The sequence below is a fragment of the Isoptericola halotolerans genome, from assembly GCF_013149785.1.
Taxonomy (GTDB): Bacteria; Actinomycetota; Actinomycetes; order Actinomycetales; family Cellulomonadaceae; genus Isoptericola; species Isoptericola halotolerans.
Genome location: NZ_JABEZU010000002.1, coordinates 57,672 through 282,149 on the forward strand (window position 1 = coordinate 57,672; position 224,478 = coordinate 282,149).

Genomic DNA, 224,478 nt, shown 5'->3' on the forward strand with positions numbered 1-224,478 from the left:
GCGACGGTCTTGAGCAGCTCGTCCAGGCGATCCTCGAAGCGGAGGGATTCACTTGCCGCAAATCCGCAATCGGCGCCGACCGAGGCATCGACATCATCGCGGGCCGCGGGGTGCTGGGGATGGAATCACCCAAGATCGTGGTCCAGGTGAAGTCGGGCGGCCAGGTGTCCGACAACGTCGTGCGGGATCTGAGCGGCGTGGTGCACGAACAGGATGCCGATCATGGCCTCCTCGTTGCCTGGGGCGGGCTGACCAAACCTGCGCGTGACTCCGTCTACAAGCAGCAGTTCAGGATCCGAGCCTGGACGGCAGATGAGATCGTCGACGCCGCCATGCGTGTGTACGACCGCCTCCCGGACGACGTTCAATCGCGCCTGCCGCTTCAGCGTGTCTGGATGCTCGTCGAGTAGAAACCGAGATGGGCTGGCCGCGCCCGCGGTCCTGTCGACACGTGATCAAGCTAGGTCGGATCCGATCCGTCGGGCGCTGAGAACGTGATGTCGCCGAGACGGAGGAGTCCGATGACCGGCACCTGCGCGCCTAGCCGCGCCCCAAGGCCAGAGACCGCTTCTCGCAGGTACGGAAAGACCGCCATGACTCCGATCTTGGACAGGAACTCGGGGACGACGTTGTCGGCGAGCTCCACCGTCTCGGGGGTCTCAAAGATCCCTCCGATGTCAGCGAAGTAGTCGACATTGGGTGCATGGAACCGCAGCGCGAACCGTGCTTCCAGGTGCTTGCCGTCGTACCTGGTTTGCGCCTGGAGTTCCTGCTCGGCGTCGTCCATCGTCTCGATCTGGTTCTGGACTCTCTTGGCCGAGAGCGCGTAGGTGACGATCTGGGTCAGGTCGGCTAGCTCGAGCAGTTCCCGGACATCCTCGATCCGCCGCAGGGCCGAGTCGGCCTCTGCCCGGGTACTCACGCGGCCCTCCCGTAGTGCTTGCGGAGCGCCCGGTACTCGACGTCGATCGGGACGGTGCCGGACGGGGCCGACTCCGAGATCCTTGAGTTCATTGGGACGTTGAATCGTGCCGTTGCCCCAGCCGTGCGCCACGCGTCCAGCGGATCCACTGCCTGCTCCGCCGGGAGGACCTCGTGGCGGACGTGAGCACCCACGGCAAGTGCGTACCGGCGGATGGTCGACAGCTTGGGGTCGGTGTCGTGGTGCTCAAACTTTGCGATCGTGGGTTGCTTCACGCCAAGGATCTCCGCGAGCTCTCGCTGGGTGAGGCCACATGCCTTGCGAGCCTGGATCAGCTCGTAGAGCATCTCCTCGTCAGACTCGACTTGGGCGGCGGCGCGAGCGGCCAGCACCTCGAACTCGTGCGACGTTGCAGGAGAGTAAGGGGGTGTGCTCATAGACCGCAGGCTATCAGGATCCGGCGCAGTCATGGCAACCGGGGGTATGCCCCCACCGGTCCTTCACCCCGTCGACGAAACGCCTACCCGCCTCATCCATCTCGGCGTTCTGCAGATGCTCGATCTCGTCGGCATCGTTGCTCGAGGTGTCCTTCGCGTGGAACCGAAGACCAACCAGGTCCGGGGCGTTGCCAGGTTCGGCATGGTAGAGGCGGAACTCGCCACGCTTGCCCCGTTTCCACTTGATCTCCCACAGGTCCGGGTTCCGTCGGACCGGCTCAAGCACATCTCCGTTGTCCAGTCCGAGCCGAAGCTTGCCAGCGGCGGCGCGCCGGACCTGCCCGAGGATCTCACCGTGTAGCGCTGCCCGGTCGATCATCGAGCCTTTGGTCTGTGACACGGCCTGCTCGATCTCCACACGGACCGACCGCGCCCGGCGACCGTCTACGAAGAAATGGAAGGCGCGTGGCGGGTCGCATGGACGGGTGCAGAGGGAATCTGCGGCGGTTCGACGGTCACGTTCCTTGCTCACGCGGGCGAACGTACCTGACCGCACTGACACGAAGGGTCACACTCGAGTCGCCGCGACCGCGGCGTGGATCATGGCGCCGATCTCGGTGATGACCTTGTCGGCGCGGTCGTTGCCCGGGCGTCGAGTGACGCCGACATGTGTGGCTGTCGAGCGGCCGCGATCCATTGCACGTTCCGCAGGGTGGTGGTGTCAGGGCCGGTCCAGATTTCGCACTCCCAGCCGCATGAGCGACACACGCCCCGTGTCCAGGCGAGCGAGGTCTCGACCTCATCCTTCGCAAGCATGGTCTTGGGCTTTACGTCGACCACGCGAACGGTGCCGTCGCGATGCGGGCTGACAAAGTCGGGGATCCGGTTGCGTACGCGGTCCCCGTCGTGTCCTCGCAGCCGCATTGGTTGGGCGGCGATGCGCGCGACGGACGGGTCGAAGTCGGCGAGCCAGAGCCAGGAGAGTTCGAGCAGGCTCTCGTAGACCACGTGTCGGCTCATCGTCGACGACCAGAAGTAGCCCGAGTAGTTCCGTCGTCCGACATAGACCGGGAAGTGGCGCACGGGGCTGCCCTCGACGAGCTGGCGCGCGTCGACCTTCGAGATGTCTGCGGTGACGTCGTCGCCGGGGCCGGTCACGTAGGTGACCTGGACCTCGCCCGTTGCGACCGGCATGTCCGAATCGTAGGGCTACGACACGTTAATGGAAAATTCGCCACGGCCACGACACCGTGATGGAAAACTCGCCACGTTAGGTGGAAACCTACAGCCCGTTCGCTCACGGCGAACACCGCCCCTCAGCAGGCGGAATAGTCGTCGCGCCGTGGAGGTTGAGTGAAGCAGACTCAACTTTGGCGCCGCGCGTTGGACACCGGCCGCGCCGAGTCTTAAGTTGAGTGCAGACGACTCAATCCCCGTCACGAAGGAGCACCACCATGGCTCGTGCAGTCGGCATCGACCTCGGAACCACCAACTCGGTGGTCGCCGTCCTGGAGGGCGGCGAGCCCACCGTCATCGCGAACGCCGAGGGTGCCCGCACCACCCCGTCCGTCGTCGCGTTCTCCAAGAACGGCGAGGTCCTCGTCGGTGAGGTCGCCAAGCGGCAGGCCGTCACCAACGTCGACCGCACCATCGCGTCGGTCAAGCGCCACATGGGCACCGACTGGTCGCAGGAGATCGACGACAAGAAGTACTCCGCGCAGGAGATCAGCGCGCGCGTCCTGGGCAAGCTGAAGCGCGACGCCGAGGAGTACCTGGGCGAGGCCGTCACCGACGCCGTCATCACCGTCCCGGCGTACTTCAACGACGCCGAGCGCCAGGCCACGAAGGACGCGGGGCAGATCGCCGGCCTCAACGTGCAGCGCATCGTCAACGAGCCCACCGCCGCGGCGCTCGCCTACGGGCTGGACCGGGGCAAGGAGGACGAGCTCATCCTCGTCTTCGACCTCGGTGGCGGCACGTTCGACGTCTCCCTGCTCGAGGTGGGCAAGGACGAGGACGACTTCTCCACGATCCAGGTGCGCGCCACCTCCGGCGACAACCGCCTCGGTGGTGACGACTGGGACCAGCGCATCGTCGAGCACCTCATCAAGCAGGTGAAGAACTCCGCGGGCGTCGACCTGTCCAAGGACAAGATCGCCCTGCAGCGTCTGCGCGAGGCGGCCGAGCAGGCCAAGAAGGAGCTCTCCTCCGCGACGAGCACCAACATCTCGATGCAGTACCTGTCGATGAGCGAGAACGGGCCCGTCCACCTGGACGAGAAGCTGACCCGCGCGCAGTTCCAGCAGATGACGCAGGACCTCATCGACCGCACCAAGGAGCCCTTCCACGCGGTGATCCGCGACGCGGGCGTCTCCATCTCGGAGATCGACCACGTCGTGCTCGTCGGTGGTTCCACCCGCATGCCGGCCGTGGCCGACGTCGTGCGTGAGCTGACCGGTGGCAAGGAGCCCAACAAGGGTGTCAACCCGGACGAGGTCGTCGCCGTCGGCGCCGCCCTGCAGGCCGGTGTCATCGGCGGTGAGCGCAAGGACATCCTGCTCATCGACGTGACCCCGCTGTCCCTCGGCATCGAGACCAAGGGCGGCGTGATGACCAAGCTCATCGAGCGCAACACGGCCATCCCGACCAAGCGCAGCGAGATCTTCTCCACGGCCGAGGACAACCAGCCGTCGGTGGCGATCCAGGTCTTCCAGGGCGAGCGCGAGTTCACCCGGGACAACAAGCCGCTGGGCACCTTCGAGCTGACCGGCATCGCGCCGGCACCGCGCGGTGTCCCGCAGATCGAGGTCACCTTCGACATCGACGCGAACGGCATCGTGCACGTGTCCGCCTCGGACCGCGGCACGGGCACCGAGCAGTCGATGAAGATCACCGGTGGGTCGGCCCTCCCCAAGGAGGACATCGACCGGATGGTCAAGGAGGCCGAGGAGCACGCCGAGGAGGACAAGAAGCGTCGCGAGGAGGCCGAGACCCGCAACCAGGCGGAGTCCTTCGCCTACTCGATGGAGAAGCAGATCGCGGACAACCGCGACAAGCTCCCCGCCGACGTCGTCACCGAGGTGGAGGCGGACATCGCCGGCGTCAAGACCGCCCTGGAGGGCGAGGACGCCGACGCCGTGAAGACCGCCTACGAGAAGCTCGGCGCCTCCTCGCAGAAGATCGGTGAGGCCCTGTACTCGGCCGAGCAGGCCGCGGGTGCCGGTGCCGGTGCCGAGGGCGCGGCGGCCGGCGACGCGCCGTCGTCGGAGTCGAAGGACTCCGACGAGGACGTCGTGGACGCCGAGATCGTGGACGACGAGGACGACAAGGACCGCAAGTGACGTCGGACGAGACGCAGGGCACCCCCGAGCAGCCGGAGGACGGCCGCTCGGGGGACGCCCCTTTCCAGTTCAGGGACAAGCGCAAGGTCGACCCCACCTCGGGTGAGAAGCGCCCCGACGCCCCGGCGTCGGACGCTGCCGACGCCGCGCAGGGCGGGGACGACGGCGGAGCGACCGACCCGCTCGAGGCGCTCGACTTCGAGCCCTCGGCCGAGGCGACCGAGGACTCCGAGCTGCTGGCGGCCAAGGCCCAGGCGGCGGAGAACCTCGACGCGCTCCAGCGGGAGCGGGCGAGCTTCACGAACTACCGCAACCGGGCGCTGCGCGACCAGGAGGCCGCGCGGACCCAGGGTGTCCAGGACGTGCTCGCGGCGCTGCTGCCGATGCTCGACGACGTCGAGCGTGCCAAGCAGCACGCCGAGCTGTCGGGCCCGATGGCCGCCATCGCGGAGAAGCTCGACGCGTCGCTCGCGAAGTTCGGCGTCGAGCGGTTCGGCCGCGTGGGGGAGGAGTTCGACCCCACCGTGCACGAGGCGCTCATGCACAGCACGGACGCCGAGGCCGAGACCACCACGGTCAACCTGGTGGTCGAGCCCGGCTACCGCATCGGTGACAAGGTGGTCCGCGCCGCCCGCGTGGGCGTCGTCGGCCCCGAGTGATGGTTGTGGGCGCGATCTCTGGGCTGTGAAACCGCCTCAAGCGGGCATAGCGGGCCAGAGATCGCGCCCACAACGCCGAAGCAGGTAAGGAGAGAGGGACGTCGTGACCGGCCAGGACTGGATCGAGAAGGACTTCTACGCCGCGCTCGGCGTCCCCAAGGACGCCGACCAGGCGGCCATCAAGAAGGCGTACCGCAAGCTGGCGCGCCAGTACCACCCGGACCAGAACCCGGGCGATGCCGCCGCCGAGTCCCGCTTCAAGGAGATCGGCGAGGCGTACGCCGTGCTGTCCGACACCGAGCAGCGCCAGCAGTACGACGCGGTGCGCTCGATGGCCGGTGGTGGTGCCCGCTTCAACGCGGGTCCCGGCGGTGCGGCCGGTGGCTTCGAGGACGTCTTCAGCTCGATGTTCGGCGGGGGAGCGCGGCCCAGCGCAGGTCCGCAGTACCAGCAGTACCCCGGCGGCGGTGCCGGGTTCGAGGACATCCTCGGCTCGATGTTCGGCGGGGGTGGCCGGCCCGCCGGCTTCGGGGGCCCGCAGCAGCGCAAGGGGGCTGACGTCGAGACCCGCGCCACGCTCCCGTTCCGCGCCGCGGTCGAGGGCACCACGGTCGAGCTGACCGTCGACGGCAAGAAGATCACCGCGCGCATCCCCGCCGGCGTGCACGACGGCCAGAAGATCCGGCTGCGTGGCAAGGGACGGCCCGGTCAGGCCGGTGGCCCGGCTGGCGACCTGCTCATCGCCGTGCACGTCACCGAGCACCCCGTGTTCTCGATCGACGGCGCCGACCTGCGGATGACTCTGCCGGTGACCTTCGCGGAGGCCACGCTGGGCACGACGGTCGAGGTGCCGACGCTCTCCGGCGACCCGGTGCGCCTCAAGGTCCCGTCCGGGACGCCGTCGGGCCGGGTGCTGCGCGTCAAGGGCCGTGGTGTGGCGACGGCGAAGCGCACCGGCGACCTCAAGGTCACGGTGCAGGTCGTGGTCCCGCAGAAGCTGAGCCGCGCCGCGAAGAAGGCCCTGGAGGACTTCGCCGCGCAGGCCGACGGCGAGGACGTGCGCGCGGAGCTGGCGGCCCAGGCCGCACAGTAGGGTCGGGAGCAGGACCCGGTCGAGGAGCGAAGGAGGTCGCCATGGTCACGGACGACGCACCCGTGCTCACGGTGTCGCAGGCGGCGCAGCTCACGGGCATGCATCCGCAGACGCTGCGCCAGTACGACCGTCTCGGCCTCGTCGTCCCGCGCCGCACCCGGGGCCGCGGACGGCGGTACTCCCGCCGGGACGTCGCCCGCCTGCTCGAGGTCCAGCACCTGGCGCAGGACGAGGGCATCAACCTCGCAGGGGTCAAGCGCATCCTCGACCTCGAGCAGCACGTCTCGGTGCTGGAGCACCGGTTGCACGAGCTCGCGAGCCTGCTCGCCGAGCGTGAGCGAGCCGACGGTCGCGTCTTCGCGGCCGGGACCGGCGGTGACGTCGTGGCGGTGCCGCGCGGGCAGCGGGTCCGCCGGACGGAGCTGTACGTCGAGTCGCGTCGCGAGCAGGGCGGTGCGCTCGTGCTCTGGCGCCCGACGCCGCACCGCGACTGAGCCGGTCCGTCGCCACAGCTCCGGGTCAATTTCCGTCAGGTCATTCTTTCGTTAATAGATTTCCTTCGGGAAGGCTTTCCTCACTTCGCAAGGAATGGTGCTCCTTCCTGTGCAGGAATCGAATTCGCGCCTATGATCGAGATATCGGCGACGACGAGACCTGACGTGAGGAGCGCACCATGACCACCCTGATGGAGATGCCCGAGGTCACCAGCTGCACCGTGGACGGCTGCAGCTACAACCACGACCACGACTGCCACGCCGGGGCGGTGACGATCGCCGGCGTGCCCGGCGACGCCTCCTGCGCCACCTTCATCCCGCTCAGCACCAAGGGCGGGCTCGACAAGGTCGTCGCGCACGTCGGTGCGTGCCAGCGCACCGAGTGCGTCCACAACGAGGACCTCGAGTGCGGGGCGCAGGCGATCCGCGTCGGCGCCGGTCCGCAGGACCCGAGCCACGCCGACTGCCTCACCTTCGACGCGCGCTGACCCGCGTCCCCCGTCACAGGCCGCAGCGCAGGACCCCGGACCTCCTGGTCCGGGGTCCTCGTGCGTCCGGGCGTGGTGTCGCGCCGCTCAGCGGCGCAGGTGCTTGATCAGGTCGAGGGCGGACTCGTGCGTCTCCGGGAGCCGCTCCACCCAGACCCGCACCGGGCGGCGCAGGCTCTCCGAGACGCCCAGCACCTCGGCGTTGCGCTCCACGATGATGCGGACCGACTGTGCGAGCCGGGTCGTCTCGGTGCCGCGCTCGCAGAGCACCGCGAACACGCCGTCGCTCAGCGCCGCCATCGGGTGGCCGGGTCCGAACACCTGGTCCAGGGTGTTGCCGACCGATGCCGCCCGCGCCATGCGCTGCCACGCCCCGAGCGAGTCCACCGCGACGTCGAGCACAACCAGGCAGTGGGTGCCGGGCACGCCCTCGTCGTCGGTCGCGCGGCCGTACGTCTCACGGAGCCGTTCGCCGAGGTAGTCCGCCGTCGGGAGCCCGGTCGCCGGATCCCGGACCCCGGTCGGTGCGGGGTCGCGTTCGCGGACCTGTACCCAGCCTTGCGCGGCGCCGCGCACGGCGTCGACGTCGAGAGGTTCCCCCAGGGAGCGGTACAGGCACGCGAGGTCGTCCAGCGTCTCGTCCAGGCCGATGCCCGCAGCGCTGCGGGCCGTGCCCAGCCGGTGTGATGCCATCTCGGGGGAGCGTCCGGCCACGAGGGCCTCGACGAGGGCGTCCACGGCGGGGTGGTACCAGTCGCCAGGACGCAGCCACACCTCGGTCAGGCTGGCCGTGCGCCAGCGCTCACGGGTGTCGGCGGCGGGTGCGCCGCTGGTGGGGATGCTCATGGTGGTGGGAGTTCCATAGGCCTCCATCATGACGCAGTTTCGCCGGACCGGTGCGGGTGAATCCGGTCACGAGCGGTTCACCCTCCGTTCGCCCTGTCCCGGGCCGCAGTTCAGGCGTAAAGTGGCCGCGTCTGCGTCGGCCTCGGTGTGGACGCTCGCGGGGGTGGGGACGAAGAAGCGGATGGCGACGTGACCGACGTCTACGTGGGTTCGGACGGGACAGCTCCCAGCGACGGCGAGCTGATCCTCGAGGTGCGCGGCGGGAGCCTCGACGCCTACGGCGCCCTCTACGAACGGCACGCCGCGGCCGCCCAGCTCCTGGCCCGCCAGTACGTCACGACGGTCAGCGACGCCGACGACGTCGTCTCCGACGCGTTCCACCGCGTGCTCGGTGTGCTCCAGAAGGGCGACGGGCCCGACACCCACTTCCGGGCCTACCTGTTCACGGTCGTGCGCCGCCTCGCCGCCGACGCGTCGCGCCGTGCCCGGCGCACCCGGCCGACGGCGGACGACGGGACGTTCGAGTCGGCGCTCGGGTCGTCGGCCTCTCCCGAGGACCCGACGCTCGCGGGGTTCGAGAACACCGTCGTCGCGCGCGCCTACCAGCTGCTGCCCGAACGGTGGCAGGCGGTCCTCTGGTACACCGAGATCGAGCAGATGTCCCCCGCGCAGGTCGCGCCGATCCTCGGGCTCACCCCCAACGGCGTCTCCGCGCTCGCCTACCGGGCCCGCGAAGGCCTGCGTGCCGGGTACCTGCAGCAGCACCTCACCGCGGAGCCTGCCGACTCCTGCCGTGCCGTCAACTCCCTGCTCGGCAGCTACGTCCGAGGGAGCCTGTCGCGCCGCGAGGTCATCCAGGTGGACGGCCACCTCGACGGGTGCGGCGACTGCCGCGCTCTCGTGCTCGAGCTGGCCGACGTGGCCCACGGGATGCGCGCCGTCATCGCGCCGTTGGTGGTCGGCCTGGCAGGGTTGGTCGTGCTGGGGTCGCTGCCGCTCGGACTCGGCGCCGGTGGTGTGGCCGCGGGCGCTGCGGCCGGGACCGCAGGAGCAGCGTCGGGCTCGGTCGGTGCCGCGAGCTCGGGGCTGGGTGCCGGTGCGGGCGCGGCCACCGGGACCGCCGGTACGGCGAGCGGTGCCGCTGTGGGGAGCGGTGCTGGGGCGGCGACGGCCGCCACCACCGCGACGGCCACGGCGACCGCCACCACCACGACCACCGCGGTCGCCGCGACGACGGCCGGGATCTCCGGGGCGACCGTGGCGGCCTCGACCGGCGCCGTGGCCGTCGCGACCGTCGGCGTCGTCAGCGTCCTGGGAGCCCTGGGCGGGGGCGAGGAACCCCCGCTCGTGCCGGACGAGCCGCCCTACGCGGTCGCGAGCGAGCCGTGGCCTTCCGACGGTGAGGCGCTGCCCGACGACGAGCCCCTGCCGGACGACGAGGCGCTGCCCGAGCCTGCTCCCGAACCGAGCGACGTCCCCGGGGCCGACCCCAGCAACGTGCCGCCGTTCCTGCAGGACGCCGGGCTCCTCCCTGCCGAGGTCCTGGAGCCCGCTCAGGTGTCCGTGGCGGTCGTGGACCCGGGTCTCGGGCTGGAGCCCCGCGTCACCGAGAACCTCACGCTGCACGTCCAGAACCCGGGCGAGGCCGAGGCCCCGGGGTCCTACCTGCGGCTCGTCCTCCCCGAGGGGATGCGGTCCGTGAACGCCTTCTCGTCAGCCGGTGCCTCGGTGGCGAGCAACCTGACGTCCGGGCCGCTCCCGTGCACCCCGACCGACGTACCGCAAGAGGTCGTGTGCTCGCTCGGGACGCTCGCGGCCGGTGAGTCGCGCACGCTGTCCGTCCCGCTCGTCGTGCGCTCCGGCGGTTCGTACGCGGTCACCGCGCACACCTGGGCCGACGGTGTGGCACCGCAGAGTGTCGCCCTCGCGCCGGTCCGGGTCGCGAACTTCGGGCCGGAGCTCACCGCGCGGGCCGCGGGGACCGCGACCGTGGCGAACCCCGGCCTCACCGAGGTCGCCTTCACCGTGGAGAACAGCGGTGACGAGCCGGTCGACGCCGGGTGGACGGCAAGGGTCAGGGTGCCCGCCGGGCTCGTGCCGCGCGCCGTCGACGGCGGCCTCGCCTGCGAGACGCTCGGCACACCGGCCGACGACGGCGCTGTCGGCTGGTCGTGCACGGGTGGGGCGCTCGCTCCCGGTGAGTCCACCTCCGGGCGGGTGACCGTCCTCGCCGACGGCACCACGGCGCCCGGCGCCTACGACGTGCGCGTCGTGCCCGTGCTGCCCGACGACCGACCCACCGTGCGTGCGGTCACGGTCGTCAGCGCGCCGCGGGCGTGGGAGGGCGCCAGCGGCGGGGCCGGGGCCATCCAGGCGACCTGCCTCGCGACCGGTGGCGTGTCCACGGCCGACGCCGCCGTGGTGGCCACGTACACCAACCGCACCGGTCAGACGGTGGGGATGGAGCTCGACGTCGCCGGGACGAAGCTGGCCTCCAGCAGCCTGCTCGCACCGGGGGAGTCGGTCACCCTCACCGCCCACGACGGGATCAGGGTCCCTGCCGGTGCCGGCAGCTGGACGCTCTCGACCGTGGTCGGTGGCGAGACGTACACCCGGACGGTCGACGCCGGGGCGCACGGCGCCGCCGAGTGCTACGACCCGAGCTGGGACGTGCGGACCACCACCGCCGTGCTCAACGACGGCGGCAAGGTGCGGGTGGAGGGCGCGATCACCAACCTGACCAGCGAGCCCATGCAGGCGTCGATGACGGTCGCGGGTGGACGCACCGACGCGGTGCGGCTCGGCGCCGGCGAGACCGTCACCCTGGGCCGCACCACCGACCGGACCAGCCTCCCCGCCGGCACCGCGACCTTCTCCCTGTACCGGTGGGTGACCGACGCCGACGGCGACCAGCCGAGCACCGGCGTCGTCCCTGCCAAGGCCCCGACCGCCGAGCACGGTGCCGCGACGATCGCACCGCGGGCCGGTGCTGCCGAAGCGGTGGCCTCCTGCACCTACGACGCCGCGGCCGAGACCTCGTGGCGGACCTTCGCCGTCCCGGTCGACAACACGCGGTCGACGCTCCCGGTCGTCTTCGTGGCGCGGGCCGGTGACAGCACGAAGCAGCTCCGCGTGCCGGCCGGCGAGCAGGGCACGATCGAGATGCGCGTCGCCTGGGGCACCAGGACCGGGACGGTCACAGCCGACGGCGCCCACCTGCGTGACCTGGACGTCGGCTTCGCGAGCTGTGCCGAGAGCCCGCCGTGGCCCGACGGCGTCGTCGTCGGCGCCGAGGCCCGCTGCGACGCCGGCAACGCCCAGGTCGTCGTCGACGTCGCGGGCGGGGACCGCCGCTCCTGGACCGCCACGCTCCTGCGCCACGGCGCGACCGTCGAGTCGCGCAGGCTCGACGCCGGTGGCACGGTCCGGTTCGTGGTCGACACCGGGTCGTGGCGGACGCGAGCGGGAACCGTCACCGTCATGCTCGAGCGCACGGTCGAGGGCAACACGTTCGCCGTCGAGCGCACCGTGGAGCACGACGCGGTGCGCTGCATCGTGCGCGACCCGCGGGCGCGACTGGACCCGGGCGCCGTCCAGATGGACCGCTACGGCGACTACGCGACGTCGTGGCGGGAGGTCGGCGTCGTGCTCGACAACACCGGGTCGACCGTGCGTACCCGGTTCCACGTGACCGGCCCCCACGGCGTCGACGAGACGGTCACCGTCCCGGCGGGTGCCGAGCGGACGATCGCCCCCCGGCGGGTCGACGGTCGCCAGGGTGGCGCCTGGACCGTGTCGTCACGGGACTGGTCGACACGGCTCGAGACCGGGACCTTCACCGCCGCCGAGGCCGGTTGGTGCGGTGAACGCGTGGCGTGGGGCGAGAAGTACTCCGAGGGCGACGTCCGGTCCTGGAACGGGAAGGCCTACCGCTACCTCGGCTGGGACGGCACCCGCCCCGGCGGTGAGCCCGGCGAGAGCCGTGAGCGTGGCGACGGCGCCGAGCGGGGCAAGAGCGCCGAGCGTGGCAAGAGCACCGAGCGTGGGAACGGCGGGAACCGCCCCGGACACTGGTACGACGACGAGCAGTGGCGCGGCGTGTGGATGGGCCAGTGGCACCAGTGGGGCGAGACCGGGCTCTGCGAGTACCGCTGACGCGCTGTCGTCAGGCTGCGAACCGGCGGCGCCGCGTCAGACGATGCCGTAGAGGCGGTCCCCGGCGTCGCCGAGACCCGGCACGATGTACTTCTTCTCGTTGAGCCGCTCGTCCACCGCTGCCACGACGACCTGCACGTCGACCCGGTCGCCGACCGCTTCCTGCACCACCTGCAGGCCCTCCGGCGCGGCCAGCAGGCACACCGCCGTGACGTCCCGGGCCCCACGCTCCAGCACGTAGTCGATCGCCGCGACCAGCGTGGCGCCCGTGGCCAGCATCGGGTCGAGGAGGAAGACCTGGCGGTCGGTGAGGTCGTCGGGCAGGCGGTTGGCGTAGGTGACGGCCTCGAAGGTCTCCTCGTCGCGCTGCAGCCCGAGGAACCCGACCTCCGCGGTCGGGAGCAGGCGGGTCATGCCGTCGAGCATGCCGAGGCCCGCGCGCAGGATCGGGATGACGATGGGGCTCGGGTCGCTCAGCGCGACACCCGTCGTGGTCGTCACCGGGGTCCGGACCTCCCGGGTCGTCGTGCGCACGTGGCGGGTCGCCTCGTAGGCGAGCAGCGTGACGAGCTCGTCGACGAGGAGCCGGAAGATGGGTGACGGCGTCGACTCGTCCCGCAGGACGCTGAGCTTGTGGGCGACCAGCGGGTGGTCGGTGACGTGCAGGCGCATGGTCACACCGTACCGGGGTGACCGGGGCCGGGGACGCCGAAGGGCCCGGCCGGTGCTCCCGGCCGGGCCCTTCGTGTCAGGGGATCATCCCTGAGTCAGCTGGTCAGCTCTCCTGCAGGCGGCGACGCACGACGAACAGCGTCACACCGCCGGCGATCAGCAGGAGCGCCACGACGGCCGCGATCCCGACGGTCGCGCCCGTGAGGGCGAGCTCGTCCTCCGCCGCGACCTCCTGGGCACGCACGGTGTCGTCGTCCTCGGGGATGTCCACGACGGTCTGGGCGGCCGGGCCACGGACGTTGTCCGGAGCGTCGGCGCAGTCCTCGGAGGCCGCCGGGTAGTCCACGATCGTGGAGTAGTCCGGGTTCACCTCGAAGAGGACCTGGACGGCCTCGCGCGTCCACGCGAAGTTGTCGTCGGTCTCGACGTAGGAGCCGTCCTCGAGCTGCTCCCAGCCCGGCCACTGCAGCGGCTCGGTGGCCGAGGCGCCCGGCCAGAGCAGACGACCCTCCAGCGGGAGGTCGGTGGTGACGTGGTTCTCACCGTCCGGGTTGAGGAACGAGATCGTCAGCGGGTTGTCGCTGTCCGCCTCGGCACCCTCCGGCAGGATGACCTCGTAGGCGAGGTACGGCGAGCCGCTCTCGCACACCGCGTTGATGTCACCGGGGGTCAGCTCGGCGGCAGGCTCCTCGGTCGCGCACGGCTCGTCGGTGAAGGTGGCCTCGCTCACCGGGTAGAGAGCCGTCCCGTCTTCCTGCAGCGTGTACTCCGCAGGCAGCTCACCGAGCGTGTTGCCTTCGGTGGCGGTGGCGAGGACGCCCTCCGAGACCTTCTCGTAGGTGACCTCGTCGGTGTTCTCGGGCAGCTCGACGTCGTCGTTCTCGGTGCCGCACAGGTCCACGACGGTCGGCACGTCGGGTGTCACGACGACCGGCTCCGACTCGCAGAGCTCGCCGGTGAAGTCGAAGGTCCACTCGAGCGCGGTGCCCTCGGCGGGCACGACGCCCTCGGCCGGGACAGCGGTGACCGTCACGCTGGTGCGGTCCTCGGTCCACACCTCGGTGTAGGTCGCGAGGTCGGTCGCCGGCAGGGTGACGGTGTTCTCGACCTCGCAGTCCTCGACGAACGAGGGCGCGGGGATGGCGACGGGCTCCGGCGTCTCCGGCTCCTCGGGGTCCGGCGGCGTCTCCTCGGAGCACGCGGGCAGGTACTTGCTCAGCTCGGAGTGCTCGGCCTTCCTGAGGTCCTTGAACAGCGGGCCGTGGGGGTACGTGATGTGAACGTAGTCCGACCACTTGAAGCCCCAGTGGATGCCCACCGTGTCCTGCTGGACACCCCAGGCCTCGCAGACGTCGGCCGGCAGCAGGCTCTCGTCGAAGTGCTTCCCCGGGAACTCTTCCGGGAGCGTCGTCCAGAACTCGTCGCCGTCCCGCGTCGCGATGAGCGTCTGCTTGCCCGAGTTCTTCCAGGCGGCATCCTCGTTCGGGTCCAGCTTCGGGTAGACGTAGAACGCCGTCTCGATCTTCCGCTCGGGGGCCGAGCAGGCCTTGGTCGTGCCGCGGTCCGTGAAGTCGAACTCGGTGCCGTTGTCACCGTCCCAGGCGTCTACCGTGACGGTCCACTCGTTCGACCGGGTCGGGTCGAGCTTTATCGTCTTCTTGAAGGAGTGGCCGAAGGTCTGCGAGACCTGCTTGGCCCCGTTGACCTCGACAGTCACCTTGTTGACCTTGGGCCCGTGGCCGTGGCCGTTGCCCTTGCCCTTGCCGATGCCCTTGCCAGGGCCGTAGCTCGTTGCGTAGTGCTGCAGGTCGACAGTCAGGCTCTTGCAGGTCGCGCTGACCTTCGGCGTGTGCGCGGAGGCCGGCATCGCGGTGGCGACGAGCCCTCCGAGTGCGAGCGCGGCCGTGGCGACGCTCGCGAGGATTCTCTTCACGGCTGTGTGATCCCTTCACAGGTGGGTGGCGAGTGCGGGACACTCGGCAGGCAGGAAACGGGGATGGATGCTATTAGAGCATCATGTCCGTGTCGGACGGAAGATCCGACGAGGGTGAATTGTCCGGAGCAAGCATGCGGCGGACGATCAGCGAGGCCCTCGGCAGGCGGGCCCTCGGTAGCCTGGACGGGTGCAGCACCCCGCCGACCAGGACCCCGCCGCTCCGTTCCCCCCGGACACCCTCGGGGAGCGCCGCGCGGTGTGGGACGGCCTGATGGGCATCGCGCTCGACGAGGCGCGCCACGCGACCGCGACCGACGACGTGCCGGTGGGCGCCGTCGTCGTCGGACCGGACGGGCAGCTGCTCGGCACGGGCCGCAACCGTCGCGAGGAGACGGGCGACCCCACCGCGCACGCCGAGGTCCTGGCGTTGCGCGAGGCGGCAGGTCGGCGCGGCGGCTGGCGGCTCGACGGGTGCACCCTCGTCGTCACCCTCGAACCGTGCGTCATGTGCGCCGGTGCGCTCGTCGCGGCCCGGGTCGACCGGCTGGTGCTGGGCGCCTGGGACCCGAAGGCGGGAGCCACGGGGTCGGTCTGGGACATGGTCCGCGACCAGCGGGCGCTGCACGAGGTCGAGGTGATCGCCGACGTGCGCGCCGACGAGTGCGCGGGGGTGCTGCGTGCCTTCTTCGCCTCCCGGCGCCGAGCGACGGACGAAGAGTAGGGGAACCCCTACCTCAGGCCCGTGGGTGAGCCACATCCCGCCCGGAGGCGCGTCTCCGTAGTGTCGGTGTCATGACCAGCACCGAGCCAGCAGCGACACCAGGATCGCGCCTGGTCGCTCCCGCGCTGACGACCCACCGAGGGTTCTTCCGCGCCCCTGTCGCCGGGGCCACGTACCGCGGCCTCGCCCAGGTCACCGTCGGCTGGCTCTGGTCGCTGTCGGCCGGCCTGGTGGTCGTGGTCGTCGTGGTCACGGCGGCCGCCCTGGTGCCCGTCCTCGGGCTCGGCGTCCTGCTGCTGCCGTGGGCCCTCGCCCTGGCGCGTGGGTTCGCGGCCGTCGAGCGCCACCGCCTCGCCGCCCAGACCGGCGTCGTCGTCCCGGCGCCGGTGCCGGCGCCGGCACCGGCACCGCCCTGGTCGTCCGTTCGGCAGGCCCTCGCCCGACTGTGGGCGGCCGCCACCGACCCCGCGGGCTGGCGTGCCACCGCCTACGCGCTCGTGTCCCTGGTGCTGCAGAGCCTGTACCTGGCCTTCGTCGTCGGGCTGGCCGGGGGGACGCTCGGTGGCCTCGTGCTCGCGGCCCGGCTCCTGGCGACGGACGGCCGCAGCTGGCCGGTCGCTGCGGCGACGGCGGCCCTCGTCGTCCTCGCCGCGGTCGTCGCCCTCTGGTTCGCGGCCTGCTGCGCCCAGGCGGGCACCCTGACGACGCTGCGGCTCGCCCGGGCGCTGCTCGGTCCGTCCGCCGCCGCCGAGGCGCGGGCCGCGCAACGCGCCGCCGAGGCGGAGGCCCGCGTCGCCGAGTCGGCGGCCGTCGCCGCGACAGAACGTGCCGACATCCTCACCGAGACCCGAGCCGCCGCCCTCGAGGCCGCCGACTCCGAGCGGCGCCGCATCGAACGGGACCTGCACGACGGCGCCCAGCAGCGCCTCGTCGCCCTCGGCGTCACGATCGGTACGGCCCTGCGCGTCGCCGAGCGTGACCCGGCCGCCGCCGTCGGCGCCCTCGAGCACGCGCACACCGAGGTCAAGGAGACGCTCGCCGAGCTGCGCGACCTCGTCCGCGGCATCCACCCGGCCGTGCTGTCCGACCGCGGGCTCGACGCGGCGCTGTCGGCGCTCGCGGCCCGCAGCCCGGTGCCGGTCAGGGTCGAGGCCTCCGGGCTCGACGCCGCGGGGACGACGGCGCAGGCCGCCGCCTACTTCGTGGTCGCCGAGGCGCTGACGAACGTCGCCAAGCACGCCGGGGCGTCCCGCGCGACCGTCCGTGCCGCCGTCGTCGCCCACGACGACCCTGCCGACACCGGACCCGTGCTGCGCGTCGAGGTGACCGACGACGGCCGTGGCGGCGCCGGCACCGCCCCCGGTGGCGGGCTCGCCGGCCTGCGTGGGCGGGTCGCCGCCCTGGACGGCACCTTCGACCTGACCAGCCCGGCCGACGCTGGTACCCGACTCATCGTGGAGCTCCCGTGCGCATCGTGATCGCCGAGGACTCGGTCCTCCTGCTCGACGGCCTCACCCGGCTGCTCCAGGCGGAGGGCCACGACGTCACCGGGCACCGCACCGCGCTGGAGATGGTCGCCGCCCTGACGACGGCGGGCGCGACGCTGCCGGAGCTGCTCGTCACCGACGTGCGCATGCCGCCGTCGCACACCGACGAGGGGCTGCGTGCCGCCGTGCACCTGCGCAGCCTGCACCCGGAGCTGCCGGTCCTGGTGCTCTCGCAGTACGTGGAGCAGCGGTACGCCGCCGAGCTGTTCGCCCGGGGGACCCGCGGGCTGGGCTACGTCCTCAAGGACCGGGTGGCCGACGTCGACGAGTTCCTCGACGCCGTCGCCCGGGTGGCCGGCGGCGGCACCGTGCTCGACCCGGAGGTCGTCTCCCAGGTGCTGGCCCGTTCTCGCCACGACCTCGCCGACCTCACCCCGCGCGAGCGCGAGGTGCTCGCCCTGATGGCCGAGGGGCGCTCCAACGCCGCGATCGCGGACCGGCTCGTCGTCGGACCCGCGGCCGTGGAGAAGCACGTGACCAACATCCTCACGAAGCTGGGGCTGCCGCCCGACGCCGACGCCCACCGTCGCGTCCTGGCCGTGCTGCGTTGGCTCGACCTGAACGGAGACCTGCGATGACCACCTCGACCCCGGGGCCCGCCCCCGAACCGACGACCTACCCGGGCCCGCCGACGGATCCCCACCCGGCGCCGGGACCGCCGTCGGACCCGCGCCGCAGCCCGGCGGGGCGCGCACTGCTCGTCGTCGGCCTCGTCCTCGGTGGGCTGCTGGTCGCCTGGGGTGCGCTGCACCTGGTCGACCGGGCGCTGTCCTCGACCACGACCACCCGGGAGGACTACGACGCCGCGGCGAGCCTCGAGCTCGTCACCGACGGCGAGATCGACGTCCGTGCCGAGGACGGCGCCACCGGGGTCGACGTGGAGGTCGTGGCCCGCCGCGGGCTCGTCGCGCCGAGCTACGCCGTGGACGAGGTCGACGGAGGCCTGGTGCTCACCCACAGGTGCCCGTCCTGGGCCTGGTTCTCGTGGGTGTGCTCGGGCGAGCTGCGCGCGGTGGTCCCGCCGGACACCGACGTGGTGGCGCGGGCGTCGAACGGGGACGTCCGGGCGTCCGGGCTCGACGGTGGTGCCGAGCTGAGGTCGGCGAACGGTGCGGTCTTCGCTGCGGTGATCGGTGGCGACCTGGTGGCGCGGTCGAGCAACGGGGACGTGGTCGTCCACGACGTCGCCGGCGACCTGGAGGCCCGGTCCGCCAACGGTGCGCTGGAGCTGGCGCGGGTCGGGGGGCGGGTGACGGCGACCACCGGCAACGGCGGCGTCCAGGTCTCGGACGCCGGCGGGTTCGTGACCGCCCGGTCGAGCAACGGGTCGGTGTCCGTGACGACCGCCGGCGGCGACGTCGAGGCGCGCACGGCCAACGGGAGGGTGGACGTGGCCGGGGCAGCCGGTGACGTGCTGGCACGGTCGAGCAACGGTGCGGTGACCGTCATCGGTGACGGGGAGCCGGTGGCGCTGACGATCGGCACGTCGAACGGGCGCGAGACCGTCGAGGGGCTGACCGACCCGGGTGCCCCGAGGACGGTGGAGATCCGCAGCTCGAACGGGGACGTGGCCTACCTGGCCCCGTGACCGGTCCGTTCCGGCTCCGGTCGGCACGTCCGGCTCCGATCGGCCCCTCGAGCTGCCGACCGGAGCCGGAGGTGCCGACCGGAGCTCAGAGCTGCGGGATGTGCAGGTCGTAGACCTCGCGCAGCGCGTGCCGGGCCGCGTACCAGCCGCCCATGCCGTGCACGCCCGGCCCCGGCGGCACGGACGCGGAGCACAGGTAGACGCCGCCGCCCTGCCGGAACGGGTTCGGGTGGGCGGTCGGGCGCGCGATCATCCGCCACAGCGTGACCCGCCCGCCGGCGATGTCGCCGTCGGCCAGGTTCGCGTTGTGGCCGACCAGCCGGGCGGCCGGCGTGCACCGCGAGGCGACGACGACGTCCCGCACCCCCGGCGCGAAGCGTTCGACCTGGTCCAGCACGTCGTCCGTGACGTCGCGGGTGGAGCCGGCCGGGACGTGCGCGTACGTCCACAGCGGGCGCAGCCCTCCCGAGGCCCGCGAGGGGTCGACGACGGTGGGGTCGCTGACCAGGCACATCGGGCGCTCGGCGTGCTCGCCCGCGGCCACGGTGGCCTCGGCGCGGGCCATCTCCACGCGGGTCCCGCCGACGTGGACGGTCCCGGCGCGGCCCACCTCCGGCTCCGTCCACGGCACCGGACCGGAGAGCACGAGGTCCACCTTGGCTGCCGCGTCCCCGCGCCCGACGCCGGCCAGCCCCCGGCGCCGGGACGGCGGCAGGTCGTCGCCCAGCACGTCGAGCAGGATGCTCGGGGACGTGTCGAACACGTAGGTCGCGGCGTGGGGGAGGTCGGCCCGGGAGCGGACGGGATGGTCGGTGACCACGGTCCCGCCGTGCGCCTCCAGGTCGGCACGCAGCGCGGCCACGATGGCGCCCGACCCGCCACGGGGGATCGGCCAGCCGCCGGCGAGTGCGCCGACGTGGCCCGTGCCCGTCGCACCCGGGGGCCCGGACGACGGCGTCGCGTGCGCGAGCGTGCCCAGCAGCAGCGCGGTGCCGGCCGCCCCGAGCGACGGCAGCGGGGCGATGGCGTGCGCGGCGACCCCGGTCAGCAGTGCCGCCGCCTCCTCGGTACGGAACCGCCGCCCCCACAGGTCCGTGCCCTGCTCGAGCACCGCGAGGCCGAACCGGCCGGCCGCGACGAGGCCGCCGGCGTCGACCCCGGAGGGCCACGAGCGCTTGTCGCTCATCCCGACGGAGACCACCGCCCGCCAGCGTTCGACGAGAGGGCCGAGCAGTGACCGCCAGGCGCCGCCGTCGAGCCCGAGGCGGTCGGCCGTGCGGTCGAGGTCGTGGTACGCGATCCCCGCACGCCCGCCGGGCAGGGGCTGGGCGTAGGAGATCTCAGGGGTGAGCAGCTCGACGCCGTGGGCCGGCAGGTCGAGGGCGCGCAGCACCGGCGAGGCCCACGCCATGGGGTGCACGGCCGAGCAGACGTCGTGCTCGACCCCGTCGGCCAGGCCGAGGTCGAGGGTGCGGGCCCCTCCGCCCACGGTCGGCTGCGCCTCCAGGACCGTGACGTCCAGGCCCGCGCGGGCGAGCGTCACGGCGGCGACGAGCCCGTTGGGCCCTGATCCGACCACCACGGCGTCCAGCATGTCCGCAGCCTACGGCTCGGTCCCGAGCGCCGCGCGGACAGCGCTCGTCACCTCGGGCGCCAGCGTCCGGGCGAACGTCGCGGTGAGGTGCCCGTGGTCGAAGTACGCCGTGACGCCGCCGATCACCGGGTGGCAGATCTCGTCGCACATGAGGTGGTCGACGCTCGTCACGGAGACCAGACCGGTCGTGTCGGCGCTCGCGGCCTCGGCCAGGGGGTCCGGCTCGAGCGCGACCTCGGTCGGGGCACCGCACGCGTCCGGGTCGTAGGCGAGCTGGACGAGGCACTCGGGCACGTTGCGGGGCATCGCCGGCGTGTCGCGCAGCACGAGCACCGGGACACCGGCGTCGGTGAACGCCGCGAGGGTCTCGCGATAAGCGTCCTCGGCGGCAGCCCCCTGATCCTGCTCGGCGACGCCCGCCAACGGCTGATGGGTCCGGTTCGACATGACCACCAGGTCGTAGCCGCCGGTCACGACGCTGTCCACGGCCCACGCGTTGGTGGCCCGGCAGGCCCCGGTGACGCCGGCACCTGGCAGCTCGATCGGCGCGTCCACGGTGTAGCAGACGGACTGCAGGTAGGTGTCGATCTGCCAGTCGTCCGCGACGATCCCCTCCTCGAGGGCAGGGACCCAGTGCCCGGCGTGCGAGTTCCCCACCAGCGCGATGCGCTCCGCCGGTCCGTCGGGTCCGTCGCCGCCGTAGGTGCACGTGGTGCGGGTCGTGAACGGCGAGTCGTTCCAGCAGTCGTCCGCGTACACGACAGGTCGGTCCTGCGCGGCCGCGGTGGGTGGCAGGACGAGCCCCGGGTCCGCGCACGCCGGGTCGCGCACCACCGCGGCGCCGAGGCACGGTGCGGCCTGTGCGACGGCGGCGCGCGAGTCCGCGACGGCGTCCTGCTCGGCGGCGCTCGCCCGGTCCCGGACGCCGACGGCGGCACCTGCGACGACCGCGACGCACAGCCCGAGCATCGCGAACGTCGCCCCGAGCCGACGGGTGAGCAGCGGGTGGAACCGCAGGCGCTCCTCGACGTACCGCTGGGACAGCCACGACAGGAGCAGGGTGACCACGAGGACTCCCAGCATGCCGGCCGCGCCGAGGTCGCGGCCCAGCGCGAACGGGGCGATGACGACCAGCGGCCAGTGCCACAGGTACACCGAGTAGGAGGTGTCGCCGAGCCACTGGACCGGACGCCACCGCAGGGCCCCGCCCGGTCCGCCGCGCAGCCGGTCGGCGTCCGCGAGGATGACCAGCAGTGCGCCGACGGTCGGCAGCAGGGCGGTGTACCCGGGGAACGCGGTCCCGGCGTCGAAGGTGAGGACGGCGGCCACGATCATGGCCAGCCCTGCCCAGGCCGTGGCCGCACGCAGTCCCGGGTGCGAGCGCACGGTGCCCGGTTCGGCGCCCACCTGCTGCGCCGGACCCGTCGCCGCCGCCGGACCGGCGCTCGTGCCCTGCCCGACGCCGGCCGCGACGAGGACCCGTGCGGGACGTGTCGCGCGCAGCGCGAGGAGGGCGGCGAGCAGGCCGCCCAGCGCGAGCTCCCAGAACCGGGTCGTCGACACGAAGTAGGCAGCGGCAGGCTCGGCCCACGTCATCCACACCGACCAGCCGAGCGAGGTGGCCACGACCGTACCCGTCAGGGCGACCGCCAGCGCCGCCGTCGTGCGCTCGGAGCCGTGCCGGCGCCGCGCCTGGAGCCCCACCCAGGCGACCGCCGTGAACAGCAGCGGCCACACCACGTAGAACTGCTCCTCGATCGACAGCGACCAGTAGTGCTGCACGGGCGAGTGCAGCTCGTCGGTGGCCAGGTAGTCCGTCTCGGACCGCGCCAGCGCCCAGTTCTCGACGTACAGCGCCGAGGCGAGCACCTCGCGGCCGACCGTGACGAGCGTCGTGGTGGGCAGCCAGAGCGCCGACGCTCCCAGCGTGACCAGCAGCACGAGGCTCGCGGCCGGGATGAGCCGCCGCACCCGCCGCGCCCAGAAGCCCAGCAGGTCGCGGCCGCTACGGATCGGGCGGCGCAGCAGGTGGCTGGTGATGAGGAACCCGGACACGACGAAGAACACGTCCACCCCGACGTAGCCGCCGGTGACCGAGGTGGGCCACAGGTGGAAGCCGAGGACCGCGGCGACGGCGAGGGCGCGCAGGCCCTGGATGTCTGTCCGCGGGGAGGACGGTGCTGGCACGCGTCAGAGCATCTCACCCAGGGCGACGAGGGTCTCGCTCACGCCGGCGTCGACCTTGACGGTGGCGAGGGGGTCGCCGCGGGTCTCGCCGCGGTTGACGATGACGACCGGCTGCCCGGCCTTGGCGGCGTGGCGCACGAACCGCAGGCCGCTCATCACGGTGAGGCTCGTGCCCGCGACCAGCAGGGCGTCGGCGGAGTCGACCAGCGCATAGGCCTGCTCGACGCGGGCGCGGGGAACGTTCTCGCCGAAGTAGACGATCTCCGGCTTGAGCACCCCGCCGCAGAACTCGCAGTCCGCCGGGCGGAAGTGGGACGTCCTGGCGATGACGGCGTCCGCGTCCGGGGCGACCTCGATGTCCGCGACGGTGGTGCCGTCGTCGAGCACGGACTCGACGAAACCGGGGTTGAGCGCGTCGAGGCGCTCGGCCAGGTGGGCGCGGGAGATGGTGCGGCCGCACTGCAGGCAGATGACGCGGTCGTAGCGTCCGTGCAGGTCGATGACGGTGCGCGAGCCGGCGTCCTCGTGGAGCAGGTCGACGTTCTGGGTGATGACGCCGCGCACGACGCCGCGCTGCTCCAGCTCGGCGAGCACGCGGTGGCCGGCGTTGGGGTGGGTGCGGTTCACGTGCTGCCAGCCGACGTGGTTGCGGGCCCAGTAGTGACGGCGGAAGGCGTCGTCGCCGACGAACTGCTGGTACGTCATCGGGTTGCGCGGCGGGGAGTCGGGGCTGCGGTAGTCCGGGATGCCGGAGTCGGTGGAGATGCCGGCTCCGGTGAGGGCGGTGACCGTGCGGCCCTCGAGCAGGCGGGCGGCGTCGTCGACGGTGCCGTGGTGGATGACGGCGTCCGGCGGATGCTCCCAGCGGCGTTCCTGGTAGGTGGGGGCGAGCGGCCGGGCGGCGGGTTGCACCCTTCGAGAGTACGACGCCGGGCCGCTGCGAGCGTCTCTGTTCGTCAGGATTCAGCCGTCCATTCCTGACGAACAGAGACGCTCGTGGCGAGGTGACGACCCTTGACGGAAAGGTGGGAATGCGATTACCGTGTGAGAAACCGGTTTCTCACACGGTCGTTCGACGACGAACGACACATGTCTCGACGAGGAGATCCATGTCATCCACCAGACTCAGGGCGACCGTGGCCGCGGTGACCGCCGCCGTGCTCGCCGCCACCTCGATCAGCGCGGCAGCAGCCGCCGGCGCGGAGACCGCGTTCCGTGCCGACGACCTCGCCCCCGGCGCGTACACCAGCGACGTCGTCGCCGGGGACTTCATCGTCAAGGCCGCCCAGGGCAGCGGCGTCGACGTCGACGGCACCAGCCGCACCTCCGACCGCGGCGAGGCGTTCACCCAGCGGCTCAAGCTCAACGGTTCCGGGACGGCCGAGCACCGCTCGCTGCAGTTCTCCGTCGACGCCGCCACCGACGTCGTCGTCCACGCGCGCAGCGGCAGCGGCACCGCCGACCGCGCCCTCGCGCTCTTCGACGAGTCGTGGGCCGTCGTCGACACCGTCCCGGCGCTCGCCGACGACTCGCGGACCCCCGTCGCGACCGAGATCCTCGAGGTCCCCGCGGCCGGCACCTACTGGCTCGCCTCGCCCAGCTCGGGGGTCAACGTCTACGCAGCACAGATCGGGCGCGACGACGAGGTCGAGCGCGCGCCGTGGGTGGACGTCGCCGCACCCGTCGTCGAGGACGTCACCACCGACGCGGACCACCCGGCCCGGCTCGCGGTCTCCTACCACGGGCACGTCGGCACCGACGGCGCCGACATCGCCCACGCCCTGCTGCTCGACGCCGAGGGCGGGATCGTCGACCGGGCGTTCACCGCGACCCCGGGAGACGGCGGCACGATCCGGCTGACGCCGCCGGGCTCGGGGAGCTACGAGGTCGAGGTCCGGCTGACCCGCTCCGGCGAGACCGACGCGCTCAGCTCGCCGCGCGTCGCCGCCCCGGACTTCTCCCTGCCTCTGGTCGCCCCCGAGGTCACCAGCGCGCTGACCAGCGCCGTCGACGGCGACCAGGCCACCGTCGCGCTCGTGTGGTCGGCCGTCCCCGAGGCCGAGAGCTACTCCGTGTCGACCAGCCAGGACGGCGAGTTCAGCACCGTCGTCGACGGCGTGACGGGGACCTCCGCCGACGTGCCCGGGTTCACGGCGGGGGAGACCTACCAGGTCCGCGTGACCGCGCACCGCGGCGACGACCGGACGACCGGCCCGGCGTACGACGTCGAGGTCGCCGGCGCCGTCGAACGCTGGCAGTCCGCCGACGTCGGCTCCAACGCCGGGTCCGGCGGCTCGGTGACCGACAACGGCGACGGGACCATCACCTTCGACGCCCGGGCCAGCTCCACCAAGCTCGCCTCCTCCGAGGACGGCTTCCAGTACTACTTCACGCGGATCGACCCCGAGACCGAGAACTTCACCCTGACCGCGACGTTCCACGTGGACGACGCCTCGGCCAAGGACAACCAGTCCGGGTTCGGCGTGATCGCCCTCGACGACCTCGTCACCGAGTCCTCCCCGCACCGGTACTTCAACTCCGCCGGTGCGCTGGTGACTCGCTACGGCACCGCGCCGGACTTCGTCAACGGCACCCCGGGCGCCCGGTGGGTGCAGGGATACACCGGTGCCACCGACGACAACACCGCCGGCGCGCGGTACCAGGACGACTCGGTCGAGTTCGACCCCGAGTACCGCACCGAGGCCGGTACGGCGGCGAAGTTCGAGACCGGGGACGTCTACGAGCTCAGCCTGCGCCGGTCGAACACCGGATTCCACGCGACGTGGCACCGCGACGGTGACGACGACGTCGCGGTCATCCACTACGACCCCGAGATGCTGCTGCAGCAGAACGGCGACGAGCTCTACGTCGGCATGGCCGTGGCCCGCAAGATCGCCGTGACCGTCACCGACTGGCAGCTCACCACCGTCCACCCCGACGACGACGAGGCGGCGCAGGAGCCACCCACGCGCTACGTGCCGACCACCCTGTCGGTGGACGTCACGCCCACCACCCCCGAGAGCGAGCTCGACCTGCCGCTGGTGACGAACTTCTACGGCACCGGGCAGATCCTCGACGCCGACGGCGACGTCGTCGTCGACGGGCTGGAGCTCGAGCCCGGCGAGCAGCAGCTCGGCACCGTGGCCCTGGAGGCCGGGGTCAACGAGTTCACCGCGCGCGCCGTGCCGGGGGACGACCAGCCGCACCTGCGCGAGCGCGAGGAGCTGGAGTCCACCGACCCGGTCGAGACCGCGGTCACCATCACCGTCGACTCCTACGGGCAGCCCGGCGAGTCGATCCGCGTGGCACCCGACGGCACGCCCGACGGCGACGGCACCGACGAGAGCCCGCTCGACCTCCACACGGCCGTCGGGTTCGCCCAGCCCGGTCAGCAGATCGTGCTGGACGGCGGGACGTACCGCCCGACGTCGGCGGTGGTGGCGCACCGCGGCCGCAGCGGGACCCCGGACGCCCCGATCACGCTGATGTCCGCCCCCGGCGAGCGCGCCGTGCTGGACCTCAACGACTCACGAGGCGGCGGGATCATCATCCGCGGCGACTGGTGGCACGTGTACGACCTCGAGGTCACCGGCTCCCGGGACAAGGAGAAGCCGATGCTCGTCCAGGGCCACCACAACGTGGTCGAGCGGGTCGAGGCGCACCACAACCGCGACACCGGCATCCAGATCTCCGGCTCGGAGTCCGAGCCTCCCTCGATGTGGCCCACGCACAACCTCGTGGTCTCCTCGGTGTCGCACAACAATGCCGACGACGCCAAGAACGACGCCGACGGTTTCGCCGCGAAGCTCACCGTCGGCGAGGGCAACGTGTTCCGGTACAACATCGCGCACCACAACATCGACGACGGCTGGGACCTGTTCGCCAAGTCGACCACCGGGCCCATCGGCACGGTGGTCGTCGAGGACTCCGTCGCGTACGACAACGGGTGGCTCGAGTCCGACCCGACCGACATCGGCGAGGGCAACGGGTTCAAGCTCGGCGGCGAGTCCATGCCGGGCGACCACCTGCTGCGCAACTCCGTGGCGTACGGCAACGCCGGCGTCGGCGTCTCGTCGAACTCCGGCCCGGACATCCGGCTCGACGGCGTCACGACCGTCGACAACGCCCGGGGCGTCCGCCTGGAGACCAACGCCGCCACCAGCGCCTACGAGGCCGCTGGGGTGATGTCCTGGAACACCGCGTCGGACGCGCTCGGGCTCAAGCAGGACGACACCTCGATGCTGACCGACCCGACGAACTACTTCAGCGGGACGGCGCAGGACGCCTCGGACGGGCGACCCGCCGCCGTCGACGCCGACTGGTTCGTCACCCGGGACACCGAGAACCTGCGCCCGGAGATCGCCGCGGACGGGTCGATCGAGATGCACGGCCTGTACGAGCTGACGGACGTGGCGCCGTCGGACACCGGTGCTCGGCTGACCGCGAACCCGGACCCGACCGTCGTCGAGCTGCTGCCGCCGGTCTCCGGCGACGGCGCCGAGCCCGGTCCCGCTCCCTGGTACGCGACCGGCGTCTACCTGGCCGGCGACGTCGTCCAGCACGACGGCGTGGTCTACGAGGCCCGGTGGTGGACCCGCAACCAGGAGCCGGGCGACACCGTCACCCGGGGCCGGTCGCACGTCGAGGCGACCGGCCCGTGGGCCGAGGTCGGCCCCGCCGAGGCGGCTCCCGCCGTCGTCGGGTGCGCAGAGGCCTGGGATCCCGCGACCGTGTACCGCGGCGGGGAGCTCGTGGCGCACGACGGCGTGAACCACCACGCGCTGTGGTGGACGACCGGGCAGGAGCCCGGGACCGACCCCTGGGGAGCCTGGTCCGCCGTGGGGCCGTGCGCGTGACGCGCTGACACGGCTCCGACGAGCGTCTCTGTCCGTCCCTCATCCCGCGCTGATCAGGGACGGACAGAGACGCTCGTCGCGCGCGGTCGCCTGCACAACCGGTCCGTCCTAGCGTGGAAGGAGGCCGGTCCAGCCACGGGCCGGGCTGCTCCGAGGACGGAGGGCACGATGGCCACCTGCGACATGTGCGGCAACGACTACGCACGGGCGTTCACGATCACCAGGGCGGACGGCGCGAGCGGCGTCTACGACTCCTTCGAGTGCGCCACCCATGCGATGGCCCCACGCTGCGGCCACTGCGGCTGCATGGTGCTGGGGCACGGCGTGGACGTCGATGACGAGACGTTCTGCTGCAGCCACTGCGCGCGGCAGTCCACGGGAGCGGACATCACCGACAGCGTCGGGGTCTGACCTTCCGCACCACCCGCGGCGCGCGGCGGCGTCGTCGTCAGCCGACGGGCGTCGCCGCGGGCGGCGCCTTGAGGACCGCGAGCACCCGGGACGCCTCGAAGGGGCGGTCGGGGGAGGCGCTCGAGTCCACCTCCCGCACCACGTGCTGGGACAGGGTTCGCAGGGGGACGTTGGAGTGGTTGGAGCTCCGTCGCAGGACGCTGAACGCCTCGTCGTCGTCGACCTCGAGGGCGAGGCGGACGAGGATCTTGGCCTGCTCGATGTCACGACGGCTGCTGGCCGCGGCGCGGATCGAGGCGTCGGCCTGCTCCGCGGCGAAGCGGGAGACGCTGTCGGTCAGGTCGTGGACGAAGCTGGCGATCGAGACCGTCGTGCCGCGCTCGTCGCGGCGGCCCTCACCGACGACCGAGACGACGTGCGCCTCGCTGTGCACGTCGAGGATGCGGTGCACGGTGGAGAACGGTTCCCCGGTGCGGCGCGCGTCGTCGAGGACGTGGCGCTCCGTGTCGCGGTCGTCCGGATGCTTGTGCGCCAGCACCATCTCGGTGGTGGGGACGACCTCGCCCGGTTCGAAGCCATGGATGCGGTAGGTCTCGTCCGACCACCACCAGGTCTCGGTGTCGAGATCGACCTGGTAACGGCCCGGGCGTGTGCGGTCTGCTCGGGAGTGCCGGGTCTCGGTCGGTGTCGTCGAAGTCATCGGGTCCTCCTTCGTCGGTGCCCCCGTCGTGGATGGATCTCGGTCTCGTTACCGAAACGTTATCTGGATTGACTCCAGAGCTCAGTGCGAGCGACGCCTGCCCGCCTGATCATCACGAACTCCTCACGGCTGTCGCCCTCGGTCAGGTGACCCTGGCGCTTCCTCTGTGGCACCGCTAATGTGCAGGGAACCGAACAAACCCGGTACCGGGTGCTCGGCACCCGGAGGAAGCAGTGAGGCTCCCGATGAGACAGAAGTCCCGCGCCCTGTTCGCCCTGACCGCGACGACCACCGCCGTCGGCCTCGCCGCCGGTGCCCTTGCCGCCGGGCCGGCGTCAGCCGCCCCGCCCGACCGCGGTGCTCCCGACGGGAGCTCCACCCACGACGCCGACGGCGTCAACGGCTACACGACCCTCGGCTACTTCCCGGCCTGGGCCTCCGGCGAGGCCCACGACTACGAGGTCGCCGACCTGGTGCGGACCGGCGCCGCCGCCGACCTCACCCATCTCACCTACGCGTTCGGCAACGTCACCACCGACCTCGTGTGCGACATCAGCGACGGTGTCGTCCCCGACGACGGCGTCGATCCCGGAGAGCCGGAGGGCGACCCCGAGAACGACTACCTGCGGCTGATCGGCGCGGAGGACTCCGTCGACGGCGTGGCCGACGTCGAGGGCCAGGCGCTCGCCGGGAACTTCAACCAGCTCCGCAAGCTCAAGGAGATCTACCCGGACCTGAAGATCATGGTCTCCCTGGGCGGGTGGACCTGGTCCGACAACTTCTCCGAGGCGGCGCTTACGCCGGAGAGCCGCGAACGGCTCGTCGACTCGTGCCTGGACATCTACCTGGACGGCAACCTGCCCGTCTACGGCGACCAGGGCGGTCCGGGGGTCGCGGCCGGGATCTTCGACGGGTTCGACATGGACTGGGAGTGGCCCGGCGCCGACGGTGAGCACCCGACACCGCACCCCGACGTCGACCAGGAGAACTTCCTGGCGCTCATGGAGCTGTTCCGCGAGAAGCTCGACGAGCGCACCGCGGACACCGGCGACGAGTACCTGCTGACCGGCTTCGCCCCGGCCGGCTGGGCCCCGCGCACGAACGGGGGCTGGGTGGACCCGCGGCTGGCCGCCGTCGTCGACTTCCTCAACGTCCAGGGCTACGACTACCACGGCACCTGGGTCGCCGACCGGACTGGCCACCAGGGCAACCTGCACCCCTACTCGTGGCCCGACGCACCGGACCAGGACGCCAACTGGGGGCTCGCCGTCGACGGCCTGCTCGCTGCCTACCGCGCCGCCGGGTACCGCGACGAGCAGATCGTGCTCGGCCTCGCCGCCTACGGGCAGGGTTGGTCCGGGGTGGAGGACCCGACGCCCGGTGCACCGGCCGGTGGGGCGATCGGCGTGAAGAACTACTCCGCGCTGCGCACGGTGGGCACCGAGTACTACGACGCCGACGCCGTGGCCTCCTACCGGTGGGACGGCGACCAGTGGTGGAGCCTCGACACGCCGCGGTCGGTGACCGCCAAGGCCGAGTGGCTCGCCGAGAACGGGTACGGGGGCGCCTACTTCTGGGACATCGCCGGCGACTACGACAACGAGCTGACCGGCGCGCTGGCCGACACGTTCCGCGCGGCGACGCCGGGACCTCTGGTTGTCGGGGAGGGCGCCGCGCCCTGGTACGCCTCCGGGGTGTACACCACCGGCGACGTCGTGTCGCACAACGGTGTCGAGTACGAGGCGAAGTGGTGGACGCGGAACCAGGAGCCGGGTACCGCTGCGAAGCGCGGCCCGTGGCGCGAGATCGGGGTGCACGGGGACAACCCCGTGGCGGCCGAGCCGTGCGGGGCGGCCTTCGACCCGTCGGCGACCTACACCTCCGGCGACGTGGTCTCGCGCGCCGGGGTGAACCACGCCGCGATGTGGTGGACCCGCGGAGAGGTGCCCGGGACGTCGGTCACCGGCGCCTGGGACGCAGGGGTGCCCTGCGCCTGAGGGCCCCTCTCATCCCTTCCCGCGAAGTAGTACCTCCGGTCGCGCGGTCGTACCCCCGGGGTACTTCCCCGCGACCTGCGGTACTACTTCGCGGGACGTCTCGGTGGTGACCGACGTCGCAGGGCCGCGGATTTCGCGGATACGGGCTGGTTCGGTATCCTCGGTGGGCCGGTTCGTCCGGCGAGGTAGCGTGTCCGAGCGGCCGAAGGTGCAGCACTCGAAATGCTGTGTGGTGTCAAAGCCACCGTGGGTTCAAATCCCACCGCTACCGCCACCCGAAGGGCCCCACCCGCAAGATTCTGCGGATGTGGGGCCCTTCGTCGGTCCAGCACTTTGTCCGCTGCGCGTGTCCGGTCAGCCGATCGACGGACCCGCAGCATCGTCGGCCGTCCGTACCGCAAGTTGGTTGATGACCTCGCGCGTGTACGGGGGGATTGGCGACTCAGGTCGCGGGGCTTTTCGTCGGTGCGGGCGACGGCGAGGCATGCGGGTCACTAGAGATGGTCACGCTCCTCATGGGGCACCACCGGGTCACCGACGTGCCGAGCCGCCAGACTGCTGACGCGGACCTCGGCGCGGACTTCCCTGTCGTCGGCGACCAGCGCCTCGTGGACGCGCTGACTGACCTGGGCTATCGCGGCCGGGCACGTACTGCGGTGCGCCCCCTCGGGGCAGTAGCGAGATCTCGGGACGAAGCCGGGTTCCGACGTGACGTCGTGCGAACCTTGCTCTGTGGATCAGGTCTATGTGTACACGGTGGAGGACGGCCGCGCGGAGTGCTGGAGGGCTGAGATCGCCGTCCATGCCGATAGCCCAGCCAGCGCGTTCCGTACCCTTCGAGACGCAGGTCTGAGGAAGTCCCAGTTCGACGGTTCCACGCGGCCGACTCGTGTGACACCTCGTGCGGAGTTCGACGACGATCTGTTCGGGGTGAGGGGGATAGCCCGCAGGCAGTCCGAGGATGAAGGTTGGGAACCGTGGGCAGCCGTCCCCGAGGGCTTCTGCCTGAACTGGAGGGACTCTGGGGCCGTGGGACTGCACAACCCGATCGGCGGCGGCTTCCGACGAGCGCACCCGCGAGATTGACTCACCTGGAACGAGCCGTGGAGTCGCGAACTAGGTGAGCCGATCGATGGCAGCCGGTGCGCGTCCGCCGCGACGCGCAGGTCGACGGCTGACCCGGCGGCACGCCGTCACGCGATGAGCGACTGCCCGCCGTCGACGAACACCTCGGTGCCGGTCACATGGCTCGCCGCGTCCGACACGAGGAAGGCGATGGCGTCCGCGACCTGCGCCGCGTCGCCCGACTCCTCACCGGTCAACGGAATCTGCCCCTCCGGGAACTCCGCCTCGACGCCCAGATCCTCGGTGCTCCGCTGCTCGGTGTTGTCGTCGATCTGCGTGTCGATCGCGCCTGGGCACACGGAGTTGACCCGCACACCGCGCGGTCCGAGCTCGACGGCCGCCATGCGTGCGAACGCCACCTGGCCCGCCTTGCTCGTCGCGTAGGCCGACGCGCCGGAGTTGCTGAACGTGCGGGTCCCGTTGATGGACGAGACCACGACGACGGCGCCGCCCTGGCGCACGAGCAGCGGCACTGCGTACCGCACGGTGTGGAAGGTGCCGGTGAGGTTGGTGTCGATCGTGGCGGCCCACTCCTCGGGCTCCAGCTCCTCGAGCGGGGCCCAGACGCCGTTGACACCCGCGTTCGCGACGACGATGTCGAGCCGGCCGAGCTCCTGCTCGACCTGGGCGAGCACGTCGCGCACCATGGCGGCGTCCTCGACGTTCGCTGCCACCGGCAAGGCCCTGCCGCCGTCGCGCCGGATCTCCTCGGCGACGTCGTCGGCGCTCTCCTGGCTGTGCCCGAGCGGCACCACCGTGGCGCCCTCCCGTGCCAGGCGCAGCGCCGTGGCTCGTCCGATGCCCGAACCTGCGCCCGTGACCAGTGCGACCTTGCCTTCGAGTGTCATCGCGCTCCCTCCGTGATCGACGCCATCGACGCTAACCACGACACCGGCACCTCGCGAGATCTGAGGAGCTCCGAGGTCCGTTCAGCGGACCGCCTGAAGCCTCGCGTCCGCGTCCCGCCGTCGTTCCTTGACCAGAAGGACGACGGCCACGACGACGCCTGCGATCGCGAGGAACGGGGCGGTGAGTCCGGCCCAGGGGAGGCTCGACGAGAACGTCGAGAAGTCCCACAGGCCGTGGAGGAGCATCGCGGGGACCAGTGACCCCGTCGAGCGGAACGCCAGGTAGTACACGGATCCGAGCCCGAACTGGATGACGACCTGGAGGAACGCCAGTGATCCGATGCCGAAGAAGAAGTTGGGCAGGTGCAGCAGCGAGAACAGGGTCGTGGAGAGGAACCAGACACCCATCTCGCCGAACCGGCTGCGCAGCGCGACGACGAGCTGGCCGCGCGCGACGACCTCCTCGTTGAACCCCACCAGGATGCTGCCGATCACGAGGAGGATCCACATCGTCATCGTCACCCTGGAGAACTCGCCGAACACCAGGTTGAGGATCGCGACCACGGCCATGATCACCGGGACGACGGCGCCGCTTCTCGGGAGCCGCTTGGTCTCGCGCAGAGACGGCCGCCACCACCCGAAGGCCGAGAGGCTGACGAGGATCACGACGAGGCCACCGCTGAGGGGCGCCACGTACCACTTCAGCAGCGTGTCTTCGCTCTCCCCGACGCGGGCGTAGTCGATGCCGTTGACCATCCAGATGGCGTAGAAGACCGCCAGGTAGGCGATGAAGACGGCGAGGCCCAGCCAGACCCGAGGACGGACGCGCAAGGCTGTCGCGCCGGAGGTTGTGTGCATGGAGGCAGTCGAAACCATGTTCTCCGAACACGGTCAAGCCCGCCGCCGCTCAGGTCAGCCGACGGGTCAGGTGCACGGCGACGGTGTCACCCACGTCCTTGCCGAGCCGCTTGCGCAGCTTCGCGTTGAGGGACAGCATCAGCTCGCCGCGCCCGGTGGGCATGAGGCCGACGTTCTCGACGGGGACGTCGTCCACCGTGGCGTCGACACGGACCGAACGGCCCGTCCCCAGGAGCTCGGTCGCACCGGCGAGCTCGACGCAGGGCCACACCTCGCCCTTGACGTCGACGCCGATGGGCGCGGTGAACGTGTGGTCGAGGGTGGTGCTCTGGTCGGGCATGAGACTCCTTCGAGGCGTTCGGCAGCTGAGGTGAGAGGGACTGTGCACAAGGCCCTGACTCATCGGTCCTCGCGGGATACGTTGAAACGACTGGTCGGTCCGGCGCGCCGCGCCCGGCGTCCGGCCGTCCCGAACGAAAGGAAGTCCTTCATGGCATGTCGTCTCAGCGAGCTGGTGCTCGGATGCCGCGACCCCCGGCTCCTGGCCCGGTTCTGGTGCGACGTCCTCGACTACGTCGTCCTGGACGAGGAGGAGGACATGCTGGAGATCGGCCCTCGTGAGGGGTTCGGTGGCCCGCAGCCGACCATCATCCTCAGCCGCAGGGACGAGCCCGAACCGGGCAAGACGCGCCTGCACATCGACGTCAACCCGACCGACCGCGACCAGGACGCCGAGCTCGAACGCCTCCTGGCTCTCGGCGCCCGCCCGGCGGACATCGGCCAGACCGGCGAGGAGCACTGGCACGTCCTCGCCGACCCGGAGGACAACGTGTTCTGCCTGCTCAGGAGACGCCTCGACCCGCTCTGACAGGGGACAGGCGCCGAGCACAGCTCACCGCATCAGGAAGCGCGCTGGGTGTAGAGGTCTTCGAGAGTCACGAGGTGCACATCCTCGCGGCCGGCCGCTTCGGAGGTCAGCGACTCGTCGAATCCCGTCCGGCTGAACAGTGCGAGCTGGGCTCGTCCGACGTCGCGGCCGGAGTTCTGAAGGACCTGGCGGATGTGCTCGAGGCGGTTCAGGTCGGCCTGGGTGCGCTGCTTGTTGGTCGACTTCGCCTCGCCGAGAACGACGATCGGTGCCTTCTCGTCGTGCCGCCGTCGGCCGCGAGCGAGTGCGACGACGTCGAGCTCGTGCTGGGTGCGTCCCCTGGCGTCGTTGATGACGGCGGGCCCGACCTCGCCGACGGGCTGACCCCACCGGCCGCCGGAGAACCGTGCGGTCCAGACGCGGGCGAGGTGTTCGAAGTGTGGTCCGAGCACGTGCGTCGAGTAGCTGTCGGATGCCGCGCGCCAGGCGGCGGACACGTCGCGCTCCTCGAGCAGCGCCCGGTACGGGTCGATGACGACCTGGGCGAACCGGATGATCGGGTCGGCCAGGTAGTAGAGGGGTCGTTTGCGGGTGAGCACGTCCTCCACGCGCAACAGGAAGCCGGTGGCTTCGAGGACGCCGAGGGAGTGCTTGAGCGCGTTGTACTCGCGCCCGACCGCGGACCCGATCGCTGTGGGGGAGTGGTGCCCGGCGGCGACGGTCTGCAGCACGCTGTTGTAGACGGCCTTGTCGAGGTTGCGTGGGTCCTCGCGGAGCAGGAACGACTTCTCGTTGAACAGGGCGCTGGCCGGGTTCAGGACCTGGCCGGCGAGCCATCTCTCGAGCCCGTCGGTCGTGGCCGGCGGGGGTGCGGTGACGAGCTGCTTGTACCCGGGCGTTCCGCCGAGGATCGCGTCGACGTGGAAAGCGACGTGGGGGTCGTCGATGTCCCAGAACTGGCGGGAGAGCTGGTAGTCGAACGGAGACATCGCCAGCTCGAGCTGGGCACGGCCACGGAGCGGCTTGCTGCCGGCGAGCAGCTCGCGCATGACCGACAGCGATGACCCGCACAGGATGACGGTGGTGGGTGGGGTGTCCGGGTCGTTCTGCGCCTCGTCGTACAACAGCTGAAGCGCCGACGGGATCTCGGGAGAGTGAGCGAGGAGGTAGGGCAGCTCGTCGATGACGAGCAGGCGAGCCCCGTGCCGCCGTCGTCCCGCACGTGTGCTGCGCCGCATGCCGAGCGCGACGCGGAGCGCGGCTTCCCAGTCCTCGAACCTCAGGCTGTCCGGGTCGAGGTCGAGGTGGTCGGCGATGTCGAGGGCGAACTGGTCCAGGGCAGGGCGCCGCTCGAGCTCGCGCGCTTGGTGGTAGAGCCCGTCAACGGCGTGGGCGAGGCGGCGCAGCACGTAGCTCTTGCCGTGCCGGCGCCGGCCCGACACGACGGCGACCCGGATGCCTGGGGCGGCCATCGTGACCAAGTTGGTCAGGTCGCTCCACTCGATCGTCCGGTCGAACAGGTCGGCAGGGCGTGTGACCACCGTCGTTTCCTCCGCTCCTCGAACCGAGCAATAGTAACGAGGTTTACGGTAATCGAATTTACTGTTGTTGGGAAGTGCTGGCTCCCAGGATGCGGGCGTTCACCCGCGCCTGCCAGTCCCGCTGCTCCCACATCGGGTGGTGCGGCGCCGCGTTCGAGCAGAGCACCACGCCCCACACGCCGTGCGCCAGCGCGGTGTCGATCCCGTGCTCGGCGAGCGCCCGGCCGATGCTGCCCTCCTCGAACGTGCCGTGCAGGGGCGTGTACCCCACCCAGCCCTCACCGACGACGGCGGGGACGTCCCGCCAGCGCGCCCACCGGGCGATCGCGATCGTGCGGGACTCGATCTCGCGCAGCATCACCGCCTCGTAGGCCGGGTAGTGCTCCTCCAGCCAGGTGTCCCAGGCCGACGGGTCGATCCAGTCGTAGCCGTAGATCATCTGGTCGGTGACGACGGTGGCGCGGTACTTCCACGCTGCGGCGCGCCCGTAGTCGGCGACGGCGGGGGCGTCGCCGCGCAGCATCCGTGCCAGCTCCGCGTTGGGGAAGTCCGCGCTGCCCTCGGACCGGATGTCGAGCACCTGCTGCAGGGCGTCCAGCACCCCGTAGCTGTACACGTGGAACTGGGCCGCGCCGAGCCCGTCCGGCACCTGGTGCATCGCCAGGTGCGGCGGCTTGCCGTAGCTCGCGGTGATCAGCAGGTCCGGGTGGCGCTCGCGGAGTCCCCGCAGGGCCGGGACGCCCTGGTCGAGCGCCGGCAGGATCGAGAAGTCGACCTCGTTGTGCAGCTCGACGAGGGCGATCTGCTCACGGAACCCGTGCGTGGTGAGCCAGCCGATCATGCGGTCCCACGCACCGGCGAGCACCGCGTACCGCTGGTCCAGCGGTACCGCGTCGATCGCGTCGAACCAGGCCGGCGACGCGGCGAACGCCGGCGACTGCTGGTACTCCCAGCTCGCCAGCACGATGACGATGCCGTGCCGCCGGGCCACCTCGAACAGGGCGAGCAGACGCCCGCGCAGGTCGAGCGTGTACCCGCCCGGTGCGTCGTACCAGCGGGTGCGGCGCCCGAAGTACCCGCCGTCGGGGGACGCACCGAGGCCTTCGATCTCGAGGGCGCGGGCGTGGTCGTCCAGGCCGAGCTGCCCGCAGAGCAGCAGGGGCGCGGCACAGATCCGGATCGCGTTGTACCCGAGCGCCGCGGCGTCGGCGACGACGGCGTCCAGGTCCTCGTAGGGGTCGCCGGGCCCGGCCTGGGTGTACCAGGAGAAGTCCCACAGGGTGATGGTGAGCCGCTGCGGCAGGTGCGCGGGCACGGGCCCGGTGAGGCTGCTCTCGTCCTCGCTGAGGTGGCCGGAGCCCAGGTAGCGCTCGGTCATGGTCGGATCCTCTCGGTGAGCGTGCGTCCGGTGGCCGCCAGCCGCCGGAGGGTCGTGGCAGTGCGCGTCCGGGCGGCGCCGGTCCCGGTGTCGAACAGGTCCAGCTCGGGCAGCGACGTCGCGAAGTAGTCGACGTCGTCGGCGGCCTCGACGAGGGCGGCCGCCCGGTCCTCGAGCTCCCGCCACACGGCGTCGGCCGCCCCCCGGTCGCCCAGGCGTGCGTGGGCCACCCCGGTCCAGTACGTCTGCTCGTCGGCGGGGCGAGGCTCGACGGCGAGAGGCGTCGTCGCGCGGGCCTGCTCCCAGGCCGAACGGGCGCCGTCGTCGTCCCCAGCGGCGGCACGGCAGTCGCCGAGCACCACCCAGCGCTCCACCGGCGGTTGCGCGGGGTGGCGTCCCTCGCCCAGGGTGCCCGGGGGCGTGAGCCCGGCCTCCAGGAACGACGCCGCCCCGGCCGGGTCGGAGCCGACCATGCCGCGGGCCCGTGCGCAGGACGCACGGTCGAACGCCGCGATCGCCCGCCCCTCACCGCCCTCGAAGGGCCGGAACGTGCGGGTCGTGAGGATCGTCCAGGCCGTGTCCACGTCGCCGACGTCGAGCAGGAGCTCGACGTGCCGCAGCGCGAGGTCGTCCCGGTCGCCGAGCAGCTCGCCGTGGGCGCGCAGCAGGTCGAGGCGGTCGGCGGGGTCGAGCCCGCGGCGCTCCGCGAGCACGTCACGCTCCAGGACGAGGCGCGCGTCCTCGCGCAGCGACAGAGCCTGGTGCAGGGCCTGGTCGGCGAGGTCCTCGTCGTCGTCGACCGTGACGGCCGCGATCGCGAGGTTGCGCCACACGACGGGGTCGGTCGACCCACAGGCGGTCGCGTGCCGCAGGTGGTGCAGCGCCTCGGCGCCGCGCCCGGCGTCGAGCAGCCACATGCCCAGCAGGCCCGCGGCGACGTCGTCGTCCGGGTCGGCGGCGAGCGCCGCGTCGAGCGCGTCCCGCTGGTCGAGCCCGGCGGGGAACGCGAGCGCCACCTCCGCCGTTCGGGCCCGCCCGCGCTCCTCGGTGGCCTGTGCGGCGCGTCCTGCGCGGTCGAGCCAGTGGGCGCGCAGGTAGTGCCGGATCGGTCCGGCGAGCCCGCGTGCCGGGACGGCGGCGACGTCGTCGGCGGTGGCGCCGAGCGCGGCGTCGTACGCCCCGGCACGGGCCAGCTCGGCACCGACGTCGAGCGGGGTCCGGGCGTCACCGAAAGTGTGCTGCCCGAGCAGGACGGCGGTGGCCGGGTCGAGCGGGTCGGCGGCGTGCTCGCGCTCCAACAGAGCGCGGGCCTTGTCGACGTCGCCGAGCGCACGCAGCGCGAGGGCCGCGACGCGACGCGCCTCCGGGATCGTGCCGGCCTCGTCCGCCAGCCGGCGGGCGGCCTCGGCGTCGCCGCGTCGCAGCGCGAGGCGTGCGCGGGCGAGCCGTGCGGGAGCGGCCCAGGCGGCGTTCCAGGCCGCTCGGCCGAAGGCGCGGTCGGCGGCGTCGTCGTCCCCGAGGCGCTCGCACACCAGACCCAGCAGGTACGCCGTCTCGCCGTCGCGCGGGTTGAGGTTGCGGCGCGTGAGACGCGCCTGGGCGGTCTCGAGCGCGGTGCGGGCCGCCGCATACTCACCGCGGACGAGGTGCCACGACCCGAGCGCGGTCGCGGCGCGGGAGTCCGCCGGGTCGCGGCGCAGCGCCTCACGCAGGTAGGGCAGCGGCGAACGGGTGGGGTGGCGGTACTGGTGGAGGTGGACGGCCGTGAGGTACAGCTCGTCGTTCGACGAGATCTGGGTGGGAGCGTCGGGCGCGGTCGCGACCCACGGTTCCTCGGGCGCCGCGACGGCGGTCCAGGCGACCAGGACGCGACCGGCGGCGAGGACCTCCACCCGCTCGACGTCGTCGGACTCCACGGTCCTGACGACGGGGCGGTCGGGGGCCAGGTCGGTGGTCCACTCACCGACGACGCCGTCGCGGCCGTGGGCCCGCACCGTCGCGGCCGGGTGCGCGCGGGTCGCCAGGACCCCGACCTGCACGCCCCCGTCGCGCGCCGCGACCGACACGGCGGCCTCCGTGCTCGCCTGCCGGGCCGGGCCGATGCGATGGATGGGGAACCAGTACTGGCTGAAGGTCTTGGTCTCGCCGGGCAGCAGCCAGGCGAAGTCGGGCTGGTTGTCGGTGTAGACGCCGGCCATCAGCTCGACGTACGGGCCGTCGGTGTCGGTGAGCTGGTCGTCCCAGGCGTGCCCGAGGGGTCCGTCGCCCCAGGTCCACTGCTTCTTGCCGGGAGAGACCGACCGGTCGGCCCAGTGGACGAACCCGGCCTCGGCGCGGTGGTCGTACCCGCCGAAGAACTCCTGCTCGGTGTCCGTGACCATGTACGACGTGGGCACGGGGATGTTCGAGTACAGGTCGATGCGGTCCGCGTCGGGCCGCTCGGCGGCCAGCGCCGGGTAGTCCACCCCGTAGTACGGGCGGTCCGCGCGAGGGAACGCGGTGACCGCTCGCCGCGCGTGGTCGGCGACCATGGTGACGTCGTCGGGGAAGAACGACTGGTACTCCTCGTGCGCCCGTGCTGCCACGTTCGCCCACCACAGGAACGTCTGCGGCAGGTCGGTCCGGTTGTGCAGCACCACCTCCGCCTCGATGACGGAGCTGCCCGGGCGCAGCCGGACCCCGTGGGTGCCCCGCATGCGCTGGAGGGGATCGAGGTCGCTGTGCCAGACGACGACGGCGCCGTCGGGCTCGCGCTCGATGCGGGAGTCCACGGGCAGGAACGTGCCCGGACGATGGTGCTGCGGCCAGTTGAACTCCACGCCGCCGGAGATCCAGGGACCGGCGAGCCCGACGAGCGCCGGCTTGATGACGTTGTTGCGGTAGAAGAAGTCGTACCCGGCGACCTTGTCGTGGCCGATGTGGATCCGGCCGCCGAGCTCGGGCAGGAGCATCAGGCGGACGGAGGCGTTCTCGAGATGGACGGCCTGCCAGCGCTGCGGTGCCTTGGTCGCCGCGACGCTGTCGACCATCGGCAGCGGGTAGACCTTGCCGCTCGACCCCTGGTACACGCGGCGGTCCAGGAAGAGCGGGTACTCGTCGGGGTCGCCCGGGAGGTAGGTGTCGATCTCGACCGGTTCGCTCCAGCAGGCGACACCGCCGGCTGCGAGGAGGTCTGCCTGGTCGGCGGGGGCACTCGGGAGCAGGATGCGGCTCGCGGCGTCGGCTGTCGTCACCCGACGAACGTACGGCGTCGGACGGCGTGGGAACCATGGCGGATCACCCGCAGTCCCTGGATGATCCGCCGATCCCGCCGTGACATCATGCCGGGATGGAGAAGGCGGACGGCTTCGAGCACCAGCGACTCGGCGTGGTTCCTCGACCGCTCGTGGCCGCGGCGTCTTCTCGCCCGGGGACGCGCCGGATGCTGGTGACGGACGCCGGATGCTTCCCCCGGGCCCAGGACCATGCCCGACGGCGGCCCCAAGGGATCGCCGAGACCATCGTCATCGTGTGCGTGGCGGGCAGCGGGTGGGTCGAGTCCGGCGGGACCCGGACGCGCGTCGGGACGTCGACGGCGATCGTGCTGCCGGGCGGCGCCCCGCACGCCTACGGTGCGTCCGCCGACGATCCCTGGACGATCTGGTGGTGCCACGTCCGGGGCACGGACGTGCCGGAGCTGGTCGACGCGATCGGCGCTCGCCCCGATGCGCCCACCGTCACCCTGCGCGAGGTCGAGACCGTCACCGCCCTGCTCGACGAGATCGCGGTGACCCTCGCCCGCGACACCACCCCGGCGCGGCTGCTCGCCACCGCGGGCATCGCCTGGCGCCTGCTCACCCAGCTCGCCGTCGACCGGACCCTCGCCGAGCCGGGGACGCCGCTGCAGCGGGCGATGCGCTACCTCGAGGAGCGCGTCGACGGGCGCATCCAGGTGCCGGAGCTCGCGGCCATGGTGGGCATCTCTCCCTCCCACCTGGCCGCCCTGTTCCGCGAGGCCACCGGCGGCGGGGTGCTCGCGCACCACACGGCGCTCAAGATGGCACGCGCCCGGGCCCTGCTGGACACCACCGACCTGCCCGTCGCGGACGTCGGCCGGCAGGTCGGCATGGACGACCCGTTCTACTTCTCGCGACAGTTCCGCAGGACGCACGGCGTGAGCCCGCGCGGCTACCGGGAGACCCGCAAGGGGTGATCAGCCCTTGGATGCACCCGACGTCAGGTCGGCACGCCAGAACCGCTGCAGGGCGATCATGAGCACCACCAGGATCACCGCGGACACCGCCGAGCCGGTCACCACGAGCTGGTAGAACATCGGGTCGCGCTGGGTCTGCGAGTTCCAGAGGGTCAGGCCCAGGGTCACCGGGAACGTCCTCGTGTCGTTGAGCATCACCAGGGGCAGCAGGTAGTTGTTCCAGATGGTGACGAACTGGAACAGGAAGATCGTCACCAGCGCCGGGCTCATCATGCGGGTGGCGATCGAGGCGAAGATCCGCAGGTCGCCGGCACCGTCCAGACGCGCCGCCTCCACGACCTCGTCCGGCACGCTGGCGTTCGCGTGGATACGTGCCAGGTAGACCCCGAACGGGCTGACCATGCTCGGCAGGAGGACCGCCCAGTAGGTACCGGTCAGCCCGACGCCGTTGAGCAGGAAGTACAACGGCAGGGCGATCACCGTCGCCGGGACGAGCACGCCGCCGAGGATCACCGAGAACAGCACCTCGCGTCCTGGGAAGACGAACTTCGCGATCGCGTAGCCGCACGCCGCGGAGATGACCGTCGCGACCAGTGCCCCGAGCCCGGAGTAGACGATGCTGTTGACCACCCACCGGCTGAAGATGCCCCCGCTCTGCGTGAAGAGCCCGACCAGGTTCGACCACGCCTGGGGGCTGTCGGAGAACCACAGCCCGAACGTCGCGAAGAGGTCGCCGGGGGACTTGGTGGCGGCGATCAGCACCCACACCAGCGGCAGGAGGAAGTAGACGGCGGCCACGACGAGGATGCCGTTGATCGCCAGGGTGCTGACGGCGGGTGCCTGGCGGCGACGGACGGTCACCATGCGCGGTTCCCCTTCCTGTTGACGAGGCGGAGGAACCCGAAGGAGAACGCGAACCCGAGCACGGCGACGATCACGGCCATGGCGGCGGCGAGGTTCGGGTTCCCCTGGGAGAACGCCTGGTTGTAGGCGGCGAGGTTCGGCGTGTAGGTCGAGCTGATCGCCGTCGTCAGCGGCTGGAGGACCAGCGGCTCGACGAAGAGCTGCAGCGTGCCGATGATCGTGAAGACGGTCACGAGGATCACCGACGGGCGCACCAGGGGCAGCTTGATGTGCCAGGTGATCGACCACATCGAGGCGCCGTCCATGCGGGCGGCCTCCCGCAGCTCGCCCGGGATGGCGTCGAGCGCCGCGAGCAGGATGACCATGTTGTACCCGGCGAAGCCCCACAGGGCGATGTTGGCGATGGCGAACAGGACGGTGCCGCTGGCGAGCGGCACGACGTCGATCCCCACGGCCGACAGGACCTGCAGGACCGGGCTGGTCGCCGGGATGTAGAGGAAGCCCCACAGCAGCGTGGCGATCACGCCGGGCACGCCGTAGGGGGCGAACGCCAGGACGCGGAAGAAGCGCGGCGCGCGGGCACGGCCCGTGTCGAGCAGCAGCGCGAGCCCGAGCGCTGTCACCACCATCAGGGGCACCAGGATCCCCGAGAACGCCAGCAGGCGTCCGAGGCTGGCCACGAAGGCCGGGTCCGTCAGCGCCCGCACGTAGTTGTCGAGCAGGACGAACGTCGTCTCCGGCGGGCCGAACCCCAGCCCGGAGCTCCGGGTGGCCAGCGTGCTCTGCACGATCGCATAGACGATCGGCGCGACGAAGAAGAGCAGGAACATGACGACGAACGGCAGCAGGAGCGCCCAGAGGGCCGGCCTGCGCCGTGTCCGGCGTCGGACAGGCAGAATCGTGGTCACGAAGGCCCTTTCCGACGGCGGGGCCGGCACGTGCGGCCGGCCCCGCCGTGTGGCGTCAGTTGACGGAGATGCCGCGACCCTCGAGCGCGGCCACCATGTCGGTCTGCGTCTGCCGGTAGGCGTCGACGAGCGGGGTGCCGGTGTCCACGGCCTCCTTGACGTTGTCCGTCAGCGACGCGAACAGCGTGGACGACAGCGGCGGCCACTCCCACGACGTGTCGACGGCGGCGTCGGACTCGGCGAAGACCTCCCAGATGTCCTGCCCGCCGTAGAAGTCGAACACCTCCGGGTCGTCCTGGAGCGAGGCGACCTGGCTGGTGTCGGCGACGGCGGGCCAGCCGGCTCCGACGTTGGTGAGGATGTCGACGCTCTGCGGGTCCGAGTTCAGCCACAGCGCGAACTCGGCGGCGGCCGCCGGGTGCTCCGAACCCTTCAGCACGGCACTGGCGGACCCGCCCGCCCACGTGGCCGACACGTTCTCACCCGCGGACCACTGGGGCACGGGGCCGACGGCCCACTGCCCGGCCGTCTCCGGAGCGGTGCCGCGCAGGATCGCGTCGGCCCAGGACCCCGAGATCCACGTGACGATGTTGCCGTTCTGCAGATCCGCGTTCCACTCGTTGGAGAAGTCCGCCTCGACCTTGACGAGGTCCTCGTCGATCAGCCGCTGCCAGAACTCCGCGACGCTGATCGTCTCCTCACCGTCGATGGACACCGTCCACGCGTCGTCCTCGGCGGTGAACCAGCCGGCGCCGCCCTGCTGCGCCAGGCCGATGAGCCACGGCGCCTGGTTGAACGCGAACGCGGTGATGTAGCGGTCGGGGTCCGAGTCCCGGATGACCTGCGCCGCCTCGTAGTACTCCTCCCACGTCTCGGGGTAGTCGATCCCGAGCGAGTCGAAGATGTCCTCGCGGTAGAACTGCCCGAGCGGACCGGAGGCCTGAGGCACGGCGTAGACGCGGTCGCCGAAGACCCCCGTCTGCCACTGCCAGGGGACGAACGTCGCCTCGGCGTCGGCGACGTGGTCGGTGATGTCCTCGAGGGCGTCGCTGACGAGGAAGTCGGGGATGGCGTCGTACCCGAGCTGGACGACGTCGGCCGGGTTGCCGGCCTGGACGGCGGAGAGCATGGTCGCGTACCCGCCGTCGGGTCCGGCGGTGATGGTCTCCAGCGTCACCTGGATGTGGTCGTGCGAGTCGTTGAAGGCGTCGACGGCCTGGTCGATGTTCGGGACCCAGGACTGGAAGGTGAGCTCGACGGGCTCGTCCGGGGTGCCGCCGTCGGCCGTGCCGTCGTCGGAGCCGGTCGAGCACGCGGCCAGGGTGAGGGCGACGACGGCGCTTCCGGCGACCAGGCGCGTGAGCCTCGCGCGGCGCGCGGGATGGATGGACATACAAGCTCCTTTGCGTGCAGGCGAGGCACCCTCGTCTCAGATGGTGCACGCCTGACGATATGGACCTGACGGCCTGCTCGTACATGGGCGAAGCGACGTGCCACCTGGACGATCTGCTGCTGCGGCACTCCCGGGAGGGGTGACGCTAGGTCGCCTGCACCAGCGCGTCGAGGCCGGGCTCGCCCGGCTCCTTGAGCGTGCCGGCCGCCGGTCCGCGGGACCCGAGGCCGGGCAGCTCGAGGTCCAGGTCGAGCGCACCGAGCCCCGCACCCCGCAGGTCGTCGAGGACGGCGCGCACCAGCCCTGGCAGGAAGTCGCGGCCGCGGCGCAGCGCCCACGGCACCCCCGCGAGGGTGAGCCACGCGGCCCGTTCCCACGCCGGGGGCGGGGGCGGCGGCGCGGGCAGCCGGGCGAGGTCCGGGAGGGCGACGCGCACGGCCCGTGCCGCGGTGACGGCCACGTGCCGGTGTCCCCAGGGCGAGGGATGCACGCGGTCCACGTACCAGGCACCGGTGCCGAGCGGCCGGACGGCCTCGGCGACGTCGAAGACCACCACGCCGGTCCCGTCGCCTGCCTGGCGTCCGGCCACGGCGCGGACCGCCGCGTTCACCGCGTCGATCCGCGTGCGCATCACCGACCGGACCCGTCCGCCGCACAGCTCGAACAGGCCGACGGGCGGCAGGGTCGCGAGGACGACGGCGGCGCCCGCGCCGCGCAGCGCCCCGACGCAGGTGGTCAGCCGCCGGGCGACGTCGGCGGGGGAGAAGTCGCTGCGCAGCGCGTCGTTGCCGCCGATCACCAGGGTGGCGACGTCGGGTCGTGCCGCCAGCGCCCGGTCGAGCTGTTCGTCGACCACCGTCCGGGTGCGGGCGCCGTTGCGGGCCAGGTTCTCGAACCGGCCCGCCTCGGCCAGCAGCGCCAGGTGGGCCGCCCACCCGGGGCCGTGGGTCGCGTCGGGACCGACGGCGTCGCCCACGCCCGCCGTGATCGAGTCGCCGAGGGCGACGACCGCCGGCCCGTTCATCGTGCACCCCCCGCCACGAGGGGCGAGGCGCTGTGGAGGGTCAGCATCGCGCGCCCCGTCGCCGACCACGGGAACAGCTCGGCTCGCGCCCGCGCCGCCGCCCGCCGGGCTGAGGCAGGCCGGGCGAGCACCTGACGGACCGCCACCCCCAGCGCGGCCGGGTCGGGGTCGGCGCTCGCGCCGGCGGCCCCCACCACCTCGGGCAGCGCGCTCGTCGACGAGCACACGACCGGCGTCCCGGAGGCGAGGGCCTCGAGCGCGGCCAGGCCGAACGTCTCGATCGGACCCGGTGCGACGACGACGTCGGCGCTCGCCAGCAGGGCCGCCACCTCGTCGCGGTCCGGCACGAACCCGAGGAACCGGTGCGGGACACCGAGCCGCTCGGCGCGTGCCCGCAGCACGGTGGACTGCGGCCCGCTGCCGGCCACCACCAACCGCACCGGGACGCCGTCGGCCACCAGCCGTGCGACGGCCTCGACCGCCAGGTCGACCCGCTTCTCCCGGGACAGCCGGCTCATCACCAGCACGACGGCCTCGCCGGCCGGGGCGAGCCGCTGGCGCAGCCCCGAGGAGAACCGGTCGGGCGTGAAGCGATCGAGGTCCACCCCGAGCGGCACCCGGTGCAGGGGAGGGACCGTGCCGGGCCGCCGCGCCGTCAGTCGCCCCACCTCCCCGGCGGCGAACTGCGTGGTGGCGACCAGCCGGTCGAACCGGCCGAGCGTCGCCCGGTTCCACGCGTCGGCCGTCACGGGAGCGAGCCTGCGCCCGACGGCGCCGGGACGCGCCCCGCTGCCCGCGCCGGGCCAGAACGCCGACAGCACCCCGTCGAGCCGTTCGTGGAGCATCAGCAGGGACGGCACCCCGGCCTCGCGGGCCCAGAGCCCGACGCCGGTCAGGGTGGCGCGGTCGGAGACCTCGAGACGGTCGGGGGCCAGCGCGTCGAGCACGGACCGCACGGCTGCCGGCCGCACCACCACCCGGTACCCGGCCACACCGGGGACCGGCGGCGCGGCCACCTGCACCACGCGCACGTCGCCCTCCCACCGCACGGCCGCCGTCGGCCCCGGCACGACGAGCACCGGCTCGTGGCCGTGCGCCAGGTACTCCCGGGACAGCGCGTGCATCGCGGTACGGATCCCGCCCGACCGCGGCGCGTAGGCGTTGGCGACGTGCACGATCCGCACCGTTCACACCTCCGAGGCGATCCGGATGACGCTCTCGTAGTGCTGGACGAGGTCGTGGCAGACCTTCGCCCACGTCCTGCCGAGCGCGCGCTCGCGGGCCGCGGTGCCGAACGCTCGTCGTTTGCGGGCGTCGCCGAGCAGATCGTCGACGTGGCCGCGCATCGCGGCGTGGTCGCCCGGCGGGTACAGCCATCCGGTGTGCGAGTGCGCGACGACGTCCAGGGGGCCGCCCGCGGCGGGTGCCACCACGGGCACCCCCGAGGCGTTGGCCTCCTGCAGGGTCTGGCCGAAGGTCTCCAGCTCGCCGGGGTGCACGAACACGTCCAGGCTCGCCATCGCGCGGGCCAGCTCCTCGCCGCGCAGCAGCCCGGTGAAGTGCGCGTCGGGCAGGAGCTGTTCGAGCAGCGCCCGCTCGGGGCCCTCGCCGACGACCACGAGCCGGAGGTCCTCGCGCCCGCTGAGTACCCGCAGCGCCTCCACCTGCTTCTCGGCCGCCAGGCGGCCGACGTACCCGACGAGCAGCGGTCGGCCGGCCCCGACCTCGCGCCGCCAGGCCTCGTCACGCGCCGCGGGCCGGAACTGCACGGTGTCCACGCCGCGGCCCCACCGGTGCAGGCGGGGTACGCCGCGGGCGCGCAGGTGGTCGATCGTGGGTGTGGACGGTGCGAGCGTGACCGAGGCGCGTTCGTGCAGGTTGCGCACCCGCCGCCACAGCAGCGGCTCGAGGTGCCGCATGCCGTACCGCGCGGCGTAGCTGGGCACCTCGGTCTGGTAGACGGCGACGGTCGGCACACCGAGCGACTCGGCGGCCTGCATGCCGCGCCAGCCGAGGGTGAAGGGCGAGGCGAGGTGGACGACGTCGGGCCCGAACGCCGCGAGCGTGCGCTCGATGCGGGCGCGCTGCCCGACGACGACCCGCACGTCGGCGTAGCCCGGCAGCCCGACGGACGGGATCTCGACCACGGGCGCGCCGTGCACGAAGGGTGGGACGGACTCCTCGTCGGAGTCGGGAGCGAGGACCAGGGCCTCGTGCCCGCACCGCTGGAGATGCTCGAGGACCCGCAGCACGGAGTTCGTGACCCCGTTGACCTGCGGGAGGAAGGACTCGGCGACGATCGCTACCCTCACGTTCCGCACTGTCACGGTCCGGGATGACCGGTGGGCGTGCGGCGGGCGACGTGTCGGGGTCGATGTCCCGAACGTCGGGGAAACGTTGGGGTGGAACTACGCGGACCGGGCGAGCCGCACGATCCGCCACAGGCCCCCGGCCATGAGCACCACCAGGGCGAGGTTGCGCAGCGCCTCGACGGTGATCATCCAGCCGGCGCCGTCGAGGAACGGCCCGTAGGCGACCGGGTAGACGAGGTAGGTCGCGTAGGCGACGAGCACCATGCCGAGGGCGGGGGGCCACCAGGCGCGCAGCGCCCGGCCGGCGGGCAGCGTCGCGAGGGCGACCGCCACCGGGGGCCCGATCCAGGCGACGAACTGCGGCGAGCCCACCTTGTTGAACACGATCAGCGCCACGAGCTGCACGGCGGCGGAGAGCAGCAGGATCTCGTACGCCCTCTCGGGGCGCCGGCGCGCGGCCCACAGCGTCAGCACGGCCAGCGCGACCACCGCGAGCGGGAGCAGCCAGTCCAGGGCGTCGGCGACGGCGTTCGCTGCCGCGCCCTGGAACTCGTAGGTGAAGATCACGTCGTTGTACTCGATCGCCACGCCCGGGTCCCACAGCCGGGCCACGGAGAACCAGGTGCCCGCCACGGACTCGGCCTGCAGCGTGCGCGATCCCTGCTCGCCGAAGACGCTGAGGGCGCGGGTCCCGGCCCCGCCGACCAGGGCCAGCCCGACCACCACGGCGGAGACGATCGCCCCGGGGGCGACGACGGCCCGCAGCAGGTCGTGCAGGTCGCGGCGGGTGGCGGCGATCGCGACGACGACGGCGCCGGGGGCGATCTTGACCCAGGCCCCGACGGTGGCGACGGCGACGGCGAGGCATGGGTGGCGCCGGGCCAGCACGAGGGCGACCAGGATCAGGGGCGCGACGACGCCGTCGAGCCGGCCGAGGAAGATGGGGCCGAGCGCGAGCAGGAAGAGCAGCCACCACCAGGCGCCGAGGGCCCCGCGGGGGGTGGCGCGGACGAGGACGACCGTGGCGACGGCGTTGAGCGCGACGATCATCGCCGTCCACAGGATCTCGTAGCCGAGCAGGTCGTCGGTGACGAGCGCCGGCGCCACGACCGGTGCGAGGGCGCCGGCGGGGTAGACCCAGTCGTAGTCCAGGACGGGCCACTGCCCGTTGTCCAGCCCGTGGCGGGCCCACCACTCGTAGAGGGTGACGTCGCCGTAGATCATGTTCTGCCAGCTGATGGCCTCGTGCACCAGGCGGGCGTGCACCACGACGAAGGCCAGGGCCAGCAGCCAGGGGGACTGCAGGAGGCTTCCGCCGCGGTCGCGGTCGCGGGTCTCGGGCGACGACGGTGACGACGACGACGCCGCGTCGCGCTCGTCGGCGGGCGGGTCGGCAGGCACGCGCCACATCGTGCCAGACGGATCGGCGCGGGTCGGGTTCTGATCGTCATTCCGTGTTCTGTCCGGCAGTTCGAACTGCCGGACAGAACACGGAATGACGATCAGAACCGGCCAGGCGGCAAGGTGATACTCCGTATCGCTTGACTGAGACTGCGTCGCGTCGCACTATGGAGGCAGACCGACGCCGCCGTCACCAGCCTCTGCGGCGGCGCGGTCGCCCCCGTGGAGAGTGAGAGACCGATGAACCGCCCCGACCAGCCCGGCGTCACCGCCCCCGACTACGACGTCTCCCAGCCGTCGGACGTCGACTACGCCCGCGCCTTCGCCGACGTCGCACCGGCCGAGCGTGACCACCAGCTCGCCGTGCGCCGGTTCGTCCAGGACGAGGTGCTGCCCGTCATCGACGGCTACTGGGAGCGCGCCGAGGTGCCGTTCGACCTGGTCAAGCGACTCGGTGAGCTCGACTTCCTGCGCGACGGCGTCGACGTGCCCGGCCGCCCGCAGGTCTCCTTCATGGCCGAGGGGCTCGCCAGCATGGAGATGTCGCGCGGCGACGGGTCGGTCGCCACGATCTGCGGCGTCCAGGGCGGCCTCGCGCTGCGCTCCATCGTCATGCACGGCTCGCCGGAGCAGGTCGAGCGGTACGCCGAGCCCATGGCGCGCGGGGAGGTCCTCGGTGCGTTCGCGCTCACCGAGCCCACCCATGGCTCGGACTCCGTCTCGTTGGAGACCGTCGCCCGCCCGGCGACCCGCGACGGGGTCGACGGCTACGTCCTCACCGGCGAGAAGAAGTGGATCGGGTTCGGCTCCTGCGGTGACATCACCGTGGTCTGGGCCCGCCTCGACGACCCGGACGCCGGCGAGCGCCACGGCCAGGTGCACGGCTTCGTCGTGCCGCAGGACGCCCCCGGGTACACCGGCACCACCATCGAGGGCAAGATGGCGCTGCGGGCGATCTGGCAGGCGCACATCGAGCTCGACGACGTGTTCGTCCCCGCCGACGCCGCACTGCCCGGCGCCACCTCGTTCAAGGCGACCGCCGCAGTCCTCTTCGCGACCCGCCTCGCCGTGGCGTGGTCCGCGGTCGGGCACGCCGTGGCCTGCTACGAGGCCGCCGTGCAGTATGCGGGCCAGCGCGTGCAGTTCGGCAAGCCGCTCGCCGCGAAGCAGATGGTGCAGGAGCGCCTCACCCGGATGCTGTCCACCCTCACCCAGATGCAGCTGCTCGTCGGAAGGCTCACCGAGCTCGCGGACGCCGGGCAGCTCACCGGCGAGCAGGCGTCCCTGGCCAAGTACACCTGCACCCGTGGGGCCCGCGAGATCGCCTCGGTCGCCCGCGACCTGCTCGGCGGCAACGGCATCCTCCTGGCCAACCGGGTGGCGCGGCACTTCGCCGACATCGAGGCCCTGCACACCTACGAGGGCACCGAGTCGATGAACGCGCTCATCGTGGGCCGCGACATCACGGGACTCTCCTCCTTCGCCTGACCACCAGCTCCCGGCGTGGGTCGACGCCGGTCGTGCATCACCGTCGTCGTCCACCAGCCGACGGCGCGGTGCACCCAGCGGCGAGCGCCGCCCCGAAGGATCCGGGGTGGCGCTCCGTCGTTCAGGGAGAGGTGCGGAACGCGCGCTCGCGGACGTGCTCGTGGAGCCGGTCGAGCACGGCGATCTGGCGGTGGGCGAGCTCGATGAGGTCGGCGAAACGCTCGGGATCGAGCCCGACGTCGTCCGCGTACTCCTGGAGGGTCTGCCAGCCGCCCATCTTGCCCAGCAGCGCCGACCGGATGAGCTCCACCTCGAGCATCATCGTCAGCGGGGAGCGTTCGACGACCCGCCCGTTCAGCTTGAGACGTCCCACGCGTTCGCCGACGCCCGCGATCAGCTGCCGGTACCGCCGACGGCGGATGCCGAGGGTGGCGAGGAGGGTGCGGTAGAGCCGTCGCTCGTCGCGCACCTGCTCGGTGATCTCGGAGAGGTCGGCGTGGAACGGGGTGTCCTGGTAGGCGTCGGTCATCCGCTCGAGGCGGCCGAGCCCGGCCGTGGCGCCCGTCAGGTGCTCGGACAGGTAGAGGCCGAACAGGTGCCGGTCGATCCCGGGCGGGACGGCGGCGTCCTGCTCGTGCGGGGGCAGCGCGGGCGGTCCGACGGCCACGGCGGGACCGGGCCGCATCGGGGCGGATCCGAGGCCGCTTCCCTCGGCCATACCGGCGACGACCTCCTCGACAGCCTCGGCCGCCGTCCGGCCGGGCGCCCAGCCGAGCTCCGCCGTCGCCCGCGTGGTGTCCATGACGGGCACGCCCATGCCCATGTCGACCCAGCCCGGGTCGGCCGGCACGGCACGGCCGGAGTGCGCGAGCGCCAGGGCCGTGCGCACCAGGTGCGGCGGCAGCTCGACGAGCCGGCCGTGGCCGACCAGGCGCGCGAGGTCCGACCCGCGCAGCACGTCGCGGGCGGCGATGTTGAAGGCGCCGGTGGCACGCTGCCGCAGGACCGCCACGTAGGCCGCGGCGGCGTCGTCGGCGTGCACGGCCTGCACGCGCAACCCGGCGGGCAGCGGGAGCAGCGGCAGCCGGTGCCGACGCAGCAGGCTCATCGGGACGAGCCGGCCGACGAAGTACCGCACGATCTCGTGCCCGGCGTCGCCCTGGAACACCAGGGCGGTGCGCAGCCGGGCGACGGCGACCTCGGGGTGGTCGCGCTCCAGCTCGTCGAGCACCCGTTCCTGCGCGGCCTTGTCCACGCTGTAGTGCGACGTGGGGATGCCGGTCGTCGGCCAGTCCTCGCCGCGGGGCTCGTCGTCGTCGACCGTCGTGTAGGCGCCCACGGAGGAGGCGGCCACCAGGTGCGGTACGCCGGCGCGGACCACCGCGCTCGCCACCCGCCGGGTGCCGTCCACGTTGGTGCGGCGCAGCAGGTCGCGGTCGCGGTTGGGCTGGATGAGCCAGGCGAGGTGCACGACGGCGTCGGCGCCGCGGAAGTGGGCGGCGAGGCCCTCGACGACGCTCTCCTCGTCCGGGTCCGTGAGGTCGAGCGCCGCCCACTCGGCGTCCCGGTACGGGGGAGCGGTGCGGTCGGGCAGGCGCCGGGCGATCCCCAGCACGGAGTCGACCTCCGGTGCGGCCTGGAGGGCGCGCAGCACGGCGGTCCCGACGTTTCCGGACAGTCCGACGACGACGATGCGCATGCCTCACGGTGGCATCGACGGCCGATGGTCGCACGGCGCCTCGCGTGCCGCCCCGGACGGGTGCCGGTCAGGACGGGCGTCGGTCAGGCGGAGGCGGCCACGGTCATCGCCGGGACCATCACGGCGACCAGCACCGCGGCGTTGACCTCGTCGACGGCCTTCCTGACCGCGTCGTCGGCCCACGACTGCTGCGAGAGCCCCTTCGCCCGGCGCGCGGCCGCCTTGCCGTGCCCCGGCGGGACCAGCTTCTTGACCAGTCCCGTGCCGCGCAGCACGGACAGCAGCGCCGCGGTCTGCGGACGGGGCTCCTGGGTCCCGAGGAGCACCGCCTCGCACTCCGCGCGCAGCCGCAGCTCGTGCGAGGAGTCGGTCGCCGGCCAGGCGGTGGTGGGGAAGATCCGCAGCACGCGCCGTTCCTCGCGCTGGAGGATCCCCCGTTCCGCGAGACCGGACAGCAAGGGCTCGCGGGCACCCTTGGACAGCGGCCCGATCAGCGACGAGGGCGTGCGCGCCTTCTGGCCGACGACGGCGAGGGCCCGGTCGAGCGCCGGGTGCCCCGTGGGTGCGGCGTCCCGCACGACGACGGTGCCCCGGCGCAGCCGCGAGCCGTCGGCAGCGACGGCCCCGGACCCGACCACGTGCACGCGGCCGGTCAGCGCCAGCTCGACGAGCAGGGCGCCCGCGAGCCGGTAGTCGAGGTTGTCGACCACCGGGTCGGGCTTGCCGGTCGCGTCGTCGTAGGCGAGGAGCAGCAGGTCTTCGGCGATGATCATGCTCCGATCCTTCCGGGTGCGTCCCGCGGGCGGATCCGTCGGACGGGTGACGCCGGTCCGTCGTCGGGTGGAGATCGCGACGACACCGTCAGCGAGTTTCGAAACGGTGGCGCACCGGTGTCGAAAACCTGCGCCCCCTTGACCGGGTGCAGGCGGCTTCCTCTATGGTTCGACCCACCGGAAGAAAACGGTTTCGACGACGAGACCGACCGGTACCCGGACGACGGCGTGGAGGGTGCAGGCGATGAGGCGACGGTACGTGCAGATCCTGGCGGGGGCGGCCGGATCGAGCCTGCTGCTCGCTGCGTGCGCCCAGGAGGACCCTCAGGCCGGCACCCGCGCGGATCCCGCGGTCGACACCCACGCGGCCACCGCCTGGGCGCTCTCCGGAGGCAGCGACGTCGTCCTCGACGGGGCGTTCGAGACGTGGAACGGTGATCACCCCGACGACACGATCGAGGTGTCGTGGCTCGAGAACGACGCCTACAAGACACGCATCGGCGAGGCGCTCGAGACCGGTGAGCCGCCCACCCTGATCCTCGGCTGGGCCGGCGCCGACCTCGACCGGCTCGTGGCCGAGGACGCCGTCGTCGACCTCAGCGACGCCGTCGGGCCCGTGCTCGACCGGGTGCTGCCGGCCGTCGCCGCGAACGGCGAGGTCGACGGACGCACCTACGCCGTGCCGAACAACCAGACCCAGCCCGTGGTGCTCTACTACAACGCCCAGGTGCTGGAGCGGGTCGGGCTGGAGCCGCCCGAGACCTTCGACGACCTGCTCGCCGCGGTCGACGTCCTGCAGGACGACGGCGTGCTGCCCATCGCGCTCGCGGGCGGCAGCCGGTGGCCCGAGCTGATGTACATCCAGTACCTCACCGACCGGGTCGGTGGGCCGGAGGTGTTCCAGCGGGTGGTCGACGGCGAGCCCGGGGCGTGGTCCGACCCCGCGATCCTCGAGGCGCTGAGGATGATCCGCCAGCTCGTGGACGCGGGCGCCTTCGGCGACCACTTCACCGGGACCCTCGCCGACGGCTCGGGCGACGTCTCGCTCGTCGCCTCCGGCCAGGCGGCCTTCGTGCTGCAGGGCGCCTGGGTCTACCCCGACTTCCTCACCGAGGCCCCCGCGCTCATCGCCAACGACGGCCTCGGCTTCGCGCGGTTCCCCGACGTGGAGGGCGGGGCGGGTGACGCCGACAACGTGGTGGGCAACCCCGCGAACTTCTGGTCCGTGTCGTCCGCCGCGAGCCCCGAGGCGCAGCAGGTCGCGATCGACTTCCTCGTCGAGCAGACGTACGCCGAGCGAGAGGTCGACCGGTTCCTCATCGTGCGCACCGTCCCGCCCGTCCGTGACCTGGAGCGTCAGATCAAGCGCCTCGAGAACGCCGACTACCTGCGGTTCGTCTACGACATGGTCGAGTCGGCGCCGCACTTCCAGCTCTCGTGGGACCAGGCGCTCCCGCCCGAGCAGGCCGGGCCACTCCTGGACAACCTGCACCTCGTCTTCACCGGCGAGCTCTCGGCCCGTGGCTTCGCCGACGCGATGAACGACACCCTGTGAGGCGGCCGGGTCACGCCGTCGTGCCGACGGCACCCTCCTGCTCGCGGCGGTGCACCCGCCACCACACGAAGAACCCGACCAGCGTGAAGACGCCGTAGAAGACGTACATCAACGACGTCGCGTAGTACTGGGCGCTCCACAGCAACGGCACGCCCACGACGTCGACGGCCACCCAGATCAGCCAGAACTCCACCCAGCCGCGTGCCATGCCGTACGTCGCCAGGAGCGAGCCCATGAAGATCCAGGCGTCCGCCCACACGGGTTTGTAGGAACCGAGCGCCGTGAACAACGGCGTGAGCAGCAGGGTCCCGCCCACCAGCGCGCCGACGAGGAACGCGCGCTGCGGCCAGGTCGCCCACCGCGGGTGCACCCCCGCCCCGCCCGACGACGGCACCTTGCCGTCGGTGCGGACCTCCAGGTCCTGGCGACGGGTCTCGCGCCACCGCGCCCACCCGTACACCGACACGGCGATGAACATCACCTGCCGGCCCGCCTGGCCGAGCATGGTGACCCGGTCCGCGTCACCGAACAGCGAGCCCATGAACACGGTGAACAGCAGCAGGTTGCCCACGATGCCCACGGGCCAGGCCCAGACCTTGCGCCGCATCCCGCCCAGCGCCGAGGCCAGCCCGAAGGCGTTGCCGATCACCTCGCGCCACAGGACCTGCTCGTCACCGACGGTGAACGTGGCGTCGAACAGCCACTCGATCATCGCGCGGCCTCAGGCCAGCACGTCGCGCACGGCCCGCGCGACGTCGTCGGCGTCGGCGTCGGCGTCCAGGACGGCCACGACGACGCGGCGGGTCGAGCCCTCGCCGGCCTGGTCCGACGTCCCTGTCGAGGCCGGTGGGGTACCGCCCTCGGCCCCGGGTGCCCACGCCGCGCGCCGCAGCTCGGCGAACGCCTCCTCCAGGTCGGGGCGCAGGTCCAGGTGCGGGTTGCGCAGCCAGCGGCGCAGCACCGCGTTGTGGACGGCGACCACCGAGGCGGCGAACGCGATCGACATGGTCGTGGTGGACCGGTCCGGGGGCAGCGTGTCGCGCAGGTAGGCGGTGAAGGCGCGCTCGTAGCGGTGCGTGGTCACGAGCTCGCGGTCCCGCAGCGCCGGCACCTCCTGCAGCAGGCGGTGCCGGGCGAGGGACGTCTCGCGCTGGCCCACGTGGTGGTCGAACACCAGCCGGGCGGCGCGGCAGACCTCCAGGTAGGGGTCGACGGCGGGGTCCCAGACGGTCTCCCGGGTCCCGGCCTCGACGGAGTCGCGGGCCTCCGGCCTCGTGGCGGCCAGCATGACCACCACCTCCTCCAGCAGCAGCTCGTGGTCGGCGAAGACCACGTCCTCCTTGGAGCGGAACCGGCGGAAGAAGGTGGCACGGCTGACCTGCGCGGCGTCGGCGATCTCCTCGACCGTGGTCTGCTCGTACCCCTGGCGGGAGAACAGGTCGATCGCGGCGTCGACAGCCTGGGCGTGGGTGTGCGTCCGGACGGCAGTCATGGGCAGGAGGCTACTCCGCAGCGGCGCCTCGCCGTCGGGTGGCGGCCACCGGGCCGCCCCACAGCGTCCGGCAGCCGGGACGACTCTCGCCAGCAGGGGTGAGGTTTGCCTATCCTGACTCGGTGACCCCTCCGCTCCTCGACGTACGCAGCCTGCGCGTACGGCACCACCTGCCGCTCGACGACGGCGGCCACCGGCTCGGCGCACCCGCGCCCGACGGCGTGGACGTGGTCGTGGAGCCCGGAGAGGTCGTGCTCCTGCTCGGCCCCTCGGGCTGCGGGAAGTCCACCCTCGCGCTCGCCGCCAACGGGCTCGTCCCGCAGGTCGTCGGTGCTGACGTCGGCGGCAGCGTGCACGTCGGCGGGCAAGACGTCGCGCGGAGCCGACCGCCCCTGCTGACGGCCGACGTCGCCATGGTCTTCCAGGACCCGGACGCGCAGGTGGTCACCGGTTCCGTGCTCGACGAGGTCTGCTTCGCGCCGGAGAACCTCTGCCTGCCGGTCGCCGACGTGCTGGCGCGGGCCGAGACGGCGCTGCGCCAGGTCGGGCTCTGGGAGCGTCGGGAGGACGACCCGGCGGTGCTGTCCGGCGGTGGTCGTCAACGGCTCGCCCTCGCCTGCGCGCTCGCCACCGACGCCCGGCTCCTCGTGCTGGACGAGCCCACGGCCAACCTCGACCCCGCCGGTGTCGAGGAGGTCTACGCCGTCCTGCGGTCGGTCGCCGCCGCCGGGGGCCGCGGCGTGCTGCTCGTCGAGCACGACCTCGACGCCGCCGTCGAGATCGCCGACCGCGTCGTCGTGCTCGACGACGCCGGTCACGTCGCCACCACCGGGCCGGTGCGGGAGGTCCTCGCCGGCCGGGCCGAGCTGCTGGCCGAGCTCGGGGTGTGGCTGCCCACCGCCACCCTCGCCGCGCTGCGGCTGCGTGCCGCGGGGGTCGCCGTCGACCGGCTGCCGCTGACCCCTGCCGAGCTCGCCACCGTCCTCGCCGGGGCACCGAGCCTGCCGGCACCGAGCCCGCCGGAGCCGCACCCGCCGGCTGTGCTGCACCGCCCGCAGCTGCCGCCGTCGGCCGCGGGCGACCGGCCGGCGCCACCGGTCATCACCGTCGAGCACCTCACCGTGCGACGCGGAGCCACCACCGCCGTCGACGACGTGAGCCTCGCCGTCGACCGGGGGGACTTCCTCGCCCTCGTCGGGGGCAACGGCGCCGGCAAGACGACCCTCGCCCAGGTCGTCGCCGGCGTGCTGCGACCCCGCCGCCGCGCCGTCACCGGGACGGTGCGGGTGGCCGGTCTCGACCCGCGCCGGGCCGACCCCGCCGACCTCACCACCGCCGTCGGCTTCGTCTTCCAGAACCCCGAGCACCAGTTCGTCACCGGTCGGGTCGACGACGAGCTCGCCCACGGGCTGCGGGTCCGCGGGGTCCCCGACGCCGAGGTCGCGGCCCGGGTCGACGACGTGCTGGAGCGCTTCGGTCTCGCCGACCTGCGCGACCGCCACCCCTTCTGGCTGTCCGGCGGGCAGAAGCGCCGCCTGAGCGTCGGCACCGCGATCGTGTGCCGGCCCGAGGTCCTCGTCCTGGACGAACCCACCTACGGCCAGGACCGCGAGCGCGCCGTCGAGCTCCTCGACCTGCTCACCACCCTGCACGACGGCGGCACCACCGTGGTGGTGGTCAGTCACGACATGCAGCTCGTGGCCGAGCACGCGACCCGCGTCGTGGCGCTCGCCGACGGGCGGGTGCTCGCCGACGGTCCGCCCGCCGTCGTCCTCGGCGACGACCGCGTGCTGGCGGCTGCCGGGCTGCGGACGCCCCCGCTCGCCCGGGCGACCAGGGCGCTGCCCGACCCGGCGTGGCGTGCCGTCACCCGGCTCGCCGACCTGCCCGCCCCTGGGCTCGCGACGGTGGGCGCGTGACCACGGCCGCCGTCGTGGACACGGTCGCGCCGACCGGTGAACCGGCGACGGCCGGCCCCCGCCCCGGTGGCCTGGGCGACCTGCGCACCTACAACCCGCTGGTGAAGATCCTCGGGCCGGTCCCGGTGATGGTCTTCCTGGTGACCACGCGTGACGTGCTGACCCCGGCGCTGGTGGCCCTGGCTGCCATCGCCGTGCTGGCCGTCATGGGCCGCCTGCGTCCCCGGGTGCTCGTCGCGGTCGCCCTGGGCGCCCTGGCGCTGTGCCTGGTCATGACGTTCTCCTTCGGGCTGCTGACCGACCCTGCCACCGTCCAGGACACGACGCTGCTGGCGACCGTCGGCGGGTTCGACGTGTGGTCCGGTGCCCTGGCCACGGGGCTGGCGACCGCGGTGCGGACCGTCGCGCTGCTGATGCTGGTGCTCCTCGGGGGGCTCACGACGTCGGGCGCCGACTTCGTGCGGGCCCTGACCCAGCAGGCGCGCCTGCCGTACCGGATCGGGTACGCCGCGCTGGCGGCCCTGCGGTTCGTCCCGCGGTTCTCCCACGAGCTGGAGGTCATCCGTGGCGCCCACCGGGTCCGCGGCGTCGCCCCGGGTCGTGGCCCGTTCGCGGCCGTGCGGCGGCAGGCCGGCTACGTGGTCCCTCTGCTGGCCGGGGGGATCCGGCACGCGGAACGGGTGTCGTTGGCCATGGACGCCCGCGGTTTCGGGGCCCACCCGCGGCGCACCGACCGGGTCACCGCGCCCTTCCGCGTCTGCGACGTCGTCCTGCTCGTCTCGTTCTGGGCCGGGGGCGCGGGATGCGCCGTCCTGGCCGCCCTGCTGCGCTGACCGCGCTCGCCCGACCTCTGCTCACCCGACCCCCGACCTCTGCCGACCATCGGAGTGCCATGAAGACCCTCACCACCCGCTTCCTCATGACGTGCGCCGCGATCGGTGCCGCCATGGGTGTCCTGCTCATCCCCGCCAACTTCGTCAGCGCACCGTTGGCAGCCTCCGCACCGATGGCGTACGCCCCGCTCGTGGGGCTGTGGGTCATCGGCCCGGTGCTCGCGCTCGCGCTGCTGCGCCGACCGGGGGCGGCGGTCCTGACGACGTTCGTGGCCGGCGTCGTCTCCTCCGCCTCGCCGGTGGGCGCCTGGTCGATCGTGACCTGCCTCCTGGCCGGCGTCGCGGTCGAGCTGGCGTTCCTCGTGACGAGGTACCGGGTGTGGTCCGCCTGGCTCTACTACGTCGACGCCCTCGTCTTCGGCGCGCTGTACGTCGCCTCGGGCTGGGCGGCGTTCCACATGGACGCGATGGCGCCCGCCGTCCTGGTGACGTTCGTGGTGCTGATGATGGGCAGCTTCCTGGCCTGCACCTGGCTCGGGCGGCTGCTGGCGCGGCGCCTGGCGAAGGCCGGCGTCGCCCGCGGCCTCGTCCCCTCTCGGGGCGACGTCGCGGCCGGCGAGGTGGCGCAGGACGCCCTGCGGTAGCGCTGCGTGCTGACGCGTCGTCGCGCAGCGCTCGACGGGCCGTGGCGCGCGGGGCGGTTCAGCCGGACTGCTCGCGACGGTCGGGCTCGTCGAACCCGACGTGCCGCCGTCGGTCGCGTTGCAGGAGCCGGACCTCGCGCACCACGATCGCCGCGGCGAAGACGAACGGCAGCCACGCCCACGGCCGGCCGCGCAGCGCGACGAGGAGACAGAGCCCGGCGATCGCGCCGGCACCGGCCACCATCGCGAGGCTGGACCAGCGGATCGATCGCACCGACGAGAGCACCCGACGAGCGTAGCGCCACGAGCGTCTCTGCTCGTCAGGGATCAGCCGTGGTTCCCTGACGAACAGAGACGCTCGTGGATCGCTCGAACCGATTCGCGTCGGCGAGTACTGTGCGGGGGATGACTACCGACACCACCACGCCCGTCGTCGACGTCTACATCGATCCCACCTGTCCGTTCGCCTGGGTGACCTCGCGCTGGGCGCTGGAGGTGGCGCAGCACCGCGACGTCGACCTCACCATCAGGCTCATGAGCCTGTACCTGCTGAACAAGGACAAGGACATCCCCGCGGACTACCGCGAGCGCATCGAGGCGAGCCGCGGCTCCGGCCGGGTCGCCGCCGCCGTGCAGGCCGACCACGGCGCCGGGGCGCTGTCCGCGTTCTACACCGCGTTCGGCACCCGTTGGCACGACCAGGCCAACAAGGACCTCGACGCCGTGATCCGCGAGTCGCTCGCCGAGGCCGGCCTGCCCGCAGAGCTGGCCGACGTCGCGACGTCCGACGCGTACGACGAGGCGCTGGCCGCCTCGCACCATGCCGGCATGGACCCCGTGGGCGACGAGGTCGGCACCCCGACGATCCACGTCGACGGCGTCGCGTTCTTCGGCCCCGTGATCACCCGCGTCCCGCGCGGCCAGGACGCCGTGAGGCTGTTCGACGCCGCCGTCACCCTCGCCGCCGACCCCCACTTCTTCGAGCTCAAGCGGACGCGCACCGAGCGTCCCGTGCACGCCTGAGCCCCGACCGAGGAGAGACATGAACCTCGACCTGCGCATCTTCACCGAGCCCCAGCAGGGAGCCTCGTACGACACCCAGCTCGCCGTCGCCCAGGCCACCGAGACGCTGGGGTTCAGCGCGTTCTTCCGCTCCGACCACTACCTCGCGATGGGTGGCGACGGACTGCCCGGGCCGACCGACTCCTGGACGACGCTGGCCGGCATCGCCCGGGAGACGTCGACGGTCCGTCTCGGCACGCTGGTCTCCTCGGCGACCTTCCGGCTGCCCGGCGTGCTCGCCATCCAGGTGGCCCAGGTGGACCAGATGTCGGGCGGGCGCGTCGAGCTCGGCCTCGGGACCGGCTGGTTCGCCGCCGAGCACGCCGCCTACGGCATCCCGTTCCCCGACAAGCGGTTCGGGATCCTGGAGGAGCAGCTGGAGATCCTCACCGGCCTGTGGGGCACCCCGGTGGGTGAGACGTACGACTTCGCCGGGCAGCACTACACGCTGGCGGACTCCCCGGCGCTGCCGAAGCCGGTGCAGGGGCGGATCCCGATCATCGTCGGCGGGGGCGGGCCGCGGCGCACCCCGGCGCTCGCCGCCCGGTTCGCCGACGAGTACAACCAGGCCTTCCCCGCGCTGGACTCGATCGGCCCGCGGATCCGGGTGATCGAGAAGGCGCTGGCCGACGCCGGCCGCCCGGCGGGCTCGCTGACCCAGTCCGTCGCACTGGTCCTCGCGGTGGGGTCCGACGAGGCGGAGTTCTCCCGCCGGGCCGCGGCGATCGGGCGCGAGCCTGCCGAGCTGCGCGAGCACGGGATCGCCGGGACGGTCGCCGAGGCCGTGGACCGGTTGGCCTCCCTGCGCGACCAGGGCGTCGAGCGCGTCTACCTGCAGGTCCTCGACCAGCAGGATCTCGACCACCTCGACCTGGTCGCCCGCGAGGTCGTCCCGCAGCTCTGACCGGAGCGGCGAGCGCCCACGACGCGGCGGTGTGAACGGGGCGTTGCGGCCCGCGGTCGGTGCGGTTGCCGGTTCGTGCAGGATGCGGTAGGGGGACGCTTTCACCCGTGACAACGGGGATCGCGGCGCTCTAGCGTCTGGTCCCAGACGACGAGGTGGGTTCTCCGGCGAACGGGGAGCCCACCTTCGTCGTTCCCAGGGAGGTTCCTGGAGCGCCCGGTCATCCCCGCAGCGGTACGTGCTCTCGTGAGGAGACACGCCCATGACGTCGCTCGACACCCGTTCCGCCCCTCCGCCCCGGCCAGGTCCTCCTCCGACACCCCGGGCGACCACCATCCAGGGGGACCCCCAGGCCGCCGCGCGCCGCCGTGACGCCAACGCCGCCGCGCACTCGCCGTCGTTGATGCTGATCATGCTGCTCGCGACGCTCGGGGCCGTCGCCTATGCGGTGTTCCTGCTCGACCCGGACCATCGCGGCGACTGGTTGCCCTACGTGCTCGTCATGGTCGCCGAGACGATCCTGCTGGTGCTCGCCCTGCTGGCGATGTGGACGGTGCTGTCCTCCGGCTACGACCCGCGCGACTTCGCCTATCACCAGGCCCGCGAGCGGCTCTTCGACACCCCGCAGGTCCTGCACGACGACGCCGCCGGCGACCCGACGCGCTGGCAGCTCTACCTGGGCGAGCGGCCCGTCACGGTGGACGTCTTCGTCACCACCTGCGGCGAGGACGTGGACACCATCGCCCGCACCGTGCGGGCCGCCGTCGCGGTCCACGGCGAGCACCGCACCTGGGTGCTCGACGACGGCCGCTCCGACGAGGTGCGCGACCTCGCGACCACGCTCGGCGCCCGGTACGTCCGGCGGTTGTCCGGCGGCGGGCAGAAGGCCGGCAACGTCAACCACGCGCTGAGCATCGCCAAGGGCGACCTGTTCGCCATCCTCGACGCCGACTTCGTGCCCCGGCCCGAGCTGCTGGTCGAGACCGTGCCGTTCTTCGTGCGCGAGGACGTCGCGTTCGTCCAGTCGCCGCAGACGTACGGCAACATGACCTCGCTCATCTCGCGAGGTGCCGGGTACATGCAGGCGGTCTTCTACCGGTTCGTCCAACCCGGGCGCAACCGGTTCAACGCCGCGTTCTGCGTGGGGACCAACGTCGTCTTCCGGCGTTCGGCCGTCGACGACATCGGAGGGATGTGCACCGACTCCAAGTCGGAGGATGTCTGGACGTCCCTGCACCTGCACGAGCGCGGCTGGCGGTCGGTGTACATCCCGCAGACGCTCGCCGTCGGCGACGCCCCGGAGACGATCGTGGCCTACGCCAAGCAGCAGCTGCGCTGGGCGACGGGCGGGTTCGAGATCCTCCTGCAGCACAACCCCCTGTCCCGCCGGCGCGAGCTCACCCTCGACCAGCGGCTCCAGTACTTCGTCACCTCGACGCACTACCTCTCCGGGATCGCGCCGCTGCTGCTGCTCGTCGTCCCGCCGCTGCAGATCTACCTGGGGCTCGCCCCCATGCGCCTGGACGTGTCGCCGGGGACCTGGGCCCTGTACTACCTCGGCTTCTACGGCCTGCAGATCGCGATCGCGTTCTTCACGCTCGGGTCGTTCCGCTGGGAGGTGCTCCTGCTGGCCGCGGTCTCGTGGCCCATCTACGTCAAGGCGTTCTGGAACGCCCTGACCGGCAAGCAACAGGCCTGGTCCGTCACCGGGCGGGCCGGCGGACCCACCAGCCCGTTCGAGGTGGTCGTGCCGCAGACCCTCTGCTTCGTCTTCCTGCTGGTCACCTCCGTGGTGGGGGTGTGGCAGTACGGCGGTGACGCGCTCACCAACCTGTCGGTGGCGTGGAACGTCACCAACACCCTGATCCTCGGCGGGTTCCTGCTCACCGCCGTGCGCGAGCACCGTGCCGCACGGGGCTCGCGCCGCGCCGTCGTCCCCGGAGGTGTCGCATGACCTGGACCACCCGCCTCCGGCTCGCGGTCGGCGTCGTCGTCGTGCTGGCGCTGTGCGCCGCACTGACGCTGGTCCTCAACCGCCGGATGAGCCAGGTCACCGCCGCGCAGGCCACGATCGTCGCCGAGGAGGTCGCCGTCGGGGCCGACTACGCGGGGACCATCGTGGAGTCCCACGTGGAACCTGGCGACGACGTCGAGCAGGGCGACCCGCTGTTCACGATGCGCAGCCTGCTGCTCGCGCACGACCTGTCCATCGGGGTGGTCTCCCGCAAGGCGGCGTCCTACGAGATCAGCCGCGACGGCCAGATGACCGTCGTGTCGCCCGTCGACGGCGTCGTGTCCTCGATCCTGTCCACGCCGGGCGGCTTCGTGCAGTCGGGGCAGGTCGTCGCCTCGCTCTACCGGCAGGGCTCGACCACGGTCGACGCCCGGCTGCTGCTCGACCCCGCGGACTTCGCGCGGATCCGGCAGGGCGCGTACGTCCGCATCACCCTGCCGGACCAGAGCGAGGTGCCCGGCGAGGTCGTCTCGATCGCCGTCAGCAGCACCCGCAACATGGCCGAGGCTCAGGTCGTCGTCTCCAGCGCGACCCTGGACCAGCAGGCAGGAGCGGGTCTGGCGCAGCCAGGCACCCCGGTCGTGGCCAGCGTCGAGCTGCACGACAGCGGGGCGATGTCCGACGTCGACCTCGCGTTCCAGCGGTTCCTGCAGAGGATCGGGCTGTGAGCCGCGGGTCGGCGTGCCTGGCGGCGGCCGTCGTCGGGGCGGCGCTCCTGACGGCATGCACCACGGTGGACGCCCCACCCCCGCCGCCGTCGGCCGGGGCGGGAGTGGCGGACGCCGCACCCCCTTCCGTGGACCCCTCCGTGCTGCCGTCCGTGGACCGCGGGGGCGGGGCGATGCGACTGGCCGACGGGCTCGCACCCCCGACCAACCGGTGGTTCTCGGGGCTGGTGTTCGGCGACGCTGCGCAGCCCGTGTTCCCGCTGCCGCTCGCCGTCGGGCTCACCGCGTCCGGGTTCGCGTACGGGCTGCCCACGGTGCGCGCGGACGGCAGCGTGCTGTCGGGCTCCTACGCACCGCAGGTGCAGATGGACCTGCGCGAGCCCGTCACCGGTGTCGTGGTGGCCTACGACGCCGCCACGGTGACGGTCGACCTGGTCGCCGGCGACGAGACGGTGCGGGGCCGGCTGCACCTGACCCGCGGCTCACCCGTGCTGACCTACACCGCGACGACCGACCAGGACCTCGGGCTCGGCGTCGCCTTCTCCGCCGGTGCCGCAGGCCTGCCCGACGACGTCGTGACCGCGGAGCTCGACGAGCGCACGCACGCCCTGGTCGGTGCGGGGGACCTCGACGTGGCCGACGCCCTGGCCGGGACCTCGCTCGCCCTGACCGCCGGGCAGACGGTGTCCTGGCTGGTCGCTCCCGACCCCGGGGAAGGCCCGGATGGGCTCGCCGAGCTCGTCGAGGCGACCCGGGACCCGGTGACGGGCTCCGAGGTCCACCACGAGACGTCACCTGAGGAGGCGACCACCTCCGTGACCTACGCGACGGTCTCGGGCGGTCCCGCCGTCGTCGTGCGCTGGCCCCACCAGCAGCAGACCGCGGACGCTGCCGAGAGCTGCGCGCGGGGGACGTACGCCACCGTCCGGGGGACGGCCGAGGTGTGCCTGACGTCGACGCTGTCGTGGCGCTCACCCGTCCGCGAACCGGCGCCCGGCCTCGACCTGTCGGGCCTGGACGACGACGAGCGCGACGCGCTCGCGGACCAGGTGCGCACCGACGCCGCTGCCGTGCTGGGCGACGTCCGCCCGGCGGACACGTACTTCGGCGGCAAGGCGCTCGCCCGGGACGCGAACCTGTGGACGCTGGCCGTCGAGCTCGGGCTCGACGGCGTCGCCGCGGACCTGCACGAGAGCGTCGCCGCGGACCTGCGGACCTGGGCGCAGCCGGACGGGTGCGTCGAGCGCCCCGAGCGCTGCTTCACGTGGGAGCCCACGCTGCGGACCGTCGTCGGGCAGGCGACGTCGTTCGGGTCGGAGGAGGGCAACGACCACCACTTCCACTACGGGTACTTCCTGTACGCGGCCGGGGTGGCCGCGGCCGACGACCCCGACCTCGTGCGCGACCTCGCCCCGGTGCTGGACCTGCTCGCCGCCGACGTGGCGGCGGTGAGCGACGTGCCGGTGCCCGACGGTCCGCCGATGCCCGGCCTGCGTGTGCTCGACGTCGTCATGGGCCACTCGTGGGCCTCTGGGCAGGCGCCCTTCGCCGACGGCAACAACCAGGAGTCCGCGTCCGAGGCGGTGTCCGCCTGGCACGGGCTGGCGCTGTGGGCGGACGCCCGCGTCGGCGCCGGGCTCGACGACGGCGGGCTGACGGAGCAGGCGCGGTGGATGCTCGCCCTCGAAGCCGCCTCGGCCCGTGCCTACTGGACGGACTTCGACACGTCGGACCCGGCGACCGATGGCCTCGAGGCGTCGGTCACGTCGCTCGTGTGGGACGGCAAGCGGGAACGGGCGACCTGGTTCTCGGCCGAGCCCAGTGCCGCGCTGGGCATCGTGGTGCTGCCCGTGACGGGGGTCTCGGGCTACCTGGGCGAGGACCCGGACCGGGTCCGGGCGAACCTCGGCGAGGCCCTGGGCACCGACGACCTCTGGGAGGACCGTTCGACCTGGGACGTGATGTTCGGCGACCAGCTCCTCATGTACGCGGCGATGCTGGGGCCCGCCGACGCCGAGGCGGCGCTCGAGGTGGCGCGCGACCTGCCGGACGAGCGGATCGACGACGGTTCGACGCGATCCTGGCTGCTGGCCTGGTTGCGGGCGCACGCGGGGTAGACCGGCGTCGTCCGCGCTGCGCGCCGTAGGGTGTCCGACGGAGTTCACGGGACCTTCACGGACGGAGCGCGCGGATGCAGTGGGGCTGGACGAAGCACGGCGACGGCCGGTCGATCGCGCCGGGCGAGGCGGTGGCGCCGGGGGAGCGGCTGACCTGGCCGCGCACCGTCGGTATCGGGGTGCAGCACGTCGTGGCGATGTTCGGCGCCACGTTCCTCGTGCCGCTGATCACCGGCTTCCCGCCGTCGACGACGCTGTTCTTCTCGGCGGTCGGGACCATCGGGTTCCTGCTCATCACGGGCAACCGGCTACCGAGCTATCTCGGGTCCAGCTTCGCCTTCCTCGCGCCCATCGGCGCGGCGACGGCGTCCCAGGGACAGGCGGCGGCCGTCGGCGGGATCTTCGTCACGGGGGTGCTGCTGATGGTCGTCGGCGCGGTCGTGCACCGCGCCGGGGCACGCTGGATCGACCTCGTGATGCCGCCCGTGGTGACCGGGGTGATCGTCGCGCTCATCGGGCTCAACCTGGCGCCCGCGGCCTGGGACAACTTCTCGGCCGCTCCGGTGACGGCGCTGGTCACGCTCGTGGCGGTGCTGGTCGTCTCGGTCCTCTTCCGCGGCATCCTGGGGCGGCTGTCGATCCTCGTCGGCGTGCTCGTCGGGTACGCCTTCGCGGTGTGGCGTGGCGAGGTCGACTTCACGGAGGTCAAGGACGCCGGCTGGTGGGGTCTGCCGGAGTTCACGGCACCGAGCTTCGAGCTGAGCGTGCTCGGACTGTTCCTCCCGGTGGTGTTCGTCCTGGTCGCGGAGAACGTGGGGCACGTGAAGTCGGTCGCGGCGATGACCGGGCAGAACCTGGACGACCGCATGGGCCGGGCGCTGTTCGCGGACGGTGTCGCCACCACGCTCGCGGGGACCGGCGGCGGCTCCGGCACCACGACCTACGCCGAGAACATCGGCGTCATGGCCGCCACCCGGGTCTACTCCACCGCCGCGTACTGGGTCGCGGGCACGACGGCGCTGCTGCTGTCGTTCTCCCCGAAGTTCGGCGAGGTGATCAACACCGTGCCGGGCGGGGTGCTGGGCGGGGTGACGACCATCCTCTACGGCATGATCGGCGTCCTCGGCTTCCGCATCTGGGTGCAGAACCGCGTCGACTTCGCCGACCCCGTCAACCTCGCGACGGCGGCGGTGCCGCTGGTGATCGGCATCGCGAACTACACGTGGTCGGCGGGCGGGGTGACGTTCGAGGGGATCGCGCTGGGCACCGCGGCGGCGCTGGTGATCTACCACGGCATGCGGGCGATCGGGCGGTGGCGCGGGACCGTCGTGCCGACGACGACGCCCGCACCGTCGTCGGGCGCCGAGGAGCCGGACCGACCGCTGCCGTAGCAGGGGCCGGTCTCGGGACGACGAGCCCGGGCCTCTTGCCTCAGGTCAGGCGTCGGGCTCGCGGCCGATGCCGTACTCGCGCTCGATCGGTTCGAGGTCCTCGACCGGGACGCAGCCGGGCATGTTCTCCAGCGGCTGGTCGGCCGCGAGGGGCACCTCCGCGGTGTCCAGCGGCTCGGTCCAGCCGGTGCCGACGAGAAGATCGATGACCCTGCCCGCGCGGTCGTCCAGGACCAGGTCGATGTCCTCGTACTGCGCGGCCAGGGTGTACGCCTGGACGATCCCGGCGGCACCGTAGCGGATCTGCGAGTAGCCCTCGACGAGGTGGGGCCAGTCACCGGTAGCGCGGACGTCGAACCCGCGGTCGGCGAGCACCTCGGCGCTCGCGCCGGCGAGGGCGAACCGCGGGTCGGCGGCGTTGAAGATGCGCACCCGCACCTTGTCGTACGCCAGCGGGGTGGCGCCGTCCGGGGAGTCCTCCTGCTCGGGCAGGCAGGCAGGTGCCATGCTCTCCACCGTCGTGCTCGGGGTGTAGATGGGCTCCGAGATCGGCGAGTCGATCGTCTCGGTGTAGATGGCGAGCGCACCGAGGCCGAGGATCACGAGGAAGGCGATGATGAGCCCGAAGACGACGGCCTGACGCTCGTGCTTGCGTCGTCGGCGGGCGATCCGCGCCGGATCCTGGGCTGGTGATGTCACGCGAAGAAACTACCTGAGAATCGTCGATGCCGAGCGTTCATCCGACGACGAGGACGCGGGCGTGCAGGATCGGGCGCTGCTGGAGGGCGGCACGGACGGCCCGGTGCAGCCCGTCCTCGAGGTACAGCGTGCCCCGGTACTCGACCACGTGAGCGAACAGGTCGCCGAAGAAGGTCGAGTCGTCGGCGAGCAGGGCGTCGAGGTCCAGCGTGCGCTTGGTGGTCACGAGCTCGTCCAGCCGGACCTGGCGGGGCGGCACGTCCGACCAGTCGTTGGTGCTCTCGCGCCCGTGGTCCGGGTAGGGACGACCATCGCCCACGGACTTGAAGATCATGGCTGTCATCGTAGAGGTGGGCCTGTGCCCCGGGGTGCCACTCGGGCCAAGAGATCGTCACGATCGTGTCACGATCAGGTCGACCTTCGTCGAGCGAACACATCGTCGTCACAGAGTTCGCGCAGGTGGCGGCAACCGGGGTGACCGGCATCACGCAAACCCGGGCAACGGTCATTCCTCGGTCGGGCCGAGACCCGGCCCGGCCACCAGCTGAGCGGTGCTGCGCCTCGTCCCGTGCAGCTCGAGCACCACGATCTCGTTGCCGGTGGCGCGTACCAGCGGTCCCGGGACGTAGAGGGTGCGCGTGGGCCCGGCGCTCCAGTAGCGGCCCAGGCAGAACCCGTTGAACCACACCACGCCCTTCGCCCAGCCGTCGAGCGCCAGGAAGTGGTCGGCGCCCTCGGCGCTCGCGAAGGTGCCGTGGACCAGCACCGGACCGGGAAGCGGCACGTCGGCTCCGGAGGGTGCCGCCGCCCGCAGTGCCGCCGTGACCTCCTCGCGCAGGGTCCCGCCGTCGTCGTCGAACCGCAGCGGGGTGACGTCCCACCCGGTGAGCTCGCGCCGGGCGGTCCGCGCCGGGCCGATCAGGCCCTTGGGCTCGCCGATGCGCGGGCCGTAGTTGACTCGACCGGCGTCCTCCACGAGCAGGGTGAGCTCGCCGGCGCGGGCCGGCAGTGCGACGGCGGTGGTGTGCGTGGTGCGGTCGAGCAGGCCGACCGGTTCGCCGTCGAGGGCCACGAGCGCGCGGTCGCGAACCTCGTCGACCACCAGGACGGCGTCGTCGGCGGTGATGTGCGTGCGGTACCGCACGAAGCCGTCCCACGCGGCCACGTCGTCGTGCGTGGGGGCGTGCTCGAACCGCTGCGCCGTGCCGAGCAGGCCGACCACCTCGTCCAGCGGCACGTGTCGGTCCAGCGACACGGTGAGCTCCGGGGCGGGCGACGCCTCGGTCGGGAGCTCGTCGGGGACCGGCCGGTGCCGGGCGATCACGGTGCGCAGCGCGTGGAACTTCGCCGTCGGGGCGCCGTGCTCGGCGAGCGGCGCGTCGTAGTCGTACGACGTGGTCAGGGGCCGGTACGTGCCCTTGTCGTTGGCGCCGGAGGTGAACCCGAAGTTGGTGCCGCCGTGGAACATGTAGAGGTTGACCGACGCGCCCGCGGCGAGCAGGGCGTCGAGGTCGGCGGCGTTGGCCTCGGGGGCGGTGACATGGTGGTGCAGACCCCAGGAGTCGAACCAGCCGTCCCAGAACTCCGTGCACATCAGCGGGCCGGTGGGCTGGTGGCGGCGGAGGGTCGCCAGGCGCTCGGTGGTGCGTGAGCCGAAGTTCGCCGTCCGGTGCAGCTCGGGCAGCCCGCCGCGTGCGAGGTGCTCGTCGTTCGCCTGGTCGCTGGTGAACAGCGGCACGTCGATGCCGTGGTGACGCAGCATGGCGGTCAGCGTGCGCAGGTAGTGCTGTCGCTCGGCGAGCGGGTCGTCGCCGTACGCCCCGTACTCGTTCTCGACCTGCACCATCAGCACCGGCCCGCCCGCCGTCACCTGTCGCGGTGCCACGATGCCCGCCACGGCCGCGTAGTAGTCCTCGATCGCCGCGAGGAACTGCGGCTCGGCACGTCGCACGCCCACGGTGGGATCGGTGAACAGCCAGGCCGGTAGCCCGCCGCCGGTCCACTCCGCGCAGATGTAGGGGCCGGGGCGGACGATGGTGTGCAGGCCCTCGGCGGCGGCCAGGTCGAGGAAGCGGCCGAGGTCGCGCGGCCCGTCGGTGCGGAACTCACCGCGTGCGGGCGCGTGGAAGTTCCACGCGACGTACGTCTCGATCGTGTTCAGTCCCATGAGGCGGGCCTTGCGGAGACGGTCGGCCCACTGGTCGGGGTGGACGCGGAAGTAGTGCAGCGCGCCACTGACGATCTGCAGCGGGCGGCCGTCGAGGAGGAAGTCTTCGTCACCGATGTCGAAGGAGGGCATGAACCGATTTAAACACGGTCGTCGGTGGTGCGGGTCCTCCCCGCGGAGGGCCGGCTCCGGGGACGTCAGGGACTGATTGACCTGGTCAGGAGCGACCGCTACCCTGCTGACGTCATCGGCCACGACGTCCTGGAGCGGACTTCTCGCGACCGGGTCGAACGATCGCTCGGCGAGGGTGCTGACGATCACTCCTCGGGGGCTGTCCGCATCGCCCGGCCGTGCCGGGAAACCTGGAGGCATCGAACATGGCAAGAGCACGTGGACGCGGCGTCGCGCTCGTCGCGCTGCTGATGGGTGCGGCGCTGACCGGCTGCACGGGCGGTGAGCCCGAGCAGGGCGACCCCGGCGCTCCGGACGCGCGGCAGACCGAGGAGGCCGGCGGGTCCACGGCGGAGGGCGAGGCACCCGACGCGGGGGGCGAGGGCGACGAGGGTGCTGCGGACGACGAGGCCGAGGCGTCCCTGACGGTCGAGGCCGACGGGGACGGCCCGATCGGCCTGGCGACGCCGGACGCACCCGACGGCGAGGCGCAGGAGCTCTCCGGGATGCTCATCACGGGCCCGGGGGGCTGCTTCGCGGTGGAGGACGGCGCGCCCCCGCAGCTGGTGGTCTTCGCCGAGGACGCGGAGTTCGTCCTGCGCGACGCCCGGCCGTCGGTGACCACGCCCGCGATCGGCACCGTCGCGGTGGGGGAGGACTTCGACTTCACCGCCGTGGAGGTCCCCCTGGGCGCCGTGGACGGCGTGCCTGACGAGTGTGTCGACGGGGCTCAGGAGACCGTGCTCGTCGTCGAGGAGTGACCGCGGCGCGGACCGGTCCGCTCGCGCGCACCGGCCCGTGCAGACCTGCGCAGACAAGAGAGCCCGCCTCCTGCACCACGGTGCGGGAGGCGGGCTCGCTGCGGAGGATGGGGGATTCGAACCCCCGAGGGCGTGAACCCAACACGCTTTCCAAGCGTGCGCCATAGGCCGCTAGGCGAATCCTCCTCTGGTGCCACCTACGCACCACGGCGCAGGCAACTCCAGCAGGATAGCGGACGGACCGGCAGGTCTCCGAATCGGCTGTCTGTGAGGTGCGCGACGTCGTCGTCGGCCGGTTTCGGGACAGGCGTGGGTCTCGGTTAGGGTAGGGGCAGACCCCTCGTGCGGCATCACCTCGCCGAACTCCCCCAGGGCCGGAAGGCAGCAAGGGTAAGTGAGCTCTGGTGGGTGCGCGAGGGGTCCTTTGCGTCTCGGTGACCAGCAGTTTCTCACGGAGCAAGACGATCCGCATCCGCATGGTGGGATTTCAGGGTCGTCGAGTTGGAGAAGTGGCCCTCGCGGTGTTCAGGTTGAGCCATGCACCGCTTCGACGCCACCGCTCCCCGCACCGCGCGCACCCCGCTGCGCGGCCGGACGTGCCGTGCGGCGTGGCGGCGCACCCGAATGCGTGTGCGCTGACAGCGCTCCCGCACCGTCGTCGGGCATGACGACACCCACCCTCCCTGCGCCCGCCGCGCGCTGATGGCCGCGGCCTGCCTGCCTCTCCCTGTTCTCCGCGACGGCGCCGCGCGCCGTCGCGTCCCTGGAAGGACTCCCTCATGTCTGTGCGCTCCACCCTGCTCGCCGCCGGCGCCGCCGCCTCCGTCCTCGCTCTCGCCGCCTGCGCCAGCGGCGCCGAGACGCCTGTCGCCGAGGGCACCACCGAGGACCCGGTCCGCATCGGTGTCGTCTCCTCCGGCGAGGCCTACTGGGACACGTTCGCCGAGGCGGCCGCCGCCGACGGCATCACCGTCGAGATCGTCAACTTCTCCGACTACCAGCTCCCCAACCAGGGGCTCAGCGACGGCGACCTGGACCTCAACCAGTTCCAGCACCTGCAGTTCCTCGCGGGCTACAACGTGGCACGCGGCGACGACCTCACCCCGATCGGCGCCACCGCCGTCTACCCGCTGGGCCTGTACTCCACGTCCCACGCGAGCGTCGAGGAGATCCCCGAGGGGGGCGAGGTCGCCATCCCGAACGACGACACCAACCAGGCTCGGGCCCTCCTGGTGCTGCAGGAGGCCGGCCTGATCGCGCTGCGCGACGGCGGCAACTCGTTCTCGACGCCGGCCGACGTGCTCGCCGACGAGTCGCGGGTGACCGTCACCCCGGTGGACGCCGCGCAGACGGCGCTCGCGCTGCAGGACGTCGACGCCTCGATCGTCAACAACGACTTCGTGGGCGACGCGGGCCTGACCGCGGAGGACGCGATCTACTCCGATGACCCGGACGCCTCTGCGGCCGAGCCGTACATCAACATCTGGGTGTCCCGCGCCGAGGACGCCGAGGACGTGACCCTCAACCGCCTCGTCGAGATCTTCCACACCGAGGAGATCGAGCAGGGCGTGATCGAGGCGTCCGGCGGGACCGGCGTCATCAAGGACAACGACGCGGCCGACCTCCAGGCGATCCTCGCCGAGATCCAGACCAACCTCGCCGACCAGTGACCTCCGTCCCCGCGAAGTAGTACCGCAGGCGCTCGAGAAGTACCCGCGGGGTACTTCCTCGACGCCTGCGGTACTACTTCGCGGGGGTGGCGCGTGAAAGGACAGTCGTGAGCGAACCCATCATCAGCTTCCGCGACGCGGTCAAGGAGTTCCCCGCGCGGGGGCCCCGGCGGCGCCGGCATCGTCCGCAGCGCGCAGGCGCCGTCCGCGCCGTCGACGGCGTGACGCTCGACATCGCCGCCGGCGAGGTCTTCGGCGTCATCGGCTACTCGGGAGCGGGCAAGTCCACCCTGGTGCGGCTCGTCAACGCCCTGGAGACGACGACGGCGGGTTCCGTCGTCGTCGACGGCACCGACCTGAGCGGGTTGAGCGAGGCGCGGCTGCGACCGGTGCGCGCCGGGATCGGCATGATCTTCCAGCAGTTCAACCTGCTCCGCTCCCGCACGGCCGCCGGGAACGTGGCCTACCCGCTGGAGGTCGCCGGCTGGTCCAAGGCGGACCGTGACGCACGGGTCGCCGAGCTGCTCGAGTTCGTCGGCATCGCGGACAAGGCCGACTCCTACCCGTCGGCGCTGTCCGGCGGGCAGAAGCAGCGCGTCGGCATCGCCCGGGCACTCGCGACCAACCCCAGGATCCTGCTGGCCGACGAGGCCACCAGTGCTCTCGACCCGGAGACGACGGCGGACGTCCTCGCCCTGCTGCAGCGCGTCAACCGCGAGCTCGGCATCACCGTGGTGGTCATCACCCACGAGATGGAGGTGGTCCGCTCGATCTGCCACCGTGTCGCGGTCATGGAGCGCGGCCGCGTCGTGGAGCTCGGGGACGCCTACCAGGTGTTCAGCGCACCGCAGCAGGCCGTGACCCGCCGGTTCGTCGCCTCGGCCCTGCGCGACCGGCCCTCGCCCGCGGTGCTGAGGCGGCTGCGCGGTCGTCACCCGGGCCGCATCGTCACCGTCCGCATCGACGAGGTCTCCGGATCGTCCGCGCAGGTCATGGAGGTCCTGGCGGACCGGGGCGTGCACGGCACCATCGTCTACGGCGGCATCACCGAGGTGGCCGAGCGTCCCTACGGCTCGCTCACCCTCGAGCTCGTGGGGTCTGACACCGAGGTGTCCGCTGCCCTCGCCGGACTCCACGCCGTGACCGCCGTCGTCGACCACGGCACGGCGGCCGCGCCCCTCGAGGACCAGAGCGACGGACGTCGCGACACCACCGGCGTCGGGCACGACGGCGGGACGCCGAGCGCGTCCGGCGACCTCCGCGTGCGGCCGCACCGGCCGGGAGGCGGGCCGTTCGGCGGCCCGACCGGCCTCGTCGAAGGGAACGACCGATGAGACCCGACCTGGTGCCCCTGCTGTGGGACGCGTTCGGTCAGACCCTGTACATGGTGCTCATCACCCTCGTGGTGGGCGGGTTCTTCGGGCTGCTGATCGGCCTCGGCCTGTACCTGTCGAGGCCCGGCAACCTGCTGGCGAACCGTCCGGTGTTCGCCGTGCTCAACGTGGCCGTGAACATCGTGCGGCCGGTGCCCTTCCTGATCTTCCTGGTGGCGCTCGGGCCACTGACCCGCGCGGTCGTGGGGACGACGATCGGCATCGAGGCGTTCACGTTCGCGATGTGCATCATGGCGGCGTTCGTGTTCGCCCGGCTCGTGGAGCAGAACCTGGTCTCGATCGACCCGGGAGTCATCGAGGCGGCCCGCGCGATGGGCGCCTCCCCGCTGCGGATCGTGCGCACCGTCGTCGTGCCGGAGGCGCTGTCCCCGCTGATCCTGGGGTACACGTTCCTGTTCGTCGGGGTGCTCGACATGTCAGCGATCGCCGGGTACCTCGGTGCGGGCGGACTGGGTGACTTCGCGATCGTGTACGGCTACCGGCAGTACGACTGGGCCGTGACGGCGATCGTCGTGGTGATCATCATCGTCATCGTCCAGCTCGTGCAGTGGCTGGGGAACTCGCTGGCCAGGCGCGCGCTGCGGCGCTGATCCGGAAGGTTCCGCGGCGTGGCACGGCGCCGACGTCGTGGAGACTCACGCTTGCCGTCGCGATCCGTGAGGTTCCGCGGCGACGGCTCGCCGACGTCGCCGCGGGACGACCTGCCCGGCGAGCATCGCCAGCAGCGCCAGCCCGAACCCGACGAGCTGCCAGGGGGCCAGCGTCTGGCCGAGCGCCATGGCGCCGAGGACTGCCGCCGTCAGCGGGGACAGCAGCCCCAGGAACGCCACGGCGGGGACGGACAGCCGGCGGACGCCCGAGAACCAGAGCGTGTACGCCACGAGCCCACCCACGATCCCGAGCCACAGGTACCCGCCCAGCGCAGGGCCGTCGATGCGCGCCGGGACTCCCTCGACCAGGGCCAGCGGGACCAGGGCGAGCCCGCCGGCGGTGAGCAGCCAGCCGGCGAACGCCATCGGGCCGACGCCGGGCGGTGGCCCCCACTTCTTGGTGAGCGTGACGCCGAGCGCCATGGCGGCCGCACCGCCGAGACCGGCCACGATGCCGACCGGGTCGAGGGCGGCGTCGGGCCCCAGGACGACGAACCCGACGCCCAGCACCCCGACGGTCCCCCAGGCGAGCCGCCATCGCGACCACCTCTCGCCCAGGACGACGACGGCGAGGACGGTGGCGACGAGCGGTGTCGCGGCCCCCAGGGTCGCCGCGACACCCCCGGGCAGCCGCTCGGCGGCGATGAAGAGCAGGGGGAAGAACGCCCCGATGTTGAGCACGCCGAGCACGGCGGCGCGCCACCACCACGACCCGCGCGGCAGCGTGCGGGTCAGGGCGAGGGCGAGCAGCCCGGCGGGCAGGGCCCGCGCCGCCGCCGCGAAGAGGGGGTGCCCGGGCGGCAGCAGCTCGGTGGTCACGAGGTAGGTGGTGCCCCAGACGACGGGGGTGACGGCGGTCAGGGCCGTGGTGCGCCACCGCAGCGTGGCCGGGGCGGCCGTCGCGGGCAGGGGCGGCGTCGTCGTGCGCGGTGGCGGTGCGGTGGCGGTCATGGATCCACGGTGCTGCCAAGACGTGCCATGAGTCCAACACATGCTTGTCACCGCTTCGATCGTGAACCACGATAGATCGATGGAGCTGCAGCAGATGCGCTACGTGGTCGCCGTCGCGGAGACGGGGAGCTTCACCCGGGCCGCCGAGCGGTGCTTCGTCGTGCAGTCGGCGCTGAGCCACCAGGTCGCGGCGCTCGAGCGGGAGCTCGGCGTCCGGCTGTTCGCCCGCACCAGCCGGCGGGTGGAGATCACCGCCGCGGGGGAGGCCTTCCTGGTCTCGGCGCGGGCCGCGCTGGATGCTGCGGAGCGGGCCGGTGTCGACGCGGCCGCGGCGGCCGGCCTGGTGCGGGGCACCCTGCGGCTGGGCATCATCCCCACGGTGACGGCGTTCGACGTGCCGACCGCGCTGCGGAGGTTCCGGTCCGTCCACCCGCAGGTCACCGTGTCGCTCCGCGTCGACGCCAGCGACGCGCTCATGGCGGCCCTTCGGGCGGGCGAGGCCGACGTCGCGGTGCTCGGCCTGCCCGACGAGGTCCCGCCGTCGGGCGTCGCCCACCGCGAGCTGGTCCGGGAGCGGCTGGTGGCCGCCGTCGGGTCGGGCCACCCGCTCGCCGGGCGGTCGCGGATCGACCTCGCGGTGCTCGCGGACGAGCAGTTCGCCGACTTCCCGTCCGGGTCACCCGGGCGGGCGCAGAGCGACCGGGCGTTCGCGGCAGCGGGACTGCAGCGCGAGGTCGCCTTCGAGGCGCCGTCGAGCGACCTCCTGCTCGGTCTCGTCCGGGAAGGTCTCGCGGTCGCCATGCTGCCGGAGCCGCTGGTCGCAGGGGCCGACGGCGTGACCGCGCTGCAGGTGACGCGCGGTCCGGCACGCGTCCAGCACCTCGCGTGGAGCGACCTCAACCCGAGCCCGGCAGCCCTGGCGTTCCTCGACCTGGTTGACGTCAGCTCGGCGAGCTCCTGAAGGCCCTATCCCCGCCCCTGGGTGGCGGTGATGCTGACCGCGTTCGCCCAGGGGTCCTCGACGCTGACCGTCCGGCCGTCGTCGCGGACCGGGACGCGGTGGTGCCGCATGCGGTCGACCATCTCGGCGACGTCGTCGGCCGTGGGCACCTCGATGTCCACCCGGCCGAGCCCGAGGGTCTGCTGGCGCGGGCCTGCGCCGCGGCTCCTCCACACGTTCATCGCCATGTGGTGGTGGTAGCCGCCGGCGCTGACGAACACGGCCTCGTCGCCCACCGTCATCGTCACGTCGAAGCCCAGCCGGGTGGCGTAGAAGTCGCGGGCCGTCGCCACGTCGCCGACCGACAGGTGCACGTGCCCCACCCGGGCGTCGCCGACCGGCTCGCCGGCGAGGCCGTCGGCATCGAGGTGCTCGCGCAGGTACGCGTTCGGGTCCAGGAGCATCACCCCCATCTCGACCTGCCCGTGCGTCCAGCTCCACTGCGTCCGGTCGCGGTCCCAGTAGAGCTCGACGCCGTTTCCCTCGGGGTCGTCGAAGTAGAACGCCTTGCTGACCAGGTGGTCGGCGGACCCGGTGAACGAGCCCGGGCGCCGCCGCGCGACCGAGCTCACCGCCGCAGCGAGCGCCGCCTCCGTGTCGAAGAGGATCGCGGTGTGGAAGAGCCCCGCCTGGTGGGGGGAGGCGTGCCGGAGCTCGGGGGTGTGCGCCAGGACGACGACGGCACGGTCACCCCGGCCGAGCGTCACCACGGGCCCGGCCTGGTCCATCACGGTCAGGCCCACCCCGTCGCGGTAGTAGGCGGTCATGGCGTCCAGGTCCGCGACGTTGAGGGTGACGGCGCCCATGGCCGTGTCGGCCGCGAGGAGTGGTCGTGTGCTCATGGCCTCCACAACTGACTTGAACTTTCAACTATTCCGCCGGTTCGAGGGCCGCCCGCCCGGTGCCGGGCGTAGTGTCGGCCTCGAGCGCGGCCGACCCGGTCCCTGACGGCGGGACCGGCGGCTTGCCGGGCTCTCACGGATCGAGGGCGGGGCATGGACATCACGGTGATCGGTCGAGGCAGCATCGGCGGCGGGCTCGCCGACCTCTGGGAGCAGGCGGGGCATCAGGTGGTGCGACTGGGGCGGGGTGGCGGAGACGCCGGGCACGCCGATGCGGTCCTCCTGGCCGTGCCGGGCGACGTCGTGGCGGACGCGCTGTCGTCGGTCGCCGGGCTTGCGGGCCGGACGGTGCTCGATGCGACGAACCTCTACGGCGGCAGCCGGCCCCCACGGGGGGCGTCCTCCAACGCCGAGTTCGTCCGGACCGTGACGGGCGGGCCGACGGCCAAGGCGTTCAGCACCAACTTCGCCTCGCTGTTCGGGCGCGTCGCCGGCGCGCGTGCCCGGCCGAGCAACCTGTGGGCCGGCGACGACGCCGCCGCCGAGGTCGTCGAGCGGCTCAGTCTCGACGCCGGCTACGAGGCCGTCCGGCTCGGCGACCTCGGCATGGCCGCCACGCAGGAGGCCCTGGCCGGCCCCCTGTTCTCGATCATGCAGTCGGGCCTCGGCCCGTTCGTCTACCGGATGGCGCCACCCGAGGAGCTCTGAGACCCGGCGGCTCAGTGTCCGTCGTCGAGACGCAGGTGGCGGCGCATCGCGGCCGCAGCGTCGCGCAGGTGGTCGAGCTGCTCGGGGGTGAGCGCGTCGACGAAGACCTCCTTGACCGCGCGAAGGTGCGGCAGGGTGCTGGCGTGGAAGGCCCGGTCGCCCGAGTCGGTGAGCACGACCCGCGAGCCGCGGGCGTCCTCCGCGCACGGTTCGCGCCGCACCAGGCCCCGCCGCTCCATGCGGCCGAGGTGACCGGACAGGCGGCTGCGTTCCCACTCGATGTGCGCGGCGAGCTCGGAGGACCGCATCGCCCGGCCGTCCGCCTCGCTCAGCGCGAGGAGCACCCGGTAGTCCCCGCCGGAGAGTCCCGAGTCCTCGTGCAGCCGGGCCTCGATGCGGGCGCGGACGATCTCGGAGGTCTCGATGAACGCCCGCCAGGCCGCGAGCTCCTCGTGCGTGGGGACCGGTCGACGACGACGGGAATTTTCCATGGACCCTCCTCGGTTGTTGACATGTGAATCATACGCGCCTCGGCGCGACCTCACCGAGAAGGAGTGGCAGACCATGGACGTCTCGCAGATCGAGTTCGGCATCGACAGCTTCGGGGACCGGCCGCGGGACGACCGGGGCGAGATCGTCTCGCACGCCGAGGCGATCCGTGCGGCGGTGGCCGAGGCCGTCCTCGCCGACCAGGTCGGCATCGACGTGGTCGCTCTCGGGGAGCACCACCGGCCGGAGTACGCGATCTCCAGCCCGGAGACCGTGCTGGCCGGTATCGCGACCGCCACCCAGCGCATCCGGCTGGCCTCCGGGGTCACGGTGCTGTCCTCGGACGACCCGGTGCGTGTGTTCCAGCGGTTCGCCACCGTGGACGCGCTGTCCCACGGTCGCGCCGAGGTGATCCTCGGCCGGGGCTCGTTCACCGAGTCCTTCCCGCTGTTCGGCTACGACCTGAAGGACTACGACGTCCTGTTCGAGGAGAAGATCAACCTCTTCAACCGGCTCCTGGACGAGCAGCCGGTCACCTGGGAGGGAACCACCCGACCGGCCCTGCACGAGGCCGACGTCTTCCCGAAGACCGAGTCGGGCCGGCTCCAGACGTGGGTGGGCGTCGGCGGGACACCGCAGTCGGTGCTCCGCACCGCCACCTACGGGTTCCGGCTCATGCTCGCGATCATCGGCGGAGCCCCGGACCGCTTCGCCCCCTACGTCGACCTGTACCGGCGCGCCCACGAGCAGCTCGGCACCAGCCCGCAGCCGGTCGGGATGCACTCGCCCGGCTTCGTCGCCGAGACCGACGAGGAGGCCAAGGAGCTGTTCTACCCCGGGTACCGGGAGATCCGCGACCGGATCGGTGCGCTGCGCGGATGGCCGCCGCTGCGCAGGGCGGAGTTCGACGACGAGGTGGACGGCGGATCGCTGTACGTCGGGTCGGTCGAGACGGTCGCGGCCAAGATCGCCCACGCGGTCCGGGCGCTCGACGCGGGACGGTTCGACATGATCTACTCCGCCGCCGGCACCGTGTCCGCCACCGCGCGGCTGCGCTCGGTCGAGCTCTACGGCACGCAGGTCATCCCGCGCGTCCGCGAGCTCCTGGCCGAGACCCCGGTCGTCGCCGCGGGAGCGTCACGATGAGCCCCGCCACCACGACGGTCGGGATCCTGGGCGCCGGGAAGGTGGGCACCGTCCTGGCCCGGTTGGCCGTGGCCGCAGGCTTCCGGGTCCTCATCTCCGGCTCCGGCGACCCCGAGAAGATCGCCCTCACCACGGAGGTCCTCACGCCGGGCGCCCGGCCGGTCTGGTCCGCCGAGGCCGCAGCGGCCGCGGACGTCGTCGTGCTCGCCCTGCCGCTCAGCAAGTACCGCGACATCCCGGCACAGGAGCTGGAGGGCAGGCTGGTCGTCGACGCGATGAACCACTGGTGGGAGATCGACGGCCCTCGGGACGCGGTCGTGCCACCCGGACTCTCCTCCAGCGAGCTCGTCCAGCAGTTCCTGACGGGTGCGCGGGTGGTCAAGGCGTTCAACCACATGGGCTACCACGACCTGGAGGACGGGGCCCGACCCGCGGGGCCGGGGCGCAAGGCGATCGCCGTCGCCGGCGACGTGCCGGCAGACCTCACCGCCGTGTCGGAGCTGGTCGACGCCCTCGGGTTCGACGCGCTCGCCATCGGCGGCCTCGCAGCGGGTGCCCGGCTCGAACCGGGCACACCCGCCTTCGGGGCGAACGTCGACGTCGAGGACCTCCGCGCCCTCACCAGCAGCCCGGTGCTCGTCGCGACGGCCGACGAGCCGCGGGAGCCGGAGGCCGCGACGTCCGGTTGACCGTGTCCCCACCACACGGTGTCCACTGGGCGCGCGGCCGACGGTGACGCACTCACGGTGCGGCACCAGGTCCGTGCCGGAGCACACCGCGGGGAGCGCGCCGAGGAGAGGGCTGTCGCATGACTGAAGCACTGACGGACACGACGGGCACGAGGGTCGCCGTCGGGGTCGAGCTCGCCGACCCCGTCAGCGCCTACACGATCACGGTCGACGACGGACCTGTCGTCGGCAGGGCGGAGTTCGTCGACAACCCGAAGGCGGAGGGTGAGCGCATCATCTTCCACACCGAGGTGGACCAGGACTTCGCCGGACGAGGCCTGGCCAAGATCCTGCTGGAGGAGGCGCTCGCGGACAGCATCCGCCGCGGCCTCACGATCGTGCCCGTGTGCCCCCTCTTCGCGCGCCACCTCACCCGGCGCGGCGACGAGTTCGTCGCCGCGGGCGGGATGTTCCGCTCGCCGACGCGCGCGGACCTGTCAGCGGTGACCGTGGCCGTCAGGCACCGGCCATGAGCGGCTCCTCGCTCTGCACGACGCCGTGCGGCGGCATAGCGTGACCTCGGACGCTGCGCGGGATCGCGCGGACGGGGAGGAGAGCACATGCGGTCGATGATCCCCGACTACCTGGACGGTGCGCTGTCCGACGTCGTGGCGGACGACTCCGGCGCGACGGCCGCCTACATCCCCGAGCTCGCGGCGGCGGACCCCGACCGCCTCGGCGCGGCCTTCGCCACGATCGACGGCCAGGTCTACGGTGCGGGCGACGTCGAGGTGGAGTTCACCATCCAGTCGATCTCCAAGCCGTTCGCGTACGCGTTGGCGCTGTCCGACCGTGGGTTCGGGCCCGTGCTGGCCAAGGTCGGGGTCGAACCGTCCGGCGAGGCGTTCAACGAGATCTCCCTGGAGGACGAGACCGGACGTCCGCTCAACCCGATGATCAACGCCGGCGCCATGACGACGCACTCGCTCACCGGCCCGGACGGCGCCGACCCCGCCCGTCGGGTGGAGCGCGTGATCGACGGCCTGTCAGCCTTCGCGGGCCGCCGGCTGCGGGTCGACGAGGCGACGTGCGCCTCGGAGATGGAGCACGCGCACCGGAACCTGGCGATCGCGCACATGCTGCGCAGCCACGAGATCCTCACGGAGGACCCTCGGGGCGTGGTGGACGGCTACCTCCGCCAGTGCTCGGTGCTCGTCACGGCACGGGACCTGGCCATGATGGCCGCCACGCTGGCCAACCGAGGCGTCAACCCGCTCTCCGGTCGGCGGGTGGTCGGCGAGCGGGTGGTCCGGCAGGTGCTGAGCGTCATGGCCACCTGCGGGATGTACGACGCCGCGGGCGACTGGGCCACGCAGGTCGGCATCCCCGCCAAGAGCGGCGTCGCCGGCGGGCTCATCGGTGCGCTGCCGGGCCAGCTCGGGATCGCGACGTTCTCGCCCCGGCTGGACGGGCACGGCAACAGCGTCCGGGGCGTGTCGCTGTTCGAGCGGTTCACCTCGGACATGGGGCTGCACCTGATGGAGGTGCCGCCCGCCGCTCGTGCGGTCGTGCGGTCGAACCGTGCCCGCGGCAGCGCGGGCGACGCGGTCCGGGTCCTGCGGCTGCAGGGCGGTATCCGCTTCGCCGGGGCGGAACGGTTCGTCCGCGAGGTCATCGACAGCCCGCCGGCCGAGCCGCGCGTCGTCGTCGACGTCTCCGAGGTCTACTCGATCGACGACGTGTCGCGCCGGATGCTCCTCGAGCTCGTGCGCCGGCTCACCCTGGACGGCCACGACGTGTACCTCGTCGACCCGGAGGCGGTCGTCCCCGACCCGGATCCGGGGGAGGGCGGCCGGGTCACGGTCGTCGACGACATCGACGAGGTCCCGGTGGTCCGGGGCGAGGCCGGCGCACGCGACGTCGCGCTCGCCGGTCGGGCGGACGACGCATGAGCGCCGAGGCGAAGCCCCGGGCGCGTTCCTCGGACCGCGTCAGCGCGACGGCGCAGGACGGCCGTGACGCACGCCGGCGGGCGCCGCGTCGGCGGGCGGCCGACTGGGACCCGCGCGTGCGGGTCGCGCGGCCCCTCGACCGTCTGCGCGCCCAGGAGGCGGTCCGCGACCCGCAGCTCCTGCCGCTGCGGTACGCGCGGATGGCGTCGTCCCCGTGGGCCTACCTGCGCGGCGCCGCCGCCGTGATGGCCGCCGACCTCGCGGCCGTGCCCCACTCAGGGCTCGACGTCCAGATGTGCGGTGACGCGCACGTGCTGAACTTCGGCTTCTGGGCGTCGCCGGAGCGGCAGCTGCTGTTCGACGCGCGCGACTTCGACGAGACCCTCCCGGGTCCGTTCGAGTGGGACCTCAAGCGCCTGGTGACCAGCGTCCACGTTCTCGCGGCCTCCGAAGGGCTCGTCGCGGGGTGCGGCGAGAGCTCGGCCGCTGCTGCGGTCGAGGGATACCGCACGGCGATGCGGCGGTACGCCACCATGGGGGAGCTGGACGTCTGGTACGACCGTATCCCGCCCGACGTGCCGCTCAAGCGGCTGTCCTCGCAGCACGCCGAGGCCGCCGTGCGCCTCATCGAGAAGCAGTCCAGGAAGCGCACCCATCACGGCGCGGCCAAGCAGCTCGCGACCGAGGAGGGCGGGCGGCGGCGCATCGTCCGGGACCCGCTGAAGCGGGTGGACGACGGACTGAGCCAGGAGCAGCAGGTCGCCGCCTACGAGCAGCTCTACGACACGTACCTCGCCTCCATCCCGCCCCACCTGCGCCGCCTCGTCAGCCGCTTCACCCGGGTCGACTCCGTCCGCCAGGTCGTCGGCGTGGGCAGCGTCGGGATGCGCGTCTGGCTGCACCTGCTGGAGGGAGACAGCGGGCAGCAGCCGTTGTTCTCCCAGGTGAAGCAGGCCACGGCGTCGGTGTACGAGGAGTTCCTCGGTCCGAGCGAGTTCTCGAACCACGGCGAACGCGTGGTCGTCGGCCAACGTCTCATGCAGACCGCCAGCGACATCTTCCTCGGCCACCTGCGCGTCGACGGCTTCGACTACTACGTGCGGCAGTTCCGCGACATGAAGATCATCCCGCGCGGGGACCAGATCGCGGGATACCTGCCCCAGTTCGCCTACGCCTGCGGGCACGCCCTGGCCAAGTCCCACGCCCGCAGCGGCGACCCGGCCGCCATCGCCGGCTACATGGGCCGGGGCGCCGCGTTCGCCGACGGGATCCTCGGGTTCGGACGAGCCTATGCCGAGCAGACGCACGCCGACCACGCCGAGCTGATGGCCGCCGTCGGGAGCGGAGAGGTGCACGCCGCCGAGCAGGCCTGGTGAGCGCGCCGACCGCGTGCGCCCCAGGCGTTGACCGTGTTGTTACCACACGGAATCTACTGGGAGCAGCGGCCGTCCCTCTGCCGGCCGGGAACCGAAAGGACCACGAGCATGGGCTACATCACCGTAGGGAACGAGAACAGCACGCCCGTCGAGCTGTACTACGAGGACCAGGGCGCCGGGCAGCCGGTCGTGCTGATCCACGGCTACCCCCTCAACGGGCACAGCTGGGAGCGTCAGACCAGGGAGCTGCTGGACCAGGGCTACCGGGTGATCACGTACGACCGCCGCGGCTTCGGCCAGTCCTCCAAGGTGCACCACGGCTACGACTACGACACCTTCGCCGCCGACCTGAACACCGTGCTGGAGACCCTCGACCTGCGTGACGTCGTGCTCGTGGGCTTCTCGATGGGCACCGGCGAGCTGGCCCGCTACGTCGCGCGCTACGGTCACGAGCGCGTCGCCAAGCTGGCGTTCCTCGCTTCGCTCGAGCCGTTCCTCGTCCAGCGTGACGACAACCCCGAGGGCGTGCCGCAGGAGGTCTTCGACGGCATCGCCGAGGCCGCCAGGGGCGACCGGTACGCCTGGTACACGGAGTTCTTCAAGAACTTCTACAACCTGGACGAGACGCTCGGCTCGCTCATCAGCCCCGAGGCCGTCCAGGCGAGCTGGGGCGTCGCCGTCCGCAGCGCCCCGGTCGCCGCCTACGCCGTCGTCCCGGCCTGGATCGAGGACTTCCGCACCGACGTCGACGCCGTTCGCGCCGCCGGCAAGCCGACCATGATCCTGCACGGGACGAACGACAACATCCTGCCGATCGACGCCACCGCGCGTCGGTTCCGGCAGTCGCTGCCGGACGCCACCTACGTGGAGGTCGAAGGCGCGCCGCACGGGCTGCTGTGGACGCACGGCGACGAGGTCAACGACGCCCTGAAGTCTTTTCTGGGCGCCTGAGACCACCCGGTGGAGGGTGGCCGGGCCACCGGCTGCCCTCCACCACCGGTCCCGCCTGTCGCGGGGACCGGCCCGTTGCTCGGCCGAGCGAGAGGAGCCGACATGCCATGGAGCACCCGAGAGCTCGCCGAGCGCGCGGGCACGACGGTGAACACCATCCGCCACTACCACCGCACCGGGCTCCTCGAGGAGCCCGAGCGCCGGTACAACGGCTACAAGCAGTACGACGTGCAGCACCTGGTGACCCTGCTCCGCATCCGGCGACTCGCCAGTCTCGGTGTGCCGCTCGCCCAGATCGGTGACGTCAGCGCCCGGGCCGACAGCACCCCGGAGGTGCTGCGCGCTCTCGACACGGAGCTCCAGCAGGGCATCGCTCGGCTGGAGAAGGCGCGGGCGGACCTCGCAGTCATCCTGCGCGACGACGCGCCCGCCGACATCCCGGCCGGCTTCGAGTCGGTGGCGGCCCGGCTCTCGGAGGCGGACCGGTCCATCGTCCACATCTACACCCAGCTCTACGACGAGTCGGCGCTGTCCGACATCCAGAAGCTCGTCGAGGCGGACACCGACGGCGTCGGTGCCGAGCTCGACGAGCTGCCCGCCGACGCCGACGAGGACACCCGGCGCCGGCTGGTGGACAGGCTGGCCGCGACCATCGTGCGCAACAACCGCGACTTCCCGTGGCTGACCGATCCGGCGGCGCACCTGGCCAAGGACCCGTCGTTCACCGCGCAGACGATGGCCGACGCCCTGAACGACCTGTACAACCCGGCGCAGCTCGATGTCATCGAGCGCGCCCACACCCTGGCGGGCCAGCTCGAGCAGAACCCGCCCGAGCACGAGGTGAAGGACACCACATGACGACTGAGCACCCGGACGACGCGCGGCCCGCGTCGGAGACCGCACCCGAGCCCGCCTCGCGGTCCACGGGCGGCGAGCCGACCCTGGCGGAGGACCTCCTGCTGCTGCTGTTCCAGCCCGGCTCGGGCACCATCGCCGGCGAGGGGACCTTGTACTACGTCCTGGCCGGCGCGGTCCTCGCCGACCTGGGCCTCGGCGAGCACGTGCAGACCTCGACGGGCCGGACGGGGTCGCTTCTCGTCGGAGCCGTCGGCGACCGGCCGCCCGCGGACCCGCTCCTGCGGACGAGCTGGGAGTACGTCGAGGGCAAGCCCCGCGGGGTGCAGACCGTCCTGGCAGCCACCGGCCCGTCGCTGCGCCAGCCGCTGCTGGACAGGCTGGTCGAACGGGGCGACCTGCGCCGGCGCACCCGCAAGACGCTCGGCCTGTTCACGTCGTCGGTCCTCGAGGAGGGCGACAGCGGCCGCAGGGCGCAGGTGCTCGGCGAGGTGCGCGCGGTGCTCGTCGACCGGGTCGAGCCGTCCCCGCGCACCGCCGCCCTCGCCGCCCTGCTCTACGGCAGCGGCACCATGCCCCAGCTCGACCGCGAGATCCCGTGGACCTCACCGGTGATCGCTCGCGCCGAGGAGCTCACGGAGGGCAGCTGGGGAGCGGAGGCCGCCGCCAAGGCGGTCACCCGCACGGTCACCGCGGTCATCGTCAACAGCGTCGTTGCCGCCGCGGCCGCCCTGCCGCGCTGACAGTGCCGCCGAGCATGCCCTGACGGCCCGTCCGGTCCTCCGGACGGGCCGTCAGGGCATGCTCGGCCATCAGGTCCGGGACGCTCAGTTGAGCGGGGGAGTGTCGGCAGGGACGACCCCGTCGGCGTAGAGGTCCGTGGCCAGGTCACGCAGCGCCCGCAGGGCGACCCGCTGCGTGAGCGGCCCGTAGGAGACGCGGGCGACGCCCAGCTCCTCGTACTCGGCCGCGGTCAGTGCCCCGGGCACGCCGATGACGCTGAGCCGACGCGGGCCGAGCCCGGCGACGAGGTGCTGGGTCGACTCACGGTCGAGCTTGCCGGGCACGAAGACGAGGCTCGCGCCGGCGTCGAGGAACGCCCGACCGCGTTCGACGGCGTCGTCGAGGCTCTCGGACAGCGGACGGTCGCCACCGCGCACCAGCGCGTCCGTGCGCGCGTTGAGCTGGAACGGGACGCCCTCCTGCTCGGCGACCCGCACGATGGCCTCGACGTTCGCCACCGCCTCGGTCAGCGGCACGAGGCGGTCCTCGACGTTCGCGCCGACGACACCGACGCCGATCGCGCGACGGACCGACTCGCCCGGGTCGCCGAACCCCGCGTCGAGGTCGGCGGTCACCGGCAGGTCGGTCGCCTCCACGATCCGCGCCACGGCGGACAGCGCGATGTCGAAGGGGATCTCCCCGTCCGCGAACCCGTGGCTCGCGGCGATGGAGTGCCCGGCGGTGGCGATCGCGCGCGTACCGGGCAGGTCGGCGACCGTGCGGGTACTGATCGCGTCCCAGACGTTCACGACGCGGAGGATCTCGGGGGCTTCGTGGAGCGCCTTCAGCGCTTCGGCCTTCGTCAGGGTGCTCATGGCGACGACGCTACAGCGGCCGCGCTTGACCGTGTCCCCGGAACACGCGGTGTGCTCCTGCCGTGGGCGGCCGTGCGTGCCGGTGCGGACCGCGCCGCCACCCGCTGCCCTCGACACCTCAAGGAGAAGACGATGTCCCAGCAGACCTCCTCCCCGCCGGGAACCCGGCGCTCCCGGCGCAGAGCACCGCTCGTCGCCGTCGCCGTCGGAGCTGCCGTCGTCGTCGCGACGGTGGCGACCGTGCCGTGGCCCGACGGCGGCGCCGACGGTGCCGCCGGTGCCCCGCCGGTTCCCGACGTCGCGGCGCTGGCGGGGCCCCTCGCCGACCAGGAGCTGGTCTGGGAGGCCTGCGAGTTCAGCGAGGACGGTCCCCCCGTCCCGGGCGCCGACGTGTCGAACGTCGAGTGCGCGACCGTCACCGTGCCGCGCGACTGGCTGGACCCCGACCCGGAGCTCACGTGGGAGGTGCGCATCTCGCACGCCCAGAACATCAGCACCTCGGACCCCGACCACCACACCACGGTCATGGCCCATCCCGGTGGACCGTACGCCTCGGGGCTGTCCTTCAGCACGGCGGTCCAGCTGTACACCCCGGAGCTGCGGCCGACGACGAACTACGTCAGCTTCGACCAGCGCGGTCTCGGGCAGTCCAGCCAGGTGGGGTGCGACTACGAGTACGACCCGGCCGGAGGCCCCGCCGCCGCGGCACAGGCGATCGGCGACGCCTGCTCGCAGGACCCCGACGTCGCGACGATGACGACCGAGCAGACCGCCTACGACATGGACTTCATCCGCCACCTCCTGGGGCTGGAGCAGGTCACCTACGTGGGCTACTCCTACGGCACCTGGTTGGGGACCTGGTACGGCAACCTGTTCGCCGCCCACATCGAGCGGATGGTCCTCGACTCCGCCACCGACTCGACCCAGAGGTCGATCCAGACGAACTACGACGCGGCCCACGAGGGTCGGGACCGCCAGTTCCGGCTGCACCTGATGAACTGGATCGCGCGCAACGACGCGACCGTCGGGCTGGGCTCGGACCCGGAAGCGATCTGGGAACGGTACTTCGCGGCCACGGGCGGGCCCGAGAAGGCGCTCGCGGCGCAGCACGCCTGGAACGCCGCCCGTGGTTCGGTGGCCTTCTCGAGCCCTGCGTTCTACCCGATCGCCGGAAGCCTCGTGGCCAGCATCATCACCGAGGCCGAGGCGTCGACAGAGTCGGTCGACCCGCTCGAGCTGGCTGGTCGCATCGTCGACGGCACCGACCTGCCGGAGGAGCTGCGCGCGGGTGCGGACGCGGGGCTCGCGCTGCTGAGGGACACCCCGGAGACCGAGCCCGGCGAGCTCGTCCAGGGCACGCACGACTACGTCATCGAGTTCACCGCCTGCACGGACGGGCAGTGGGACCAGGGCCTCGAGCACTGGGACGGGTTCCACGAGCGCACCGCGCCGAGCGCACCCCTCACGGAGCAGCTCGGCCTGCTCGTCACGCCGACGTGCGCGTTCTGGCCCACGGACTCGGAGATGCCGACCGCGGACGAGCACTTCCCGGAGACCCTCGTGCTGCAGAGCGAGCTCGACTCGATGACGCCCTACGAGCAGGGTTGGGCCGCGGGTACCGGTCTGCCGAACACCAGCCTGATCGTCGTCGACAACGAGAGCATCCATGGTGTCTTCCCCTACGGCACCGAGGAGGTGGACCAGCCCGTGATCGACTTCCTGCTCGGTGGCGACCGGCCGGACCGGACGGTCGTCGCGGCCGGCAAGCCGTTGCCGCTGGAGGACGTGACGTACGAGTCGTGGTCGCCGATCGACGCGGACGGCGAGCACGACGACGTCCCGCTGTTCACGGACCCGACCATCCCCGCCGAGACGGGCATCCTGTCGGAGCCGAGCCCCTGACGAGCGGATGCACGGGGCCGGCCCGCACGAGAGTCAGTCGGCGGGCCGGCCCCCGACGACGGCGGCCACGGCGTCCAGGATGACGTCCGCGACGGGATCCGGCCGCGAGACCTCCAGCGCGTGCGACCCGTCCCAGATCACCCGGCGCACGACGGCCCCGGCCCGGTCGGCCATGAGCTGCAGCGCCGCTGTGGGGATGTTCCGGTCCGCGTCGCCGTAGACGAACCAGCTCGGACGGGTCCGCCATGCGGGGACGGCGCTCACGAGGACGTCCGTCAGTGCGCTCTCGGCCACCGGGCGTTGCGCGGCGCTCATCGCGGCGGCGAGCGGCGCCGGCACGTCGGCCGCGAGCTGCGCGGCGAACGCCTCGCGCCGCACGACGAGCTCCCTCCCGCTCGCGCGGACCGGGTAGCCCGCGACGGTGTCACGGAGCGTGCTCCCCGGGAACCGGCGGGAGAGCTCGTCGGCGCTCTCGCCATGATCCGGAGCGAAGGCCGACACGTAGACCAGCGCGGTGACGGCGTCGCGCGTGCCCGCCTCGGTGATCACCATCCCGCCGTAGCAGTGCCCGACGAGGACGATCTCTCCCGGGACCGCGTCCAGGACGTCCGACAGGTAGCGCGCGTCGTCGGCGAGGCCGCGCAGCGGGTTCGCCACGGCGACCACCGGCACGTCGTCCTCGTCCAGCCGGGCGATGACCTCGTTCCAGCTCGACGAGTCGGCGAACGCTCCGTGGACCAGCACGACGGTCGGTGTGGGCACGATGCTCCTCCGGTCCGGGGCGCACCGGGGGTGTGGCGCACCTCACACATCCAGCCAACGGTGTGTGCCGACCACAGAGTCAAGGCCCGCATGCCGGTCGAGGTCCGGGCAGCGCCTCAGAGCAGCTCCCGGAGCTGGCGACGGGACGTGATGCCGAGCTTGCGGTAGATGTTGCGCAGGTGGGTCTCGATCGTGCGAGGGCTCAGGAACAGACCGGCGGCGACCTCTCGTGAGGTCGCCCCGGCCGCCACGAGGCGTGCGATGTGACGTTCGTGGTCGGTCAGCGCCGTGGACGCTCCGACGCCGTGTGCGCGCGGATGCTCCCCGGTCGCCCGGAGCTCCCGCGCGGCTCGCTCGGCGAACGCCTCGGCCCCCATGGCGACGAAGGACTCGTGCGCGATGCGGAGCTGCTCGCGCGCCGCCTGCCGCAGGCCCCGGCGACGCAGCCACTCGCCGTGCAGGAGGTGGGCGCGCGCGAGGTGAGCGGCCATGCGGGTGGCGCCGAGCTGGTCGATCGCCTCGCGGTAGTGGTCCTCGGCGGCGTCGGCGTCGGCCGCGTCGTCGTCGACGAGGAGTGCCCGAGCCTGGGCGGCCAGGCCCCGCGCCAGTGGCGTCCCGCACGCGGAGGACAGGGCCGTGAGCTCGTGCGACGCGGAAGAGGCGTCGCTGCGCCGTCCTCCACGGACGGCCCCTTCGACCAGCTCGTGGAGCGCCAGGCTGCGGACGAAGAGCTCGGGTGACCGGCTCGCGCGCAGCGCGGCGTCGGCGGCGCCGGCGTAGTCACCGCTCGCGTTGCGGGACACGGCGAGGGCGTACTGCGCGACGCCGCCGGCCGCACCGGCGTCGTCGGCGACGGACGTCGCGGAGAGCCGCACGACGTCGTCCTCCTGCCCGCGCCACGCGGAGAGGAGCAGGTCCGCGGAGGCCAGGGGCACGACGCCGGTGGCCCGGGCGACAGCCCTGCTCTCGGCGGCGAGGTCCGCGGACCGCGCGAAGTCGCCCGTGAGGACCAGCACGCACGCGAGATGGACCAGCGCCGGGGGGAGGGCGGTCAGGGATCCGGAGCCACGGACGCGTTCGACGTTGCGGCACAGGAGGCTGTGGGTCGTCTCGTCGTCCAGCACCGCGCCGGCGGTGCGGGCCGCGAGCACCAGCCATCGTCCGGTGCGCTCGTGCAGCGGACCCTCGCCGCTCGGGTCGTACCGCCGGAAGGTCACCACAGCACGGCCGATCTCGGGGACGGCGTCCGCGAGTCCTCGCGTGTACGCGCTGACCAGCGCGTCCAGGAGAAGATCTGCCGGCTCGGGCGGGCCGAGCGGGGCCGGAGCGTGCTCCGCGGCCGACGCGACCTCCTGGACGCCCATGCGACCGGGAGCGGCACCGAGGACGACCGCACTGTTCAACGCGACCAGGAAGGCCTCACGCGACCGGGTGGGGTCGAGGGGCGCGAGCATCTTCGCGGCGTCGACGAGCCGAGCCGGCGCCCCGTCCCCGGAGGTCGTGTCGAAGTCGATCATCGCCCGGTACAGGCGGACCCGTGCTCGCTCGAGGTCGTCGAGCGTGCCTGCCTCGGCGACGGCCAGCAGACGCGTCGCCTCGTCCGGGGCGCCTGCCTCGTGCATGGCCTGCGCAGCCAGGAGAGCGCGTCCTGCCCGGGCACGGGGGTCGGGGGTGAGCTCGGTGGCCCGTTCCAGCAGCGCCGCAGCGTCCGCGAAGCCGCCGCGGGCGATCGCCCGTTCGGCCGCGGCGACCGACTCGACCGCGACCTCCTCGTCGGTCCCGAGGATCGCGTTCGCACGATGCCACGCCCGACGATCGGGGTCGGTCCGGGCGTCGAGGGCGCGCGCGAGGACGTCGTGGACCCGCCGTCGGTCGGCCGGGCGGGCCACGCCGTAGATCGCGGACCGGGCGAGGGGGTGCGGGAAGCGCACGGTCGTGCCGATCTCCAGCAGGCCGGCCTCCTCCGCCGCAGCGGCGGCGTCGGGCCGGATGCCGAGGTGCGAGGCTGCTGCCCAGAGCAGCGCCGGGTCGCCCGTCGGCTCCGCGGTGGCGATCAGCAGGAGGTGCCGGGTGTCCTGCGGCAGTCCCGCGTACCTCTCGCGATAGGCCTCCTCGACGCGGCGAGGTGCCGTCACGGGCACCGCCAGCCCGCCCGCCAGCTGTGTCGCGCTGGTGGCGCGGGGAAGCTCGAGCAGCGCGAGAGGGTTGCCCCGCGCCTCGGCGACCACACGGTCTCTCAGCACGTCCTCGATCGGCGTGCTGACCGTCGACTCCAGCAGTGCTCTGGCATCGGCGTCCCCCAGCCCGGTCAGGCTGACGGATCGGATGCCGGCGAGGTACGACCCTCGCTCGTCGGTGAGCTCGCGGGAGGCGACGATCAGCGCCAGCCGGTCCGCGGCGAGGCGCCGTACCACGAAGGCGACGACCTGCGTCGAGGCGGCGTCGAGCAGGGCGGCGTCGTCGACGAGGCAGAGCAGCGGCCGCTGCTCCGCGCTCTCGGAGAGCAGCGAGAGGGTGGCCAGCCCGACGAGGAACAGGTCCGGGGGTGGTCCTGACCCCCTGCCCAGGGCGACGTCCAGGGCGCCCCGCTGGGGATCGGGAAGCGCATCGACATGCTCCAAGAGTGGTGCGCACAGCTGGTGGAGACCGGCGAACGCCAGCTGCTGCTCGGACGCGTTCCCGACGACGCGCACCACGGTGAAGCCCGCCCGTGCGGCGACGTCGGCGGCGTGGTCGAGCAGGGCCGTCTTGCCGATGCCCGCCTCGCCCAGCACGACGAGCGCTCCGCTGCGTCCGGCGCGGGCATCGGCCAGGATCTCGTCGACCGTCTCACGTTCCGACCGCCGTCCGAAGAGGTGCACCGTCCGTCCTCCCTCCGTCGCACGGCGTCGGACCGATGGCGAAAGGACGACTACGTAGTCCTCACCGATGCCGAGCACGGGTGCTCGATGAGACGTTACCAACGAGGGCGGGCGGATCACCGCGCAGGGGGCGAAACTCACCCGGCGGCGGGCGCCCCACCCTGTCGCCGAGCAAGGAGAACGTCATGGTGTGGAGCACGCGGGAGCTGGCGGATCTCGCGGGGACGACCGTGAACACCGTCCGGCACTACCACGCGGTCGGGCTCCTCGATCTGCCGCAACGGCTGCACAACGGGTACAAGCAGTACCAGGTGAGCCACCTCGTGCGGCTGATCCGTCTGCGACGGCTGGCCGAGCTGGGTGTGCCGCTCGCACGGATCGAGGAGGTCGACACCCGTCAGCCGTCGGCCCTGCGCTCGGTGGACGCGGAGCTCGAGGCGGACATCGAGCGCCTGCAGCGTGCCCGCTCGGACGTCGCCGCGATCCTGCGCGAGAACGCGCCGCCGGACACCCCGCACGGCTTCGAGGCGATCGCCGCCCGGATGTCGGGCGCAGACCGCTCGCTCGTCCACATCCTCGCCCGCCTGTCCGGGCCCGACGATCGTGCGCACCTGCTGGCCATGGTCGCCGCCGAGCCCGCCGAGGCACGGCGCCGGTTCGACGACCTGCTGCCGGACGCCACCGAGGCGACCCGTGAGAGCCTCGCCGCGCTCCTGGCGAGCAACGGTCCGCACTGGCGGAGTCCGGAGGCCGCGCCGCCCAGGGCCAGGGCGCCGCTCCAGACCGCCGTCGCCGAGCTCTACCGGCCTGTCCAGCGCGACGTCCTGCGTCGCGCGTCGTCCATGGTGAGCCGCTCAGGGGCGCCAGGCGTCGTCGACTCCTCCCGCGCGGAGCCGGCGACCGCTACGGTGTCGGCCCCTGGTGGTCCATCCAGAAGTCGACGGCATCGGCACGCGGGTGAGCACTCGTCCGGCCGCCGACAGCACCGAGCGCCATGACCATCCCCGGTGCGTCCTGCACCGCGGGTCATGGCACGGGTCATGACCTGGTCCGTCTGCGACGGCACGGACGACTCGAGGGCCTGTTCGGGGGTCTCGCCCGGGTACAGGTCGAGGTACGCGGGGGCCAGCGTTGCGTCGACTTGACCCTGTGCCGGGAACACGGTCTTGAGTCGTGCCATGAGTGAGCTCGCCGAACGGTCCACGCGTCCGTTCATGGACAAGACCATGCCTGAGGTGTGGCGCGCCGTCGTGGCCTTCTCGGTGGTGACACGCGAGGCGGCCGAGCAGGGAGGGCTCCTCGCGCAGGAGTCCGAGCTGATCAAGGTGCGGGCGTCCCAGCTCAACGGCTGCTCGTTCTGCCTGGACCTCCACGGTCGGGAGGCGAGGCAGGCCGGCGTCCCGCAGCAGAAGCTGGACGTGCTGGCGAGCTGGCGAGAGACCGGCGTGTTCGGCGACCGGGAACGGGCCGTGCTCGCCGTGGCCGAGGCGGCGACGGTCCTCCCGCTCGACGACAGGGCCGCTGCCGAGCTGTCCGGCGCCCGGGTCGTCCTCGGCGACGCGACGTTCGCGGCCGCCGAGTGGGTCGCCGTCGCGATCAACGCCTTCAACAGGGTCTCCGTCCTCAGCGGGCACCCGGTGAGGCCGCGCGATGCCGACGGAGGGCTCGTGCGATGACCAACCTCGACAGCCGCCCCGAGCTGGAGGTCCTCGGGAGCGGGCGGCCCGGCGTCGCCGAGGGGCACGCAGCCGTCCAGGTCCTGGAACCCCGCCCGGTGGCGCTCGGCGGACCGCGCGCCATGAACGTGCACCGCACGCTGCCCCAGCGGGAGCGGTCGTTGGTGGGGGCGTGGTGCTTCCTGGACCACTTCGGCCCCGACGACGTCGCCGAGACCGGCGGCATGCTGGTGCCACGGCATCCGCACACCGGGCTGGCGACGGTGTCCTGGCTGTTCACGGGTCGTGTGGAGCATCTCGACTCCGGCGGGAACGCGGCGTCCGTCGTTCCCGGGTCCCTCAACCTGATGATCGCGGGGCGTGGCATCACCCACCAGGAGATCAGCGACCCAGGGACCACGGTCCTGCACGGTGTGCAGCTCTGGTACGCGCTGCCCGAGGAGACACGCTTCGGTGCGAACGCGTTCGAGCGCTACACGCCGGAGCCCGTCCGGCTGCCGGGGGCGACCGCCCGTGTGTTCCTCGGAGAGCTCCTGGGCTCGGTGTCGCCGGTCGCGACGCGCACGCCCGACCTGCTGGGCGCCGAGCTGGTCCTGGAGCCGGGGGGTCGTGCGTCCCTGGACGTCCGACCCGACTTCGAGCACGCCGTGCTCGCCGAGAGCGACGAGGTCGTGGTCAACGGGACCACCGTGGGACATCGGTCCCTCGCGTACCTCCCGCCCGGGGCGGACTCGCTGGTCGTCACGGCGGGCGCCGCGGGCGCCCGGGTGATCCTCCTGGGCGGCGTGCCGCTGGGCGAGCAGATCGTGATGTGGTGGAACTTCGTCGGGCGCGACCACGACGAGATCGCCGCGTTCCGACGCCGCTACCAGGCGGAGCTCGGGTTCGAGCCCGCCGACCCCCGGGACGCTGGAGCGCCGGAGCTGTTCGGTCCGTTCCCCCCGGGGCAGCCGCGAGCGCTTCCCGCTCCACCCTTGCCGACCGTCAGGCTGCGCCCGCGGGAGTGAGATGGGCGACGCGGCGCGGGGACGGCGGAGCGCCGCCGGGGCCGCGGAGCACCGTCAGCCCTGCTGCGCCGCCATGATCTCCACCCCCATCGGCACGGTGGCGTCGTGCACGCCGTCGATCGCGACGAGGGCCTCGGCGACGTACCGCGCGACGTACCGGGCTCCCGCCGTCGTGTAGTGGGTGTTGTCGTTCGTCAGGTCGGTGCTCACCGGCAGGCCTGCCTCGGCGGCGGCGCCGTGCGGGAACAGGGCGGCCGACGCCGTCGCGCCGAGCCAGGCGTACAGCCAGCGGGTGAAGATCGTGAGGTCGATCAGCGGCACGTGCCGCTCGGCGGCGAGCGACCGCACGGCGGCGGGGTACGCGCCGTGCGACCAGCGCAGCGACCCGTCCGCCTCGAACCAGCGACGTTCGACGCTCGTGGCCAGGACGGGCCGTGCCCCGGCGTCGCGCACCTCGGTGACGAACTCGTCCAGCCGGCGCCGGTACCCGCCGTCGGCGGCCAGCTCGCCGGGGTGCTTCTGGTCGTTGTGCCCGAACTGGATGACGACGGTGTCGCCAGGGCGCAGCGCGTCGGTCACGCGAGCCCAGTGCCCCTCCTCGCGGAAGGACCGCGTGGTCGCGCCGCCGACCGCGGTGTTGTGGACCTCGTCGTCGACCAGCGGGGCGAGCTCGTCCCCCCAGCCCAGCAGCGGGATCTCCGGGTGACCCGAGGTCGCACCGTGGTCGGTCGGGGCGACGGTCGAGTCGCCGGCAAGATGGATCGTCATCGGTCCTCCGGTCGGTCTGAATCGATCCAAACCTAGGGTCGGCACCACCGCCCGTCAATCACACGTCGGTGAGCCGGTGCCACTGCCGGGTGACCACGGCGATCCCCACCGGTGCCACCGCCGCCGTCAGCAGCAGCCCCGCCGGCCCGATGCCGGCCGCCGCCTCGGCGCCGCCCATCCCGGTCCACAGCGACGGCACGGCGTAGGGGAACCAGGAGCCGCCGCCCACGAGCACCACCATCTGGGTCAGGGCGACGACGCCGATCAGCGCGCCGACCGTGGCCAGCGGGCTCCGGGTCGCCGTCGCCACGGCGGCGAACGGCACGCCGAGGCCGGCACCGAGCATCCCGGCGGCGAGCCCGCGGCCCGCCGCCGCCCAGGCCTCGGGCCCGAGACCGGAGGACGTCACCGCGGCCAGTGCTGCCGTGATCCCCAGGGCCGGCACGACGCAGGCGAGCGCCCGTCCCAGCACCACCAGGCAGCGCGCCGCCGCGATGGTCGGGCGGGGCGTCGCGAGCCCGAAGCAGGCCCCGGCCCGCCCGTCGGCGAGCGGCTGCCCGAACGTCGCGGCGAGCGCGAAGCCGACCGCGATCAGCATCGACACCGAGAGGATCTGACCGGCGGCGGCGAGCTGGGTCGTCGCGAGGTCGCCGGTCGCGTAGGGCTCCAGCTTGGCTGCGCCCGCACCGACCACCGTCCCGGAGCGGGCGAGGGCCGTCAGGCCGACGGCGGCCAGCGGCACCAGGACGAGCACCAGCGCTGTGGACAGCCGCTGCACCGTGGAGCGACGCCACGCCAGCGCCTCCACCCGCAGGGCGGTGCCGAGGGCGGTCATGCGTCCGCCTCGGCGTCCGCCGCGAGCACCATCGCGAAGAACCGCCGCTCCATCTCGTCGCCCGGCGCCAGCTCGCCGACCACCCGCCCGCCGTGCACGACGACGACGCGGTCGGCCACGCGGGCGACCTCGTCCAGGTGGTGGCTGGAGACGAGCACGGCCGCGCCGTCGTCGGCCAGCGACCGCACCAGCTCGCGGACGAGGACGACGCCGCGGGGGTCGAGCGCCGAGGTGGGCTCGTCGAGCACGAGCGCGGACGGTGAGTGCGCCACCGCGCAGGCGATCCCGAGGCGTTGGGCGTTGCCCGCGGACAGCGTGCGGGCCGGGGCGTCGGCCCAGGCGTCCAGGTCCAGGCGGTGCACGACGTCGGCGCTCGCGTGCTCGACGTCGGCGCGTGGCAGGCCGTGCAGCGACGCGGCGCTGCGCAGGTTCTCGACCACGGTGAGGTCACCGGAGACCAGCGCGGCGCCGACGACGTGACCGAACCGCCGTGCCGTCGTCGGCCGCATCGTGGCCGGGTCCTCGCCGAGTACGCGGGCCGTGCCCCGGTCCGGGCGGAGCCGGCCGGTCAGGACGCGCAGCGCCGTCGTCTTGCCGGCGCCGTTGAGGCCGACCATGGCCACGACCTCGCCGTGAGCCGCGGCGAACGAGAGCCCGGTGAGGGCGTCCCGGTCCCCGAAGCGGTGCCCCGCCTGGTGCAGGGGCAGGGCGCTCATGGCGTCTCGCCGAGCACGTCGAGCGCGCGGGTCACGACGGCGCCGAGGTCGGCGTCCGCCGGCATCGCGAAGAGGGCGGCGGTGCAGGCGCCGAGGCACGCAGCGGCGGCGACCGCCGCGTCGAGGTGCGGCACGCCGTCGTCGACCAGGGCGTCGGTGATGGCGCGCTCGGTGTCGTACGTGGCGAGGACGACGGCGGCGCGCAGCGCGGGGCTCGCCGCGACCAGCCGGACCCGGCGCACCGCGGTGGCGTGCTCGACCGGCTCGATGGTGCCGAGCGCGGCGAGCATGCCGCGCCGCACGCGCTCGACCGCCGGGAGGTCCCGCGGCTGGGCGGCGACCGCCTCGGCGAGGAGCGGGTCGTAGGGGTCGGAGACCAGCACGGCGTCCTTGGTGGGGAAGTGCCGGAAGAACGTCATCGGCGTGATGCCTGCCGCGGCGGCGATCTGGGCCACGGTGGTGCCGTCGTAGCCCTGTCGCTCGAAGAGGTCGAGCGCGGCATCGAGGACGCGGGCGCGGGTGCGCAGCGCCCGGGGTGTCGCAGGGGTGGTCACGTCTCAATGTTAGTGACTAACATTTGCGGTGTCGAGGGGGCGACGGCGGTGGAGCAGGTGGTGTCCCTGTCGGCGTCGGCGTCTATCGTGGCGTGCGTGACCACCGCCCTGTACCGCCGCTACCGGCCCGAGACGTTCGCCGAGGTGATCGGCCAGGAGCACGTCACCGCGCCGCTCATGCAGGCGCTGCGCAGCGGGCGTGTCAACCACGCCTACCTGTTCTCCGGTCCGCGCGGCTGCGGCAAGACGACGTCGGCACGCATCCTCGCCCGCACCCTCAACTGCGCCAGCAACACCCCCGAGAAGCCGCTCGACACCCCCTGCGGGGAGTGCCCCTCCTGCGTCGAGCTGGCGCGCGGCGGCTCGGGCTCGCTCGACGTCGTCGAGATCGACGCCGCGTCGCACAACGGCGTCGACGACGCCCGCGACCTGCGCGAGCGCGCCACGTTCGCGCCCGCGCGCGACCGGTACAAGATCTTCATCCTCGACGAGGCCCACATGGTCACCCAGCAGGGCTTCAACGCGCTGCTGAAGATCGTCGAGGAGCCGCCCCCGCACATCAAGTTCGTGTTCGCCACGACGGAGCCCGACAAGGTCATCGGGACGATCCGCTCGCGCACCCACCACTACCCGTTCCGGCTCGTGCCGCCGGACGTCCTGGGCCCGTACCTCGAGGAGCTGTGCGGCGCCGAGGGCGTCGAGGTCGGCGGAGGAGTGGTGCCCCTGGTCACGCGCGCCGGCGGCGGCTCCGTGCGGGACTCGCTGTCCGTCATGGACCAGCTCATCGCCGGGGCGACCGGCGGCTCGGTCGGGTACGACACCGCCGTGAACCTGCTCGGGTTCACCCACGCGACCCTGCTCGACGACGTCGTCGACGCCCTCGCCGCGCGCGACGGCGCCTCGATCTTCCGGGTCGTCGACCAGGTCATCGCCACCGGGCACGAGCCACGGCGGTTCGTCGAGGACATCCTCGAACGCCTGCGCGACCTGGTGGTCATCGCCGTCTCCGGGGACGCCGCCGAGGCGGTGCTGCGAGGTCTGCCCGCCGACCAGCTCGAACGCATGACCGAGCAGGCCTCCCACCTCGGGCTGGCCGAGCTCTCCCGCGCGGCGGACCTCGTCAACTCGGCGCTCACCGAGATGACCGGTGCCACGTCACCGCGCCTGCACCTGGAGCTGCTCTGTGCCCGGCTGCTGCTGCCCGGCGCCGACCACGGCACCGACGGCCTGGCCGCCCGCATCGACCGGCTCGAGCGCGGTGCGATCGCCGCCGACCCGGGTGGCGTCCCTGCCGCCGCGGGCGAGCGGCCCGCCCCGACCACCCCGGGGCCGTCGCACCCGAGGCCGACGGCGGCACCGACGCCCGGCGCGGACGCCGGCGACGGGACGGGCGCGGCCGGATCGCTCTCCGGTGCCGCGGCCGCCCGCGCCGCGCTGCGCCAGAGCAGGCGACCCGTGGCCCGGGACGCCACGGCCTCGGCCTCGTCGGCTGCCGACGTCCCGGCGCGGGCGGTGACTCCGGAGGTCCCGGGTGCGGCGCCCGCGCAGGTGTCGGCGTCGTCGCCCGCGGAGCCGTCGCAGCCGGCGGCGGAGAAGCCCGGCGAGCCGCCGGCCGCCGAGCCGGCCGGACCGGCGACCGCGGAGCCGACCGGGCCGCAGGCAGCCCAGCCGGCCGTGCCGGCACCAGCACGGGGCGATCACCCGCTGGGGCCGGTCACGACGTCGGTGGAGGAACCGGTCGCGTCGCCGCGTGACTCCTCGGCTGAGACCGCCGCGGACCCTGTCTCCGAGCGTTCCCCCGAACGCGTCGAGCAGCCACCCGCGCCCGCGCAGCCCGTCGCGGAGGCGGCCGCGCCGGCAGGGCCGGCCGAGGTCACGGCCGAGCTGGTCCGACGCCGCTGGGACGAGGTGGTGGCGAACCTCTCCAGCCCGGTGACGCGTGCCCTCGTCGGGCCCAACGCCCAGGTGGCCTCGTTGTCCGCAGGGGTGCTGACGATCGCCTTCGACGCCGAGGGGATGGCGCGCGCGTTCTCCGCGCAGCCCCGTCACGTCGACGCGGTGGTCGACGCCGTCTTCCAGACCCTCGGCGTGCAGGTGCGCCTCGAGACCACCGTGGGTGCGCCCGCACCCGCCGCGAGCCCTGCGCCGGCGCGGCCGAGCGCGCCCGAGCTCACGGCGCCGGCCACAGGCGGCCAGGAGCCGGCCACCCCCGACACCGGTTCCCCCGGCACCGGTTCCCCCGGCACCGACGCTCCCGACGTCGATGCCCCCGACGACCCGTGGCCGGACGTTCCCGTACCCGGGGGCCCCGGCGCCGGTCCGCAGGGCTCGGCCCGGCCGGCCCCGGCGGGGCAGCCTGAGCAGTCGGCGCAGCCGGTCCCGCCAGCGCAGCCAGATCACTCGGCGCAGTCGGCTGCCGACGCCGCCGACGCGGCCTGGCTCGCGGGGCCGTCGGCCTCGCCGGACGGTGCGTCGCCCCCGGCGGGCTCGGTCTCCGCCGCCGCACCGACCGCCACCCCTGCTGCCACCTCGCAGCAGACCGCCGCGCCGTCGTCCCCTGCCCAGACTCCACGCCAGGCGGCCGAACAGGCGGCGGCAGCCTCCCGTGAGCGGGAGCGCGAGGAGTCCGAGAAGACCCGGCCGGCAGCCGGCGGCTTCGACGACGCCTCGGACGACGACCCGGACATCTCCTCCACGGGACTGATGGGGGTGCCGCTGGTCGTCAAGGTGCTGGACGGCACGGTGGTCGACGAGGTCGTCGACCAGCCGTGACGACCATCCACGTCGTCGCCGCGGTGATCGTGCGCGACGGCAGGTTCCTCCTCGTGCGCAAGCGCGGCACCAGCGCGTTCATGCAGGTCGGCGGCAAGCTCGAACCGGGAGAGGACGCGCGGGCGGCGCTGGTGCGCGAGTGCGCCGAGGAGATCGGCCTCGTCGTCGACCCCGACGCCGTGGTGCCGTGGGGCCGGTTCGACGCGCCCGCTGCCAACGAGGCGGACCACACGGTGGTCGCGGACGTCTTCGCCGTCGAGCTCCCGGCCGGGTTCGATCCGGAGCCGCGTGCCGAGCTGGCGGAGGTCGTCTGGGTCGACCCGGCCGCGCCGGTGACGACGCACCCGGTCGCCGCGCTCTCGGTCGACCTGCTGGAGCGGGCGGTGCGGCAGCTCCGCTCAGCACCCGCGCACCGACCCCCCGACGGAGCGCCTCGTCGGCCCGGCGCACCGCTGACCCCGCACGAGACGGCGCTGCTGGAGCGGATCTGTGCGGGCACCTGGCGAGGGGCCGCGGAGGCCCGGGCGCAGCTCGCGCACGCGCGCTGGGGCGGCAAGGACCACGAGGGGGACGCGTGCTTCGTCCTCGACGTCCCGACCGAGGTGGGCCTGCCGAGGATCCCGCCGCACGACGGCGGCCCGATCGCCGAGCTCGAGGTCGCCGACGGCGAGACGCCGCTGGGCATGCTCGAGCTCTGGGTCGAGGACGGCGTCCTGCACTCGTTGGACTACTCCACCTACGGCGACGACACCGTCGAGACGCTGCCCGGGCTGCACCAGATCGTGGAGTAGCCCACGGCCGCCTTGCCACGAACGTCTCTGTTCGTCAGGATCCGACCGTCTGATCCTGACGAACAGAGACGCTCGTGGCAGCGGTGCGGCACACTGGCCCCGTGCCGACGACGACACCCGCCCCCGCATCCTCACTCCGGCTTCCCCGGGCCACCCCTGAGTCCCAGGGGGTGGACCCCGCCGCGCTGGCGCGACTCGTCGAGACGCTCGACGGCATCCGCGACGTGCACAGCCTCATGGTGCTGCGCCATGGTGCGGTGGTCGCCGAGGAGTGGTGGCACCCTTACCGGCCCGACGAGCCGCACGTCATGTTCTCGGTGTCCAAGTCCTTCACCGCCACCGCGCTAGGCCTCGCTGTCGCCGACGGCTTGCTCACCACCGACGACCGCGTCATCGACCTGCTGCCCGACGACGCCCCCGACGACCCGGGCGAGCACCTCGCGGCCATGACCGTGCGGGACCTGCTGACGATGACGTCCGGCCACGGCACCGACACGATGAACTTCACCCTGACGAACCTGCACGTGCCCGGTGCGGGCTGGGCGCGGGCGATCCTCGCCGCGCCGGTGACCCACGAGCCCGGGACGCACTTCGTCTACAACACCGGTGCCACCTACCTCCTCTCGGCGATCCTGCACCGCCTGACGGGCGGGCGGCTCCTCGACTACCTCACCCCGCGCCTGCTCACCCCGCTGGGGATCGTCGGCGCCACGTGGGAGCAGTGCCCCCGGGGCATCGACGTCGGCGGGTACGGGATGCGGCTGACCACCGAGGACCTCGCGGCGTTCGGTCAGCTCCTGCTGCAGCGTGGCTCCTGGCAGGGCGAACAGCTCGTGCCCGCCGCATGGGTCGACGAGATGACGGCGGCCCAGGTGCCCAACGGTCCCGACCGGAGCCCGGACTGGGAGCAGGGCTACGGCTACCAGTTCTGGCGCTGCCGCGACGGCGCGTACCGGGCCGACGGCGCGTTCGGGCAGTTCTGCGTGGTGCGGCCTGACCGCGACGCCGTCGTCGTCCTCACCTCCGGGACGACCGTCACGGACGTCGAGCTGGAAGCCGTCCTCGCCACGATCGACGAGGCGTTCGGCGAGGTGCCCGACGGCGGCACCCCACCCCCGCCGAGCGCACCGGACAGCACGGCCCCGGCCGCGCAGGCGGCGGGGACGGCGCCGTCGCGTGGCGACCTGGTCGTCGCGATGCCGCAGGGCCGGGTCTCCTCGCCGCTGGCGGCGATGGTCGACGGCGCGGCGTTCGTCCTGGCCGAGGGCGCCGTCGAGCCCGCGGACGGGTCGCCGGACAGCGGTCCCGACGCCGGGAGCCCGGACACGGCGGGCCGGTCGTTCCTGCGCTGGCACGCGATCGCCGTCCGCCACGCAGGCGGCGCGCACGGTGACGAGATCGAGCTCGCCTGGACCCGCGCGCACGACGGGCCCTGGCACGCGGTGCGGTGCGGTGTCGGGCGCTGGGTGCTGGGCCGTGCCGAGGTCGTCGACGACGAGGTGCCGGTCGCGGGGGCGGCGGCGTGGACGTCGGACCGGGAGCTGTCGGTGCGGTTGCTCTGGCGCGGCACGCCGTTCGCCCTGGACGTCCGCCTGGTGTTCGGCGGGGACGGGGAGGGGCGCACCGTCGAGGTCGCCGTGGACCAGAACGTGTCCTTCGGGCCCACGGTGCTGCTGCGGGCGACCGGCCTCGGAGCGTGACCACCTGACAGATGTCATGCCCGGACCGTGCGGACCTCACGCCGTCCGGTGACCGGTGGCACCGGACGGGGCGTCCCGGGCAGGGCAGACTCGTCCCATGACGATCCGACCGGCGAGCGTGGCAGGCTGACGCCGTGACCTCCCCGCCGCCGGCCTCTGCCTCGTCGAGCCCTCCGCCGAACGCCCTGTCGGGCACCTCGTCCTCCCGTCTGGCCGCCTCGTTGGGCGGCGCCCGCGGGGTGGAGATGTACACGCGGATCAGCCTGTACCTCTTCGTCCCGCTGGAGGCACTCTTCTACCTCTACGCGGTCGTCGCGCTGTCGCAGAGCCCCGACCCCCTCCCGCCGGCCCTGGGGTTGGGGGCGCTCGCCGTCGCCGCGGTCGTCCATGTCGGGCTGGCGTTCGCGACGGTGCACGTCGGCTTCGACCGCCCGCTGGTCGCAGGTGGCAGGCTGCACCCGGTCGTGATCGGCCTGCTCGCCGCCACCGCCGTGGTCGTCGTCCTCGCCCTGGTGGTGCTGCCCGGTACGTCCACGGACGCGCTGCGCCTCGACGCGCGTGCCATGACGATCGCGGTCTGCGGCGCCGCGACCTGCGGGGCGCTGGCCATCGGCTTCGCGATCCGGCCCCTCGCCGTCGTGGCGCTCTGGGTGCCGATCGTCGTCCTCGCCTCCTGGGTCCTGGACGGGTCGTTCAGCAGCGGTGCCGTCGTCGGCGCGGCCCTCCTCTACGCGCTCGTGCTCTTCTGGACGGGGACCGTCCGCATCTCGATGTGGATCGTCGAGGTGGTCCGCGAGCTCGAGGAGGCCAGCGAGGTCGCCGGACGGCTCGCCGTCGCCGAGGAGCGGCTGCGGATCTCTCGTGACATGCACGACGTCGTCGGACGGGCGCTGTCCGCCGTCGCCGTGAAGAGCGACCTGGCCGCGGCCCTGTCCCGTCGAGGCGATGCGCGGGCTGCGGACGAGATGGACGAGGTGCGCACGCTGGCCCAGGAGTCGCTGCGCGAGGTACGCGGCGTCGTCGCGGGCTACCGGGCGGCCGACCTGGCGACGGAGTTCGCGGGTGCGCGTGCCGTCCTGCGGGCCGCCGGGATCACCGTCCGGGCCGCGAGCGACGTGCCGTCGCTGGCGGCGACCCAGCAGGAGGCGCTGGCCTGGGTCGTCCGCGAGGCGGTGACGAACGTGGTCCGCCACTCGCGCGCCACCGAGTGCCGGCTGGAGCTGGAGGTCGACGACGAGTCCGCCGTCCTGCGTGTCACCAACGACGGCGTCGCGGCCCCGAGAGGCACCACGGCGGGGCTCGGCGACGGGACCGGGCTCGCCGGCCTGCGCGAACGTCTCGCCGCGGTCCGCGGCACCCTCGACACCACCCTCGACGGCGACCGGTTCACGGTCACCGCCCGTGTCCCGAACCCTCCCGGAGCGACCTCATGATCCGTATCGTCCTGGCCGACGACGAGACCCTCATCCGTGACGCCGTGGCGCAGCTCCTCGGGCTGGAGGAGGACCTGGACGTGGTCGCCGTGGCCGGCAGCGGGCCGGAGGCGATCGCCGTGGTGCAGCGCCACCGGCCCGACGTCGCGGTCCTCGACCTGCAGATGCCGGGGGCGGACGGCATCGAGGTGGCGGAGGCCGTGCGCCGGGACGTCCCGGAGTGCGCGATCATCATCGTCACCGGGCACGGCCGGCCGGGTCATCTGAAGAAGGCTCTCGGCGCGGGCGTGCGGGGCTTCCTGCCCAAGACGGTCTCGGCGACCGTGCTGGCGGGTGCGATCCGGCAGGTGGCCGAGGGCGGGCGGTACGTGGACCCGGAGCTCGCCGCCGACGCGATCTCTGCCGGGGACTCACCGCTGACCGCGCGGGAGGCGGACGTGCTGGAGCTGGCTGCCGACGGCGCGCCGGTGGAGGAGATCGCCGTGCGAGCCTCGCTGGCCCCCGGGACGGTGCGCAACTACCTGTCGTCGGCCGTGGCGAAGCTCGGCGTCGCGAACCGGCACGAGGCGGTCCGGGCGGCGCGGGCCAAGGGCTGGATCTGAGGGCCCTGAGCGGTGGTTGCGTCAGGCACCGGTGCCCGGGTGCTGAGACCGTGACCCGGTAACGATGAGGTGAGCCTTACCTTATGATCGGCCACGGGGACTCGCCCCCGGTACTCCGATCCCGAAGGAACACCCATGCGACTCCGACGCACTCTCGGCGCGGTCACCTCGGCGGCGCTCGTCGCCGCCCTCGCGGCCTGCGGCACCGACGAGGCAGCCGACGCTGCCGACGCCGACGCCGCCACAGCCGCTGACGCGGCAGGCGACGGCGAGGCGCTGGTCATCTACTCCGGCCGCAACGAGGACCTCGTCGGCCCGCTCCTCGACGACCTCGAGGCAGCCGTGGGCGTCCCCGTCGAGGTCCGCTACGCGGACTCCGCCGAGCTGGCCGCCCAGCTCGCCGAGGAGGGCGACCGCACCCCCGCGGACGTGTTCTTCTCCCAGGACGCCGGCGCCCTCGGCGCGCTCGCCAAGGCCGGGCTGCTCGCCGAGCTGCCCGACGACGTCACCGCCGCCGTCCGGGACGACCTGAAGGACGCCAGCGGCTCGTGGGTGGCGACGTCCGCCCGGGCGCGCGTGCTCGTGCACGACGCCGACGCCGCACCCGAGGTGACCGGGTTCGACTCGGTCGACGACCTGCTCGACCCCGCCTACACCGGCAAGATCGGCTACGCGCCGACCAACGCCTCCTGGCAGTCGTTCGTCACGGCGCTGCGCGTGATGCGCGGCGAGGACGGCGCCGAGGAGTGGCTGACGCAGTTCGCCGCCCTCGAGCCCGTCGACTACGAGAAGAACGGTGCTGTGCTGCAGGCCGTCAACGACGGCGAGGTGGCCGTCGGCCTCATCAACCACTACTACTGGTACCCGCTCGCCGCCGAGCTCGGCGAGGAGAGCATGAACGCCCAGATCCACTTCCTCGACGCGGACGACCCGGGCGCGCTCATCAACGTCGCCGGTGCCGGGACGCTCGCCGCGAGCGACCAGCCCGACGCCGCCGCCGCGGCCGTCGCCTACCTGCTCTCCGAGGACGCCCAGCAGTACTTCGCCGACGAGACCGCCGAGCTGCCGGTGGTCGAGGGCGTCACGAGCACGGTCTACGACGTCGGGTCGCTCGACGAGATGACCGGTGCGCGCCTCGACCTCAACGACCTCGACTCGCTGCCCGAGACGCAGGCGCTGCTCGAGAAGGTCGGGCTGCTCTGACCCTCCGCCCCGGGGGCCGACGGCTCCGCCGACCCAGGACCCTCGAGGTGCTGGCGGTCGCCGTCGCCCTCGTGGCGCTGGTCCCGGTGGCCTACCTCCTGCTGCGCACCGGGGAGGCCGGCGTCGAGCGGGTCGTCGAGATCGTCTGGCGCGAGCGCACCGCCGCCCTGGTGCTGCGCAGCCTCGCGCTGACGGCCTCGGTGACGGCGGCGTGCCTGGTCGTCGGGGTGACCTCCGCCGCGCTCCTGACACGCACGACCGTGCGTCACCGACGCTTCTGGACCGTCGTGGCCACCCTGCCGCTCGCCGTGCCGAGCTACGTCGCGGCCTACGCATGGGTCTCGACGTTCGGCAGCGAGGTCACCGGCTACGGCGGGTCGGTCCTGGTACTCACCGCCTGCACCTACCCGCTCGTGATGCTGCCGACGATGGCGGCGCTGCAGCGCACCGACCCGTCGCTCGAGGAGGTCGCCCGGTCGCACGGGCGCTCCCCGCTGCGCACCTTCGTGACCGTCACGCTGCGGCAGGCGCGCCCGGCCGTCGCAGCAGGTTCCCTGCTGGTCGCCCTTTACACCCTGAGCGACTTCGGAGCGGTGTCGATCCTGCGCTACGACGTCTTCACGCGGGTCATCTACACGTCCTACCGGGCCGCCTTCGACCGCACCCCGGCGGCCGTGCTGTCGCTGCTGCTGGTCGTCATCACGGTGGCGATCACCGTCGCCGAGTCACGCAGCCGCGGTCGGGCCGAGCAGGTCCGGGTCGGCGCCGGGGTCAGCCGGCCGCCGCTGCGTGCGAGCCTCGGCAGGCGAGGCCAGGCGCTGGCGACGACCTGGCTCGTCGTCGTCGCCGCCGTCGCCGTCGGTTTTCCCGTGGCGTCCCTGAGCTTCTGGCTGCTGCGCGGGCGGAGCGCCGGCGCCGGGCTCGACCGACTGTTCGGCGCGGCGTCCGCGACCCTGGGCGTGAGCCTGCTCGCGGCGCTCGTCGCCGTCGCGATGGCGCTGCCCGTCGGCATCCTCGCCGCCCGGCACCGCACCCGGCTGGTGCGCCTGACGGAGCACGCCTCCTACGCGGGCCACGCCCTGCCGGGCATCGTCGTCGCGCTCGCCATGGTGTTCTTCGGCGTGCGGGTGGTCCCCGGCCTCTACCAGCAGGTGCCGCTGCTCGTCCTGACCTACGCGATCCTGTTCCTGCCGGCGGCGGTCGGCGTGGTGCGTGCGTCGGTCGCCCTGTCGTCGCCCCACGGCGAGGAGATCGCCCGCTCGCTCGGGCACACGTCCTGGGGGGTGCTGCGCCGGGTGACCGTACCGCTCGCGGCACCGGGCATCGGTGCCGGCGCGGCGCTGGTGATGCTCACCTGCATGAAGGAGCTGCCCGCCACGCTCCTGCTGCGCCCCACGGGGATGGACACGCTCGCCACCCGGCTGTGGACGCACACCTCCGTCGACGAGTACGCCGCCGCCGCCCCCTACGCGGCGGCCCTGGTGCTGCTGGCCGTCGTCCCGACCCTGTTCATGTCGCGCGAGCACCTCTCGCGCACCCCCACCACCGCGCTGGAGCCCTCGTGAGCACGTTGACCATCACCGGGCTGCGCAAGTCCTTCGGCGAGACCACCGTGCTGTCCGGTGTGGCGCTGGAGGTGGCCCAGGGCTCGTTGACGGCGGTGCTCGGGCCCTCCGGCTGCGGCAAGACGACGCTGCTGCGGACGGTCGCGGGCTTCGAGCGGCCGGACGCCGGCGTGGTGCGTCTCGGTGACGTGGAGGTCGTCGGGCCACGGACCTGGCTGCCGCCCGAGCGGCGCAAGGTCGGTGTCGTGCCGCAGGAGGGAACGCTCTTCCCGCACCTCGACGTCGCCCAGAACGTGGGCTTCGGCCTGCCGCGTCGGTCGCCCGGGCGGCGCGAGCGGATCATGCAGGTGCTCGACGTCGTCGGGCTGGCCGACCTCGCCGGCCGACGGCCGCACGAGCTCTCCGGCGGGCAGCAGCAACGCGTCGCGCTCGCCCGCGCGCTGGCACCCGAACCCGAGGTGGTGCTGCTCGACGAGCCGTTCAGCGCGCTCGACGCCGGGCTGCGGGTCGCCCTGCGCGAGGACGTGCGGGCCGCCCTGCAGCAGGTCGGCGCGACCGCGGTGCTGGTCACCCACGACCAGGAGGAGGCCCTCAGCATCGCCGACGAGGTGGCCGTCATGCGTGCCGGCGTCGTCGTGCAGCACGGCAGGCCGCAGGACGTCTACCTGCGGCCTGCCGACCTGGGTGTGGCGCGCTTCGTCGGGGAGGCCGTGGTGCTGGAGGCCCGCCGCAGCGACACCAACCGGGTGACCACGATGCTGGGGCCGCTGCACGTCCTGGGGCCGACGCCCACCGGCGAGACCGGTCGGGTCGTGCTGCGGCCCGAGCAGATCCACCTCGTCCCGCCCGGCGAGGGGACGGCGGCCGTGGTGGAACGCACGGTGTTCCACGGCCACGACTCGACCGTGCACCTGCGGGTGCACCCCGCCGGGACACGCCCCGGCAGCCCGGCCTCCGCACCGATCATCTGCCGTGTGCAGGGCTCGGTCCCCGAGCACACCGAGGTGGCGGTGCGGGTCGAGGGTCCCGTCGTCTGGTTCGCCTGATCGCCGGGCGGTGCGGTCGGCAGCTTGCACTCCGCTCGGCAGCTCGAGCTGCCGAGCGGAGCGCGATGTGCCGAGTGGAGGCGCCGGCCGGCGCGGCGTCCGGTGTCCCCGGCGCCCCGTAGGCTGAGCGCGTGTACGAAGGCGCGGTCCAGGACCTGATCGACGAGCTCGGCCGGCTTCCCGGCGTCGGGCCCAAGAGCGCGCAACGGATCGCGTTCCACCTGCTCGCTGCGGATGCTGCGGACGTGCGCCGGCTCGCCGACGCGCTCACCGAGGTCAAGCTGCGGGTGCAGTTCTGCGAGGTGTGCGGCAACGTCGCGGAGTCCGAGCGCTGTCGCATCTGCTCCGACCCCCGCCGCGGGGACGACGTCATCTGCGTGGTGGAGGAGCCGAAGGACGTCGTCGCGATCGAGCGCACCCGCGAGTTCCGTGGCAGGTACCACGTGCTCGGCGGCGCGATCAACCCGCTGGACAACGTCGGGCCCGACGACCTGCGGATCTCCGAGCTGATGACGCGGCTGGCCGACGGCGCGGTCACCGAGGTCATCATCGCCACCGACCCGAACGTCGAGGGCGAGGCGACCGCCACCTACCTCTCGCGGCTCATCGGACCGATGGGGCTCACCGTGTCCCGCCTCGCCTCCGGGCTGCCCGTCGGCGGAGACCTGGAGTACGCCGACGAGGTCACGCTCGGCCGGGCGTTCGAGGGCCGCCGCGTCGTCGGCAGCTGACCGGGCCCGCCGAGCCGATGTCCATGTCGGCCGGACGGCGTCTGGCGCTCCCCGGGTGACAGGGGTGAGACTGGGAGCACCACACCGGGCGCAGGAAAGGTGAGCACCGTGCCAGAGATCTCCGCCGACTCGGAGCTGCGAGATGTCGCCGAGCAGATGTCCGCGCAGGCGCGGACCTTCCTGTCGACGACGTCGCAGGTCGCCTCGGGAGGGTTCCCCGGTGCCGAGCTGTCCCTGCTGATCCTCGCCACGTCCGACCTGCTGGCCGCCGGGGCACGGCTCGCCGCGATCACCGACGTCGTCCCCGTCGAGCGCTTCGAGCCCGACGCGGGGCGCGAGACCGACATGGACCCGCTACGGATCGCCCTGGCGCAGATGTTCGACGGGTTCGACGACTACGTCGAGGTCTCCGACCCCGTGCTGAGCGCCGACGTCGCACCCGCCGCGCTCTCCGGCGACCTCGCCTGCGTCGCCGACGAGATCGCCAAGGGCCTGCAGCACTTCGACGACGGCCACGAGCTCGAGGGCCTGTGGTGGTGGCAGTTCAGCTATCTGTCGAGCTGGGGCGAGCGGGCGTCGTCGGCCCTGCGGGTGCTGCAGGGCGTGCTCGCCCACCTGCGCCTCGACGTCGCGGACGACGTCGCCGCCGAGGCGGAGTACGACGCACTGCACGCCTGAACGTGCCGGCAGGGATGACCTGCCGGCACGTCCTGTCGCCACGGCATCAGGCGACGCGGGTGCCCTTCGGGAGGCGCTGGGCGGGGATGCGGAGGCGTCGGACGGCGGTGACGACGCCCCCCGCCCCGAGCAGCAGGTAGATCCCCAGCCCCCACGGCCACACGAGCGACTCGCTCGGCTGCGGCTCCTCGACGGGAGGGTCGGCGGACAGGTCGCCCCCGGTCGAGAACCACATGTCGCCGCACCAGTCCTGCTCGGCGGCAGGTCCGGTGCGGGCGTACCGGACCCCGTACTGGATCAGCGTCAGCGGGTCCGCGGCGTTCTCGAACTCCTCGGTCCCTGGGAGCGGCTGGGCGTCGGCGACGATGACGAAGGGGTTGGCCGCGAGCAGCCACCAGGTGCGTTCCGAGTGGAAGACCTCCTGCTCCTGCATGCGCCACTCGCACTCGGGCGGCGCCGAGTCCTCCCAGTCGTAGTCGACCGGCACGTCCCAGGTGCGCACCTGCTCGGTGGTGGTCACGAGCGGCACGCTCAGCCCGAAGAGGACCAGCGTCAGCACCGACAGCCCGCCCACCGTGAGGTAGGTGAGCACGGCCGAGCCGGAGGTCTTGGCGGTCAGCGTCGAGAACCCGAGGCCCACCGCGCAGACGATGCCGAGCACGATCCCGAGCACCACCAGCACCGAGACGAGCGACCAGAACGGGAGCCCGCCGACGGCGAAGGCCCAGAGGATGAAGGGCACGCTCGCAGCGAGGAAGGCCAGTGCTGCCAGCCAGGCGGAGAGCAGCTTGCCGACCACGATCTCCGCCGGGGTGAGCAGCGTCGCCTGCAGCGTCGCGAGCGTCCCCGCAGAACGGTCGCCGTTGATCGCGGGTGCGGTGAGCGCCGGTGCGACGAGCAGCCCGAGGAACAGCACGAAGAACACCACGACGCCGAACATGGTGCGTCCGGCGCCCTCGGCCCCCATCGACGGGTCGGCGAAGATCATGCTCACGGCGCCGGACGTGAGCAGGGTGACCAGCCCGACCGCCACGAACCAGACGACGAGCGCGACCTTCCATCGCGTCGAACGGATCCGTTGGCGCAGCTCCAGCTGCGTCACGGTGCGCACACCCTGCCAGGACAGCGACCAGTCGCTGCCGGGCACCTTCGGGGGCGTGGTGCCCGACGCCGGGGCCTCCGTGCCTCGCTCGGCCGCGATGCTCATCGTCGTTCCTCCTCGAGTCGCAGATAGGCCTGCTCCAGGGCGCCACCGGCCGGGGCCAGGCTGACCACCGGGACGTCGGCGGCGACCGCGTCGCGCAGCAGCGCCGCCGCCGCCTCGTCGCCGTCCAGGTCGACCAGGGCGGAGCCGTCGACCTCCAGCCGTGCGGTGATGCCGGCGGCCGTCAACCAGTCCGCCAGCGCACCGGGGGAGAGCGCCGCGATCCGCCATGCCCGGAGCTCGGCCGCGGCGTCGTCCACCGACTGCGACCGCACGGTGCGTCCCTGGGACAGGAAGACGGCGTCGTCGGCCATCTCGTCGAGCTCGGTCAGCACGTGCGAGCTGATGAGCACGGTCTTGCCCGCGCCGGCCAGCCGGCGCACCAGCCGGCGCAGGTCGACGCGCGACCGCGGGTCCAGGCCCGAGGCCGGTTCGTCGAGCAGCAGCACGTCGGGGTCGTGCACGAGCGCCCGGGCCAGGCCGAGGCGCTGCTTCTGGCCCCGGGAGAGCACGTGCGCGGGAGAGTCGGCGAGGTCGGTGAGGTGCACCAGCTCGAGCAGCTCGACGGCGCGGCGGGCGCCGTCGTCGGGCGCCATGCGGTACGCCGCGGCGACCGTGGTGAGCACCTCGCGGGCCGTCAGGGACTCCCACGTGCCGAACACGTCGGGCATCCAGCCGATCCGCGCGCGGGCCGCCCGACCGTCGACGGCGGGGTCGAGACCGGCGACCCGGACCTCCCCGGCGTCGGGGGCGAGCAGCCCGGCGAGCATCAGCAGCAGGGTCGTCTTGCCGGACCCGTTGGGGCCCACGAGGGCCGTCACCCGTCCCGGCCGGGCGTCGAGGTCGACGCTCGTCACCGCCTGCACCGTCCCGAACGCGCGGCGTACTCCGCGCGTCCTGATCCCACCCTCGTCATCGGTCATGCGACGAAACCTACGGCGTGACGCGAGGGCCCGGCGTCATCCTGGCGGATGATCTTTGCGGGCCGACCTGCGACGACGCCTCGCCACCGCCGCGCCATCCGGTGTTCACCCGTCGGCGCCGTTCTCGCTACCGAGGGCCCCTAGCGTGCGACGCGACCCTGTCGTCCCACACCGGAGGCTCCCGTGCCCGTCCGTGGCATCCGTCCGCCCGCCGTCCGTGCCACCGCTGCAGCGATCGGCCTCACCCTCGTGGGGGCGGCGCTGGCGCTGCCCGCTCGCGCGTCCGTGGTCGACGACCCGGTCGGCACCAGCGCACCCGGCGCGGCGATCGACCTGCGTGCCCTCGGCAGCTACGAGACCGGGGTGTTCGACGAGTCCGCGGCCGAGGTGGTCGCCTACCACGGTGGCTCCCAGCGGCTGTTCTCGGTGAACGCGCAGGCCGGAGAGGTGACGGTGCTCGACGTCGCCGACCCGGCCGTCCCGACGCGGGTCTTCTCGCTGCAGACCACCAGCGTGCAGGCCGACGACGGCTCGGTGGTCCCCACCGGGGCCGTCGCGAACTCGGTGGCCGTCCGGGACGACGGCCTCGCCGTCGTCGCCGTCGAGTCCGACCCGAAGACCGACCGCGGCTGGCTCGTGTTCTTCGACGCCGCCGCGGACGGTTCCGCGCTGGGCGCCGTCCGGGTCGGCGCACAACCGGACATGGTGACCTTCACCCCCGACGGCACGCGGGCCGTCGTCGCCGACGAGGGCGAGCCGAACGACGACTACACCGTCGACCCCGAGGGCGACGTCGCCGTCGTCGACGTGCCCGACCAGGTCGCCGCGCCGTCCCAGGGCGACGTCCGGATCGCCGACTTCCACGCGTTCGAGGCACCCGGTGCGTTGCCCGACGGGGTGCGGGTCTTCGCCGGGATCGACGGGATCGACCACCCGGTCTCGCGGAACCTCGAACCGGAGTACGTCGCCGTCTCGGGTGACTCGACCACCGCCTACGCCGTGCTGCAGGAGGCGAACGCCGTCGCCGTCGTCGACCTGGACGCCGCCGAGGTGACCGACGTCTGGCCGTTGGGCGCCAAGGACTTCTCGATCGAGGGGCAGGGCATCGACCCCTCGGACCGCGACGGCGGGATCGACATCCGCACGATCCCGGTCAAGGGCCTGTACATGCCGGACGGGATCAACGCCTACACGGCCGGTGGCGAGACGTACCTGGTCACCGCCAACGAGGGAGACGCCCGCGAGTGGGGCGACTACGAGGAGCCGGTCCGAGTCAAGGACCTCGGCAAGGGTGGCACCGCCCCGATCTGCGAGGGCCACCCGGCGGTCGGCCTCACCGGCGACGCCGACCTCGGGCGCCTCGACGTGTCCATCGCCTCCGGCCTGCGTGCCGACGGCGCCTGCTACGAGGAGCTGCACGCCTTCGGCGGCCGGTCCTTCTCGATCTGGACCACCGACGGCGAGCAGGTCTACGACTCGGGCGACGACTTCGAGCAGATCACCGCGGAGGTCGCGCCGGAGCACTTCAACGCCAACAACACCGACCCTGCCGCCGACTCCCGCTCGGACAACAAGGGCCCGGAGCCGGAGAACATGGCGATCGGCGAGGTGGACGGCCGCACCTACGCCTTCATCGGGCTCGAGCGGGTCGGCGGCGTCATGGTCTACGACGTCACCGACCCCGCAGCGTCGGAGTTCGTGCAGTACGTCAACAACCGCGACTTCTCGGCCCCCGTCGAGGAGTCGGGCGACCTCGGTCCCGAGGGCCTGGCGTTCATCGAGGCCGACGAGTCGCCGACCGGCGAGCCGATGCTCGCCGTCGCCAACGAGGTCTCGGGGACCACGACGCTCTACGCCGTCGACGGCCCCGCGCCCACGGTGGCCCCGGCGCGCGGCGTGATCAGCGACGACAACGCGCACGACGGCGTCCGCGGCGGGGCGTACACCGTCTCGGTCGACCTGTGGTGGGGCCAGAACGCCACCCACGTGCGCCTGCTCGAGAACGGCGAGGTGGTCGCCACGCGCAACCTCGTGGACGCCTCGCCGTCGGCCCAGCACGTGGACTTCGCGCTGACCGGACGCACCGACGGCACCTACGTCTACTCCTGCGAGCTGGTGAACGCCGCGGGGACGACGCCGTGCCGCGACCACACGGTGCGGGTGACCGACGCGGCGCCGGCGGCCCCCCGGCTGAGCCACGACAACCACGACCGCGACGGCGACTACACGGTGTCCGCCGACCTGTGGTGGGGCACCAACGCCACCTCGTGGACGCTGCTCGAGGACGGCGTCGAGGTGGCGTCGGGTGAGCTGACGGACGCCACGCCGTCGGCCCAGCAAGTGGCGGTACCGCTCACCGGCCGCGAGCCCGGCCGGTACACGTACCGCGTCGTGTTCGCCAACGACCTCGGATCGACGAGCAGCAAGGAGCTGACCGTCCGCGTGCAGTGACCCGTGCGAGGATGCGACGCGTGCTCGACCTCGACGTCTCCACCGTCCTCCTGCTGGTCCTCGCCGGGCTGGCGGCGGGCTGGGTCGACGCCGTCGTCGGCGGTGGCGGGCTCATCCAGCTTCCCGCGCTGCTGCTCGTGCCCGGCATCTCGCCCGTCCAGGCCCTGGCGACCAACAAGCTCGGCTCGATCATGGGCACGTCGGTCAGCTCGATCACGTACTACCGGCGCGTCGGTCCGGACCTGACGACGGCCGGTCCGATGGCGGTCGCTGCCCTGGCCGGTGCGGTCGGCGGGGCCGCGCTCGCCACGCAGATCCCCGCCGAGCTGTTCACCCCGATCATCCTCGTGGTGCTCGTCGGGGTGGCTCTGTTCACGATCCTCAAGCCCCGGCTCGGCCAGCAGGACGACCTGCGCTGGGAAGGGAACCGGCACCGGTGGACGGCCGCGGGGATCGGGCTGGTCATCGGTGCCTACGACGGCCTGCTCGGGCCCGGCACCGGGACCTTCCTGGTCATCTCCCTGGTGAGCGTGCTCGGGTACGCGTTCCTCCCGGCGTCGGCCCTGGCCAAGATCGTCAACTTCGCCACGAACCTGGGCGCGTTGCTGTACTTCGTGCCGGCCGGGGCCGTGATCTGGGGCCTCGGGCTCGCGATGGGGGCGGCGAACCTGGTCGGCGGGTACATCGGGGCACGGATGGCGGTGGCGAAGGGTTCCGGTTTCGTGCGCATCGTCTTCGTCGTCGTGGTCGGAGCGCTCATCTGCAAGCTCGGCTACGACGTCGTCACGGGCTCCTCGTAGCGGTGGTGTGACCGCCGGCACATCGGCGCCGAGCACCGGTCGCTACCATGGTGCGCGCACACACAAGAGACCGGCGGGCCGTTGAGAGAGACGGAGGCCGGCGACAGAAAGGTTGCATGCATGGCACTGGTCGTGCAGAAATACGGTGGGTCGTCCGTGTCGGACGCCCGCTCCATCAAGCGCGTGGCCAAGCGCATCGCCGAGGCCAAGCGCGCCGGCAACGACGTGGTCGTCGTGGTGAGCGCCATGGGCGACACCACCGACGAGCTCCTCGACCTGGCCGAGGAGATCAGTCCGAAGCCCCCGCAGCGGGAGATGGACATCCTGCTCACCGCCGGTGAGCGGATCTCGATGTCGCTGCTCGCCATGGCGATCGACAAGCTCGGGGTCAGGGCGAAGTCCTTCACCGGACAGCAGGCCGGGCTCCTCACCGACGCCTCCCACGGTAAGGCGCGCATCGTCGACGTCGTCCCGCACCGGATCCGCCAGACCCTGGCCAAGGGGCAGGTCGCGATCGTCGCGGGGTTCCAGGGAGTCAGCACCTCCAACGACGTCACCACGCTGGGTCGTGGCGGGTCGGACACGACGGCGGTCGCCCTCGCCGCCGGTCTCGACGCGGACGTCTGCGAGATCTACACCGACGTCGACGGCATCTTCAGCGCCGACCCGCGCATCGTGCCGGGAGCGCGCAAGATCGACAAGGTCACCTACGAGGAGATGCTCGAGCTCGCGGCGTCCGGGGCCAAGGTGCTCGCGCTGCGTGCCGTCGAGTACGCCCGCCGGTACGACGTGCCGGTGCACGTCCGCAGCTCGTTCTCGGGCAAGACCGGCACGATGGTGACCGGTACCCACGGAGACGCCATCGACCCGAACGCCAGCACCGGTGACCAGGAGGAAGCCATGGAAGACCCGATCATCTCCGGCGTCGCGCACGACAGCAGCGAGGCCAAGATCACCGTCGTCGGTGTCCCCGACACCCTCGGCCAGGCCGCCCGCATCTTCGAGGTCGTCGCCGGAGCAGGCGCCAACATCGACATGATCGTGCAGAACGTCTCGGCCGCGGCGACCGGGCTCACCGACATCTCCTTCACGCTCCCGCACGGCGATGTCCGCTCGACGGTCGCGGCGCTGAACGCGGTGAAGTCGGAGCTGAAGTTCGACGAGCTGCAGATCGACGACGAGATCGGCAAGGTCTCGCTGGTCGGCGCGGGCATGAAGTCGCACCCCGGCATCTCCGCACGCCTGTTCGGCGCGCTGCGGGACGCCGGGATCAACATCGAGATGATCTCCACCTCGGAGATCCGCATCTCGGTGGTCACCCGTGCGGACTCCCTCGACGACGCGGTGCGGGCCATCCACACCGCGTTCGAGCTGGACTCCTCCGAGGGCGAGGCCGTGGTCTACGCCGGGACGGGGCGGTGATCGGCTGATGGCTGCCATCAACTCCCAGGGAGTCAACGTCGCCGTGGTCGGCGCGACCGGCCAGGTCGGCGGCGTGATCCGCCGGCTGCTCACCGAGCGCGGGTTCCCCGTCAAGGAGCTGCGCCTCTTCGCCTCGGCGCGGTCCGCCGGCTCGACCCTCGCGTACGAGGGGATCGAGGTCACCGTCGAGGACGTCGCGGCGACGCCGACGGCGGAGCTCGCCGACATCGACATCGCCCTGTTCTCCGCCGGTGGGGGCACGTCGCGCGAGCACGCGCCCCGCTTCGCGGAGGCAGGCGCCGTCGTCGTCGACAACTCCTCCGCCTGGCGCCTCGACCCGGAGGTGCCGCTGGTGGTCTCCGAGGTCAACCCGGAGGCGATCAGCGACGCCGTGAAGGGCATCATCGCCAACCCCAACTGCACGACGATGGCCGCGATGCCGGTGCTCAAGCCGCTGGCCGCCGAGGCCGGGCTCGAGCGGCTGCGGGTCGCCACGTACCAGGCGGTCTCGGGGTCCGGGGTGTCGGGCGTGGCCGAGCTGGCGGGGCAGGCGCGCGCCGCCGTCGCGGGGGATCTCGAAGGACTCACGCACTCCGGTGCGGCCGTCGACTTCCCGGAACCGGACAACTACGTCGCGCCGATCGCGTTCGACGTCATCGCGCTGGCCGGTTCGATCGTGGACGACGGGTCGGGCGAGACCGACGAGGAGCAGAAGCTCCGCAACGAGTCCCGCAAGATCCTCGGCCTGCCGGACCTCGCCGTGGCAGGGACCTGCGTGCGGGTGCCGGTGTTCTCCGGGCACTCGTTGGCCATCCACGCCGAGTTCGGTGCGCCGCTGTCGCCCGAGCGGGCCCGCGAGCTGCTGGGCTCCGCGCCCGGCGTGGAGCTGGTCGACGTCCCGACGCCGCTGGGTGCGGCCGGTGCCGACCCGTCGTTCGTGGGTCGGATCCGGGCGGACCAGTCCGTGCCGGACGGCCGAGGGCTGGTCCTGTTCGTGTCGAACGACAACCTGCGCAAGGGCGCGGCGCTCAACGCCGTGCAGATCGCGGAGATCGTCGCCGGCGACCTCGCCGAGCTCTCCACGTTCGACGAGGTCGACGCGGCGCAGGAGCCGGTCGCCTGAGTCACGTCGCCTGAATCACCCTGACGGGCCGCGGTGGGATCCTCCCGCCGCGGCCTGTCGTCGTTCCCCCTGCCGTTGTGGGTGCACGACGCGCCGTTGTTGCTGGCTGGTTGGCGGTGTGTCGTGCACCCACAGCGGAAGGCGGGTGGGCTGCTGCCGTGTGCCACGTGCCAAGTTGGTTGACACGTACGGCGAACCTGTCAAAAATCTGTGCGATTTTTGACAGGTTACGTTAATCTGATCCGATGAACCGGGAACCTGCTCGGCCCCATGACGGTCTTCCAGTCCTGCCTCCCCGGGTGGAGCTGGAGACCCACGCGGTGCTCAAGGTGACGATCGAGGCACGCGATGCCCTGGCGCGCTTCGATGCGCGAGCGCAGGCCCTGCCGAATCCGACGGTGCTGATCAACGCCATCCCGCTCCTGGAAGCGCAGGCAAGCTCGGAGATCGAGAACATCGTCACGACGACGGACGAGCTGTTCACGGCAGCAGCCACGGACGTCGGAGCGACTCCCGCGGCACGGGAGGCGCTCCGATACCGCAGCGCGCTGCAGACCGGGTTCCAGCAGGTGGGCCATCGGCCGCTCACGGCCAACACGGCGGCCGAGATATGCGCCGTCATCCGTGGCCATGACGAGGGGTTCCGTCGAGGCGAGGTGTTCATCGGGGACCCTGCGACCAGGCAACGCGTGTACACCCCGCCATCGGGCACCGAGCTGTCCAGGTTGCTCGACAACTGGTCGGAGTTTCTCAATGCGCCGACCGACCTCGACCCGCTGGTGCGGATGGCGGTCGCCCACTACCAGTTCGAGGCGATCCACCCGTTCACCGACGGCAACGGTCGCACCGGGCGCATCATGAACGTGCTGATGCTCTGTGACGCCGGGCTGATGCACCTTCCCCTGCTGTACCTGTCTCGCTACATCATCGAGTCGAAGGACGACTACTACCGCCTGCTGCGCGAGGTGACGTCGGACGGAACTTGGGAGCCGTGGGTCCGGTACATCATCGATGGTGTCCGAGTGACCGCGGAGCGGACCACCCGGGTGGTCGACAACATCGACGATGTCCAAGGACAGCTGCTCGATCATGTCCGTCAGGTGGTGGGGTCGGCCAACGGTGATCTGCTGTCGGTGCTCATGGAGCAGCCGTACTCCCGGGTGCGGGACGTCATCGACCGGTGCGGCGTGTCTCGGCCCACGGCGTCAAAGTGGATGCACGGACTGGTCGATGCCGGGGTGCTTGCCGACCTGCGCGTCGGCCGTGAGGTCCTCTACATCAACCGGGCGCTGATGGACGTGTTGCGCGGGTAGTCCTGGATCGCTCGAGTTCGACGGAGTCCACGACGGCGACCAGGTCGGTACCGGCGCGCAGCAGCGCCAGCGACCGCGTCGCGATCGTGTCCAGCCGTTCGCGCAGCGCGGTCTCGGCCTGCGCCGTGCCCCCGGCTCCTCGCAGCGCGGCCATGACGGTCGCCACCTCCGGGACTCCGTACCCCGCCGCGCGCAACGCCGCGACGATCCGCGCGGCTCCGACCTGCCCGACGTCGTAGGTACGGACCCGCAGAGACCCGACCCGTTGCGCGGTGACCAGACCTTCGGACTCCCAGTGGCGCAGCGTCGAGGTCCGGACGCCCAGGGCGTCGGCGAGCTCGGTGATCGACAGGACGTCGCCGGCACGGGTCGCCGCCGGCTCGGCGCCGATCTCGTAGAGCGCGTCGAGCGCCTGGAGGGTCTGGCGGCGGTCCTCGGCCAGGCCGACGTGCAGCTCGGTCAGGGACGCCACTGCGACATCGCGCGGCGACCTCCACAGTTCCACCATCGTCCGACGTGCGATGACGGGGCCGACGGCGGTCGCGAGCCCGCGGTAGGCGCGTACCGCCTGGAGATGGAGCGGCCTGTACCGGCGGTAGCCGTTCGAGGAGCGGCTTGCCGGCGGGATCACGCCGAGCCGTTCCAGGTCGCGCACCTGCTGGACGGAGTAGCCCGTGGCGCGGGCGACGTCGGAGGTCCTCCGTCGACCGTTCATCAAACCCCACACAAGCACATGAAGGTGATGCTTGAAGTATGGACATCGAACAGATCATCTCCGCGGTGCACGAGTTGGACGGCGCGCTCGTGCTGCAGCCTGGACCTGGCGGCGACGCCCCGGAGCTCACCTGGGGCGACGCCTTCTTCTACTTCGCGCCGGACGGCCGCGTGCCCACGGCCGTGCAGCCCTACGGCACCATCACCACGAAGAACTACCCGGACGACACCGCCTGCGACCTCGATCGACCCGGGCGGTGGCGCGTCAACGTCCACGTGGGTCGAGAGCGCGCGGGCGAGCTCGGTGTCGTCCGGGCGCCGGGCAAGGCCGACGGGACCCGCGCGACCAGCGTGCCGCCGTCGGACGGCGTCCCTACCGACGTCCTGATGTCCCACCCGGTGTACGGCCACCTGGGCTGGGTCTGCGTGGTCGACCCGGACGAGCGCACAGCCGGCGTCGTCCTCACGCTGCTGCGGGAGGCGCACGACGCGGCTCGACGGCGGGACGAGCGCCGGCGCGGGGCCTGGTCGCACGGTTCGTGAGTCCGACGTCGATCAGCAGGTGGTGTGGCCGTGGGTGTCGTCGCAGACGAGGCGGGCGCGGGCTTCGGTGAGGGTGACGGGGTCGGTGGTGCTGGTGGTGGTGATGGTGCCGTCGATGGTGGTCCAGGTGCTCGTGCCGGTGATGCGGAAGTGGCCTTGCCAGGTGGTGGTCAGGGTGGTGGTGACCTCGGGGCGGTACCAGTTGCCGGCGTCGTCGCGGTGGGTGCCGGTGTGGGTGTCGGGGTGGCCGAGGTGGGTGTAGGTGTGGCCGATCCAGGTGTGGTCGGGGGTGGGGGCGTCGTCGGTCCAGGGTTGGCCGGGGTCGGTGGTGGTCAGGGTGGCGCCGCCGGGGGTGTGGGGGTCGTCGAAGTTCCAGGTGTACTCGACGGGGTCGGCGCGGATCTGGACGGGGACGTCCAGGAGGGTGACGTCGACGATCTGGGGTTGGGTGGTGGCGTAGGCGGGGTAGTGGACGCCTGCCAGGAGGGGTTCGCGGGCTTGGAGGGTGGCTTGGGGGGTGGGGATGTGCATGGTGGCGAACTCGTGTCGGGCGTGGGGGGCGAGGTCGGTGGGGGTGATGCACTCGCGTCCGGAGAGGTGCTCGGGGTCGGTGTAGGTGCCGTCGTCGCGGAGGCGTTCGACCCACAGGTCGGCGAGCTCGTACTCGTCGTCGGTGCAGGGGGCGCCTTGGATGGTGAGTTCGAGGGCCTCGTCGGGGCAGGTGTCCAGGGTGGTGGCGAGGTCGACGCCGTCCCAGGTCGCGGCGAGGTTGCAGGTGGTCAGGTCGGTGCGGAAGTAGCGGTCGCGGGGGCCGTCGTCCTGGCCCGAGGTCGCGGGGTTCTGCGCGGCGCCGTGAGCGCCGAGCCGCACCTCGTCCGCCGGGTCGTCGAGTATTGGCGTGTACACATCGGTAGACGTTCCGAGTAGGAGGCTCGCTGCGATCGCGGCAGCGGTGATCGCGCTCATACGGATCAACCCTCTTCGAGCGGCGCGACCCCCAGGATGGCCCACTGACCACCGTGGCGTATCAGTTCCATTCGCACGACTCCCTGAGTGCTTGCGAACTGAGCGATGTCAGTTCCCTCCGGTCCGGTGATCGTCACTTCCTGCGTCGTGACCTCGACGTCAAGTGGCCATCCGCCAGTGGGTTCGTCCTGCTCATACGTGTGCAGCACTTGGACCGATGTCTCACCACCTTCGAAGCGGTCGCCGTTGGCGGCGATCGTCTGTGCCTGCTCCAGACGGTTGGCGCACGTGTTGCACTCCGGGTGCGACATCGCTTCCCACTCGGTGGTGTCCCCGGTCTTCATCATGTAGGTGTCGAGCAGCTGGAAGTACACCGCCGCCGCCTCGGCGCCCTCGTACCCGTCGTCGTCCATCGCGGCGGGGCGTTCCGGTGCGACGACCACCGGCGTGGGCGACGGCGTCGGCGAGGATTCCGCCGCCGTCGCCGACGGGCTCGGCGCAGCCTCCGCCGTCGTGCCCGGGTCGGGGGCCGGCTCGGGGCCGGTGCAGCCGGCGAGCAGCAGCGCGACCAGCGCGAGCGCACCGGACGCGGGGACGGGACGAGGGCTCGGGTGTTCCTTCACGGGTTCCTTCACGGAGTCCTTCACAGGGTCCTTCACCAGGGAGTCGACGGCGACATCCCCGACACCGTAGCGAAACCCGCCCATCCTGGGCACGACCCTGTGGACAACGTCTCGCTCAGTGGACCGGTCGCATCCGCGCACCCACAGCGGTAGGGGGGTTGACGGCACTCGGTCTCCTGTGGTTCATTAGTCAAGTAATGAACCACAGCACCAGTAAACCCTGAGGAGGGTCGCGTGTTCGACGGCCCCGAACCGATCTACGTCCAGATCGCGCAGCAGATCCGGTCGCAGGTCCTCGCGGGCGAGCTCGCGGAGGAGGAGCAGGTCATGTCCACCACCCAGTTCGCGACGACGTTCCGGATCAACCCCGCCACGGCGGCGAAGGCCTTCACCGGTCTCGTCGAGGAGGGCGTGCTCTACAAGCGGCGAGGCCTCGGCATGTTCGTCGCGCCCGGCGCGCGGGAACGCCTCCTCGACCAGCACCGCACGGCCTACTTCGACGACGTGCTGGCACCCGCCCTGGCCCAGGCGGACGTCCTCGGCATCCCTGCCGACGAGATCGTCGCCTACGTCCACGCCCGCCGGCACGGCACCGGTCCCGACGGACCCGCCGCCACCGACCACACCACGAACCAGGAGCAGTCATGACGCCCCCCGCCCCGTTCGGCGCCCGCCTGGACGACGTCGTCGTCCGGTTCGGCAAGCAGCGCCGGATGTCCGCCGACGGGAACACGTTCAGGGAGGACGCCACCACCGCGCTCGACGGCGTGGGCCTCACCGTCCGGCCCGGCACCATCACCGGGATCCTCGGCCGCAACGGCGCCGGCAAGTCCACGATGCTCTCCCTGCTGGCCGCCTTCACCCGCCCCACCAGCGGCACCGTGCGGGTCGGTACCGAGGGCGCGCAGGAGGACCCGTGGGAGAACGCCTGGGTGACGTCCAACGTGCAGCTCGTGCGCGAGAGCGGAGACCTCCAGGACGACGAGAAGCTCTCCGAGACGCTCAAGTACTACGCCGACCTGCGCCCGTACTGGGACGTGGACCTCGCCGGGCGACTGCTCGACATGTTCGAGGTCAGCCCGCGCAAGAAGCCCGCCGCGCTGTCCCGCGGCAAGAAGTCCGCCGTCGGAGCCACCATCGGCCTCGCCGCCCGCGCACCGCTGACGATCTTCGACGAGGTCTACCTCGGGATGGACGCGCCGACGCGCTACGCCTTCTACGACGAGATCCTCGCCGACTACGCCGAGCACCCGCGCACCATCCTGCTGTCCAGCCACCTGGTCGAGGAGGTCGAGCGCCTCTTCGAGGACGTCGTCGTCCTCGACCGGGGGCGGGTGCTCCTCGCCGAGACCGCCGAGGAGATGGGCCGGCGCGGCTTCAGCCTGACCGGCCCCGCCTCCGCCGTCGAACGGCTCACCGGGGAGCGCCGCATCCTGCACCGCCAGCAGCTCGGTGCCACCGTGCAGGTCACGCTCGAGGGAGCCCCCGACGACGGCGAGGCCGCCACCGCACGCGACGCCGGCGTCGAGCTGGGGTCGCTCCCGCTGCAGGACCTGTTCGTCCGGCTGACGGACCCGGCGCGGAAGGGAACGTCATGACCGACCGCAAGGTGCTCGCCGCCCAGGTCCAGCGACGTGCGGTCCGCCGTGTCACGCGGTCGATCGCGACCTCCGTCATCACCATCGGCGCCGGCTTCTGGCTCGTCTACGCCGTCGTGGCCGTCGTCGTCCCCCTGCTCGTGCGCCGCGCCGGCAACGAGATGGAGCACGGCGTGCTCGCCACGAGCGACTACATCGCCCGGTGGGTCGCCTTCGGCACCGCCATCGCGATGCTCGCCACCATCCTGGCGACCCACCTCGCCGCCGGTGGCACCCGGCGCGCACTGCGCGACGGCGCGATCCGGGCCGCGGTGATCGCCGGGGTCGTCTACGCCGCGATCGGCGCGCTGGCCACCGTCGGTGAACGGGGACTGTTCGGAGCGCTCGGGTGGACGTGGCAACGAGCCGATGCGCTCACGACGGGCGACGGCGCGTTCGCCGTCGAGCTCGTCGCCGACACCTTCGCCACTGCGGTCTACGTGCTGGTCGGGTGCGCCGTCGTCGCCGGCTACCAGTCGCACGGCGGGTGGCGCGGCACCCTGCTCGTCGTCCCGGGACTCGTCCCGCTCGCTCTCGTCGACCTCGTCACAGCAGGTGGGAGCGGCCACGACGTCCTGGGCAACCTGGTGCAGATCCCGGCGTCGAGCGCAGTGGCGATCGGACTGGTGGGCGGAGCGGCCGCCGTCGTGCTCGCGGCCGGGTGGCTCCACCTGCACCTCCACTCCCTCCGACTCCGCCCGACGAGGTGACCGCGATGACCAGCGGGACGACGGCGGGCCTCGGTCCCGGCCCGCACGCCCGGGCGGTCGCGGCCGCCCGCCGGCGGTTCCTCCGTGTGCTGCTGCTGGCCGGAGCCTGGTTCTGGACCGGTTGGGCACTGATCGTGCTGAGCCTGCCCCTGATCGTCGCACGCTGGGGCGGGGTCGCGGACGGCCTCACCTACGACGCCGCCGGCAGCCCGGCGCGCTGGCCCGCGTTCGCCATCGGCATCATCGCCACGGGCGCCCTGCTGCGCACCCACCTCGCCGCCGGGGGCACCCGCCGAGCGCTCGTCGAGGGCATCGCCCGCGCGGCGGTCCTCGGCGGCCTGGCCTTCGGGGTGGCGACCGTCCTGCTCACCCTCGCCGAGCGGGGGACGTTTGCCGCCCTCGACCGCCCGTGGCAGGGGGCTACCGGTGCCTTCGGCCTCGACGGACCTGCCGGCGTCGCCGGCACGGTCGCGGCCGAGTCCCTGGTCATCACCACCTATGCACTCGTCGGCGCCGCCGTGCTGGCCGGCTACCAGCGCTGGGGCGGGTTGCGCGGCACTCTCGCCATCGTGCCGCTGCTCGTCCCCGGCGTCCTCGCCGATCTCGCGACACGCACGGGCATCTTCAGCATCCCGCTGCGTGACGCGGCCGTCGGCCCCGTGCTCGGGACGGCGGTCGCGCTCGGGGGAGGAGCCCTCGCCGCGGTGCTGGCCGCTCTCGTCGCACACCACATGCTCCGCAGCGTCGTTCCTCGGCCTGCCTGACCACCTGATCGTCCGACCAACACCCACTGAAGGAGGCCCACCATGGCCGACCCCGTCGTGGAGGTCACGCACCTCCGCAAGACCTACGGTGACAAGGTCGCCGTCGACGACGTGTCGTTCACCGTCCAGCCCGGGGAGATCTTCGGGATCCTCGGCCCGAACGGCGCCGGCAAGACCACCACCGTCGAGACGCTCGCCGGCCTGCGGCACGCCGACGGCGGGACCGTGACCGTGCTGGGCCACGACACCCAGCGGGACCCCGCCGCCGTGAAGGACCTGCTGGGGGTCCAGCTGCAGGAGGCCACGCTGCACGACAAGATCACCGTCGGCGAGGTCCTGCATCTCTTCGCCGGCTTCTACTCCCGGCCCGCCGATCCCGGTGAGCTGCTGGACCTGCTCGACCTGACCGAGCACACCGACAAGCAGTTCGGACGCCTGTCCGGCGGTCAGAAGCAGCGGCTGTCGATCGCGCTGGCCCTGGTCGGCAACCCCGAGGTCGCCATCCTGGACGAGCTCACCACCGGCCTGGACCCGCAGGCCCGCCGCAGCACGTGGGAGCTCGTGGAACGGGTGCGAGCCACCGGTGTGACGATCCTGCTCGTCACCCACTTCATGGACGAGGCCGAGCGGCTCTGCGACCGGCTCGTCGTGATCGACGCCGGCCGCGTCGTCGCCGAGGGGACCCCCGCCGGTCTGATCGACGGCCTCGACGACGAACGCACCGTCGTCGTGCGGTTCGGCGCGGACGACGCCGGGCGCGCCCGGCAGCGGCTCGACCGGCTCGCCGCCGAGCACCACGACGTCGTGCGCGTCGAGGAGCTGGACGGCACGCCCGGCGAGATCGCCGTCTCCGGCACGCCCCGGGTGCTGTTCGCCGTCGTCCCGGCGTTGGCGGAGGCCGACCTCGTGCCCGAGGACGTCCGCACCGTCACGCGCACGCTCGAGGACGTCTTCCTCGCCGTCACCGGGCGCACCTACGCCCCGCAGGAGCCCGAGCCCGAGCTCACCACCGAAGGAGTCCGGTCATGACCACGACCACCGCCGCCCCCGCCCGCCGCCGGAGCTCCGGCTGGCACGGCTTCGGGCGCCTGCTGACCACCGAGACGAAGGTGTGGATGCGCGACTTCGCCTCGCCGTTCTTCGGGATCGTCTTCCCGACGATCATCCTGCTCGGCGTCGGGTTCTTCATCCCCGGGATGCGCGATCCCATCACCGACGCCCCACCCGACTCCGTCTGGTTCGGGCTCACCCCCATCGCCACGTTCCTGCCCACCGTGCTCGCGATGGCCGTCGGCACCGCCTCGCTGACCGTGATGCCCGTGACCATCGCGACCTACCGGGAGAAGGGGGTGCTGCGGCGGATGTCGACCACGCCGATGCGACCGCAGGGCATCGTCGCGAGCCACCTGATCATCAACATGGTCACCACGCTCGTGGGGATCGCTCTCGCGCTGGTCGTCGCCGAGCTCGCCTTCGGCGTGCCGGTGCCCTCGCAGCTGGGGGTGGTGCTGCTCGCGACGGCGCTGGGTCTGTCCTCCATGTTCGCGCTCGGCATGCTGGTCGCCGCGGTCGCCCCACGACCGTCGTCGGCGAACGCGATCGCGATGTCGCTGTACTTCCCGATGCTGCTCCTGGCCGGGCTGTGGACGCCGGGACCGATCATGCCCGACCTGTTGCGTGACATCGGCCAGTTCACCCCGCTCGGCGCTGCTGCCCAGGCGCTGACGACGGGCTGGTTCGAGGCCGGCTTCCCGACGCTGCAGATGGTGGTCATGGTCGTGTGGACGGCGGTGCTGCTCCCGCTCGCGATCCGGTTGTTCCGCTGGAGCTGACACCACCCGGTGCCCTCGGAGGGCGGACCGGGACGTTCCTTCTGCCGGCGACCCGCGCCGAGCACGTCGCCGCGTCGTGCGCGGGCCGGAGACGCCCGCGCTGGCGTGGTACCGCCGTCCGGGGGTCAAACGGCGGTAGGCGCGGACGCCTCCCCGGCGTCGAAGACCGACATGATGACGGTCGCCGTGCTGGTGAACCCGACGGCGAGGGCGAGAAGGAGGGAAGGGACGAAGTCGCTCGGCGAGGGGATCCAGCCGCCGAGGATCCACGGCAGGACGACCAGGGTCACCACCGCGAGCGAGGTCAGGACCTCGTTCGCGGCGAGTGCGAGAGACTTCCTCGTCGCGCCCACCCTCACGATGCGACGGGACGTGTCGACGGTGGCGGCCACGAGCGCCGCCGCCAGCACCAGGAACGCGACAGCCGCCCAGACCGGCCCCACACCGACCAGGGCAAGAGCGACGATCAGGGGCAGGCTGTAGGCGGTGAGCACCCACCGGGCGCCCGCCCGCATGTACCGGTCCGACGTGCTGCCTGCGGCGCCGCGGGCCCGGTGCAGCGCCGAGTCGAGGTAGAAGAACACCGCCAGCATGAACATGCCGACAAGGGTCGCTGCGATGCCCGCGAGGGCGAGCAGGAAGGCATCGGTTGCTTCGGGCACGATCGTTCACCTCCTTCTCCCGGCGCGCCTGGATCACGGCGGGCGCCGAGTGCCTGTCGTCACATTCAAGACCCTGTGGTCACCACGCGCTCAAGAGCTCACCGCTCTGTCGTCCGCGGCGGCTGGCGCAGGAATCGGCCTACGCTGCAAGGGTGAAGCCGTTCCTGCTCCTGGCGACGCGCGCCGAGGACGTCGCCGCCGACGGCGAGTACGAGGCGTTCTGCCGGTACGGCGCCCTCGCACCCGACCAGCTCCACCGTGTCCGCCTCGAGGAGCGCCCGATGCCGCGGCTCGACCTCGACCGGTACTCCGGGATCATCGTCGGCGGCGGCCCGTTCAACTCCTCCGATCCTGACAGCGAGAAGTCGGACACCCAGCGGCGCGTGGAGCGTGAGTTCACGACGCTGCTCGACGAGGTCGTCGACCGTGACTTCCCCTTCCTCGGTGCCTGCTACGGCGTCGGCACCCTGGGGCAGTACGCCGGGGGAGTGGTCGACCGGCTCTACGGCGAGGCGGTCGGCGTCGCCACCGTCGAGCTGACCCAGGAGGGCATGGCGGACCCGCTGCTCGCCGGGCTGCCCCCGGCGTTCGCCGCCTACGTCGGGCACAAGGAGGCCATGCGCGGTCTGCCACCCGGAGCCGTGCGGCTCGCGCTCTCGCCCCGGTCGCCCGTCCAGATGTTCCGCCTGCGGTCCCACCTCTACGCCACCCAGTTCCACCCCGAGCTGGACCTCGCCGGACTCACCCAGCGGGTGCAGGTCTACCGCGACTACGGGTACTTCGCCGCCGACGAGGCCGACGACGTCGTCACCCGGGCGGCAGCCCGCCCCGTCACCGCGCCGATGCGGGTCGTGCGCAACTTCGTCGACCGCTACGGGCACCGCCCCGACGGCGGATAGGGTCGCGGCATGCCGATCCCCGACCACGTCGCCTCTCTGCGCACCCGCGTCGGCACCGACCTGCTGTGGCTGCCGGGCGTGAGCGCGGTCGTGCGCGACGGCGACCACCGGCTGCTGCTCGGGCGGCGCACCGACAACGGCCGCTGGGCCCTGCCGAGCGGCATCCTGGACCCGGGCGAGCAGCCCGCCGCCGGGATCGTGCGCGAGGTGCTCGAGGAGACGGCGGTGGAGATCGAGGTCGTGGAGGTCGTCGGGATCTTCAGCACCCCCGTCATCGTGTACCCCAACGGCGACCGGAGCGCCTACCTCGACACCCTCTTCCGGGCCTGCCCGGTCTCGCCCGCAGCGGCCCGTGCCGCGCGCGTCGCCGACGACGAGTCGTCGGAGGTCGGCTGGTTCGGCGCCCACGAGCTGCCCGCCGACCTCGCCGACTCCACCCGGGAGCGGCTGGCGCACGAGCGCGACTTCCTGGCGGCCACCGACCGGGCCGCGCTGTTCGAGCGACCCTGAGGTCCGCCGTCGTGCCCGGATCGTGGACGCGCTGGACGCCGCTCGACGGCGCGCGTACTGTCGTGGCCGTGAACATCCGTTGGTATTGGCGCTTTACGCCGGCTCCGCTGGGAGCTCGGCGGGCTCGCGCCTGACCGACACCTTCCACCGGAGCCAGCACAGGGCCTGGGACGCACCATGCGTCCGGGCCCTTTGTCGTCGGGGCTTCCGGTCGGGACCGGTCCGCCCCCGGCGACGCGCCGGACCGGCGACGTGCCGGACCTTCCCTCGACCGACCACTCACGACCAGGAGCCCCGATGAGCCCCACGACCACGCCCGCCGCGCGCGGCACCGCGACCTCGGATGATACTGACCTGATGGCCGAGACCTCTGACCTGCGCGTCCGCGCGCTCGACCCGCTGCCCGCCCCCCGGGCGATGCGCACCGCCCTGCCGCTGGGCACCCAGCGCAGCGACCTGGTGACGACGTCGCGCCGCGAGGTCCGCGACGTCCTGGTCGGCGAGGACGACCGTCTCGTCGTCATCGTCGGTCCGTGCTCGGTGCACGACCCGGCGGCCGCGCTCGACTACGCGCGACGGCTCGCCCCTCTGGCGCGCGAGCTGTCCGACGAGCTGGTCGTGGTCATGCGGGTCTACTTCGAGAAGCCGCGCACCACGGTCGGCTGGAAGGGCCTCATCAACGACCCGCACCTGGACGGCTCGCACGACGTGCACCACGGCCTGCGGCTCGCCCGCGAGGTGCTGCTCGGTGTGCTGGACGCCGGTGTCCCGGCCGCGTGCGAGTTCCTCGAGCCGACCTCCCCGCAGTACATCGCCGACGCCGTGACCTGGGGCGCGATCGGTGCGCGCAACGCGGAGTCGCAGGTGCACCGCCAGCTCGCGTCCGGCCTGTCGATGCCGATCGGCTTCAAGAACGCGACCGACGGCGACGTGCAGATCGCGGTGGACGGCTGCATCACCGCCGCCAGCGAGCACACGTTCTTCGGGGCGGACTCCGAGGGCCGCGCGGCCGCCGTCGAGACGGCCGGCAACCCGGACTGCCACGTGATCCTGCGGGGTGGGCGCGGCGGACCGAACTACGGCGTCGACGACGTCGCTGCCGCCCTGGGCGTGGCCCGCACGTCGGGACTGGGCGGGCCCGTGGAGCAGGGCGTGATCGTGGACGCCTCGCACGGCAACTCGGGCAAGGACCACGTGCGCCAGGCGGAGGTCGTGCGGGAGATCGCGGCGCGCCTCGCGGACGGTGAGCAGGGGATCACCGGTCTGATGCTGGAGAGCTTCCTCGAGGCCGGGGCGCAGAAGCCCGGGCCGCTGGACTCGCTGGTGTACGGCCAGTCGGTCACCGACAAGTGCATGGACTGGGGCACGACGGCGGAGCTGCTGGAGCTGCTGGCCGGCGCGGTGCGGTCGCGCCGGGACTCCTGACGGCCCCCGCCCGTCGTGAGCGTCTCTGTTCGTCAGGAATCGACGCCTGAATGCTGACGAACAGAGACGGTGGCGGCTCAACCGAGGCGGAGCACCGCCTCGGGGGGCCACGGGGCAGGCCGCCAGCCGGAGTAGCGGAGGACCTTGGCGACCTCCACACCGACACGACCGTTCCACGCGTCGCTGCCGGTGAGGCGGCGCACGACGGTCCGCGAGGTGTCGAGGCGGTTCTGCCGTGCCCGGTCCCGATAGAGCGCTCGCGGGGTCGAGTGGACGTCCTGCCCGTCGATCTCCACGAGCAGCGTCGTGCCGTCCGGCAGCCGCCACGCCATGTCGACGCGAGCGAACACCTGCCCGTCGGGTCCGGCGACCTCGAGCTGGAGGGCGTCGGGCGGGAACCCGTCGTCGACGCAGGACAGGCGTGCCCAGGTCTCGGCCGGGGACTCGGCGCGAGCGTCGGCCGACGACCACCAGTCGCGGGTGCGCCGCATGCCGCGACGGCGGGCGGCGTCCCGGTGCGTGGTCTCCAGCTCCTGCGGCGTCAGGAGGCCCTGGTGCAATGCCGAGTCCATGAGCGCGACGGCGTGGCGCCGCCCCACCTGCGGCACTGCCTCGACGAGCGCTCGGGCGACGGGGACGCAGCGGAAGCCGTCGACGTCGACCCACCGCGCCACCGCTGACCGCCGGAGGCGGACCGGTGGGCGCTCGGCACGGGGTGCGCCGGTCGGCATCGCGACCTCGGGCGTGATGTCCACCGGAGCGCCCTGGACGCCGTGGAGCACCAGGGCGCAGAGGCCGGTGGCCACCGAGCCAGGATGGGCCAGCAGCCCGAGGACGGCTGCCCGCCGACGTCGGAGGTCGAGGTCGATGCCGGTCCGTTCGCGCCCGGTCGGTGCGGTGTCGAGCACCCCGCGCACGGGCCGCTCCCACTCCGTGGTGCGCAGGCGGGCCTGGACCTGCTCCCTGTCCATGCCGGCGAGCAGGCACTGTCGGACGGACAGCAGGCCCTCCTGCCGGGCAGCCAGCGCGAGCAGTGACGCGGCGAGGGGCTGGGGGCGGCGCGGCACGGATCGAGGCAACCAGATCGCCGGGCGCGCTGCCGCCGCCATCCACAGCACCTGGCGTGAGCGTCTCTGTTCGTCAGGAATCGACGCCTGGTTCCTGACGAACAGAGACGCTCGTGCGGTGGGGGTGACGCGCGCCACGGCGGTCCTCACCCATCCAGGAAGCCGTCGGCACCGAACCACAGATGTCCCGGACGGTCCGGGACGTGCGACGCGCGACGGGTGCAGATCGACCGGATGACTCAGGTACGGCACACTGTGACGGTGCCGCCTTCCCTGCCGACTCCTGTCGACGATGCCCTCGTGGCGTGCGTCGACGGTGACCCGGCAGCGTTCGGCCCCGTCTACGACGCCCTGGCCCCGGTGGCCTACGGCACGTCGCTCGGCGTGCTCCGGGACCCGGACCACGCCGCCGAGGTGACCCAGGAGGTGATGGTCGAGGTGTGGCAGACAGCAGCCCGGTTCGACCCCTCGCGCGCCTCGGCGCGCACCTGGGTCGCGACCCTCGCCCGCCGTCGGGCGGTGGACCGCGTCCGCGCCGAGCAGGCGCGGCGGGACCGGGACCAGCGGGACATCGACGGAACCGTCGGGGTCCCCGACCACGACCACGTCGCCGAGGACGTCGAGCGACGTCTCGAGGGCGCCGCCGTGCGCCGGTGCCTCGACTCGCTCACCGTCACCCAGCGCGAGGCCGTCGTCGACGCCTACTACGGCGGCCGCACCTACCGCGAGGTCGCGGAGCGGCTCGGCGCCGCCCTGCCCACGGTGAAGTCCCGGATCCGCGACGGCCTCGGCCGCCTGCGCGACTGCCTGGGGGTGTCCCGTGGCTGACAGCACCCGCGACTCCTGGGACCTGATCCCCGCCTACGCCCTCGACGCGGTCGACGACCTCGAACGCCGCGCGGTCGAGCGTCTCCTCGCGGACGACGCCGAGGCCCGCCGCGCGCTCGACGGGTACCGCGAGGTGGTCGCGGCCTTCGCCGTCGAGACCGAGCCGCCCGCCCACGTGCGCGCGGCTGTCCTGGACCGGATCGTGGCAGCCTCCGGAGGGACGACGAGCGCCGGTCACGCCGGCACGCGCGACACCGCCGGGAACGTTCCCGACGACGGCAGGGACGCGACCGGTGAGGCCGGCACGAACGTGGTGCCGATCGCGCCGCGCCGTCGGCGGTGGGCCGCGGTCGCCGTCGCGGCAGCGGCCGTCGTGGCCGTCGCCGTCCCCACGACCGTGGCGATCCAGGCCACCGTGGAGCAGAACCGCCTGCAGGAGCAGGTCGACACGGTCGCCGAGATGATGGCCGACCCGTCCGCGACCCTGCTGCGCGGCGACGTCGAGGGCGGCGGCTACGCCACGGTGCTCGCGGCGGGCGACGACTTCCTGTTCAGCGCGGGGGACCTGCCCGACGTCGGTGCCGAGTCCGTCTACCAGCTCTGGCTGGTGGGCGCCGAGGGCGACGTGACCTCGGCCGGCCTCCTCGACGTGCAGGACGGCGAGACGGAGCAGCTCGTGCGCGACGCCTCGGGCATCGGCCTGGCGGTCTCCGTGGAGCCCGAGGGCGGTTCGGAGCAGCCGACCACCGACCCCGTCGTCGTCCTCGCCGAGGGCTGATCCGAGCCGGGCTCAGAGGTTCAGGAACTCAGAGATCGAGATGGCGGTCGTACCGCACGCCGAACCGGACCTCGGTGAGACCGACCTCGTCGGTCCAGGTGCACACCCGGCGCAGGTCGACGACGCTGCGGACGCTGCACACCTCACCCTGCGGGGCGACGGCGTCCGCCAGCTCCTGAGGGGACGTCCCGGTCCGGGGGAGCACCGAGTACACGAGCCAGCACCCGCCGGAGCCGCAGCTCCTGTCGATCGCGGTGACCTGTGCTCCGTCGGGCAGGTCGGCGAGGGCGGAGATCGGGGGTGCTGCGGCTTCGTCGACCTCCAGCCAGGCCACCGGCGCGGCCAGGGCCAGCCCGGCGGCGAGGACGGTCGCGGCGGCGCCGACGACGAGGGTGCGGGTGCGGGGCATGGCTCGACCCTAGCTTCCGGGGGACGTGCGATCATCGCTCGATGACGGCCATGCCCTGGATCCCCGACCCTTCGTGCGGTGACTGGGTGCGCGCCGGCCTGGACCCTGAGGACAGCGACACCTGGACCATCCACGTCTTCGTCCCGCGGGGCTTCGAGGCCTACGCCAGGGTGCTCCACCCGCTGCGACGGGAGGCCGACGGCGTGGACGTCCGGTGGGCGCAGGTGGCGGCGGCGTTCGGCACGACGATGAGCCCGACGGCGAACCTGGACCGGCTGTGCCGGCGCCCCTGGTCCGGTGGCGAGGACGTCGTGACGCCGCAGGGCGAGGCGCTCGAGGCGCCTGCCGAGGGCGTCGTCCCGGCTGCCGTGCTTGCTGCCCTCTCCGAGCACCTCGCGCGGCACTCCACCACCCCGGGCAGCGGTGTCGTGGGCGTCTGGGAAGGGATCGGGGGGCTGGTGTCCTCAGGAGGCCGGGCCTTGTACGTGGCTCGGATCCCTGCGTGCTGGCTGCGGTGGCTCCTGGTGCCGTGGCGGAGGGTCGTCCGGGCGGCGGGGCGGGCCGCCTTCGAGCTCAGGCACCGGCGCTGGGCACGCGTCGAGTTCGGGCCCGCGCCGCCGGACCCCGACGCCCCGGCCCCCGGCACCGGCATCCTCGCCGCCGACGTCGCGGCGGGTCCGCGTCTCGACCTGCCTCACCGGAGCCACATCCTCTTCGCGGCGGGGATCGAGCAGTTCACGGGTCGGGACTGGGCCGACGACGCGCCGTGGCTGGACGACGTCGACCGGAGCCAGCGGGACCCGCGGACCCCCGCGATCCTCTGGCCCGAGGATCGCGCGTGGGTGGCGGCGAACGACACGGACGACGCGTGGACCCTGGTGGGCGGTTCCCGGGCGCTCGTGGACGCCCTCGTCGCGGACCCGGCGCTCGAGGCGCTGGAGCTGACCGAGGGCGCCGTGCTCGAGCATGCCGAGCCGGAGCGGTAGGCGACCGCGCACGACGGAGCCGGACCGCCTCGTCGGATGACGAGACGGCCCGGCTCGATGGTTCCCGGACACCCCCTGCGTGCCCGGGAACCGGACCGGGGGGTGACGGTCACATGGACGGCATCAGCACCGCGTCGACGAGGTACACGGTCGCGTTCTGCGTCATGACACCACCGCAGATCACGTTGGCGTCGTTGACCATGAGCTCGTCGCCCGACCCGGTGACCTCGACGGTCTCGCCCTGGACGGTCTCGTGCTCACCCTCGATGTCGGCGGGCAGGATCTGCCCGGGGACCACGTGGTAGGTGAGGACCGTGGTGAGCAGGTCGGCGTCGGTGGACAGGGTGTCGATCGTGTCGGCGTCGACCGCCGCGAAGGCGTCGTCCACGGGCGCGAACACGGTGAACTCGTCACCGTTGAGGGTGTCGACCAGGTTCACGTCGGGGTTGAGCTCGCCGCTGACGGCCGACACGAGCGTGGTGAGCAGCGGGTTGTTGGACGCGGCCACGGCGACCGGGTCGGTCGACATGCCGGTGATCGAGCCGTCGCCCTCGGGGACCTCGTCGGCATAGGCCTCGCAGCCGGGGCCCACCAGGTTGGCGGCGGGGTCCATGGCCATGTCGTCGCCCATGTCCTCGTCGTCCATGTCGTCCTCCATGTCCTCGGACATGTCGTCCTCGGGCATGGGTGCCTCTTCGGTCATGGTGTCCTCCGTGGTCTCCGGCATGTCGGAGTCGTCGGAGGAGCACGCGCTGAGGGCCAGCAGGGCCAGGGTGGCGAAGCCGGCGGCGGCGGTGCGGGTACGAACGTTCTTCATCGGTCTCTCCTTGCCTCGTCGCCCCGACCTCGTCCCGGGGCGCTTCACCAGGGGTTCGAAGCCCGGGCGCCGGTGGATGGGTGACGGACGGAACTTTTTTCGCCGGACGTGCCGCGCGCCCTGGCGGGCGTGGCAGCAGACTCGGAGGATGGGCGACGAGCAGCGGTTCCGCGGCCAGATCCTGGGGTGCGGCACGACCTCCGGCACGCGGGTGGTGGTGGGGCATTGGAGGGAGTCACCGTTCGGTGCGTTCGCCGATGCGATGGTCGAGGACGCCACAGGGCACCGTGTGCTGGTGGCGCCGCCGCAGGTGGCGGGCTTCGTCGCGACGACGTACCGGTTCGACGACGTCGTGGAGACGGCGGTGACCGTGCGCGTGGAGGGGCCTCGTGCCGGCCGGGGAGTAGGCCACGTCGTGGTGGAGGCCGGTCCGCTCCGGCTGCGTGCCGCCGTCGGTCGGCGCACGGCTCTGGGCCGGGTGCTGCGTCTGGTGCCGCCGCGGCTCGCCGCCGCGCCGCAGTTCGCGCTCCTCAGCGACCCGGTGGCACGGGTGCTGCTGCGCGGTGTGCGGACCCGGGGCAGCGCCGGCAACGGGCGGCACGAGACCTACGGGGCCACGGACATGCATGCCCTCTCGGCGCTGCGGGCGAGCTGGGACGGGGGCGACCTGGGGGAGCTGGCGGACGTCGACCCGCCGGTGCGCTTCGGGTTCGGGTCGACGCCGCGCCAGCCGTCCCTGACGCAGGTGGTCACCACCGTCCGGGGGTGAGCCCGGAGGCCCCGCACCCATCCGTGCGGGCCGCTGCTCCGAACCTGCGGCATGGAGACCTTGATCATCATCGGCCTGCTCGGCGGCCTCATCACCGGGATCTCACCGTGCATCCTGCCGATGCTGCCGGTGATCTTCTTCGCCGGGGGCGTCGAGGGTGCACGGGACCGCGGCACGGGCAAGGACGCGGACGACGGCGGCCCGGACGCCGCGCAGGACGCTGAGGCGGACGCTCGGGGCGGCGAGAGCGAGGGCGTCAGTCCGGCGCTGTTCGCGGGCGCCCCGTCGGCGGTGCAGATCGGCCGCTCCGGTCAGGTCACCAGCGGCCCGCCGACCGGCCGTGCCGGCACGGTGACGCTGCCGCTCTCGGTGGACGAGCCGCCCTCGTCCTCGCGGCGTGGTCGTGCGTCGGGAGGAGGCGGCCGCAGCACGGGCCGGCCGGGCCGGTCGTGGCGCCCGTACCTGGTGATCGCGGGCCTGGTGCTGAGCTTCAGCGTCTTCACGCTGCTCGGCTCGCTGCTGCTCACCGCCCTCGGTCTGCCGCAGGACCTGCTGCGCTGGCTCGGGATCACGCTGCTCACCGCGATCGGTGTGGGCATGATCGTGCCCCGCTTCGAGGAGGTCCTGGAACGACCGTTCCAGCGCATCGCCGCCTTCGGTTCGCGCAAGGGGGCGGCCCGCCAGGACCGGGGGGCGTTCCTGCTGGGGCTGGGCCTGGGCGTGCTGTACGTGCCGTGCGCCGGGCCGGTGCTGGCGGCCATCACGGTGGCGGGCGCGACGGGGAACATCGGGCCGGGCACGGTCGCCCTGACCGTGAGCTTCGCCGTCGGCGCCGCGATCCCGCTCCTGGTGTTCGCGCTGGCCGGCCGTCGCGTCGCCGAGCGGGTCCGCGGGTTCCAGCGCCACCAGCGGGGGATCCGCGTCACGGGCGGCGTCGTGATGATCGTCCTCGCCGTGGGGCTCGCCTACGACGTGCCGGCCCAGATCCAGCGGGCGCTGCCGGACTACACCGGCGCCCTGCAGCAGCAGGTCGACCAGAACGAGTCGGTCCAGGAGGCCCTGGAGCTCGGCGGCATCGTCACCGACGTCAACCGGGAGCTGTCGAACTGCACCACCGGGTCGCCCGAGCTGGCGGAGTGCGGCACCGCCCCGCCGCTGACGGGCATCACCCAGTGGCTGAACACCCCCGGGGACCAGCCCGTCGAGCTGGAGGACCTGCGCGGCAAGGTGGTGCTCATCGACTTCTGGACGTACTCGTGCATCAACTGCCAGCGCGCCATCCCGCACATCGCCGACTGGTACGAGAAGTATCAGGACGCCGGGCTGGAGGTGATCGGGGTGCACACCCCCGAGTTCGCGTTCGAGCGCGAGACCCGCAACGTGGTCGCGGGCGCGGAGGACCTGGGCGTGGTGTACCCGATCGCGCAGGACAACTCCTACTCGACGTGGACGACCTACCGGAACCGGTACTGGCCGGCGGAGTACCTCATCGACGCGGACGGCACCGTGCGCTACCTGAAGTTCGGTGAGGGGGACTACGACGTCACCGAGCAGCACATCCGTGACCTGCTGCAGGCGGCAGACCCGGACGTCGAGCTGCCGCCGCCCTCCGAGGTGCTCGACACGACCCCGGAGGACGAGACGACGCCCGAGACGTACCTGGCGCTGAACAAGGTGTTCAACTACGCGGGCCCGACGCCGTACGGCAGCGGCGAGGCGGAGTTCGAGCCGGCGCAGGAGCAGCTTCAGGACACCTTCTCGCTGGACGGCACGTGGGAGCTCGACTTCCAGGGTGCGACGGCGGTGTCCGACCACGCCACGTTGCGCCTGGCCTACCAGGCGACCGACGTGTTCACGGTGCTCGGCGGCGAGGGCACCGTCACCGCCCGGGTGGTCGCGCCCGACGGGACGGTGCGCTCCGAGGAGGAGATCGCCGTCGGCGGCAACCCGACGCTGTACGAGGTGGTGCGGGGCGACGGCCCGAGCGAGGGCCTCGTCGAGCTCGACGTCCCCGCCGGGGTGTCGGTGTACACGTTCACCTTCGGGTGACCGCTACCAGGACCAGCCGTCCACGGCCTGCGCCCACGGTCCCTGCCGCACCTCGGCGCCGTCGAGCACGTCCAGCGTGACGGGCTCGCCGTCCGACGGTCCTGCCAGGTCCGGCGCGCGCGGCACGAGGGCCACGGGATCGGCGCCGGGGACGGCGACGATCTCGACCTCCGTGGTGACCTCCGGGTCGTTCGTCGTGGACATGGCCCGCCAGGCCAGCGTGGCGAGCACCTGCTCGCCGGCGGGGACGACCACCCGCTCCGCGACCAACCCGGGGGAGTGCGGCACGATCGTCACGTCCCGCTGCGCCCGCCCGTCCGCGTCGCGGAAGACGACGTGGGGGAAGCCGTCGACGGCGCACGGCTCGCCGGACACGTTGCGCGCGTGCACCGCCAGGTAGCGCGCGCCCGTGGCGGCGTCGGGGGTGCCGAGCGAGAGCTCGAGGTCGGCACCGGTGCACTCGGCCGCGGCGTCGTCGGTGGGCCAGGCCTCCGTGCCCTCGGGCATCCGGACGGGGTGCGGTTCCGGCTCGGGCGGTGCGAACCCGCCGACCCAGCCCTCGGCGAGAGTGTCGTAGCCGGGCGAGAGGAGTGTGTAGGGCACGGGTTCATCGCCCGCCACCGTACGGGCCCGGAGCCAGTCGACGAGGGCGGCGGTCGTGCTCGCCGTGTCGTCCGCGAGGTACACGCTCAGGCCCCTCTGACCCGTGGAGAACGCCGACTCGACGCGATCTTGCTCCGCAGCCTCGACGGCGAGGCGGACCAGCGCGACGTCGACGACGACGGGGATGCCCGGCTCATAGCGGACCGTGCCGTCGAGCGTGGCGAGCCCGGCCACGAAGCCGCGCCGCTCCGCGAAGTCGGCCAGTGCGAGGAGCTCGTCAGGGGTGCTCGTCTCCGCGGAGTGGGCGGAGGCACGAGCGGCACCCGCCTGCCACAGCTCGTACGCCTTGGTGACGCCGGTGTCGAGGTCGGTACTGCCGAGGGTGTGCACGCTCAGCGGATAGGTGGCCACGGAGCCGCTCTCGTCCGGTGTGCCGGCCACGATCGATATCGACCAGGTCAGGTCGACACCGGGGACCGGGGCCGCGGTGAACAGCGCTGACACCTGGCCGGCCGCATCTCCGGCGGCCTGCGGAGTCAGGTCCTCCTCGAGCCGGACCTCGAGCCGGGCCACGGCGGTGTCGCCGTCCTTGGCGTCATGGTGGAGCACGTCGTAGCCGACCTCGGCGCTGACGACGCCAGGTACGGACTCGATCGGGCCGACGGCGTCCCGCAGGGCGTCCGGCACGGTGTCCCACGGGCGCCACACGCCGAGCATGACGCCTGCACCGACCCCGGCGACGACCAGCGCCAGCACCCACCCGAGGACGACGCGACGTGACATGTGCCGATCGTGCCAGAGCGGGGCTCACCTCTCGGAAAGCGTCCGGTCCGGCTCAGACGAACGCGTCCAGCGCGGCGCGGTCCACGGGCCCCTCGGCGCGGATCAGGTCCTCGACGTCGTCCATGCGGTCCCAGACGTTGATCCCCATCCCCGCCTGGACGCGGTCGCCGTCCACCCAGAACGCGACGCACTCGCGGTCCGCGGCCGAGCCGCTGATCACCACCTCGCCGCTCGTGACGCCCTTGACCTCCATGCCCAGGTCGAACTGGTCGGTGAAGAAGTAGGGCAGGACGTCGTAGGGCTCCGCGGATCCGAGCATCGCGCGGGCGGCGTGCTTGCCGGTCTCGTCGGCGAACGCCCAGTGCTCCACCCGCAGGGCTCGGCCGTAGCGCACCGAGGGCACCGAGGCGATGTCGCCGGCCGCCCACACGCCGGGCGCGGAGGTCCGCAGCGTCCCGTCCACGGCGACCCCGTCGCCGTCGGCCGCGGAGCGCAGCTCGATGCCGGCCTCCGCGGCGAGGTCGCACCGCGGGGTCACGCCGACACCGACGACGACGGTGCTCGCCTCGAGCGTGGTGCCGTCGTCGAGCTCGACGCCGGAGACGCTGCCGGTACCGGTCAGGGCGGTGACCGCCGTCGCGCGGAGCAGCCGGACACCGTTCTCCTCGTGGAGGTTCGTGAAGATCTCGCTCACGCGCGCTCCGAGCCCGTGCAGAGGGTGGGGCGATCTGCCGACGACGGTCACGTCGCGGCCGAGCTGCCGGGCCGACGCCGCGACCTCCATCCCGATCCAGCCGTCCCCGACGACGACGAGCGGCCCGTCGTCACCCAGTGCGGTCCGCAGACGGTCGGCGTCGTCGATCGTGCGCAGGTGGTGCACACCGTCCAGGTCGTTGCCGGGGACGTCGAGCCGGCGGACCTGCGAGCCGGTGGCCAGCAGCAGGCGTGAGTAGCGCAGCGACCCGCCGGGTGCCGTCTCGATGGCCGAACCGGCCACGTCCAGGCCGACCGCCGTCGTCGACGTCCGCAGGTCGACGCCGCGGTCGGCGTACCAGTCGGCGTCGTGAGGGAACAGGGCGTCGGTGCCGGCCTCGCCGCGCAGGTAGTCCTTGGACAGGGGCGGGCGCTCGTACGGTGGGAAGGCCTCGGCGGTGAGGACGACGAGGTCGCCGTCGTATCCCTGGTCGCGCAGCGTCTGGGTGGCGCGCGCGGCGGCGAGACCGCCCCCGACGACGACGATCGGCTCCATCGTTCCTCCTGGTGTGTGACCTGAGGCACAGCCTGTCACGTCGAGCCGTGCTGCGCTGTCGTGAGGGTGTCAGGAGTCGACCGCAGCAGGAGGAGGGGCATCATGAGGATCGCAGTCGCCGGTGGGACCGGAGTCGTCGGACGTCACGTCGTGGACGCGCTGGACCGGGCCGGGCACGAGGTGGCGGTGCTGACCCGTGGCCGGGGCGTGGACGTGGCGACCGGGGACGGCCTGGACGCCGCGCTCGACGGCGTGGAGGCCGTCGTCGACACGCTGAACCTGATGAACCTCAGGGAGAAGGCGGTCACGGAGTTCTTCACCACCACCTCGCGCCACCTGCTGGAGGCCGGCCGCCGGGCCGGCGTCGGGCACCACGTGCTGCTCTCGATCGTGGGCGTCGACCGGGCGCCGGGGTACGGGTACTACCGGGCCAAGCTGGCCCAGGAGGCGGTGGTGCGGTCCGGGGACGTGCCGTGGTCGGTGGTGCGGGCCACGCAGTTCCACGAGTTCCCCGGGCAGGTGCTGGGGGCGATCCCCGGGCCGGTGGGGATCGTGCCGCGGATGCGGTGCCGGCCCGTGGCGGCCGCCGAGGTCGGTGACTACCTGGCGGAGGTCGCGGCCGGACCTGCGATGGGGTGGGCGCCGGAGATCGCCGGGCCGCGCGAGGAGCAGCTGGTCGACATGGCGCACCGTCTGCTGCGCGCGCAGGGCCGACGGCGGTGGGTGCTGCCCGTCGACTTCCCCGGGACCGGCAGGGACTTCCGGGGTGGGGCGATGCTGCCCGACGGCGAGGCTCGGTGCGGGGTGGTGACCTTCGACGAGTGGTTGGCGGACGTCACGGTCCCGTGACCGCTCGCGGGTCTCGACGTGGTGCTGCCCCGGATCCGAGCCCTCGACGAGCAGGCGCTGAGAGCGCTGACGGTGTCTCGTCGTGCCGGGTCACGGGTGATCACCCCGTTCCTCGATTCCCTCGAGGAGTGACGTCGAGTCGGCGTCCTTCTGGCGCGTGGTCGTCGCCAGGCCGCCCACGAGGACGACCGCACCGGAGAGCAGCAGGTAGAGCGCCAGGAGCAGGGCGACGACGGTCATGTCGTCGGTGGGCCGGGCGAGCATGACCGCGCCGAGCACCAGCCAGAGCGCTGCGTTCACCAGCTGCCAGTCCCAGGCGATCGTGCGTGCCGCGCGGCCTCGGAGGCCGCCGATCAGGGCCATCACACCGGCGACGCACGCCCAGACACCGACCACGAGGAAGAGCAGCGGCGCCGTCATCGACGGCCAGACGACGACCGCCACACCGGCCACGACGCTGACGATCCCCGCGACGAGCCGCGCGTTGAGGTCCTCGCCGGCCGTGCCGCCCTGGGCGCGCCGGTTCTCGATCACCAGCAGCGCGCCCTGGACGGCGATCGCGAGCCCCACCAGCCAGCGCAACCACGTCAGGCCGTCGTCGGGACTCACGAAGAGGACGACGCCGGCGACGACGGACACCGCGCCCCGCAGGTAGACGAGGCCCCACAGCCGCCGTGCGGTGCCGACGGTGCGGTGGGACATCGGTGCGTTCGCCTCTGACATCGCTGGTCCCCTCGTCGCGCGGCTCCCTGCTGCGATGCTACGAGCGTTGCCGCCGGAGCGCGCCCGGGGTCAGTCGAACAGGTCGGCCGTGGCGCCGATGACCGGCCACGCCCCCTCGGAGGTGTTGCCGAGCACGCTGACCGTCGTCGACGTCGCCGCGTCGTGCGTGGTCCGGAACGAGACGCCCGCGTCGTAGCCCTCGAGGACGACGGCGGGCCCGGTCGCGTGGAGCCAGAAACCCATCCCGTAGCGCAGCCCCTCGGACGGGACGTCGTGACGAGGTCGGATCATGGCCTCCAGGGTCGGCTGCTCGACGATCCGACCGGCGAACAGGGCGAGCCAGAACCGGTGCAGGTCTTCGGCGGTCGTGAATGCGCCGCCGTCGCCGTTGCCCAGGACCGGCAGGTGCAGCACGTTGGTCCGGTCACCCGTCTCCTCCAGGTAGCCGAGCGCGGCGTCACCGGGCAGCTCGTCGGAGCGCAGGTAGCGGGTCTGATCCAGGCCGGCACGGTCGCACACCTCCCGGTGGACCAGGTCGTGGAAGGTCTGCCCGGAGACTCGTTCCGCGACCAGCGCCAGCACGACGTAGCCACCGTTGTTGTAGGCGAACACCTCGCCCGGCGGCGTCGTCTGCGGGAACCCGTCGAGCTCGGGCAGGAACGCCTCCGCGGTGAGGAGCGTGTGCACCGGCCGGCGCAGGATGTAGTCGGTGATCTCGCCGCCCGCCTCCTCGTCGAGGTAGTCCCCGATGCCCGAGGTGTGGGTCAGGAGGTGCTCCACCGTCACCGCGTCGTCGATCAGGGGAAGGTCCGAACCCAGCACGTCGCGCACGGGTGTGGTCAGCCGGAGCGCGCCGTCCTCCACGAGGCGCATGACCGTGAGAGCGGTGAACCCCTTGCTGCCGCTGGCGACGGCGAACCGGTGCGCGACGGTGTTCGGCACCTCCAGCGCGCGGTGCGCATGTCCGAAGGCACGCTCAAGGATCCGCTCGTCGCCGACGTCCACCGTGACGACGCCGGAGAAGGTCGCCTCGACGGCGGCCTCGGTGACGGCAGGGTCGAGCTGCTCCACGTCGATGTGCATGCCTCGACGGTAGGCGGGTGTCGGGGCGCGGTCCAGCGGTTTTCCGGCGTTCACGGTGCGAACCGCTCGAGCTTGTCGGGGTTGATCTGGACGAACACCTGCTCCACGCCGGCTCCGGTCACCTCGAGGAGCACGAGCGCGCGGGACGTTCCTTCCTGCAGCAGCATCGCGGGCAGCCCGTTCGCCTCGACCAGACGCGCCTCGACCTCGGCGCCGGACCAGTACTTGCGCGCGATCTTCGCGAAGAACGACGACACCCGCGCCGGTCCCGCGAGCTCGATGCGGGCCGCGTGCACGCGGCCGCCCCCGTCCGTGCGCGCGACGACACCGTCGACGAGGAACTGCTCGAAGCGGGCCAGGTCCCCGTCGCGGGCCGCGCTGACGAACTCCCCGAGCAGGCGGCGGTGCTCCTGCGGGTCCACCCTGGCCGCCTCGCGACGACCGAGGCGGTCACGCGAGCGGTGCGCGAGCTGGCGCGTGTTCGCTTCCGTGAGATCCAGGATCTCCGCGACCTGCCGGTAGGGATAGCCGAAGGCCTCGCGCAGCACGTAGACGGCCCGCTCGGTGGGGGTCAACCGCTCGAGCAGGACGAGCACGGCGAGCTCGAGCGCCTCCGCCCGCTCGGCGCCGAGGGCTGGGTCCGCGCTCGTGTCGACAGGCTCCGGCAGCCACGGCCCGACGTAGGTCTCACGGCGGGCATACGCCGACGTCGCCGCGTTGATCGCGAGGCGGGTGACGACAGTGGTCAGGAAGGCCGCGGGGTTCTCGACGACACTCCGGTCGGTGCCCTGCCACCGGATCCACGCCTCCTGCAGGACGTCGTCCGCGTCGGTGACGCTGCCCAGCATGCGGTACGCGATACCGAACAGCTGCGGCCGGGCGGTCAGGAAGGCGTCGAGCGCTTCGGAGGTCTCGCCACCGGTGCCCTCCGGCAGGTCTCGGGGCGGCGTCATGGGGTCACGGTACGACAGGCGGCTATCGCGCCAGCCCGCCCTGGGGATGACGAAAGGCCCTCTGACTTCAGCGTTTCCGCTGGTCAGAGGGCCTTTCGTCTGGTCGGGTGACAGGATTTGAACCTGCGACCTCTTCGTTCCGAACGGCTCGCGCAGCACGCAGGCGACTTCGAGGGCGGCGAGCTCCTGTGTTGAAGCGTCGATGGAAGTCCGTCGACGTCGGTAGAGCAGTGAGCAGGTTGGCACTCCCTTTGGGACTCAGCGCGCCGGGCAGGTGACGGTGGGGACACTCGGAGGCGCTGGACCCATAGCGGAGCACGAGAGCCTTCCGGAGGCCGGGCCAGGGGTGACCGTAGGTCATCGCGTGCGACGCCGGAGGCGCCCTTGACGCGGGGTGGAGACGGCTGGATGCTCAGCGGTCGGTCCGGTGCCGGATGGTGAGGCGGCTTCGAGAACTCTCGGGGCTGTCTTTCGTCATGTCGGGGGAGGCCGACCCGCGCGGCGGAGCCGCGCGCTTGAGTCAGTAAAGAAAGTTATCACGACGCCCGACGCAGGGTACCGACGCGGGGCATCGATCCAGTAGTAGATGTACTGGCCCGTGACATCATTCACCCGGTCGATGGGGCGAAGCCGACGACGCCGGCACGGTGACGTTCCCGCCGGCATGGTCATGAATCTGGCACAGGTGACGTGTAGCCGGAGAAACCGCGTGGGTGGCCTGTCTTCGTGGAGATGGGGGGCTTCGTCGGTCAGCTAGCCGCCTCGTGCTCGTCGGCGTCCCCGTCCCCGGGCTTGGGCGAGTCTTCGATCGAACCGAGCAATTCGTCGAGTTGGCGCGCCTGGGCGGACGCCTTCAAGTACTCCTCGTACTGTGCCAGCGCATTGGTGATGAGTTGGTCGTATTGGCGGATCCGCCCATTGATCATGGCCAGTGACCAGTCGATGTAGTCCTTGTCCTTTTGGGGGACGGCGGCCGTAACTCTGGGCGGCTTGCCAAGGACGAAGACGACCTCGATGTCGGGGTCCTCGACTCCCTGGGCGGCGAGCACCTTCTGCAGGGCCACCGCATACTTCCCGCCCTGCACCTTCAGGTCGTCAATGTCTGGCTTGACGTTGTATCGCTTGAGCTCGACGATGATGTGCTTGCCGCCGGTTGTCGCATAGCGGATGTCGATGCGGTCACGCGCGTTCATCCCTGCCTGGTCCAGGTCGAACTCGCCGGCGGCCATCCTTTTGAGGCTCTGCTCCATGTGGTCGCTTCCGACGGCGCGCTCCCATGAAGCGTCAAGGAGCCACAGGTGGTCGAACAGGTGCTCCTGGAGCACACGCTCCTTCTCGTTCTCGTTCGCGAGGTGCTGGAACTGCTCGATGGCCTCGACGCGCGACTTGAGAATGTCAACCCAGAGCCCGGCTTCGTACTCCGCCTGCTTGCCGAGCAACGGCAGGATGTCCTCGGCGGTGACCTTCGACAAGGCGTCGAGGTCGCTGGTTGCCTTCCTGAGTCCGACGCGCGCGAACGCCAGGATGCCAGACCGGAACAGATCGGTGCGCTGCTCCTCGGCGCCCGGCTCAAAGTCTAGGCTTGCGATGGTTCCGACCATTGTCTCCGCGTACTGCTTCTGGTAGTCGTCGAGGCCATCGACCCATTCCCTGATCTTAGGGTACCGGTCCATTACATCCGGCACTTCCTTCTTCGGCCTGCGCTCCGACCAGGTGTCGGCTGCGCTGACGAAGGCCTTGCGAAGGAAGTCCTGGAGGGCCTGGACGCGAGGGTCGTCCTCAATCAGGCGCTGGCGGTCGCTGGTCGCGATGTCGTCGAGATCGTTGTCGTCGAGGAAGTCAGCCTCGATCTGCCCAGTCACATAGTTGCCGAAGACCCTGCTGAAGTCGAGTTTCTCGATGATGCCCTCCTGGATGGGCCGCTTCCGCGCCAGGACGATGATGTTCTTGAGAGAGCCGGCCTCGAGGTCGTCTGTCAGGTCGGTCGGCTTCTTCGCGGTGCCGAACCACCCCGAGATCTTCCATCCAGCCGACGAGTCGATCACGCCGGGTAGTTCGAAGCGCTCGATCCCCTTCGGCAGGACGCTCGCGGGCAGCCGATCATCGCCGAACTCCCAGATGAACTGCAGGTTCTTGAGTTCCTGCCGGTCCACCCAATTGATTCGGTTGCCGTTGATCGCGATCGCGAAGCCACCCTCCGTCGGAGGGGTCTGGTCAAGCACGTCAAAGCGGCGGGCCAGCCGCTTCCGTAGGGAGTTTATCGTCAGGTCCATGCGCTTTGAGCGGAGCGAGGTGAGTTCCAAGACGGTGCCCTGGGTAGAGTAGGCGCTCGGGACGTCGGTGACATCAACGGGCTCGTACTCCTCTCCCTTGTCGATCTTCTCCCGCAGGTCGTCCACGTCGATGCTAAAGGCGTGCGTCTCACCATCCTTAGTGGAGTAGACGGTTACGACGTTGGCGATCGAAAAGACCGAAAGTTTTCCGATGCCCTTGCGTCCCATGAACTGCCGACCCCATGTCGGCGAAGTGTTGCCCTCATTCTTCGGGTCCCGTTTGCGGTAGCCGACGGTCAGGAAGCGCTCGTTCATCTCCTTGACCGACATGCCGCAACCGTTGTCCTGAACAACAACTTTGTCGCCCCGGTCCCAGTCGATGTCGACCTGGGTCGCGTCGGCGTCGTAGGCGTTGGCGACCAGTTCGGACAGCACTGCCGCGGCGTTGCTGTACAGGTTGATTCCGAGTGAGTCGAGGACCGATAGGTCGACCCGCATCTTGTACTTGCCCATGCGTGCAAGCCTCCTATGGGCTCTGATCAGTCGAGGTGATTTTCTCGGACATGGGCGAGGAGATGGTCGCCGGCCACCCTCGCGATCGGAGGAGGCACCGCGTTGCCGATCATCCGGCCGACCGTGGACATGCGGATAGGCTCGCCCGGAGCGACGAACGTGTAGTTCGTCGGGAAACCCTGCAGGACCGCAGCTTCGCGGAGTGTGATCGCACGGTCCTGTTCCGGATGGCCGAAACGGCCCGTCCCGAAGTTGTGTGCAAGCGTTGTGATCGTTGGAGACGGGTCGTCCCAAGTCATCCTGGCATAGACGTTCCGGAATGTGGCGCCCGAACTCTTCCGGTGGCACGGCGCGCGTAGGTCCTCGGGCCAGTCCTGCCAGGTGCCGCCTGGCGTGCTTGCACGGATTCGCTTGAGGTTAACGGCTGACAGACCTCGTGCCTTGTGCATCGGGTCAGACGGGTCGCTTGCCCCGGCATTGACGGGCGGCAGGCCCGCGATGGCGGCTCGTACGGACACCTCGGCCGCGTCAGGGTTCGTCGGTGCGGGCCCGTCGATCGGGCCGAGAAGCGATGCGAGGAGCACAAGTCGTCTACGATGTTGAGGTAGGCCGAACAGCGGGCCGTAGCAGATCTCCCACGCGACGTGGTAGCCGAGGGAGCGGAGGCTAGCCACGAAGCGCTCAAAGACGACCGAACTGCCGATCCGTGGGACGTTCTCCATCGTGACGAGCTCCGGGCGTGACTCCTCGACCAGCCTCGCGAATTCGTCAAGCAGCGGCCAACTGGCCTCACGGCTCGTGTCTGCGCCGCGGCGGTAGGCCGAGAACGGCTGGCACGGCGCGCACCCAGCGAGCAGGCGGGTATGGCCAGGCGCCCAGGTCCGGTTCAGCATTTCGCCTGTCACGTCGCGCACGTCGGCTGCCAAGAACGGTGCTTCGATGTTGGTCTCGTAGGCGAACCGACACGACTCCTCGATGTCGATGCCGGCGGCGATCTTCATCCCTGCCTGCCGAAGGCCTAGGGACAGGCCGCCTGCTCCGCAGAAGAGGTCGATCACGGACACGTCCTGGGTGCCCGTGGTCGTCACCACGCACCGCCCGCCGCCACTGACATCATCTGGCCATCGTAGTGAAAAAATCGGCGCGCGTCGACGACGCGTTGGCCCACCTCGAGGGCAGTCTGGACCGCCTTCGGGTCTGTTTGACGATCGGCGCGGAGACGGTCGTCAGGCCGCCCCTGTGGTCCATCGGTTATCTCAACCTCGGCCGGAGTGCTGCTGCACACTCGACGGTAGTGTCGAGTCATGATCAGCCCTTCGGGGTGCGACCTTCACCGCAACCGCACTCGCGAGGCGATCGCGCGTCAGAAAGAGGCTGCCACGCGGGAACGAGAGGCGCGGGGTGGCCCGCGATGTTGAGGTCCTGGCACTCAGCGGCTTCGGACAGTCCATTCGTGCAAAGCGAAAGGCCCTCTGTTCTCAGCGTTTCCGCTGTTCAGAGGGCCTTTCGGCTGGTCGGGGTGACAGGATTTGAACCTGCGACCTCTTCGTCCCGAACGAAGCGCGCTACCAAGCTGCGCCACACCCCGAAGGACTGCCTCCGCAGCATCGAACATCGTCCGTCTGCGGGAGCCTGCCCAGAATAGCCGACGATCGGCCGGGAACGAAAACGGGATCCGCTACCTCGCGGTGAACGTGATCAAGGTCGCCTCCGGGCGGCACGCGAAGCGCACCGGCGCGTACGGCGACGTGCCCGCGCCCGCCGAGACGTGCAGCCACGTGGACGCCGCGCCGTCGGCGGTGTCCGGCCGGGCACCGGGCCAGCCGTGCAGGCCCTTGGCCCGCCGCTGGTCGATGTCGCAGTTCGTCACCAGCGCCCCGTAGAACGGGACGCAGAGCTGCCCACCGTGCGTGTGCCCCGCGATGATCGCGTCCGCGCCGTCGGCGTACATCTCGTCGAGCACGCGGGTGTACGGCGCGTGCGTCACGCCGAGGCGGAGCAGCGCGCCGTCGTCGTGCTCGGGCGCGGGGGCCGGGAACTCGTCGAGCCCGAGGTGCGGGTCGTCCACCCCGGCGAAGGCGATACGGCGCCCGCCGACGACGACGGCGTCCCGCCGGTTCGTCAGGTCGGCCCACCCGGCGCTCGTCATGGCGGCGGCGAGCTCGCGGGCCGGGAGGTTGGGCTTGCTGCGGGTGCGGGGCCCGGAACGCGTCCACAGGTAGCGGGCCGGGTTCTTCGGCCTCGGCGCGTAGTAGTCGTTCGACCCCATGACGAAGGCGCCCGGAGTGCTCTCGAGCAGGGGGCCGAGTGCGTGGAGCAACGGCGGCAGGGCCTCACGGTGGGCCAGGTTGTCGCCGGTGTCGATCACGAGGTCCGGCTCGAGGTCGGCGAGCGACCGCACCCAGGCGATCTTGCGGTGCTGCGTCGGCGTGAGGTGCAGGTCCGAGACGTGCAGCACCCGCAGGTCGGCCTCACCCCGGGGCAGGGCCGGGACGGTGACGTGCCGGACGGTGAAGAGCTTGGTCTCCAGGTGGGCGTAGGCGAGCCCGGCTGCCGTGACCGCGGCGGCGCCGCCGAGCAGCGCGCGGGGGCTCAGTCGTCGTCCCCGTCGTTGCCGCCGCCGTTACCGCCGCCGTTGTCGCCGCCGCCGTTACCGCCGCCGTTGTCGCCGCCGTCGTTGCCGCCGCCGCCGTTACCGCCGCCGTTGCCGTTACCGCCGCCGCCGGAGGAGTCCGAGTCGGACGAGCCGGAGCTCGAGTCGGAGGAGCTGGATCCGGAGGAGCTCGAGCTCGACGAGGGCGGCGCGGGTGCGCGGCCGATGAGGTTCGGGTCCGGCGCGCCGAAGCGCTGGATGGGCATGCCCTCGATGGCGACGTCCATGTACTCCTTCCACATCGGTGCCGCGACGGTGGAGCCGTACAGGATGCGGTGGTACTGGCCGTTCACGGTGATGCCGTTGGTGTGGTTCTCCAGAGGGCTCTCCACGGAGCCGACCCACGCAGTGGTGGCCAGCTGCGGGGTGATGCCGGAGAACCAGGTCTGGGCCGAGAGCTGCGAGGTGCCGGTCTTGCCGGCGACGGGTCGGCCGTCGGCCAGCCCACCGAGTCGACGCGCGGTGCCGTCGCTGAAGGCGCGCTCCATGGCGTGAACCACGGTGTTGGCGATGTTGGTCGGCAGCGCGTTCTTGTCGCACTCGGACTGCGTGACGTCGTACTCCTCGCCGTCCGGGCCCGTGACCTCGGTGATGGCGACCGGCGTGCAGTAGGTGCCGCCCGAGGCGAAGGTCGCGTACATCGCGGCCATGTTCAGCGGCGACGACTCCTGCGTACCAAGGACCATCGGAGCGACGATCTCGATGTCGTCCTTCGTGACGGTGCCCGTGTTGAGCGGGCCGACGCGCGACTTGCTCGTCGGGCGGAAGCCCATGTCCCAGGCGGTGTCGCGCAGGTCGCAGAGGTTCAGCCTCGACCCCATCGACGCGTAGGCGGTGTTGACGGACTCGTAGGTCGCGCGCAGGACGCTGATCTGACCGCTCAGGACGCCCTCGGCGTTGCGCGGTGTCCAGACGTCGCCGCCGAGGCTGCCCACGCACGGCGTGCTGAAGTTGCCGACGGTGTACGACTGCTGCGACGCGTTGACGGTGTCGTTCAGGGTGTTCCCCGCACGCAACCACTCGGCCAGCACGACGGGCTTGAAGTTCGAGCCGGGCTGGAAGCCGCCGGAAGCACCGTGGATGTAGTCGGCGTTGTAGTTGACGGTCGTGTCGCGCCCGGAGTCCGTGGTGCCGCTGTAGGGCACGTTCTGCGCCATCGCCAGGATCTTGCCCGTACCAGGCTCGACCGTGACGATCGAGGCCTCGAGGTTGCTCGGGTCGTTGGCGGGCACGGCGTCCTTCACCGAACGGTTCGCCTGGCGCTGCATCTTCATGTCGAGCGTGGTGTGGATCTCGAGGCCACCGCGGTACAGCAGCTCGTTGCGGTCCGCGCGGGTCTCGCCGTACGTCGGGTCGAGGAGGATCTCCTTGATGACGTAGTCGCAGAAGAACGCCGAGCCCTTCGCGGACTGGCAGCCGGCCGAGACCGGGGTGACGTCGAGGGTGTCCTCGAGCGGGGTGTCGAGGGCCTCGTCGCGCTCGTCGGTGGTGATGTAGCCGAGCTGCCACATCTTGTTGATGACGGCGTTGCGGCGCTTCTCGGCGTTCTCCGGGTTGCGCGTGGGGTCGAACTGGCTCGGGGCCTTCGTGACTCCCGCGATGGTCGCGGCCTCGACGACGGTGAGGTCGGAGGCCGACTTGTCGAAGTAGTACCGGGCGGCCGTCTCGACGCCGTAGATCTGGTTGCCGCCGTACTGCGCGATGTTGAGGTAGCCCTGGAGGATCTCGTCCTTGGACATCTTCTTCTCGAGCGCGATGGCCATCTTGGCCTCGCGCAGCTTGCGGTTGAGCGTGTCCTCGTGGGCGTCGATGACCGCGAACGGGTCGTCCTCCTGCAGCGCCGCCTCGATGAGCATGTTCTTCACGTACTGCTGGGTGATGGTGGAGGCGCCCTGGGTCGCCGCGCCACCGGCGTTGTTCACCGCCGCACGGGTGATGCCGCGCACGTCGACGCCGTGGTGCTCGAAGAAGCGCTCGTCCTCGATCGCGATGGCGGCGTTCTTCATGTGGTCCGAGATCTCGTCGAGGGAGACCACGATGCGGTTCTGGTAGTAGAACGTCGCCAGGAGCCGGCCGTTGTCGGCGTAGATGCGCGACTGCTGCGACAGCGGCTGCGGCTCGAGCTCGGCAGGGAACTCGTCGTACATCTCGACGGTGCTGTCTGCCGCGATGTTGGCGCCGGCTACCGCGGGGATGACGAACCCGGCCGCCAGCACGCCGCCGGTCCCTGCGGCGAGCAGGAAGGCGAGCAGGAGTGCGACCATCTGGGTGGCGGGGATTGTCCGCGTGATGCGGCGGGGCTCAGAGTTCGCCATGTTCCCAGCCTAGAGGGTCGCGTCGAGCCGACCGGCTGTTCCGGGCGGCGTGGGTGTGCAGGTCCTGTGGAGCGCTCGTCGGGGCGTGCTCACGGGCGCGAGGTTTCACCCGGTCGGGCTACGATCGCCGCATGGCTACCACGTGGGAGTACGCGACGATCCCCCTCCTCATCCACAACACCAAGGCGATCCTCGACCAGTGGGGTGCGGACGGCTGGGAGCTCGTGCAGGTCGTGCCCGGCCCGGACGGCACCGGGCTGGTCGCCTACCTCAAGCGGCCCTCGGGCGAGTGACCCCGGGCATGAGCATCGACGCCCGCCTCGCCGAGCTCGGCATCACGCTGCCCGACGTCGCGGCGCCCGTCGCGGCGTACCAGCCCGCGGTGCGCTCCGGCGTCCACGTCTACACGGCCGGTCAGCTCCCGTTCGTCGACGGCGCCCTGCCGGTCACGGGCAAGGTGGGCGACGGCGAGGGTCTCGTGGACCCCGCCACGGCAGCGGACCTGGCGCGCATCTGCGCGCTGAACGCCCTCGCGGCGGTGCGTTCCGTCGTCGGCTCCCTCGACGACGTCCGGATCGTCAAGGTGACCGGCTTCGTCGCGAGCCACGCGTCGTTCACCGGTCAGCCCGCCGTCCTCAACGGCGCCAGCACGGTGCTCGGGGAGATCTTCGGCGACGCCGGCACCCACGCGCGCTCCGCCGTCGGCGTCGCGGTCCTGCCGCTGGACGCCCCCGTCGAGGTCGAGCTGATCGCGGAGCTCACCGCGTAGCACCGCTCGTCGCCTCCCCGCTCCGGGTGCGCAGGGAGCGGGGAAGCGACGGCCGACGCGGCTCAGCGAGCCCGTCGCTCCAGGCGGTCCAGGTCGAGCAGGACGACGGCGCGACCCTCCCGGCGCACCCAGCCGCGGGTGGCGAAGTCGGCGAGAGCCTTGTTGACGGTCTCGCGCGAGGCCCCGACGAGCTGCGCGAGCTCTTCCTGGGTGAGGTCGTGCGCGACGCGGACGCCCTCGTCGTTGGGCTCTCCGAAGCGGTTGGACAGGTCCAGCAGCGCCTTGGCGACGCGACCCGGGACGTCGGAGAACACGAGGTCCGCGAGCGTCTCGTTGGTGCGGCGCAGCCGGCGGGCCAGGGCGCCGAGCAGCGTGGTCGCCACGTTGGGGTGGGCGGCGATCCACTGGACCAGCGCCTGGTGCCGCAGCTCGTAGCAGAGCGCGTCCGAGACGGACGAGGCCGTGGCGGTGCGCGGGCCCGGGTCGAACAGGGACAGCTCACCGAACATCTCGCCCGGCCCGAGGATCGACAGCAGGTTCTCGCGGCCGTCGCTGGAGCGGCGACCGAGCTTGATCTTGCCCTGCGCGATCACGTAGAGGCGGTCGCCCGGCTCTCCCTCGCGGAACAGGACGTCTCCGCGGGTCAGCTCGACGGGGACCATGGACTCGAAGAGCGCCTTCGACTCTTCGCTGTCCATGTCCGCGAAGAGGGGGGCGGAGAGCACGACGGTGTCGTCCACAGGATTCCTCACGTTCTCAGGTCGCGTCCGCGCGGGACGGTGCTGTCTCGAAATGTGTTCCAGGTCTCAGTCTGCCTCACGCAGGGCTTTCGTGCCTGGAGGCCTGGCTCGGGTGGCTCCTCGGCGAACGAACGGGGGAGGTCCGCGGTTCCTGGCAGGGTCGCCCGGTGTTGTCGGAGAGTGGCCGATACGCTGCCGAGATGACCGCCGTGAAGCCCCAGCAGCCTACCCCGACGGGGGAGTCGCCCCTGGCACTCGTCCGGCGGGCTCGCCGGATCGACCGCGTCCTCGCCGAGACGTACCCCCAGGCGCGCGCCGAGCTGGACTTCACCACCCCGCTCGAGCTGCTGGTCGCCACGGTCCTGTCGGCGCAGACCACGGACGTGCGGGTCAACGCCACGACGCCGGCGCTGTTCGCCCGCTACCCGGACGCGCCCGCCCTGGCGGCCGCCGAGCCGGCCGAGATGGAGGAGATCCTGCGCCCGCTGGGCTTCTACCGCGCCAAGACCCGGGCCGTCATCGGCCTGGGCCGGGCGCTCGTGCAGAGGTTCGACGGCGAGGTCCCGGCCCGCCTGCAGGACCTCGTCACGCTGCCCGGCGTGGGGCGCAAGACGGCGAACGTGGTGCTGGGCAACGCGTTCGGGGTCCCGGGCATCACCGTGGACACGCACTTCGGGCGACTCGCCCGCCGGCTCGGGTTCACCGAGGAGACCGATCCGGTCAAGGTCGAGCACGCGGTCGGCGAGCTCTTCGCCCGCAAGGACTGGACGATGCTGAGCCACCACCTCGTGTGGCACGGTCGGCGGGTCTGCCACGCGCGACGGCCGGCGTGCGGTGCCTGCCCGGTCGCGCGCTGGTGCCCGTCGCGCGGCATGGGGGAGGTCGACCCCACCGCGGCGCAGGCGCTCGTCCGCACGGGCGGGCGGGCCTGAGCGCCACGGTGTCCGGCGGGAGGAGCGCTATCTCGCGTCGAGGGCGTGGGGGAGCCAGTCGGCGAGCAGCGCGGTGACCGCTCCCGGGTCCTCCTCGGCGAGGTAGTGGCCCGCACCGTCGACCACCTCGAACCGGAAGTCGCGGGCCAGGGCCGCGCCGTCGACGTCGGCCGTGGCGGTCCGGACGAACCCGTCCCGCGCGCCGTGCACCTGCAGGACCGGGACGTCGATGCGGCGGCGCAGCGCCGAGAGGAACCGCCGTCCGCTGGGGCGGACGGCGTAGCGCGTCAGCCATCGCACCGAGTCCACCGCGCTGTGCGCCGCGAACGGCACGCGCATGACCTCCCGGTACCGGTCGACGGCGTCGGGAGCGATCGGTCGGGCGGCGCCCGCGCCGAGCACCCGCTCCACCTCCTGGCCGTCCGTGAGGCGGCGCTCGGCCACCGAGGGCACCTGGTAGAGCGCGAGGGTCCGCCGCGCGAGCGGGGTCAGCAGCCGGCGCCCGGGCACGTGCAGACGCAGCGGGTGGGGTGCGGCCAGGGCGGCGACCCCCGCCGTCACCGCGGGCTGCAGGGCGGCCATCGCCCAGGCCAGGACGCCACCGGTGCCCGAGCCGACGACGACGGCACGGTCGTGACCGAGCGAGCGGACCACCCCGGCGACGTCGCGGGTGCGGGTCGGGACATCGTGCCCGGACGGCGGCTTGTCGGAGGCGCCGACCCCTCGCAGGTCCATGGCGGCCACCCGCACGCCGTCGTCGGCCAGGGCTACGAGCTGGTGACGCCAGGCCCACCAGAACTCCGGGAAGCCGTGCACGAACAGCACGAGGGGGGCCTGGTCGGTGCCGGTGCGTGCCGGTCCGGCCACCGCGACGTGGAAGCGTGATCCGTTCGCCGGGACGAACTCATGACGCCACGGACCCTCCACGAGGGCGGACGTGTAGTCGGTGTCGGGCATGGCGGTCACGCGCCGAACCTACCGGCTCAGCCGCCGGAGGACACTCGCGCGGAGCCCTTCGCGCCGGAACCCGGGTCGTCGCCCTCGTCGTCGCGGGGCTCCTTCGGCGGGTCGAAGCGGTAGCCGACGTTGCGGACCGTCCCGATGAGCTGCTCGTGCTCGGGACCGAGCTTGGCCCGCAGACGCCGCACGTGCACGTCGACCGTGCGGGTGCCGCCGTAGTAGTCGTAGCCCCAGACTTCCTGCAGGAGCTGGGCGCGGGTGAAGACCCGGCCGGGGTGCTGCACGAGGTACTTGAGGAGCTCGAACTCCTTGTAGGTCAGGTCGATCGGTCGGCCGCGCAGCCGGGCCGTGTAGCCGCCGGCGTCGATCGCGAGCTCGCCCGCAGAGATCTCCTGCGGGGCGTCGTCGGCGGGCCCGTGGGCGGACTTCTCGATGACGAGCCGCAGCCGGGCCTCCACCTCGGCGGGCGAGGCGTTCTCGAGCAGCAGGTCGTCGGCGCCCCACTCGTGGTTGACCACCGTCAGGCCGCCCTCGGTCAGCACCAGCACCAGGGGCACGGTGAGCCCGGTCGCGTGCAGCAGGCGGCACGTGGTGCGCGCGGCGACCAGGTCACGGCGTGCGTCGAGGAGCACGACGTCCGAGTCGGGGGCGTCGACCAGCGCGGACGGCTCCATCGGCAGCACGCGCACCTTGTGCGAGAGCAGACCGAGCGCAGGTAGTACCTCGACCGACCCGCCCGTCGCGGGCGTCAGGATCAACAGCTCGGCCACGCGTACCTCCTCCCGCCACCGGTGGTGGCCAAGGTACCGTGCCGTGCGCCGCAGGTCACAACGGGTCGGCATGCGAGACTCTTCGACGTGACCGTGACGACCCGTGCCGTGACGACCGCTGCGCTCGCTGCCTTCGTCGCTGCGGCGGCGTACCTGGGACCGCTGTGGACGACGGCGGCCGCCGCGGTCCTCGTGGTCCTCGTCTCCGTCGGGTGGGCCGCTCTCCTGCGCCTGCCCGCCGACGGCGCGACCGTGCTCGTCGTCCTGATCGCCGGTCTCGGCGGGGTGGCGGTCGCCTGGGCGACGCCCGACGAGCCCGTGCTGCGGCACGTCCCCGTGGTCATCGCGATGGCCCTAGTCCTGGCGTTCGTGGCTCAGATGCTCCGGCGAGGGGGTCGCCCACGCCTGGTGGAGTCGGTGAGCGGCATGACCGCGGGCATCGTCGTCGCCGTGTCCGCCTCCGGGTGGGTGGCCACGGGGCGCTCGGACGCCGGGGCGGCCCTGGTGCTGACCGGCGCGGTCGCGTTGGCCGTGGCGTCGGCCGTCTCGGCCCTCCCCCTCGCGGGCGGGTGGACCGGGTCGTTGCTCTCCGTGGCGTTCGGTGCGGCGGCAGGGGCTGCAGCGGGGGCGGTCGTGCCCGACGTCGAGCCGTCGACCGGTGCTCTGGCGGGGCTCGTCGCCGGGCTCGTCTCGGCGGCGCTGCGGTTCCTCTTCGAACGGCAGCCGGCGCTGTCCCGCCGCCGGGCGGGCCTGTCCGCGTCGGCGGTCCCCGTCGTGGTCACGGGGATCCTGGTCTTCGTGGTGGGGCGCGTCGTCATCTGACGCGGACGGCTTCTCCGGCGATCTCGATCCGCACGGTCTTGGCCACCAGCACGCCACCGGCCTCCAGGGCCACGTTCCACAGCAGGCCGAACTTCTCCCGCTCGAAGTCCGCCGTCGCGCTGAAGCCGAAGAGGTGGCGGCCGGTGGGGTCGGTGCCGACACCGCCGAACTCGGCGTCGAGCGCGATCGGGTGCGTGATGCCGCGGATCGTCAGGTGGCCGTGCAGCACGAACCTGGTCCTCGAGCCGGCCGTCGCCCGGCCGGTGTCGATGTCCCGGCCGGGAGTGCGGCCCTTGAGCGCCGCCCACGAGAAGATCGGGTCCGGCGCGGGGTTCCACTCCACCCCCGTCGAACGGAACTCGATCGTGGGGAAGTTCTCGACGTCCAGGAAGTCCGGGCTCCGCAGGTGGGCGTCCCGGTCGGGGTGGGCCGTACCGATCGACGCGGCGTCGATGGTGGCGGTGACGGTCGAGGCGAGCGGGTCCTGCCCGACGTGGATGACCGCGCTGCCGGTGTCGAACTGGCCCCGGACGGGGCTGACCATCATGTGCATCGCCAGGAAGCCGATGCGCTGGTGGGCGACGTCGAGCTCGTACGTGCCGGCGGCCGGGATCACCAGGTCGTTCCACTGCCGGGTGGGTGCGGTCATGAGGTCCTCCTGGATACCCGACGGTGCCGGGCACCTGATGTCGGGTGCGGGGCGGCTGTGCCGGGATCGGAGCGCGTACGCTACGGGCGCACGCCACGACCACGGTAGCGGGAACATTCATGCAAACCGATCTGTTCCCGTCGACGACCGCACCCACGAAAGGAGGTCGGCATGGCCCAGCAGACAGCGGTCCTCGTCGCGCTCGTCGTGCTGACCGCTGCCGTCGCGCTCGTGTGGCGCCGTCGACAGGGGCAGGTCCGCGTCGGTGCCGCTCGTGCCGTCGCGTCGACGGCCTGGCACGAGGACCTCGCGGCCCTCGGCGCCGCGCCCGGCGCGCGGGCCACCTTCCTGCAGTTCTCGGCGCCGGTGTGCGCGGCGTGCCGCTCCACCGCCCGCACCCTCGCGGCGCTCGCCGGCCCCGACGTCGCGCACGTCGAGGTGGACGCCACCGAGCATCTCGATCTCGTGCGCCGCGCCCAGGTGCTGCGCACCCCCACCGTGATCGTGCTCGACGCCGCCGGGGCCGAGGTGGCCCGGGCGTCCGGCGCGATGACACCCGACCAGGCGCGTGCCGCGCTCGACGCCGCCGCACCCACCGACCTGCCTTCCGGGAGGAACGCATGACCTCGACGGACCGACCTGGCCCGCAGACCGCGCCGCCGGCGGGCATCGACCCCCGAGGACCCCGCGTCGGCGCGGGCATCACCGCGGTGCTGCTCGCCGTCGTCGTCCTGATCGGTCCGCGGACCGAGGCGCTCGTGCTGCTCGCCGTCGTCGCGCTCAGCTTCCTGCCCGGGGCGCTGGTCGGCACGCACGCGACGTGGCAGGGCTTGCTGTTCCGTGTCCTCGTCAGGCCGCGCCTGGGGCCCCCGGAGCACCTGGAGGACCCGCGACCGCCCCGGTTCGCCCAGCTCGTCGGCCTCGTCGTCACCGGCACCGGTGTCGCGCTCGGTCTCGGCGGGGTTCTCGCGGCCGTGCCCTGGGCGGCCGGGATCGCGTTCCTGGCGGCGGCGCTCAACGCGACCGTGGGCCTCTGCCTGGGGTGCGAGCTGTACCTGCTCGGCCGACGCTTCCGGGGCGCCCGGGTCTGACGCCGGCGCGGGGCGTCGGCAGCGACGCGTCGGTAGCGATGCGTCAGTAGACGAGGGCCTGGGCCCCCGGGCGCAGCGTCTCCTCGACGAACACCGGCGCGCCCGCGATCCGCACACCCGGGACGACGTCGTCGGGGCCGATGCCCCGCCGCGCCGCGCACTGGGTGCACAACGTGACCGTGCCGGCCGCGAGGACCGCCTCGAGGAGGTCCGCGGCCGGCGCCGCGTGCTCCAGCTCGAGATCGGCCGCCCTGCCGGGCAGCGCGAACCACGCCGACTCCCCGGTGAGCCACAGCGAGACGTCGACCCCGGACGCGACGGCGGCGGCCGCCACCGTCAGCGCCTGGTTCGTCGCCTCGGGCCGCTCCGTGCCGGCCGTGGTCTTGACGACGAGGGAGCGCGGCGATGTGGTCTCGGTCATAGCGTCGACCCTAACCGTGCGTCGGTGGGTACGATCGAGCCATGTCGGTCCACGCACTCGAGATCTTCTTCACCAGCCTCCTGGTTGTCACGGTCGGCGTGATCACCTGGTTCGCGGGCTACGTCGTCTACAAGCTGTTCCAGGGCCAGCGCTGATGCCTTTCGCCTTCCCCGAGGGCCTCGCCCCCGAGGTGTACCCGCTCGCCTGGCTCGTGGGCCGGTGGACGGGCGGCGGTGTCATCAAGTACGAGGGCATCACCGAGACGCCGTTCCGCCAGGACCTGGTGTTCGACCACGACGGCGGCCCGTACCTGCGTTTCACCTCGACGCTGCGCGTGCAGTCCGGCGCGGCCGCGGACGGCGAGACGACCGGGGGCGACGACGCCTTCGACACCGTGTGGTCCACCGAGACCGGGTACTGGCGCGTCTCCAGCGAGCGCCCCGACGACGTCCCGGAGGGCAAGCAGCCGCTCGAGGTGCTCGTCACGGACGCCTCCGGCCGCCTCTCGCTGTTCCTCGGCATCGTGGGCGACGGCCGGGTCGACCTGGCCACGGACTTCGTGGCGCGCACGTCGACCGCCTCCGAGGTCACCGCCGCCAAGCGGCTCTACGGCAACGTCGAGGGCCGCCTGCTGTGGCTCGAGGAGCTGGCCGCCTTCGGTCACCCCATGGGGTCCTACGCCTCCGGCGAGCTCGACCGGGTCGACGACGCCTCATGACGTACCGCAGCCCGTTCCTCGCCCGGACCGGTGCCGTCGCCGCGACCGGGCCGGACGAAGGCATCGCCTGGCACTACGGCGACCCGGTCGCCGAGCAGCGGGCGCTCGACCGCGGTGGCGCCGTCGTCGACCAGTCGCACCTGGGCGTGGTCCGCCTCACCGGGCCCGACCGGCTGAGCTGGCTGCACTCGATCACGTCGCAGGACGTCGAGCACCTCGCTCCGCGCACCTCGACCGAGCTGTTCGTGCTGTCCCCGCAAGGGCGGATCGAGCACGCGCTCGCCGTCGTCGACGACGGCACCTCCACCTGGCTGGTCACCGAGCGTGACCACGTGGAGCCGCTGGTCGCCTGGCTGACGCGCATGCGCTTCATGATGCGCGTGGAGATCGACGACGTCACCGACGACTACGCCGCGCTCGGCGAGCCGGTCGCCGCCGAGGGCACGCAGGACGAGCCCGTCACGTGGTGGGACACCTGGCCGCGCGTCGCCGTCGGCGGCACCCGGTACGGTCCGGCCGAGCAGGAGCACCCCGGGGCCGACCGGCACTGGCGGCTCGTGCTCGTGCCGCGCGACACGCTCGACGACGCGGTCGCCGCGCGGGAGGCTGCCGGCTGGCGACTCGCGGGCACCTGGGCGACCGAGGCGCTGCGGGTCGAGGCGTGGCGACCGCGGCTCGCCCGCGAGGTCGACGACCGCTCCGTCCCGCACGAGCTCGACTGGCTGCGCACCGCCGTCCACCTGCACAAGGGCTGCTACCGCGGCCAGGAGACGGTGGCCCGGGTGCACAACCTGGGCCGGCCGCCGCGCCGCGTGGTCATGCTGCACCTCGACGGGTCGCAGCACGTGGTGCCCGACGCCGGCGCCGAGGTCAGGCGGGACGGCGTGGACGGCAAGGTGGTCGGCACGGTGACGTCCGTCGCGCGCCACCACGAGCTCGGGCCGGTGGCGCTCGCCGTGGTCAAGCGGAGCCTGCCGGACGACGCCCCGCTCGTGGTGGTGGGGACCGTCGGCGCGGGTGCCGACGCCCAGCAGCTCGTGGTCGACGCGACCCAGGAGACCATCGTCCCCGGCGAGGGGGTCTCGGCCGACCGGCCGGAGGGGCGTGGCGCGACGATGCGGGGGCTGACCCCGCGCAGTGGCGACGGAGCCCCCGGCCTGCTGTGATCGTGCGGTGAGACCCCCGGACCCGCGCGAGGCGGGCGCTGCGGCGGGTGCTGCGGTGCGCACGCTCGTGCGACGGATCCGCATCCGCCAGGGCGTCGCGCGGGTACGGTCGGGATTCTGGCCGATCGTCCAGGCGTCCCTGGCCGCCGGTGTGGCCTACCTGCTGGCCCGGCTGGTGCTCGGGCACGACCAGCCGTTCTTCGCGGCCGTCGCGGCCTGGGTGTGCCTGGGCTTCTCGTTCGACCGGGAGCTCCGCAAGGTCGCCGAGGTGGCGGTCGGGGTCGCCGTCGGCGTCGGGATCGGTGAGGTCATCGTCGAGCTCATCGGTACCGGCTGGTGGCAGCTCACCGTCGTGCTGCTGCTGTCCGCGGTGCTGGCCCGGTTCATCGACCGAGGTCCGCTGCTGGTCACCCAGGCCGGGGTGCAGGCCATCGTGGTCGTGGGCCTGCCGGCCGCCGTCGCGCACGACGGGGCGTTCGGACGGTGGACGGACGCCGCCGTCGGCGGCCTCGTGGCGCTGGCCGTCACCCTCCTGCTGCCGAGCGACCCCCTGCGGCGGTTGCGGTCGTTGGCGTACGAGGCCACGACGGAGCTCGCCGAGACCCTGGAGGCCGTCGGCCGCGGGCTGCGCGACCACGACATGGAGGATCTGGGCGGGGCCCTGGTGCGCGGCCGCGCGTCGGAGGCGGTGCTGGCCGACTGGAGCGCCACCGCCCGCAAGGCCGAGGAGATCGCGCGGATGGGTGTCAACCGGGGGCAGCGGGGAGACATCCACCAGCTCGTCGCGCAGGCGGTGCTGGTGGACCGCGCCATGCGCAGCGTGCGGCTGCTCGCACGGCGCGCCCCGACCGTCGTCGGGCCGGACGGGACGTGGCCCGAGGTCGGGGTGCTGGCCGACGAGGTGGAGCGGTTCGCCGGCGGGGCGCGGCTGCTGGCCTCCGCCGTCGGCGGGGGAGGCTCGTTCGAGGAGGCCCGGGAGGTGCTGGCGGCCGTGGCCGAGGCGGCCGACCCGCACGCGCTGGGCGACGGGGACCTGCGGGTGGCGTCGCTCGTGGTGCTGCTGCGATCACCGGTGGTGGACGCCCTCGAGGCGAGCGGGCTCGACCCGCGGGCCGCGCGCGACCACCTCCCGGAGCTCTGACCTCACCCGGGACCTGTGCGTCAGTCGGTGGCGTCGGTGAAGATCAGCGCCGTGACCTCGTCGGCGAGCGCGTCGACCTCGGGCTCGTCACCGGGCCACTCGGCGACGAGCTGCTGGAGGCGGCGGCGCTCGGCCTCGCGCAGGATCTCCGCCGAGAGGTCCGTCTGGTCGTTGGCGGTCACGGTGTCCCCGTCGACGACGACGAGACCTCGCGCCGCGAGCCCCGCCGCGACGTGCCGGACGGTCTGCTCGGAGACGTGGCTGCGTTCCGCCATGACCGCCACCTCCCGCGACCGTTTCAGCGAGACGCGGGTGACCATCCAGGCCTCCTCGGGGGAGAGGTCGGCGTCGGAGGCCGTGACCTCGTAGACGCGTAGCGGGTCCTGCGCGCCGACCCGGCGCCAGAGGATCATCCGCAGCTCCTCGAGCGAGGTGCGGCTGGACGGCAGGGCGAACGACTCGCCGGCGGCCTGGCCGGCGGCGACGCCGGGCTCGGCGTCCCGCGTCGCGGTGCGCAGCTCGACCTGGGGGAGCAGCCACGCCAGGGCGAAGGCGACGACCGCGACCGGCACGGCCCACAGGAAGACGGTCTGCAGGGTGTCCGCGTACCCGTCGAGGAACCAGCCCTGGACCTCGGGCGGGCACTGGGCGAGACCTTCGACCGACGCCCCGAGGGCGGCGGGGGCGCACGATCCCTCCGCAGACGCCGGGACGCCGGCCGAGAGGTTCGTGACGAGCTGGTTGGCGAAGATCGTGCCGAACACCGCGACGCCCACGGACGACCCGATGGTGCGGAAGTACGTGGCGCCCGAGGTCGCCGTGCCGAGGTCCCGGTAGGCGACGGCGTTCTGCACGGCGATGACCAGGACCTGCGTCACCATGCCGAGCCCCGTGCCGAGCACGAACATGCTCAGGCTCGACTGGAGGGTGGTGGTGTCGCGGTCCATGAGGGAGAGCAGGTAGAGCCCGACGGTGGTGATCGCGGTGCCGACGATCGGGAAGACCTTGTACCGACCGGTGCGGGTGATGAGCTGCCCGGAACCGATCGAGGTGAGGAGCAGCCCCAGCATCATCGGGGTCATCTCGAGGCCGGACATGGTGGGGGTGGAGCCCTTGACGGTCTGCAGGTAGAGGGGCAGGTAGGTGATGGCGCCGAACATCGCGAACCCGACGACGAACCCGACGACGGCCGCGACGGAGAACACCCGGTTGCGGAAGAGGTGCAGCGGCAGCACGGGCTCGGGGGCGTGGCGCTCGACGAGCACGAAGGCCACGATCCCCACCACGGCGACGGTGACCAGGGAGTACACCTGGACCGAGCTCCAGCCCCACGTCGTGCCTCCGAGGCTGGTCGTGAGCACGATCGCGGTGGAGACGACGGCGAGCAGGACGATGCCGGCGTAGTCGATCTTCGGCCGGTCGCGCGGGGTGACGGGTGGCAGCACGGCCGCGACGACCACCAGTGCCACGATGCCGAGGGGGACGTTGATGTAGAAGACCCACTGCCAGGACAGGTTGTCCACGAACCAGCCGCCCAGCAGCGGTCCGGCGACCGACGAGACGCCGAAGACGGCACCGAACAGACCCTGGTACCTCCCGCGCTCGCGCGGGGAGACGACGTCGCCGATGATCGCCTGGCTGAGGACCATCAGGCCGCCACCGCCGACGCCCTGCAGTGCTCGGAAGGCGACGAGCTCGCCCATCGAGCTCGACGTGCCGCACAGCATCGAACCGCCGAGGAAGATGACGATGCAGACGATGAACAGCACCTTGCGGCCGAGCAGGTCACCGAGCTTGCCCCACAGCACGGTGGTCGCCGTGGTGGCCAGCATGTAGGCGGTCACGACCCAGGACAGGTGCTCGGCGCCACCCAGGTCGGAGACGATGGTGGGCAGCGCGGTGGCCACGATCGTCTGGTCGAGGGCCGCGAGCAGCATGGCGAGCATGAGTCCGCCGAAGATCGCCCAGATCTTCGACTGCGGTAGCGCCTGCGGGTCGGTGCTCTGCGCCGTCACGCCGGGTCCTCCCTGGGGGGCTCGCCTGCCGAGCAGCCTGCCACGGTCGATCAGGCCGCGCGCGGCGACAAGTAGTTGATCAGGTACAGTACCTGCTGTGATCCATCCCTCTCAGCGCCCCGCGGCGGAGGAAGCGTTCTCCGCCGACCTCCTCCGCGGCCACACCGACACGATCGTCCTCGCGACCCTGCGTCGCGGCGATCGCTACGGCTTCGAGATCTACAAGACGATCCGCGACGCCACCGGTGGCACGCACGAGATCAAGGAGGCCACCCTCTACGCGACGTACCGCCGCCTCGCCAAGGACGGGCTGGTCGAGGCCTACTGGGGAGACGAGTCCCAGGGCGGGCGCCGCAAGTACTACCGGATCACCGACGCCGGACGCGCCGTGTTCCGCCGCAACGTCGCCGCGTGGGTCGCCACGCGCGACGTCGTGGACACCCTCCTGCTGACAGACAAGGAACCACGCTCATGACCGCCGTCCACCGCCTCCTCGACGACGCCTTCGCCGGCGTCGAGCTCACCGCAGAGGTCCAGGACCTCAAGGAGGAGATCCGGACGAACCTCGTCGCCCGGGCCGCCGAGATCGAGGCCGCAGGCACGGCACCCTCGGAGGCCGCCCGGCGCGCCGTCGACGAGCTCGGCGAACTGCACGCCGTCATCGCCGATGCTGCCGGGACGATGGAGCCGGACGCCCCGACGGGCTCGAGGTCGTCCCCGGTCGCCTACACCTCGACGGCACAGGCCGTGCTGGCGAACAGGGTGCGCCCGCGACCCGCCTTCGTCGTGAGCCTCGTGATCGCCGCGGCCGGCACGGCGGCGCTCCTGGTCCTGATCGTCCTCGGCCTGAGCGGGGTTCTCGCGGCCCCTGTCGGCGGGCTCGCCGGATGGGTGCTGGGTGCGGGGCTCGGGACCGGGTGGATCGTGGGCAGCTCCCTCGCCCAGGAGACCACCACCCGCCACCCGGCCCCCGCTCCACGGGCCGCCGGGTACGGGCTCGCCGCCGGGCTGGTCGTCGTCGGCCTGGGGTTCGTCGGCGTCGCCGTGACCTCCGGGCAGCTGTGGCTCACGGTGCTCGCCGCGCCGTCGGTCGTCGCCGGGGCTGCCCTGTTCGCCGGGCTCGGCGCCACGCAGACCAACCGCAGGAAGGCGTGGTTCCGGGAGGTCGTGAGCGCGCACGGCACCGTCGGCGACCGGTTCGACCGTGATCCGCAGGCCGCCGCACGGTTCGGCATCCTCACCGTGGTGATCTGGGTGGCGGCCTTCGTCGCCTTCGTCGTCGGTGGGTCGACGCTCGGATGGGCGTGGGCGTGGCTGGCGCTGGTGGTCGGGTGGATCGGTTTCATGCTCCTGCTGGTCCGGATGCTCTTCGGGGGCCACGAGCGCTGACTGCCCTGTTCGGTCGCCGCCCGTGGGTGTACCGTCGCTGGTCATGGAGGTCTCCGTCAGCGCCCTGCGCGCCGAGCTGAAGTCGTGGATCGAGAAGGCTCGCGACGGCGAGGACGTCGTCATCACCGAACGCGGGGTGCCCGTCGCACGGCTCACGGGCGTCGGGAGCGCAGACCTGGTCAGCGAGCTCGTCCGGGACGGCCTGCTCACGCCGGCGCAGGCCGAGCGGCCCCACCACGCGGTGCCGACGACGGCGCAGGCGGTCGGGGCGGGCAACGGCACCTCACGCTCCGGCCTGTCGGGCCTCGTCCGCCGCATCCGTCGCTGAACCCGGGGAACCGATGGCACTCGTCTACTTCGACGCCAGCGCGCTCGTGAAGCTGTGCGTCGCCGAGCAGGGGTCCGCGCTGGCGAGCGCCCTGTGGAACCGCGCGGACGTCGTCGTCACCTCCCGGCTGGCCGACACCGAGCTGCGGGCCACGCTCGCCGCGGGCGAGCGGGCCGGCGTCCTCGATCCTGTCGCCCGCCGTCGGGCGCTCGACCGTTGGACGGCCCTGTGGTCGGCGCTGCACGTCGTGGAGCTGACCGCGCAGGTGGCCGACGCGGCCGCCGAGCTGGCCTCCGGGCCGCACCCGTTGCGCGGGGGCGACGCGGTGCACGTGGCGAGCGCGCTCACGGTCGCGCACGACGACACCCTGGTCGCCGCCTGGGACGAGCAGGTCGCCCTCGCCGCGCGGGACCGGCGTCTGCGCGTTCTCCCGTAACCTGGGGCCGTGATCGCGTCCCTTCAGCTCTTCGTGCTCGCCGGCCTGGCGATCGTCGTCTTCGTCGTGCAGGTGTGGGCCCTCGTGGATGCGGCCCGTCGGCCCGCGCACGGTTTCACGTCCGAGGGCAGGCTCAGCAAGCCGATCTGGCTGTTGATCCTCGGCGTCGCCGCCCTGCTCGGCTTCCTCGGTCTCCCGGCGGGCGGGAGCCCGGGCCGGCTGGGCTTCCTCAACATCATCGCGGTGGTCGCGGCCATCGTGTACCTGGCCGACATGCGCCCGAAGCTGCGGCCCTACGGCAACGGCAAGGGTCGCCGCCAGGGCCCGAGCGGCTGGTGAGCGCCTCGATCGCCCAGGGTGCGGTCCCGCTCGCGGAGGTCGTGCGCGGCGACCTCGTCGAGTCGGTGCACCTGGGGCACCTCGTCGTGCTGGACCCTGCCGGGGACGTCGTGGTCGCTGCCGGGGACCCGACGGTGGAGATCTGGCCGCGCTCGGCCGTCAAGCCATTGCAAGCCGTGGCGATGGTCAGGGCCGGCCTCGACCTGCCGCCGGACCTGCTGGCGCTCGTGGCGGCGAGCCACAACGGGGAGCCGGAGCATCGCGACGGCGTCCGGGCGATCCTCGCCCGTGCCGGGCTGGACGAGGGTGCGCTGGCGAACACGCCGACCCTGCCGATGTACCCGCCCGCGGCCGCGGACTGGTTGCGTGCCGGGCGGGTCGCGGCGTCGATCACCCAGGACTGCTCGGGCAAGCACGCCGGCATGCTGGCGACCTGCCTCGCCGCGGGGTGGACCACCGACGGGTACCTGGACCCGGACCACCCGCTCCAGCGGGAGGTGCGGGCCGCCGTCGCGGAGCTCACCGGGGTGGAGCCCTCCCAGGTCACGACCGACGGGTGCGGGGCGCCGTTGTTCGCGACGACGCTGGCCGGCCTGGCACGGGCCTTCGGCCGGCTGGCGGGTGCGGCGGCGCGTGGCGGCGAGGAGTCGACGGCGCGGGTGGCGCGAGCGATGAGCGCGCACCCGCAGATGGTGGCCGGCACGGGGCGTGAGGACACGCTGGCGATGCGGGCTGTCCCGGGGCTGGTGGCGAAGATCGGTGCCGACGGGGTCTGCGCGGCCGGTCTGCCGGACGGGTCGGCACTGGCGTTCAAGGTGCTGGACGGTGCGGCGCGTCCGCGTCCGACGGTCCTGGCGGCGGCTCTGCGACGCGCGGGAGCGCTCGAGACCCCGGGCGCGGACGCGGAGGCGTTGGCCGCCGTGGGGGACGTCCCGGTGCTGGGCGGGGGGCGCCCGGTGGGCGAGGTCCGCCCGGCGTTCGAGGGCGCGCTGCGTGCAGGTTCCGCCGTCGGGCAGCAGGAGCAGGCATGAGGGCTGTGCTGCAGCGGGCCTCGCGGGCGAGCGTGACGGTCGCGGGCGAGGTGGTCGGTGCGTTCGACCGTCCGGGGATCGTGGCGCTCGTGGGGGTGACGCACGACGACGGGCCCGACGACGCCGCGACCGTGGCCCGGAAGATCGCCGAGCTGCGGATCCTGCGCGACGAGCGGTCGGTGACCGACGAGGGTGCACCGGTGCTCGTGGTCAGCCAGTTCACGCTGTACGGGGACGTGCGCAAGGGGCGGCGGCCGACGTGGCAGGGGGCTGCGCCCGGGCCGGTGGCGGAGCCGTTGGTCGACGCGGTGGTGGCCGACCTGCGGGGGCGCGGGATCGAGGTGTCCACGGGGGTCTTCGGGGCCGACATGGCGGTCGAGCTGGTGAACGACGGACCGATCACTATCATGGTGGAGACCTGACGGGAGTCGGGGACCTAACAAATCCGCCCTGAGCTGCTGACCTGCACCGATCGGTGACGGTCGCCCCGGAGGTTGACGATGACCTCGCACCGGATCGCCGAGGTGCTCGCCGGCCTCGGTGCCGAATCTCGCACGCCGGTCGCACCGCACGTCGCCGCCCGGCTCGACCGGGCGGTCGGCGGGGACCTCACCGCCCTCGCGCAGGTCGCCGCCGTGCTGCGTCCCGAGCACCTGGCCGGCACCGCGCTCCTGCCGGACCCGTTGCCGACCGTGCCCGCGGGCCGGTCGGGCCGGTCGGGTGCGGCCCTCGAGGCGGACGGGCGACGGGTCCTGCTGTGCGCCGCGGTCGCGGTCACCGACCGGGCCGACGTCCTGGTCCGGGCCGTCGGGCCGTCGGTGAGGTCCCTGCTCGACGGTCCCGCAGCGGCCGGCATCGAGCTCGCGGACGGGCGGTTCCGGGTGGTCGACGCACCCCTGCGGTGCCTCGTGCACGACGACGCCGACCTCGCGGCGCGGACCGCGGCGCACGTGGCGCTGGCCCGGGCGTCGCGCGAGTGCGGCGAGCACGGCGCGGCCCTGTGGCACACCGCGCTCAGCACCGTGGCGGGTGACGCGCTCCTCGCCGACGGGCTGGTCGAGCTGGCTGCGGCCCTCGCCGACCGGGGGGCCGTCGAGGCCGCCGAGGAGGTCGCCCGGGAAGCAGCGAGCCACGGCACGGGGGAACGTCGGGCCCGAGCCTTCCTCGCCGCGGGACGTGCTGCGCTGTGGGGTGGTCACCTCGTCGACGCCGAGGACTGGTTGCGCCGGGCCGCCGGCTGCGACGTGCCGTCGGTGGCGCGGGCTGCCGAGCACTGCGCGGCCGCCGTCGGGGCGCTGCGCGCCGGCAGCACGGTCGCGGGGGCGGCGTGGGCCGCCGTCCGGCCCGCCGGCCCGGGAGCCCGGCTCGCTCGACTGGTCGAACCGCTCGTCCACGTCACGGCCTCCCGCGCCGACCGTGCGGCGATGACGGGGATCGTCGGGTGCCTGCGCGTCCTCGACACCGACGCCCAGGCGGCCGCGGAACGGCTGGCCGGGCTGGTCCTGGGGCTCGAGCCGGCCCCGCCCCGACCGGGGCGCTGGCCGCGAGCGACCGGTGCGCTGTCCCCGACGGCGGAGGCGCACGTGCGCGTGGTGCAGGCGCTGCTGCTGCTGCGGACCGCTGCCGTCGAGGAGGCCGCGACGGTGCTGGACGACGCCGTGGTCCGGTTGCCCGTGGCGCACGTCGCCGGTGGCCTGGCGGCGGTGCTCTGCCGTCGGCTCGACGCGCTGGACCCGGCCCGGACGGACGCGGTGGCGACCGCGCTGGAGAGCACCGGTCCGCGCTGGACGGAGGCCGCCGTCGCGGCGGCCGGTGGCGCGGCGCCGGCGGCGAGGGGTGCGGCAGGCAGGACGTCCGGGCAGATGACGGGCCGGCCCCCGTTGCTGGCGATCGCCACCAGCCGGCGGGCGGCAGGGGCTGCGACCACCCGCGCCCGGCCCGGCCGGTCCGGCTGGTCGAGCCTGCTCACGGCCCGTGAGGAGGAGGTGGCGGGCCTGGTCGCGGCCGGGATGACCAACCGGGAGGTGGCCGCTGCGTTGTGCGTGTCGGTGCGGACGGTCGAGGTGCACCTGAGCCGCGCGTTCCGCAAGCTCGGCGTCCGGACACGGTCCGAGCTCGTCGTGCTGGCGCTCACGCCCGCGGGATGGCCGGTTGTGGAAAACACCTAGGCCTCGCCGGGATCGTGTGGGATTTCCTGATGCCTTAAATGGCAAGACTCCTTACTTTTGAGCGACCGATGCAACGCGGCATCGGCTCGACCCAGGGAGACTCCGATGCGATCACCGTCCCCCCGCCGACGCCGGCTCGGCGCGGCAGTCCTCGCGGTCGTCCTCGGCAGCACGGGCCTGGCGGTCGCCGCCGTGGCACCGTCCGCCGTGGCGGCCACCGAGTGCGCCCCCGCCTGGGCCCCCGGCGCGGTCTACACCCAGGGCGACGTCGCCTCGCACGACGGCGTGAACTACTCCGCCTCGTGGTGGACGCAGGGCGACGAGCCCGGCGCCTCCGCCTGGGGTCCGTGGGCCTCGCAGGGGGCGTGCGGTGGTCCCGCCCCGGAACCGACCGAGGAACCCGAGCCGGAACCGACCGCGACCCCGACCGACCCTGCGACCGGCAACCCGGACGAGGTCTGCCGACCGGACGGCATGGCCCCGACGCCGGGCACCGACACGCCCTACTGCGACGTCTACGACACGGACGGTCGCGAGATCCTGCCGAACGGCCTCGACCGCCGGGTGATCGGCTACTTCACGAGCTGGCGCACCGGCAAGAACGGGCAGCCCGCCTACCTCGCGAACGACATCCCCTGGGAGTCGCTGAGCCACATCAACTACGCCTTCGCCCACGTCGGCCCCGACGACAAGGTCTCGGTCAACGCCCACGTCGAGGGCAACCCCGCGACCGACATGACCTGGCCCGAGGTCCCCGGCGCGGAGATGGACCCCGACCTGCCGTACACGGGCCACTTCAACCTGCTGGCCCAGCACAAGGCCGAGAACCCCGGCGTCAAGATCATCCCCGCCGTCGGCGGCTGGGCCGAGACGGGCGGGTACTTCGACGGTGACGGCGAGCGCGTCGCCTCGGGCGGCTTCTACACGATGACGGAGTCGCAGGAGCGGATCGACGTCTTCGCGGAGTCGGTCGTGGACTTCGTGCGCGAGTACGGGTTCGACGGCATCGACATCGACTACGAGTACCCGACGTCGAACAACGACGCCGGCAACCCGGACGACTTCGAGTTCTCCAACGCCCGGCGCGGGCAGCTCTTCGACGGCTACGTCGACCTGATGCGGACGCTGCGCGAGCACCTGGACCGGGCCGGCGCCGAGGACGGCCAGTACTACCTGCTGACCACCGCCTCGCCGTCGTCCGGGTGGCTGCTGCGCGGCATGGAGGTGCACCAGATCACCGAGTACGCCGACTTCATCAACATGATGACGTACGACCTGCACGGGGCCTGGAACGAGTACGTGGGCGGGAACGCGGCCCTGTTCGACGACGGCAAGGACCCCGAGCTCGCCGCCGGAGGCGTCTACGGCGCCTACGACGGCATCGGCTACCTCAACGGCGACTGGGCGGCCCACTACTTCCGCGGGGCGATGCAGGCCGGCCGGATCAACCTCGGCGTCCCGTTCTACACCCGCGGCTTCCAGGACGTGACCGGGGGCGTGCACGGGATGGGCGGCCGTGCGCCCGCACCGGCCGGCTTCGCGTGCCCCGCCGGGACGAACAACAAGTGCGGGTACGGGGCGGAGGGGATCGACAACCTCTGGTACGACTCCGACCCCCAGGGCAACGCCGTCCCGGCCGGGGTCAACCCGATCTGGCACGTGCTCAACCTGGAGGACGGCGTGGTGGGCGACTACGCCGAGTCCTACGGGGTCCCGACCACGATCGAGGGGTCGTACACCCGGCACTTCGACGACGTCACGAAGAACGAGTGGTGGTGGAACGCCCAGACCCGCACGTTCCTGTCCGGCGACGCCGACGAGGCGATCGCGGCCAAGGCCGACTACGTCGCCGACACGGGGCTGGGCGGACTGATGATCTGGGAGCTGGCAGGGGACTACGCCTACGACGAGTCCGCCGGCCAGCACGAGATGGGCAGCACGCTCGTGGACCTCATGCACGACAGGTTGTCGTCCGCCGGCCCGTATGGCGCCACCAAGGCCGAGGGGCCGATGCCCACCGAGGCGCTGGACATCACGCTGGAGTACACCGAGTTCGCGCTCGGGGACAACAACTACCCGATCGCTCCCAAGGTCGTCTTCCACAACCACGGCGCCCGGGACGTCCCGGCCGGGTCGACGATCACGTTCCAGCACTCGGTCACCGACACCGGCACGATGTCTGACTGGTCCGGGTACGGGACGACGACGACCCCGGGCCGCACCGGTCCGAACGTCGGCGGTCTCGGCGCCACCTTCCACACGGCCTCGTTCCAGGTGCCCACCGGTGGCATCCCGTCCGGTGGCTCGATCACCAACCAGCTGAAGTGGGCCCTGCCGGTCGCGCAGTTCTCCAACGTGGTCGTCACGGTCGACGGGGTCGACTACGCGACCACCGGCGACCACCCGCGCGGTGTGACCGTCGTCGACGTGCCGGCGGGCAGCGGCGGGGGCGACGGCGGAGGAAGCGGCGGGGGCGGTGCCGGGGCGCTGTGCGACGCACCGGCGTGGAGCTCGACCGCCGTCTACACCGGCGGCACCCCCGTGACCCACGGCGAACGGGCGTGGACCGCCCGGTGGTGGACCCAGGGCGACGTGCCGTCGAGCGGCACGGGTCCGTGGACCGACGAGGGCTCCTGCTGACCCCGTCCCAGACCGCCGGCCGTGCGCACCCGCGCACGGCCGGTGCCCCCCGGCCCGGCAGAGAGCAGTCGGGCCCCGCAGAGAGGAAGGCACCATGTCCAGACCAGCACGCAGAGGGCGCCGGCTGACGGCGGCCCTCGCCGGGACGGCGATCGCGCTCACCGGGGCGCTCGGCGCCGTCGCCAGCAGCGCGAGCGCGGCGCCGTCGTCGTCCGGCGACAGCGCGATCAACGGCTTCCGCAACGTCGGCTACTTCACCCAGTGGGGCGTCTACGGACGCGACTTCCAGGTCAAGGACCTGGTCACCTCGGGCGCCGCGGAGACCCTGACCCACATCAACTACTCCTTCGGCAACATCCATCACCAGAGCCTCGAGTGCTTCATCGCCAACAAGGCCCAGGGCACCGGGCCGAACGGGTCGGACGGTGCCGGCGACGCCTGGGCGGACTTCGGCATGGGCTACACGGCGGCGAACTCCGTGGCCGGCGTGGCCGACACCTGGGACCAGCCCCTGGCCGGGTCGTTCAACCAGCTCAAGCAGCTCAAGGAGATCCATCCCGACCTCAAGGTCATGATCTCGCTCGGCGGGTGGACGTGGTCGAAGAACTTCTCGCGTGCCGCGGCGACGCCCGAGTCCCGCCAGAAGTTCGTCTCGTCCTGCATCGACCTGTACCTCAAGGGCAACCTGCCGACGATCGACGGCCGGGGCGGCCCCGGCGCTGCCGCCGGCGTCTTCGACGGCATCGACGTCGACTGGGAGTGGCCCGGGACGAACAGCGGGCTGGAGGGCAACCACGTCGACGAGGAGAACGACGCCGAGAACTTCCGGCTCCTGCTGGAGGAGTTCCGGTCCCAGCTCGACGACTACGGCACGCAGACGGGCAAGGACTACCTGCTCAGCGCCTTCCTGCCGGCCAACCCGGAGGACATCGCGGCGGGCGGGTGGAACGATCCCCGGATCTTCGACTCCCTCGACTTCGGCAACGTCCAGGGCTACGACCTGCACGGCGCCTGGGACCCCGCGCTGACGGGTCACCAGCTCAACCTCTTCGACGACCCGGCGGACCCGCGCCCCGCGCACCGGCAGTTCTCCGTCGACAAGGCCGTCGGTGAGTACGTCTCAGCCGGCATCGACCCCGCCCAGCTCGGGCTCGGGATGGCGATGTACGGCCGCGGCTGGCAGGGAGTGACGTCCGCGCAGCCGTGGGGCACCGCGTCCGGTGCCGCCCCCGGCACGTGGGAGGCGGGCAACGAGGACTACGACGTGCTGCGCAGCCTGGGCACGGGGTACTACGACGCCGAGGTGGGCGCTGCGTGGCGCTACGACGGCAACCAGTGGTGGACGCTCGACACCCCCGAGACCGTCGCGCAGAAGGCGGCGTACATCCGTGACGAGGGCCTCGGCGGCGCCATGTGGTGGGAGCTGTCGGGCGACGAGGACGCGCACCTGCTCGACGCCGTCGCCGCCGGTCTGTTCAGCGGGCCCGCCGGACCCGTCGAGCCGGGGACCCCGCCGGACCCCGACCCGACGCCGGACCCCGACCCGACGCCGGACCCTGACCCGACGCCGGACCCTGACCCGACGCCGGACCCTGACCCGACGGACCCGGGCTGCGCCAGCGCCGCCTGGGCCGGCGCCAGCGTCTACACCGGGGGCGACGTCGTCTCGTGGGACGGGCGCGAGTGGCGGGCCAAGTGGTGGACGCAGGGCGAGGAGCCCGGCACCACCGGCGAGTGGGGCGTCTGGGCGGAGCTCGGCGCCTGCTGACGTCGCCAGGACGCACGGAGGGGGCCCTCAGCAGCAGCTGGGGGCCCCCTCGGTCCGATCAGTCGGCGTCGGTGGTGGTGCGGCGCCGCCGGACCACCATCACGGTCCCCGCCCCCACGACGAGCAGCCCGACGGCCACGGCGACCAGGCGCAGCATGTCGGCTCCCGTCTCGGGGAGGAACGTCACCGATGACGCGCTGCCTCCCGGCGGGACCGCCGACCCGTCCCCGGGCGGGACCGCGGCGCCCGGCGGGACGGCGGTCCCGGGCGGCGTGCCCTCGTCGACACAGCCCGAGGTGTCCGTCGGGAACGTCACCGGCACCGTGACATCGGGGTTGACCCCGAAGGTGACGTCGATCGTCCCGACGGCCCAGCCGAAGTCACGCGTGTTCTGCCACATGTTGTTCACGAGCTCCCAGCCGTCCTCGGCCGACAGCTCGACGAACCGCTCCGGGTAGGCGCCCGGCCACAGTGCCCGTCCGCGCAGCGGCTGGTCGGCCTGGACGAAGTCCTCGCCGTCCGGGTTGTTCCACGTGAGGGTGACGGTGTCGGCGGGGATGCCGTCGACGGTGACCCCGTAGTCGAGATAGGCCACCCCGTCCACGCACACCGGGGTCAGCACGTCGACGTCGATCGCAGGCTCCTCGGACCCCGGCGGGTTCGTGTCGCAGCTCGGCGACGACGGCGGGTAGGCGACCGTCCGGCTCACCGTCGGGTTCACCTCGAAGAGGACCTCGACGGAGGGCCGGACCCAGTCCCACTCGTCCCCGACGACCCACTCGCCGTCGACGAGGCTCCACCCCGGCCAGTCCACCGGGTTCCCGGAGCCGTCGACCTCGGCACCGGGCCACAGGACGCGCCCCGACAACGGCTGGTCCGCGAGCACGTAGTCGCTGCCCGACGGGTTGACGAACGTGATCGTCACCGTCTCGGGGGCGGGATCGAGCCCTTCGACGACGGCGGCGTACTGCAGGTACGGCACGTCGCCGTCGCAGATCGGGTCGAGGATCTCGAGCTGGAGGTTCTCCTCGGGCTCCTCCGGGTACCCGGAGGTGCTCTCGGCCGGGTCGTCCTCCGTGTCGGCCAGGGCGAGGCTCGGTCCGCCGAGCACGACGACGGTGCTCAGCCCGAGCGCCAGCAGTGCGCCTCGCCGCGCGCGTGGTGCCGAAGTCATGGGTCCGTCCCCTTTGGTCTCGCCGTCCGCCTCAGGCTGCGGCCTGCCGCGTGGTTGCGACTTTCACGCTAGCCACGGCGGGTCGTAGCGGGTATGGCTGGTCCGGGTGAAAGCGGGCGGACGGCCGATTTCACCCGCAGAACGGGACGTCGACGACGCGCAGCCCGGCCGCGCTGATCGTGGGGGTGGACCACACCTCGAGCGTGCCGGGCCGGCCGGCACCCGCACCGCGCGCGGCCGCCGCCGAGGAGGGCGCCGTGACCTCGATCGTGGTGCTGCGTCCGGGCCGCAGCGTCACGGCGACCGACGTGCTCCCCCGCCCGCCCACGGTCAGCGTGGAGCCGCCGACGGGCGTGCCGTCCCGGGTCAGGGTGGGCGCGGGGCCGCCCTGGACGCCGGCAGCGGTGAGGTTGACCTCGATGGTCCCGCGGCGTGGGGCGTCCTCGGGGCCGGCGACGTAGAAGGGCAGCTCGCGGGCGGTGGCACGGTCGAGCGTGTTCGTCAGGGTCACCTCGACGGTGTCGTGCCGGACCTCGCCGGTGCAGACGGACGAGGCCGGCGCCATCTCGGCGTCGAGATAGGCGGTCATCTTGCCCGCCCGCGTGTCGTCGAGGAAGACGCCGATGGCGTCCGCCGCCCGCTCCGCGTCGAACGTCCCGGCGATCAGGGTGCCGGTGAGCAGGTCCTGCTCGTCGGGCCGGGGCGACCAGACGACGAACCGGTGCTGCTGGGCAGCCCGTTCGAACGCGGGCAGGACCGTGGCGGGGTCGACGTCGCCGCCGGCCAGGGTCTCGAAGACGGCGGCGGCCACCGCCGCGAACAGGGCGTCGGCGTCCTCGGGCTGGAGCGTCTCGTACACGCGGCGCAGCAGCAGGTCGACCACGTTCTGGGCACCGACCTCCAGGCTGTCGAGACCGACGGCGGCGGCCACGTCCGCCGGCAGGGGCACCTGGACGGGACCGGTCGCCTCGAGCAGGAACGACAGCGCCACCGGGTCGGTGGCGACCACGCCGTCGACCGTGCCGCCCCTGGCCCGTGACCACATCTCGGCGGCGATCTCACCGGTCGTCGGGAACTGCGGGGTGGCCGTCACGTCCTGCACGAACCGCCCGAGGCGGTCCGAGTACGCGGCCTCGTCCTCCGGGTCGAGCGCCACCACAGGCTCGTCGAAGGGGCCGACCTCCCCGCTGGACGCCTGGTCGTCGATCGTCACCCGGCCGTCCTCGACGGTCAGCAGCGTGAGCGAACCGACGATGCCGCCGGCGGTGCGCAGCTCGGCGTTGTTGAGTCCGAGCAGCAGGTAGCGGCGCGGTTCGTCCGCCCCCAGCAGGAGCGGCAGCAGCGTGGTGGCACGCTCGGCGGTCGCCGCGAGCCCGGCGAGGACGTCGAGCCGGGACCGGAGCGTCACCAGCGGGTCCACGAGCTCGGGGCGGATCTCCTGGGGGTCTATCTGGTCCAGGTCCGCCCGGGCGACGTCGAGGGCCTGCCGGGCGTCCGACGCGGGTGCGGCAACCGCGGCCAGCGTCGACAGGTCGATCCCGCCGTCCTCCGTCCGCGTGGTCGCGGCCGCGGCGTCGCCGGTCGCTGCGAGGGCGGGCAGCACCTCGTCCGCGACGTCGTCGAGCGCGGCGGCCACGGACTGCACCGCCTCCACCGAGGGTCCGATCACCGGGAGGAAGGCGGCCAGGTCCCACAGGACCCCGTCGGTGGCGTCGCGCGCGGCGGTGGTCTGCTCCTGCAGCGAAGCCAGCTCGGGCGAGTCCGTGAGCGACCCGCCGGGGCCGTCGATCAGGCCCTCGCGCAGGGCCTGCTCGACGGCGGGGATCTGGACGGCAGCCTCCTCGAGGGCGTCGCGTGCGATCAGCGCCTCGCGGACCATGACGACCGCGGCGACGGCGGTGGCGACCACGAGCACCACCATGGACAGCAGCACCCAGCGCAGGACGTGGCGACGCGGACGAGCTGCCGGCGGACCTGCCGTACCGCTGGCCTCGACGGTCATGACCGCAGAGTACGTCGTCGGCTGACCGAGAGGTCAGTGCATCCGGGGGTGAAACACCGGCGAGCCTGCAAGACCGGGTGCAGCCGGGACATAGTGCAGGTGGCCGGCGGCGTCCGGCCGGGCTCCGGCATCCTGTCGGGGCGCGACCACCGATCGCAGGAGGCACTGTGACCCCCGACGAGGCGACCCACCACGACGACGCGTGGTTCGACGCGCTGTTCGCCGCGCACGCGGTGGCCGTCCACCGGTACTTCCTGCGGCGTCTGCCCGGGGGAGACGGGTCGCGGGACGAGGCGGAGGACCTGGCGGCGGAGGTGCTCGCCACCGCCTGGCGACGGCGCACGGACGTCCCGCACGGTGCGGAGCTGCCCTGGCTCTACCGGACGGCGGGGTTCGTGCTGGCCAACCATCGCCGCAAGCACCGCGCCCTGCCGGTCGCGGTCGTCCCTGACGAGCCGGACGACGTCGACCCGGCCGCGCTCGCCGTCGTCGACGACCGGGTCCGGGCGGCGCTGGCCCTGCTCTCTGCGCGCGACCGCCGCATCCTGCTGCTGGTCGCGTGGGACGGGCTCGGCGGGGACGACCTCGCCGAGGTGCTCGGGGTGACCCGCGGCGGGGCGGACGCCGCGCTGAGCCGGGCACGGTCGAGGCTGCGCGACGCCTGGGAGCAGGCCGACGACGACGGCGCGGTCGCGGCCGGGACGCCGGAGAGCGCCGGTGGAGCGCAAGGTGGCGGCGCGTGACGACACAAGCAGGGTGCCAGACCGAGAGCGACCCGAGGAGGCCGTGATGAACACCGAGGACGAGGCCTACCAGCGGCTCGCCGCAGCAGATCCTGCCGCCGACGCCGAGCCGAGGGCGGAGGTGCTGCGAGCCAAGGCCGACGCGCTGGCCGCCGCACCCGCACAGGACGTGCCGCCGGGCGGCGACGAGGTGTCCGTCCGTCGGTCCCGCCGGCGGACACCGTGGCTCGTGGCGGCGGGCGTGGCCGGGGCGGTGGCTCTCGGAGGTGGTGGGTACGCGTTGGGGGCCTCCGGTGCGGGGGAGATGCTCGTCGCCGGTGACCGCGTGGCGGACCAGGCGCTGCCTCCCATCACTCTCGGTGGTGGCCGGGCCGGCGCGGAGTCGGGGGCGGACAGCGCTGCCGGTGCCACCGAGGAGGGTGCGAGCGACGCCGCGACCACGGACATCGGGCTGCCCGGCTGGTACGACGGTCGGGCGGTGTTCAGCGCCCGCGGGCTGTCGGGCGAGGCCGGGGCCGCGACGGCCTACGCCTACGACGCCCGCGAGGTCGGCACCGCGGAGGGCGCGGCCCGGCTGGCGGAGGCGCTCGGGGTCGAGGGCGAGCCCCGCTGGGAGTGGGGTGCGTGGCACGTGGGGCCGCGTGACGGCCAGGGCGCCGGCATCTGGCTCTCGGCGGACGGGACGGCGTACTTCAGCTACAACGACCCGGCGGCCGACCCCTGGCGGTGTGACGACCTGGCCGCCGAGACGCGGCAGCAGGACGCCGAGGGCGGCACGGACGACATGATCCTGCCCGCGGACTGCGGCGAGCCCGCCGCTCTGACGATCTCGCCGCAGGACGCGGTCGACGAGGTGCGCGACCTCATGGAGAGGGTCGGCGTCGACCCGGAGGGCTTCGTGTTCGACGCCCCCGACGACTCCGACGAGGGTGCGGTGTGGGTGACGGCCGAGCAGGTGGTGGACGGCCAGCGCACCGGCTCGTCCTGGAGCGCGACCGTCGGCGACGCGGGCGTGTCGTGGCTCGACGGCTTCCTCGCCGAGACGGTCCCGCTCGGCGACTACCCCGTCGTCAGCGCGGCGGAGGCGGTCGAGCGGCTCGGTGACCCGCGGTTCGGGGGCTCGTCGTGGCCGGTGACGTACGCGGCCGGGACCGAGGTGATGCTCGAGGAACGCTACGAGGACGAGGACGGCAGCGAGCCGAGCGCGCCGCCGGCGCCGCCGTCGTCGGGCAGCGACCTGCCGTGGCCCGTGTCCGACGTGGTGATCACCGACGCCCGGCTCGGGCTCACCCAGCATCACGACGACGGCGGCTCGGTGATGCTGCTGCCCGCGTACGAGCTGAGCGACGCCGCGGGCAACACCTGGTCGGTGCTCGCCGTGGCGGAGGAGGCTCTGGACACGACCTCGTCCTGAGGGCGGGGTACGGTCGGGACGTCCCTGCCGTACCCGTGAAGGAGAACTCCATGTCCACCCGTACCGCACGCACCGCCTGGAACGGCACCCTGCAGGAGGGGACGGGCCAGACCGAGCTGAGCAGCTCGGGGGTCGGGACGTTCCCGGTCTCGTTCCCCCGTCGCACGGCCGACGCCGCCGAGGGTGTGACGAGCCCCGAGGAGCTCATCGCCGCGGCCCACTCGTCCTGCTTCGCCATGGCGTTCTCGGGCGAGCTGGGCAACTCCGGTGCCACGCCCGAGCAGGTCGAGGTCTCCGCGGACGTCACGCTGACGCCGGACCCCGCCGGTGGGCTGAAGATCGCCAAGATCGCGCTGAGCGTGCGGGGCTACGCCTCCGGTACCGACGAGGCAGGCTTCCGCCAGGCCGCCGAGGCGGCGAAGGTCGGCTGCCCGGTGTCCAAGGCGCTCGGGGCCGTCGAGGAGATCACCCTCGACGTCTCCTACGAGGGGTAGGAGCTCAGGCCACCTCTACTTGGTGAGCGGCGGGGTGTCGGCGTGGGCGCCGTCGAGCACCCCGCCGAGCACCTCCAGGAGCACCTCGCCCTGGCTCCGGGTGGGCTGCCAGCGCAGCAGGTCCCGGGCGCGCGAGGCGTCCATGACGATGTTCGCGGCGGCCATGTCGAGCCACCCGGCGTCGATCGGCACGAGCCGGGCGCGGGAGGCCAGGTCGAGCCCGCGCCGCAGCAGGCCCACGGGCAGCTCGAGCACGCGGCCGTCGGCGAGCAGGTCGGCGAGGTCCTGCCCGGTGAGCCCGCCGTCGGGGGCGAGGTTGAAGGCCCCGGGGTGCCGGCCGACGATCGCGGCGCGGACGGCGCCGGCCGTGTCGTCCGGGTGCAGCACCTGCAGGCGCAGCCCGCGGGGGAACGGCACGAGAGGGAACAACGGCGGGTCGGCGGGCTGCGGCGGTGCGTCGCTCTGCCAGCCGCGGAGCAGCCCGCCGACGGCCTTGCCCAGCGGGCCCGCCGCGACCTTGAGCCCGACCTTGCCGATCGGCCCGAGGAAGTAGCGGCCGATCTCTGCCCCGGCCTCGCGCTGCAGCATGATCGCCGGACGCATCCGGGTCACCGTCAGCCAGGGCTCGGCGTCCTCGACGTCGTCGAGCAGGTGCTCGACCTCGGCCTTGTCCAGGGCGTAGGGCGAGCCGGGCACGCCGCCGGTGGGCCAGTCCTCGTCGACGGGGCTCCCGTCGGCGGGGCCGGGCGAGTAGACGCCGGACGCGGACATGAACAGCAGGTGCGGCACGCGCTGGCGCACGACGGCGTCGACGACGGCGCGGGTCCCGTCGACGTTGATGTGGTGCAGCACGTCGGGCTTGCGGGCGGGCTGGATCGCCCAGACGAGGTGGACGACGGCGTCGGCACCGGCCACGGCCACGTCGAGGCGCTCGGCGACGGTGACGTCGTCCGCGAGGTCGGCACGCACCCACTCGGCGGTGTCGAACGGTGGGGTGACGGTGCTGCTGCCGTCGGTGCGGGGCACCCGGCGAGCCACCCCGACGACCGACGTCACCGCCGGTTCGGCGGCGAGCGCTCGCAGCACGGACATCCCGACGTTCCCGGTGGCACCTATCACGACGACTCGCATGCCCCGACGCTATCGGCGTCGTGTCGACGTGCAACCTAGGTTGCAAGATCCTCCATGTTTGTTACAAGGTCCCTCGGTGCGTGACGCTGGGCGGGCAGCTGTCGGCGTGGTGTGCGAGCGGTGGGCGCTCGTTGGCTCATGGCGGAACGGCAGCGTGAAGCGGGGCGACCGGAGCGAGGACTCAAAGCGGGGTGACACTGGATCGTGCCCGCCTTTGACCCGGCGGAGTCGACTCCGCCGTTCGACTTCGTCCTGATGCAGAACGGGGCCGTGAGTCTCTACTGGGATCTCGCGGTACTTGATGATGCGTGCATCAGGCTGTCGGCGCTCGGCTACCGCGTCGTCCGCATCGAGGCTGACGCATGGTGCGACGCGGCGTCCATGTTCGACGCCCTTGCCGTGGCGCTGGAACTCCCCGGCCACTTTCGCAGGAACTTCGACGCACTGAACGACTGTCTCTCCGACGTGGCGGCCGGGGACTACGGCCTGCCTGCTGATGCCATAGGCCTCGCGCTGGTCCTGACCGGCTACGACTCGTTCGCTGCGACGGAGCCCGTCGCGGCGCAGGCGTTGGCGGATCCGTTTGCGGACCAGTCGCGAACCGCATTGCTGTTCGGCCATCGGTTGATTTGTCTGCTCCAGAGCGATAATCCGCGGTTCGACCTTGCTCCGGTCGGCGCCCAGGCCGTCGCCTGGAACCCCGCAGAGTGGCTGGACTCTCAGCGCGGAGTCTGAGTTGAGTGCTTGCGGCGAACCTCCCTCTTGAGCCACCGATGCCTGCGCTGCCATATTCTGACCAGAACCGCCTGTACCCAGTGCAGCGGCTGCGCCAGGGCTCCCAGTCAGGGCCCGCATCGTGATGCGGGGCCCGACCCTGCCAGCAGGCGACAGTGGGGTATGGAGGCAGTCAGGCGATCGAGATCACGAGTTTTCCTTGCACGCCCCCCGACTCGAGCCGCCGGTGAGCTTCGCGGATGGAGGCCAGGGGGTAGACGGTGTCGACGACGGGACGGACGGCCTCCCGGTCGGCGAGCGAGGCGACCTCGGCCAGCAACTCGGTTCTCGGCGCGCCGCGGAAGAACCGCACACGCTGGCGACCGTGGACGGCGGACCACGCGATCGCACCGAGCTCCCGGGCGATGTGATCAAAGTCGACGGAGAGAGCGATGAACCGGCCACCCGGAGCGAGCCGCTTCCGGTATGCAAGGTGCCTGCCCGCACTCGACGCGTCGACGATCACGTCAAAGAGTCGGAGATCCGAGGGTGGGGTCGCGTAGTCGATGACTTCGTCGGCACCGAGCCCTCGCACGTAGTCGGCGCTCGAAGGTCGGGCCAGTCCCGTCACATGCGCTCCCAGTACTCGGCCGAGCTGGACGACGACGCTGCCCACACCGCCTGCGGCCCCGCGCACGAGAAGGCGCTCTCCCCGCCTGATGCGGGCTTCATCTCGCAGGGCACGAAGGCCCGTCGTGCCCCCGGCGAGCAATGTGGCGGCCTCGAGCTCGCTGATGCTTTTGGGAGCAGCAGACAGGTGGTCCTCGGGGACGACGACGTACTCGGCGGCGCTGGAGAAACCGCCCTTCTCACGCACGGTGCCCCAGACCTGCTGCCCAGCAGCGAGGGTCGGTTCCCCCATGCCGTGCCCGACGACCGTCCCGACGAGATCGAGCCCAGTCTGACGAGGCGTCGTTCGGCCCGTGAGGAGCCTGAACCGACCGGCACGGTCGAGCAGCTCGCTGCCGTTGACCGAGACTGCTCCTACCTGCACGAGCACCTCCCCAGCAGCAGGCTCTGGGACAGGGATGCGGTCGATCTGCAGTACCTCGGGGCCGCCGAACTGGTGGAACCGGGCAGCGCGCATGTCGTTCATGGGAATGTCTGTCTCCTCGTCATCGTGGATCATGACCGTAGGAGTCGAGACGTTCGACGGCGTCCGTTTCCGGTCGAAGTGAGACTGATCAGCAGCGGGACCTCTCAGAACGGTGGGCAGATGCGGGGAGCGGCGAGGAGCGACGCCCGTCGAAATCACGACAGGCTCGTGGCGGCCGCACGGCAGGTGTTCGCTGAACGAGGCCTTGATACGCCGATGGCAACCGTCGCACGCACAGCCGGTCTGGCCCCGGCGACCCTGTATCGGCACTTCCCCAGCCGCGCCGCGCTGACCGCGGCGGTCTTCACCGGCGACCTCGAAGGATGCGCGACCCTTGTCGAGGAGGCTCTGGCCGACACCGACCCTCGGCGAGGGCTGGTGATGCTGCTTGACGAGGTGGCCAAGCAGCAGATCCAGAACCGTGCGTTCGCAGACGCCTTCCTCGGTCAGGCGCCAGCGTTGCCCGCGTTCGACGCGCTTCGCAGACGAACCCTCGACCTGCTCGGTGATCTTGTCCGTCGGGCCAAGGCGAGCGGCGGTCTCCGCGAGGACTTCTCGCCCGGCGACGTCTTCGTGATGCTGTACGCCAACCGAGGTTTCGCGGCGATGCCACAGGAATCCGCTGAGCGCGCTTCCAACAGACTGACCGCCTTGTTCATCGAAGCGTGCTTCATCCAGCCTCGCGCACTCCAGAAGGCATGACCACGCCTTCTACCTAGTACGTCGCGGACGCCACGGGACCTGGTAGGTCACCGCGACGGGGCGGGACCTCGACGCGTCCGGTTCCGGTGACGAGGTGCTGCGCGCGCATCGCTCCGAGGTGTAGGACTGCAGCAAGAAGCCGCGGTGCGGTTCGGTCTGTGGCTACAGGCGCGCCGCGTCGCGCCTGTACATCGCCGCGTGCTCGAGGAGATGGTGCGCGCCGGTCGTGCGGGCGTGTTCCTCGGTCCACGCCGCGAGCTCGTGGAGCCTCTGGCGCATCGCGCTCCGTGCATCGGAGGCGGACGGCGCAGCGTCGGCCCCGTAGCTGTCGAGCAGGTGGGTCAGCCGTGCTTCCGGTGGTGGTCCGTCTGTGGGTGCGGGCATGTCTTCGCACCAGCCGCAGATCCGGTATGCGAGGTAGGCGAGGTCCCATCCCCGTGGCCCCGGGGAAGCCATGTCCATGTCGATGAAGCCGACCAGCTGTTCGCCGTCGTGGACCATGTTGTAGGGCGCGACGTCGTTGAGGCAGATCACCTCGGCCGGCTCATGGGCTGGCATCCGCCACACGGCCCTGGTGAGACAGAAGTTCTGGGTCGCGTCGTGCCAGGACCGCAGCAGCTTCCCGGCGTCCCTGGCGGTCCCGGACTCCCACACCCAGGCAGGCACCGGCCACCCCGCCGTCTCACCGGCCAGGTAGCTGAGTACCTCTCGTCCTTGATCGTCCACCCCCAGCGGCGTCGGGACGCCCTGGACTCCTTGGGCGCGGACCCAGGCGAGCAGCGCGTGAATCGTCGGAGTCCACGGCCCAGCGGTGCGGCGGACCGTGTCGCCGACCCTCACCACTTCGTTGACGTTGCCGCCAGTGAGGTCGCTTCCGATCTCATCACCCGTGCCCATCGCTAGATGTTCGCACGTGAGCGTCCCAGGGATCGCCGCTCGGAGCTCTTCCTACGTGAAGTCTGCCCAGATCCGTTGCTGCGCACCGTCGACGGTCATCGAGCCACCGTGGGGAAGGATCCACTGCGGACGTGTGTGGCCGAACGGTACGCCGACGGCGATGACGGCGTCGGAGTTGTAGCGCTGCACCGTCTCGATAGCGGCGTCGCGCTGCTCGGCACGCTTGGCGGCTCGCTCGGCCGCTGTGCGGTGGACCTCGAAGGAGGAGGTCGGCGGCCGGGCGACGACGACAGCGTCGAGGGCCTCGAGGAGTCCGCGTTCGCCGAGCGAGCGGACGATCCAGCCGAACTCCCGAGCGGGAGTGAGTAGTTCGGAGCCCTCGAGCAGCAGGACGCCGCCCTGCAGAGCGGCCGGGTCGGCGGGGAACCGGCCAGCGGTGAGAATCCACTCGATCACCTCGATGCAACCTCCCCAGGTGCGGCCGGTGACGGACCGCTCGGGTCCGGCCCACGTCCACGGCTCGGTGGGTTCGCGGTCGCCGTAGCTGGTGAGCGCCGCGGGGTCCTGCCAGTCCTTTCCGAAGTCCTCGGACTCGCCCGGTTCGGTAACCTCCAGGCGCCCGCCGGTGAGCAGGGCGGCACGCAACGCAGCAGCGTGCACCGGGTCGACGGCGGGCCCGGGGCCGAGGTGGACCTGGGTGGAGCCCCCGTAGAACCCTGCCACGCCGTGGGTCCACAACCAGTTCAACAGGTTCGTGTTGTCGCTGTATCCGAGGAACGGCTTCGGGTCGGCCCGCGCCAGGTCGGCGTCGAGGTGGGGGATCACGGTGATCTGGTCCTCGCCAGCGATGGTGGCCAGCACCGCGCGGATCTCGGGATCACCGAACGCGGCGTTCAGGTCCGCTGCACGCTCTTGCGGCGTCGCGCCGAGCTTTCGGGTCGTCGGATACTCGATCGGCACCAGACCCGTGAGCTCGGCGAGTCGCGCCATGGCCTGCTCGTGCACGGCGGGCGCGAAGCCCGGCGCGGCGAACGACGGCGAGACGACAGCGACCTTGTCCCCGGGGGCGGCCTTGCGGGGCGACGTGAGCTCCATGACGGACAAGGTGCCACACAGGAAGGCGGACGGCAGACGACTTTTCTCCTGACCTGTGCCGGAGCGCCGAAGTGACCGCGACATTTCGAAACCGCCGGGCGACGGGCGGCAAGCGCCCACAGCGGTCGGTTAAGCGCGACGATACGACCCACACTGCGCGACTGGCACGGCACGCCCGAGGTCGAGCAAGGTAGGCGGGCGTGTATGCGCAATCTGTGCCGCACGTCGACACGTCGGGGGCAGGGCGCGCGATCTGCCACCGCGGGCTCGTGCGACGCGCCTCGCGACGCGGACCATTCGTCGTCAGCGGCGTCAGCGGTGGCACAATCGCTCCGTGTCTGCCCAGTCGACGACCTCACCCTCCGGCAACCACGCGCCGGCGGACGCCGCGCCGTCCGCCGCGGACGCGCAGGTGGCGGCGCTCGCCGCCCAGCGGGAGGCTGAACGGGAGGCGCAGCAGGCTGCCGCGGAGGCTCGCGAGGCGGTCGCCACCGCCCTGCGCACGGTCATGGCGGGCACGGTCGACACGACCACGCGTCGTCGGGCCGAGTACTCCACCGACGCCTCGAACTACCGGGTGGTGCCCGACGTGGTCGCCTTCCCGACCTCGACCGACGACGTCGTGGCGGCGCTCGACGTGCTGCGCGAGCTGGGCGTGCCGGTCACCGCGCGCGGCGCCGGGACCTCGGTGGCGGGCAACTCGGTGGGCCCGGGCGTCGTGCTCGACCTCTCCCAGCACCTGCACGGCATCGGGGCGATCGACCCGGACGCCCGTACCGCCGTCGTCGAGCCGGGCGTCATCATGTCGTCGTTGCAGGGTGAGGCGGCACCGCACGGGCTGCGGTTCGGCCCGGACCCGTCCACGCAGAACCGGGCCACCCTCGGCGGCATGATCGGCAACAACGCCTGCGGGCCGCACGCGGTGGCCTACGGCCGCACGGCGGACAACGTGGTGTCCCTGGACGTCGTGGACGGGCGCGGTCGGCGCTTCGTGGCCGGCAAGGGCGACCCGACGTTCGCGGCGGTCCCCGGCCTCGCCGACCTCGTGCGGGAGAACCTCGCACTCATCCGCACCGAGTTCGGCCGGTTCGGCCGCCAGGTGTCCGGGTACTCGCTGGAGCACCTGCTGCCGGAGAACGGCTCGGACCTGGCCAAGATGCTGGTCGGCACGGAGGGCACGCTCGTCACGGTGCTCGGTGCCACGCTCGAGCTGGTCCCGGTGCCGAAGGCCCCCACGCTGGTGGTGCTCGGCTACCCGGACATGCCCTCCGCGGCCGACGACGTCCCGGTGCTGCTGCGGCACGACCCGCTGGCGATCGAGGGCCTCGACGCGCGGCTCGTCGACGTCGTGAAGCGCGCCAACGGCGCGGACTCGGTGCCGGACCTGCCCGACGGCGCGGGCTGGCTGATGATCGAGGTCGGTGGCACCTCCCCGGGGGAGGCACGCGAGATCGCCGAGATGATCGTCGGGGCCTCGGCAGCGATCGACGCCGCCATCTACCCGGCAGGCCCGGAGGCGACGCAGATGTGGCGGATCCGGGCCGACGGCGCGGGGCTGGCCGGGCGGACTCCCGCCGGGGAGCAGGCGTGGCCCGGGTGGGAGGACTCCGCGGTGCCGCCCGACAAGCTGGGCGACTACCTGCGCGACCTGGACGCGCTCATGGCGCGCTACGGCGTCGACGGCCTGCCGTACGGGCACTTCGGCGACGGCTGCATGCACCTGCGGATCGACATCCCGCTGGAGTCCTCCGGGTCGGTGCTGCGCACCTTCATGGTCGAGGCGGCCCAGCTCGTCGCGAAGTACGGCGGGTCGCTGTCCGGCGAGCACGGCGACGGCCGGGCCCGGTCCGAGCTGCTGCCGGTCATGTACTCGCCCGAGGCCATCGCGCTGCTGGAGCAGGTCAAGGCGCTGTTCGACCCGCACGACGTGCTCAACCCGGGCGTGGTGGTGCGTCCGGCGGCGGTCGACGCCGACCTGCGCCGACCGGCCGCCCAGTCCGTGCCGTCGACCGCCCCGATCGGGGACCGAGGCCTGCTGGGCTCCGGCACGCTGCGGGGCGTCGCGAAGAAGAGCGGCTACGCGGGGTTCAGTTTCGCCCACGACCACCACGACCTGACGACGGCGGTGCACCGCTGCGTCGGCGTCGGCAAGTGCCGGGCCGACAACAGCGCCGCGGGCGGGTTCATGTGCCCGAGCTACCTGGCCACCAAGGACGAGAAGGACGTCACCCGGGGCCGGGCGCGCGTGCTGCAGGAAGCGGTCAACGGCTCGCTCGTCGGAGGGCTGACGGCCCCCGAGGTGCGTGAGTCGCTCGACCTGTGCCTGAGCTGCAAGGCGTGCTCCTCGGACTGCCCGGCCGGCGTCGACATGGCGCAGTACAAGTCGGAGGTGCTGCACCGTACGTATCGCGGGAAGCTGCGCCCGATGGACCACTACGCGCTGGGCTGGCTGCCCCGCTGGGCACGGCTGGCGGGCCTCGCGCCGAGGGCGATCAACAAGGTGCTGTCGGTCGGCTGGGTGCGCAAGGCCGTGCTGTGGGGCGGGGGCATGGACACCCGCCGCGACGTGCCGCACTTCGCCGAGCTGCCCTTCCGCACCTGGTGGCGCCGCGGGTACGCCACGCACGGCGTGCCGGGCCTGCCGCACCGCGACATGCCGGGCAAGCCGGCGTCGGCGGCGCGACCGAAGGTGGTGCTGTGGACGGACTCGTTCAGCGACTCGCTCTCCCCGTCGGTGCCCCAGGCGGCGGTGAAGGTCCTCACGGCCGCGGGCTACGACGTCGTCGTCCCCGACCAGCAGGCGTGCTGCGGGCTGACCTGGATCTCCACGGGCCAGCTCGACGGCGCGCGGCGCCGGCTGTCCTCGCTGCTGTCCGTCCTCGGCCCGTACGCGGTCAACGGGATCCCGATCCTCGGCCTGGAGCCGTCGTGCACGGCGGTGCTGCGCTCGGACCTGCTGGACCTGTTCCCGGACGACCCGCGCGCCACGGCCGTGGCCGGGGCGACGAAGACCCTCGCCGAGCTGCTGACCGACCCCTCCACGGCCCCCGCCGAGGACTCGGGCTGGGAGCTGCCGGACCTCAGCGACATCACCGCCGTCGTGCAGCCGCACTGCCACCAGCACTCGGTGATGGGCTTCGGCGAGGACCGTTCGCTGCTGGCCGACGCCGGGGCGACGGTCACCGAGCTCGCCGGGTGCTGCGGGCTGGCGGGGAACTTCGGCATGCAGAAGGGCCACTACGACGTGTCGGTCGCCGTGGCGGAGAACGCGCTGCTGCCGGCGCTGCGGGCACGGGGCGACGGCGAGCAGTACATCGCGGACGGGTTCTCGTGCCGTCTCCAGGCGGTCCAGCTCGAGGGCGTCGAGGGCAAGGCGCTCGTGGAGGTCCTCGCCGAGCGGCTCTGACCTACCGGTCAGGCGGCCTCCTGGGAGGATGCGGTCATGGAGTTCCGTGACGTGGTCCGACAGCGGCGCATGGTCCGCCGCTTCAGCGGTGAGCCGGTCGACCCGGAGACGGTCGACCGGCTGCTGGACCATGCGGTCCGGGCCCCGAGCGCCGGGTTCACGCAGGGCTGGTCGTTCCTGGTGCTGACCACCGACGAGGAGCGTGACCGGTTCTGGGCGGCAGCCACCCCGCCGGACTCGGCCCGCGACCTGTCGACCTGGCTGGCCGGGATGCGCACGGCGCCGGTGCTGATCGTGGCCCTGACCTCGAAGACGGCGTACGTCGGCCGGTACGCCGAGCCGGACAAGGGCTGGACGGACCGGGACGAGGCGCGCTGGCCCGTGCCGTACTGGCACGTCGACGCGGGCATGGCGTCGCTGCTCATGCTGCAGACCGCCGTGGACGAGGGTCTCGGTGCGTGCTTCTTCGGTGTCGACGGCGGCCGGGTGGCTGCCTTCCGGGACGCGTTCGACGTGCCGCAGGAGTGGTCGCCCACCGGGGTGGTCGCCGTCGGGCACCCGGAGGCCGGGGGAGCGAAGGGCTCCCCGGCACGCCGCCGCCGCAAGCCGATGGACGACGTCGTGCACCGCGGGGCCTGGTGAGGCGTCAGACGCACGACGCCAGCCGCGCCACCGCCTCCTCCAACCGGGCGTCGACGAGGTTGCCGTAGCCGAGCACCAGCGTCCGCGACCGGGCAGAGGGCCGCACCTGGTAGCGCCGCAGGTCCACGACGCCCACGTCGTGCGCCGCGGCGGCCCGCACCACCTCGGCCGCGTCCGGCGCCGACGCGGGAAGGTCCAGCACGGCGTGCAGCCCCGCGGCCATCCCGCCGAGCCGGGCACCCGGCAGCGCCGCACGGACGGCCGCGGCGAGCGCGTCGTGCCGACGCCGGTACCGTCCCCGCGCGGCACGCAGGTGGCGGTCGTAGCCGCCGTCGGTGAGGAACCGGGCGAAGGTCAGCTGCTCCACCACCGACGGCGGCCCGGCCTGCCCGGCCCCGGACACCGCCGCCCGCCACGTCTCGGGCAGCACCATCCACCCGATCCCGAACGCCGGTGACATCGTCTTGCTGACCGACCCGAGGAGGACCACCCGGTCCGGGTCGAGCCGTTGCAGGGCCGCGACGGGCCGACGGTCGTAGCGGAACTCGGCGTCGTAGTCGTCCTCGATCACCAGCCCGTCCACCGATCGAGCCCAGCCCAGCACGGCGTCCCGGCGGTCCCCGGCCAGGGCGACCCCGGTCGGGAACTGGTGCGCGGGGGTGAGCAGCAGCGCCCGCGCGCCGGTCCGTGCCGCGGCTTCCGTGAGCCGGTGGACGTCGATCCCGCCGCCGTCCACCGGCACCGGCACGGGTTCGAGGCCACCGCGGCGGGCCACGTCGCGCAGCACCGGCCACGACGGGTCCTCCACGAGCAGGTGGGTGTGCCCGGCGGCGTGCAACGCCGCCACGACGCGGCCCATCGCGTCGGTGGCGCCACGCGTGACGACGACGGCGGTGTCCGGAGCGTCGACCAGCCGCGCTCGTCGCAGGTGGGCCACGACGGCGGCGCGGGCGGCCGGGTGCCCTGCACCGGGAGAGGTGGCGAGGTCGTCGTTGGTCGCGATCGCCAGTGCCTCCCGGGCCGCCTTGAGCCAGGTGTCGCGGGGCACGTGCCGCAGGTCGGGGACGCCCGGACGCAGGTCGAACCGCGGGCGCGGGGGCAGGGCCTGCACGGCGCCCGACCGCGGTGCGGCGCCCGACGGCGTCGGGCCGGGTTGGCCGGGTGCCACGCGGGTCCCGGCGCCGACGCGGGCGTCGAGCACCCCCTCGGCGACCAGCTGCCCGTAGGCCTCGGTGACGACCCATCGCGAGATGCCGAGCGACTCGGCGAGCCGCCGGCTGGCCGGGAGCGTGGCACCGGCGGGGAGACGTCCGGAGCCGACGGCGTCACGCAGGGCGCGTTCGAGGCGCACCACGAGCGGCCCCGGGCCGTGCTCGAGGTCGAGCAGGGTCTCCCAGGCCAGAGTGGTCTGGTCAGCGGCCATCACAATGGACCGTACACCCAGACCGATCTCTCCGTAGCGTCGGTGACGACCACCCGATCTCGGCACCACGGAGACACCATGCGTTACCGCACCATCAGCAACGGCTCCACCTCCTTCGAGGTGAGCACACTGTGCCTGGGCACCATGTGGTTCGGCACGCACACCGACGAGAAGACCGCGCGCGCCATCCTCGACCGTTTTCTCGAGGCGGGCGGCACGTTCCTCGACACGTCCAACAACTACAACGGCTGGGACGGCGGGCACGGCCGCGACAGCGAGGACGTCCTCGGCCGCTGGCTCGCCGACCGGCGAGCGCGGGACCAGGTCCGCATCGCCACGAAGGTGGGCGCCGCGAAGAAGGACCCGAGCCTCCCGTTGCGGCACGACCCGCCGGCCAACTACCAGGGCCTCGGCGCCGAGACCATCGCCGCCGAGGCTCGCGAGAGCCTGCGCCACCTCGGCGTCGACCGTCTCGACGCCTACTACGGGCACGTCGACGACTACGGGACGCCGCTCGCCGAGACCGTCGGCGCGTTCGGCACGCTGCAGGCCGAAGGGCTGGTGGGCATCTCCGGGATCTCCAACGTGGCTCTGCACCGCCTGGTCGAGGCCCGCGAGGAGGCGGTCCGTCAGGGTGTGGCGCCGTACGGGCTGGTGCAGCAGCAGCGCACCTACCCCTACCCGCGCCCCGACGTCGGGCGGCACAACTGGGCCTCGGCCGAGATGCTCGACTACGCCCGCGCGTCTTCGCAGGCGGGCAGCCCTCTCGCCGTCGTGGCCTACTCGCCGCTCATGCAGGGCGCGCTGCTGCGTGACGACAAGCCGCTCTGGGACGGCTTCGACCACCCCACCACCCACGAGCGGCTGCGGGTGCTGCGCGAGGTGGCGGCCGAGACCGGCGCGACGGTGCACCAGGTGGTCCTCGCCTGGCTCCTCGGCGGGGAGGTGCCCGTCATCCCGGTCATCGGTGCCAGCAGCGTGGCGCAGCTCGACGAGCTCCTCGGCGCCGCGGACCTCGACCTCGACCCCGTGTCGCGCGCCCGGCTCGACACGGTCTGAACACACCACGGACGGAGAAGATCCATGCGCTATCGCACCATCGGAGACGGGGACCGCGCCTTCGAGGTCTCCACCCTGTGCCTCGGCACCATGAACCTGGGCACGGTCGTCGACGAGGAGACCTCGTTCGCGATCCTCGACCGGTTCGTCGAGGCGGGCGGGACCTTCCTCGACACCGCCAACAACTACGCGTACTGGCAGGGCGGTCACGGCCGGGACAGCGAGGACCTGCTGGGCCGCTGGCTCGCCTCGCGGGGCGTGCGCGACCAGGTCCGGATCGCCACCAAGCTGGGGGCCGGCCCTCGCGACCCCGGGCTCCCTGTCGCGCCCGACAACTTCGAGGGGCTGTCCGCCCGGGTGATCGAGCACGAGTCGGCGACGAGCCTGCGTCATCTGGGGATCGACCGCATCGACCTGCTGTACGGGCACTACGACGACCCCGCGACCCCGCTCGCCGAGACGGTCGGCGCCTTCGGCAAGCTGCAGGCCGCGGGGGACGTCGGGCTGACCGGCATCTCCAACATCGCGCTGTGGCGGCTGATGGAGGCCCGCGCCGAGGCCGAACGTCAGGGCGTCCCGCCCTACGCCGTCGTCCAGCAGCAGTACTCGTACGTCTACCCGCGGCCCTCGTGGCGCCGCCACCCGTGGGCGAGCCGCGAGCTGCTCGACCTCGCGGCGTCCACGGGGGTGCCGGGCCGCCCGTCGCTGACCGTGGTGGGCTACGGGCCGTTGCAGGCCGGTGCCCTCATGCGTGACGACAGGGGGCTGTACCACGGTGCCGACCACCCCGGGTCGGTCCACCGGGTCGAGGTGCTGCGCGAGGTGGCCCGCGAGATCGGTGCGACCCCCGCCCAGGTGGCGCTCGCCTGGATGCTCGGCGACGACGAGCCCGTGGTGCCGGTGACCGGACCGAGCTCGGTCGAACAGCTCGACGAGCTCCTCGGCGCGGTGCACCTCGACCTGCCGGACGAGATCAGAGAACGGTTGGACGCCGCCTGACGGCTCAGAGGAGTCGCGCGCGGAGCGCGGCCGGGAGCCCGGCCCAGTCGTCGATCGTGTCGAGGTCGGCGGCGCTCCCGGTGCGGTGCACGACGGCGGAGGTCAGGCCGCGCGCGGCGGCCTCCGCCTCGTGCGCCGCCCGGGACCCTGGACCGAACCGGAAGCTGAACCCGTCGCCGTCGTCGTGCCCGCCCAGGGGCACGGACAGCAGGTTGGTGCCGGTCGCGTGCCGGTCGGTGGCCACGACGACGTCCGCGTCCGCTGTCAGGACCGCTCCGACGTCGTCACCGGTCAGGAGGGGCAGGTCGGCGTGGACCACCAGCATCCGGTCGGCACCCAGGCGCCGGGCTCGCTCGCGGGCGTGGTCGAGGGCGCCGTTCAGGCCGGGGCGACCGTCCGGTTCGCGGATCACGTCGGCAGTTCGTGATCTGACCGGCAGTCCGGACTGCCGGTCAGAAGACGAACTGCCGGTCAGACCGGGGGCAGCCCCGCTGAGCACGGCGTCGACGAACGGCACGTCCGCTGTCACGACCACCACGCCGACCAGACGCTCGTCCGCGACCAGCACGTCCACGACGTGCCGGGCCAGCGCGACGACCAACCGCCGTCGGGCACCCGGGTCCAGGGCTGCGGCGAGACGCGACTTGCCCGAGACGCCGTCCCGCAGCGGGACCACCGCGACCGAACCGGCAGCGAACCGGCTCGTCACCGGTGCGGTCCGCCAGGGCGCAGCAGCTCGCGGGCCAGGCGCTCGCGGCCGGCGGGCCCGCCCATGATCGTGTCGGTCACCAGCACCTCGAACCCGAGATCCTCGATCGGTGCGGCCAGCGCGGCGTCGGCCGTGTCGATCACCATGACGTCCACGAGACCGGTGTACAGCCGGGCGACGCCCAACGCCGAGACATCGTGACCGAGCGTCTCGAGGATCTGCGCGGCCGGCCCCTTGATCGCCCGCCCACCGACGATCGGGCTCACCGCGACCCGCCGGGCACGGGACGACCGCAACGCCTCACGCACCCCCGGCACGGCCAGCACGGGCTCGACGGAGAGGAACGGGTTCGACGGCGCGACCACGAGCAGGGCGGCGTCCGACACCGCGTCGAGCACGCCGGGCGCCGGTCCCGCGGCGTCGACGCCCTCGAAGGTCAGGCCCAGCACGGCGTCGGCGTGCTGCCGGCGCACGAAGTACTCCTGGAAGGCCAGCGTGCCCGACGGCGTGGACACCAGGGTGCGGACCCGGTCGTCCGTCACGGGCAGCAGCCGGGCGTCGATCCCGAGCGCCGCCGCGAGCCGCGCCGTGACGGTGCTCAACGGCTCGCCGGCCCGCAGCCGTGCGGTCCGCACCACGTGCGTGGCCAGGTCCTTGTCCCCGAGCGTGAACCAGGTGTCCTCGCCGAGCCGTTCGAGCTGCGCCAGGGTGGCGTACGACTCCCCGGTGAGTCCCCAGCCGCGCTCCTCGTCGTTGAGACCCGCCAGGGTGTACATCACCGTGTCGAGGTCCGGGGAGACGTGCAGCCCGTGGCGCTCGGTGTCGTCGCCGACGTTGACGACGCACGTCAGCGCGAGCTCGTTCTCCGAGGGCGAGCTCGCGGCCAGCGCGAACCCGTGCGCGAGCCGGGCGCCGCCGACGCCACCGGCCAGGACCGTCACCGAGGTACTCATCGGCTCGAGCGTAGACGGCCCCACGAGGCATGATGGACGCATGGCCGTCTTCGCGTTCTCCGTGTCCCCGCTCGGCGCCGGCGAGTCCGTCGCAGGCCCTGTCGCCGAGGCCGTCCGCATCGTCCGCGAGTCCGGGCTGCCGCACCGGACCACCTCGATGTTCACCGAGGTCGAGGGGGAGTGGGACGAGGTGATGCCGGTGATCCAGCGCGCCACCGAGGCCGTCGGCGCCGGCGGTCACCGGGTCTCGCTCGTGCTCAAGGCCGACATCCGTCCGGGCTACACCGGGCAGCTCGACGCCAAGGTCCGACGGGTCGAGGAGGCCCTCGCGGCCGACGAGGAGGCCAACGGGCACGCGTGACCGTGGTCACCCACCTGGGGTGTTGCAGGTCACCTGACGTCGCGCCGTAGGCTATGCGGCACACGACACCGGGTCGTGGACGAGAACCGGGGAGAAGTCAGCGCGATGCCACTGTTCGAGGTCGACGCCAGCAGGCCGCTCCTCGTGCAGTCCGGGCGGGCTCCGGGCGGCACCGAGCCAGGTCTCGGGACCACTGCGCACCGCGTCGTGGACTCGCACATCGACGGGCTCCTCGGCGAGCAGATCTTCCCCGTCGCGCAGGGCGTGGGCCCCGACGAGCCGCACCTGCTGGCCCTCGACGCGACCGGCTCGCCCGTCGTCGTCGAGCTGGTCGCCGAGCTCGACCGCCCGGCGCTGACCCGCGCGCTCGACCACGCGGGGTGGGCTGGCCGACTCACGCGCGGCGAGCTGGCGTCGCGGTACCACGGCGGCCCGAACGCCTTCCAGCGGGACGTGGCCTCGTTCTACGACTCCGTACCGATCACGCGGTCCCAGCCGGGGCGTTCCAGCGCACGCCTGATCATCATCTGCCAGGACGCCGGCGAGGAGATCCTCAACGCCGTCGACTTCCTGCGCCAGCCCACGATGCCCGTCGAGGTGCTCAAGATGGGCGTCGTGCACAGCCAGGACGGTCGCCGCTTCGTGGACGTGTCCCCCCTGGTGATCCATCCCGCCTCCACCCCGGCAGCCCCGCGACTGTCCGGCACGGCCCCTGCCGCGGACCCGCGTGCCGGGTCCGCGGCGTCGCCGGCTGCCGAACCCGAGTCGTTCGCCGAAGGGGTCAAGGTGGGCATCGCGCTCACCGGCAAGCAGCCGGCCGTCGCCCAGCCCTCTGCAGCCGACCACGCCGACGAGAACCGGCCGGCTCCGGTGGCACGTCCGAGCCGTGCGGCGCGGAGCCGGGGCGACGTCCGCGACGACGTCGCGCCGCCGCCGCGCACCCGTGCCGGCCGGCGGACCGCGGCCGGCACCAGCAGCCTGTCGCTCCCGTCCGTCCGCGCCGACGTCCCCCCGCCGCCCGCGGCCTCACCGCCGCCGCCCGCACCGCGACCCGCCCCGGCGCCCCGCCGCTCCCGCAGGGACCGGTTCACCGCGCAGCCCCAGCAGCCGTCGCCCGAGCTCGCAGCCTTCACCGCAGCCTCGGCCGGCTCAGCGGAGGACCTCGACCTGGCCGAGCTGGCGCGCCGCACCACCAGCTCGGCGGCGAGCACCGACACCCCCGGCCTTGGGGAGGACTTCGCGCGCTACACCGCCCCGGCCCTCGACCTGCCGCCCGCACCCCCGACGCCACCGACCGCCCGGCAGGAGCCGGCGCCGTGGGAGCCCCCCGCTCAGCGGTGGGACGACCCGCTCAACGACCCGGCGCCCTACGGCTCCACGAGCTGGGAACCGTCCACGCCGTCCGGCTGGACGAACGCCTCCGACGACCTGCCGCGCCTCGAGGTGCCCCCGCTGGAGGCGCCGTCGTACACGCCGCCTCCGGAGCGAGGGCTCTACGACACGGCGGAGCGAGCACCCGTGACGTTCGACGACGAGATCGACGGGGACCTCATCGCGCTCGCCTCGACGCTCCACCGCCCGACCCGGCTGGTGTGGTCCCGCCCGCGGCGTCGACAGCACTTCGAGGCGGTGCTGCACCCCGACGGCGTCATCGAGCTGGCCGACGGCGGGCGCTTCCAGCACCCGGACCACGCGGCCAGCGCCGCCAGCGGCACGCCGACCGACGACGGGTGGAACGTCTGGCACCTCGCCCCGGACGGCCCCTCGCTGCTGGACGCCTACCGCGCACGGTTCGCCTGACGCCTCCGTCCGCCGCAGCTCAGGGGACGACGACGATCTTCCCCGTCTGCTCCCCGGCGGCCATCCGTGCCAGGCCGGTGCCGACGTCGGCCAACGAGACCTCCGAGTCGACGACGGGCCGCACGCCGGTCCGGGCGCAGAACCGCAGCAGGGCGGCGAGGTCGTCCCGCGAGCCCATCGTGACGCCCTGGACCCGGATCTCGGAGAAGAACACCCGCGTGAGCTCGGCCGGCGGGGCATCGCCGCTCGTGGCCCCGCACACGACGATCACCCCACCCGGGCGCACCGAGCGCACCGAGTGCGCCCAGGTCGCCTCGCCGACGGACTCCACGACCGCGTCGACCCGCGCGGGGAGGCGCTCCCCGGTCGCCACGGCGTGCGCCGCGCCGAGCTCCAGGGCACGCGCCCGCCTGGACTCGTCGCGGGAGGTGACGGTGACCTCCAGGCCGGCGGCGGCGCCCAGCACGGTCGCGGCGGTGGCGACGCCGCCACCCGCCCCCTGGACGAGCACCCGGTCGCCCGGCCGCAGCGCCGCGGCCCCGAAGAGCATCCGGTAGGCCGTCAGCCACGCCGTCGGCAGGCAGGCCGCCTCGGCGAACGTGAGCTCCGCCGGCTTGGGCACGAGGTTCGCCGTCGGGACGGCGACGCGCTCGGCGAGCGTGCCGGGGTAGCGCTCGGAGAGCAGGGACCGGTGCTCCCGCGGTCCGACCCCGTGACCGTCGGCGCCGATCACGCCGTGGAGCACGACCTCCGAGCCGTCGGGCGCGACACCGGCCGCGTCGGTGCCGAGGATCATCGGGAGCTGTTCGGCCCGGAGACCGACGCCGCGCAGGGACCACAGGTCGTGGTGGTTGAGGCTGGCGGCCCGCACCTCGACGGTCGTCCAGTGCTCTCGCGCGGTGGGTTCGGGGCGGTCGGTCACCTCCAGCCCGTCGAGCGGGCGTTCGGGGGAGAAGCGGGCGACGGTGGCAGCGAGCATGGTCTCAACGTAGAGGATGTGGTGTCGCCGGGGGCCACTATGTTGGTCGGCATGGCTGACGACGTCCAGCACCACCCGACCGAGCCCTCCGCCGTCGTCGAGGGCGCCACCGTCCTCGAGGAGCGCATCGCCCAGGCCCAGCGGGACGCCACGCTGCTCGCCGACTACCTGGCCCGCCGCGCGCGGGCGGCCTCCGCGCTCCGCGACGCCGAGCAGGCAGTGGCGCAGGCCCGGTCGCGTCTGTCGTCGGAGTCGGCCGACGTCGACCGGCTCGAGTCCCTGAGCCTCGCCAGGCTGTGGGCGAGCCTGCGAGGAGACCGGGACGAGCGGCTCGACGCCGAGCGCAGCGAGATGCGCCGAGCAGAGTACGCCGTGGCCGCCGCGCAGAAGCGGCAGGAGTCGGCCCGGGACGAGCACGGTCGGTCGCAGGAGGCGGTGGCCGCGCTGGGAGACGTGGCGGGACGCCGTGAGCAGGCGCTCGCGGACAAGGAGGCATGGCTCTGGGAGTCCGGGACCGGTCCCGGCGCCGCGCTGGTCGACATCGCCGAGAGGCGCGGACGGCGTCAGGCCGAGCAGGTCGAGATCGCCGAGGCGCAGCAGGCGGCGCAGGACGCCGGCCAGGCCCTGGACGCGGCGGCCGGAGAGCTGAGGGGCGCTGATGGCTGGTCCACCTACGACACGTTCTTCGGCGGTGACCTGCTCGCGAGCATGGCCAAGCACAACCGTCTCGACCGGGCTGCGGAACTGGTGCGCGCTGCCGACGCAGCGCTCGCACACCTCGCCGTCGAGCTTGGTGACGTCGGCGAGCGGGGGGTCGGCGAGCTGGGCGTCGAGGGGATGGCTCGCACGTTCGACATCTGGTTCGACAACGTGTTCAGCGACCTGTCCGTCGCACGGCACATCCGCGACTCGCGTGACCGGGTGGAGGCGGCGCGAGCGGCCGTCGACCACGTCAGGGGCCGGCTCGCGGACCGGCTCAGGGTGGTGCACGAGGACCTGCTCGAGCTCGAGCGGCTCCGCGAGAGGATCCTGCTGACGTCGTGATCCCTCAGGGCCCGACGTCGAACATCCACGGGACGCCGTGGCGGTCGGTGAGCTGGCCGTAGTGGTCGCCCCACGGCGCCGGCTCGAACGGCAGGACGTCGGTGGCGCCGTCGAGCAGGACCTCGATCGCCCGGCGGACGTCCTCCAGGTCCTCCGGCCCGCCGGTCAGCGCGACGGTCACGCCGCCGGACGGTGCGGCGTACGGCATGGACGACGGCGTGTCCGCGGCCATGAGGGTGAGCCCGCCGGGGGTGTCCAGCTGGCCGTGCATGACGAGGTGTGCCTCGGCCTCGTCGTCGACCATCCCGGGGAAGTCGCCGAACGTCGTGATCTCGAGGTTCCCGCCCAGCGCGGACCGGTAGAGCTCCAGCGCCTCGCGCGCCTCGGTGCGGAAGCTGAGGTAGGGAGTGAGACGAGTCACGATGACCTCCTGGAGGGCGGCTGGCCGCCGTCGTCGGCGCCCGGCTCCATCGTGGCGCTCGTGAGCGTGGCTCGCGCGCCGTGGCGGCGGTCTACGCCGGGGGGACGGGAGCGACCTGGCCGAGGAAGTCGCGCAGGAGAGGGCCCGTCTGGTCGTGCTCGATCAGGAAACCGTCGTGCCCGAAGTCCGACGTGACGATGCGCAGCGGCTCGGCGTGCGGGAGGCCCGCGGCGATCCGCTCGGCCTGCGCGGGCGGGAAGAGACGGTCGCTGTCGACGGCCACGACGAGCGCCCGGGCCGTGATCTGAGCCAGGGCCGACCCGACCCCCCCACGGTCACGGCCGAGGTCGTGCGTCATCATCGTCTCGGTCAGCCGGAGGTAGGAGTTGGCGTCGAACCGGCGCGCGAGCTTGTCACCGTGGTGGTCGAGGTAGGACTGCACGGCGAACCGGCCGTCGTCGAACGGGTCCTCGCCTCCTTGCGGCAGCCGCCCGAACCGCTCGTCGAGCTCACGTGCGGTGCGGTAGGTCGTGTGCGCGATCTGGCGGGCGATCGCCAGCCCGGCGTGCGGCCCCTCGCCGTCGGGGGCGTCGTAGTAGTCGCCGCCGTTCCAGCGTGGGTCGGCGCGGATGGCGCCGAGCTGCGGGTGGGCCCAGGCGATCTGGTCGCCGGAGGACTGGGCGGCGGTGGCGATGGCGGCGATGGAGCGGACCTCGATGCCCGACTCCGGGCCGAGGACCGACCACTCCAGCACGCGCATGCCGCCCATGGAGGCGCCGACCACGGACGCCCACGACCGGATGCCGAGCAGCCGCGACAGCTCGACCTCCACGGCGACCTGGTCGCGGGTGGTGATGCGGGGGAAGCGTCCACCCCAGGGTCGTCCGTCCGGGGCCGTGGACGACGGTCCTGTGGTGCCCTGGCAACCGCCGAGGACGTTCGGGACGACGACGAAGTACCGGTCGGTGTCGATCGGCGCCCCGGGGCCGATCATCGGCTCCCACCAGCCCGCGGTGAGCTGTCCGGGACCGGCCGGGCCGCGGACGTGGGCGTCGCCGGTGAGCGCGTGCAGCACCAGGACGGCGTTGGAGCGGTCCGGGGCCAGCTCCCCGTGGGTCTCGTACGCGACCCGGACGTCGGGCAGGCGGCCGCCGGCCTCCAGGTCGAAGGTGCCGACGTCGGCGAACTTCCGCTCCCCGGCCGGGTCGCCGTCACGCCAGGCTCCCGACGCCGGGACGGGGGCGTCGGGGAGGTTGCGGGTGGCGCGGTGGTGCAGGGTGCTCCGCTCGTGCCCCGCGGCGCTGCGGGTGCTGCTGGTCGTCGAGGTCATCGTCTCTCCTGGCTGCTGTCGGCGGCGGTCGGGCGCGCACGCGGCGTGCGGCTGCCCGGTGGCCGCAGGCAGACGACGGTGCGTGACGGTCAGCTGCGCATTCGACGAGTCATGCGTTCGACGGTAGCCCCCGTCGGAGACCCTGCCCACCGGATCTCACGATGCGGGACCATATTCTGAGACGGGAGTCTCGGCGTGCGGCGCGATGAAGCGCTCGGACCACCGGCCGAGCAGCACGGCGATCGAGGCGAGCTCGTGGCCCGCCTCGGTCAGCTCGTACGTCACGCGCGGCGGCACCTCGGGATAGACGGTACGCACCACGATCCCGTCGGTCTCCAGCGAGCGGAGCTGTCGCGTGAGCGTCTTGGCCGAGACGGGGCCGACGGCGCGCTGCAGCTCCCCGAAACGCAGCGGCCCCGCGCTCAGCTTCCAGACGGCGGTCAGCTTCCAGTCGCCGCCCGCCACCGCGACGCCCACCTCGATCGGGCACACCTCCAGGGCTCGTCGTACGGCCTCGCGCATCGAACTCTCACTTTCCCTCAGGTCCCTTGGTGACAGAAATGACGGTACTACCGCCAGCGGGTCGTTCTGCCTACGGTCGGAAGCATGCACGCACTCATCGTCTCCGGCGCCCCCTCGTCCGTCGCTCTGACCGCTGACCTCACCCACACGGCCGAGGCGACCCTGCGCGACCAGGGCCACGACGTCGACGTCCTGGATCTCGTCCGGCTCGGCTGGCACCCCGCGGTGCGCCCCGGCGACTACGGGATCGAGGACTTCACCGCCCCGGTCGGTGCCCACGCCGTCGCTGCCGCGAGATCCGGCACCCTGGACGCCGAGGTCCGGCGGCACCAGGAGCTCCTGCGCCGGGCGGACCTCCTCGTGCTCGTCTTCCCCCTGTGGTGGGCGGGGATGCCGGCGATCCTCAAGGGCTGGGTCGACCGGGTCCTCACCCAGGGGTTCGCCTACGGGCTGCGCGACGCGGACGGCAACCCGCGCAAGTACGGTGACGGCGCCTTCACCGGCAAGCGAGGACTCGTCGTCACGACGGCGGGCGACCGGGCGGAGGCCTTCGGCCCCCGTGGCGTCAACGGCCACATCGAGGACCTGCTGTTCCCGATCAACCACGGGATCTTCTGGTACACGGGCATCGAACCCCTGCCGCCCCTGACGCTGCTCGGTGTGGACTCACCGGTCTGGGCCGGTGTCGAGGATGCCCGCGCCCAGGTGCGCAAGCGGTTCGAGAACATCGACACCGACGAACCGCTGCCGTACCGGCGGCTGCTCGACGACTACGACGGGCGGCGCCGGCTGCTCGACGAGCACGCACCGGGCCGCAGCGACCTGGCGATCCACCGCCGGCCCTGACGGTCGGGTGGCGGGGGCCCGATGGGGTGAAGTACCCATCGGTGCGTGGGCAGTCCGGCGCTACGATCTGCAAGGCCGCCCGGCCGGACGAGCTCGGGCCACCGCCTCGGAGGGTGCGATGGGTGAGATGTACGGCGCAGACGTCGAGCAGCTGCGCGCGCTGTCGCAGCGGCTGAGCGAGAGCAGCGCGGAGCTCGAGAGCGCCGCGGGCCTCATCTCTCAGCTCGTCGAGACGGTGCCGTGGTACGGGCCGAGCGCCGAGATGTTCCGGGACGAGTGGGCCTGGTCGTACGAGCCGTCCCTGCGTTCTGCCGCGCACGGGCTGACGGACGCCTCGCAGAAGGCGGCGCGCAACGCCGACGATCAGGAAGCCACGAGCAACAGCTACGACGGGTCGGGTGTCGGCAGCGAACCTGGCGGGCCCGGCACGGGCACCGGGGGCACCGGGCCCGGGGCGGACGGCGGCGGGGCGGACGGCGGCGACAGCACGGGGCCCGACCTCTTCCCGGACTGGCTGACCGACGTCCAGAACGGTGCCACGTGGACGGGCCTCGCGGCGGACCTCGGCGAGGGCGCGCTCCGGGCGAACGTCGACGACTGGGCGCAGCTCGGAGGCTACGGCCGTGGCCTCAGCGGGCTGGCGACCGGACTTGCCGGCCTGGGTGCAGGACTGGGGGCCTATCAGACGATCACCGGGATCGCGGACGGCAACGGATGGCAGGTCGCCGACGGGCTGGTGAACACCGGGCTCGGGGTGGCCGGGTTGCTGGTCACCGCGGCGACACCGGCCGGCTGGGTGGTGCTCGGGGCGGGGGCTGTCTGGGCAGGGTCCAGCCTGCTGGCGAGCCACCTGGGCTATGACCACACGAGCGAGATGTTCGTGGACGCCGGTCGGTGGGTCGGCAATACTGTCGCGGACGGTGCGGGCGCGGTCTGGGACGGCGTCGAGAACGCGGCAGGAGCCGTGGCCGACGCCGGCGCCGCCCTCGCTGACGGGGCGAGCAGCGTTGTCAGCTCGATCAAGGGCTGGTTCTGACCGCCGTGCCCGCTCGGTACATGACTTCTAGTGGACGGAGACCACGATGACCAGCACGACCGACGGGGTCCCCGCGGACAAGCAGGACCTGCTGATCGAGCTGACGGGGTTCGAGCTGTTGTCGCTCCTGGCCGTCTCTACCGAGGATGCAGCGCGGCGCACGCGCGAGCACCTGCACCTTCCGGAGGTCGCCTCCGACTCGCCCCTCCTCACGGCGGGGGTGAGCTCGTTGCTGGTCCGCGGGCTCTGCACGATGGAGTCGGGCACCCTGCGCCCTCAGAGCAGGCTCGACGCGTTGGTGACCGTGCTGACCCGGGCGAACCAGTGGCTGGAAGCGGCAGGAATCGCGGACCGGACCACCGGGTCCGCGCTCCTGGTCGGGTCCGAGCTCGGTGGCGCCCTCCTGGAGCCGCGCCCCTACTCGATCTGGCACGCCTGGCCCATGCCGCCCTCACCCGACCTGCCCACGGCCGGGGCGCGGTTCGTGCGGTCCCAGTTCGAGAACAACACCGGACGTCCGTTCGCGGGGAGCCTCAAGCTCACCACGGCGTCCGGTTCGCGCATCTCTGCCGTCCACGTGGACACGGCCGGGCGGTGGGAGCTGGCGTCGGGCCCGGGGGACACGGTGCCCGAGGCCGTGGGCGTCGGTGCGGACCCGTCGTTCCGGGTCCTCGCCGAGGCGCTGGCATGACCACTCCGTCGCCGGGTCCGTTCGACGACCAGGGCGACCCCGTCCGGGCGCGACGCTTCGCTCGGATGTGGACCTGGCTCGCCCTCGGCCAGCTGGGGCTGGCGGTGATCGTCTCGTTCGCCTGGTGGAGCGCCCAGGTCAACGGCCTCACCGGAGGCCCGGCGGCGAGCTTCCGTGCGGGGCAGGTCTTTCCCTGGTACGTCGTGGCCCCTGTCGGGGCTGTCGGCCTGTACTCGGCCGTGCGAGCGGTGCGCACCTGGGCACGCTACCGCTCGCTGAGATAGGCCGTGGCGGCCCGTCAGGGCCGCAGCAGCACCTACCGACGGGGCTCCCACCGGAACATCCGCTGCGCGACCACGACGGAGACCGCGACCCATCCCAGGGTCGGCCCGAGCAGCAGCAGCGAGTCGGTGAGGGGGGCCCCACCGTTCCAGGCGTTCACGACGAGCTCGGTCGCCGCGCCTCCGGGCAGGACCCGCTTGAGCATCGTCAGGCTCTCCGTCCCCGTGATGCCGACCCAGGTCGCGACCGCGATCACGCCGAGGCTCAGGGGCAGGGCGGTGATCTGGGCGTGCTCGGGCGAGTTCGTGACGCCCGCCGTCGCGATCCCGAGGGCGAGCATCATGGCGAAGATGGCGACGGCCGCCGCGACGAGCAGCACGGCGTCGGACGGCCCGCCGCCGACCGCCGCGAACACGCCGAGGATCAGCCCGATCTGGACCACGGCGATGATGCTGACCGGCAGCACCAGCCCGGCGAGGACGGAGACGTCGGACGCCGCCGTCGAGCGCAGCCGCTTGAGGAACAGGGTCTGACGCCGGGCCGCCAGGGTGGTCACCGTCGTCGCGTAGAGGCTGAACGCGGCGATGGTGAAGACGAGCACGGCGGCCACGTATCCGAGGCTGCCGATCCTGGTGAAGGTGTCGCGGTAGCTGATGAAGAACGCGGCGACCGCCACGGGCATGAGAAGGCTGGTGACGAGCACGGCCCGGTTGCGGAAGAGCTGGACCAGCTCGTTCTGGGCGATGGGAAGCATGACGATCTCCTGTCGGGTGGTCAGGAAGCGGTGGAGTCGGCGCCGATGGCGCGGAAGACGTCGTCCAGGCGGGTCGGTGCCGCGGACAGGCCGTCCAGCTCGATGCCGTGGGTGTGTGCCCAGTCGAGGAGCTGCTTGAGGTCCTGCTGGAGCTCGAACGTCTCGATGGCGTAGGTGCCGTCACCCTGTGCGACGGATGCGGCAGGTGGGGTGGGTGCGCCGGGCGGCAGGGAGAACCGGATCCCGGCCGGCAGCGACCGGGTGAGCTCGCTCACCGTGCCCTGGTGGCGGAACGTGCCCTGGTGCATCAGCCCGACGCGGTCGGCGCGCTGCTGCGCCTCCTCGAGGTAGTGGGTGGTCAGGACGACGGTCGTGCCGTCCTCGCGCAGCCGGTGCACGACCTCCCAGAGGGCGTCCCGGGACTGGATGTCCAGGCCGGTGGTGGGTTCGTCGAGGAAGAGCAGCTCGGGGCTGCCGTACACCGCGGTCGCGAAGTCGAGCCGGCGCTTCTCGCCGCCGGACAGCTGGCCGACGCGGGTGTCGGCCTTGTGGGCGAGGTCGACGAGGTCCAGCACGCGGTCCACGGAGTCCTCGCGGCCCGAGAGGCGACCGACGAGCCGGGTCGACTCCGCCGCGGTCAGGTCGGGCGCGAAGCCGCTCTCCTGCAGCATGATCCCGACCCGCGGGCGGACCGCCGCGCGGTCGCCGGGATCCGAGCCCAGCACCCGGACGGTGCCCGCGGTGGCCTTCCGGTGCCCTTCGACGACCTCGAGGGTCGACGTCTTGCCCGCACCGTTGGTGCCGAGGAGCGCGTAGAGCTCGCCTCGCTCGATCTGGAACGACAGGCCCTTCACGGCCCGGAAGTCCCCGTACGTGACGTCGAGACCGTCGACGTCGATGACAGTGTTCGTTGACATGGCCCCATAGAACCTCCGGGGGCCGCCGCCGCCCAGTGCCCGGACGTCAGGTCCGGGCAGGACGAACGTCCACGCCGCGGTGTGACACCGTGTCACTGGTCGTCGCCGCGCGTCGGGCAGATACTGACCGGGACGACCCTCGACCCCCGGAGCCGCCGACCATGGAGCCACGACCTGCCGCTCCGCGTGGCGCCACGGGAGCATGGCAGACGTCGGCGGCGTCCCGCGCCTCGCGGCGCAGGTTCCGGCGTCTCAACCTGACGGTGATGCTGCCGCTGTTCGCCACCGTCGGGAGCCTGCTGGTGGCGAGGCAGGCGCAGACCTGGGGCCAGGTGCTGGTCCTGGTGCTCGGCTTGCTGGCCGCCCTGGTCGCGTTCGAGCGCTGGACGGTCGGCGACCTCGCCCGGGTGGCGATCCCCTGCCTGGCCGTCTCGGCGGCGGTGTGGCCCTACGGCGTCCTGATGATCGACGGCGGTATCCAGGCCTCCTACTACTCGCTGGCCATCGTGGGCAGTCTCGTCGTGCCGGAGCTGCCACGGCACCGCGTCGTCGCGGCGGTCGGCCTCGCCGTGTACGTCGCCGGGGTCGGTGCCTGGGGCGTGGCTGCCGCCGGGGCGTTCGAGGCGAGCAACCTGGTCGCCTACGTCATCGTCCCGACCGGCCTCACCGTGGTGGTGGTCTCCCTCCGGTTCCCGAACAAGGGCTTCTACGACGTGATGACGGAGCTCGAGGAAGCGCGGGAGCGGGAGGCCGACCTCGCCGTCGTCCGCGAGCGGATGCGTTTCGCGAGCGACCTGCACGACATCCAGGGGCACACGCTGCACGTGGTGAAGCTGAAGATCGCCCTGGCCCAGAAGCTCCTCGCCACGGACACCGAGCGTGCCGCCCAGGAGCTGCGGGAGACGTACGACCTGGTCGGCGACACGATCACCCAGGCCAAAGAGCTCGCCTACGGCCGGCGGAGACCGAACCTCTCGGCCGAGCTGGAGAACGCGCGGAACCTGCTCGAGGCCGCCGGGATCCATGTCCGCGTCGACTATCCGGCCGGCACCGACGCCCAGCCCGGGGACCTGGTCGCCCAGGTGCTGCGGGAGACCACGACCAACGTCCTGCGCCACTCACGTGCCACGCTCGTGCACGTCGCGGTCACCGACCACGGCATCACGGTCGTCAACGACGGCGTCGCGGTGCAGGAGCCGCCGGTGCTGCGAGGACTCGAGCTGCTCGCGCGCCGGGTCGCGGACAGCGGGGGAGTGCTGACCGCCGAGCAGGCCGGTGACCGGTTCCGGACGGCGGTCGACTTCTCCGCCCGGTACGCCGGGGCCGACCGGACGGAGGGCGGCGAAGGATGACCACCGTGGTGCTGGCCGACGACGAGGCGCTGCTGCGCCGGGCGCTCGCCTCGCTGCTCCCGCTGGAGGGTGACGTCACCGTCCTGGCGGAGGCCGCCGACGGCGCGGAGGCGGTCGAGGCGACCGTCGCCCACCGGCCGGACGTCCTGGTCGTCGACCTCGAGATGCCCGGCGTCGACGGCCTGGAGGCCGTCGCCGAGATCCGTCGTGTCCTGCCCGACCAGGTGGTGCTCATGCTCACCCGCCACGCCCGCCCGGGGGTGCTGCGCCAGGCGTTGAAGCTCGGTGTGCAGGGTTTCGTGAGCAAGTCGGCCGAGCCGTCCCACATCGCCTCGGTCGTCGCCGCCCTCCACGCCGGGAAGCGCTGGATCGACCAGGACGTCTCGGCCGCTGCGCTCATCGACGACGTGCCGCTGACGGACCGCGAGCTCGACGTGCTCCGGGTGACGCGCGACGGCTACTCGGTCGCCGAGATCGCCGACCGCCTGTACCTCGCCCAGGGCACGGTGCGCAACTACCTGTCCAACGCCATGCAGAAGACCCAGACCCGCACCCGGCACGAGGCCGCCCGCTACGCGTGGGAGCACGGCTGGCTGTGAGCGGCCGGCCACCGGCAGCGTCTCAGGGCCGCAGCAGCACCTTCGTCGAGCGGCGTTCGTCCATCGCGGCGTAGGCGTCGGCGACGTCGGCCAGAGGCATCTCGGCGTCGAAGACCTTCCCCGGGGTGATCGCCCCCGACAGGACGTCGTCGAGCAGCGTGGCCATGTGCGCCCGGGCGGGCGCCATGCCGCCACCCACGGTGATGTTCCGGCCGAAGAGCTTGCCGATCGGGACCCGGGAACCGCCGTGCGGGACACCGACGAACCCGACGCGACCGCCGCCCCGGACCGACCCGAGCGCCTGGGCCATCGACTCCTCGGTGCCCACGCACTCCAGCGCCGCGTCCGCGAGGTCGCCGCCGAGCAGCTCCTGCAGGGCGGCCACGCCGTCGTCGCCGCGCTCGGCCACGACGTCGGTCGCGCCGAGCTCGCGGGCCAGCGCGGCCCGGTCCGGGTGCCGGGAGAAGGCGACCACCCGCTCGGCTCCGAGACGACGGGCGGCGACGACCCCGCACAGCCCGACGGCGCCGTCCCCGATCACGGCGACCGTGTCCCCGGGTCCGACGCCGGCCGAGACAGCCGCGTGGTGGCCGGTGGACATCACGTCCGCCAGGGTCAGCAGGTGCGGTACGAGCCCTGCGGCCTCGAGCTCCTCCTCGCGGCGGCCCACCGGGAAGAGGGAGTGCTGCGCCAGGGGGATCCGCACCCGCTCGCTCTGCGCGCCGTCGACGGGGATCCCGTCCCGGTCGGTCGAGCCGAAGCCGGTCACCAGGTCGCAGGCCGACGGGTATCCGGCCCGGCAGGACTGGCAGCGCCCGCAGCTCAGCGAGAACGGCACGACGACGAAGTCGCCGGGGGCGGCCGAGGTCACCTCGGCACCCACCTCCTCGACGACGCCGACCAGCTCGTGGCCGATCGGGTGCGGCTCGCGGGTGGCGGCCACCCCGCGGTAGGGCCACAGGTCCGAGCCGCACACGCAGGCGGCGCTCACCCGGAGCACGGCGTCGTGCGCGGTGCGCAGCACCGGGTCGGGACGTTCCTCGGCACGGACGTCGCGTTCGGCGTGGATGATCGTGGTGAGCATGGACCCACCGTAGGCCGACGACGGCGGGTCTGCCGCCGTCGTCGGCCTCGTCGTGAGACGTCGTCTCGGCCGAGCCTGCGGCTCCGCTGCGCGCGAGTGCCTCGGTCCGTCGATCGCGATCGTCCTGTGCTCGCAGGCTCTCTCCGGACGCTCGCTCGGCCCTCACCCTCCGCTGCACCTCCGTCTCAGCCGAGCGTCGCCTTCGCGGCGGTGAAGCCGAGCTCGAGGTCCGCGAGGATGTCCTCGACGTCCTCGATGCCGACGGCGAGGCGCACCAGCCCGGGCGTCACGCCCGACCACGCCTGCTCCTCGGCGGTGAGCTGGCTGTGCGTCGTCGAGGCCGGGTGGATCACCAGCGAGCGCACGTCGCCGATGTTCGCCACGTTCGAGTGGAGCTGCAGCGCCGAGACGAAGGCCTGCCCGGCCTCGGCGCCGCCGTCGAGGTCGAAGGCGAGCACCGCACCCGCACCCCGTGGGGCGTAGCGCTGCTGGGTGGCGTGCCACGGGCTCGACTCCAGGCCGGCGTAGTGCACGGCGCGGACGTCGTCGCGGGCCTCGAGCCACTCGGCGACCTTCTGGGCGTTGTCCACGTGCCGCTCCACGCGCAGCGACAGGGTCTCGATGCCCTGGGCGATCTGGAACGCGTTGAACGGCGACAGCGCGGAGCCGAGGTCGCGCAGGAGCTGGACGCGCGCCTTGAGCACGTAGGCGAGGTTGGCTCCGAGGACGCCGTCCACGCCCAGGTCGCGGGCGTACACGATTCCGTTGTAGGAGGGGTCCGGGGTGTTGAAGCCGGGGAACCGCTCGGGGTACCGGGCGTAGTCGAAGTTGCCGGAGTCCACGATGACGCCCGCCACGGTGGTGCCGTGCCCGCCCAGGTACTTGGTCGCGGAGTGCACCACGACGTCGGCGCCGTGCTCGATCGGGCGCACGAGGTACGGGGTCGCCACGGTGTTGTCGACGATCAGGGGGACGCCGGCCGCGTGGGCGGCGTCCGCGACGAGCGCGATGTCGAGGAAGTCGTTCTTCGGGTTGGGGATGGTCTCGGCGAAGAACGCCTTGGTGTTCTCCCGCACGGCGGCGGCCCACGCGTCGGCGTCGTCGGCGGCCTCGACGAAGGTGGTCTCGATGCCGAGCCGGGGCAGGGTGTGCTTGAGGAGGTTGTAGGTACCGCCGTACAGGCTGGCGCTGGCCACGACGTGGTCGCCGGCGCCGGCGAGGTTGAGGATCGCGAAGGTCTCGGCGGCCTGGCCGGAGGAGAGCAGGAGGGCTCCCACGCCGCCCTCCAGGTCGGCGATGCGGTTCTCCACGACCTCCTGGGTCGGGTTGTTGATCCGGGTGTAGATGGGGCCGAGCTCGGCCAGCGCGAAGCGCTTGGCGGCGGTCTCCGCGTCGGGGAAGACGAACGAGGTCGTCTGGAAGATGGGCAGGGCCCGCGCACCCGTCGTCGGGTCGGGGGACTGGCCGGCATGGATCTGTCGGGTCGCGAACGACCACCGGGGTGCGTCTGTCATGTCGAGACCGTACGAGCCTGGTCTCGGTGGGCGGAAGAGGTGATCCAGCCCGTGAGACGACGGCGGCCCCCTCACCCGTCGTCGGGGAGGGGGCCGCGCGTGCGTCGCGTCAGTGGCTGTAGCCGGAGTCCTTCGCACGCTGGAACGAGCGGACGATCTCCGCCTCGGCGTCCTCGCGGCCGACCCAGTGCGCACCCTCGACCGACTTGCCCGGCTCCAGGTCCTTGTAGACCTCGAAGAAGTGCTGGATCTCCAGGCGGTGGAAGTCCGAGACGTCGTCGATGTCCTGGCGCCATGCCGCGCGCTGGTCGCCCAGCGGGACGCACAGCACCTTGTCGTCACCGCCGGCCTCGTCGCGCATCCGGAACATGCCGAGGGCCCGGCACTTGATGAGGCAGCCGGGGAAGGTGGGCTCCTCCAGCAGGACGAGGGCGTCCAGCGGGTCGCCGTCCTCACCGAGAGTTCCCTCGATGAACCCGTAGTCGTCCGGGTAGCGGGTCGAGGTGAAGAGCATGCGGTCGAGCCGGATGCGTCCCGACTCGTGATCGACCTCGTACTTGTTCCGCTGACCCTTCGGGATCTCGATCGTGACGTCGAACTCCACTGTTCCTCCAGTCTCGGGGCGTGCGCGCACCCTAAGTGTGCCACGCGGGCGCCGCGCGGACGCCGCGGCACGGTGCCGCTCAGAGGCGAGGACGTGCGAGAATACCGGCGGACGGAACCTGCTTGTGACCAGGTTCACGAGATCGGGGAGGACCGCATGGGGTGGCGGCTCAGGGTCGGCGCCACCGTGACGACGGTCGTGGCACTCTTCGGAGGCTACCTGGTCGCCGACGCCTACGACGTCGTGCCCGGCATGGTCACCCTCCAACCCGCCCCCGAGCCTGCTGCCCCGTTCCCCACGGCCCCCGGTGCCGTGGACGGACCGAGCCCCGTCGTCGCCGTCCCCGCGCTGTCGGAGGACGCCCCGGTCCCCTCCGCCTCCGCCGTCGACGACCTCGTCGAGGATCTCGCCGACGACGACCGGCTCGGCAACCGCGTCGGCGTGATGGTGTCCGACGTCGGCACGGGCGCGACGCTCGGCGCCTCCGGCCAGGACCGGTTCCTCGTCCCGGCGTCCACGCAGAAGATCCTCACCGCCGTCGCCGCCTACTCCGGCCCGGGTGGCGACACCCGCCTGGTCACCCGCGTCATGCTGCACGGCGACAACCAGCTCGTGCTCGTCGGGGGCGGCGACATGATGCTCGCCGCGGGCGACGGCGACCCGGAGGCCGTCAACGGTCGTGCCGGGCTGGGCGACCTCGCCGACCAGGTGGTGGCGCGCATCGCGCTCACCGGCATCGACACGGTCACCCTCGCCGTCGACGACACGCTGTTCACGGGCCCGGCGATCCCCCCGTCCGTGCGGGCCAACGACGCCAGGGACGGGTACACCGCCCCCGTGGCCGCGCTCGCCGTCGACATGGCCCGGCTCACCGACGACAAGTACGCGCCCCGTGAGGAGGACCCGGCGCTCGCCGCGGGCCGATCCTTCGCCGACGCCCTCGCCGATCGGGGCGTCGAGGTGACGGGCTCGATCGTGCGGCAGACGGCGCCGTCGTCGGCCACCGAGCTCGGCCGCGTCGAGTCCGCGTCCCTCGGAGAGCTGGTGGGGTACCTGCTGCGGGAGTCCGACAACACGCTCACCGAGGTGGTGGGCCGGCTCGTCGCGATCGACGCCGGGCTGCCCGGGTCGGGCGAGGCGGCCGTCAGCGAGGTGATGTCCGAGGTCGAGTCGCTCGGCGTGGACCTGTCCGGGGCCGAGCTGACCGACCTGTCGGGTCTGGGGACGGGGTCGCGGCTGAGCGCGCGCCAGCTCGTCGACACGCTGCTCGTGGCGGCTGCCGACCCGGAGCTGCGCGAGTCGGTGACGGGTCTGCCGGTCGCCGGGCTCCAGGGCACGCTGAGCGACCGGTTCGGCGGTGACAACCCCGGCCGCGGCTACGCCGAGGCGAAGACCGGCAGCCTGCCGGACGTCCGTTCGCTCGCCGGCACCGTCGTCACGGCCGACGACCGGCTCCTGGTGTTCGCCGTCACCGCCGACCGGATCCCCGAGGGTGGCTCGTTCGGGGCCAACCTGATCTTCGACGACTTCGTCGGCGACCTCGCGGACTGCGGCTGCTCCTGACTCCCCGCCGGTGCCGACCAGGAGGTTGTGCCCGCAATCCTCCACCTTTGCGGGACCAGGTTCCTGCTCGGCACCGTGCGGTTACGGTGGACCCGTGACCGCACCCAGCACCGCACCCGTCGACTGGGCGACGGCCGCCCAGATCGCCCGCCGCGTCGGACGCCCCGGACCGGTCGCCTCCCGCGCCGAGCTGGACGACCTGGTCGGCGGGCTGCGCACGGCCGCCCACGACGCCGTCGGCCACGTGCTGCGGGTCACCCGGATGCGCCCGGCCGGTGACGACGTCGACCTCGAGCACCACCCGGACGGCCGGCTGCGCCGCGTGCGCGCGCCCCGGCCGGACCTGGGCGACGTCCGCGTCGTCGACCGTGCGACCTGGGCGCTGGCCAACACCCGCTCGATGGCCGCCATGACCGGTCCGGCCTTCGCCGCCCTCACCCCGGACGCCCGGCCCGGCGGGTCCGGCGCCGCCCGACTGGCGGGTGCGGCCGAGGTCGGCGGGCTCCTCGCGCTGCTGTCGACCAAGGTGCTCGGCCAGTTCGACCCGTACGGCGAGGGACGGCCGGTCCTGCTGCTCGTCGCCCCGAACGTCCTGGCCGCCGAACGCGCCCTGCGGCTCGACCCGGCCGACTTCCGGTTGTGGGTGTGCCTGCACGAGCAGACCCACGCCCTGCAGTTCGCAGCCGCGCCGTGGCTCGCGGAGCACCTGGCCGGTCGGCTCGGGGAGCTCCTGCAGGACGTCACCACGACCTCCCTGGACCTGGCGCGCGCTCCCTGGCGTGACAAGGCGGCGCTGGTGGGTCGTACGGTCCTGGACGCCGTCCGCGGCGATCTCACCACCCCGCTCGACCCCGTCCTGGGCCCGGAGCAGAAGCGGGTCCTCGCCGAGATCACCGCGGTGATGGCGCTGCTGGAGGGCCACGCCGACGTGATGATGGACGCCGTCGGACCGCGGGTCGTCCGCTCGGTCCGCACGATCCGTGCCCGCTTCGAGAAGCGGCGCGACGGGGAAGGCGCGCCGCGGCTCGACGTGGTCCTGCGTCGGGTGCTCGGCATGGACGCCAAGCTCGCGCAGTACCGCGACGGCGCGGCCTTCGTGCGGGCTGTCGAGAAGGAGGTGGGCCGCGCCGGGCTGAACGCCGTCTGGGCGGCCCCGGGCAACCTGCCCGGTCCTCGGGAGATCCACGACCCGCGGGCCTGGGTCCGCCGGGTCCACGGCTAGGGAGGTGCGGTGGCGGTGCCTCCCGTCGATCCCGCGCTCGCGGCCGCCCGGACCGCGGTGCGGGCGCAGCTGGCCGACCTGCACCCCGACGACCTCGTCCTCGTCGCCTGCTCGGGCGGCCCGGACTCCGTGGCGCTCGCCGCCGTGACGTCGTCGGAGGCCCGACGGGTGGGCCGCTCCGTGCGGTCGCGGGGCTACGCCGTACGGGCGGGCGCGGTCGTCGTCGACCATGCCCTGCAGCCCGGGTCGGCGCGGGTGGCGCAGCGCGCCGCCGAGCAGTGCCGGGGCCTCGGTCTCGACCCGGTGGTGGTGCGCCGGGTCGAGGTGCGGCAGGGGTCCGACGGTCTCGAGGCCGCCGCCCGGGACGCCCGCTACGCCGCGCTCGAGGAGATCGCCGCCACGACCGGGGCGGCGGCCGTGCTGCTGGGGCACACCCTGGACGACCAGGCCGAGCAGGTCCTGCTGGGTCTCGCCCGCGGCAGCGGGACCCGGTCGCTCGCGGGCATGCCGGCGCGTCGCGCCGTCTTCCGGCGACCGCTGCTCGGGCTGCGGCGCGCTCACACGGAGCGGGTGTGCGCCGTCGTCGGCATCGACCCGTGGATCGACCCCACCAACGACGGGACGGCGGCCGGCGCGCCGCTGCGGTCGAGGGTGCGCGACCGGCTGCTGCCAGTACTGGGCGACGTGCTCGGCCCGGGCGCCGTCGAGGCGCTCGCGCGCAGCGCGGACCTCCTGCGTGACGACGCCGACCTGCTCGACCTCCTCGCCGCCGACCTGCTCGCGACCGCGCGCAGCGCCGTCGACCCCGCCGACGTCGACCCCGCCGAGACCCGCGTCCCCGAGGGCCCGGCCGCCGTCGTGCTGGACGTCACACCGTTGGCCGAGGCCCCCGCGGCACTGCGGCGCAGGGCGCTCCGGGCAGCGGCGCTGGAGACCGGGTGTCCAGCGGGGACGACGACGGCGCGGCACGTCGACGCGCTCGACGCCCTGGTCGTGCGGTGGCGCGGCCAGGGCGAGGTGCACCTGCCGGGCGGTGCACGGGGCGTGCGTGCGTGTGGCAGGCTGGTCCTGCGCTCGGGCGGCCGTCCCGGCGCTGCCCCCGCCACGCACCATGAGGAGTAGCCCGTGGACCAGTCGGACGTCGCCGGCGATCTCGCCGACATCCTGCTCACCGAGGAACAGCTCGGGACCAGGCTCGACGAGATGGCCGCCCAGATCGACGCGGACTACGCGGGCAAGGACCTGCTCCTGGTCGGCGTGCTCAAGGGCGCCGTCATGGTCATGGCCGACCTGTCGCGGCGCCTGCACCACCCGGTCGAGATGGACTGGATGGCGGTCTCGTCGTACGGCTCCGGGACGCGGTCCTCGGGCGTGGTGCGCATCCTCAAGGACCTCGACTCGGACCTCTCGGGCCGCAACGTCCTCATCGCCGAGGACATCATCGACTCGGGCCTGACGCTGTCGTGGCTGGTGCAGAACCTGCGCTCGCGCGGGCCGGCGTCGGTCGAGATCGCGACGATGCTCCGCAAGCCGGAAGCGGCGAAGGTCGACGTCGACGTGCGCTACGTCGGCTTCGACATCCCGAACGAGTTCGTCGTCGGCTACGGCCTCGACTACGCCGAGAAGTACCGCAACCTGCCGTTCATCGGCACGTTGGCACCGCACGTCTACTCCTGACGCGTGCTGAGCCCTGCGCGAACACGGCAGGGAGCTCGCAGGACCGCGGTGTAGTTTCGGTTCTCGTACGATCGCCCGGACGAAGGGAAGCGGGGCAGCGCCCCGTCACGGATGAACCTCAAGAAGATCTTCAGCGGACCGATCATCTGGATCGTGCTCGGCCTGGTGCTCGTCGCGCTCGCGTTCTCGGCCTTCACCGGTGACCGCGTCAGCCGGATCGAGACCTCGCAGGGGCTCGAGCTGCTGCAGGGGGACACGGTCGAGCACGCCCTCATCGTCGACGGTGAGCAGCGGGTCGAGCTCGACCTCACCGAGCCGTACGTCGTCGACGCCGACACCGACGACGAGGTCGACCACGGCGAGAAGGTCGACTTCTTCTGGGTGGCTCCCCAGGGCGAGGACGTCGTCGCGGCGGTCGAGGGTGCGGACCTGGCCGAGGGCTACGACACCGACGTGCCGCAGGCCTCCTTCTGGGGCTCGATGCTGTCGTTCCTCATCCCGTTCCTCATCATCCTGGCGATCTTCTGGTTCGTGCTGTCGCGGATGCAGGGCGGCGGCAACCGCGTCATGGGCTTCGGCAAGTCCAAGGCCAAGCTGATCAGCAAGGACATGCCGCAGGTGACCTTCGCGGACGTGGCCGGCGTGGACGAGGCCGTCGAGGAGCTGCACGAGATCAAGGAGTTCCTCGCCGAGCCCGACAAGTTCCAGGCCGTCGGGGCGAAGATCCCGAAGGGCGTCCTGCTGTACGGCCCGCCCGGCACCGGCAAGACGCTGCTCGCGCGCGCCGTCGCGGGCGAGGCCGGCGTGCCGTTCTACACGATCTCCGGGTCCGACTTCGTCGAGATGTTCGTCGGCGTGGGTGCCTCGCGCGTGCGCGACCTGTTCGAGCAGGCGAAGAACAACGCACCGGCGATCATCTTCGTCGACGAGATCGACGCCGTCGGCCGCCACCGTGGCGCCGGCATGGGCGGCGGGCACGACGAGCGCGAGCAGACGCTCAACCAGATGCTCGTGGAGATGGACGGGTTCGACGTCAAGACGAACGTCATCCTCATCGCTGCCACGAACCGTCCCGACATCCTGGACCCCGCGCTCCTGCGCCCCGGCCGCTTCGACCGGCAGGTCGCCGTGGAGGCGCCGGACCTCAAGGGCCGCGAGAAGATCCTCCAGGTGCACTCCCAGGGCAAGCCGATGGTGGACGAGATCGACCTCGCCACCGTCGCGCGGCGCACCCCGGGCTTCACCGGCGCCGACCTGGCCAACGTCCTCAACGAGGCCGCGCTGCTCACCGCGCGCTCCGGCGCCCAGCTCATCGACGACCGCGCGCTCGACGAGGCGATCGACCGCGTGATCGCGGGCCCGCAGAAGCGCACCCGCGTCATGAAGGTCAAGGAGCAGAAGATCACCGCGTACCACGAGGGCGGGCACGCCCTGGTGGCGGCCGCGATGCGGTACACGGACCCGGTCACGAAGGTGACGATCCTGCCGCGCGGCCGCGCCCTCGGCTACACGATGGTCATGCCGACCGAGGACAAGTACTCCACGACGCGCAACGAGCTCCTCGACCAGCTCGCCTACGCCATGGGTGGCCGGGTGGCCGAGGAGATCGTCTTCCACGACCCCACCACCGGGGCGAGCAACGACATCGAGAAGGCCAGCGCCATCGCCCGCAAGATGGTCACCGAGTACGGCATGAGCGACAAGGTCGGGGCGATCAAGCTGGGGTCCGGTTCCTCCGAGCCGTTCCTCGGCAAGGACATGGGGCACCAGCGCGACTACTCCGAGGCCGTGGCGGGGACCATCGACCACGAGGTGCGCCGGCTCGTGGAGTCCGCGCACGACGAGGCCTGGGAGGTGCTCACCCAGTACCGCGACGTCCTGGACGACCTCGTGCTCCAGCTCCTCGAGAAGGAGACGCTCAACCAGGCCGAGCTCGCCGAGATCTTCGGCCCGGTGGCCAAGCGTCCTGCGCGCGACGTGTGGCTCTCCAGCGAGCAGCGCACCGTGCACACCCGCGGCCCGGTCATGACCAAGGGTGAGAAGGCCGCGTACTCGACCAACGGCACCCCCGGTGTGCCGCAGGACGAGGCCGCCGTCGTCGGCAACGTCGAGGCCGAGGAGGCAGCGGCGCGCGACGACGTCGGCGGGCGGGTCTCGCGGGCCGCGTCCGGCGAGCGCGAGCGCAGCTCCGACGACGGGACGTCCGAGGAGAGCACGTGACCGACGAGGACCTGCCGCTGAGCGCGGTGACGCTCGGCGTCCGTCCGGCCGCCGACGTACCCGCCTATGACGCCGCCCGCGCCGAGGCCGCGGTGCGCGAGCTGCTCATCGCCGTCGGCGAGGACCCCGAGCGCGAGGGCCTGCAGGACACCCCGGCGCGGGTCGCCCGCGCCTACCGCGAGATCTTCGCCGGGCTGCACCAGGAGCCCGAGGACGTGCTGACCACCACCTTCGACCTCGGCCACGAGGAGATGGTGCTGGTCAAGGACATCGAGGTCTACTCGACCTGCGAGCACCACCTGGTCCCGTTCCACGGCGTCGCGCACGTCGGCTACATCCCGAGCGCCGACGGCCGGATCACCGGCCTGTCGAAGCTGGCACGCCTGGTCGAGGTCTACGCCAAGCGGCCGCAGGTGCAGGAGCGGCTGACGTCCCAGGTGGCCGACGCCCTGGTCCGCATCCTGGAACCTCGCGGGGTCATCGTCGTCGTCGAGTGCGAGCACCTGTGCATGTCCATGCGCGGCGTGCGCAAGCCCGGTTCGCGCACCGTCACCTCGGCGGTGCGCGGGGGCATGCAGAACGCCGCCACCCGTGCCGAGGCCATGAGCCTCATCCTGGGGCGGTAGCGCGGATGCTCTCGCGCGACGCCGTGGTCGCCGGGCTCCCGGAGCTGTCCGGAGCCGGCCGCTGCCTGGTCATGGGGGTCGTCAACATCACCCCGGACTCGTTCTCCGACGGCGGTGAGTGGTTCGAGCCGGACGCCGGTGTGCAGCACGGTCTCGACCTGCTCGCCGACGGCGCGGACGTCCTGGACGTCGGTGGCGAGTCGACCCGGCCCGGTTCCGCCCGGGTGGACGAGGACGAGGAGCTGCGCCGGGTGATCCCGGTCATCGGCCGGCTCGCCGCGGCCGGTGCCGTCGTGTCGGTGGACACCACCCGTGCCACGGTCGCCGAACGTGCGGTGGCCGCGGGGGCCAGGATCGTCAACGACGTCTCCGGCGGTCTGGCGGACCCGCGGATGGCCGACGTCGTCGCGGAGACCGGCGTGGTCTACGTCGCGATGCACTGGCGCGGCCATGCCGACGTCATGGACGACCTCGAGCAGTACGACGACGTCGTCGCGGACGTGCGCGCAGAGCTCGGCGCGCGGACGGCGGCGCTGCACGACGCCGGCGTCGCGCCGGAGCAGATCATCCTCGACCCGGGTCTCGGCTTCGCCAAGGCCGGGTCGCTGAACTGGCCGCTGCTGGCCCATCTCGACGCGTTGCAGTCCCTCGGCCGGCCGGTGCTGGTCGGAGCCTCGCGCAAGCGGTTCCTCGGGCACCTGCTCGCCGCGGACGGGCCGGGCGCGGACCCGGCGCCCCCGCTGGCCCGCGACGACGCGACCGCGGCGATCTCCGCGCTGGCCGCACACGCCGGGGCGTGGTGCGTGCGCGTCCACGCCACGCGTGCGAGCGTGGACGCCGTGCGCGTGGCAGCCGCCTGGGACGCAGCGTGCACCACCCAGGAGAAGACCCCTCCGGGGCGTGACGACGTCACGTACCCGGTCCACGAGACGGAGGCCACCCCGTGACGTTTGCCGATGCCGTGCCCGGCCCGGACGGTCGGCCCCTCGACCAGATCCGCTTGTCCGGGGTGACCGCGACCGGTCATCACGGAGTTCTCGCCGAGGAGCGCGCGGAGGGTCAGACCTTCCGCGCCGACGTCGTGCTGCACCTGGACACGCAGGCCGCGGCAGGGTCGGACGACCTCGCCGCGACCGTGAGCTACGCGGACGTGGCGGAGGACGTGCACGACGTCCTGACCGGCGCTCCCGTCGATCTCGTGGAGACCGTCGCGGAGCGCATCGCCGCGGTGGTGCTCGCGTACGCGCCGGTGCAGGCGGTGGACGTCAGGGTCCACAAGCCTCAGGCGCCGATCGCCGTCCCCTTCGACGACGTGGAGATCGTCGTCCGCCGTGACCGCGAGCACCTGCCGGTGGTGCCTCCGCACCCGCAGCGCACGGTGGCCGCGGAGCGCGAGGACGGACCCGAGCCGGCACCGGCGGCCGAGCCGCAGCCCGTGCTCGTCCCGCCGACGCCGGTGCCCGCTGCGCCGGTCGAGGCCCCGGTGGCCCCGGTGGCCGACCTCTCGCCCTCCGTGCCGGGACCGGACGAGACGATGATCTCCGCCGTGCCGTCACAGTTCGCGGTGGCGACGGCGCCCGAGCCGGCCTCCTCCTCCGCCCAGGAGGTGGAGGCGGAGCCCGCGCAGGCCGAGGTCCCGCCCGCCCCGGAGCCGCCGGCGCCGGAGCCCGTGCCGCACGACCCCTTGGACGTCCCGCCGTCCGAGCCGGTGGAGGCCGTGCTCGCCCTCGGCTCCAACATCGGTGACCCGCAGGGCACGCTGCGCGCGGCCGTGACCGACATCGACCGGATCCCCGGCCTGCAGGTCATGGAGGTCTCCCCGCTGGCCCGCACCGCCGCCGTCGGCCCCGAGCAGCCGGACTTCCTCAACGCCGTGCTGCTCGTGCGGACCACCCTGCCCCCGCGGGACCTGCTGGGTGCCTGCCAGGAGGTCGAGCTGCTGCACGGTCGCGTGCGCGACGAACGGTGGGGACCACGCACCCTGGACGTCGACCTCGTGCAGTACGGCTCGCTCGTCGCGAGCGCCGACGACCTGGAGCTGCCGCACCCGAGGGCCCGTGAGCGCGCCTTCGTCCTGGTGCCGTGGGCGGAGGTCGATCCGGAGGCCGTCCTCGGTGGTCTCGGTGGGGGCCCGGTGGCACAGCTCGCCGCGACGGCGCCCGACCGTCCCGGCATCCGCTGGCTGGCGCTGGACTGGCTGACCGAGGCAGCCACCACGGGAGCCGTCGCGGCCCAGCCGCAGGCCGCCGAGCAGCCGCACCACGACCACGACGCCTCGTCCGGCGCGCAGCCCGCGGTCGAGGAGGCGGCGCCGCACCTGCCGACCGGGTATCCGTCGGCCGGGCACGAGGCCCCGTCGTCGGAGGTCCCGGCGATGGACCGCGACCAGATGCCTCCCTCGATCCCCGTCCCCCGACAGGAGACACCGCCGGGCACCGCCCAGGGTTACGAGGCCGCCGCGCCGGAGGGGGGCGTCGGCACGGGCCACGAGGACGCCATGGTCCACGAGGTCCCTGCGGGCCACGACGAGGCGCCAGGACAGACCGACGAGGCCGGCTGGACCTACGAGCCGGAGATCCTGCCGACCCGGCAGGAGCCGCCGGCCTTCGTGCCTGCCGCGCCCGTCCCGTCCCCGTCGGCGCAGCCCGACCACGCAGACCAGGCGGGCTACGGCACCCAGCAGCCGTACGAGCCGCAGCCCGGGTACGCACCGCAGCCCGCCTACGAGCCGCAGCCCGGGTACGAACCACGGGCCGTCTACGGCACCGAGCCGCAGCCGGCCTACGAGCCGCAGCCGGCCTATGAACCCCAGCCGGCCTACGAGCCGCAGCCGGCCTACGAGCCGCAGCCGGCCTACGAGCCGCAGCCGGCCTACGAGCCGCGGGCCGTCTACGGCACGCAGCCGCAGCCCGTCTTCGCCGACCAGCAACCTGCTGCGCCGTACGTGCCGGTGCCCCCGGCCGGCCGTCCGCCGTCGTCGGCCGAGCAGCCCACCATCCCGGCGCCCCAGCCGCAGGCCTACCCGGCCCAGGGCTTCGCCCCGCAGCAGCACGCCCCGGTCCCGCCCGCCCCGGACGCCGGTCCGCCCCGGCATCCCTGACGTGCACCGCACCCGCGTCCGCACGCTGGTGGCCCTCGCGGCGGCGGTCGCCGTCGTCGGGGCGCTGCTGCTGCGGCTGCTGGAGTCGCGGCGTGTCTACCTGCCCGCCGCGGCATGGGTGGAGATCTTCGCGGTCGTCCTGCTGGCCGGTCTGGTCGTCGGCGCCGGCTGGTCCGTGCGCGCGTACCTGCGCGGCGACAAGCCCGACCTGGACCCGCTGCGCGCCGCGCGGACGTTCGCGATGGCCAAGGCGGCGGCGTACACCGGTGCGCTGCTGGCCGGCCGGTACGTGGCGCACGTGCTCGTGATGCTGCCGGAGCTCGAGGTGGAGGCGCGGCGCGACCAGGCGGTCGTGTCCGGCGTCGCCGCGCTCGCTGCCGTGGGGCTGAGCGCCGCCGGGGTGCTCGTCGAGAAGTTCTGCCAGATCCCCCCGCCCGAGGACGACGACGGCGAGGCGGAGCCGCTCCCGTCGTGACGGTCGCAGATGGGAGGATGGCGCCATGACTTCGTTCGACCTCCCCGTGGATCCCGATCCGGTCGAAGGCATCACCGGCCCGTTCGACCCGCCGGGCATCGCCTGGGACCGCGTGTCGCCGCGCCTCACCACGGCGCGCCTCGTGGTCCTCGGCCTGACGCTGGGCCTGCCGATCCTGGCCTGCGCCGCGGTGGCCGTGCTCGTGACGCCGTGGGTCTGGCTCGCCGCGGGCTTCCTGGCGGCGATCCTGCTGTGGGCCGTGCTGCTGGTGCCGCGGCAGGTGCGGGCGATCGGGTACGCCGAGCGCGACGACGACCTGCTGATCCGCAAGGGCATCCTCTTCCGGCAGCTCGTCGTCGTCCCCTACGGGCGCATGCAGTTCGTCGACGTCCAGGCAGGTCCGCTCGACCGCAAGCTGGGGATCGCCAAGGTGCAGCTGCACACGGCGGCAGCCAGCACCGACGCGGTCATCCCGGGCCTGCCCCCGGTCGAGGCGGAGCGGCTGCGCGACCGCCTCACCGCGCGGGGCGAGGCGAAGCTGGCCGGCCTGTGAGCGACAGCGGTCACGCTCCCGTCCCGGAGCAGCAGCGCCCGACGCCCTCCGGGTCCGCCGCGGTCCCCGACGAGGGCCTGCAGTGGCGCCGTGTCCACCCGGTCACGCCGTTCG

Annotated in this window: 208 protein-coding genes, 3 tRNA genes and 1 other RNA gene (2 of these 212 running past the window's edge); 126 read left to right on the plus strand and 86 right to left on the minus strand. The window is 72.7% G+C overall.

Annotation, left to right across the window (positions count from 1 at the left end; translation table 11 throughout):
• Window positions 1-410 carry the end of a restriction endonuclease gene (locus tag HDG69_RS08005; protein ID WP_171783287.1) on the plus strand. It extends 625 nt beyond the left edge of the window, so only the last 410 of its 1,035 coding nucleotides appear in the window; its start codon lies beyond the left edge, outside the window; it ends in the stop codon at window positions 408-410.
• Between the two features lie 50 nt (window positions 411-460).
• Here the strand turns inward: HDG69_RS08005 and HDG69_RS08010 are convergent, their stop codons facing one another.
• From HDG69_RS08010 to HDG69_RS08025, 4 genes are all read right to left on the minus strand, one after another.
• Window positions 461-922 carry a hypothetical protein gene (locus tag HDG69_RS08010; protein WP_171783288.1) on the minus strand — a complete coding sequence of 154 codons (462 nt, stop codon included), beginning with the start codon at window positions 920-922 and terminating at the stop codon, window positions 461-463.
• Window positions 919-1,359: a helix-turn-helix domain-containing protein gene (locus HDG69_RS08015; protein ID WP_171783289.1), complete on the minus strand. Its 441-nt coding sequence runs from the start codon at window positions 1,357-1,359 to the stop codon at window positions 919-921. Before HDG69_RS08015 ends, HDG69_RS08010 begins: the two co-directional genes overlap by 4 nt.
• 13 nt (window positions 1,360-1,372) lie before the next feature.
• Entirely contained in the window at window positions 1,373-1,777 is a 405-nt protein-coding gene (locus HDG69_RS08020; protein ID WP_171783290.1) for a hypothetical protein, read from the minus strand.
• A 182-nt stretch (window positions 1,778-1,959) separates the two neighbouring features.
• Window positions 1,960-2,553, minus strand: coding sequence for a TnsA-like heteromeric transposase endonuclease subunit (locus tag HDG69_RS08025; RefSeq protein WP_171783291.1), 594 nt, complete (start codon window positions 2,551-2,553; stop codon window positions 1,960-1,962).
• A gap of 260 nt (window positions 2,554-2,813) precedes the next feature.
• Here HDG69_RS08025 and dnaK point away from each other — a divergent pair, with 260 nt between their 5' ends.
• From dnaK to HDG69_RS08050, 5 genes are all read left to right on the plus strand, one after another.
• A complete protein-coding gene (gene dnaK / locus HDG69_RS08030; protein WP_171783292.1) occupies window positions 2,814-4,700 on the plus strand; it encodes a molecular chaperone DnaK in 1,887 nt (628 codons plus the stop codon).
• Entirely contained in the window at window positions 4,697-5,359 is a 663-nt protein-coding gene (gene grpE, locus HDG69_RS18680) for a nucleotide exchange factor GrpE (protein ID WP_171783293.1), read from the plus strand. The genes dnaK and grpE overlap by 4 nt, the downstream gene beginning before the upstream one ends.
• A 103-nt stretch (window positions 5,360-5,462) precedes the next feature.
• Complete coding sequence (locus tag HDG69_RS08040) at window positions 5,463-6,452, plus strand: DnaJ C-terminal domain-containing protein (RefSeq protein ID WP_171783294.1); 990 nt, start codon at window positions 5,463-5,465, stop codon at window positions 6,450-6,452.
• 41 nt (window positions 6,453-6,493) lie between these two features.
• Entirely contained in the window at window positions 6,494-6,946 is a 453-nt protein-coding gene (locus HDG69_RS08045; RefSeq protein ID WP_171783295.1) for a heat shock protein transcriptional repressor HspR, read from the plus strand.
• A gap of 179 nt (window positions 6,947-7,125) precedes the next feature.
• A complete protein-coding gene (locus HDG69_RS08050) occupies window positions 7,126-7,434 on the plus strand; it encodes a DUF1540 domain-containing protein (protein ID WP_171783296.1) in 309 nt (102 codons plus the stop codon).
• An 87-nt stretch (window positions 7,435-7,521) separates the two neighbouring features.
• On the opposite strand, the gene HDG69_RS08055 is transcribed toward HDG69_RS08050, so the two are convergent.
• Window positions 7,522-8,280, minus strand: a complete 759-nt coding sequence (locus HDG69_RS08055; RefSeq protein WP_171783297.1) for a hypothetical protein — start codon at window positions 8,278-8,280, stop codon at window positions 7,522-7,524.
• Between the two features lie 189 nt (window positions 8,281-8,469).
• Here HDG69_RS08055 and HDG69_RS08060 point away from each other — a divergent pair, with 189 nt between their 5' ends.
• A complete protein-coding gene (locus HDG69_RS08060) occupies window positions 8,470-12,435 on the plus strand; it encodes a sigma-70 family RNA polymerase sigma factor (RefSeq protein ID WP_171783298.1) in 3,966 nt (1,321 codons plus the stop codon).
• Between the two features lie 36 nt (window positions 12,436-12,471).
• Here the strand turns inward: HDG69_RS08060 and upp are convergent, their stop codons facing one another.
• Window positions 12,472-13,107, minus strand: a complete 636-nt coding sequence (upp, locus tag HDG69_RS08065) for a uracil phosphoribosyltransferase (RefSeq protein ID WP_171783299.1) — start codon at window positions 13,105-13,107, stop codon at window positions 12,472-12,474.
• Window positions 13,108-13,210: 103 nt separating this feature from the next.
• Window positions 13,211-15,040, minus strand: a complete 1,830-nt coding sequence (locus tag HDG69_RS08070) for a hypothetical protein (RefSeq protein WP_171783300.1) — start codon at window positions 15,038-15,040, stop codon at window positions 13,211-13,213.
• 274 nt (window positions 15,041-15,314) lie between these two features.
• Between HDG69_RS08070 and HDG69_RS08075 the strand changes: the two genes are divergently transcribed.
• The 4 genes from HDG69_RS08075 (at window position 15,315) to HDG69_RS08090 (ending at window position 18,899) form a co-directional block, all read left to right on the plus strand.
• The gene (locus HDG69_RS08075) at window positions 15,315-15,764 is read left to right on the plus strand and encodes a nucleoside deaminase (protein WP_171783980.1); all 450 of its coding nucleotides are present in this window, start codon (window positions 15,315-15,317) and stop codon (window positions 15,762-15,764) included.
• Between the two features lie 71 nt (window positions 15,765-15,835).
• Entirely contained in the window at window positions 15,836-17,242 is a 1,407-nt protein-coding gene (locus tag HDG69_RS08080) for a sensor histidine kinase (RefSeq protein WP_171783301.1), read from the plus strand.
• Window positions 17,230-17,889 (plus strand): LuxR C-terminal-related transcriptional regulator, encoded by a 660-nt coding sequence (locus HDG69_RS08085; protein WP_171783302.1) that lies wholly within the window; start codon window positions 17,230-17,232, stop codon window positions 17,887-17,889. Before HDG69_RS08080 ends, HDG69_RS08085 begins: the two co-directional genes overlap by 13 nt.
• The gene (locus HDG69_RS08090; protein WP_216645433.1) at window positions 17,886-18,899 is read left to right on the plus strand and encodes a DUF4097 family beta strand repeat-containing protein; all 1,014 of its coding nucleotides are present in this window, start codon (window positions 17,886-17,888) and stop codon (window positions 18,897-18,899) included. The genes HDG69_RS08085 and HDG69_RS08090 overlap by 4 nt, the downstream gene beginning before the upstream one ends.
• 85 nt (window positions 18,900-18,984) lie before the next feature.
• Here the strand turns inward: HDG69_RS08090 and HDG69_RS08095 are convergent, their stop codons facing one another.
• From HDG69_RS08095 to HDG69_RS08105, 3 genes are read right to left on the minus strand one after another with little or no spacing between them, the layout of a single operon-like run.
• Entirely contained in the window at window positions 18,985-20,493 is a 1,509-nt protein-coding gene (locus tag HDG69_RS08095) for a phytoene desaturase family protein (RefSeq protein ID WP_171783303.1), read from the minus strand.
• A 9-nt stretch (window positions 20,494-20,502) separates the two neighbouring features.
• Window positions 20,503-22,680 carry an SGNH hydrolase domain-containing protein gene (locus HDG69_RS19545; protein WP_171783304.1) on the minus strand — a complete coding sequence of 726 codons (2,178 nt, stop codon included), beginning with the start codon at window positions 22,678-22,680 and terminating at the stop codon, window positions 20,503-20,505.
• Window positions 22,681-22,683: 3 nt separating this feature from the next.
• Window positions 22,684-23,592, minus strand: a complete 909-nt coding sequence (locus tag HDG69_RS08105) for a Sir2 family NAD-dependent protein deacetylase (RefSeq protein ID WP_171783305.1) — start codon at window positions 23,590-23,592, stop codon at window positions 22,684-22,686.
• Between the two features lie 197 nt (window positions 23,593-23,789).
• On the opposite strand from HDG69_RS08105, the gene HDG69_RS08110 reads away from it, so the two are divergent.
• Window positions 23,790-27,536 (plus strand): carbohydrate-binding protein, encoded by a 3,747-nt coding sequence (locus tag HDG69_RS08110; protein ID WP_171783306.1) that lies wholly within the window; start codon window positions 23,790-23,792, stop codon window positions 27,534-27,536.
• A 168-nt stretch (window positions 27,537-27,704) separates the two neighbouring features.
• Window positions 27,705-27,947 (plus strand): hypothetical protein, encoded by a 243-nt coding sequence (locus tag HDG69_RS08115; protein ID WP_171783307.1) that lies wholly within the window; start codon window positions 27,705-27,707, stop codon window positions 27,945-27,947.
• Window positions 27,948-27,984: 37 nt separating this feature from the next.
• Here the strand turns inward: HDG69_RS08115 and HDG69_RS08120 are convergent, their stop codons facing one another.
• Window positions 27,985-28,647: a PAS and ANTAR domain-containing protein gene (locus HDG69_RS08120; RefSeq protein ID WP_171783308.1), complete on the minus strand. Its 663-nt coding sequence runs from the start codon at window positions 28,645-28,647 to the stop codon at window positions 27,985-27,987.
• A 245-nt stretch (window positions 28,648-28,892) separates the two neighbouring features.
• Between HDG69_RS08120 and HDG69_RS08125 the strand changes: the two genes are divergently transcribed.
• Window positions 28,893-30,644, plus strand: a complete 1,752-nt coding sequence (locus HDG69_RS08125) for a glycosyl hydrolase family 18 protein (RefSeq protein WP_171783309.1) — start codon at window positions 28,893-28,895, stop codon at window positions 30,642-30,644.
• Window positions 30,645-30,828: 184 nt separating this feature from the next.
• Window positions 30,829-30,918 (plus strand) — tRNA-Ser (locus HDG69_RS08130).
• Window positions 30,919-31,837: 919 nt separating this feature from the next.
• On the opposite strand, the gene HDG69_RS08135 is transcribed toward HDG69_RS08130, so the two are convergent.
• The 3 genes from HDG69_RS08135 to HDG69_RS08145 form a co-directional block, all read right to left on the minus strand.
• The gene (locus HDG69_RS08135) at window positions 31,838-32,617 is read right to left on the minus strand and encodes an SDR family oxidoreductase (protein WP_171783310.1); all 780 of its coding nucleotides are present in this window, start codon (window positions 32,615-32,617) and stop codon (window positions 31,838-31,840) included.
• 81 nt (window positions 32,618-32,698) lie between these two features.
• Window positions 32,699-33,475, minus strand: coding sequence for a CPBP family intramembrane glutamic endopeptidase (locus HDG69_RS08140; protein ID WP_171783311.1), 777 nt, complete (start codon window positions 33,473-33,475; stop codon window positions 32,699-32,701).
• A gap of 49 nt (window positions 33,476-33,524) precedes the next feature.
• Window positions 33,525-33,815: a DUF1905 domain-containing protein gene (locus tag HDG69_RS08145; protein ID WP_171783312.1), complete on the minus strand. Its 291-nt coding sequence runs from the start codon at window positions 33,813-33,815 to the stop codon at window positions 33,525-33,527.
• Between the two features lie 150 nt (window positions 33,816-33,965).
• Here HDG69_RS08145 and HDG69_RS08150 point away from each other — a divergent pair, with 150 nt between their 5' ends.
• The gene (locus HDG69_RS08150) at window positions 33,966-34,343 is read left to right on the plus strand and encodes a VOC family protein (protein ID WP_171783313.1); all 378 of its coding nucleotides are present in this window, start codon (window positions 33,966-33,968) and stop codon (window positions 34,341-34,343) included.
• A gap of 32 nt (window positions 34,344-34,375) precedes the next feature.
• Here HDG69_RS08150 and HDG69_RS08155 read toward each other — a convergent pair whose 3' ends face one another.
• From HDG69_RS08155 to HDG69_RS19360, 3 genes are read right to left on the minus strand one after another with little or no spacing between them, the layout of a single operon-like run.
• A complete protein-coding gene (locus tag HDG69_RS08155) occupies window positions 34,376-35,884 on the minus strand; it encodes an AAA family ATPase (RefSeq protein WP_171783314.1) in 1,509 nt (502 codons plus the stop codon).
• Window positions 35,885-35,942: 58 nt separating this feature from the next.
• Window positions 35,943-37,262 (minus strand): cellulase-like family protein, encoded by a 1,320-nt coding sequence (locus HDG69_RS08160; protein ID WP_171783315.1) that lies wholly within the window; start codon window positions 37,260-37,262, stop codon window positions 35,943-35,945.
• Window positions 37,259-40,495, minus strand: a complete 3,237-nt coding sequence (locus HDG69_RS19360) for a DUF5107 domain-containing protein (protein ID WP_171783316.1) — start codon at window positions 40,493-40,495, stop codon at window positions 37,259-37,261. Before HDG69_RS19360 ends, HDG69_RS08160 begins: the two co-directional genes overlap by 4 nt.
• Before the next feature lie 95 nt (window positions 40,496-40,590).
• Here HDG69_RS19360 and HDG69_RS08170 point away from each other — a divergent pair, with 95 nt between their 5' ends.
• Window positions 40,591-41,454, plus strand: a complete 864-nt coding sequence (locus tag HDG69_RS08170) for a helix-turn-helix domain-containing protein (RefSeq protein ID WP_171783317.1) — start codon at window positions 40,591-40,593, stop codon at window positions 41,452-41,454.
• Here the strand turns inward: HDG69_RS08170 and HDG69_RS08175 are convergent, their stop codons facing one another.
• From HDG69_RS08175 to HDG69_RS08205, 7 genes are all read right to left on the minus strand, one after another.
• The gene (locus tag HDG69_RS08175) at window positions 41,455-42,318 is read right to left on the minus strand and encodes a carbohydrate ABC transporter permease (RefSeq protein WP_171783318.1); all 864 of its coding nucleotides are present in this window, start codon (window positions 42,316-42,318) and stop codon (window positions 41,455-41,457) included.
• Entirely contained in the window at window positions 42,312-43,226 is a 915-nt protein-coding gene (locus HDG69_RS08180) for a carbohydrate ABC transporter permease (protein ID WP_343036340.1), read from the minus strand. Before HDG69_RS08180 ends, HDG69_RS08175 begins: the two co-directional genes overlap by 7 nt.
• A 55-nt stretch (window positions 43,227-43,281) precedes the next feature.
• A complete protein-coding gene (locus tag HDG69_RS08185; protein ID WP_171783319.1) occupies window positions 43,282-44,619 on the minus strand; it encodes an ABC transporter substrate-binding protein in 1,338 nt (445 codons plus the stop codon).
• A gap of 145 nt (window positions 44,620-44,764) precedes the next feature.
• A complete protein-coding gene (locus HDG69_RS08190; RefSeq protein ID WP_171783320.1) occupies window positions 44,765-45,643 on the minus strand; it encodes an SGNH/GDSL hydrolase family protein in 879 nt (292 codons plus the stop codon).
• Window positions 45,640-46,827, minus strand: coding sequence for a glycosyltransferase (locus tag HDG69_RS19550; RefSeq protein ID WP_171783321.1), 1,188 nt, complete (start codon window positions 46,825-46,827; stop codon window positions 45,640-45,642). Before HDG69_RS19550 ends, HDG69_RS08190 begins: the two co-directional genes overlap by 4 nt.
• A 3-nt stretch (window positions 46,828-46,830) precedes the next feature.
• Entirely contained in the window at window positions 46,831-47,955 is a 1,125-nt protein-coding gene (locus HDG69_RS19555) for a glycosyltransferase family 4 protein (protein WP_343036341.1), read from the minus strand.
• A gap of 96 nt (window positions 47,956-48,051) precedes the next feature.
• Complete coding sequence (locus HDG69_RS08205) at window positions 48,052-49,365, minus strand: glycosyltransferase 87 family protein (RefSeq protein ID WP_171783322.1); 1,314 nt, start codon at window positions 49,363-49,365, stop codon at window positions 48,052-48,054.
• 231 nt (window positions 49,366-49,596) lie between these two features.
• Here HDG69_RS08205 and HDG69_RS08210 point away from each other — a divergent pair, with 231 nt between their 5' ends.
• Window positions 49,597-50,844 carry an acyl-CoA dehydrogenase family protein gene (locus tag HDG69_RS08210; protein WP_171783323.1) on the plus strand — a complete coding sequence of 416 codons (1,248 nt, stop codon included), beginning with the start codon at window positions 49,597-49,599 and terminating at the stop codon, window positions 50,842-50,844.
• 121 nt (window positions 50,845-50,965) lie between these two features.
• Here the strand turns inward: HDG69_RS08210 and HDG69_RS08215 are convergent, their stop codons facing one another.
• Complete coding sequence (locus HDG69_RS08215) at window positions 50,966-52,543, minus strand: NAD-dependent epimerase/dehydratase family protein (protein ID WP_171783324.1); 1,578 nt, start codon at window positions 52,541-52,543, stop codon at window positions 50,966-50,968.
• 83 nt (window positions 52,544-52,626) lie between these two features.
• Window positions 52,627-53,316, minus strand: a complete 690-nt coding sequence (locus tag HDG69_RS08220; protein ID WP_171783325.1) for a GOLPH3/VPS74 family protein — start codon at window positions 53,314-53,316, stop codon at window positions 52,627-52,629.
• A gap of 244 nt (window positions 53,317-53,560) precedes the next feature.
• On the opposite strand from HDG69_RS08220, the gene HDG69_RS08225 reads away from it, so the two are divergent.
• Complete coding sequence (locus tag HDG69_RS08225) at window positions 53,561-54,871, plus strand: ABC transporter substrate-binding protein (protein ID WP_171783326.1); 1,311 nt, start codon at window positions 53,561-53,563, stop codon at window positions 54,869-54,871.
• 10 nt (window positions 54,872-54,881) lie between these two features.
• Here the strand turns inward: HDG69_RS08225 and pnuC are convergent, their stop codons facing one another.
• Window positions 54,882-55,583 carry a nicotinamide riboside transporter PnuC gene (gene pnuC, locus HDG69_RS08230; RefSeq protein ID WP_171783327.1) on the minus strand — a complete coding sequence of 234 codons (702 nt, stop codon included), beginning with the start codon at window positions 55,581-55,583 and terminating at the stop codon, window positions 54,882-54,884.
• A gap of 9 nt (window positions 55,584-55,592) precedes the next feature.
• Window positions 55,593-56,363 carry a TetR/AcrR family transcriptional regulator gene (locus tag HDG69_RS08235; protein ID WP_171783328.1) on the minus strand — a complete coding sequence of 257 codons (771 nt, stop codon included), beginning with the start codon at window positions 56,361-56,363 and terminating at the stop codon, window positions 55,593-55,595.
• A 122-nt stretch (window positions 56,364-56,485) separates the two neighbouring features.
• On the opposite strand from HDG69_RS08235, the gene HDG69_RS08240 reads away from it, so the two are divergent.
• From HDG69_RS08240 to HDG69_RS08250, 3 genes are read left to right on the plus strand one after another with little or no spacing between them, the layout of a single operon-like run.
• Window positions 56,486-58,282 carry an ABC transporter ATP-binding protein gene (locus HDG69_RS08240; RefSeq protein ID WP_343036342.1) on the plus strand — a complete coding sequence of 599 codons (1,797 nt, stop codon included), beginning with the start codon at window positions 56,486-56,488 and terminating at the stop codon, window positions 58,280-58,282.
• Complete coding sequence (locus HDG69_RS08245; RefSeq protein WP_343036343.1) at window positions 58,279-59,115, plus strand: energy-coupling factor transporter transmembrane component T; 837 nt, start codon at window positions 58,279-58,281, stop codon at window positions 59,113-59,115. The genes HDG69_RS08240 and HDG69_RS08245 overlap by 4 nt, the downstream gene beginning before the upstream one ends.
• Window positions 59,116-59,174: 59 nt before the next feature.
• Entirely contained in the window at window positions 59,175-59,759 is a 585-nt protein-coding gene (locus tag HDG69_RS08250) for an ECF transporter S component (protein ID WP_171783329.1), read from the plus strand.
• Between the two features lie 58 nt (window positions 59,760-59,817).
• Here HDG69_RS08250 and HDG69_RS08255 read toward each other — a convergent pair whose 3' ends face one another.
• Entirely contained in the window at window positions 59,818-60,045 is a 228-nt protein-coding gene (locus HDG69_RS08255) for a hypothetical protein (protein WP_343036344.1), read from the minus strand.
• Window positions 60,046-60,164: 119 nt separating this feature from the next.
• Between HDG69_RS08255 and HDG69_RS08260 the strand changes: the two genes are divergently transcribed.
• The 6 genes from HDG69_RS08260 to HDG69_RS08285 all read left to right on the plus strand — a co-directional run bounded on the left by HDG69_RS08260 (window position 60,165) and on the right by HDG69_RS08285 (window position 67,915).
• Window positions 60,165-60,782 carry a mycothiol-dependent nitroreductase Rv2466c family protein gene (locus HDG69_RS08260; protein WP_171783330.1) on the plus strand — a complete coding sequence of 206 codons (618 nt, stop codon included), beginning with the start codon at window positions 60,165-60,167 and terminating at the stop codon, window positions 60,780-60,782.
• A gap of 19 nt (window positions 60,783-60,801) precedes the next feature.
• Window positions 60,802-61,725, plus strand: a complete 924-nt coding sequence (locus tag HDG69_RS08265) for an LLM class F420-dependent oxidoreductase (RefSeq protein ID WP_171783331.1) — start codon at window positions 60,802-60,804, stop codon at window positions 61,723-61,725.
• 262 nt (window positions 61,726-61,987) lie between these two features.
• Window positions 61,988-63,679, plus strand: a complete 1,692-nt coding sequence (locus HDG69_RS08270) for a glycosyltransferase family 2 protein (RefSeq protein WP_171783332.1) — start codon at window positions 61,988-61,990, stop codon at window positions 63,677-63,679.
• Window positions 63,676-64,407 carry an efflux RND transporter periplasmic adaptor subunit gene (locus HDG69_RS08275; protein ID WP_171783333.1) on the plus strand — a complete coding sequence of 244 codons (732 nt, stop codon included), beginning with the start codon at window positions 63,676-63,678 and terminating at the stop codon, window positions 64,405-64,407. The genes HDG69_RS08270 and HDG69_RS08275 overlap by 4 nt, the downstream gene beginning before the upstream one ends.
• On the plus strand, window positions 64,404-66,524 hold the full coding sequence (locus tag HDG69_RS08280) for a glycosyl hydrolase (RefSeq protein ID WP_171783334.1): 2,121 nt from the start codon (window positions 64,404-64,406) through the stop codon (window positions 66,522-66,524). Before HDG69_RS08275 ends, HDG69_RS08280 begins: the two co-directional genes overlap by 4 nt.
• 74 nt (window positions 66,525-66,598) lie before the next feature.
• Complete coding sequence (locus tag HDG69_RS08285; protein ID WP_171783335.1) at window positions 66,599-67,915, plus strand: uracil-xanthine permease family protein; 1,317 nt, start codon at window positions 66,599-66,601, stop codon at window positions 67,913-67,915.
• A 45-nt stretch (window positions 67,916-67,960) separates the two neighbouring features.
• Here HDG69_RS08285 and HDG69_RS08290 read toward each other — a convergent pair whose 3' ends face one another.
• The 3 genes from HDG69_RS08290 to HDG69_RS08300 all read right to left on the minus strand — a co-directional run bounded on the left by HDG69_RS08290 (window position 67,961) and on the right by HDG69_RS08300 (window position 70,913).
• Window positions 67,961-68,614 carry a LytR C-terminal domain-containing protein gene (locus tag HDG69_RS08290; RefSeq protein ID WP_171783336.1) on the minus strand — a complete coding sequence of 218 codons (654 nt, stop codon included), beginning with the start codon at window positions 68,612-68,614 and terminating at the stop codon, window positions 67,961-67,963.
• Between the two features lie 37 nt (window positions 68,615-68,651).
• Complete coding sequence (locus HDG69_RS08295; RefSeq protein ID WP_171783337.1) at window positions 68,652-68,948, minus strand: type II toxin-antitoxin system VapB family antitoxin; 297 nt, start codon at window positions 68,946-68,948, stop codon at window positions 68,652-68,654.
• Between the two features lie 171 nt (window positions 68,949-69,119).
• Window positions 69,120-70,913, minus strand: coding sequence for a glycoside hydrolase family 35 protein (locus tag HDG69_RS08300; RefSeq protein WP_171783338.1), 1,794 nt, complete (start codon window positions 70,911-70,913; stop codon window positions 69,120-69,122).
• A 245-nt stretch (window positions 70,914-71,158) separates the two neighbouring features.
• Here HDG69_RS08300 and HDG69_RS08305 point away from each other — a divergent pair, with 245 nt between their 5' ends.
• Window positions 71,159-71,713, plus strand: coding sequence for an ICP22 family protein (locus tag HDG69_RS08305; protein ID WP_171783339.1), 555 nt, complete (start codon window positions 71,159-71,161; stop codon window positions 71,711-71,713).
• Window positions 71,714-71,814: 101 nt separating this feature from the next.
• Here HDG69_RS08305 and HDG69_RS08310 read toward each other — a convergent pair.
• Window positions 71,815-71,899: transfer RNA gene (locus HDG69_RS08310), tRNA-Ser, on the minus strand.
• 145 nt (window positions 71,900-72,044) lie between these two features.
• Here HDG69_RS08310 and ffs point away from each other — a divergent pair.
• The 4 genes from ffs to HDG69_RS08330 all read left to right on the plus strand — a co-directional run bounded on the left by ffs (window position 72,045) and on the right by HDG69_RS08330 (window position 75,367).
• An RNA gene (ffs, locus tag HDG69_RS08315) (signal recognition particle sRNA small type) lies at window positions 72,045-72,141 on the plus strand.
• Window positions 72,142-72,492: 351 nt separating this feature from the next.
• On the plus strand, window positions 72,493-73,383 hold the full coding sequence (locus HDG69_RS08320) for a MetQ/NlpA family ABC transporter substrate-binding protein (RefSeq protein ID WP_171783340.1): 891 nt from the start codon (window positions 72,493-72,495) through the stop codon (window positions 73,381-73,383).
• A 107-nt stretch (window positions 73,384-73,490) separates the two neighbouring features.
• Window positions 73,491-74,717 (plus strand): ATP-binding cassette domain-containing protein, encoded by a 1,227-nt coding sequence (locus tag HDG69_RS08325; RefSeq protein ID WP_171783341.1) that lies wholly within the window; start codon window positions 73,491-73,493, stop codon window positions 74,715-74,717.
• The gene (locus tag HDG69_RS08330; protein ID WP_171783342.1) at window positions 74,714-75,367 is read left to right on the plus strand and encodes a methionine ABC transporter permease; all 654 of its coding nucleotides are present in this window, start codon (window positions 74,714-74,716) and stop codon (window positions 75,365-75,367) included. Before HDG69_RS08325 ends, HDG69_RS08330 begins: the two co-directional genes overlap by 4 nt.
• Window positions 75,368-75,412: 45 nt before the next feature.
• On the opposite strand, the gene HDG69_RS08335 is transcribed toward HDG69_RS08330, so the two are convergent.
• Window positions 75,413-76,378, minus strand: a complete 966-nt coding sequence (locus HDG69_RS08335; RefSeq protein WP_171783343.1) for an EamA family transporter — start codon at window positions 76,376-76,378, stop codon at window positions 75,413-75,415.
• A 79-nt stretch (window positions 76,379-76,457) separates the two neighbouring features.
• Here HDG69_RS08335 and HDG69_RS08340 point away from each other — a divergent pair, with 79 nt between their 5' ends.
• Window positions 76,458-77,339, plus strand: coding sequence for a LysR family transcriptional regulator (locus HDG69_RS08340; RefSeq protein WP_171783344.1), 882 nt, complete (start codon window positions 76,458-76,460; stop codon window positions 77,337-77,339).
• 5 nt (window positions 77,340-77,344) lie between these two features.
• On the opposite strand, the gene HDG69_RS08345 is transcribed toward HDG69_RS08340, so the two are convergent.
• Window positions 77,345-78,220, minus strand: coding sequence for a VOC family protein (locus HDG69_RS08345; protein WP_216645434.1), 876 nt, complete (start codon window positions 78,218-78,220; stop codon window positions 77,345-77,347).
• 153 nt (window positions 78,221-78,373) lie between these two features.
• Between HDG69_RS08345 and HDG69_RS08350 the strand changes: the two genes are divergently transcribed.
• A complete protein-coding gene (locus HDG69_RS08350) occupies window positions 78,374-78,928 on the plus strand; it encodes an NADPH-dependent F420 reductase (protein WP_171783345.1) in 555 nt (184 codons plus the stop codon).
• A gap of 11 nt (window positions 78,929-78,939) precedes the next feature.
• Here the strand turns inward: HDG69_RS08350 and HDG69_RS08355 are convergent, their stop codons facing one another.
• Window positions 78,940-79,419 (minus strand): MarR family winged helix-turn-helix transcriptional regulator, encoded by a 480-nt coding sequence (locus HDG69_RS08355; protein ID WP_171783346.1) that lies wholly within the window; start codon window positions 79,417-79,419, stop codon window positions 78,940-78,942.
• A 73-nt stretch (window positions 79,420-79,492) separates the two neighbouring features.
• Here HDG69_RS08355 and HDG69_RS08360 point away from each other — a divergent pair, with 73 nt between their 5' ends.
• From HDG69_RS08360 to HDG69_RS08395, 8 genes are all read left to right on the plus strand, one after another.
• Window positions 79,493-80,563 carry an LLM class flavin-dependent oxidoreductase gene (locus tag HDG69_RS08360; protein ID WP_171783347.1) on the plus strand — a complete coding sequence of 357 codons (1,071 nt, stop codon included), beginning with the start codon at window positions 79,493-79,495 and terminating at the stop codon, window positions 80,561-80,563.
• A complete protein-coding gene (locus tag HDG69_RS08365) occupies window positions 80,560-81,252 on the plus strand; it encodes an NADPH-dependent F420 reductase (protein WP_171783348.1) in 693 nt (230 codons plus the stop codon). Before HDG69_RS08360 ends, HDG69_RS08365 begins: the two co-directional genes overlap by 4 nt.
• Window positions 81,253-81,371: 119 nt before the next feature.
• A complete protein-coding gene (locus tag HDG69_RS08370; protein WP_171783349.1) occupies window positions 81,372-81,764 on the plus strand; it encodes a GNAT family N-acetyltransferase in 393 nt (130 codons plus the stop codon).
• Between the two features lie 87 nt (window positions 81,765-81,851).
• Window positions 81,852-83,183, plus strand: coding sequence for a glutaminase (locus tag HDG69_RS08375; protein ID WP_171783350.1), 1,332 nt, complete (start codon window positions 81,852-81,854; stop codon window positions 83,181-83,183).
• Window positions 83,180-84,559, plus strand: coding sequence for a DUF2252 domain-containing protein (locus HDG69_RS08380; RefSeq protein WP_171783351.1), 1,380 nt, complete (start codon window positions 83,180-83,182; stop codon window positions 84,557-84,559). Before HDG69_RS08375 ends, HDG69_RS08380 begins: the two co-directional genes overlap by 4 nt.
• 108 nt (window positions 84,560-84,667) lie before the next feature.
• Window positions 84,668-85,510: an alpha/beta fold hydrolase gene (locus tag HDG69_RS08385; protein ID WP_171783352.1), complete on the plus strand. Its 843-nt coding sequence runs from the start codon at window positions 84,668-84,670 to the stop codon at window positions 85,508-85,510.
• 102 nt (window positions 85,511-85,612) lie between these two features.
• Window positions 85,613-86,368, plus strand: a complete 756-nt coding sequence (locus tag HDG69_RS08390; RefSeq protein WP_171783353.1) for a MerR family transcriptional regulator — start codon at window positions 85,613-85,615, stop codon at window positions 86,366-86,368.
• A complete protein-coding gene (locus HDG69_RS08395; protein ID WP_171783354.1) occupies window positions 86,365-87,108 on the plus strand; it encodes a GOLPH3/VPS74 family protein in 744 nt (247 codons plus the stop codon). The genes HDG69_RS08390 and HDG69_RS08395 overlap by 4 nt, the downstream gene beginning before the upstream one ends.
• A gap of 84 nt (window positions 87,109-87,192) precedes the next feature.
• Here the strand turns inward: HDG69_RS08395 and HDG69_RS08400 are convergent, their stop codons facing one another.
• Window positions 87,193-87,963 carry an isocitrate lyase/PEP mutase family protein gene (locus HDG69_RS08400; RefSeq protein ID WP_171783355.1) on the minus strand — a complete coding sequence of 257 codons (771 nt, stop codon included), beginning with the start codon at window positions 87,961-87,963 and terminating at the stop codon, window positions 87,193-87,195.
• 132 nt (window positions 87,964-88,095) lie between these two features.
• Here HDG69_RS08400 and HDG69_RS08405 point away from each other — a divergent pair, with 132 nt between their 5' ends.
• Window positions 88,096-89,865: an alpha/beta fold hydrolase gene (locus HDG69_RS08405; protein WP_171783356.1), complete on the plus strand. Its 1,770-nt coding sequence runs from the start codon at window positions 88,096-88,098 to the stop codon at window positions 89,863-89,865.
• Window positions 89,866-89,898: 33 nt separating this feature from the next.
• Here the strand turns inward: HDG69_RS08405 and HDG69_RS08410 are convergent, their stop codons facing one another.
• Entirely contained in the window at window positions 89,899-90,627 is a 729-nt protein-coding gene (locus HDG69_RS08410) for an alpha/beta fold hydrolase (RefSeq protein WP_171783357.1), read from the minus strand.
• Between the two features lie 116 nt (window positions 90,628-90,743).
• A complete protein-coding gene (locus HDG69_RS08415) occupies window positions 90,744-93,488 on the minus strand; it encodes an AAA family ATPase (RefSeq protein ID WP_171783358.1) in 2,745 nt (914 codons plus the stop codon).
• Window positions 93,489-93,673: 185 nt separating this feature from the next.
• On the opposite strand from HDG69_RS08415, the gene HDG69_RS08420 reads away from it, so the two are divergent.
• The 3 genes from HDG69_RS08420 (at window position 93,674) to HDG69_RS08430 (ending at window position 96,171) form a co-directional block, all read left to right on the plus strand.
• A complete protein-coding gene (locus tag HDG69_RS08420; RefSeq protein WP_171783359.1) occupies window positions 93,674-94,486 on the plus strand; it encodes a MerR family transcriptional regulator in 813 nt (270 codons plus the stop codon).
• 180 nt (window positions 94,487-94,666) lie between these two features.
• Complete coding sequence (locus tag HDG69_RS08425) at window positions 94,667-95,164, plus strand: carboxymuconolactone decarboxylase family protein (protein WP_216645435.1); 498 nt, start codon at window positions 94,667-94,669, stop codon at window positions 95,162-95,164.
• Window positions 95,161-96,171, plus strand: a complete 1,011-nt coding sequence (locus HDG69_RS08430; RefSeq protein ID WP_171783360.1) for a pirin family protein — start codon at window positions 95,161-95,163, stop codon at window positions 96,169-96,171. The genes HDG69_RS08425 and HDG69_RS08430 overlap by 4 nt, the downstream gene beginning before the upstream one ends.
• A gap of 54 nt (window positions 96,172-96,225) precedes the next feature.
• Here HDG69_RS08430 and HDG69_RS08435 read toward each other — a convergent pair whose 3' ends face one another.
• From HDG69_RS08435 to HDG69_RS08450, 4 genes are read right to left on the minus strand one after another with little or no spacing between them, the layout of a single operon-like run.
• On the minus strand, window positions 96,226-96,939 hold the full coding sequence (locus HDG69_RS08435; RefSeq protein WP_171783361.1) for a rhamnogalacturonan acetylesterase: 714 nt from the start codon (window positions 96,937-96,939) through the stop codon (window positions 96,226-96,228).
• 58 nt (window positions 96,940-96,997) lie between these two features.
• Window positions 96,998-97,774, minus strand: coding sequence for an ABC transporter permease (locus HDG69_RS08440; protein WP_171783362.1), 777 nt, complete (start codon window positions 97,772-97,774; stop codon window positions 96,998-97,000).
• Window positions 97,771-98,490 (minus strand): ABC transporter ATP-binding protein, encoded by a 720-nt coding sequence (locus HDG69_RS08445; RefSeq protein WP_171783363.1) that lies wholly within the window; start codon window positions 98,488-98,490, stop codon window positions 97,771-97,773. The genes HDG69_RS08440 and HDG69_RS08445 overlap by 4 nt, the downstream gene beginning before the upstream one ends.
• The gene (locus HDG69_RS08450) at window positions 98,487-99,044 is read right to left on the minus strand and encodes a TetR family transcriptional regulator (protein WP_171783364.1); all 558 of its coding nucleotides are present in this window, start codon (window positions 99,042-99,044) and stop codon (window positions 98,487-98,489) included. Before HDG69_RS08450 ends, HDG69_RS08445 begins: the two co-directional genes overlap by 4 nt.
• 96 nt (window positions 99,045-99,140) lie before the next feature.
• On the opposite strand from HDG69_RS08450, the gene HDG69_RS08455 reads away from it, so the two are divergent.
• From HDG69_RS08455 to HDG69_RS08500, 10 genes are all read left to right on the plus strand, one after another.
• Entirely contained in the window at window positions 99,141-101,816 is a 2,676-nt protein-coding gene (locus HDG69_RS08455) for a DNA polymerase III subunit gamma and tau (RefSeq protein WP_171783365.1), read from the plus strand.
• Window positions 101,813-102,607, plus strand: coding sequence for an NUDIX hydrolase (locus HDG69_RS18985; protein WP_343036345.1), 795 nt, complete (start codon window positions 101,813-101,815; stop codon window positions 102,605-102,607). Before HDG69_RS08455 ends, HDG69_RS18985 begins: the two co-directional genes overlap by 4 nt.
• A 101-nt stretch (window positions 102,608-102,708) precedes the next feature.
• The gene (locus tag HDG69_RS08465) at window positions 102,709-104,307 is read left to right on the plus strand and encodes a serine hydrolase domain-containing protein (RefSeq protein ID WP_343036346.1); all 1,599 of its coding nucleotides are present in this window, start codon (window positions 102,709-102,711) and stop codon (window positions 104,305-104,307) included.
• Between the two features lie 134 nt (window positions 104,308-104,441).
• Complete coding sequence (locus HDG69_RS19560) at window positions 104,442-105,740, plus strand: histidine kinase (protein WP_171783367.1); 1,299 nt, start codon at window positions 104,442-104,444, stop codon at window positions 105,738-105,740.
• The gene (locus HDG69_RS08475) at window positions 105,737-106,342 is read left to right on the plus strand and encodes a response regulator transcription factor (protein ID WP_171783368.1); all 606 of its coding nucleotides are present in this window, start codon (window positions 105,737-105,739) and stop codon (window positions 106,340-106,342) included. Before HDG69_RS19560 ends, HDG69_RS08475 begins: the two co-directional genes overlap by 4 nt.
• 135 nt (window positions 106,343-106,477) lie before the next feature.
• The gene (locus HDG69_RS08480; RefSeq protein WP_171783369.1) at window positions 106,478-107,545 is read left to right on the plus strand and encodes an extracellular solute-binding protein; all 1,068 of its coding nucleotides are present in this window, start codon (window positions 106,478-106,480) and stop codon (window positions 107,543-107,545) included.
• A gap of 47 nt (window positions 107,546-107,592) precedes the next feature.
• Window positions 107,593-109,110, plus strand: a complete 1,518-nt coding sequence (locus tag HDG69_RS08485) for an ABC transporter permease subunit (protein ID WP_171783370.1) — start codon at window positions 107,593-107,595, stop codon at window positions 109,108-109,110.
• Window positions 109,107-110,156, plus strand: a complete 1,050-nt coding sequence (locus HDG69_RS08490; protein WP_171783371.1) for an ATP-binding cassette domain-containing protein — start codon at window positions 109,107-109,109, stop codon at window positions 110,154-110,156. The genes HDG69_RS08485 and HDG69_RS08490 overlap by 4 nt, the downstream gene beginning before the upstream one ends.
• 131 nt (window positions 110,157-110,287) lie before the next feature.
• The gene (recR, locus tag HDG69_RS08495; protein WP_171783372.1) at window positions 110,288-110,887 is read left to right on the plus strand and encodes a recombination mediator RecR; all 600 of its coding nucleotides are present in this window, start codon (window positions 110,288-110,290) and stop codon (window positions 110,885-110,887) included.
• Window positions 110,888-110,995: 108 nt separating this feature from the next.
• The gene (locus HDG69_RS08500; RefSeq protein WP_425484018.1) at window positions 110,996-111,565 is read left to right on the plus strand and encodes a DUF5063 domain-containing protein; all 570 of its coding nucleotides are present in this window, start codon (window positions 110,996-110,998) and stop codon (window positions 111,563-111,565) included.
• A 46-nt stretch (window positions 111,566-111,611) separates the two neighbouring features.
• On the opposite strand, the gene HDG69_RS08505 is transcribed toward HDG69_RS08500, so the two are convergent.
• Window positions 111,612-112,772, minus strand: coding sequence for an ABC transporter permease (locus HDG69_RS08505; RefSeq protein WP_171783374.1), 1,161 nt, complete (start codon window positions 112,770-112,772; stop codon window positions 111,612-111,614).
• Window positions 112,769-113,692 carry an ABC transporter ATP-binding protein gene (locus HDG69_RS08510; protein ID WP_171783375.1) on the minus strand — a complete coding sequence of 308 codons (924 nt, stop codon included), beginning with the start codon at window positions 113,690-113,692 and terminating at the stop codon, window positions 112,769-112,771. The genes HDG69_RS08505 and HDG69_RS08510 overlap by 4 nt, the downstream gene beginning before the upstream one ends.
• A gap of 183 nt (window positions 113,693-113,875) precedes the next feature.
• Here HDG69_RS08510 and HDG69_RS08515 point away from each other — a divergent pair, with 183 nt between their 5' ends.
• The 5 genes from HDG69_RS08515 (at window position 113,876) to HDG69_RS08535 (ending at window position 120,801) form a co-directional block, all read left to right on the plus strand.
• Window positions 113,876-116,143, plus strand: a complete 2,268-nt coding sequence (locus HDG69_RS08515; RefSeq protein WP_343036347.1) for a choice-of-anchor I family protein — start codon at window positions 113,876-113,878, stop codon at window positions 116,141-116,143.
• Between the two features lie 11 nt (window positions 116,144-116,154).
• Window positions 116,155-116,943 (plus strand): TSUP family transporter, encoded by a 789-nt coding sequence (locus HDG69_RS08520; protein WP_171783376.1) that lies wholly within the window; start codon window positions 116,155-116,157, stop codon window positions 116,941-116,943.
• Window positions 116,944-117,063: 120 nt separating this feature from the next.
• On the plus strand, window positions 117,064-118,365 hold the full coding sequence (locus HDG69_RS08525) for an aspartate kinase (protein WP_171783377.1): 1,302 nt from the start codon (window positions 117,064-117,066) through the stop codon (window positions 118,363-118,365).
• Between the two features lie 7 nt (window positions 118,366-118,372).
• A complete protein-coding gene (locus HDG69_RS08530; protein ID WP_171783378.1) occupies window positions 118,373-119,488 on the plus strand; it encodes an aspartate-semialdehyde dehydrogenase in 1,116 nt (371 codons plus the stop codon).
• Window positions 119,489-119,787: 299 nt separating this feature from the next.
• Window positions 119,788-120,801, plus strand: coding sequence for a Fic family protein (locus tag HDG69_RS08535; RefSeq protein ID WP_343036348.1), 1,014 nt, complete (start codon window positions 119,788-119,790; stop codon window positions 120,799-120,801).
• On the opposite strand, the gene HDG69_RS08540 is transcribed toward HDG69_RS08535, so the two are convergent.
• The gene (locus HDG69_RS08540; RefSeq protein WP_171783380.1) at window positions 120,767-121,516 is read right to left on the minus strand and encodes a MerR family transcriptional regulator; all 750 of its coding nucleotides are present in this window, start codon (window positions 121,514-121,516) and stop codon (window positions 120,767-120,769) included. The two genes, HDG69_RS08535 and HDG69_RS08540, sit on opposite strands and share 35 nt — an antisense overlap.
• Window positions 121,517-121,554: 38 nt before the next feature.
• Here HDG69_RS08540 and HDG69_RS08545 point away from each other — a divergent pair, with 38 nt between their 5' ends.
• Entirely contained in the window at window positions 121,555-122,058 is a 504-nt protein-coding gene (locus HDG69_RS08545; protein WP_171783381.1) for a DUF6194 family protein, read from the plus strand.
• A gap of 12 nt (window positions 122,059-122,070) precedes the next feature.
• Here HDG69_RS08545 and HDG69_RS08550 read toward each other — a convergent pair whose 3' ends face one another.
• Window positions 122,071-123,024: a hypothetical protein gene (locus HDG69_RS08550; RefSeq protein ID WP_171783382.1), complete on the minus strand. Its 954-nt coding sequence runs from the start codon at window positions 123,022-123,024 to the stop codon at window positions 122,071-122,073.
• Between the two features lie 5 nt (window positions 123,025-123,029).
• Window positions 123,030-123,731 (minus strand): DUF6318 family protein, encoded by a 702-nt coding sequence (locus tag HDG69_RS08555; RefSeq protein WP_171783383.1) that lies wholly within the window; start codon window positions 123,729-123,731, stop codon window positions 123,030-123,032.
• Window positions 123,732-123,881: 150 nt separating this feature from the next.
• On the opposite strand from HDG69_RS08555, the gene HDG69_RS08560 reads away from it, so the two are divergent.
• The 6 genes from HDG69_RS08560 to HDG69_RS08585 are packed head-to-tail and all read left to right on the plus strand — an operon-like array spanning window position 123,882 to window position 128,590.
• Window positions 123,882-124,295: a GntR family transcriptional regulator gene (locus tag HDG69_RS08560; RefSeq protein WP_171783384.1), complete on the plus strand. Its 414-nt coding sequence runs from the start codon at window positions 123,882-123,884 to the stop codon at window positions 124,293-124,295.
• Window positions 124,292-125,245, plus strand: coding sequence for an ATP-binding cassette domain-containing protein (locus HDG69_RS08565; RefSeq protein ID WP_171783385.1), 954 nt, complete (start codon window positions 124,292-124,294; stop codon window positions 125,243-125,245). The genes HDG69_RS08560 and HDG69_RS08565 overlap by 4 nt, the downstream gene beginning before the upstream one ends.
• Complete coding sequence (locus HDG69_RS08570; RefSeq protein ID WP_171783386.1) at window positions 125,242-125,994, plus strand: hypothetical protein; 753 nt, start codon at window positions 125,242-125,244, stop codon at window positions 125,992-125,994. Before HDG69_RS08565 ends, HDG69_RS08570 begins: the two co-directional genes overlap by 4 nt.
• Before the next feature lie 5 nt (window positions 125,995-125,999).
• Window positions 126,000-126,758, plus strand: a complete 759-nt coding sequence (locus HDG69_RS08575) for a hypothetical protein (protein ID WP_171783387.1) — start codon at window positions 126,000-126,002, stop codon at window positions 126,756-126,758.
• 42 nt (window positions 126,759-126,800) lie between these two features.
• On the plus strand, window positions 126,801-127,787 hold the full coding sequence (locus tag HDG69_RS08580; protein ID WP_171783388.1) for an ABC transporter ATP-binding protein: 987 nt from the start codon (window positions 126,801-126,803) through the stop codon (window positions 127,785-127,787).
• Complete coding sequence (locus tag HDG69_RS08585; protein WP_171783389.1) at window positions 127,784-128,590, plus strand: ABC transporter permease; 807 nt, start codon at window positions 127,784-127,786, stop codon at window positions 128,588-128,590. The genes HDG69_RS08580 and HDG69_RS08585 overlap by 4 nt, the downstream gene beginning before the upstream one ends.
• A 125-nt stretch (window positions 128,591-128,715) precedes the next feature.
• On the opposite strand, the gene HDG69_RS08590 is transcribed toward HDG69_RS08585, so the two are convergent.
• The gene (locus HDG69_RS08590) at window positions 128,716-129,252 is read right to left on the minus strand and encodes a hypothetical protein (protein WP_171783390.1); all 537 of its coding nucleotides are present in this window, start codon (window positions 129,250-129,252) and stop codon (window positions 128,716-128,718) included.
• 152 nt (window positions 129,253-129,404) lie between these two features.
• On the opposite strand from HDG69_RS08590, the gene HDG69_RS08595 reads away from it, so the two are divergent.
• The 3 genes from HDG69_RS08595 (at window position 129,405) to HDG69_RS08605 (ending at window position 132,086) form a co-directional block, all read left to right on the plus strand.
• Window positions 129,405-130,151, plus strand: coding sequence for a glutamine amidotransferase (locus HDG69_RS08595; protein WP_171783391.1), 747 nt, complete (start codon window positions 129,405-129,407; stop codon window positions 130,149-130,151).
• Window positions 130,152-130,160: 9 nt separating this feature from the next.
• Window positions 130,161-130,661, plus strand: a complete 501-nt coding sequence (locus tag HDG69_RS08600) for an NUDIX domain-containing protein (RefSeq protein ID WP_171783392.1) — start codon at window positions 130,161-130,163, stop codon at window positions 130,659-130,661.
• 297 nt (window positions 130,662-130,958) lie between these two features.
• The gene (locus tag HDG69_RS08605; protein ID WP_171783393.1) at window positions 130,959-132,086 is read left to right on the plus strand and encodes a 3-deoxy-7-phosphoheptulonate synthase; all 1,128 of its coding nucleotides are present in this window, start codon (window positions 130,959-130,961) and stop codon (window positions 132,084-132,086) included.
• Between the two features lie 77 nt (window positions 132,087-132,163).
• Here the strand turns inward: HDG69_RS08605 and HDG69_RS08610 are convergent, their stop codons facing one another.
• Complete coding sequence (locus HDG69_RS08610) at window positions 132,164-133,195, minus strand: hypothetical protein (RefSeq protein ID WP_171783394.1); 1,032 nt, start codon at window positions 133,193-133,195, stop codon at window positions 132,164-132,166.
• A 258-nt stretch (window positions 133,196-133,453) separates the two neighbouring features.
• Between HDG69_RS08610 and HDG69_RS08615 the strand changes: the two genes are divergently transcribed.
• Both HDG69_RS08615 and HDG69_RS08620 read left to right on the plus strand, forming a co-directional pair.
• Window positions 133,454-133,981, plus strand: coding sequence for a sigma-70 family RNA polymerase sigma factor (locus HDG69_RS08615; RefSeq protein ID WP_343036349.1), 528 nt, complete (start codon window positions 133,454-133,456; stop codon window positions 133,979-133,981).
• Entirely contained in the window at window positions 133,974-134,759 is a 786-nt protein-coding gene (locus HDG69_RS08620; RefSeq protein WP_171783396.1) for an anti-sigma factor, read from the plus strand. The genes HDG69_RS08615 and HDG69_RS08620 overlap by 8 nt, the downstream gene beginning before the upstream one ends.
• Before the next feature lie 28 nt (window positions 134,760-134,787).
• On the opposite strand, the gene HDG69_RS08625 is transcribed toward HDG69_RS08620, so the two are convergent.
• Window positions 134,788-135,168 carry a hypothetical protein gene (locus HDG69_RS08625; RefSeq protein WP_171783397.1) on the minus strand — a complete coding sequence of 127 codons (381 nt, stop codon included), beginning with the start codon at window positions 135,166-135,168 and terminating at the stop codon, window positions 134,788-134,790.
• A 41-nt stretch (window positions 135,169-135,209) separates the two neighbouring features.
• Here HDG69_RS08625 and HDG69_RS08630 point away from each other — a divergent pair, with 41 nt between their 5' ends.
• Entirely contained in the window at window positions 135,210-136,154 is a 945-nt protein-coding gene (locus tag HDG69_RS08630) for a hypothetical protein (protein WP_171783398.1), read from the plus strand.
• A 109-nt stretch (window positions 136,155-136,263) separates the two neighbouring features.
• Here the strand turns inward: HDG69_RS08630 and HDG69_RS08635 are convergent, their stop codons facing one another.
• A complete protein-coding gene (locus HDG69_RS08635) occupies window positions 136,264-136,971 on the minus strand; it encodes a fasciclin domain-containing protein (protein WP_171783399.1) in 708 nt (235 codons plus the stop codon).
• A 148-nt stretch (window positions 136,972-137,119) separates the two neighbouring features.
• On the opposite strand from HDG69_RS08635, the gene HDG69_RS08640 reads away from it, so the two are divergent.
• Together HDG69_RS08640 and HDG69_RS08645 are read left to right on the plus strand one after the other, a co-directional pair.
• Window positions 137,120-137,740 carry a hypothetical protein gene (locus HDG69_RS08640; RefSeq protein WP_171783400.1) on the plus strand — a complete coding sequence of 207 codons (621 nt, stop codon included), beginning with the start codon at window positions 137,120-137,122 and terminating at the stop codon, window positions 137,738-137,740.
• A gap of 51 nt (window positions 137,741-137,791) precedes the next feature.
• Window positions 137,792-139,789 (plus strand): cytochrome c biogenesis protein DipZ, encoded by a 1,998-nt coding sequence (locus HDG69_RS08645; protein WP_171783401.1) that lies wholly within the window; start codon window positions 137,792-137,794, stop codon window positions 139,787-139,789.
• Window positions 139,790-139,792: 3 nt separating this feature from the next.
• Here the strand turns inward: HDG69_RS08645 and HDG69_RS08650 are convergent, their stop codons facing one another.
• Both HDG69_RS08650 and HDG69_RS08655 read right to left on the minus strand, forming a co-directional pair.
• A complete protein-coding gene (locus tag HDG69_RS08650) occupies window positions 139,793-141,175 on the minus strand; it encodes a DUF4232 domain-containing protein (protein WP_171783402.1) in 1,383 nt (460 codons plus the stop codon).
• A gap of 52 nt (window positions 141,176-141,227) precedes the next feature.
• The gene (locus tag HDG69_RS08655; RefSeq protein ID WP_171783403.1) at window positions 141,228-142,424 is read right to left on the minus strand and encodes an NAD(P)/FAD-dependent oxidoreductase; all 1,197 of its coding nucleotides are present in this window, start codon (window positions 142,422-142,424) and stop codon (window positions 141,228-141,230) included.
• 102 nt (window positions 142,425-142,526) lie between these two features.
• Between HDG69_RS08655 and HDG69_RS08660 the strand changes: the two genes are divergently transcribed.
• A complete protein-coding gene (locus tag HDG69_RS08660; RefSeq protein ID WP_171783404.1) occupies window positions 142,527-143,273 on the plus strand; it encodes an SDR family oxidoreductase in 747 nt (248 codons plus the stop codon).
• 90 nt (window positions 143,274-143,363) lie between these two features.
• Here the strand turns inward: HDG69_RS08660 and HDG69_RS08665 are convergent, their stop codons facing one another.
• The 8 genes from HDG69_RS08665 to HDG69_RS08700 all read right to left on the minus strand — a co-directional run bounded on the left by HDG69_RS08665 (window position 143,364) and on the right by HDG69_RS08700 (window position 153,786).
• Entirely contained in the window at window positions 143,364-143,996 is a 633-nt protein-coding gene (locus tag HDG69_RS08665; RefSeq protein WP_171783405.1) for a DUF308 domain-containing protein, read from the minus strand.
• Window positions 143,997-144,065: 69 nt separating this feature from the next.
• On the minus strand, window positions 144,066-145,079 hold the full coding sequence (locus HDG69_RS08670; RefSeq protein ID WP_171783406.1) for a serine hydrolase domain-containing protein: 1,014 nt from the start codon (window positions 145,077-145,079) through the stop codon (window positions 144,066-144,068).
• A 50-nt stretch (window positions 145,080-145,129) separates the two neighbouring features.
• A complete protein-coding gene (sigJ, locus tag HDG69_RS08675; RefSeq protein WP_171783407.1) occupies window positions 145,130-146,032 on the minus strand; it encodes an RNA polymerase sigma factor SigJ in 903 nt (300 codons plus the stop codon).
• Window positions 146,033-146,781: 749 nt separating this feature from the next.
• Window positions 146,782-148,818 carry a BbrUII/HgiDII family restriction enzyme gene (locus tag HDG69_RS08680; protein WP_171783408.1) on the minus strand — a complete coding sequence of 679 codons (2,037 nt, stop codon included), beginning with the start codon at window positions 148,816-148,818 and terminating at the stop codon, window positions 146,782-146,784.
• A gap of 26 nt (window positions 148,819-148,844) precedes the next feature.
• On the minus strand, window positions 148,845-149,876 hold the full coding sequence (locus HDG69_RS08685) for a DNA (cytosine-5-)-methyltransferase (RefSeq protein WP_216645437.1): 1,032 nt from the start codon (window positions 149,874-149,876) through the stop codon (window positions 148,845-148,847).
• A gap of 453 nt (window positions 149,877-150,329) precedes the next feature.
• Window positions 150,330-150,406: transfer RNA gene (locus HDG69_RS08690), tRNA-Pro, on the minus strand.
• A gap of 90 nt (window positions 150,407-150,496) precedes the next feature.
• The gene (locus HDG69_RS08695; protein ID WP_171783988.1) at window positions 150,497-151,414 is read right to left on the minus strand and encodes a metallophosphoesterase; all 918 of its coding nucleotides are present in this window, start codon (window positions 151,412-151,414) and stop codon (window positions 150,497-150,499) included.
• Window positions 151,411-153,786, minus strand: a complete 2,376-nt coding sequence (locus HDG69_RS08700; RefSeq protein WP_171783410.1) for a transglycosylase domain-containing protein — start codon at window positions 153,784-153,786, stop codon at window positions 151,411-151,413. Before HDG69_RS08700 ends, HDG69_RS08695 begins: the two co-directional genes overlap by 4 nt.
• A 131-nt stretch (window positions 153,787-153,917) precedes the next feature.
• Here HDG69_RS08700 and sp36 point away from each other — a divergent pair, with 131 nt between their 5' ends.
• Both sp36 and HDG69_RS08710 read left to right on the plus strand, forming a co-directional pair.
• Complete coding sequence (sp36, locus tag HDG69_RS08705; RefSeq protein WP_171783411.1) at window positions 153,918-154,079, plus strand: Sp36 family protein; 162 nt, start codon at window positions 153,918-153,920, stop codon at window positions 154,077-154,079.
• Between the two features lie 8 nt (window positions 154,080-154,087).
• Window positions 154,088-154,555 (plus strand): RidA family protein, encoded by a 468-nt coding sequence (locus HDG69_RS08710; protein WP_171783412.1) that lies wholly within the window; start codon window positions 154,088-154,090, stop codon window positions 154,553-154,555.
• A gap of 62 nt (window positions 154,556-154,617) precedes the next feature.
• Here the strand turns inward: HDG69_RS08710 and HDG69_RS08715 are convergent, their stop codons facing one another.
• Window positions 154,618-155,295 (minus strand): cyclic nucleotide-binding domain-containing protein, encoded by a 678-nt coding sequence (locus HDG69_RS08715; RefSeq protein ID WP_277211188.1) that lies wholly within the window; start codon window positions 155,293-155,295, stop codon window positions 154,618-154,620.
• Between the two features lie 200 nt (window positions 155,296-155,495).
• Between HDG69_RS08715 and nth the strand changes: the two genes are divergently transcribed.
• On the plus strand, window positions 155,496-156,227 hold the full coding sequence (gene nth / locus HDG69_RS08720; protein WP_171783413.1) for an endonuclease III: 732 nt from the start codon (window positions 155,496-155,498) through the stop codon (window positions 156,225-156,227).
• Between the two features lie 27 nt (window positions 156,228-156,254).
• Here the strand turns inward: nth and HDG69_RS08725 are convergent, their stop codons facing one another.
• On the minus strand, window positions 156,255-157,184 hold the full coding sequence (locus tag HDG69_RS08725) for an alpha/beta fold hydrolase (protein WP_171783990.1): 930 nt from the start codon (window positions 157,182-157,184) through the stop codon (window positions 156,255-156,257).
• 26 nt (window positions 157,185-157,210) lie between these two features.
• Window positions 157,211-157,957: a winged helix-turn-helix domain-containing protein gene (locus tag HDG69_RS08730; protein WP_171783414.1), complete on the minus strand. Its 747-nt coding sequence runs from the start codon at window positions 157,955-157,957 to the stop codon at window positions 157,211-157,213.
• Between the two features lie 87 nt (window positions 157,958-158,044).
• Between HDG69_RS08730 and HDG69_RS08735 the strand changes: the two genes are divergently transcribed.
• A complete protein-coding gene (locus HDG69_RS08735) occupies window positions 158,045-158,779 on the plus strand; it encodes a hypothetical protein (RefSeq protein ID WP_171783415.1) in 735 nt (244 codons plus the stop codon).
• Here HDG69_RS08735 and HDG69_RS08740 read toward each other — a convergent pair.
• A complete protein-coding gene (locus HDG69_RS08740; RefSeq protein ID WP_171783416.1) occupies window positions 158,772-159,428 on the minus strand; it encodes a YceI family protein in 657 nt (218 codons plus the stop codon). The two genes, HDG69_RS08735 and HDG69_RS08740, sit on opposite strands and share 8 nt — an antisense overlap.
• 171 nt (window positions 159,429-159,599) lie before the next feature.
• Here HDG69_RS08740 and HDG69_RS08745 point away from each other — a divergent pair, with 171 nt between their 5' ends.
• Window positions 159,600-160,052, plus strand: a complete 453-nt coding sequence (locus HDG69_RS08745) for a thioredoxin family protein (protein ID WP_171783417.1) — start codon at window positions 159,600-159,602, stop codon at window positions 160,050-160,052.
• Window positions 160,049-160,519: a DUF4395 domain-containing protein gene (locus HDG69_RS08750; RefSeq protein WP_171783418.1), complete on the plus strand. Its 471-nt coding sequence runs from the start codon at window positions 160,049-160,051 to the stop codon at window positions 160,517-160,519. The genes HDG69_RS08745 and HDG69_RS08750 overlap by 4 nt, the downstream gene beginning before the upstream one ends.
• 43 nt (window positions 160,520-160,562) lie before the next feature.
• Here the strand turns inward: HDG69_RS08750 and HDG69_RS08755 are convergent, their stop codons facing one another.
• Window positions 160,563-160,940, minus strand: coding sequence for a DsrE family protein (locus HDG69_RS08755; RefSeq protein WP_171783419.1), 378 nt, complete (start codon window positions 160,938-160,940; stop codon window positions 160,563-160,565).
• Window positions 160,941-161,094: 154 nt separating this feature from the next.
• Between HDG69_RS08755 and HDG69_RS08760 the strand changes: the two genes are divergently transcribed.
• Genes HDG69_RS08760 through HDG69_RS08770 form a run of 3 tightly spaced genes read left to right on the plus strand, consistent with a single transcriptional unit; the run spans window position 161,095 to window position 163,965 of the window.
• On the plus strand, window positions 161,095-161,658 hold the full coding sequence (locus HDG69_RS08760; RefSeq protein ID WP_171783420.1) for a heme-binding beta-barrel domain-containing protein: 564 nt from the start codon (window positions 161,095-161,097) through the stop codon (window positions 161,656-161,658).
• Window positions 161,655-162,824 carry a CAF17-like 4Fe-4S cluster assembly/insertion protein YgfZ gene (gene ygfZ / locus HDG69_RS08765; RefSeq protein WP_171783421.1) on the plus strand — a complete coding sequence of 390 codons (1,170 nt, stop codon included), beginning with the start codon at window positions 161,655-161,657 and terminating at the stop codon, window positions 162,822-162,824. Before HDG69_RS08760 ends, ygfZ begins: the two co-directional genes overlap by 4 nt.
• A 7-nt stretch (window positions 162,825-162,831) precedes the next feature.
• Window positions 162,832-163,965, plus strand: coding sequence for an FUSC family protein (locus tag HDG69_RS08770; protein WP_171783422.1), 1,134 nt, complete (start codon window positions 162,832-162,834; stop codon window positions 163,963-163,965).
• A 20-nt stretch (window positions 163,966-163,985) separates the two neighbouring features.
• On the opposite strand, the gene HDG69_RS08775 is transcribed toward HDG69_RS08770, so the two are convergent.
• Window positions 163,986-165,980: a DHA2 family efflux MFS transporter permease subunit gene (locus HDG69_RS08775; RefSeq protein ID WP_171783423.1), complete on the minus strand. Its 1,995-nt coding sequence runs from the start codon at window positions 165,978-165,980 to the stop codon at window positions 163,986-163,988.
• A gap of 97 nt (window positions 165,981-166,077) precedes the next feature.
• On the opposite strand from HDG69_RS08775, the gene HDG69_RS08780 reads away from it, so the two are divergent.
• The 10 genes from HDG69_RS08780 to HDG69_RS08825 all read left to right on the plus strand — a co-directional run bounded on the left by HDG69_RS08780 (window position 166,078) and on the right by HDG69_RS08825 (window position 176,079).
• On the plus strand, window positions 166,078-166,455 hold the full coding sequence (locus HDG69_RS08780; RefSeq protein ID WP_343036350.1) for a PadR family transcriptional regulator: 378 nt from the start codon (window positions 166,078-166,080) through the stop codon (window positions 166,453-166,455).
• Window positions 166,452-167,369: a permease prefix domain 1-containing protein gene (locus HDG69_RS08785; protein WP_171783424.1), complete on the plus strand. Its 918-nt coding sequence runs from the start codon at window positions 166,452-166,454 to the stop codon at window positions 167,367-167,369. The genes HDG69_RS08780 and HDG69_RS08785 overlap by 4 nt, the downstream gene beginning before the upstream one ends.
• 43 nt (window positions 167,370-167,412) lie before the next feature.
• The gene (locus HDG69_RS08790; protein WP_171783425.1) at window positions 167,413-167,697 is read left to right on the plus strand and encodes a type II toxin-antitoxin system prevent-host-death family antitoxin; all 285 of its coding nucleotides are present in this window, start codon (window positions 167,413-167,415) and stop codon (window positions 167,695-167,697) included.
• A gap of 13 nt (window positions 167,698-167,710) precedes the next feature.
• Entirely contained in the window at window positions 167,711-168,133 is a 423-nt protein-coding gene (locus tag HDG69_RS08795) for a type II toxin-antitoxin system VapC family toxin (protein ID WP_171783426.1), read from the plus strand.
• Between the two features lie 9 nt (window positions 168,134-168,142).
• Window positions 168,143-168,472 (plus strand): DUF2516 family protein, encoded by a 330-nt coding sequence (locus HDG69_RS08800; RefSeq protein WP_171783427.1) that lies wholly within the window; start codon window positions 168,143-168,145, stop codon window positions 168,470-168,472.
• Window positions 168,469-169,503: an asparaginase gene (locus tag HDG69_RS08805; protein WP_343036351.1), complete on the plus strand. Its 1,035-nt coding sequence runs from the start codon at window positions 168,469-168,471 to the stop codon at window positions 169,501-169,503. Before HDG69_RS08800 ends, HDG69_RS08805 begins: the two co-directional genes overlap by 4 nt.
• The gene (gene dtd, locus HDG69_RS08810; protein ID WP_171783428.1) at window positions 169,500-169,925 is read left to right on the plus strand and encodes a D-aminoacyl-tRNA deacylase; all 426 of its coding nucleotides are present in this window, start codon (window positions 169,500-169,502) and stop codon (window positions 169,923-169,925) included. The genes HDG69_RS08805 and dtd overlap by 4 nt, the downstream gene beginning before the upstream one ends.
• A 78-nt stretch (window positions 169,926-170,003) precedes the next feature.
• Entirely contained in the window at window positions 170,004-171,671 is a 1,668-nt protein-coding gene (locus HDG69_RS08815) for a helix-turn-helix transcriptional regulator (protein WP_171783429.1), read from the plus strand.
• A gap of 105 nt (window positions 171,672-171,776) precedes the next feature.
• Window positions 171,777-174,311 (plus strand): glycosyl hydrolase family 18 protein, encoded by a 2,535-nt coding sequence (locus HDG69_RS08820; protein ID WP_171783430.1) that lies wholly within the window; start codon window positions 171,777-171,779, stop codon window positions 174,309-174,311.
• A gap of 94 nt (window positions 174,312-174,405) precedes the next feature.
• Window positions 174,406-176,079, plus strand: a complete 1,674-nt coding sequence (locus HDG69_RS08825; RefSeq protein WP_171783431.1) for a glycosyl hydrolase family 18 protein — start codon at window positions 174,406-174,408, stop codon at window positions 176,077-176,079.
• Between the two features lie 58 nt (window positions 176,080-176,137).
• Here HDG69_RS08825 and HDG69_RS08830 read toward each other — a convergent pair whose 3' ends face one another.
• Both HDG69_RS08830 and HDG69_RS08835 read right to left on the minus strand, forming a co-directional pair.
• On the minus strand, window positions 176,138-177,253 hold the full coding sequence (locus HDG69_RS08830) for an LPXTG cell wall anchor domain-containing protein (RefSeq protein ID WP_171783432.1): 1,116 nt from the start codon (window positions 177,251-177,253) through the stop codon (window positions 176,138-176,140).
• 130 nt (window positions 177,254-177,383) lie between these two features.
• Complete coding sequence (locus HDG69_RS08835) at window positions 177,384-179,255, minus strand: DUF4012 domain-containing protein (RefSeq protein WP_171783433.1); 1,872 nt, start codon at window positions 179,253-179,255, stop codon at window positions 177,384-177,386.
• A 167-nt stretch (window positions 179,256-179,422) separates the two neighbouring features.
• On the opposite strand from HDG69_RS08835, the gene HDG69_RS08840 reads away from it, so the two are divergent.
• From HDG69_RS08840 to HDG69_RS08850, 3 genes are read left to right on the plus strand one after another with little or no spacing between them, the layout of a single operon-like run.
• A complete protein-coding gene (locus tag HDG69_RS08840; protein ID WP_171783434.1) occupies window positions 179,423-179,998 on the plus strand; it encodes a sigma-70 family RNA polymerase sigma factor in 576 nt (191 codons plus the stop codon).
• Between the two features lie 46 nt (window positions 179,999-180,044).
• Window positions 180,045-181,412 (plus strand): hypothetical protein, encoded by a 1,368-nt coding sequence (locus HDG69_RS08845; protein WP_171783435.1) that lies wholly within the window; start codon window positions 180,045-180,047, stop codon window positions 181,410-181,412.
• Window positions 181,413-181,462: 50 nt separating this feature from the next.
• The gene (locus tag HDG69_RS08850) at window positions 181,463-181,906 is read left to right on the plus strand and encodes an OsmC family peroxiredoxin (protein ID WP_171783436.1); all 444 of its coding nucleotides are present in this window, start codon (window positions 181,463-181,465) and stop codon (window positions 181,904-181,906) included.
• A gap of 15 nt (window positions 181,907-181,921) precedes the next feature.
• Here HDG69_RS08850 and HDG69_RS08855 read toward each other — a convergent pair whose 3' ends face one another.
• The gene (locus HDG69_RS08855; protein ID WP_171783437.1) at window positions 181,922-183,037 is read right to left on the minus strand and encodes an NAD-dependent epimerase/dehydratase family protein; all 1,116 of its coding nucleotides are present in this window, start codon (window positions 183,035-183,037) and stop codon (window positions 181,922-181,924) included.
• A gap of 204 nt (window positions 183,038-183,241) precedes the next feature.
• Between HDG69_RS08855 and HDG69_RS08860 the strand changes: the two genes are divergently transcribed.
• The gene (locus HDG69_RS08860; protein ID WP_216645438.1) at window positions 183,242-183,772 is read left to right on the plus strand and encodes a barstar family protein; all 531 of its coding nucleotides are present in this window, start codon (window positions 183,242-183,244) and stop codon (window positions 183,770-183,772) included.
• Window positions 183,773-183,944: 172 nt separating this feature from the next.
• On the opposite strand, the gene HDG69_RS08865 is transcribed toward HDG69_RS08860, so the two are convergent.
• Window positions 183,945-184,940, minus strand: coding sequence for an NAD(P)-dependent alcohol dehydrogenase (locus HDG69_RS08865; RefSeq protein WP_246256396.1), 996 nt, complete (start codon window positions 184,938-184,940; stop codon window positions 183,945-183,947).
• A gap of 87 nt (window positions 184,941-185,027) precedes the next feature.
• Here HDG69_RS08865 and HDG69_RS08870 point away from each other — a divergent pair, with 87 nt between their 5' ends.
• Window positions 185,028-185,609: a TetR/AcrR family transcriptional regulator gene (locus HDG69_RS08870; RefSeq protein ID WP_281360163.1), complete on the plus strand. Its 582-nt coding sequence runs from the start codon at window positions 185,028-185,030 to the stop codon at window positions 185,607-185,609.
• Between the two features lie 162 nt (window positions 185,610-185,771).
• Here HDG69_RS08870 and HDG69_RS08875 read toward each other — a convergent pair whose 3' ends face one another.
• Both HDG69_RS08875 and HDG69_RS08880 read right to left on the minus strand, forming a co-directional pair.
• Window positions 185,772-186,506, minus strand: a complete 735-nt coding sequence (locus tag HDG69_RS08875) for an aminoglycoside phosphotransferase family protein (protein WP_171783439.1) — start codon at window positions 186,504-186,506, stop codon at window positions 185,772-185,774.
• Window positions 186,507-186,557: 51 nt separating this feature from the next.
• Entirely contained in the window at window positions 186,558-187,601 is a 1,044-nt protein-coding gene (locus HDG69_RS08880) for a S66 family peptidase (RefSeq protein ID WP_171783440.1), read from the minus strand.
• A 508-nt stretch (window positions 187,602-188,109) separates the two neighbouring features.
• On the opposite strand from HDG69_RS08880, the gene HDG69_RS08885 reads away from it, so the two are divergent.
• Window positions 188,110-191,007 carry an FAD-binding and (Fe-S)-binding domain-containing protein gene (locus tag HDG69_RS08885; protein WP_171783995.1) on the plus strand — a complete coding sequence of 966 codons (2,898 nt, stop codon included), beginning with the start codon at window positions 188,110-188,112 and terminating at the stop codon, window positions 191,005-191,007.
• A 36-nt stretch (window positions 191,008-191,043) separates the two neighbouring features.
• On the plus strand, window positions 191,044-191,649 hold the full coding sequence (locus tag HDG69_RS08890) for a nitroreductase family protein (protein ID WP_171783441.1): 606 nt from the start codon (window positions 191,044-191,046) through the stop codon (window positions 191,647-191,649).
• Between the two features lie 4 nt (window positions 191,650-191,653).
• On the opposite strand, the gene pdxR is transcribed toward HDG69_RS08890, so the two are convergent.
• Window positions 191,654-193,072 carry a MocR-like pyridoxine biosynthesis transcription factor PdxR gene (gene pdxR, locus HDG69_RS08895; protein WP_171783442.1) on the minus strand — a complete coding sequence of 473 codons (1,419 nt, stop codon included), beginning with the start codon at window positions 193,070-193,072 and terminating at the stop codon, window positions 191,654-191,656.
• Between the two features lie 78 nt (window positions 193,073-193,150).
• Here pdxR and HDG69_RS08900 point away from each other — a divergent pair, with 78 nt between their 5' ends.
• Together HDG69_RS08900 and HDG69_RS08905 are read left to right on the plus strand one after the other, a co-directional pair.
• The gene (locus tag HDG69_RS08900) at window positions 193,151-194,131 is read left to right on the plus strand and encodes an aldo/keto reductase (RefSeq protein WP_171783443.1); all 981 of its coding nucleotides are present in this window, start codon (window positions 193,151-193,153) and stop codon (window positions 194,129-194,131) included.
• 24 nt (window positions 194,132-194,155) lie between these two features.
• Window positions 194,156-195,130, plus strand: coding sequence for an aldo/keto reductase (locus HDG69_RS08905; protein ID WP_171783444.1), 975 nt, complete (start codon window positions 194,156-194,158; stop codon window positions 195,128-195,130).
• Between the two features lie 4 nt (window positions 195,131-195,134).
• Here HDG69_RS08905 and cofC read toward each other — a convergent pair whose 3' ends face one another.
• Entirely contained in the window at window positions 195,135-195,839 is a 705-nt protein-coding gene (cofC, locus tag HDG69_RS08910) for a 2-phospho-L-lactate guanylyltransferase (RefSeq protein WP_171783445.1), read from the minus strand.
• Complete coding sequence (gene cofD, locus HDG69_RS08915) at window positions 195,836-196,792, minus strand: 2-phospho-L-lactate transferase (RefSeq protein WP_171783446.1); 957 nt, start codon at window positions 196,790-196,792, stop codon at window positions 195,836-195,838. Before cofD ends, cofC begins: the two co-directional genes overlap by 4 nt.
• A 40-nt stretch (window positions 196,793-196,832) precedes the next feature.
• Here cofD and HDG69_RS08920 point away from each other — a divergent pair, with 40 nt between their 5' ends.
• Both HDG69_RS08920 and HDG69_RS08925 read left to right on the plus strand, forming a co-directional pair.
• The gene (locus HDG69_RS08920; protein ID WP_171783447.1) at window positions 196,833-197,153 is read left to right on the plus strand and encodes an MTH1187 family thiamine-binding protein; all 321 of its coding nucleotides are present in this window, start codon (window positions 196,833-196,835) and stop codon (window positions 197,151-197,153) included.
• A 105-nt stretch (window positions 197,154-197,258) separates the two neighbouring features.
• Window positions 197,259-198,953 carry a restriction system modified-DNA reader domain-containing protein gene (locus HDG69_RS08925; protein WP_171783448.1) on the plus strand — a complete coding sequence of 565 codons (1,695 nt, stop codon included), beginning with the start codon at window positions 197,259-197,261 and terminating at the stop codon, window positions 198,951-198,953.
• 19 nt (window positions 198,954-198,972) lie between these two features.
• On the opposite strand, the gene HDG69_RS08930 is transcribed toward HDG69_RS08925, so the two are convergent.
• Window positions 198,973-199,932, minus strand: a complete 960-nt coding sequence (locus tag HDG69_RS08930) for a zinc-binding dehydrogenase (RefSeq protein WP_171783449.1) — start codon at window positions 199,930-199,932, stop codon at window positions 198,973-198,975.
• Window positions 199,933-199,983: 51 nt separating this feature from the next.
• Here HDG69_RS08930 and HDG69_RS08935 point away from each other — a divergent pair, with 51 nt between their 5' ends.
• On the plus strand, window positions 199,984-200,976 hold the full coding sequence (locus tag HDG69_RS08935) for a hypothetical protein (protein WP_171783450.1): 993 nt from the start codon (window positions 199,984-199,986) through the stop codon (window positions 200,974-200,976).
• A 4-nt stretch (window positions 200,977-200,980) separates the two neighbouring features.
• Here the strand turns inward: HDG69_RS08935 and HDG69_RS08940 are convergent, their stop codons facing one another.
• From HDG69_RS08940 to HDG69_RS08950, 3 genes are all read right to left on the minus strand, one after another.
• Window positions 200,981-201,397, minus strand: a complete 417-nt coding sequence (locus tag HDG69_RS08940) for a VOC family protein (RefSeq protein WP_171783451.1) — start codon at window positions 201,395-201,397, stop codon at window positions 200,981-200,983.
• Window positions 201,398-201,488: 91 nt separating this feature from the next.
• Window positions 201,489-202,727, minus strand: coding sequence for a homoserine O-acetyltransferase MetX (gene metX, locus HDG69_RS08945; protein ID WP_171783452.1), 1,239 nt, complete (start codon window positions 202,725-202,727; stop codon window positions 201,489-201,491).
• A 156-nt stretch (window positions 202,728-202,883) separates the two neighbouring features.
• The gene (locus HDG69_RS08950) at window positions 202,884-203,249 is read right to left on the minus strand and encodes a winged helix-turn-helix transcriptional regulator (RefSeq protein ID WP_171783453.1); all 366 of its coding nucleotides are present in this window, start codon (window positions 203,247-203,249) and stop codon (window positions 202,884-202,886) included.
• Between the two features lie 84 nt (window positions 203,250-203,333).
• On the opposite strand from HDG69_RS08950, the gene HDG69_RS08955 reads away from it, so the two are divergent.
• The 4 genes from HDG69_RS08955 (at window position 203,334) to HDG69_RS08970 (ending at window position 206,106) form a co-directional block, all read left to right on the plus strand.
• Entirely contained in the window at window positions 203,334-204,095 is a 762-nt protein-coding gene (locus HDG69_RS08955) for an NAD(P)H-dependent oxidoreductase (protein WP_171783454.1), read from the plus strand.
• Between the two features lie 118 nt (window positions 204,096-204,213).
• Window positions 204,214-205,131, plus strand: a complete 918-nt coding sequence (locus tag HDG69_RS08960) for a hypothetical protein (protein WP_171783455.1) — start codon at window positions 204,214-204,216, stop codon at window positions 205,129-205,131.
• Window positions 205,132-205,177: 46 nt separating this feature from the next.
• Window positions 205,178-205,822, plus strand: coding sequence for a hypothetical protein (locus tag HDG69_RS08965; protein WP_171783456.1), 645 nt, complete (start codon window positions 205,178-205,180; stop codon window positions 205,820-205,822).
• Window positions 205,819-206,106, plus strand: a complete 288-nt coding sequence (locus HDG69_RS08970) for a hypothetical protein (RefSeq protein WP_171783457.1) — start codon at window positions 205,819-205,821, stop codon at window positions 206,104-206,106. Before HDG69_RS08965 ends, HDG69_RS08970 begins: the two co-directional genes overlap by 4 nt.
• 32 nt (window positions 206,107-206,138) lie before the next feature.
• Here the strand turns inward: HDG69_RS08970 and HDG69_RS08975 are convergent, their stop codons facing one another.
• Together HDG69_RS08975 and HDG69_RS08980 are read right to left on the minus strand one after the other, a co-directional pair.
• Entirely contained in the window at window positions 206,139-206,858 is a 720-nt protein-coding gene (locus HDG69_RS08975; protein WP_171783458.1) for an ABC transporter permease, read from the minus strand.
• A gap of 20 nt (window positions 206,859-206,878) precedes the next feature.
• Window positions 206,879-207,775: an ABC transporter ATP-binding protein gene (locus HDG69_RS08980; RefSeq protein ID WP_171783459.1), complete on the minus strand. Its 897-nt coding sequence runs from the start codon at window positions 207,773-207,775 to the stop codon at window positions 206,879-206,881.
• Window positions 207,776-207,936: 161 nt separating this feature from the next.
• On the opposite strand from HDG69_RS08980, the gene HDG69_RS08985 reads away from it, so the two are divergent.
• Window positions 207,937-209,127 (plus strand): sensor histidine kinase, encoded by a 1,191-nt coding sequence (locus HDG69_RS08985; RefSeq protein WP_171783460.1) that lies wholly within the window; start codon window positions 207,937-207,939, stop codon window positions 209,125-209,127.
• Window positions 209,124-209,726, plus strand: a complete 603-nt coding sequence (locus HDG69_RS08990; protein ID WP_171783461.1) for a response regulator transcription factor — start codon at window positions 209,124-209,126, stop codon at window positions 209,724-209,726. The genes HDG69_RS08985 and HDG69_RS08990 overlap by 4 nt, the downstream gene beginning before the upstream one ends.
• Window positions 209,727-209,748: 22 nt before the next feature.
• On the opposite strand, the gene HDG69_RS08995 is transcribed toward HDG69_RS08990, so the two are convergent.
• The 3 genes from HDG69_RS08995 to HDG69_RS09005 form a co-directional block, all read right to left on the minus strand.
• Entirely contained in the window at window positions 209,749-210,810 is a 1,062-nt protein-coding gene (locus tag HDG69_RS08995; RefSeq protein ID WP_171783462.1) for a zinc-binding dehydrogenase, read from the minus strand.
• A gap of 185 nt (window positions 210,811-210,995) precedes the next feature.
• Entirely contained in the window at window positions 210,996-212,324 is a 1,329-nt protein-coding gene (locus HDG69_RS09000) for a bifunctional o-acetylhomoserine/o-acetylserine sulfhydrylase (protein WP_171783463.1), read from the minus strand.
• A gap of 109 nt (window positions 212,325-212,433) precedes the next feature.
• A complete protein-coding gene (locus tag HDG69_RS09005; RefSeq protein ID WP_171783464.1) occupies window positions 212,434-212,928 on the minus strand; it encodes an inorganic diphosphatase in 495 nt (164 codons plus the stop codon).
• Between the two features lie 156 nt (window positions 212,929-213,084).
• Between HDG69_RS09005 and dacB the strand changes: the two genes are divergently transcribed.
• From dacB to HDG69_RS09060, 11 genes are all read left to right on the plus strand, one after another.
• Window positions 213,085-214,491 (plus strand): D-alanyl-D-alanine carboxypeptidase/D-alanyl-D-alanine endopeptidase, encoded by a 1,407-nt coding sequence (gene dacB, locus HDG69_RS09010; protein WP_171783465.1) that lies wholly within the window; start codon window positions 213,085-213,087, stop codon window positions 214,489-214,491.
• Window positions 214,492-214,585: 94 nt separating this feature from the next.
• Window positions 214,586-215,713 (plus strand): zinc-dependent metalloprotease, encoded by a 1,128-nt coding sequence (locus tag HDG69_RS09015; RefSeq protein WP_171783466.1) that lies wholly within the window; start codon window positions 214,586-214,588, stop codon window positions 215,711-215,713.
• A gap of 15 nt (window positions 215,714-215,728) precedes the next feature.
• On the plus strand, window positions 215,729-216,835 hold the full coding sequence (gene tilS, locus HDG69_RS09020) for a tRNA lysidine(34) synthetase TilS (RefSeq protein ID WP_171783996.1): 1,107 nt from the start codon (window positions 215,729-215,731) through the stop codon (window positions 216,833-216,835).
• A 3-nt stretch (window positions 216,836-216,838) separates the two neighbouring features.
• On the plus strand, window positions 216,839-217,390 hold the full coding sequence (gene hpt, locus HDG69_RS09025; RefSeq protein WP_171783467.1) for a hypoxanthine phosphoribosyltransferase: 552 nt from the start codon (window positions 216,839-216,841) through the stop codon (window positions 217,388-217,390).
• Between the two features lie 111 nt (window positions 217,391-217,501).
• Entirely contained in the window at window positions 217,502-219,610 is a 2,109-nt protein-coding gene (gene ftsH, locus HDG69_RS09030) for an ATP-dependent zinc metalloprotease FtsH (RefSeq protein ID WP_171783468.1), read from the plus strand.
• Entirely contained in the window at window positions 219,607-220,236 is a 630-nt protein-coding gene (folE, locus tag HDG69_RS09035; protein WP_425484019.1) for a GTP cyclohydrolase I FolE, read from the plus strand. Before ftsH ends, folE begins: the two co-directional genes overlap by 4 nt.
• A 5-nt stretch (window positions 220,237-220,241) precedes the next feature.
• Window positions 220,242-221,183 (plus strand): dihydropteroate synthase, encoded by a 942-nt coding sequence (folP, locus tag HDG69_RS09040; RefSeq protein WP_171783469.1) that lies wholly within the window; start codon window positions 220,242-220,244, stop codon window positions 221,181-221,183.
• A complete protein-coding gene (gene folK / locus HDG69_RS09045; RefSeq protein WP_171783470.1) occupies window positions 221,180-223,336 on the plus strand; it encodes a 2-amino-4-hydroxy-6-hydroxymethyldihydropteridine diphosphokinase in 2,157 nt (718 codons plus the stop codon). Before folP ends, folK begins: the two co-directional genes overlap by 4 nt.
• A 1-nt stretch (window position 223,337) precedes the next feature.
• A complete protein-coding gene (locus HDG69_RS09050; RefSeq protein WP_171783471.1) occupies window positions 223,338-223,811 on the plus strand; it encodes a DUF3180 family protein in 474 nt (157 codons plus the stop codon).
• Between the two features lie 25 nt (window positions 223,812-223,836).
• On the plus strand, window positions 223,837-224,364 hold the full coding sequence (locus HDG69_RS09055; RefSeq protein WP_171783472.1) for a PH domain-containing protein: 528 nt from the start codon (window positions 223,837-223,839) through the stop codon (window positions 224,362-224,364).
• Window positions 224,361-224,478: the 5' portion of a PH domain-containing protein gene (locus HDG69_RS09060; RefSeq protein ID WP_171783473.1), read on the plus strand. 1,595 nt of this gene lie beyond the right edge of the window; only the first 118 of its 1,713 coding nucleotides appear in the window; its start codon is at window positions 224,361-224,363; its stop codon lies off the right edge, out of view. The genes HDG69_RS09055 and HDG69_RS09060 overlap by 4 nt, the downstream gene beginning before the upstream one ends.

Bases quoted from the DNA above. Each gene is read 5' to 3' on its own strand.
- HDG69_RS08015 (WP_171783289.1), bottom strand. From the start codon at position 1,359: ATGAGCACACCCCCTTACTCTCCTGCAACGTCGCACGAGTTCGAGGTG.
- HDG69_RS08025 (WP_171783291.1), bottom strand. From the start codon at position 2,553: ATGCCGGTCGCAACGGGCGAGGTCCAGGTCACCTACGTGACCGGCCCC.
- dnaK (WP_171783292.1), top strand. From the start codon at position 2,814: ATGGCTCGTGCAGTCGGCATCGACCTCGGAACCACCAACTCGGTGGTC.
- HDG69_RS08045 (WP_171783295.1), top strand. From the start codon at position 6,494: ATGGTCACGGACGACGCACCCGTGCTCACGGTGTCGCAGGCGGCGCAG.
- HDG69_RS08050 (WP_171783296.1), top strand. From the start codon at position 7,126: ATGACCACCCTGATGGAGATGCCCGAGGTCACCAGCTGCACCGTGGAC.
- HDG69_RS08055 (WP_171783297.1), bottom strand. From the start codon at position 8,280: ATGAGCATCCCCACCAGCGGCGCACCCGCCGCCGACACCCGTGAGCGC.
- upp (WP_171783299.1), bottom strand. From the start codon at position 13,107: ATGCGCCTGCACGTCACCGACCACCCGCTGGTCGCCCACAAGCTCAGC.
- HDG69_RS08075 (WP_171783980.1), top strand. From the start codon at position 15,315: ATGGGCATCGCGCTCGACGAGGCGCGCCACGCGACCGCGACCGACGAC.
- HDG69_RS08080 (WP_171783301.1), top strand. From the start codon at position 15,836: ATGACCAGCACCGAGCCAGCAGCGACACCAGGATCGCGCCTGGTCGCT.
- HDG69_RS08090 (WP_216645433.1), top strand. From the start codon at position 17,886: ATGACCACCTCGACCCCGGGGCCCGCCCCCGAACCGACGACCTACCCG.
- HDG69_RS08095 (WP_171783303.1), bottom strand. From the start codon at position 20,493: ATGCTGGACGCCGTGGTGGTCGGATCAGGGCCCAACGGGCTCGTCGCC.
- HDG69_RS08110 (WP_171783306.1), top strand. From the start codon at position 23,790: ATGTCATCCACCAGACTCAGGGCGACCGTGGCCGCGGTGACCGCCGCC.
- HDG69_RS08115 (WP_171783307.1), top strand. From the start codon at position 27,705: ATGGCCACCTGCGACATGTGCGGCAACGACTACGCACGGGCGTTCACG.
- HDG69_RS08120 (WP_171783308.1), bottom strand. From the start codon at position 28,647: ATGACTTCGACGACACCGACCGAGACCCGGCACTCCCGAGCAGACCGC.
- HDG69_RS08125 (WP_171783309.1), top strand. From the start codon at position 28,893: ATGAGACAGAAGTCCCGCGCCCTGTTCGCCCTGACCGCGACGACCACC.
- HDG69_RS08135 (WP_171783310.1), bottom strand. From the start codon at position 32,617: ATGACACTCGAAGGCAAGGTCGCACTGGTCACGGGCGCAGGTTCGGGC.
- HDG69_RS08140 (WP_171783311.1), bottom strand. From the start codon at position 33,475: ATGCACACAACCTCCGGCGCGACAGCCTTGCGCGTCCGTCCTCGGGTC.
- HDG69_RS08145 (WP_171783312.1), bottom strand. From the start codon at position 33,815: ATGCCCGACCAGAGCACCACCCTCGACCACACGTTCACCGCGCCCATC.
- HDG69_RS08150 (WP_171783313.1), top strand. From the start codon at position 33,966: ATGGCATGTCGTCTCAGCGAGCTGGTGCTCGGATGCCGCGACCCCCGG.
- HDG69_RS08160 (WP_171783315.1), bottom strand. From the start codon at position 37,262: ATGACCGAGCGCTACCTGGGCTCCGGCCACCTCAGCGAGGACGAGAGC.
- HDG69_RS08170 (WP_171783317.1), top strand. From the start codon at position 40,591: ATGGAGAAGGCGGACGGCTTCGAGCACCAGCGACTCGGCGTGGTTCCT.
- HDG69_RS08175 (WP_171783318.1), bottom strand. From the start codon at position 42,318: ATGGTGACCGTCCGTCGCCGCCAGGCACCCGCCGTCAGCACCCTGGCG.
- HDG69_RS08185 (WP_171783319.1), bottom strand. From the start codon at position 44,619: ATGTCCATCCATCCCGCGCGCCGCGCGAGGCTCACGCGCCTGGTCGCC.
- HDG69_RS08190 (WP_171783320.1), bottom strand. From the start codon at position 45,643: ATGAACGGGCCGGCGGTCGTCGCCCTCGGCGACTCGATCACGGCGGGC.
- HDG69_RS08205 (WP_171783322.1), bottom strand. From the start codon at position 49,365: ATGTGGCGCGTGCCTGCCGACCCGCCCGCCGACGAGCGCGACGCGGCG.
- HDG69_RS08210 (WP_171783323.1), top strand. From the start codon at position 49,597: ATGAACCGCCCCGACCAGCCCGGCGTCACCGCCCCCGACTACGACGTC.
- HDG69_RS08215 (WP_171783324.1), bottom strand. From the start codon at position 52,543: ATGCGCATCGTCGTCGTCGGACTGTCCGGAAACGTCGGGACCGCCGTG.
- HDG69_RS08220 (WP_171783325.1), bottom strand. From the start codon at position 53,316: ATGATCATCGCCGAAGACCTGCTGCTCCTCGCCTACGACGACGCGACC.
- HDG69_RS08225 (WP_171783326.1), top strand. From the start codon at position 53,561: ATGAGGCGACGGTACGTGCAGATCCTGGCGGGGGCGGCCGGATCGAGC.
- pnuC (WP_171783327.1), bottom strand. From the start codon at position 55,583: ATGATCGAGTGGCTGTTCGACGCCACGTTCACCGTCGGTGACGAGCAG.
- HDG69_RS08235 (WP_171783328.1), bottom strand. From the start codon at position 56,363: ATGACTGCCGTCCGGACGCACACCCACGCCCAGGCTGTCGACGCCGCG.
- HDG69_RS08250 (WP_171783329.1), top strand. From the start codon at position 59,175: ATGAAGACCCTCACCACCCGCTTCCTCATGACGTGCGCCGCGATCGGT.
- HDG69_RS08260 (WP_171783330.1), top strand. From the start codon at position 60,165: ATGACTACCGACACCACCACGCCCGTCGTCGACGTCTACATCGATCCC.
- HDG69_RS08265 (WP_171783331.1), top strand. From the start codon at position 60,802: ATGAACCTCGACCTGCGCATCTTCACCGAGCCCCAGCAGGGAGCCTCG.
- HDG69_RS08270 (WP_171783332.1), top strand. From the start codon at position 61,988: ATGACGTCGCTCGACACCCGTTCCGCCCCTCCGCCCCGGCCAGGTCCT.
- HDG69_RS08275 (WP_171783333.1), top strand. From the start codon at position 63,676: ATGACCTGGACCACCCGCCTCCGGCTCGCGGTCGGCGTCGTCGTCGTG.
- HDG69_RS08285 (WP_171783335.1), top strand. From the start codon at position 66,599: ATGCAGTGGGGCTGGACGAAGCACGGCGACGGCCGGTCGATCGCGCCG.
- HDG69_RS08295 (WP_171783337.1), bottom strand. From the start codon at position 68,948: ATGATCTTCAAGTCCGTGGGCGATGGTCGTCCCTACCCGGACCACGGG.
- HDG69_RS08300 (WP_171783338.1), bottom strand. From the start codon at position 70,913: ATGCCCTCCTTCGACATCGGTGACGAAGACTTCCTCCTCGACGGCCGC.
- HDG69_RS08305 (WP_171783339.1), top strand. From the start codon at position 71,159: ATGGCAAGAGCACGTGGACGCGGCGTCGCGCTCGTCGCGCTGCTGATG.
- HDG69_RS08320 (WP_171783340.1), top strand. From the start codon at position 72,493: ATGTCTGTGCGCTCCACCCTGCTCGCCGCCGGCGCCGCCGCCTCCGTC.
- HDG69_RS08330 (WP_171783342.1), top strand. From the start codon at position 74,714: ATGAGACCCGACCTGGTGCCCCTGCTGTGGGACGCGTTCGGTCAGACC.
- HDG69_RS08335 (WP_171783343.1), bottom strand. From the start codon at position 76,378: ATGACCGCCACCGCACCGCCACCGCGCACGACGACGCCGCCCCTGCCC.
- HDG69_RS08340 (WP_171783344.1), top strand. From the start codon at position 76,458: ATGGAGCTGCAGCAGATGCGCTACGTGGTCGCCGTCGCGGAGACGGGG.
- HDG69_RS08345 (WP_216645434.1), bottom strand. From the start codon at position 78,220: ATGAGCACACGACCACTCCTCGCGGCCGACACGGCCATGGGCGCCGTC.
- HDG69_RS08350 (WP_171783345.1), top strand. From the start codon at position 78,374: ATGGACATCACGGTGATCGGTCGAGGCAGCATCGGCGGCGGGCTCGCC.
- HDG69_RS08355 (WP_171783346.1), bottom strand. From the start codon at position 79,419: ATGGAAAATTCCCGTCGTCGTCGACCGGTCCCCACGCACGAGGAGCTC.
- HDG69_RS08360 (WP_171783347.1), top strand. From the start codon at position 79,493: ATGGACGTCTCGCAGATCGAGTTCGGCATCGACAGCTTCGGGGACCGG.
- HDG69_RS08365 (WP_171783348.1), top strand. From the start codon at position 80,560: ATGAGCCCCGCCACCACGACGGTCGGGATCCTGGGCGCCGGGAAGGTG.
- HDG69_RS08370 (WP_171783349.1), top strand. From the start codon at position 81,372: ATGACTGAAGCACTGACGGACACGACGGGCACGAGGGTCGCCGTCGGG.
- HDG69_RS08375 (WP_171783350.1), top strand. From the start codon at position 81,852: ATGCGGTCGATGATCCCCGACTACCTGGACGGTGCGCTGTCCGACGTC.
- HDG69_RS08380 (WP_171783351.1), top strand. From the start codon at position 83,180: ATGAGCGCCGAGGCGAAGCCCCGGGCGCGTTCCTCGGACCGCGTCAGC.
- HDG69_RS08385 (WP_171783352.1), top strand. From the start codon at position 84,668: ATGGGCTACATCACCGTAGGGAACGAGAACAGCACGCCCGTCGAGCTG.
- HDG69_RS08390 (WP_171783353.1), top strand. From the start codon at position 85,613: ATGCCATGGAGCACCCGAGAGCTCGCCGAGCGCGCGGGCACGACGGTG.
- HDG69_RS08395 (WP_171783354.1), top strand. From the start codon at position 86,365: ATGACGACTGAGCACCCGGACGACGCGCGGCCCGCGTCGGAGACCGCA.
- HDG69_RS08400 (WP_171783355.1), bottom strand. From the start codon at position 87,963: ATGAGCACCCTGACGAAGGCCGAAGCGCTGAAGGCGCTCCACGAAGCC.
- HDG69_RS08405 (WP_171783356.1), top strand. From the start codon at position 88,096: ATGTCCCAGCAGACCTCCTCCCCGCCGGGAACCCGGCGCTCCCGGCGC.
- HDG69_RS08420 (WP_171783359.1), top strand. From the start codon at position 93,674: ATGGTGTGGAGCACGCGGGAGCTGGCGGATCTCGCGGGGACGACCGTG.
- HDG69_RS08425 (WP_216645435.1), top strand. From the start codon at position 94,667: ATGAGTGAGCTCGCCGAACGGTCCACGCGTCCGTTCATGGACAAGACC.
- HDG69_RS08430 (WP_171783360.1), top strand. From the start codon at position 95,161: ATGACCAACCTCGACAGCCGCCCCGAGCTGGAGGTCCTCGGGAGCGGG.
- HDG69_RS08435 (WP_171783361.1), bottom strand. From the start codon at position 96,939: ATGACGATCCATCTTGCCGGCGACTCGACCGTCGCCCCGACCGACCAC.
- HDG69_RS08440 (WP_171783362.1), bottom strand. From the start codon at position 97,774: ATGACCGCCCTCGGCACCGCCCTGCGGGTGGAGGCGCTGGCGTGGCGT.
- HDG69_RS08445 (WP_171783363.1), bottom strand. From the start codon at position 98,490: ATGAGCGCCCTGCCCCTGCACCAGGCGGGGCACCGCTTCGGGGACCGG.
- HDG69_RS08475 (WP_171783368.1), top strand. From the start codon at position 105,737: ATGATCCGTATCGTCCTGGCCGACGACGAGACCCTCATCCGTGACGCC.
- HDG69_RS08480 (WP_171783369.1), top strand. From the start codon at position 106,478: ATGCGACTCCGACGCACTCTCGGCGCGGTCACCTCGGCGGCGCTCGTC.
- HDG69_RS08505 (WP_171783374.1), bottom strand. From the start codon at position 112,772: ATGAGCATCGCGGCCGAGCGAGGCACGGAGGCCCCGGCGTCGGGCACC.
- HDG69_RS08510 (WP_171783375.1), bottom strand. From the start codon at position 113,692: ATGACCGATGACGAGGGTGGGATCAGGACGCGCGGAGTACGCCGCGCG.
- HDG69_RS08520 (WP_171783376.1), top strand. From the start codon at position 116,155: ATGCGACGCGTGCTCGACCTCGACGTCTCCACCGTCCTCCTGCTGGTC.
- HDG69_RS08525 (WP_171783377.1), top strand. From the start codon at position 117,064: ATGGCACTGGTCGTGCAGAAATACGGTGGGTCGTCCGTGTCGGACGCC.
- HDG69_RS08530 (WP_171783378.1), top strand. From the start codon at position 118,373: ATGGCTGCCATCAACTCCCAGGGAGTCAACGTCGCCGTGGTCGGCGCG.
- HDG69_RS08540 (WP_171783380.1), bottom strand. From the start codon at position 121,516: ATGAACGGTCGACGGAGGACCTCCGACGTCGCCCGCGCCACGGGCTAC.
- HDG69_RS08545 (WP_171783381.1), top strand. From the start codon at position 121,555: ATGGACATCGAACAGATCATCTCCGCGGTGCACGAGTTGGACGGCGCG.
- HDG69_RS08550 (WP_171783382.1), bottom strand. From the start codon at position 123,024: ATGAGCGCGATCACCGCTGCCGCGATCGCAGCGAGCCTCCTACTCGGA.
- HDG69_RS08555 (WP_171783383.1), bottom strand. From the start codon at position 123,731: ATGGGCGGGTTTCGCTACGGTGTCGGGGATGTCGCCGTCGACTCCCTG.
- HDG69_RS08565 (WP_171783385.1), top strand. From the start codon at position 124,292: ATGACGCCCCCCGCCCCGTTCGGCGCCCGCCTGGACGACGTCGTCGTC.
- HDG69_RS08570 (WP_171783386.1), top strand. From the start codon at position 125,242: ATGACCGACCGCAAGGTGCTCGCCGCCCAGGTCCAGCGACGTGCGGTC.
- HDG69_RS08575 (WP_171783387.1), top strand. From the start codon at position 126,000: ATGACCAGCGGGACGACGGCGGGCCTCGGTCCCGGCCCGCACGCCCGG.
- HDG69_RS08580 (WP_171783388.1), top strand. From the start codon at position 126,801: ATGGCCGACCCCGTCGTGGAGGTCACGCACCTCCGCAAGACCTACGGT.
- HDG69_RS08585 (WP_171783389.1), top strand. From the start codon at position 127,784: ATGACCACGACCACCGCCGCCCCCGCCCGCCGCCGGAGCTCCGGCTGG.
- HDG69_RS08600 (WP_171783392.1), top strand. From the start codon at position 130,161: ATGCCGATCCCCGACCACGTCGCCTCTCTGCGCACCCGCGTCGGCACC.
- HDG69_RS08605 (WP_171783393.1), top strand. From the start codon at position 130,959: ATGAGCCCCACGACCACGCCCGCCGCGCGCGGCACCGCGACCTCGGAT.
- HDG69_RS08610 (WP_171783394.1), bottom strand. From the start codon at position 133,195: ATGGCGGCGGCAGCGCGCCCGGCGATCTGGTTGCCTCGATCCGTGCCG.
- HDG69_RS08625 (WP_171783397.1), bottom strand. From the start codon at position 135,168: ATGCCCCGCACCCGCACCCTCGTCGTCGGCGCCGCCGCGACCGTCCTC.
- HDG69_RS08630 (WP_171783398.1), top strand. From the start codon at position 135,210: ATGACGGCCATGCCCTGGATCCCCGACCCTTCGTGCGGTGACTGGGTG.
- HDG69_RS08635 (WP_171783399.1), bottom strand. From the start codon at position 136,971: ATGAAGAACGTTCGTACCCGCACCGCCGCCGCCGGCTTCGCCACCCTG.
- HDG69_RS08640 (WP_171783400.1), top strand. From the start codon at position 137,120: ATGGGCGACGAGCAGCGGTTCCGCGGCCAGATCCTGGGGTGCGGCACG.
- HDG69_RS08645 (WP_171783401.1), top strand. From the start codon at position 137,792: ATGGAGACCTTGATCATCATCGGCCTGCTCGGCGGCCTCATCACCGGG.
- HDG69_RS08650 (WP_171783402.1), bottom strand. From the start codon at position 141,175: ATGTCACGTCGCGTCGTCCTCGGGTGGGTGCTGGCGCTGGTCGTCGCC.
- HDG69_RS08655 (WP_171783403.1), bottom strand. From the start codon at position 142,424: ATGGAGCCGATCGTCGTCGTCGGGGGCGGTCTCGCCGCCGCGCGCGCC.
- HDG69_RS08660 (WP_171783404.1), top strand. From the start codon at position 142,527: ATGAGGATCGCAGTCGCCGGTGGGACCGGAGTCGTCGGACGTCACGTC.
- HDG69_RS08665 (WP_171783405.1), bottom strand. From the start codon at position 143,996: ATGTCAGAGGCGAACGCACCGATGTCCCACCGCACCGTCGGCACCGCA.
- HDG69_RS08670 (WP_171783406.1), bottom strand. From the start codon at position 145,079: ATGCACATCGACGTGGAGCAGCTCGACCCTGCCGTCACCGAGGCCGCC.
- sigJ (WP_171783407.1), bottom strand. From the start codon at position 146,032: ATGACGCCGCCCCGAGACCTGCCGGAGGGCACCGGTGGCGAGACCTCC.
- HDG69_RS08680 (WP_171783408.1), bottom strand. From the start codon at position 148,818: ATGGGCAAGTACAAGATGCGGGTCGACCTATCGGTCCTCGACTCACTC.
- HDG69_RS08700 (WP_171783410.1), bottom strand. From the start codon at position 153,786: ATGGCGAACTCTGAGCCCCGCCGCATCACGCGGACAATCCCCGCCACC.
- sp36 (WP_171783411.1), top strand. From the start codon at position 153,918: ATGGCTACCACGTGGGAGTACGCGACGATCCCCCTCCTCATCCACAAC.
- HDG69_RS08710 (WP_171783412.1), top strand. From the start codon at position 154,088: ATGAGCATCGACGCCCGCCTCGCCGAGCTCGGCATCACGCTGCCCGAC.
- nth (WP_171783413.1), top strand. From the start codon at position 155,496: ATGACCGCCGTGAAGCCCCAGCAGCCTACCCCGACGGGGGAGTCGCCC.
- HDG69_RS08725 (WP_171783990.1), bottom strand. From the start codon at position 157,184: ATGCCCGACACCGACTACACGTCCGCCCTCGTGGAGGGTCCGTGGCGT.
- HDG69_RS08740 (WP_171783416.1), bottom strand. From the start codon at position 159,428: ATGACCGCACCCACCCGGCAGTGGAACGACCTGGTGATCCCGGCCGCC.
- HDG69_RS08745 (WP_171783417.1), top strand. From the start codon at position 159,600: ATGGCCCAGCAGACAGCGGTCCTCGTCGCGCTCGTCGTGCTGACCGCT.
- HDG69_RS08750 (WP_171783418.1), top strand. From the start codon at position 160,049: ATGACCTCGACGGACCGACCTGGCCCGCAGACCGCGCCGCCGGCGGGC.
- HDG69_RS08755 (WP_171783419.1), bottom strand. From the start codon at position 160,940: ATGACCGAGACCACATCGCCGCGCTCCCTCGTCGTCAAGACCACGGCC.
- HDG69_RS08760 (WP_171783420.1), top strand. From the start codon at position 161,095: ATGCCTTTCGCCTTCCCCGAGGGCCTCGCCCCCGAGGTGTACCCGCTC.
- ygfZ (WP_171783421.1), top strand. From the start codon at position 161,655: ATGACGTACCGCAGCCCGTTCCTCGCCCGGACCGGTGCCGTCGCCGCG.
- HDG69_RS08785 (WP_171783424.1), top strand. From the start codon at position 166,452: ATGACCGCCGTCCACCGCCTCCTCGACGACGCCTTCGCCGGCGTCGAG.
- HDG69_RS08790 (WP_171783425.1), top strand. From the start codon at position 167,413: ATGGAGGTCTCCGTCAGCGCCCTGCGCGCCGAGCTGAAGTCGTGGATC.
- HDG69_RS08795 (WP_171783426.1), top strand. From the start codon at position 167,711: ATGGCACTCGTCTACTTCGACGCCAGCGCGCTCGTGAAGCTGTGCGTC.
- dtd (WP_171783428.1), top strand. From the start codon at position 169,500: ATGAGGGCTGTGCTGCAGCGGGCCTCGCGGGCGAGCGTGACGGTCGCG.
- HDG69_RS08815 (WP_171783429.1), top strand. From the start codon at position 170,004: ATGACCTCGCACCGGATCGCCGAGGTGCTCGCCGGCCTCGGTGCCGAA.
- HDG69_RS08820 (WP_171783430.1), top strand. From the start codon at position 171,777: ATGCGATCACCGTCCCCCCGCCGACGCCGGCTCGGCGCGGCAGTCCTC.
- HDG69_RS08825 (WP_171783431.1), top strand. From the start codon at position 174,406: ATGTCCAGACCAGCACGCAGAGGGCGCCGGCTGACGGCGGCCCTCGCC.
- HDG69_RS08830 (WP_171783432.1), bottom strand. From the start codon at position 177,253: ATGACTTCGGCACCACGCGCGCGGCGAGGCGCACTGCTGGCGCTCGGG.
- HDG69_RS08835 (WP_171783433.1), bottom strand. From the start codon at position 179,255: ATGACCGTCGAGGCCAGCGGTACGGCAGGTCCGCCGGCAGCTCGTCCG.
- HDG69_RS08845 (WP_171783435.1), top strand. From the start codon at position 180,045: ATGAACACCGAGGACGAGGCCTACCAGCGGCTCGCCGCAGCAGATCCT.
- HDG69_RS08850 (WP_171783436.1), top strand. From the start codon at position 181,463: ATGTCCACCCGTACCGCACGCACCGCCTGGAACGGCACCCTGCAGGAG.
- HDG69_RS08855 (WP_171783437.1), bottom strand. From the start codon at position 183,037: ATGCGAGTCGTCGTGATAGGTGCCACCGGGAACGTCGGGATGTCCGTG.
- HDG69_RS08865 (WP_246256396.1), bottom strand. From the start codon at position 184,940: ATGATCCACGATGACGAGGAGACAGACATTCCCATGAACGACATGCGC.
- HDG69_RS08870 (WP_281360163.1), top strand. From the start codon at position 185,028: ATGCGGGGAGCGGCGAGGAGCGACGCCCGTCGAAATCACGACAGGCTC.
- HDG69_RS08875 (WP_171783439.1), bottom strand. From the start codon at position 186,506: ATGGGCACGGGTGATGAGATCGGAAGCGACCTCACTGGCGGCAACGTC.
- HDG69_RS08880 (WP_171783440.1), bottom strand. From the start codon at position 187,601: ATGGAGCTCACGTCGCCCCGCAAGGCCGCCCCCGGGGACAAGGTCGCT.
- HDG69_RS08885 (WP_171783995.1), top strand. From the start codon at position 188,110: ATGGCGGGCACGGTCGACACGACCACGCGTCGTCGGGCCGAGTACTCC.
- HDG69_RS08890 (WP_171783441.1), top strand. From the start codon at position 191,044: ATGGAGTTCCGTGACGTGGTCCGACAGCGGCGCATGGTCCGCCGCTTC.
- pdxR (WP_171783442.1), bottom strand. From the start codon at position 193,072: ATGGCCGCTGACCAGACCACTCTGGCCTGGGAGACCCTGCTCGACCTC.
- HDG69_RS08900 (WP_171783443.1), top strand. From the start codon at position 193,151: ATGCGTTACCGCACCATCAGCAACGGCTCCACCTCCTTCGAGGTGAGC.
- HDG69_RS08905 (WP_171783444.1), top strand. From the start codon at position 194,156: ATGCGCTATCGCACCATCGGAGACGGGGACCGCGCCTTCGAGGTCTCC.
- cofD (WP_171783446.1), bottom strand. From the start codon at position 196,792: ATGAGTACCTCGGTGACGGTCCTGGCCGGTGGCGTCGGCGGCGCCCGG.
- HDG69_RS08920 (WP_171783447.1), top strand. From the start codon at position 196,833: ATGGCCGTCTTCGCGTTCTCCGTGTCCCCGCTCGGCGCCGGCGAGTCC.
- HDG69_RS08925 (WP_171783448.1), top strand. From the start codon at position 197,259: ATGCCACTGTTCGAGGTCGACGCCAGCAGGCCGCTCCTCGTGCAGTCC.
- HDG69_RS08930 (WP_171783449.1), bottom strand. From the start codon at position 199,932: ATGCTCGCTGCCACCGTCGCCCGCTTCTCCCCCGAACGCCCGCTCGAC.
- HDG69_RS08935 (WP_171783450.1), top strand. From the start codon at position 199,984: ATGGCTGACGACGTCCAGCACCACCCGACCGAGCCCTCCGCCGTCGTC.
- metX (WP_171783452.1), bottom strand. From the start codon at position 202,727: ATGACCTCGACGACCAGCAGCACCCGCAGCGCCGCGGGGCACGAGCGG.
- HDG69_RS08950 (WP_171783453.1), bottom strand. From the start codon at position 203,249: ATGCGCGAGGCCGTACGACGAGCCCTGGAGGTGTGCCCGATCGAGGTG.
- HDG69_RS08955 (WP_171783454.1), top strand. From the start codon at position 203,334: ATGCACGCACTCATCGTCTCCGGCGCCCCCTCGTCCGTCGCTCTGACC.
- HDG69_RS08960 (WP_171783455.1), top strand. From the start codon at position 204,214: ATGGGTGAGATGTACGGCGCAGACGTCGAGCAGCTGCGCGCGCTGTCG.
- HDG69_RS08965 (WP_171783456.1), top strand. From the start codon at position 205,178: ATGACCAGCACGACCGACGGGGTCCCCGCGGACAAGCAGGACCTGCTG.
- HDG69_RS08970 (WP_171783457.1), top strand. From the start codon at position 205,819: ATGACCACTCCGTCGCCGGGTCCGTTCGACGACCAGGGCGACCCCGTC.
- HDG69_RS08975 (WP_171783458.1), bottom strand. From the start codon at position 206,858: ATGCTTCCCATCGCCCAGAACGAGCTGGTCCAGCTCTTCCGCAACCGG.
- HDG69_RS08980 (WP_171783459.1), bottom strand. From the start codon at position 207,775: ATGTCAACGAACACTGTCATCGACGTCGACGGTCTCGACGTCACGTAC.
- HDG69_RS08985 (WP_171783460.1), top strand. From the start codon at position 207,937: ATGGAGCCACGACCTGCCGCTCCGCGTGGCGCCACGGGAGCATGGCAG.
- HDG69_RS08990 (WP_171783461.1), top strand. From the start codon at position 209,124: ATGACCACCGTGGTGCTGGCCGACGACGAGGCGCTGCTGCGCCGGGCG.
- HDG69_RS08995 (WP_171783462.1), bottom strand. From the start codon at position 210,810: ATGCTCACCACGATCATCCACGCCGAACGCGACGTCCGTGCCGAGGAA.
- HDG69_RS09000 (WP_171783463.1), bottom strand. From the start codon at position 212,324: ATGACAGACGCACCCCGGTGGTCGTTCGCGACCCGACAGATCCATGCC.
- dacB (WP_171783465.1), top strand. From the start codon at position 213,085: ATGGGGTGGCGGCTCAGGGTCGGCGCCACCGTGACGACGGTCGTGGCA.
- ftsH (WP_171783468.1), top strand. From the start codon at position 217,502: ATGAACCTCAAGAAGATCTTCAGCGGACCGATCATCTGGATCGTGCTC.
- folP (WP_171783469.1), top strand. From the start codon at position 220,242: ATGCTCTCGCGCGACGCCGTGGTCGCCGGGCTCCCGGAGCTGTCCGGA.
- HDG69_RS09055 (WP_171783472.1), top strand. From the start codon at position 223,837: ATGACTTCGTTCGACCTCCCCGTGGATCCCGATCCGGTCGAAGGCATC.